This window comes from Micromonospora sp. NPDC047670 (genome assembly GCF_043204915.1).
Lineage (GTDB): Bacteria > Actinomycetota > Actinomycetes > Mycobacteriales > Micromonosporaceae > Micromonospora.
Genome location: NZ_JBIDDA010000001.1, coordinates 429017 through 651504, shown reverse-complemented (window position 1 = coordinate 651504; position 222488 = coordinate 429017). Strand labels below are relative to the sequence as shown.

Below are 222488 nucleotides of genomic sequence, written 5' to 3'. Positions count from 1 at the left end.
AGCCATGGTGGACATGACTTACCAGCCCTTCGCCAGGCTCGTCTGCAACCGGGCGGCGCGGGCGGCCCGGAGCTGGAAGATCGCCTTCACCAGGGCCGGCGCGGCGATGAAGATGACGATCAGCGCCTGGAGCACGGTGACCAGCTCCAGTGAGATCCCCGAGTAGGACTGCATCCGGTTGCCGCCGGCCTGGAGCGCGCCGAAGAGCAGCGCGGCCAGCGCCACGCCCCACGGCTTCACCCGGCCGAGCAGCGCCACCAGGATGCCGTCGAAGCCGATCTGCGCGACCACCAGCGGGGTCAGCGCGCTGGCGGTGGAGCCGAGCACCATGTTGGAGCCGCCGAGGCCGGCCAGGATCCCGGCGAAGACCATGATCAGGACGTACGTCCGGGTGACGCTGATGCCGGCGGTCCGCGCGGCGTCCGGGTTGGCGCCGACGGCGCGCAGCTCGAAGCCGAGCGTGGACCGGTTCAGCAGCCACCAGACCGCCCAGGTCGCCAGCACCGCCAGGATGATGCCGGCGTGCACCCGCAGGTTGTCGCCGAGCAGCCGGGGCAGCTGGGCCGAGCCGTCGACCGGCCGGCTGATCGCGTCCGTGCGGTTCGGGTCCTGGATGCCGTTCTGCACGATGATCCAGGTCAGGAAGTACGTGGCGATGTAGTTGAGCATGATCGTGTTGATCACCTCGTGGGCGCCGGTGCGCGCCTTGAGGATGCCCGGGACGAAGCCCCAGATCGCCCCGCCGAGCGCGCCGGCGAGCACCGCGACGAGCAGGTGCAGCCCAGGCGGCAGCGGGAGCAGGAAGCCGGCCAGCGCGGCCAGGATCACGCCCATGGTGGCCTGGCCCTGGGCGCCGATGTTGAACAGGCCGCCCCGGAACGCCAGCGCCACCGACAGGCCGGTGAAGACCAGCGGCGCGGTGTAGGTGAGCGTCTCGGAGATCGGGCTCATCACGGCCTGGAAGCCGACCGCCTCGGGGTCGAAGATCGCGCCCTTGAAGAGGTTCCCGTACGCCTCGCTGACCAGCGTCCAGCTCGCGTTCAGCGCGTCGGACGGCCGGGCGGTGATGTAGCTGTAGGTGGCCAGCACCTCGGGGTCGGAGACGATCATCAGCACCGCGCCGACGACCATCGCCAGGACCAGCGAGAGCAGGGTCACCGTGAAGGTGTTCGCGGCCCAGAGGTTGTCCAGGAACAGCCGCCCCAGCGAGGGTTTCGCCTCCGGGGCCGGCTGCCTCCCGGAGGTGGCCGCCTCGGCGCGCTCGGTGTTGCCGAGCGCGGTCCGCGCGGCCTGCGCCTCGGTCGCCGGCTGCTTGTCGGGGGAGCCCGTCTGGGGGTTCGGGTTGTCCGGGGAGCCCGACCCGGGGTTCGGGTTGCTCATGCCGGCACTCCGCTCCGCTTGCTCATGCCTCGTCCTCGTTACCAGGGCCCTCGGCGGCCGGGGCCACCGCGCCGCCGTCGGCCGTCGGCGCGGCCGGGGTCGTGCCGGTCGCGGCGGGGGACGCCGCGTCGGGGGTGATGCCGGCCATCAGCAGGCCGATCTCCTCGCGCGGGGTGTCCGGGCCGACGATGCCGATGATCCGGCCGCGGTACATCACCGCGATCCGGTCGGCCAGGCCGATCACCTCGTCGAGCTCGCTGGAGACCACCATGACCGCGGTGCCGACGTCCCGCTCGCGGATGACCCGGCTGTGGATGAACTCGATCGACCCGACGTCGACGCCGCGGGTCGGCTGGGCGGCGATGAAGAGCTTCAGCGGCCGGGACAGCTCCCGGGCCACGATCACCTTCTGCTGGTTGCCGCCGGAGAGGGTGCCGACCGGCGCGTCGGGCGAGGAGGTGCGGACGTCGAACTGCGCGATCCGCTCCTTCGCCGACGCGGCGATGGCGTCCGGCTTGAGCGCCAGGCCCTTGCCGAAGGGCGGCCGGTCGTAGATGTCGAGCACCAGGTTCTCCGCGACGGAGAACTCCTTGACCACGCCGTCGACGCTGCGGTCCTCCGGCACGTAGCCGACCCCGGCGCGGAGCACCTTCTTGGTCGGCCAGCCGTTGACCTGCTGCCCGTCGAGCGTGATCGTGCCGGCGAGCGTCGGACGCAGCCCCATGATCGCCTCGATCAGCTCGGTCTGGCCGTTGCCCTGCACGCCCGCCACGCCGAGCACCTCGCCCGCGTGCACGGTCAGGTCGACCCCGTCGACCGCCCGGATCTGCCGGTCGTCGTCGACGACCAGGCCGGCGACCTCCAGGACCGGCTTGCCGGGGGTGGCCGGCTGCTTCTCGACGGTGAGCCGGACGCTGCGGCCGACCATGAGCGCGGCCAGCTCGTCCCGGCTCGCCTCGGGGGAGGCGGTGCCGACGGTCCTCCCGCGCCGGATGACGGTGATCCGGTCGGCGATCGCCTTGACCTCGCCCAGCTTGTGGGTGATGAAGACGATCGACTTGCCGGCGGCCTTGAGCGACCGCATGACGGCGAGCAGTTCCTCGGTCTCCTGCGGGGTGAGCACGGCCGTCGGCTCGTCGAGGATGAGCAGGTCGACGTCGCGGGTGAGCGCCTTGACGATCTCCACCCGCTGCTGGATGCCGACCGGCAGGTCCTCGATCACCGCGTCCGGGTCGACCCGCAGGTTGTACCGCTCGGAGACCTCGGCGACCTCGCGCCGGGCCCGCCGCCGGTCCAGGAAGCCGACGATGCCGCCCTTGACCTGCTCGGCGCCGAGCATGATGTTCTCGGCGACGGTGAAGACCGGCACCAGCATGAAGTGCTGGTGCACCATGCCGATCCCGGCCGCGATCGCGTCCGACGGCCCCCTCAGCTTCAACGGCTTGCCGTCGACCAGGATCTCGCCCTCGTCGGGCTGGTAGAGCCCGTAGAGCACGTTCATCAGGGTCGACTTGCCCGCGCCGTTCTCGCCGAGCAGGGCGTGGATCTCTCCAGGCTCCACCGTCAGGTCGATGTGGTCGTTGGCGACCAGATCACCGAACCGCTTGGTGATGCCGCGCAGTTCGAGTCTCAGCGCAACCTCCTGGAGTGCGAAGCGATGGTGCAGCGTAGCTGCCGGCGGACCGCTCGCGGCGCGGGGCCGTCGTCGGGGTGGAGCGGATCGGCCGCCCCGGCGCCGTGGGGGTGTCCCCGCGACGCCGGGGCGGCCGGATCGTCGTGCTGTACCGCCCGCCGGCCTACCCCGGTGATCGTCTCACCGCGGGTGGCCGGCGGTGCCTCACTTCGGCTGGGCCTTGGAGGTGACGGTGACGGTGCCGGCGGCGATGTCCGCCTTCAGCTTGTCGATCTCGGCCTTCAGCTCGGCCGGGACCTTGCCGTCGAACTCGTGGTACGGGGCGAGCCCGACGCCGTTGTTGGCGAGGTTGCCCAGGTAGCCCGGGTCGTGCGCGAGCTTCTCGCCGTTGGCGGCCTTGACGACGGCCTCCTTGACGGCGTCCGGGATGTTCTTCTCGACCGTGGTGATGATGGCCGAGCAGTCCGGGGTGCTCTCGCAGCCGTCGACGTCCACCCAGATGGTGTTGTACTTGCCGCCCGACGCCTTGGCCGCGCCGGTGGTGCCGAGGCCCGCGCCGCCGGCGACCGGCATGATGATGTCGGCGCCCTGGGCGACCAGCGCGTCGCTGACCTTCTTGCCCTCGTCCTGCTTGACGAAGTCGTTGGTGAAGGAGCCCTTCTGGGCGGCCTTGTCCCAGCCGACGACCTTGACGGTCTTGCTCTTCGTCTTGTTGTAGTGGGCGACGCCGTCGACGTACCCGTCCATGAAGATGGTGACCGGCGGGATCGGCAGACCGCCGTAGGTGCCCACCGTGCCGCTCGTGGTCATGCCGGCGGCCAGGTAACCGGCGAGGAAGCCGGCCTGGGCGGTGTCGAACTGCATCGGGTAGACGTTGCTCTCCGGCAGCTTCGCGTCGACGATGCCGAACTGCTGGTTCGGGTTCGCCTTGGCGATCTTGGAGGTGGCGTCACCCATCAGGCCACCGACGGCCAGGATGAAGTCGCACTTCTGGTTGACGTACTGGGTCAGGTTGACCTCGTAGTCCGCCTCGGCCTTCGACGCGACGTACTTGATGTCGATGTTGTCGTTGGCCTTCTTGGCCGCCTCGAGGCCCTGCCACGCCGAGGTGTTGAACGACTTGTCGTCGATGCCGCCGACGTCGGTCACCATGCAGGCGCTGTACTTCTTGTCGCCGCTGCCGGCGTTGTTGTTGTCCTCGGGAGCCTCACCGCACGCGGCGGCGCTCAGCACGAGCCCACCCACCGCGAAGACCGAGGCAATCCGCATCCCACGCACCGAGCGCAAGACGTCTCCTTCCCATTGCACACCGCGTCCTGCACGGTGGCAGCCCTTTGAGCCGGCCTGCGCTGCGCCGCCGGCGTCCCACGTTACGGACGGGAGCGTACGCCCGCGCCCACCCACCGGCCGACAATCGTGCACGACTGTTGAGCGCCTGTTACCCCTACGTAACCCTTAGGTGGGGCAGATCACTCTGAGTGCTGGTAGATGAGCGCCGAGGCGCTGCGGAACGTCCGCTCCTGCGGGGCGTCCCCTGCCGGAAACGTTACCGCCAGAAGACCGCCACCGCCGCGTTGACCAGGGTCAACCCGACGATCGCGAGGAAGTGGCCACGGGCGACCACGTCGCGCTTCCGGGAGAAGAAGACCATGACGAAGATCAGCAGCGCGAGCACCAACTTGGTAACAAGTTTCGCCGGGTCCGGCTCGTCCCCGTCGCGCAGCGGCGCGGAGAGACCGATCCCGGTCAGCAGCATGATCACGGACCCCCAGAGCATGGCCGGGTTGATCCGCAGCTTGCCGCTGACGTACTGGACGATCGCGCCGCCCAGCAGCAGGGCGAAACCGATCAGATGGATGTAGCGCAGTATCAGTCTGAGAGCTTCCACGCGCACCATCCTCCCTCATCAACGACGGATCGTAGTAGCCGGTCACGTCAGGTCGTGTCCGTCGCCGCCCGGGAGCCGGCCCGGCGCGGCGCCCCCGCCGTCGCGCCGTCCGGGTGGGAGGGCTGCGCCGCCCCGCCGTCCGGGCGGGACGGCCCGGCCACGGGGACGTCGGCGGGACCCGACGGACGGGCCACGGCGGGGCCGGCCGGCCGGCGCGACACCGCCACCAGCAGCAGCCCGACCAGCGCGTAGCCGGCCAGGACCGCGAGCGGCCGGCCGGCCCCGGCGCCGTCGAAGAAGGTCACCGAACGGAGCAGGGTGCCGCCCGCGCCCACCGGCAGGAACTGGCCGACCGCTCCCCAGGGCTGCGGCAGCAGCTCCGGGGCCGCGCCGACCGCCGAGAGAGGGTTGCCGACCAGGAAGACCAGCAGCGCGCCCAGGCCGATCCCCGCCCGGCCGAGCAGCGCCCCGAGGCCCGCCACGGTGGCCGCGCTCGCCAGGGCGAAGAGCCCGGCCGCCGCCGCCTCGGCCAGCGGGTCGCCGTCGAGCACGCCGAGCCAGCCGTGCAGCACGGCCGCGGCGACACCCCCGGCGAGGACGCCGAAGGCCGCCAGGCCGAACAGCCGGGCGACCCGGCCGGTCACCAGGAGGATCAGCAGCGCGCCGGCCGCCATGCTCGCCATCGCGAACGGCAGGAAGCCGGCCGCGAAGCCGGCGCCCCGGGGATCGTCCGGGGCGCCGGGGACCACCGCGACCACCGGCACCGGGCGACCCGCGGAGAGCTGGGCGGACGCCTCGGTGAGCAGCGCGGCGACCGTCGGGCTGGCGGCCGGCGCGGTGTGCAGGGCGACGCCGTCGGGGCCGACCACGAAGGCCGCGTACACCTGCCTCTCGCGCAGCGCCCGGTCGGCGGCCGCGCCGTCCGGCAGCGTGGTGACGTCGAACGCCCCCGGCCGCGCGGCCGCGAGGCGGGCGGCCAGGTCGCCCGCGGCGGGCGCCGGGCCGGCGACGGCGACGGGCAGGTCGCGCGGCGCCAGGTTGATCGCCGGAGCCGCGAAGAGGGGTACGAGCAGCGCCAACAGGACCGCCGCCAGGGCGGCGACGCCGAGGGCGGCCGGCAGGGGCGGCCGGGTGCGGGTCGACATGATGGCCTCCTAAAAACGAACGCTCGTTCTTTTAGCGATTCCAGGTTGCTCCCGCCGGGCCCGTCTGTCAAGAACGAACGTTCGCTTTACGATGTATCCCGTGCCACGCGTCTCCCCGGAACACCTCGCCGCCCGCCGCCGCCAGATCGTCGACGCGGCCCGCCGGTGCTTCCTCCGGGAGGGCTTCCACCGCACGACGATGCAGGACGTGATCGCCGAGGCCGGCCTCTCGGTGGGCGCCGTCTACCGCTACTTCCCGAGCAAGGCAGATCTGATCAACGCGATCGCCGAGGAGGCGATCGGCGGCGCCGTGGTCGTCCTCGACGAGGTGCTGCGCCAGGAGCCCCCGCTCCCCCTGGTCGAGGCGCTCGACCGCGCGCTGGCGTACGTGGAGACCCAACTCGGCGACGACGGCGTCCTGCGGATCGCGATCCAGGTCTGGAGCGAGGCGCAGCGGGACCCGGTGCTGGCCGGGTTCGTCGCCGGCAAGTACGACGACATGCGCCGCCACTTCGAGGCGCTCGCCCGGCGCGCCCAGGGCACCGGCGAGGTGGCGGCCGACGCCGACCCGGAGGCCGTGGCCTCAGCCCTGTTCGCCCTGGTTCCCGGCTGGTTCCTCCAGCGGCTCCTCACCGGCAGCCCGGACCGTGCCACCTACCTCGCCGGCGTCCGCGCCCTCCTCGCCCCCTGACCCACCCCACCCACCCCTACCCCTACCCCGCCCCTTCCCCCGCCCCGGCTCGGCCGGCGCGGCGATCTTGCACCTTCCGCCCTCGATCTGGGCGGAAAATCCCTTGCGTCGGGACCACGACCGCAGGATCGCGGGGCGGGGCGGGGCGGGGCGGGGCGGGGCGGGGCGGGGCGGGGCGGGGCGGGGCGGGGCGGGGTCAGGCCAGGCGCCAGGCCTGGAACGTGGGGCCGTCGGCGGGCAGGGTGACCGCGCCGTCGGCGTCGGGGCGGAGGGCGGGGGCACCGCCGTACACGTTCTCGCCGGCCGGCAGCCCGACCAGCCGGACCGGAGTGCCGGCGGCCCGGCGGGCCAGCACCAGCACGGTGCCGGTCGGCGCCTCCCGCAGGAAGACCAGGGTGTCCGCGTCGTGGTGCAGCCAGCGCAGCCCGCCGTGGCGCAGCGCGGGCTCGGCGCGGCGCAGCGCGACCAGCGCCCGGTAGCTGGCGAACGTGGCGGCGTCCCAGGTCTCGGGCCGGTGCCACGGCATCGGGGTCCGCGAGCCCTCCCCGTTGGTGCCGGTCAGGCCCAGCTCGTCCCCGGCGAAGATCACCGGGGTGCCCGGCATGGTGACGAGCAGCCCCGCGGCGACCTCCTGCCGCGCGGCGTCGCCGACCACCGTGCGGATCCGGGCGGAGTCGTGCGAGCTGAGCAGCTGCCACGAGTGGGTGTACGACCGCCACGAGACCAGCGACCGGTAGGCGTTCATGGTGGCCAGCACGGCGTCCGCGTCGCGCCGCGCCACCCCGCCGGGGATGCCGAGGAAGTTCGGCACCGGGTCGTCGCCCTGCCGCAGCCAGGACCAGACCGGGTCGGTGAAGCCGACGTAGTTCATCGTCCCGTGCCAGCCGTCGCGGTCCAGGTCGCCGGTGTGGTCGTGGCCGTGCTCGGCCAGCAGCAGGCCGTCGGCGCGCGTCTCGGCGACCACCCGCCGCAGCAGCGCCGCCACCTCGTGGGTGTACGCGTCGGCGCCCCGCCGTCCGGTCATGTTCGCCACGTCCACCCGCCAGCCGTCCAGCCCGTACGGCGGGCGCAGCCAGTGGCGCAGCAGCGAGTCCTCGGCGGTGGCGAAACGCCGGCGCAGCTCGGCGCTGCCCCAGTTCAGCTTCGGCAGCGACTTGACCCCGTTCCAGGACTCGTAGTCGCCGGTCACCTCGTCGAAGTAGTACATCTCTCGCTCCGGCGCGGACACGTCGGAGGCGGCCCTGGTGAACCACTCGTGCGCGTCGCCGGTGTGGTTGCTGGTGATGTCGCCCAGCAGCCGCCAGCCGCGGGCGCGTACGGCGTCGGCGAGGCGGACCAGCGCGGCGTCCCCGCCGAGCAGGGGGTCGACGGTGTCGAAGTTGGCGGCGTCGTAGCGGTGGTTGGAGCGGGCCGGGAAGATCGGGGTGAGGTAGACCGTGTTCACGCCGAGCCGGTCCAGGTGGTCCAGCCGCCCGGTGATGCCGTCCAGGTCGCCACCGTAGAACTGGTAGGGGGTCTCCGGGCCGCGCCCGATCACCGGCGTGTCCCAGTCGCACGGGATCGCCCAGTCCGGCAGTTCCCGCCCGTCGGCGGCGGCGGAGCGGGCGAACCGGTCCGGGAAGATCTCGTAGATCACCGCGTCGCGCGCCCAGGCCGGCGGCGGGGCGTGGGTGACCAGCTTGAAGTCGCCGTTGTCCGGCACGTCGTGGCTCACCACGCCGGCGGCGTTCAGCCAGCGGTAGCCGCGGCTGCCGGTCAGCATGAACCGGTAGTTGCTGATCGGGTTGCGGGCCTCGACCGGGACCCGCCACCAGACGTCGCCGCCGTCGGTGCGGTCGACGACCGCCTCGGTGAACCGGGGCTCGCCGTCGCGGGTGGTGCGCACGTGCACCTGGCGGACGTCGGCGCCGGCCGGCACCCGGACGAAGACGTCGACGGTGTCGCCGAGCGAGGGCTCCTGCTCGGGGACGTACAGGGCGGATCCGTCGTGGTGCGGCAACAGGGACATGGCGGTGCCTTTCGCGTCGGATGGACGGGGAGAGAAAGAGGTCACCCGCCACGGCCGGTTTCCCGACCGCGGCGGTCGACCCGTGACTGCTCCGGTGTACGTCGGACGCCGACGCCCTTGCCGCAGCGGTGAGCCGAGGAGGCTCAGCCTTTGACTGCTCCGGCGGTGAGGCCGGAGACGATGTAGCGCTGGACCAGTTGGAAGACCAGCACCGTGGGGATCGCGGTGAGCAGCGTGCCCGCCGCGAAGATGCCGAAGTTGTTGTTCCGCTCCCCGGCCACGAGACCGAACATGCCGACCGCGAGGGTCTTGGACTCGCTGTTGGTCAGGAAGACGTTCGCCATCAGGAACTCGTTGATGGTGCCGATGAAGGCGAGCAGGCCGGTCACCGCCAGGATCGGCGCCACCAGCGGCAGCATGATCCGGAAGAAGACCTGGGCGTGCGTGGCGCCGTCCATCGTGGCCGACTCGTCCAGCTCCCGGGGAAGCGTGTCGAAGAAGCCCTTCATCAGCCAGGTGTTCACGCCCAGCGCGCCGCCCAGGTAGAGCAGCAGCAGGCCCCACGGGGTGTTGAAGCCGATCGCCGGCCACAGGTCGGTGATCGTCGTGAAGATCAGGAAGATCGCCACGATCGCCAGGAACTGCGGGAACATCTGGATCAGCAGCAGCGAGAGCAGCCCGACCCGGCGACCGGAGAAGCGCATCCGGGAGAAGGCGTACGCGGCCAGCGCCGACAGGAAGACCGACGCGAACGAGGCCACCCCGGCGATCAGCAGGGAGTTGAGGAACCACCACCCGAACGCCGTGCGGTCGAACAGGTTCGTGAAGTTCTCGAAGGACGCCCCGGTCGGCAGCAGCTCCGTCGAGGAGAGCGTGCCGAGCGGGTTGAGCGCGGCCGACAGCACGAACAGGATCGGGAAGAGGCTGAACGCGACCGCCAGCACGCCGACCAGGTGGCGCCAGCCGACCTGGGCGAACCACCGGTTGCGGCCCCGGCCCGCGTTGCGGTTGGCGGCCGGGGCCGTTGCGGTCCCCGCGCCCCGAGCGCCGCTGGGTGAGGTCACGAGTACACCTCCTCCTGCTTGCGGGTGCGCCGGAAGCTCACCGCGGACACCACCGCGACGATGGTGAAGATGAAGATCGACACCGCGGCCGCCAGGCCGAACTGGGCGCCCTGGGCGCCGAAGGCCAGCCGGTAGGTGTACGTGATGAGCAGGTCGGTCGCCCCCGCCGTCGGGTTGTCCGCCGGGAAGGGGCCGCCCTCGGTGGTCAGGTAGATCGCGTTGAAGTTGTTGAAGTTGTACGCGAACGACGCGATCAGCAGCGGGGAGAGCGCGACCAGCAGCAGCGGCAGGGTGACCGCCCGGAACGACTGCCAGGGCGACGCGCCGTCGACCGAGGTCGCCTCGGTCAGCTCCTTGGGGATGGCCTGGAGCGCGCCCGTGGCGACCAGGAACATGTACGGGTAGCCCAGCCAGAGCTGCACCAGGATCACCGCGATCCGGGCCGACCACTCCTGGCCGAACCAGTCCACCCCGAGCCCGAACAGGTTGTTGATCAGGCCGAAGTCGGTGTTGAACATGTCCCGCCAGACCAGCAGCATCGCGAAGGACGGCATGGCGTACGGCAGGATCAGCAGGATCCGGTAGAGGTTGGTGCCGCGCATCCGGGGCGAGTGCAGCGCCAGGGCGATGAACATGCCCAGGAGGAACGTGCCGCCGGTGGAGCTGATGGCGAAGGCGAAGTTCCACAGCAGGGTGCCGAAGAACGGGCCGGAGATGGCCGGGTCGGTGAGCACCCGGGAGAAGTTCTCCAGCCCGACGGTGACCTTCCAGCCCTGGGCCAGCCGCTCGCCGTCGGCGGCCACGAAGGCGCCGGTGTCCTCGTCGGCCGTCCAGGTCTTGCCGGTCTCGCTGTCCCGGACGCAGTCGCAGCCGGCGTCGTACGCCCGGACCGCCTTGCCCTCGTAGGCGCGGGACAGGCCGGCGGAGCGCAGCGCGCCCCCGGAGGTCGGCACCACCAGGTCGGTGATCTCCTGGCTGCGCGCGCTGGCCTGGCCGAAGTTGAGCACGGTGTAGCCCTCGGCGGCGGTGACCTTGCCGCCGGGCGCGACGGTGACCTGGCCGGCGTCGAGCCGGCGCAGCCCGCCGGTGTCGCCGGCCGACACCACGCCGGTGGCCGGGTCGGAGACCAGGAAGACGAGCGGGCCGGTCGCGGGGTCGCCCTTGGTGGCGATCGACAGGGCGTACTCGGTCGAGCCCGGCACCTGCTTGACCGAGGCGGTCTGGATGGCGACGACCGCGTCGTCCTTGGTGCCGCGGTGGCCGTCGCCGAAGTTCGTGAAGGCGGTGCTCGCCGTGTAGAGCACCGGGACCACCTGGAACGCGATCAGGAAGAGCGTGCCGGGGACCAGGTACTTCGCCGGGATGTGCCGGCGGGTCAGGTAGAGGTAGAAGAGCCCGGCGGTGGTGGCGGCCAGCACGGCCAGCCCGATCCACTTCTCCGCCTCGACGAGCGGGAACGCCGCCCAGATCGCGATCCCGGCGGTCAGGCCGAGCAGGACCACCTTGACGAGCAGACCGGTCGCGGTGATCGGCGCGTGGTGCCGCGCGGTACGGGACGTGCCCGGGAGCCCGGGGCCGACGGGCTCCCGGCCCGGGCCCTGCGTGACAGGGCCCGGGCCGGACAGCGACGTGCTCATTACTTGATCTGGCCGGAGATGGTCTTGCCGGCCGCGGTGATCGTCTTGGTCGGGTCGGCGCCGCCGATGATGGCGGCCTCGGCCTTACCGAACGGGTCCCAGATGGTGGCCATGGCCGGGATCGCCGGGAGCACCTGGCCGTTCTTGCCGGCCTCCTGGAACTTGGCCAGGTCCGGGTCGGTGCCCTTGACCTGGTCGAGCGCGGCGGTCAGCGCCGGCGGGCGCGGCTCGGCGTTGTAGAGCGCCACGGCCAGCTCGGGGGTGGTGACGTGGTTGGCCACGAACTCCTGGGCCAGGGCCTTGTTCTTGCCCTTCGACGCCACGTAGAACGCCTGGACGCCCACGAACGGCTGGGCCTCCTTGCCACCGGCGAAGCCGGGGACCGGGGAGATGTCGTACTTGATGTTGGCCTTCTTGGCGTCCGCGACGGCCCACGGGCCGGAGACCAGGAAGGCGCACTTCTTGCCGGTGAAGGTCGCGATCGAGTTCTCGCCGGTGATGGACCGCTTCAGCGCGCCCTCGCCCTTCTCACCGAGCTTGGCGATCTTCTTGAACGCCTCGATCGACTCCGGCTTGCCGACGCCCAGGTCCTTCGGGTCGTAGTCGCCGTTGGCGGCCGTGCCGAAGAGGTACCCGCCGCCGGAGGTGTAGAGCGGGTAGATGTGGTACGCGTCGCCGTTCTGGCCGGACTGGAGGCAGAGGATCTCGCTGGCCTTCTTCTCGGCCTTGAGCTTCTTGCCGGTGGCGACCAGTTCCTCGATCGTCTTCGGCGCCTCGGGGGCCAGCTCGGTGTTGCGGATCAGCGCCACGTTCTCCATGGCGTAGGGCACGCCGTAGAGCTGGCCGTTGAACGTCACGGCCTTGACGGCGGTGGCGTTGAAGCCGCTCTTCTGCTCGGCGGCGAGCTGCACGGGGTCGATGGCGCCGTTCTGGACGAGGTTGCCGATCCAGTCGTGCGCGCCGACCACGACGTCCGGGCCGCTGCCCTGCTGCGAGGCGGTGACGAAGTTGGTCTGCAGGTCCTTGGAGACGGCCTGGACCTCGACCGTGACGCCGTTCTCCTGACCGAACTTCTCGGCGAACGGCTTGAGGGCGGCGGTGCGCTTGTCGTCGGCCCAGATCACCAGCTTGCCGCCGGCGGCGGCCTTGCTGGACTCCTTCGCGGCCGGCTCGTCGCTGCTGTCGCTGCCGCAGCCCGAGGCGGCGAGCGCCAGGCCGAGGACGGCGACCACACCCGCGGTACGGATGCGCATCGGTACTCCTGTCGTCATGGCGGCCCGCCGGGGGAAGGGCGACCCGCCAGTGGAAACCTCTGTAAATTTCTTGCCAACCGGCGCCCGGCGTGCTGCGCCGCTGCTCTCGCGTGTTGCGGGGACGTTAGCAAGGGGTTTCAGAGAATGGAAGGGCTTGCAAGAGTGTACGCAAGAACTTGCTCGTGAGCTAAAGTGCGGGCCATGCGCGCTCGACTGTCCGACATCGCCCAACAGGCCGAAGTCAGCGAGGCCACGGTGTCGCGGGTGCTCAACGACCGCCCGGGAGTGGCCCCCGAAACCCGGCAGGCCGTCCTGACCGCCCTCGATGTGCTCGGCTACGAGCGCCCGGCCCGGCTGCGCAAGCGCAGCGCCGGCCTGGTGGGTCTGGTGGTCCCCGAACTGGACAACCCGATCTTCCCCGCGTTCGCGCAGGTCATCGAGTCGACGCTGGCGCAGAGCGGGTTCACCCCCGTGCTGTGCACCCAGACCCCCGGCGGCGTCACGGAGGACGAGTACGTCGAGATGCTGCTGGACCGGCAGGTCTCCGGGATCGTCTTCGTCTCCGGCCTGCACGCCGACACCGCCGCCAACCACGACCGGTACCGCGCCCTGCTCGCCCGCCCGCTGCCCATCGTGATGATCAACGGGTACGCGCCGGGCATCCCCGCGCCCTTCGTCTCCTGTGACGACGGCGAGGCCACCGAACTGGCCGTGGCCCACCTGGTGGCGCTCGGGCACCGCCGCATCGGCCTGATCACGGGACCGGACCGGTTCGTGCCGGTGCAGCGGCGGGTGGCCGGCTTCCGGGCCGCGATGGTCCGGCTGGCCGGCGTGGCCGAGGCGGACCTCGGCGAGCTGGCCGAGCTCTCCCTGTTCGGCGTGGAGGGTGGCGAGGCGGCCGCCGCGCGGCTGCTGGACCGGGGCGTCACCGGCATCGTCTGCGGCTCGGACCTGATGGCGCTCGGCGCCATCCGAGCCGCCCGGCAGCGTGGCCTCTCCGTGCCGGGGGACCTCTCGGTGGTCGGCTACGACGACTCCCCGCTGATGGCCTTCACCGACCCGCCGCTGACCACCATGCGCCAGCCGGTGGCCGCGATGGCGGTCGCCGCCGTCCGGGCCCTGGTCGACGAGATCAACGGGCACGCCGCCCCCCACTCGGAGTACGTGTTCCGCCCCGAGCTGGTGGTGCGCGGCTCCACCGCGGTGGCCCCGGCGGACGGCGCCCGCTCCACCCAGGGCGGCGGCCCGACCCGCCAGCGACCGGCGCCGCCCGCCCTCGCCGTTCCGGCCTGACCACCCCGCTCCGGGTCGCGACCGACCGGCCGGCGAACCGCTTCCGCCCCCGGGCGACCGGCCGCGGACCCGGGCGCATGGCGTGACCGACGCCATTCCTTGCGCAAGGAATGCTTGACTCTTGCAGTATCTGGGCGGCATTCTGCTCAGACATATCGCGCCTTCCACCCGCACCGCGCCGGGTGCCGCTGTCCCGCGCGTCACAGAACGGGGAACCGCCTCCGATGACCGTCAGCAACCCCACGCCGCTGACCTCCGACGACGACTGGTGGCGCTCCGCGGTCGTCTACCAGGTCTACGTCCGCAGCTTCGCCGACTCCAACGGCGACGGGATCGGCGACCTGCAGGGCATCCGCGAGCGCCTGCCGTACCTGCACGAGCTCGGTGTCGACGCGCTCTGGCTGACCCCCTTCTACACCTCGCCGATGGTCGACGGCGGGTACGACGTCGCCGACTACCGCGACGTCGACCCGATGTTCGGCACCCTGGCCGACTTCGACGCGATGATCACCGACGCGCACGCGCTCGGCCTGCGGATCATCGTCGACCTGGTGCCCAACCACACCTCCGACGCGCACCCGTGGTTCCGGGCCGCGCTGGCCGCCGGGCCGGGCTCCGCCGAGCGCGAGCGCTACCTCTTCGCCGACGGCAGGGGCGCCGACGGCGAGCAGCCGCCCAACGACTGGGAGAGCATCTTTGGCGGCCCCGCCTGGACCCGCGTCGACGACGGCCAGTGGTACCTGCACCTGTTCGACCCGGCCCAGCCGGACCTGAACTGGCGCCACCCCGAGGTCCGCGCCGAGTTCGAGGACATCCTGCGCTTCTGGCTGGACCGGGGCGTGGACGGCTTCCGGATCGACGTGGCCCACGGCATGATCAAGGCCGAAGGGCTGCCGGACGTCGGCTTCAGCACGATGACCACCGGGCAGCGTCAGGTGGAACTGCTCGGCAAGGGCCGGCTCCCCTACTTCGACCAGGACGAGGTGCACGACATCTACCGCGCCTGGCGGCCGATCCTGGACAGCTATCCGGGCGGCCGGATGGCGGTCGCCGAGGCGTGGGCCGAGACCCCGCAGCGCCTCGCCCGCTACATCGGCCCGGACGAGCTGCACCAGGCGTTCAGCTTCGACTTCCTCGACGCGACCTGGTCGGCCGACTCGTTCCGCAAGGTGATCGACACCGCCCTCGCCGAGTCGACCATCGTCGGCGCGCCGACCACCTGGGTGCTCTCCAACCACGACAAGCAGCGGCACGTCACCCGCTACGGCGACGGCGCCGAAGGACTGCGCCGGGCCCGCGCGGCCACCCTGCTGATGCTCGCCCTGCCCGGCTGCGCCTACATCTACCAGGGCGAGGAGCTGGGCCTGCCGGAGGTGCTCGACCTGCCGGACGAGCTGCGGCAGGACCCGGCGTTCCTGCGCACCGGCGAGAGCCGCGACGGCTGCCGGGTGCCGATCCCGTGGAGCGGCGAGCTGGCCCCGTACGGCTTCGGGCCGGCCGGCAGCGAGCTGAGCTGGCTGCCGGCCCCGGCGACCTGGCGCGGCCTCTCGGTCGCCGCCCAGACCGGCGTGCCCGGCTCGACGCTGGAGCTCTACCGCGCCGCCCTGCGGATCCGCCACGAGCACCCGGCGCTCGCCGCCGACGCGGGCGGGGTCACCTGGCTGGAGACCGAGCCGGGCGTGCTCGCCTTCAGCCGCGCCGCCGGCGACACCGTGCTGACCTGCGTGGTCAACATCAGCGGTGCGCCGGCCCTGATCGACGGGTACGGCGAGCCGATCGCCGCCAGCGAGACGCTCACCGGGCAGGGCGCCGGCCACGTGCTCCCGGTCGACGCGGCTGCCTGGTTCGAACGGCGCTGAGCGGGTAACCCGTCATCGACCTGGTCGTCCGTTGTGCCCCGCGCCGACGGGCGGCTGGGCTACCGACCCCTTGTGGTGGGGGGTGAGGTGGCGCCGGCGCCTCGGGGAGTCCGCTCCCCGCGGTGCCGGCGTCCATCGGAACCGGGTGTCGCTCCCGGCGCACCGGGGTACGACGACCCCATGGTGGTTCGCGTCGCGCAGTACACCCTCGACGTCGTCGATCTCGACCTGATGGCCGGTTTCTGGTCGGCGGCCCTCGGCTACGTCGTCCACGCGGGCGGCGACGGCAGCGCCAGGCTCTTTCCCCCGGCCGGCGAGGTCGGAGCCGCGACGGTCTGGTTGCAGGGCTCCGGCACGCCGAAGCGCGGCAAGAACCGACTGCACCTGGACCTCGTCGCCGACGGCGACCCGGCCGACGAGGTGCGCCGGCTGATCGGGCTCGGCGCCCGACGCGCGGACGTGGGACAGCGCGGCGACGAGGGCTTCGACGTACTGGTCGACCCCGAGGGCAACGAGTTCTGCGTGCTGCACCGGCCGCCGGGTCGCCCCTGACCGCCCGTTGTGCCGCCGGGCGTCGCGGCGATGGAGACGCGCCCGACCGCCCGCCACCGCTCGCCGGGAGCGGGGCCGGCTCAGGCCGCCCCGCCGGTGAGCTTCGCGGCGATGCGGCCGAAGCCCGCGCGCAGTTCGGCCTCGCTGGGCGGGGCGAGCGGCTCGGTCCGGTCGTCCTCGGCGGCCGCCGCCTCCAACTCCTCGTCGATGGTGTCCTCGAAGTCGCCGTAGAGGTCGGCCTCCTCGATCTGCGCCGTCTCGTCCTCGGCGGCGATCTGCGCGGCGGCGATCTCGCCCCGGATCTCCTCCGCCGACACCGCCGGCAGCAGGGGCTCGACCACCGCCATCAGCTGCTCCTCGGCAACCACCGCCTCGGCGAGCGCGAGGGCGTGCGGCCGCTCGTAGGGGCCGCAGACCACCGGTTCCCACTCGTCGGCGTCGCCGAGTGGGCCGAAGGTGATGATCCACGGCAGGCCGAGCATCGGCGAGTCTTCCGGCAGGTCCAGTGTCACGAGTGCGCCCACGCGCCCATCATCGTCCGTCGCGGCGGAAACGCGGGTGGCATTCGGCCCAATCGCCGGCGTCGTGGCCGTCGGGAACCCCGGCCGGGCGGTCGGCGGAAACGGCCGCTCGGCGGGCGACGGCCGGAGCGCGTCCGCCGCACCGTCAGCCCGGTCGCGCCGTCACTCGGTCGCGCCGTCAGCCCGGTCGCGCCGCGTCCAACGCCGCGCGGACCAGGGCGAGCGCGGCCGACGGCGGCACCCCCAACCGGGCGGCCTCGGCGGCGTAGTCGGCCGCCACCCGCTGCAACCGGTCCACCGCGTCATCGCGGCCGGCTGCGACGAAGGTGCCGTGCCGGCCCCGCGTCTCCAGCAGGCCGGCCGCCTCCAGCTCCCGGTACGCCCGCGCCACCGTGTTGGCCGCCAGCCCGAGGTCCGCCGCGAACTGCCGCACCGTCGGCAGCCGGGTGCCGACCGCCAGCCGGCCCGTCCCGATCAGCTCCGCGAGCTGCCCACGCACCTGCTCGTACGGCGGCACCGCCGAGCCCTGGTCGACCGAGACGCGCACGCCCGCTCCCCCGTTCATCCGGCCCCGCCCGGCGCGCCGGGTTCCGTCTCCGCGTCGAGGTCGGCCGGCGCCGGGCCCTCCGCCAGGTCCACCACCCGGCCGCGCCGGCTGGTCGCGGCGAGCGCCGCGCCGAAGAGCACCAACTGGTTGAGCAGGTAGAGGTAGAGCAGCAGCCCCACCGCGCCCGCCACCACCGTGTACGCCGGGTTCCGTTCGGTGCGCACCACGTAGTAGCGCCCGACGGTGTTCAGCAGCGTGATGCCGACGGCGACCAGCAGCACCACCGGGCGCAGCCGGACCCGGCTCATCCGCAGCCGCGGCACCGCCACCAGCAGCAGGGTGGCGAGCACCGCGTTGACCAGCACGCTGAGCACCGCGCTGACCGTGGTCAGCCCGACCGAGCCGGTGCTGCGCAGCAGGAAGCGCAGCAGCGACTCCAGCGCGTCCACCGCCGCCACCGAGACGCCGAGCAGCACGAAGATGGCGAGCAGCACGCCGAGGTCGACCAGGCGGCGGACCACCAGGTTGCCGGGCTGCTGGTTGAGCCCGTACATCAGCCGCTGGGAGGAGCGGATGGCCTCCACCCAGCCGATGCCGGTGAAGCCCAGGATGACCAGGCCGACCACCCCGACCGTGCCGCTGCTCTCGGCGATCTGCACGGGGTCGAGGAACGGCAGGTTCTCCCGGAGGAAGTCGGCGGCGGCGGCGCTGACCTCGTCGTTGTCCTCCAGGATGGCCCCGAAGATCGAGTACGCGACCAGCGCGAGCGCGAACACCGCGAAGAAGCCGTAGTAGGCGATCGCGGCGGCCAACCGCCCGCCCAGCACGTCGTTGTAGAGCACGCCGGCCCGCCACAGGTGGTCGACGGCGCCGGACCGGCGACGCGCGGCGCTGATCCGACGGTCGATGCCCGCCTCGATGCGCCCCATCACGTTCACGCCGTCATCCTCGCCGATCTCCCGCCAGCGCGCGGGTAAGCAGCCGCCGGCCCTCGCCGCACCGGCGCGTCGGGACGCGTGGTCGACACCGGGCGCCGCCGCGCATCCAGCGGACGGGTCTCAGCCGCCCAGCCGGAAGTCCCGGCGCGGCTGCCACCGGGTCTGCCCGCTGTGCGAGAAGAGGGTGAACGCCTCCACCTCGAACATCGCGGAGAAGTCGGCCAGGTCCTCGTACGCCCGGTCCAGCGCCTCCGGCGCGACGTCCTGGGCGACGGTGACGTGCGGGTGGTAGGGGAAGCGCGCCTCGCGACGCAACTCCGGTGCGGCGCTGATCGCGGCGGCCAGCAGCTCGCACTCGCTGATCCCGGCGGCCACCGCCACGAAGACCACCTGGGTCACCGGCCGGAAGGTGCCGGTGCCGCGCAGGTGCAGCGTGAACGGCAGGTGGGCGGCGGCGACGGCGGTGAGGTGCCGCTCCACCGCCGGCAGTGACGCCACCGCGATCTCGGTCGGCCCGAGCAGGGTCACGTGCGCGGGCACGACCTGCGGGTCCCCGGCCTCGACCCGGCGTCGGGTGAGCATGCCGCCCCACGGCTCCGGGATGTCCACCGCGATGCCGATCTGGATGGTGTCACCGGCATCCGGCGCCCCGTCCCTGCGATCCACGCTCCGCGCCACCCCTCCGGCCACCGACCTGTCCACCCCCGCCCGTCGCGCCGCGGCGCTACTCGCCGCGCACCGGCGGGAAGAAGCCCACCCGCTCGTACGCGTCGCGCAGCGTCGCCGCGGCGACCGCGCGGGCCTTCTCCGCGCCGGCGGCGAGCAGCTTGTCCAGCTGCGCCGGGTCGTCGAGGTAGGTCCGGGTGCGCTCCTGGATCGGCGTGACGAACTCCCGCACCACCTCGGCGAGGTCCTTCTTCAGGTCGCCGTAGCCCTTGCCGGCGTACGCGGCCACCAGGTCGTCGATGCTCCGCCCGCTCAGCGCGGAGTAGATGGTCAGCAGGTTGGAGACGCCCGGCTTGGTCTCGCTGTCGAAGACGATCTCCCGCCCGGTGTCGGTGACCGCCGAGCGGATCTTCTTGGCCGAGCGCGCCGGGTCGTCCAGCAGGTCGATGATGCCGGCCGGCGAGGACGACGACTTCGACATCTTCGCCGTCGGGTCCTGCAGGTCGGTGATCTTCGCGGTGTCCTTGACGATGTGCGGGGCGGGCACCGTGAAGGTCTGCCCGAACAGCGAGTTGAACCGCTGGGCCAGGTCGCGGGAGAGCTCCAGGTGCTGGCGCTGGTCCTCACCCACCGGCACCGCGTGGGCCTGGTAGAGCAGGATGTCGGCGGCCTGCAGGATCGGGTAGGTGAACAGGCCGACGCTCGCCCGCTCGCCGCCCTGCTTCTGCGACTTGTCCTTGAACTGGGTCATCCGGCTCGCCTCGCCGAACCCGGTGATGCAGCCCAGGACCCAGGCAAGCTGCGAGTGCTCGGGCACCTGCGACTGGACGAAGAGCGTGCTGCGCTCCGGGTCGAGACCCACGGCGAAGAGCTGCGCGGCGGCCAGCCGGGACCGCTGCCGGAGCACCTTCGGGTCGTGCCCGGCGGTGATCGCGTGCAGGTCGACGACGCAGTAGTACGCGTCGTGGGTGTCCTGCAGGGCCACCCAGTGCCGCACCGCGCCGAGGTAGTTGCCGAGGTGGAACGAGTCGGCCGTCGGCTGGATGCCGGAGAAGACGCGGGGGCGGGCGGGAACGTCGGACATGACGGCAATTCTGTCAGCAACGCCCGGCGGACGTCATGACGGGCCGGCGGGTCGGCCCCGACCCACCGGCGCCGGCACGTTGACCTCGTGCCGGGGCTCCGGCACGCGCACGGCGGAGACGGTGAGCCGGGCCACCCGGCGCCCCTCAAGCGTGTGCACCCGCAGCAGCCAGCCGCCGGGCGGGTCGCCGGCGCCCGGGCCGCCGCCGTCGGCCGGGTTGCCCGCCACGGGCACCTCGTCGCCGGGGACGGGGAGCCGGCCCAGCGCCGCCATCACGAAGCCGCCCACCGTCTCGTACGGACCGGGCGGCAGCGTCACCCCGGTGCGCTCGGCGAAGTCGGCGAGGTTGAGCCGACCGTCCACCACGGCGGGCAGGCCGGCGTGCACCGGTTCGGGGGCGGTGTCGTACTCGTCGTGGATCTCCCCGATCAGTTCCTCGATGAGGTCCTCCAGGGTGACGATGCCGGCGGTGCCGCCGTACTCGTCGACGACGACGGCGAGGTGGTGGCGCTCCCGGCGCATCTCGCTCAGCGCCGCGAGCACGCGCTTGCTGCCGGGCAGCCGCTTCACCTCCCGGGTCAGCTCACCGACCGTGGTGCAGGGGTCGAGGTCGGGGCGGAGCAGCACGTCGCGCAGGTGCACGAAGCCGACCACGTCGTCGTGGGTGCCGTCGACGACCGGGTAGCGGGTGTGCGTCTCGGCCCGGACCAGCCGCTCCGCCTCGGCGATGGTCAGCCGGGCGGAGAGGAACACCACCTCGGTGCGGGGCATCATCACCTCGCGGACCAGGCTCGCCCCGGCGACCAGCACCTCGTCGATGATCCGGCGCTCGAACGGGTCGAGCAGGGTGTTGGCGGCGACCAGGTCGCGCAGTTCCGCCTCGCTGATCCGCTCCCGGCCGGCCGCCGGGCTCGCGCCCAGCAGGTCCGTCACCGCGCGGGTGGCGCCGTCGGCGGCGCGGACCAGGATCCGGGCGACGGCCCGGGCCAGCGGCCCCGGCTCGCGACGCGACCGATTCCGGGCGCGTCTACGCGGCCCGGGACCACCCGCTTCCCGCATGACAGTGATGGTAGACAGCGCCGGGCCGCCGGGCGCGCGATGTTCGCCTCTGTTCGGATCTGAAAGATTGTGATGGAATGGCGAGGGCTGCGGCCGGGCAAGGGCGCCCTCCCCCGCGCCTCGTGGCGGGAGGGCCCTCCCGGGATCCGGCGGCGTCGTCAGCGCGTCGGGCCGGGCGCGCGTCGACGGCGGGCGGGAGCACGGCGGGCGGCCTTAGGGTGATCACGACACGGCCGCGACCGGGCGGCCGGGCGGGAGGAGACCGACGTGAAACTGCTCGTCACCGGCGGCGCCGGCTTCATCGGCAGCGTGGTGACCCGGATGCTGCTCGACGCGGGACACGAGGTGGTCGTCCTCGACGACCTGCGCACCGGCCACCGGGAGGCGCTCGCGCCCGACGCCACGCACGTCCACGCCGCCATCCACGACGTCGCCCAGGTGCTCACCCCCGACGCGGGCTTCGACGGGGTGCTGCACTTCGCCGCCCTGATCGCCGCCGGCGAGTCGATGGTCAAGCCGGAGCTCTACTGGCACACCAACACCGTCGGCTCGCTCGCCCTGATCGACGCCGTCCGGGCCGCCCGCGTGCCCCGGCTGGTCTTCTCCTCCACCGCCGCGGTCTACGGCAACCCCACCGAGCTGCCGATCCCCGAGAGCGCGGTGAAGGCCCCCACCAACACGTACGGCGCCACCAAGCTCGCCGTCGACATGGCGCTCACCTCCGAGACGGTCGCCCACGGCCTGGCCGCCGTCTCGCTGCGCTACTTCAACGTCGCCGGGGCGCACCTCGACGGCGACGTCGCGCTCGGCGAGCGGCACGACCCGGAGACCCACCTGATCCCGATCGCGCTGGAGGTGGCCGCCGGCCGCCGCGAGAAGCTCCAGCTCTTCGGCGACGACTACCCCACCGTCGACGGCACCTGCGTGCGCGACTACATCCACGTCGCCGACCTGGCCCGCGCCCACCTGCTCGCGCTCGACGCGGCCACCCCCGGCCAGCACCGGATCTACAACCTGGGCAACGGCAACGGCTTCACCAACCGGCAGGTGGTCGAGGTGGTCCGCGAGGTCACCGGGCACCCGGTGCCGGTCGAGGTGGCCCCGCGCCGCGAGGGCGACCCCGCCGAGCTGGTCGCCTCGTCCGCGCTGGCCCGCGAGGAACTGGGCTGGGTGCCGGAGAAGCCGACGCTGCACGACATGGTCGGCGACGCCTGGGCGTTCTACCGCACGCACGTGGCGGGGCCGCGGTGACCGCCGACGTCGCCGCCCGCGCCACCGCCGGATTCCGTTCGGCGTACGGCGAGGAGCCCGCGGGCCGCTGGGCGGCTCCCGGCCGGGCCAACCTGATCGGCGAGCACACCGACTACAACGACGGCTTCGTGCTGCCCTTCGCGCTGCCGCTGCGCACGGTGGCCGCCGCCGCCGGGCAGCCCGGCGAGCGCTGGACGGTCTGGTCCGAGCTGTCCGGCGAGACGGTCGCCTTCGGCGCCGACGAGGTGGCCGGGCCGGGCCGGGTCGCCGGCTGGGGCGCGTACGTGGCCGGGGTGGTCTGGGCGCTGCGGGAGGCCGGCCACGCCGTACCCGGCGCCCGGCTGGCGATCACCTCCGACGTGCCGCTGGGCTCCGGCCTCTCCTCGTCGGCGGCGCTGGAGGCCGCCGTGCTGGCCGCCCTGGTCGACCTCGGCGGGCTGGAGCTGCCCCGCGAGCGGCAGCCCCGGCTGGCCCAGCGCGCCGAGAACGTCTACGTCGGCGCGCCGACCGGGATCATGGACCAGTCGGCGGTGATCCGCTGCCGCGCCGGGCACGCGCTCTTCCTGGACTGCCGCGACGAGTCCGTCGAGCACATCCCCTTCGACCTGGACGCCGCCGGCCTGGCCGTGCTGGTGCTCGACAGCCGCGCCCCGCACCGGCACGCCGACGGTGAGTACGCCGCCCGCCGCGCCTCCTGCGAGACGGCGGCCGGCCTGCTCGGCGTCCCGGCGCTGCGGGACGTCCCCGCCGACGGGCTGGCCGACGCGCTGGCCCGGCTCGACGACGCCGAGACCCGCCGCCGGGTGCGGCACGTGGTGACCGAGGACCAGCGGGTGCTCGACACCGTCGCCCTGCTGCGCGCCGGCAAGGTACGCGACATCGGCCCGCTGCTGACCGCCTCACACGCCTCGATGCGCGACGACTTCGAGATCACGGTGCCGGAGATCGACACGGCCGTCGAGGCGGCCCTGTCCGCCGGCGCGCTCGGCGCGCGGATGACCGGCGGCGGCTTCGGCGGTTGCGTCCTCGCCCTGGTCGACGCCGACCGCGCCGGGGCGGTCGCCGACGCCGTCACGGCCGCGTACGCCGAACGCGGCTTCGCCGCGCCGGGTCACGTCACGGTCCTGCCCGCCCCCGGAGCGACCCGGCTGGACTGAACGCGCGAGGTGTCGGCCCGCCGGGCGACGAAGGCTCCGGCGGGCCGCCGTCCTGGATGTGCGGGCCGCCGTCGGCGCGACGACCACCGCCCGCGCCGGCGGCCTGCGCCGGACCGTCCGAGCGGGACGGTCGGTAGGGTGTCCCTCCGACCGGATCGCGCCGGCAAGGGGAGGCGACGTGAGCGATGCCGGAGTGGTCGCGCAGGAGCGGGCCCAGGCGCTGAGCCGCGTCGGGCGGCACGCCGAGGCGGCGCAGGTGCTGCGCGGCGCGCTGGCCGAGCAGCCCCACCACGCCGGGTTGCTGGTGCAGCTGGCCCGCTGCCACCGGTCCATGGGCCAGCTGGCGGAGGCCATGCGCCTGGTGGACCAGGCCCTCGGCGTCGCGCGCACCCAGGAGCACCTGCTCGCCGAGAAGGCCCGGATCCTGCTGGTGGCAGGGCAGGCCGGCTACGCGGCGGCCGCCGCCCAGCGTGCCCTGGAGCTGGCGCCGCAGTCGTGGGAGGCCCACGCGCTCTTCGCGGAGGCGCTGCTGACCATGGGCAACCCCACCCGCGTCGTGGTCGCCCGCCGGCACGCCGACACCGCGCTGGAGATCCGCCACGACATCCCCGACGTCCACCTGCTGGACGCCCGGATCCACCTGCGGATGGGCCGGCTCCGCGCGGCCCGGCAGGCGTGCGGCCAGGCCCTCGTCCTGGATCCGGCGTACGAGCCGGCGCTGGCCCTGCTGGCGCGGATGGACGCGGCGAAGGACCGGGTCGGCCGGGCCGCGCGGGGGCTCACCGACGCCCTGGCCGCCAACCCGCAGGCCCGGTGGGCCGCCGGGGCGCACGAGGCGGTCGCGGCGGCCCTGTGCTGGCGCCTGTTCGACGCGGCGGCGCTGGCCGGCGCCGGCCACTGGACGCTGTTCGCCCTGCTCGACGTCGGGCAGCCGGTGCGGCTCGCCGCCGCCGTGGCCCTCCTGGCGGTCGTCGCCGGGGCGGTCCCGGCGGTCTGGCGGCGGCAACCGCCGGCGGTTCGCCGCCAGCTTCGCCGCCAGCTCGGCACGACCTCCGTCGTGCTCTGCCTGGCGCTCACCGCGGCGGCGGTCGGCGGGCTGCTCGTCAGCGGCCTCGCCCCCGGCAGGGACACCCCCGCCGGCGGGCTGGCCGCGCTGCTGCTGATGCCCCCTGGCGCGGTCCTCGCCTTCCGCGCCTGGCGGCAGCTCACGCGCCGGGCCGTCCCGGTGGTCCGCTGGGTCGGCTATCGGATCTGGACCCGCCTCGTGGCCCGCGCGGACGCGAAGGTCCGGGCCGGCGCCGGCGCCTCGCCGATCGCCTCGACGTCGGGCGTGGGGACCGGCGCGCCCGGCCCGGCAGCCGCGGGGGCCGGCGCGGCCAGCCCGGCGGGCGCGGGAACGGGCGCGGTCAGCCCCGCAGGCGCGGGGGCCGACACGGGCGACGGGCGGGCGTCGGCGCCCGCCCGTCGATGAGGCTCACTGCGCCTCGACGATCATCCCCGCGCCGACCGTACGGTTGGTGGTCTCGTCGATGATCACGAAGCCGCCGGTGGTGCGGTTGCGGCGGTACTCGTCGGCCAGCAGCGGCACCGTGGTCCGCAGCCGCACCCGGCCGATCTCGTTGAGCCCCAGCTCGCCGGCGGCCTCGTCCCGGTGCAGCGAGTTGATGTCCAGCCGGTAGTGCAGGCCGCGCACGATGGCCCGCGCCGACCGGGTGGTGTGCTTGATGGCGTACCTGCCGCCGACCTGGAGCGGGCGGGTCTCGTCCATCCAGCAGACCATCGCCTCGATGTCCTGGGCCACCGCCGGGGCGTTGTTGGGCCGGCAGATCATGTCGCCCCGGGAGATGTCGATCTCGTCTTCCAGGCGTACGGTCACCGACATCGGCGGGAACGCCTCCGCCACCGGCCCGTCGGCGGTCTCCACGGCGGAGATCCGGCTGGTGAAGCCGGACGGCAGCACCATCACCTCGTCACCCGGCTTGAGCACCCCCGAGGCGACCTGGCCGGCGTAGCCCCGGTAGTCGGTGACGGTGGTGGACTGCGGCCGGATCACGTACTGCACGGGGAACCGGACGTCGACCAGGTTGCGGTCGCTGGCGATGTGCACCCGCTCCAGGTGGTGCAGCAGCGACGGCCCCTCGTACCAGGGCATGTTCTCCGACCGGCTGACGATGTTGTCGCCGCGCAGCGCGGAGATCGGCACCACGGTCAGATCGGGCGCGTCGAGCTTCGCGGCGAACGCGGTGAACTCGTCCGCGATCCGCTCGAAGACCTCCTGCGAGTAGTCGACCAGGTCCATCTTGTTGACGCAGAGGACGAGGTGCGGCACCCGCAGCAGCGAGCAGAGGAACGCGTGCCGGCGGGACTGCTCGACGAGGCCCTTGCGGGCGTCCACCAGGATGAGCGCCAGGTCGGCCGTCGACGCCCCGGTCACCATGTTCCGGGTGTACTGGATGTGCCCCGGGGTGTCGGCGATGATGAACTTCCGCCGCGGCGTGGCGAAGTAGCGGTACGCCACGTCGATGGTGATGCCCTGCTCCCGCTCGGCCCGCAGGCCGTCGGTGAGCAGCGCTAGGTTCGTGTACTCGTCGCCCCGGGCCGCGCTGACCGCCTCGACGGCGGCGAGCTGGTCGGTGAAGAGCGACTTCGTGTCATAGAGCAGCCGCCCGATCAGGGTCGACTTGCCGTCGTCCACGCTGCCGGCCGTGGCGAAGCGCAGCAGGTCCATGGGCCGGGCCTCCGGCGCGGCGCCGGTGGCGGCCCGGGTGTCCGTCGGGTTGGCGCCGGCCGGCGGGGCGGTCTCGGTGGTCATCAGAAGTAGCCCTCCCGCTTGCGGTCCTCCATGGCGGCCTCGCTGACCCGGTCGTCGCCGCGGGTCGCGCCGCGCTCGGTGATCCGGGTCGCGGCGACCTCCTCGATGACCTTCTCCACCGTGTCGGCGTCGGAGCGGACAGCCGCGGTGCAGGACGCGTCGCCCACCGTCCGGTAGCGCACCCGCGCCTTGAATCGCTCCTCGCCCGCCCGCGGACGGAAGAACTCGTTGACCGCGTAGAGCATCCCGTCACGTTCGATCACCTCGCGCTCGTGCGCGTAGTAGATCGACGGGAGGGCGATCCGCTCGCGGGCGATGTAGTGCCACACGTCCAGCTCGGTCCAGTTGGACAGCGGGAAGACCCGGATCGACTCGCCCGGGTGGTGCCGGCCGTTGTAGAGCGCCCACAGCTCCGGGCGCTGGTTCTTCGGGTCCCACTGGCCGAACTCGTCGCGGAAGCTGAACACCCGCTCCTTGGCGCGGGCCTTCTCCTCGTCGCGGCGGGCGCCGCCGAAGAGCGCGTCGAAGCGGTGCTTCTCCACCGCCTCCAGCAGCACCGGAGTCTGGATCCGGTTGCGCGTCCCGTCGGCCGACTCGCGGACCAGGCCGCTGGCCAGGGCCTCCGGCACGCTCGCCACGACCAGTTGCAGGCCCAGCTCGGCGACCCGCCGGTCCCGGTACTCCAGGACCTCGGGGAAGTTGTGCCCGGTGTCCACGTGCATCACCGGGAACGGGATGTTGGCCGGGGCGAACGCCTTCTGGGCCAGCCGAAGCATGACGATCGAATCCTTGCCGCCGGAGAAGAGCAGCACCGGCCGCTCCATCTCGGCGACCACCTCGCGCATCACGAAGATGCTCTCGGCCTCCAGCGCGTCGAGGTGGGACACCTGGTAGGCGGCAGGGGCGGTCATGACACGGGCTCGCTTCGGTCGAATCCGCTCATCTGATTCCAGACCTTTCCGGTCGGGCATGCCAAGAAGTGCCGCTCAGGCTACCCGGAATGACGCTGCAGCGCTGCAAGCAACCGAGGGGCGAGATCCTTGCGACAGACCAGCAGGTCGGGTAGACGCGGATCCGCCTCGTTGTATTTCAGCGCAGAACCGTCGATCCGGGAAGCGTGCAGTCCGGTGGCCGTCGCCACAGCCACCGGCGCCGCCGAATCCCACTCGTACTGCCCGCCCGCGTGGATGTAGGCGTCCACCTCACCGGTGACCACCGCGGCGATCTTCGCCCCGGCCGAGCCCATCGGCACCAGGTGCGCCCCGACGTCCTCGGCCAGGTCGGTCAGGAACACCGGCGGCCGGCTCCGGCTCGCCGCCAGGCGGATCGTACGGACACCGGGCGCGGCCCCCGCCGCCACGGTCATCGGCGGGTACGCCGGCGGCTTGTCGGTGCCCAGCAACCGCTGCTGCGCCGGCAGCGCGACCGCGCCCGCCACCAGGCCGTGCGGCGTCGGCGCGGCCCGCGACCAGAGCGCCACGTGCACCGCCCAGTCCGAACGCCCCTCCTCGGCGAACTCCCGGGTGCCGTCCAGCGGGTCGATGATCCACACCCGGTCGGCGGTCAGCCGCGACACCGCCCCGGCGTTCACCTCCGCCGCCCAGGCCAGCCGCGAGCCCTCGTCCTCCTCGGAGAGGACCACGTCGCCCGGCCGCCACTTCGCCAGCTCGGTGCGGATCACGTCGTGCGAGACCTTGTCGCCCGCGGCCTTCAACGCCCCCGCGTCGGCGAAACCCATCTCCGATCGCAGACGGACCAGGGCCACACCGGCCCGCGCCGCCAGCCACCGGGCGAACGCGCCGTCGATCATCGGAGGACCGCCCATGAAACCCGCTCCCGTCGCCTCGCCACGCTGCGCGCCGGCACGCCGACCCGCGCCGCCGGTCGCGCCACGCCGAAAGGCGCAGACTACCGGCTCACCGCGGGCGATTCGGCACTCACACCCCGTGGTAGAGGTTCTGCGTCGGCTCGACGCCCCTGGTGACCACCGACTCCACCACATCCGCCGCCCGGTCCACCAGGAACTCCAGCTCCTTACGCTCGACCGCGCCGAAATCCGACAACACGTAGTCCGCCGGGTCCTGCCGCCCCGGCGGCCGGCCGATGCCGAACCGGACCCGGACGTACTCCTTCGTGCCCAGCGACTTCGACATCGACCGCAGGCCGTTGTGCCCGCCCTCGCCGCCGCCGCACTTCACCCGCAGCTGGCCGTAGCCGATGTCCAGCTCGTCGTGCACGGCGATCACCCGGCCCGGCGGCACCTTGTGGAACTGGGCCAGGCCGGCCACCGGCCCGCCGGAGAGGTTCATGTAGGTCAACGGCTTGACCAGCACCAGCTTCGGCCCGCCGAAGCCGAGCCGCCCCTCGGCGACCTCCGCCACCGCCCGCTTGTGCCGGCCGAACTTCGCGCCGAGCCGACCCGCCAGCAGGTCGGCCACCATGAAGCCGACGTTGTGCCGGTTGCCCGCGTACTCCCGACCGGGATTGCCCAGGCCGACCACCAGCCACGGCCCCGTCTCGTCCGTCACGCCCCGCCCCTCCCGCTGCTCGCCGTCACCCATCCGCCCTGCCACCGATACGCCGACAGGCGCCCCCGACCGTGCGGGGACGCCTGTCGCAACGATGCGAACCGATCAGGCCTCGGTCTTCGCCTCGGCGGTCTCCTCGCCCTCGGCGGCCGGAGCCTCGGCGGTCTCCTCGCCGACCTCGGCCTCGGCCTCCTCGGTGGCCTCCTGGACCTCGGGGAGGGTGGCCTCGAGCTGCTCGGCGGTCGGCGCGGCGGTCACGGAGGCGACCGTCTGCTCCGAGTCGGCGGCCAGCTCCACGCCGGCCGGCAGCTCGACGTCGGCGGCGGTGACCTGGCTGCCGGCCTCCAGGCCCTCGATCGACGCCTCCAGGTGGTCCGGCACCTTGGTGGCGTCGGCGGTCACCGAGAGGGTGTCGTGGTCGTGCACGATCAGCGTGTCCTTCGCGGCCTCACCGGTCAGCTGGACCGGGACCTCGACGGTGACCTTCTCGCCCCGGCGGACCAGCAGCAGGTCCACGTGCTCGAAGGTGTCCTTGATCGGGTCACGCTGGATCGCCTTCGGCAGCGCCAGCACCTGGGTGCCGTCGCTGACCTCGATCGCGAAGAGCTGGTTGGCGCCGCCCTTGCGGATCGCGGCCGCGAACTCGCGGGCCGGCAGCGCGATGTGCTTGGGCTTCTCGCCGTGGCCGTACAGCACGGCGGGCACCTTGCCGGCCCGGCGGGTACGACGGGCACCACCCTTGCCGAACTCGGTACGGGGCTCGGCGCTGATCTTTACCTCGGACACGGGGAAACTCCTGATGCTTCGCGCGGCGGCTTGTCGACTGGCGGTGCTGGGCGAGGGGCTCGCTGGGGCTCATGCGTCGAGAACGACTGCCCGGAGCACCGCGTCGATGACGGTGCCTCCGTGCGGCGCTTGTCAGCGGCCCGCCGGGCACCCTCGCCGTGGCAACCGCACCAGTCTACCCGAGATGATTCCGAGCTTTCCGGCAGTCCCCTTATCACCGTTCCCGCCGGCCCGCAGGCCGATCCGGGCCCGCCCCGCACCGGCCCCGTCACCCCCACCGCACCCCACCCACAGCGACCGCGCCGGGCGTGGACACCGGGCCGGACGGGTGTCGCCCGACCGGCCCGGGACGCCTCAGGCGATCAGCTCAGCCCACCGAAGAGGGTGGTCACCGAGCCGTCGTCGAACACCTCGCGGATCGCCCGCGCCAGCAGCGGCGCGATCGACAGCACCGTGATCTTGTCGAGCTGCTTCTCCGGCGGCAGCGGCAGCGTGTTGGTCACCACGACCTCGCTGATCGGGCTGTTCTTCAGCCGCTCGGTCGCCGGGTCGGAGAGCAGCGCGTGGGTGGAGGCGACGATCACGTCGGCCGCGCCGGACTCCCGGAGGATGTCCGCCGCCTTGCAGATCGTGCCGCCCGTGTCGATCATGTCGTCGACGATCAGGCAGACCCGCCCCTCGACCTCGCCGACCACCCGGTTCGCCACCACCTGGTTCGGCTTCAGCGGATCCCGGGTCTTGTGGATGAACGCCAGCGGGCAACCACCCAGCCGGTCGGTCCACCGCTCGGCCACCCGCACCCGGCCCGAGTCCGGCGCGACCACCGTCATCGGCCGGCCCGCGTACTTGTGCTGGACGTACTCGGCGAGGATGTCCATCGCGAACAGGTGGTCGACCGGGCCGTCGAAGAAGCCCTGGATCTGCGCGGTGTGCAGGTCGACGGTGAGGATCCGGTTCGCGCCGGCCGTCTTCAGCAGGTCCGCCACCAGGCGCGCCGAGATCGGCTCCCGGCCGCGGTGCTTCTTGTCCTGTCGGGAGTACGGGTAGAACGGCAGGACCACGGTGATCCGCTTGGCCGAACCGCGCTTCAGCGCGTCGATCATGATCAGGGTCTCCATGACCCAGGTGTTGACCCCGTGCGTGACGGACTGCACCACGAAGGCGTCCGAACCGCGCACCGAGTCCTTGAACCGTACGAAGATCTCACCGTTCGCGAACTCGTACGCGTCGGCCGGCGTCGGCGCGACGCCGAGCACCTCGCCGATCTCCTTGGCCAACTCCGGAAAGCCACGTCCGGAGAAGAGCATCAGGCTCTTGCGGTTTTCGGCGACGATGCTGCCCATGGGCCCGTCTGCTCCCGTTGGTCGGTGGTACCCGGCACGGTGGTGGTGGGCCGGGGACTATTCGGTTGCAGTATCCCCCGCGCCGGACGCCGGGCTGACGGCCTCGGCATCCCCGTGGATTGCCTCACCTTCACTTGCCCCGACGGGCGCCGCCCACGCACCCTCGCCGCCCCTCCGGGCCCGCTCGGCCGCCTCTGCGGAGGCCGTGCCGGCCCGCTTGCGGGCCACCCAGCCGTCGATGTTGCGCTGCGGCGCCCGGGTCACCCCGAGCGCGCCCGGCGGCACGTCCTGGGTGACAGCGCTGCCCGCCGCCACGTACGCCCCCGCGCCCACCTCGACCGGCGCGATGAGGCTGGTGTCGCAGCCGATGAAGGCGGCCTCGCCGACCGTCGTGCGGTGCTTGTTCACCCCGTCGTAGTTCACGAAGATCGTCGCCGCGCCGATGTTGGCCTTAGCGCCGATCGTCGCGTCACCCACGTACGACAGGTGCGGCACCTTCGCGCCCGCGCCCACCTCGGAGTTCTTCACCTCGACGAACGTGCCGACCTTGGCCTTCTCCGCCAGCCGGGCGTCCGGCCGCAGGTACGCGTAGGGCCCCACGGTGGCGCCCGGGCCGACCTCGGCGCCCACGGCGTGGCTGCGCAGCACGGTGGCGCCCGGGCCGACCACGGTGTCGATCAGCGTCACGTCCGGCCCGACGACCGCGCCGGTGCCGACCACCGTGCCGCCGCGCAACTGGGTGTTCTGGTCGACCACGGCGTCCCGGTCCAGGGCCACCGTCACGTCGATCCACGTGGTGTCCGGGTCGAGCAGGCTGACCCCGGTGCGCATCCACGCCTCGTTGACCCGGTCGCGCAGCAGGCGGCGCAGCGCGGCCAACTCGACCCGGTCGTTGCAGCCCAGCGTCTCCACGTGGTCCGCCGCCACGTGCACCGCCACCGGCTCGCCGGCCGAGACCAGCAGGCCGAAGACGTCGGTCAGGTACTCCTCGCCCTGGTCGTTGTCGGTCGACAGCTTGCCGAGCGCGTCGCGCAGCCGGGTCGCGTCGAACGCGTAGATGCCGGCGTTGATCTCCCGGAGGGCACGCTGCGCGGGCGTGGCGTCGCGCTCCTCGACGATCTGCTCCAGCCGCCCGTCGGCGTCCCGCACGATCCGGCCCAGGCCGGTCGGGTCGGGCACCTCGGCGGCGAGCACCGTCGCCGCCGCGCCCACGCCCTCGTGCGCCTCCACCAGCGCGGCCACCGTCTCCGGACGGAGCAGCGGCACGTCGCCGTTGATCACGACCACGGTGCCGGTGGCGTCCGGCGCGGCGTCCAGCGCGATCCGGACGGCGTGCCCGGTGCCGAGCTGCTCGGCCTGGAGCACCGGCGTGGCCTGGGGAGCGATCTCCGCCAGGTGCGCGCGGACCTGGTCGGCGCCGTGCCCCACCACGACCACCGTGCGGTCGGCGCCCAGTGGCGCGGCCGCGGTGAGCACGTGACCGACGAGGGTACGGCCGAGCAGCGGATGCAGCACCTTGGGCAGCGCCGACTTCATCCGCTTGCCCTCCCCGGCGGCGAGCACGACAACGGTGCGGAGGTGGGGCTGGGACACGACGCGGGCTCCCGTCGGGACGGCGGACAGTCTCGGCCATGCTAACCAGACATCGTCCGCGACGAGCGGAAGCTCCCGGGAGAGGACTCGAACCCCTACAATCAGGACCAAAACCTGACGTCCTGCCATTAGACGACCCGGGACGGTCTAAAACGGACAAAGGAACGGCCCGCCGGCCCCTACACCTTAGCGCCCCCAGCCCGTGGCGCCATCGCTCATTCCCTTCATGATCCCCTCGATCTTCCAGTAGAGGCGGCTCGATCGCAGGACGTGAACGGTGAGACAGCCCCGATAGCCGTCTCCGACGTTCCGCCGTCTGGTCTCCGGCCGGTGCCGTTTGAGCGTCGATCGCTGGAAATCGTCCGCCGGCACCCCGACCAGATCAGCCCACCACCGCACCGCCTCCGCCTCATCGGCGCTCTCATGGATGCTGACCCGAAACCGCAACGCAGTCGGGGCGACTCCGAGCGCCTCGACGAACCGGAGGAACAACAACACCAGTGCCGGGTCGCTGTTGATGAACTTGACCCGGCAGTCGTTGGGTCGCCACGGCTTGGCCTTGCCGCCCTCACACCAGTAGATCGCCGCGCCGACCAGAACCAGTTCCCGGTGGCGTAGCTGCTTGACCCAGGCCGCGACCTTTGCCACCGTCTCCGCCCGCGCGGCGTCACGGACCGCACGGTGCTGACTCCACTGCGCGTCCGTCATGGCCTTGGAGTGCGCCCGCCGGCGCGCCCTCGCCTCGTCGGAGTCGCGGTCGATCGGAAGATGACGCACCCACTGGTAGGCGGTGGAACGAGCCACCCCCACCCGCCTCGCGATCTCCGGAACGGTGCATCCCCGCCGGCGCAGGCGAAGCGCCTCCTCGTACAGCTCCGGGATCGGTCCGCGGTAGCGCCGCGCGGGCTGCGTCGGTGACGGCTTGGCGGCGATCGGATCGGTCATGAACAGCAGGTTAGAACGGGCGTACGACAGCTCGGGTCATTCATTCCCGACGCTGTCCCGTGCGCCCTCGGCGAAGCTAAGTTACGGTGACGTAGGCGTAACTTCGTGATCTCCGTCCCTCTGCGAGGTGCCCATGTCCACCACCCTTCTCGAACCCGCCCCCGGTCCCAAGCCCCTTACCCAGGGCAGCCAGTCCCGAGGCATCCTCGTCGCCCTCTGGGCGTTCGTGGTGATTCCCTTCCTGGCCCTCGTCGCCGCCGTCCCGGTCGCCTGGGGCGGCTGGTTGAGCTGGACCGACGTGGTCGTGGCCGGGATCTGGTACGTCATCTCGGGCCTGGGCATCACCGTCGGCTACCACCGGTACTTCACCCACGGCTCGTTCAAGGCGAAGCGCTGGCTGCGGGTGGCGCTGGCGGTCTCGGGCTCGCTGGCGGTCCAGGGCGAGATCATCCAGTGGGTGGCCGACCACCGGCGTCACCACGCCTTCTCCGACCTGGAGGGCGACCCGCACTCGCCGTGGCGGTTCGGGGAGAGCGTCCGTGGCCTGGCCAAGGGCCTGTTCCACGCCCACGTCGGCTGGCTCTTCGGCCGGGAGTTGTCCAACCGGAAGCGGTTCGCCCCGGACCTGCTCGCCGACCGGGACATCAACCGGGTGGACCGGCTCTTCCCGCTGCTGGTGACCGTCTCGGTGCTGGGGCCGGCGCTGATGGGCGGCCTGCTCACCTGGTCGTGGCAGGGCGCGCTGACCGCGCTCTTCTGGGGCGGGCTGGTCCGCATCGCGCTGCTGCACCACGTGACCTGGTCGATCAACTCGGTGTGCCACGTCTACGGCGAGCGGCCGTTCGCGATGCGCCAGGGCGACCGGGCGGCGAACTTCTGGCCGCTGGCGATCCTGTCGCTCGGCGAGAGCTGGCACAACCTGCACCACGCCGACCCGACCTGCGCCCGGCACGGCGTGCTGCGCGGTCAGGTGGACATCTCGGCCCGGGTGATCTGGCTGTTCGAGAAGATCGGGGCGGCCCGGGACGTGCGCTGGCCGAAGCCCGAGCGCATCGCGGCGAAGCTCGTCAGGCCGGTCACCGAGCCGTAAACCGGGCGGTGGCGCCGGAGGTTACCTGGCAGTATGGCCGGGTGACCGAGCACAGCGGGGGCGACGGCCGACGGCCCGGCGCCACGGGAGCCGGGTCCGGCGGCGATACGGTCGGACGGCGCGGCGGCGCCACCCGACCGGCCGCCGGTGAGGCGACCGCATGAGCCGGCACACCGACCGCACCATCCCACGACAGGGCGTCACCGAGCGCCGGCGGAGTGACGACATGGCGGATGTCCCTGGCAGCGACGGCAGCACCGGCCGGCGGCGGGCGGTCGCCGCCGGCAAACCCTCTTCGCGGGTGCGCATGTCGGCGGCCCAGCGGCGCGAGCAACTCATCTCGATCGCCCGGCAGATCTTCTCCGAGCGCGGTTTCGACGCCACCTCCATCGAGGAGGTCGCGGCCCGCGCGAAGGTGTCCAAGCCGGTGGTCTACGAGCACTTCGGCGGCAAGGAGGGGCTCTACGCCGTGGTGGTGGACCGGGAGGTCCGGGCCCTGCTGGACCGGATCACCACGGCTCTGACGGCCGGCCACCCGCGCGAGTTGCTGGAGCAGGCGGCGATGGCCCTGCTGACCTACATCGAGGAGGAGACCGACGGCTTCCGGGTGCTGGTGCGCGAGTCCCCGGTGCTGTCGGCGACGGGCAACTTCAGCAGCGTGATGAACGACGTGGCGCACCAGGTGGAGCACATCCTGGGCGCCGAGTTCTCCAGCCGCGGGTACGACCCGAAGTTGGCCGAGCTCTACTCGCAGGCGCTGGTGGGCATGGTGGCGCTGACGGGCCGCTGGTGGCTGGAGGTGCGCAAGCCGCGCAAGGAGACGGTGGGGGCGCACCTGGTCAACCTGGCCTGGAACGGGCTGTCGCACCTGGAGGCCAAGCCGGGCCTGATCACGGCCCGGGGCCGTTGAGCGCTGCGGGCCGGTCAGCGGCCGTGCGCCTCGGAGACGGGGTGGTGGCGGTGGCGCCGCTCCTCCTCGGCGTGCTCGTCGGTGCCGACCTTGTCGTACAGGCCGGTGCCGAGCAGGAGCAGCCCGAAGAGCATCGACACGATCACCGTGGACATCGAGAAGTTGAGGAAGTTGGCCTCGGTCTGGAGCACGGACATCATGAGGACGCTGGTCACCAGGAAGACGACCCCGGCGGTCAGGTTCATGTAGTGGCCGAGGTTGCCGCGCCGTGAGGCGCCGATGATCAGCACGATCCCGAAGACCACCGAGGCCAACGAGAACGCCAGGTTGGTGCGGAGCCCGAGGACCCAGTTGTCGCCGCGGTCGAAGAGCGGGTCGCCGAACGTCTGGGCGACGCCCCAGACGCCGAAGACCAGGATGTAGAGGCCCACCAGCCCGGCGAGGACCCGGTAGATCGGCCGCGCCGGATGGTTCACGGGAAAGTGCGGCATGTTCCCTCCGCCCGAGTAGGACATTCGCCCCGATTGTCCCCCGGACAAGAGTCAGCCGTCCGTCAAACCGCCAAGCCGGCCACGGACCCGCTCAGACAGAAGATCCCGCCCTTCCGGCCGGCGAGGGCCCGGATGGAGCGGGATCACGACAGGTCCTCGCCGGAGCCCGACCAGCGCAAGGATCGAGCCTGACCGCCCGGGGCGGGTCGGGCTCCGGCGAGGACCGACAAACCACTCAGAGCACGAGCCGGGCCTTCTGCCAGGCTTCCTTCTCCTCGTCGGTGCCGACCTTGCCGTACATGCCGACCATCAGCAGCACCAGGCTGACCACCATCAGCGCGATGACGGTGAAGATGCTGAAGTTGAAGATGTTGGCCTCGGTCTGGATGAAGGCGAGACCCGCGAGGCTGAGCACCATGATGGCGTACGCCAGCCACTGGTTGATCATGACGTCGATGTTGCGGCCGATCGCGGTGCCCGCCAGCACCGCGGCGCCCAGCAGGGCGCTGAGCAGCGAGAAGCCGAGGTTCGTGCCCTGCCCCAGGACCTGGGTGTCATCCTGGGCGAGGACCTCGTTCCCGGCGCTCGCGATGATGCCGAGCACGCCGAAGGCCACCAGGTACAGACCGGTCAGCCCGCCGATCGCCCGGTAGACCGGCCGCGCGGGGTGGTTGACGGGGGTGTGGGCCATGTCTGAGTCTCCAACGCCGTTCGGGTGAGGGGTCGTGGACGATTGTCCCGCACGTCGCGGTGTGACGCCGCACACGGGGGGCCTCCCGCGTGCGGCGTAGCGCCGAGTCGGGGCGGGCTGCGCGGCGCGGGGGCGGACCGGGCTCGCTCAGATCGCCGGGATCTCGTCCGCCAGGGCCAGCCAGGACTCCTCGGTCCGTTCCCGTTCGGCCCGCAGCTCCTTGAGTTGCGCGTCGAGTTCGGCGACCCTGGCGTAGTCCGTGGCGTGCGCGGCGAGCTGGTCGAGCAGGGTGGCCTCCTTCTGTTCCAGCTTGGCGACCTGCCGTTCCAGCCGGGCCAGTTCCTTGCGCGCCTGCCGCGCCTCGGCGGCCGACATGCCGGTCGCGGCGGGCGTGTCGGCGCCGGCGGCGGGGGCGGCCTCGGCCAGGGCCGGTCCCGGCCGGCCGGCGGCCCGGGCGAGGTACTCGTCGACGCCGCCGGGCAGGTGCACCAGCCGCCCGTCGCCGAACATCCCGTACGCGACGTCGGTGACCCGCTCGATGAGGTAGCGGTCGTGGCTGGCCACGATGACGGTGCCGGGCCAGGAGTCGAGCAGGTCCTCCAGCGCGGCGAGGGTGTCGGTGTCAAGGTCGTTGGTGGGCTCGTCGAACAGCAGCACGTTCGGCTCCCCGGCGAGCAGCCGGAGCATCTGCAACCGGCGGCGCTCACCGCCGGAGAGGTCGCTCACGGGCGTCCAGAGCCGCCGGTCGTCGAAGCCGAAGACCTCGGCGAGCTGGGCGGCCGAGACCTCCCGGTCGCCGAGCTGCACGCGACGGGCGACCTCCTCGACCGCTTCCAGCACCCGCAGGTGGCCGGGCAGCTCGGCCAGCTCCTGCGAGAGGAAGGCCGGCCGGACGGTCGAGCCGGTGGCGAAGCGCCCGCCGTCGGGGCGGGTGACGCCGGCCAGCATGCGCAGCAGCGTGGTCTTGCCGGCCCCGTTGCGGCCGAGCACGGCGATCCGGTCGCCGGGGCCGACCTGCCAGGTGACGTCCTGCAGGATCTCCTTCGGGCCGGCGTGCAGGGTGACGTGTTCCAGGTCGTACACCTGCTTGCCGAGCCGGGCCGTGGCGAGCCGTTGCAGCGACATGGTGTCGCGCGGCGGCGGGACGTCGGCGATGAGCGCGTTGGCCGCGTCGATGCGGAACCGCGGCTTGGAGGTGCGGGCGGGCGGGCCGCGGCGCAGCCAGGCGATCTCCTTGCGGAGCAGGTTCTGCCGGCGGGCCTCGGTGGCGGCGGCGACCCGCTCGCGTTCGGCGCGGGCGAGGGTCCAGGCGGCGAATCCGCCCTCGTACGCCCGGACGGTCTGGTCGGCGACCTCCCAGGTGGTGGTGCAGACGGCGTCGAGGAACCACCGGTCGTGGGTGACAACGACCAGTGCGCCCTTGCGGCCGACCAGGTACTTGGCCAGCCAGTCGACGCCGCCGACGTCGAGGTGGTTGGTGGGCTCGTCGAGGATGAGCAGGTCGGACTCGCGGACCAGCAGCGCGGCGAGCGCGACCCGCCGCCGCTCGCCGCCGGACATCGGGCCGACGGGCTGGTCGAGGCCGAGGTGGGGCATGCCGAGGCCGTCGAGGATGGCGCGGACGCCGGCGTCGCCGGCCCACTCGTGCTCGGCGCCCATGCTCTCGCGCAGCCAGGCGGTGCCGAGCACCACGTCGCGGACGGTGGCGTCGGGGGCGAGCTTGAGGCTCTGCGGCAGCCAGGCGACCCGCAGGTCGCGGCGGTGGGTGACCCGCCCGTCGTCCGGCTCCTCCTGCTTGGTGAGCAGCCGCAGCAGGGTGGACTTCCCGGCGCCGTTGAGGCCGACCACGCCGATCCGGTCGGCGTCGTCCAGGCCGAGCGAGACGTCGGTGAGCAGTGGCCCGGCGGCGCCGTAGCCCTTGGACACCCGGTCCAGGTTGACGATGTTGGCCACGACCTCACCTCCCATGATCAAGGCGTCCCGGTGCCGGTCGGCAACTGGGACGCCTGAGCCCTCCAGGGTACGCGGGCGCCGTGGCCCTGCCCGGCCGGAGCCGGGCGCACTGCGGTGCAACCGGCGGGGCGGCCGGCTTGTTCCAGGTCAGCGGGCCGGGAGCCGGCCACGCACGGGGGCGGCGGCGTCCGGTCGGCGGGCCGAGGGCCTCCGGTGGCGCGCAGACGGCTCGTCCGGTCAGATGATCCGCGCGCCGGCGACCGGACCGTGGGCGGTCCGCGCCTCGCGGCACACCCCGGCGGTCTCCAGCTCGGCGGCGATCCGCCCGGCGTGTGCGGCGTCGAGCGCGAGGAAGACGCAGGTCGGCCCCGACCCGGAGACGATGCCGGCGAGCGCGCCGGCCGCCTCGCCGGCCTTCAGCGTCGCCGCCAGCGACGGGCGCATGGCCAGGGCGGCGTCCTGGAGGTCGTTGCCGAGGGTCGCGGCGAGCACCCGCGGATCCCGCTGGCGCAGCGCGGCGAGCAGCGCGTCGGTGCTGCCCAGCGGCTCGCCGGCGGCGCCGGCGTCGCGGAGCCGGTCCAGTTCCCGGTAGGCGGCGGGGGTGGACAGGCCGCCGTCGGCGACGGCCACCACCCAGTGCCAGGAGGTGGGCCGGGCCAGCACCGGGCTGACCGCCTCTCCCCGGCCGGTGCCGAGCGCGGTGCCGCCGTGGATCAGGAACGGCACGTCGGAGCCCAGGTCGGCGGCGATCCCGGCCAGCTCGTCGCGGGACAGCCCGGTGCCCCACAGCGCGTCGCAGGCGACCAGCGCGGCGGCGGCGTCGGCGCTGCCCCCGGCCAGCCCGCCCGCCAGCGGGATCTGCTTGCGCAGGTGCAGCCGGGCGTGCGGCGCCACCCCCGCGTGGCCGGCGAGGGCGCGGGCCGCCCGGATGGCCAGGTTGGAGTCGTCCAGGGCCAGCTCGCCGGCGCCCTCGCCCTCCATGGTGAGGGTGAGCGTGTCGCCCCGGCGGGCCGTCAGCTCGTCGTAGATGGAGATCGCGTGGTAGACGGTGTTCAGCTCGTGGTAGCCGTCGCGGCGCAGCGGCCCCACCCCGAGGTGCAGGTTGACCTTGGCGGGCACCCGGACGCGCACCGGTCCGCCGGCTCCGCGCCGCCGCTGCTCGTCCTCGTCGTCCGGTCCCCAGGCCTCGGTCACCGGGCGATGTCCCGCGGGCGCGGGCGGATGTCGAACGGCTTGGTCACGATCAGCTCCTCGGCGGAGTCGGCGGCCGGCTCGCGGCGGCCGTCGACCAGGTCGTACGCGTACACGTGCGGGTGCCCTCGGCGGGCACGGCGTCAGCCTACTGTGCGGCGGACGCGGCGGCCGGGGCCGACGCGGCGATGGCGGCGAACTGCTCGACGGAGAGTGACTCCCCCCGCGCGCCGGGGTCGACGCCGGCGGCAATGAGGGCGGCGGCGGCCCGGTCCGCGCCGCCGGCCCAGCCGGCCAACGCGGCGCGCAGGGTCTTGCGGCGCTGCGCGAACGCCGCGTCCACCACGGCGAAGACCCGTTCCCGGGGTACGTCGTCGCGGGGCGGCTCGCGGCGGGTGAAGGCGACCAGTCCCGAGTCGACGTTCGGCACCGGCCAGAACACGTTCGGCGGGACCTTGCCGGCGGCGCGGGCGCGGGAGTACCAGGCGAGCTTGACCGAGGGGACGCCGTACACCTTGGAGCCGGGACCGGCGACGAGCCGGTCGGCGACCTCCTTCTGCACCATCACCAGGCCGTGCCGGAGGCTGGGCAGCTCGGCGAGCAGGTGCAGCACCACCGGCACGGCCACGTTGTAGGGCAGGTTCGCCACGAGCGCGGTCGGCGCCGGGTCGGCCAGGTCGGCGGCGCGGACGCGCAGCGCGTCGGCGTGGTGCACGGTGAGCCGGGCGGCGTGCGGGCCGGCGTGCCGGGCGGCGGTCTCCGGCAGCGCGCCGGCCAGCGCCGGGTCGATCTCCACGGCGTGCACGTGAGCGGCGACCGGGAGCAGGGCCAGGGTGAGCGAGCCGAGGCCCGGGCCGACCTCCAGCGCGACGTCGTCCGGGGCCAGCCCGGCAGCGGTGACGATGCGCCGCACCGTGTTCGGGTCGTGCACGAAGTTCTGGCCGAGCCTCTTGGTGGGGGCGACGCCCAGCCGGGCGGCCAGTTCCCGGATCTCCGCCGGGCCGAGGAGACCGGTCACGCCCCGTAGCCTATGCGGGCGGCTGCGGGGGTGCGCGCGTCAGGGGCCCTTCCGCTCACCACGGGCCGAAGACGCGGTCGCCGGTGGCGGAGATGGCGGCGCAGAGCTCGTCCAGGTCCGCGCCGGTGGTCTCGGCCAGCGACCGGACGGTCAGCGGGATCAGGTACGACGCGTTGGGCCGGCCGCGGTGCGGCATCGGGGTCAGGTAGGGCGCGTCGGTCTCCACGAGGATCTGGTCGACCGGGGTCACGGCGGCGGCCTCGCGCAGCGCGCCGGCGCTGCCGAAGGTGACCGTGCCGGCGAAGCTGAGCAGGTAGCCCCGGCGGACGCACTCGGCGGCGAAGTCGGCGTCGCCGGAGAAGCAGTGCAGCACCACGGTGTCGGGCGCGCCCTCGTCGTCGAGGATCCGCAGCACGTCGGCGTGGGCGTCCCGGTCGTGGATGACCAGCGCCTTGCCGTACCGCTTGGCGATGGCGATGTGCGCGCGGAAGCTCTCCTCCTGGACGGCGCGTCCCTCCTCCCCGGTGCGGAAGAAGTCCATCCCCGTCTCGCCGATCCCGCGTACCCGGTCGCGGGCGGCGAGCGCCTCGATCTCGCGCAGCGCCTCGTCGAGGTCGGCCAGGCGGGGCGCCTCGTTCGGGTGCAGCGCCACGGTGGCCACCACCGCCGGGTGGGTGTCGGCGACGTCCGCGCCCCACCGCGACGACGCCACGTCCACCCCGACCTGGACCAGCCGGTCGACGCCCACCGAGGCGGCGACGGCGACGGCCGCGGCGACCGGGTCCTCGGCGGGGCCGCCGGGGACGCCGGCCTCGCTGACGGTGATGTCGAGGTGGGTGTGGCTGTCCAGCACGGGGCGGGGCAGCGGCTCGGGGGCGGGCGGGAACTCGCCGGCCCGGCGGGCGGCGCGCTGCTTGCGGGTTTCGGTGGTCTCGCTCATCGCAGGTCAGCATCACACACCGCCGGCGCTCGGCGTCGCGGGGACGCCACCGGCCGTTCACCGGTGCGGCACATGTCGCGCCTAGCGTCACCGGCGTGACCGTCACCCCTCAGACCAGCGGAAACGGCCCGCGCGTGACGTACGGGGGCGCCGTGTACCCGGCGGAGGAGATCGCCCGGGGCGCCGCGTACGAGTTGTCCAGCGCCGACGAGGCGCCCGGCTTCGAGTGGGCCCGGCCCGGCACGGCCCGGCCGTGGCGCAGGTTCGTGCACGTCACGGAGGTCACCGACGTCCATCCGGTGACGGAGCCGGCCGAGGAGCCGGAGGCGCCGCTGCTGGTGCCGCTGCACCGGGAGCGGGGCTGGTCGTACGTGCAGCAGCTCAGCCAGCAGCCGGCGGCGGCCGGTGACCCGACCCTGGCGGCGGTGCGCGCCTCGGCGGTGATCCGGCGGGGCACGCGGATGGTGAAGGTGCTCTCCGCCCGGCAGCTCGCCGGCCACGTGCGGGGGTGGCTGCCGCACGGCTTCTGCTTCCGCGAGCACGACGTGGCGCACCTGCGTACGCCGTCGGCGACGACGGTGCTGCGCACCGACGGCGCGGACGCCCGCGACGGCGCGGACGTGACGTACGCGCTGCGCTGGCGCGCCGCCGACCCGGCCGACTACGACGTCCCGGTCGGCGAGGCACACCGGGGCCTGACGGCGCTGGCGCCCCGGGACCGGCTGGGCGCGGCGGTGCTCGGCACGGGGTTCGTGCCGAGCGACGGTCAGCTCGTCCCGGAGTTCGTCACGCGGGACTTCGCGGACCTGCCGATGCCGGCGAACGCCACCCTGCTCGCCTACCCGGCCGACGGCGTGGAGGTGGTGCTCTACAGCTACCAGGCCGAGCAGCGCGGCTGGCTGCGGATGGTCGGCCCGCAGTGGCGGCACCTGCTGGCGGCGGTGCCGGGGCTCTCCCCTGACCAGGAGTACGTGCCGACGGGCGAGGCGCCCCGCTCCACCCGGCTGGTGGGCGGCTACGCCGGCGGCGAGTACGAGGCGGTGGCGGACCTGCCCGGCGGTTTCCGGGTGCTGGCGATGACCCGCGCCACCCGGTACCCGGTGGAGTGGGCGGCCCGGCGGCTGCGGCTGGCCGACTGGCGGGGCGTGTCCTGCCTGGTGCTGCGGGAGGAGGCCGGCTGGCTGCGGCTGCGCCTGCGCCGGCCCGCCCCGGACGCGGTGGCGGAGACCGGGGCGCAGTGCCAGGAGCGGGGCGTCTACGAGGCCTGGGCGCCGGCCGCCGAGGTCACCGACGATCGGGTGGTGGACCTGCCGTACCAGCTCTGAGGGGCCCCCGCGCGCCCGCCGGGGCCGGCGCGGTCGCCGGCGGGCATAACGGCAGGCCGGTTGGGAAAGCGCCGCGTCCGACAGTCACGTGACCAGGAGACGCGCATGCCCTTCATGACCGTGGGGACGGAGAACTCCGCCCCCATCGACCTGTACTACGAGGACCACGGCTCCGGTCAGCCGATCGTGCTGATCCACGGCTTCCCGTTCAGCGGGGCGACGTGGGAGAAGCAGACCGGGCCGCTGCTGGCCGCCGGATACCGGACGATCACGTACGACCGGCGGGGTTTCGGCAATTCCGCCCAGCCCGCGTTCGGGTACGACTACGACACGTTCGCGGCCGACCTGGACGTGTTGATGACCGAGCTGGACCTGCGGAACGCGATCCTGGTCGGTCACTCGATGGGCACCGGCGAGGTGACCCGCTACCTGGGCGTGTACGGCTCGCAGCGGGTGGACCGGGCGGTGCTGCTGGCCCCGCTCGCGCCGTTCCTGCTGCAGACGTCGGACAACCCGGAGGGCGTCGAGAAGAGCCTCTTCCAGGGCTTCCAGCAGGCGATCGTCGAGGACCGCTTCGCCTACCTGACCAGCTTCTGCGAGGCGTTCTTCAACTACCAGGAGAACCGGGGCAAGCTGGTCAGCGAGGAGGCGTTCCGGGCGCACTGGGAGATCGGCGCGCGCGCGTCGGCGAAGGGCACCCACGACTGCGTGGACGCCTGGCAGACCGACTTCCGGGGGGACGTGTCGCGGATCGACGTGCCGGTGCTGATCGTGCAGGGCGACAAGGACGCGGTGCTGCCGTACCCGAAGACCGGGCAGCGGCTGCAACCGATGCTGCCCGGCAGCCAGCTCGTCACCCTGAAGGGGGCTCCGCACGGCACGCCCTGGACGAACGCGCCCGAGGTGAACCGCGCGATCATGGACTTCGTCGGCGCACCGGCGATGGCGCGGGCCTGACGGCTGGCGGCCGGGCCCGGTCGACGCCGCCGGCCGGCGGTACCTTCGCCGACGTCGAGCCGATCCCCGCGCCGCCGCAGGACGACGACGGGCGCGACCCCCGAGGGGGTCGCGCCCGTCGGCACGGGTGACTCAGCCGGCCAGGCGGGCCAGCTCCTCGTCGACGATCGACGGGTCGAGCTTGCGGAAGACGGGCTTCGGCGCGGCCAGCTCCCGGCCCACCTCCAGCGGCACGGATTCCCAGCGCGCGCCGACCGAGTAGTCGCCGGTCAGCACCGGGTACGCGGGCCCGCCGTCGAGGTCGGCGACCTCCTCGATGACCGGCATCGGGGCGTGCACGCCGGTGCCGCCGAGCAGCTCGTGGACCTTCTGCGCGGAGTGCGGCAGGAACGGGGTGAGCAGCGTGTTGGCGTCGCTGACCACCTGGAGGGCGACGTGCAGGATGGTGCCCATCCGGGGCTTGTCGGCCTCGCCCTTGAGCTTCCACGGGGCCTGCTCCGAGAGGTACCTGTTGGCCTCGGCGACGACGCGCATCGCCTCGCCGATGGCCTGCTTCTGCCGGTGCCGGGCGATCAGGTCGCCGACCGTGGCGAAGCCGGCCCGGGCGACGGCGAGCAGGGCCGCGTCGGCCTCGGTGAGCCCGGCGGGATCGACCGGCGGGATCGCGCCGAAGTTCTTCGCCGCCATGGAGATGGACCGGTTGACCAGGTTGCCCCAGCCGGCGACCAGCTCGTCGTTGTTGCGGCGGAGGAACTCGGCCCAGGTGAAGTCGGTGTCGTTGCTCTCCGGGCCGGCGGCGGCGATGAAGTAGCGCAGCGCGTCGGCGTCGTAGCGCTCCAGGAAGTCCCGGACGTAGATGACGACCCGCCGGGAGGAGGAGAACTTGCGCCCCTCCATGGTCAGGTACTCGCTGGAGACCACCTCGGTGGGCAGGTTGAGCCGGCCCAGCCCGCCCGGCTCGCCGTCGCGGTCGCCCTCGCCGGAGTAGCCGGAGAGCAGCGCCGGCCAGATCACCGAGTGGAAGACGATGTTGTCCTTGCCCATGAAGTAGTAGGCGCGGGCGTCCTTCCCCTCGGCGTCGGCGGACCACCACTTCCGCCAGGCCTCCGGGTCGCCGGAGCGGCGCGCCCACTCGATCGAGGCGGAGAGGTAGCCGATCACCGCGTCGAACCAGACGTAGATCCGCTTGTCGGGGCGGTCCCGCCAGCCGTCGAGCGGGATCGGCACGCCCCACTCCAGGTCGCGGGTGATGGCCCGCGGCTGGAGGTCGTCGAGGAGGTTCCGCGAGAAGCGCAGCACGTTCGGCCGCCACCCCTCCCGGGTGTCCAGCCACTGCCGCAGCACGTCGGCCAGGGCGGGCAGGTCCAGGAAGAAGTGCTCGGTCTCGACGAACTTCGGGGTCTCCCCGTTGATCCGCGACTTCGGGTCGATCAGGTCGATCGGGTCGAGCTGGTTGCCGCAGTTGTCGCACTGGTCGCCACGGGCGCTGTCGTAGCCGCAGATCGGGCAGGTGCCCTCGATGTAGCGGTCGGGCAGCGTCCGGCCGGTGGACGGGGAGATCGCCCCCATGGTGGTCTTCGGGACGATGTAGCCGTTGCGGTACATCCCCTCGAACAGCTCCTGCACCACGGCGTAGTGGTTGCGGGTGGTGGTGCGGGTGAACAGGTCGTAGGAGAGCCCGAGGCCGTGCAGGTCCTCGACGATCACCCGGTTGTAGCGGTCGGCCAGCTCGCGCGGGGTGACCCCGTCGGCGTCGGCCTGCACCTGGATCGGGGTGCCGTGCTCGTCGGTGCCCGACACCATGAGCACGTCGTGGCCGGCCATCCGCATGTACCGGCTGAAGACGTCGGAGGGAACGCCGAAACCGGAGACGTGGCCGATATGGCGCGGGCCGTTGGCGTACGGCCAGGCAACCGCCGCGAGAACGTGACTCATGACCAGCAAGCCTAGTGACCCGCTTCCGATGACCGCGAACCAATAGGGCCCGCGGGTCGGCGGTCCGGCGGAATCGGGTCGGCCGTTGGTCCGATTTGTCGCCGACACGCGGCCTGACCTGCCTGCCCGCGCACCGGCGGCGGGGTGCAATGAACGTCGTGACTGGCAGACGAGCGGCCCGCGACCACGACGACCGCGCCTCCGGCCCGGCGGGCGGCGGTGCGGCCGGCGCGGCGCGCGGCGCCCTCGCGCCGCATCCGCGGGCGGTCCCGGCCGCCGCGCCGCCGGAACCACCGCCGGACCCGCCCGCCGAACCCGCCGAACCCGCCGTCGAGGTCGAGCCCACGACCGGGGCGCCGGTCGACGCCGTCCCGCGCCGGGTCCCGGTCCGGCAGCCCCAGCACCGGCCCCGCCGGGGACGTCGCCCCGACGGGGACGCGCCGGACGACGGGGGTACGCCGGACGGCGACGACGGGGCGTACTGGCCGCCGATCGAGCAGGTGCACTGGGACGGCACGCCGATCAAAAAGGAGCCGCCGCACGAGCGGCGGCGGACGCCCCGGGACGGCGGCCGGCGCCCCCGGCGCGCCCCGCACCCGCCCGACCCGCTGCCGGGGCTGGCCGCGCTGCTGGTGTTGAGCCTGGTCGCGGCCTTCTTCTCCTGGGTGAGCGCGGGGCCGTTCTGGCTGGCGGTGGGGCACGCCACGCGGGGCACGGTGGTGATCGTCGACTGCGACGGGGGCGGGCTCACCCAGCGCTGCCGGGGCAACTTCCTCGCCGCCGACGAGCCGTGGATCGCGCACGGCGTACGGGTCAGCGGGGTGGCCGCGGAGCGGACCGCGACCGGCGCGTCGCTGCCGGCCCGGATGACCGGCCCGGACGGCGGCACCGCGTACGCGGACACCGGCGGGGCCGGGCACCTGCGCTGGCTGCTCGGCCTGCTGGTGGTGTCGGGCTGCTGCGCCGGGATCGCCCGGTGGACCGGGTCCACCCGGATCGCCGACCCCCGGAAGCGACGTTGGGCGGTGACGGGCGCGGTGGCCGGCCCGCTGGCGATCACCCTCGGCTTCCTCGTCGCCGCCTGGTGAGCCGCCCCGCCGGCAGGGGTTCCGCCGTGCTGGCCGGGCCGGCGCGGCGCCCGGCCGGACGCGACAGCGGGACGACAGCGGGACGACAGGGCCGGTCAATACGGTCGTCGACATGAGCATCTCCAAGACCATCCGTCGCCTCGCCCTCGGCGCGGCCACCACGTCGATGGCCGTCGGCGGCCTCGTCGGCACCGCCAGCCCCGCCTCCGCCGGGGTCCACCAACCGCCGGCCGGCTGCTTCGCCGAGATGGGCTGGTACTACGGCATCGCCCGGTGCAACTACGGCATGCCCGCGTTCCAGGTGCTGGTGCGGTGCAACGACGGCACCTACCGCACGGGGCCGTGGCTGCAGCCGGGCCCGACCTGGTCGCAGGCCAACTGCAACCACCCGCTGTGGGTCACCGACGTGTGGGTCAACCTGGCCGACTGACGGAGCCGCGTGCCGCCGCGGGGGGCCCGGGGGCCCCCCCCGGCCCCCCCCCGGGGCGGGCCCCCCGGCGGGGGCCCCCCCCCCGGGCCCGCCGCGGGGCCCCGCGCCGGGACAGGGGGCCGCCGGGGTTGGGGGGCCCCCCGCCGCGGGGGGGCGGGGGGGGCGGGGGGGGGCCCCGGGCCCCCCCCCGGGCCCCCCGCGGCTCGACGTCCCGCTAGGCGTGCACGACGCCGTAGACCTCGCGGCGACGCAGGCCGTACTCCGTGGCGACCTCGGTGATGGCGTCCCGCCGGGACAGGCCGGCGGCCTCGCGGGCGGCGACGGCGGCCCGCAGCGTGTCGTCGTCGGGCCGTTCCGGTGCCGACTCGGGCGCGCCCGCCACCACCAGCGTGATCTCGCCGCGCGGCTCCCGCTCGGCGGCCCAGTCGGCCAGCTCGCCGAGCGGGCGGCGGACGATCTCCTCGTACGTCTTGGTCAGCTCGCGGCACAGCGCCGCGGGCCGGTCGGCGCCGAACGCGGCGGCCAGGTCGGCGAGCGCCCCGCCGATGCGGTGCGGCGCCTCGAAGAAGACCAGCGTCCGTTCCTCGGCCGCGAGGGCCCGCAGCCGGGACCGGCGGGCACCGGGGGTGCGCGGCAGGAATCCCTCGAAGCAGAACCGGTCGCAGGGCAGCCCGGACAGCGCCAGGGCGGTGGTGACCGCGCTCGGGCCGGGCGCGGCGGTGACCGGCACGCCGGCGTCCAGGGCGGCCCGGACCAGCCGGTAGCCCGGGTCGGAGACGCTGGGCATGCCGCCGTCGGTGACCAGGGCGACCACGTAGCCGGCGGTCAGCACGTCGGCCAGCTCGGGGGTGCGCCGCTCCTCGTTGCCCTCGAAGTAGGAGACGATGCGGCCGCCGACGGTGACGTCCAGGTCGCGGGCCAGGCGGGTGAGCCGGCGGGTGTCCTCGGCGGCCACCACGTCCGCGGCGGCGAGCACCTCGCGGAAGCGGGCCGAGGCGTCCGCCGGGTTGCCGAGCGGCGCGCCGAGGAGGATCAGGCGCCCGGTGTCGGACATTTCACCCACGAGAGCAGCTCCTTCATAGACCCAGGTGCCCGGTATCGGAGACGACGGGCGCCACCGGGCACCTCCGCAGCCTACGATCGCCGGGTGACGAGCGCGTCGACAGCACAGAGCGCGGAACAGGCGGAACCGGACGCCACGGCGGGGGGCCCACCGCAGGGGCCGTCCCCGGCTGCCGGCGGCGGCGTTCCCGGCATCGTCCGGCGCCGGCTGGCGACCGTGGAGGCCCGGCTGGACGGGCGCTCCTGGCTGGCCACCGGCGTCATCGTCGCGATCGCGGCGATCCTGCGGTTCATCGGCCTGAGCCACCCGCCGGGAAAGATCTTCGACGAGATCTACTACGCCCGCGAGGGCTGGGCCCTGGTCGACAAGGGCGTCGAGTGGAACTACAAGGACAACGGCCCCTCGTACGTTGTCCACCCGCCGCTGGGCAAGTGGCTGATCGGGCTCGGCGAGTGGGCCTTCGGCTACTCCGACACCGAGCACGGCATCTCCGTGCCGGGGCACCTGATGACCACCGCGCCGGAGTTCGGCTGGCGGTTCTCGGCGGCGGTCGTCGGCACCCTGTCGGTGCTGCTGCTGGTCCGCATCGGCCGGCGGATGTTCCGCTCGACGGTGCTCGGCTGCGCCGCCGGCCTGCTGCTCGCGCTGGACGGCTTCCACCTGGTGCTGTCCCGCACGGCGCTGCTCGACATCTTCCTGCTGTTCTTCGTGCTGGCCACGTTCGGCGCCCTGGTGCTCGACCGGGACGCCCGGCGGCGCCGGTGGGCCCGGGCGCTGGAGGCGGGCCTCGACCCGGGCCGGCCGGGGCGGGCCGGGCGGCCGGCGGGCGGCTGGCGGGACTGGCCGTGGTGGCGGCTGGCCGCCGGGGTGCTGTTCGGCTGCGCCTGCGCGGTGAAGTGGAGCGCGCTCTACTTCCTGCCCGTCTTCGCGCTGCTGGTGATCTTCTGGGAGGTCGGGGTCCGCCGTGGCGCGGGCGCCCGCCGCCCGTGGCGGGACACGGCCCTCGACGAGCTGCCCTGGCTGGTGCTGGCCGGGGTGCTGATGGTGCTCACCTACGTCGCCACCTGGTCCGGCTGGCTGCTCGGCGACGACGGCTACTACCGCCTCGCGGAGCGGTACCCGAACGCCCCGCTCAGCGACACCCCCGTCCTCGGGGCACTGAACAACCTCATCGAGTACCACAGGGCGGCGTACGGCTTCCACACCGGCCTGGACGACCCGCACAAGTACCAGTCGTGGCCGTGGCAGTGGCTGCTGCTGGGCCGGCCGGTCGCCTTCTACTGGTCCGGTGAAGGGGCGTGCGGGGCGCCGAGCTGCGCCTCGGAGGTCCTGCTGCTCGGCACTCCCCTGCTCTGGTGGTCGTTCCTGCCCGCCCTGGCGGCGCTGGCCTGGCTAGGCGTGGCCCGGCGGGACTGGCGGGCCGGCACGATCCTGCTCGTCGTGGCGGCCGGTCTGCTGCCGTGGTTCTGGTTCGCGCTCGACGGCCGCACGATGTTCTCCTTCTACACCGCGCCGGCGCTGCCGTTCCTGGTGCTGGCGGTGGTCTACGTGCTCGGCGCGATCGTCACGCCGGCGGGACCGACCGGGGACGGCAACCTCGCGCCGGTCGACGCCGGCCAGGACCGGCGGCTCGTGGGCGGGGTGGTCGCCGGGGCCTACGTCCTGCTGGTCGCGCTCTGCTTCGCGTACTTCTATCCGATCTTCGTCGGCAAGCTGCTCCCGTACGCCGAGTGGTCGGCGCGGATGTGGCTGGACGGCCGCTGGATCTGACCGGCCGCGCGCGATCCGCCGGCCGCCTCCCAGGGCCGCCCGGCGGCGGCGGGCAGTGCGGAGACGGGCCCGCACGCGTGGCGTACAAGCCCGTCAACAGAGAAGCGCGCCCCGATCGCCTGCCACGGGGGAAGCGGGCGATTGGGGCGCGCACAGGAAGCTTAACCACCCCGTACCACCGGCACAACGGGGCGACTTCGGTCAGATTTCCGACCGATGGGTCGCCGTACACCGGGGTCACACCCGGTCGTTGACACTCCGTCATCCCGCGCGAACGGTACGAAACGGCGAAAGCCCTCCAGGTAGCTCTCCGCGAGCCGGAACGAGGGCGCCCCGGCGGCTCCCGGGCGGCGCTTCCGACGCGCCGATCGTCGGCCCCGGGCAGTCCCGCTGCCGGGATCCGAGCGGCTCACGAAGTTCCGGCCCGGCCGGGCGCTTCGTCGCCCACGTCAGCTGTCAGGAGGGAACTTCCGGTTGTTCACATGCTGGAAATTCCCACGCCGGGGAGCCCGTACCGGGCCGTGACCGGGCGTCAGGGATGTCTGGGCTGCCGGGGCAGCCAGCCGATGAACCGGTCCTGGAGGGAGACCCCGGCGACGGACGGCAGGTCCCGGGCGGCGGCCGCGAGGCAGGAAGCCAGGTAGACGCTGAGCATCGCGGGGTCGACCTCGAACTCGGTCAGCAACCGGGCCCGCTTGGCGGCGCACGGCCAGTCGGCGCCGCAGGTGCCGCAGGCCCACGTCGGCGTCAACGGCACGTGTCCGTCCACGGGGGACGCCGGGTCTTCCGCAGCACCGGTCATCGCACTCCCTCTCCGGTTCCACGTGGCGGCCCGGCCCGGGCCGTGTCGACAATGGATGCCCGGTCCGCCCCCGGCGACGCCCCATCAGCGCCACGGAACGCTGCGGTGTTACGCCGCTGCGGTACGTTCACCAACCATGGCTGTCGCGACCCTCACCGTAGACCAGGTGCTGGCCTGGCGCTCCGGCCGGCACCTGCTGCACCGGCCGGCGGGAGTGGACCCCGTCGACGTGGTCGGCCGGCTGGTCGGCGTGCAGGCGCAGGTCCCCTCCGCCGCCGAGCAGGCCGTCGCCGCCCGACGGCCCGATCCCCGGCCCGGGGCCGTCGCGTCCGCGCTGGCGGAGCGGCGGCTGCTGCGCACCTGGGCGATGCGCGGCACCCTGCACGTGCTGCGCGCCGAGGACGCCCCGGCCTGCCTGTCCCTGCTGGCCGCCGGCCGGTTCTGGGAGAAGGGCTCGTGGCAGCGCACCTTCGTGACCGTGGACCGGCTCGCGGCGATCGCCGACGCGGCCGCCGCCGCGCTCGACGGCCGGACGCTGACCCGGGAACAGCTCACCGCCGAGATCGTGGAGCGCACCGGCGACCCGACGGTCGCCGGGCACCTCGGCTCGGGCTGGGGGGCCGTGCTCAAGCCGCTGGCCTGGCAGGGCCTGCTGGTGCAGGGGCCCGCCGAGGGCAACCGCGTCACCTTCACCCGGCCGGAGACGCTGCTGCCCGACTGGCCCGGGCTGCCCGCGCCGGAGGAGGCCGCGTCCCGGGTGGTGCCGGCGTGGCTGGGCGCGTACGGGCCGGCGGACGCGGAGACCTTCGACCAGTGGCTGAGCCGCGGCGGCTCGAAGCGGGCGGCGCTGCGCGCCTGGTTCGCCCGGCTCGTCGACGCGGGCGAGCTGGTGCCGGTGACCGTCGACGACCGGCCCGCGTACGCCCGGGCCGCCGACGTGGACGAGATCGCCGCCGCCCGCCCCGACGACGCCGTACGCCTGCTCCCCGCCTTCGACCAGTGGGTGCTCGGGCCCGGCACGAAGGACACCACGATCGTCCCCGCGGACCGGCGCGCCGCGGTCAGTCGGGCCGCCGGGTGGATCTCGCCGGTCGTGGTGCACCGGGGGCGGGTCGTGGGCACCTGGGAGGCCCGCGACGGCGAGCCGGCGGTGGACCTGTGGCCGGAGTCGCCGCCGGTGCCGGCCGACGCGCTCGACGCCGAGCGGGCGCGCGTGCGGTCGTACCTCTCGGGGGGCGGCGATGCGTGACCTGCTGCCGCCGGCGGTGGCGGTGGCGGTGGCCGGGCCGGCGGACTGGACGGGCGAGCTGCTGCCGGCCGAGCGGGCGTGCCTGAGCGACCGGGCGGTCCAGAGCCGCCGCCGCGACTTCACCGCGGGGCGGGTGTGCGCCCGGCGGGCCATGGCGGCGCTCGGCGTGCCGCCGGTCGCGGTTCCGTCGGCCGCCGACCGGTCGCCGGTCTGGCCGGCGGGTGTGGTCGGCGCCATCACCCACACCCGCGACTACTGCGCGGCCGCCGCCGCGAGCAGCGCCGAGATCCGGTCGGTCGGCATCGACGCCGAGCGGCACAAGGAGCTCAACGCGGGCGTACGCCGGCTGGTCTGCCTGCCCGAGGAGGAGGACCGCTGCGCCCGCCTGCCGGCGGGGACCTCCTGGCCGGCGGTGCTGTTCAGCGCGAAGGAGACGGTCTACAAGGTGTGGCACCCGGTCGTCGGCACCTGGCTGGACTTCCACGACGCGCTGGTGGAACTCGACCCCGACGCCGGCATGTTCACCGCCCGCATCACCCCGGCCCGGATCGACGCCGCCCCGACGGCCCGCCCGCCGGCCCTGGTCACCGGCCGGTTCAGCGTGGACGACGCCCTGGTGCGCACCGCCGCCGTGCTGCTGCCGGACTGACCCGCCGCCGGCCCCTCGCCCCTTCGACCCGGCACAGAATCCGTTCAGGGGACAGCGTCACGCCGCCGAACACGCGAAGATGTTCCGTTGTCCGCGCACGGTAGCGTCAGCCGCGTTTGCCGTCGTCGTCAGGTGCCTAGGAGTACGGTGAGTCACCCCCAGCCCCCATACGGGCCGCAGGATCCCAACCAACCGAGCCCGGAGCAGCAGCCGCAGCCATACCCGACGGCACCGATGCCGCAGTTCCCCGCCGACCAGGGCGGCTACCCGCCCCAGCCGCCGGTCTCCGGCGGCCCGCAGCCCGCGGGCGACCCGTGGGCCCCGCTGCCGCCCGTGCCGCAGCAGCCGACCAACGACCCGTGGGCCGCGCCGCAGCCGCCCGTCTCGGGCGCCCCGCAGCCCCCCGTGTCGGGCGCGCCCGGCGAGCCGTGGGCCGCGCCGCACCAGCCCACCTCCGGGATGCCGCAGCCGCCGGTCTCGGGCACACCGTACCCGCAGATGACGTCCGGGGCGCCCGGCTACCCGCTCGGCGCGCCGCAGCCGGTCGCGCCGCCGAACAACACGAAGAAGACCGTCCTGATCATCGCGATCGTGGCGGTCGTGCTGACCCTGCTCTGCTGCGTCGGCGGCATCGCCGCGGTCATCGCCGGCGCCGACAAGGCGAAGGACGACATCGAGAAGGCCCTGCCCACCCCGGCGACCACCAACGCGGCGCCGGGCGGCGCGCCCGCCACCAGCTCCGCCCCGGGCAAGGACGACGAGACCTACAACATGAAACCGGGCGACACGCTGGTGCTCAGCGACGACGAGGGCACAGTCGAGGTCACCGTCACCCGCTTCACCACCGCCACCAAGGGCTGCCGGGAGTACGCTCCGGATCCCGACAAGGGCATGTACCTGATCGCCCACGTCACCGCCACGGTGACCAAGGGCAAGGGTTCGATCAACCCGTTCTACTTCGAGTGGGTGGCCGACGACGGCACCACGACCAACGGCCTGGCGAGCGCGCTCTCCGGCTGCGGCGACACCCTGAGCTCCGGCAACAACCTGCGCGAGGGCAGCAAGCGGGCGGGCACCGTGGTGTTCGACGTCCGCGACAAGAACGGCGCGCTGGAGTACAAGCACAAGTTCGAGAGCGCCGGCTCCTGGAAGCCGTAGTCCGCGCCTGGTGACGGGAGGCCGGTCCCTCGGGGCCGGCCTCCCGTGCTGTCGCCGGCCCGTCCCCTCCCCGGGCCGGCGTCTGGTCACCGGCCCTGCTCCAGCAGGTCGGCGACCGTGATCAGCGGGGCCGCCAGGGACGGCACCAGGGCGGGGTCCTCCAGCCGGCCGCGGCGGTAGGTGATGAGCTCGGCGCCGCGCACGCTCCAGGCCGGCACCGCCCCCGCCAGGTGCGCGCCGATCAGGGTCGGCCCGACCAGGGCCTGCTGGCCCGGGGCCGCCGCGCCCACCCGCCACTGCCGGTCGAACTCCTCGTACCCGGTGGCGTACGTGTCGCTGCCGAACAGGGCGCGCCCCAGCTTCGAGAACAGGTGGCGCGGCGCGACCGCGAGCGGCGGGAACTGCCGCCGCAACCAGACCGAACAGACGACGTACGTGTGGGTCTGCGAGCTGGTGGTCTGGTTGCCGTCCGCGCCGGTCGAGGTGTGCGTCTCGGTGTACGCGTACTCGGCCACCCCGACCGGGCGGCCGTGCAGCGTCCCGGTCAACGCGAACCGCACGCCCCGGCGGCTGCGGCCCGGCACCCGGTCGGTCCAGGCGACCTGGGGACGCTCGACGTACGCCCAGCCGTGGTGGGCCGCCCAGTGCCGCCACCGCTCCCGCCGCTCCCGCTCCCGCCGGTGGGCCGTCACGACCAGCGCGACGAGCCCCACCACGAGGAGGGCGGCGAGCGCCCCGCAGCCGCCCATCGCGAGCACGGTCATCACACGGTCCACGGGCGGCAGCGTAGTGACCGCCCGCACGCCCGCCGGGGTCTCGGGAAGCGCTACGGGTTCCGCCGACGCCACGCCGTCCCTTCGTCACCCGCCGTCGCGGACGACCCCTGCCGACCACTGATCGCACCCCAGACGTCCACAAGGTTCGTTGATCCGCCATCGGGCGTGTTGTTCAGTTCCCACCGGCACCGTCGACGACGACGAGGCTGAATCTCTGCTGAGCCGTAGGGGAGATCCACAGTGAACAGAACGAGGACGGTCCTGCGTCGGGTCGGCGCGACCGTGAGCGCGCTGCTTTTGGTCGCCGGTGCCGCTGTCGTCGGGGCCACGCCGGCCTCCGCCGCGAACTACTACTACGAGCTGCCGTACCCGGCCGGCGAGGCCTACCGGGTCACGCAGGGACCGGAGGGCACGTACTCGCACGTCGGCCCGTACAACGAGTACGCCTGGGACTTCGGCCTGCCGGCGAACTACGAGGTCTCCGCCTCCCAGGCGGGCACCATCATCATGTCGAACTGGTCGCCGTACTGGCAGAACGGCATCGAGGTGATCATCCGGCACTCGAACGGCCAGTGCACCCACTACGCCCACCTGAACCGGGCGATCTACAACGCGGGCACCTGGGTCCCGCAGGGCCGGGTCATCGGCTGGTCGGGCAGCACCGGCGCGTCCTCCGGGCCGCACCTGCACTTCCAGGTCATCAACTGCAGCACCCGCGTGGGCATCCCCGCCACGCTCCAGGGCTGGACCCCGTACACCGGCACCTGGCCGGTCAGCGTCAACTACTACGCCTGATCTGGTCCACCGAGGGTCCCCGCTCGCCGTGCTGACGGCGGGCGGGGCGGGCGGGTCCGGCGACCCGCTCCGGCCCTCCGGTCAGGGTGGGGTGGTCGCGACCGACTCCGCGGCACGCAGGCGGGCCACGGCACCGTCGAACAGGTTCCACCCGTCGCACTCGACGTGCCTGGGGTCGGTGGGTCGCCAGCCCCGGGCGAGCGCCTCGTCGAGCAGCGCCCGCACCGCGCCCGGCCGGTGCAGGTTCAGGTAGCCGTCACCGGTCGCCACCCCGCCGGAGTGCAGGAGACCGTCGGGCACCACGCGCCCCGGGCCCCCCATGAAGACGATCTCCAGCCGGCCCGGCGCGGCGTCGCGGCGCACCACGAGGCGCTCGCCGCAGCGCGGCGTACCGCCGTCGGCGCGAGCGACGTGGTGGCGGTGGCAGACCGTCCAGCGGTACGTCGCCTCGCCGACGACCAGCGCCCGTGCGCCCTTGCGACGTCCCACCCGGGCAGCGTACGTTCCCCGGGCGGGCCGGCCCGTCGGCAAATCTCACTCGATGGGAGACGGGTGACGGACGTACCGCGCGATCCACAGGCGAGGGATGACCTCGCTCTCACCGGCCGGCACGAAGCCGAAGGACTCGTACAGGGCTCTCGCCGGCAGGTTCGCCCTGCCGGTGGCCACGATCGTCCGCCGGTGACCCGCCAGGGCGAGCACCTCCCGCACCAACGCCCTGCCCACCCCCTGCCGGTGCGACGCGGGATCGACTACGAGCCGGTCGATGTCCACCTCCGCGTGGTCCTCGCTCCACGCGATCGCGCCGACCAGTCGTCGGCCGTCGTCGAAGGCGCCGAGCCATCGCAGCGGCGTTGCGCGCAGCCCGTCGAGCGTCTCGTGCAGGGGCGGGATGCGGTCGTCACCGATGATCGACGCCTCCACCGCGTACGCGGCCCGCTGCAACGACAACAGCGTCCGCGCCAGCAGCTCGTCGCCGCCGGGTTCGATCTCCGCGATCTCCACCGGATGAGTGAAGCACGGCCCGTCGACAGCGGGCTTGGCGTACCCGGCCGCGTGAGACCCGGCCGGGGTGAGTACGCGCGGACAAATGCCGGCGACACCGACCCGCTGCGGCGGCACACTGACCCGGTGCGCATCCGAGCGGTCCGTCAGACTGAGCTGTCCGTCCTGCGGGACATCGAACGCGCGGCCGGGGAGTGCTTCCGCGACGTCGGCATGCCGGAGATAGCCGACGACGAACCCCTGCCGCCCGACGTCCTCGCCCGCTACCAGCAGGCGGGCCGGGCCTGGGTCGCCGCCGACGCCACCGACGTGCCGGTCGGCTACCTCATCGCCGACGTCGTCGACGGCAACCTCCACGTCGAGCAGGTGTCGGTACACCCGCACAGCGCACGCCGCGGGGTGGGACGCCGACTGCTCGACCACCTCGCCGACCGGGCGACGGCCACCGGCGTACCGGCACTGACCCTCACGACGTTCGCTGACGTGCCGTGGAACGCCCCCTACTACGCGCGCTGCGGTTTCCTGACTCTCGACGACAGCGACCTCACGCCCGGTCTGCGGGCCGTCCGCGAACGTGAGGCCGCGCACGGGCTGGACCGCTGGCCCCGCGTCTGCATGCGGCGCGACCTGTGATCGATCCGGACGCCCGATCGGTCACGAATCCCCAAGGCGGCGCGACTGCCGCTCACGCACCTCCGGGTGCGGGCGCTCATCGTGGCCATCCCGGCGGCCGCCCGGTCAGCCGACCAGGTTTTCGCCCGCCGGGCGCGGGGACGCGGCTCGGGAGGGGCGCACGGCGCCCGGTCCGCCACAACCATTGGGAGGCGACACGAGCTTGGAGAGGGCAAACGACAAGGCCGAGCAGGTGGCCGGCCCCGCCCGGGCGCGGCTGGGCGACATGAACCGGGACGAGCGGGCGCAGACGGAACGGGTGATGCACCGCGACGAGATACGCGGCAAGCAGCCCGGCGAGCACGTCCAGGAGGACGCCCGGGACGCGAGGGACGACTTCACGACCTGATTCGGGCGCGGTGCCGCCCCCGGCCCGCGGATGGGGGCGGCGCGGTGCTCGGTGGTGCGGCCGAGGGGATCCTCTGGCGCCCCGGCCCTCACCGGCTACCCGCGTCGTCGGGAACCCGCGTCGAGCACCTTGCGGACCGAGTCCAGGACGAGTTGTGGCTGGCCGTAGTGCACGTAGTGATTGGTCGTCTCGGCGGTCAGGTGTGCTCCTCGGCTGGACAGCGCGGCCAGCCCGGCGTGGTGCTCGAGCACTTCGCGTGGTTGCCCGGCCGCGGAGATCACGACCACGGGCCAGGTTCCCCATGCCTCCGGACGTACCGTCGACCGCACCAGACGGGCGCTGTGCACGGACGCCGCGGCCTCCGCGGCGGAGGTCGCCATGCTGGTGCTTCGATAGACGACCGCGGCGTGCTCACGCACTGGCGAGGGTGCGTCGGCGCTGGCGGCGCTGCCCGGGAACAGGCGCACCACGCCGGTCCGGGCGGCGAACCGGAAGCCGGCCATCTGCACGCGGATGATCGGTACGCTCGCCTGCAGGGCGCCGGTCGCCCGCTCGTCGGTGACATCCACCAACACCAACCCGGCGGTTTCGGTTGGCCATCGATCGGCGAACAGGCGCACCACCTGCCCACCGAAGGAGTGACCGACCAGGACGAACGGCCCGCGTTCGCCAGCGGCGTCCAAGAGCGTGTGCAGTTCCTCGGCCAGTCGCCCGGCGTCTCGCCGGCCGGGCCCGGGTTCGCTCCACGCGTAACCGGCCCGGTCGTAGCCGCACGCCCGCACCCGGGCGGTTCCCGACGTGTCGGTCAGGCCCTGTTGAACCGTGGCCCAGGTCGTGGACGACTCGCCGAGCCCCGCTTCGAAGACCACGGTCGGCCCACCGCTGGCCGCTCCGGTGCAGTTCAGGTGCAGCCGGTGCCCCCCGACGTCGATCAACCGGCCCGGCGCCGGATGCCGCTGACCGTCACCGCGCCGCGACAGTGTCTCGTAGGTCCACCCGGCACCGGTCAACGCCACGGACACCGCCACCGACGCAGCGACAATCCGCAGCAGCAGTATCCGCCGGCGACGCGATCGGGCGGGACGCCGGAGCTCCGCCACGTCCGTTTCCTCGACACTCTTCCGCACGCCATCGACGCTAGGGAGCCGCGCCGACTCCGGGATCGTCCTCGCGTCGCGCCCGTCGTGCTACGTGCGTCGCGGCCGACCCCCGCCGCCCTCCGCCTTGCGGCCGAGAGGGCGGCTGCCACGGATGGGGAACTCCCCTACGGCGCACGATCCGACCTGCCTAATCGAGCGGCGTGCCGCCTCGTGGCTGCCTCCGGCGCTGCCAGCCCGATCGGCTGGGTGGCCGTCTCACGGGGACCCGCAGGTCATGCAGCACCCCGCCAAATCCGTGCTCAAGATTTACTCAAAGATCGACGAGGTTGCTCGTCGGCCCCGCACGCGTCGATTAACTTCCCTGCAACACCCGCACCCCGATCGAGGTGGAAGTGACTCACATGTCGAAATCCTGGTTCACCCGTACCGTGGTGGTCGGCAGCGTCGCCGTCGCGACGATCGTCGGCTCCAGCGGCGCCGCAATAGCCTCCGACAAGACGCTGACCCTTTCGGGAGGCCGCGGTTCGATGACTTTCATCGATGACGGTGACGTCTTCAAGGTCTGCGACACCCGAGCGGACGGTCATGGCGTCACGGGCGAGTTGTTCTACCGGTCGTGGCTCGAAACCACGAACAGGCTCGTGCTCACCGTCGACGACGGCGGTGACTCGGGCTGCGACAAGGCCGGGTACAACGTCGGAAACGACGGCTACTACCAGATGCGGGTGTGCTGGGACGGCTGGGACCCCATCGTGTCGTGCCAGTGGAGCGAGGAGTTCAACGAGTAGCACCTCCGCCGCCGCCCCTGGGCGGCGGCCAGCGGTGCGTTGATGAACGGGACAGGCGGACCCGTACGCCGCTCACGCTGTCGCGTCGCCTGTGCGGGTGAGACGCCGCCGCGGATCGGGTCCGCCGACCCGGCTGCTGCACGAGATCGACAAAGGCCGCCTCCGACGAGCGGAAACGGCCTTTGAACTGGGTGGAGCTGAGGGGATTTGAACCCCTGACCCCCTCGATGCGAACGAGGTGCGCTACCGGTCTGCGCCACAGCCCCTCCGCCGGCGAACCGGCTTCGGTCCCACCCGGCTGTCACCGGGCGGGCCGGCGACAAGGCTAACAGGTCCACCGCCTCCGCCGCGAATCCACCCCCGGCACGGCGAGATCTTGGCAGGAACAGGCCCCCAGAGGGGCCGATGCCCACCAAGATCGCCAGCGCGGCAGCCGGGCGGCAAGATCACCGACGCCGGACAGTTGAGGCGCGAAAAGGGCCGGTCAGGCGGAGTGGGTGCCGCGGCCGGACTGGTACGGGCGGCCCCGCAGGCCACCCGTGCGCCGGTAGGAGACGGAGCCGCCGTTGGCCGCCGCGGGCAGGTCGGTCGGCCGGTCCAGGCCCATCGCGGCGCGCCGTACCGCCTCGCGCTGGGCCGCCAGGCGGCGCTGCGCCTCCCGGCGGGCCGCCGCCCGGCGGGCCTGCTCCCGCCGCACCTCGGCCTGCCGGGCGGCCAGCCACGCCGCCTCCCGGGCGTGCGCCCGCCGCCGCCGGCGCTCCGCCACGGCCCGCGCCCGCAGGTGTACGACGTACGCGACCAGCAGGGCGGCGGTGACGCCGAAGCTGATCCAGAAGCCGGGGCTGACCACGATCACGCCGATCAGCTCGACGAAGTTGAGCAGCAGCAGTGCGGCGAGCACCCGACGCCGGCGGTAGACGGCGGGGGTGTGCTGCCGGCGGGGCGGGGGCCGGCGGCGGGTCTTCTTCGCGGCGGGCGGCACGGCGCGCAGCCGGCTCGACCGACGGGCGGCGGGCGGCGCCGAGACCGGGGCGGCGAGACCGCCCGTGCTCTTGTCTTCACTGAGTGTGACGATGAGCGAGCGGGGCGGGTGGACCGGACGCCGCCCCGGGACAGTACGACGCCGCCGGCGGCGCTGGAGCACCCGCGCCGTCGACTGCGCCCGCTCCGCCACCAGCCGCTCGGTGGCGTCGTACCGGCGGACCAGTGCCGGCGCGAGGGCGAGCAGGCCGGCGGCGGCGAGGACGGCGAGGAGCACCGAGGTCGGCACCCTCACCCCTCCCGTCACCGAATTCGGAGCAACCGCCGCCCGACCGCAGGATCTTCCACCGATCGTGGTCGGGTGCGTGGATCGTACGGGCGGAGCAGCGCTTGCCACAGCTTGCAGTCACTTGAGGTTACGGGCCGCCGACGCGGATGGTGACGCGCCGCGCCGATCCCGCCCGTGGGACGGCTCACCCCGTGGTGGCGCGGATGCGGTGCCAGCGGGCCAGCAGCCCGCCCTCGGCCGCGACCTCCTCGCTGGTCATCGCGTATCCGATGTGGTCCCGCCACGCACCGTCGATGTGCATGTACCGCACGTGGTACGACTCCTCGCGGAAACCCAGCTTCTCCACCACCCGCCGGGACGGCCGGTTCTCCGGGCGGATGTTCACCTCGACCCGGTGCAGTCCGCCCGGGCCGAAGGCGTGGTCGACGGCGAGCGCCATCGCGGTCGGGATGATGCCGCGGCCGGCGACCCGGGAGTCCACCCAGTAGCCGACGTACCCGGAGCAGAACGCCCGCCGCACGATGCTGCCGACGTTGAGGTGCCCGACGAGCCGCTCGCGCCCGTCCTCGCGCAGGCAGACCGCGAACGGCATCCCCTCGCCGGTGCGCGCCGAGCGGCGCTGGTCGCGGTGCACCCAGCGGAACGAGGCCGGCGAGTTCGACTCGTGCCAGCTTCCCGGCAGGGACGACTCCCACGGCGCGAGCCACTCCCGGTTGGCGCGGCGCACCTCCGACCAGGCGGCGGCGTCCGAGCGCCGGTAGGGCCGCAGCACGACCGGACCGTCGGCCAGCACCGCCGGCCAGCCCGGCGCCCGCCCACCCCCGAACAGATTCACCGGGTCAGCTTCCGCTCGCGACCGCGCGCTCGCAAGACCGCCCCCCGCGCGCGCCGGACCGACCGTCCGCCCGCGACCGGGACGTCCCGCTCACCGGCGCCGGTCCAGCAGGAGGACGTCCACGGTGGACCCGGCCGCCGCGGTGGTCACCCGCTCACCGAGCACCATCAGGCCGTTCGCCTCGGCCAACCCCGAGAGGGTGTACGGCCCGCCGTTGAGCGGCTGGACCGTGTATCCGCCGCCGCGCCGCTCGGCCACGTGGGCGGGGCGGAACTCGCGCAGCCCCACCGGAGACGAGATCGTCTCCAGCAGGTGCGCGCGGACGCTGGGCCGGAACACCGGCTCCGCCCCGGCCAGCAGGTTTATCGCCGGACGGGCCAGCACCTCAAAGCCGATCAGGGCCGCGCCCGTGTCGCCGGGCAGGCAGACCACCGGCACCTCCTCGGCGCCGACCGTGCCGAAGCCGAGCGCCGTGCCCGGATAGAGCGCCACCTCGGTGAACGTGACCGGGCCGGCCCGGCCGCCCTCGCGGCGGGAGAGGATCCGGCGCACCATGTCGCCCGGCCCGGTGCCGGTGCCCCCGGTGGTGATGATGAGGTCGGCCCGCAGCGTCTGGTCCTCCAGCAGCCCGCGCAGCCCCTCCGGGTCGTCGTCGCAGATGCCCACCCGGTACGCCAGCGCGCCCACCTCGGCCGCCGCCGCGGTAAGCGCGTGCGAGTTGGCGTCGACCGTCTGGCCGGGCTGGCTGCCCCGGCCCACGTCGACCAGCTCGTCGCCGGTGGCCACGATGACCACCCGGGGGCTGGGCCGGACCACCACGTGCCCGATGCCGGTGGCGGCGAACACCGCGACCAGCGCCGGGGAGACGTAGGTGCCGGCCCGGGCGAGCAGCGTGCCGGCGGGCAGCTCCTCGCCGGCCCGGCGCACCCCGTACCCCCGCTTGGGGACGCGGAAGATCTCCACGGCGGCCATGCCCTGGTCGGTCCACTCGACGGGGACCACCACGTCCGCGGCGAGCGGCAGCGGCGCCCCGGCGGCGACGGAGAAGCACGCGCCGGGGGTGAGCCGGACCGGGCGCCAGCTCGCCGCGCCGAGGTCACCGACGACGTTGAGCCGCACGTTGCGCCCGCCCGGCCCGCCCGACTGGGTCGGGACGTAGCCCACGCCCCGACCGCCGCCGGAGATGTCCTCCCAGCGGGCCGCGTACCCGTCCACGGCCGCCTGGTCGAAGGCCGGGAAGGAGTGCGGCGCGACGACGTCCTCGGCGAGGACGTTGCCGTGCGCCTGGGTGAGGTCGAGGTCGAGTGGAGGCAGCGCGCGTAACCTGCGCAGCACGCTGCCCAGGTAGTCGGCGAGCGGCGTCAACTCGTTCGCGGCCGCCTCGGCGTCGGCCGACGCTGTCATGTACCAGTCACGCCCGACGCGTCGGCGTTGACGAACTCGGCCAGCCACTTGCGGAACTCGCCGCCGAGGTCGTCGCGCTCGGCAGCGATCTGCACCACGGTCTGGAGGTAGCCCAGCGGCATGCCGGTGTCGTAGCGGGTGCCCCGGTAGACGATCGCGTGCACCGGCGTGCCCTCGTTGCGCAGCAGTTCCATCGCGTCGGTCAGCTGGATCTCCCCGCCGCTGCCCGGCTTCGTCCGCCGGATGGCGTCGAAGATGCTGGGCGGCAGCACGTAGCGACCCAGCACCGCGAGGTTGCTCGGCGCGTCCTCCGGCTTGGGCTTCTCCACCATGCCGGTGACCCGGACGACCTCGCCGATGTCGGTCAGCGCCGCCTCGGCCGGCTCGACCGAGGCGATGCCGTAGCGCTTGGTCTCGGACGGGTCGACCTCGAAGAAGGCCAGCACCACGCCGCCGGTGCGCGCCTGGAGTTCCAACATGGCCGGCAGCAGCGGCTCGGACTGCTTCACGAACTCGTCGCCCAACAGCACCGCGAAGGGCTGGTCGCCGACGTGCGACTCGGCGTACCCGACGGCGTGGCCGAGGCCGAGCTGCTCGGGCTGCCGGCAGGTGTAGATCTCGGCCAGCTCGCTGGGGCGGCGCACGGCGGCCAACCGCTCGGCGTCGCCCTTCTCCTCCAGCCGGGCCTCCAGGTCGGGGCGGCGGTCGAAGTGGTCCACCATCGACGTCTTGCCCCGCCCGGTGATCAGCAGGACGTCGCCGATGCCGGCCTGGGTGGCCTCCTCGACGATGTACTGCAGCACCGGCCGGTCGACCACCGGGAGCAGCTCCTTGGGCACCGCCTTCGTGGCCGGCAGGAACCGGGTGGCCAGTCCGGCGGCCGGGATGACGGCCTTGACCGCGCGGGGGCGACCGGTTGCGGCGGTCGCCGATGAGGGGTTCGCTGAGTGCTCCGACATGTCGCGAGACTATCGGCCACGGCTCTGCCGTGGAGGGTGAGGACCGGAAGACGCGCCGCCGCTCGTGCCGGGCCGCGCGGGACCGGGTCCGGCCGGCGCGTTCCGGGGGTCGGCACCGGGCCCGGGGGGCGCGGTACGCGGGTCGGCGTCGGCCGGATCGGCCGGATCCGGGCGGGTCCGGGCCGGCTGGCGCGGGGCGCCGGCGCGCGGCATCCCGTCCTCGGGACTGACCGCGCCCGCGGGAACGGGGATCTCCAGGGCCGGCGGGTCGCCCCGCCCGTCGGCGTCCCATCCGTCGCCGGCCCGCCCGCCGTCGCCCCGCCCGTCCTCGCTCCGCCCGTCGCCGGCCCGCCCGTCGCCGGCCCGCCCATCCTCGCCCCGCCCGTCGCCGGCCCGCTCGCCGTCGCCCCGCCCGGGAGTGGTCCGCTCCCCGGCGATCCGCCAGGTGTCCCGGCCGGCCGCCTTGGCGGCGTAGAGCGCGTCGTCGGCGGCGTCCAGCACCTCCTGGCCGGTGCCCGCGTGGTCGGGATAGACGGCGATGCCGATGGAGACGGTGACCGCGATGGCCACGGGCGCGCTCCCGCCGTGCCCGTCGGCCGCCATCGGGGCCTCCCGGACGGCCGCGCCGAGCCGCTCCGCGACGATCGCCGCACCCCGGGCGTCGGTCTCCGGCAGCAGCACCACGAACTCCTCGCCGCCCTGCCGGAAGGCGAGGTCGACCTCGCGGATCTCGCCGCGTACCCGGCGGGCGAACTCGGCCAGCACGGCGTCGCCCGCCGCGTGCCCGTGCGTGTCGTTGACGTCCTTGAACCGGTCCAGGTCGAGGGCGAGGACGCTGAGCATCCGGCCGAACCGGCTCGCCCGCTCGACCTCCCGGCGAATCGACTCCCGCAGGTAGCGGTAGTTCCACAGCCCGGTGAGCGGGTCGGTCAGCGAGAGCCGCTGCGCCTCCTCGTGCACCCGTACGTTGTCGACCGCCACGGCGGCGTGTCCGGCGAAGGTCCGCAGGGTGACCAGGTCGTCGTCGTCGAACTCGTCCGCGCCGAGCCGGTCGTAGAGGGCGAGCACGCCGAGCGCCCCGGTGGGGGCCGCCGGCTCCGACCCGGGACGGGCGGGCGGCCCGTCCCGGGCGGCGTCGGCCGCGCCCGTCGCGCCCGGGGCGGCGAACGGCACCGCGATGTACGTCCGGCAGCGCGGCTCGCCGGGCGGCACGGTGGACGGCTCCACCCGGCCGCGCCGCGGCTCTCCCGTCGCCGCGACGGCCCCGACCACGCCACTGCCCAGCGGCACCCGCAGCGGCCCGGCCCCCCCGTCCGGCGGGCAGCGGTCGTCCAGCCCCTCGGTGCACTGCGCGACGAGCACCCCGCCGTCGTCGACCAGCAGCACCGCGCCGGCCCGGGCACCCGTCGCCGCGATCGCGCTGTGCAGGATCACCCGCAGGATGCGTTGCAGGTCGTGCGTGCTGGCCAGGGTGTCCCCCAGCACCGCCAGGTGCCCGCGCAGCTGGTCCCGGCTGCTGGTCAGCGCCGCCACGTAGGTGCCCGTCTCCCGGGTCATCCGGTTGAACGCGCCGGCCAGCCGGCCGATCTCGTCCCGGCTGCGCACCGGCACCCGGGCGGTCAGGTCGCCGCGGGCCACCCGGTCCACCGCCCCGGCGAGCTCCACCAGCGGGCGGGTGGTCACCCGGGCCAGCCGCCAGGCGGCCACCACGGCCAGCAAAGCCGCCACCAGCACCGCCGCGAGCAGCGCGGCGTACAGGCCGGGCGGCTGGTCGCTGGGGACCGAGAGCACCAGCGGCAGGGGCTGCCCGGCGGACGGGCCGACCCGGCGGACGTACCGGCCGTCGGCGGTCTCGGTGACCCGCTCGCCGTGGAGCGAACCGGCGGCGGCGAGCACGGCGTCGCGTACCCCGGTCGACTCGGTGCTGTGGGCGAGCCGGACGGGCGCCTCCGCGTCGTCGAGCAGGGTGACCGCCACGCCGGTCACGGCCGCGAGCCGCGTCACGAAGGCCGGGTCGACCGGGTGCGCGGCGGCGACCGTGCCCAGCGACCCGCCGGACCGGTCGCGCAGGTCGACCCGGGCGGCGAGCGCCCGCACCGGGCCACCGGTCGGCGCGGCGGCGGAGCAGTCCCGCCAGGGTTCGGCCGGCCCGCCGGGCGTCGCGTAGGTGACCCGGCCGGTCCCGTCGGTGACCCGCACGGCGGCCGCCAGGCCACGGCTGACCACCTGGCTCGCGGCACCGGACCGGTCACCGGTCAGGGCGACCGCGTCGGCGGCGGCCCGCAGCTGCTGGCAGAGGGCGTCGACCGAGGTGCGCACGGTCGCGGCGGCCACCGCGAGCCGCTCGGTGGAGCGGCTCCGGTCGACGGCGACCACGGTCGAGCCGACGAAGAACGCCCCGAGCACCACCGGGCCGAGCACCACCGCCAGGAAGGCTGTGGTCAACCGCCCGCGTAGCGTCACTCGGTCCCCCCGGAAGTTCCGCCGCCGTCGCTTGCGATGCTGACACAGAGCAACCAGGTGACAAACGTTGCGTCAGGAGTGTTGCGTGCCCGATTTTTCTGATGAAGCGGAAGCGGCGAAGCGGGACGCCCGCGCCGCCGTGCTCGCCGCCCGCCGGTCGCTGACCGCTCCCCGGCGGGCCGAGGCCGCCGGGCGCGTCCAGGCCGAGCTGGTGGCACTCGTACGCCGGATGCGCCCGCGCCGGATGACGGCGTACGTGCCGATCGGCTCCGAGCCGGGCGGGCCCGACCTGCCGGCGGTGCTGCACGCGGCGCTGCCGCCGGGAGCCGAGCTGCTGCTGCCGGTGCTCTGCGACGACCTCGACCTGGACTGGGCGGCCTGGACCGGGCCGGACGCGCTGGTGGCCGCCGGCCGGGGCATGCGGGAGCCGGCCGGGCCGCGGCTGGGCCGGGACGCGGTGGCCGGGGCGGAGCTGGTGGTGGTGCCGGCGCTCGCGGTGGACCGCCGGGGCCTGCGGCTGGGCCGGGGCGGCGGCTCGTACGACCGGGCGCTCGCCCGGGTGCCGGCGACCGCGCTGACCGTGGTCCCGCTGCACGACGGCGAACTGGTCGGGACGCTGCCCGCCGAGCCGCACGACCGCCCGGTGCGCGCGGTGGTCACCCCCGCCGACGGCCTGCGTACGCTGGACGCCGCCCCCGGGGGCGCGGCGGGTGTCGCGCCCCACACTTCCGCTGGACGAATCCGGGGGCGATGACGCACCATTGGCACTCGAAGACGTCGAGTGCCAACCGGCCGTGCCAGATCCGGAGGAGACCGTGCCCACGTACCAGTACGCCTGCACCGCGTGCGGCCACCAGCTCGAGGCGGTGCAGTCCTTCTCTGACGAGCCGCTGACCGAGTGCCCGGCGTGCGAGGGGCGGCTGCGCAAGCTCTTCAACTCGGTGGGCATCGTGTTCAAGGGCTCGGGCTTCTACCGCACCGACTCGCGCTCGTCCGGCGCCGACACCGGCAAGAACGGCGGCGCCGCCAAGCCGGCTAAGTCCGACTCGTCCTCCTCCGGCGGCGACTCCGGCTCGTCGGCCGGCTCGACCGCCGCCTCCTCCTCGTCCTCCTCGGCGTCGTCGAGCAGCTCGAACGGCTCCGGCGGCGGGGCGAGCAAGACCCCGGCCGCCAGCACCGCCAGCGCCTCCTGACCCACGCCGCACCGACCCGGGGCCGGTTCCTCCCGCCGCCCCGGGTTCTTCCTGGCCGACCACGCCGCCTCCGTTTTTCCTGGCCGACCACGCCGTCCCGGGTTCTCCGTGGCCGACCAGGGTCGCCGCGGTCTCGGCGTCCCTGAGTCACCGGGGTCTCGGCGCTCCCGAGGCCGCGCCATGGCCTGCGTACCCTCTCCGTGGCCGCGGGTGCGCACCCGGCAGGCGGAGTTGCTGCCGCCGGGTCACGCCACCCGGCCGCGGTTGTCCACAGGGCCGGGCCGTCATCCACAGGCTGGGGGACGTTGTCCACAGGCCGGACGGGATTCTCCACAGACCGGCCCGGTGTCTCCCCGTAACCGGGTGCCCGGAAGGTAGAGGTCTTCCAAGACGGCTCGGTCTTCCACAGGCCGGCGGGTCCGGCAGGCCGGGCGAGCGGGTCCGACCCGGGCGGACGGGTCCGGCACGACCCGGGCTAACGGGTCAGACCCGGCCGGGCGAGCGGCTCCGGCACGACCCGGGCAAGCGGTTCGACCCGGCCAGGCGAGCGGGTCCGACCGGCCAGGCGGTTCAGTCCCAGTGCGGGGGGCGCTCGGCCAGCAGCCAGTCGTCGTTGCCGCCGGAGCGTTCGCCCCAGCCCCGGTCGGTGTCGTCGGCGGTCTGCTCGGGCAGCACCACGAAGTCGTCGCTCAGGTCGACCGTGCGGTCGTCGTCGCCGCGTACCGCGGGCGTCCCCGGAAACTCGGTGCTCACGAGCGGCAAGACTAACGCAGCGGCGGCCGGTCACCGGCGCCGAGCCGGTGGGCCCGCCGCGTCCGGCCCGTCGCCGGGCCGCGGCGTTGGTAGCGTCGGACGGCGTGACGACCCCCACCTCCGGCAGCGCCCCGGACGAGTACTGGCGGCGGCCCGACACCGCGCCGGAGCAGTCCACGGCCCCGGCCGCACCGACGCCGGGCCGACCGGCGCCCGCGGGCCGCTACACGGGCCCGCCGGCGGCCACCCCGCCCCCGGCCGGGTGGCGACCGCCGGTGCACCTGCGACCGCCGCCGCCTCGGCGGCTGCCCCCGCAGGACATGGCCGGACTGGACGCGGCGGAACAGCGGGCGCAGCGACTCACGTACGGCGTCGGCGCGGTGGCCGGCGCGGTGCTCCTGGTCCTCGTCTGCGTGCTCTGCTCCCGACTCCTCTTCTGACCCACCCCCGCCCCTCTCCCTCTCTCTCAGGCGCGATCTTGCACTTGCTGCCCCGACATACTCCGCGAACGGGGCGAAAGGAGGCCGAAAGTGCAAGATCGCGGGGAGGGTGACGGGGGGCGAGTCAGATGGTGTTGCCCCAGACCGCCTCGGCGCCGGAGTGGCCGGTGAGGTAGACGTAGACGAGGCTGGCGACGCCGAGCGCGACCACGACGACCGACAGCACCGGGGTGACCCAGGACGGCAGCTTCGGCACCCGCGGGTGCCCGCTCGTCACCGCGAGCAGCAGCAGCGACACCACGGCCAGCGGCAGGACGTACCGGAACAGGATGTCACCGTAGCGGGAGTGCTCGAAGATCTGGTCCACGATCGGGCCCTGCATGCCCCGCGCGACGAACGCGTCGGTCAACTCCTCGCCGGACTCGACCGCGACGAAGGCCGTCACCGGCGCCGCCACGGCGAGGATCGCCACCGCCCAGTCCAGCCGGGGCCGGAACCGGGGCAGCGCCACGTACGCGGCGGAGAGCAGGGCCAGCAGCGGCACGAGCACGACGACCGCGTGCACCACCAGCACATGGGCCGGCAGGCCCAGGATCTCCTTGAACATCGACACCTCCGGCGGTACGCGGTCGCGGGCTGCCAGCGTACGGTGCGCCGGTCGACCCGCCCCAGGCCCTGTCGACCGGCTACACGCGCCCCGGACCGCTCCGGTTCACCGCCCGCAGCACCGAGCTGGCTGTGGCCGCGGCCACCTCGCGCCGGAGGCAGGTTGTCGGCCTCGTGACCGCGTGCTGTCATTGGCACGTGTCCGGTGGCGAGGAGCTCCTCCGGTCGAGGGGCCTGCGGGTCACCCGGCCGCGCCTCGCCGTGCTCGACGTACTGGCCGGCGGTGGCCACCTCGAGGTGGACGAGATCACCCGGCGGGTCCGCGAGCGCCTCGACTCCGTCTCCACCCAGGCGGTCTACGACGTGCTCGGCGCGCTGTCCCGGGCCGGGCTGTCCCGCCGGATCGAGCCGGCCGGCAGCCCCGCCCGCTACGAGGCGCGGGCCGGCGACAACCACCACCACGTGGTCTGCCGGGGCTGCGGCGAGATCGCCGACATCGACTGCGCGGTCGGTAGCGCGCCCTGCCTGGACCCGGACATCGCCCACGGGTTCGAGGTGGACGAGGCGGAAGTGACCTTCTGGGGCCTCTGCCCGACCTGCCAGGCCCGTCGCTCCGCCGACGACTGAACGCCGCCCGGGGCGGGTCGTCGCGGGGCGTGGCACGCTTGGGCGGTGGACTCCGATGACCTCGGTCTCTTCGGTCCGGGTTCGGTCACGTGGAAGGTGCACGAGGAGCCGATCCTGATCGTCGCCGGCCTGCGCTCGCTCTACCTCCAGGCACTGCACCCGCGCGCGATGGCGGGGGTTGCGCAGAACAGCGACTACCGCTCCGACGCCTGGGGTCGCCTGGTGCGCACCGCCACCTACGTGGGGACCACCATCTACGGCACCACCGCCGAGGCGGAGGCCGCCGGACGGCGGGTACGCCGGCGGCACGCCCGCATGCGGGCCAGCGACCCGTTCACCGGGGAGGAGTTCCGCGTCGACGATCCCGACCTGCTGCGCTGGGTGCACGTCACCGAGATCGAGTCGTTCCTCGACACGGCCCGCCGGGCGGGGCTGCCCCTGACCGCCGACGAGATCGACGGCTACTACACCGAGCAGCGGCGGGCCGCCGCCCTGGTCGGCCTCGATCCGCAGACGGTCCCCGGCACCGCCGCCGAGGTGGCCGCCTACTACCGGCGGATCCGCCCGGAGCTGCGGATCACCCGCGAGGCGGCCGAGACGGCGCTGTTCCTCACCGCTCCACCGATCCCGTGGAAGCTCAGTCTGCCCGCCCGGATCGGGCTCAACCTGGGGCCGCCGCGCTGGGCGTACTTCGGCATCGCCGGGACCGCGTTCGCGCTGCTGCCGGCCTGGGCCCGCCGGATGTACGGCGGGCTCGGCCTGCCGACCACCACGCTCTCGGCCGACCTGACCGTGCGGGCGCTGCGGTTGACCCTCGCCGCGGTGCCGCGCCGCTGGCGGGAGGGGCCGTTGCAGCAGGCCGCGAAGGAACGCGCCGCCCGCCTCGCCGACACGCCCGCCTGAGCGCCGCCGACGCGCCCCGCCCGAGCCGGGTGGGGTCGGTCGGTCCCGACCGGGTGGGGTCGGTCGGTCCCGACCGGGTGGGGTCGGTCAGTCCCGGCCGGGCACCGGGCCGGTGGAGTGCTCGACGGCCGCCCACGGCTCCTTGCCCGGCGCCTGCGCCCCGGCCGGACAGGTGCGCCGGTAGTCGCACCAGCCGCAGCGAGGGCCCGGCGTGGTCGGGAAGGCGTCGTCGGGGTCACCCCCGTCGGCGACCGCCCGCTCGGCGGCCATGATGTCGCGCGCGGTCTCCTCGGCCCGGGACAGCTGCCGGGCCAGCGACTCGGCGGTGTGCTCGTGTGCGGCGACCGTGCCGGTGGGCAGGTGGTGCAGCTCCACCCGGCGGCACGGCCGACGGAACACCCGCTCGGCGGCGTACGCGTAGAGCGCCAGCGCCTGCGAGCCGCGCGCGTCGTCGGCGTCCAGCCCGGTGCGGCCCGTCTTGTAGTCGACGATGACCAGCTCGGGGCCCTCGGGACCGGGGCGGGAGTCGATCCGGTCGGCGCGGCCGTTGAAGGCCAGCACCGCGGTCTTGACCGCCACCACCCGCTCCACGCCGAGCGGGTCGACCCCCGGCTCCAGGGTCTCGACGTAGGACTCCAGCCAGCCCAGCGCCCGCCGGTAGGCCGCCCGCTCCTGCTCGTCGTCGCGGTAGCCCTCGCGGACCCAGGTGCCCTTGAGCAGCGCGGCGAGCGCCTCGGGCCGACGCCGCTCGGGGCTGAGGGCATACCAGTTCTTCAGGGCGGTGTGCACGCTCGCGCCCAGGGAGTTGTGCGCCCACGGCGGGCCCTTGGGCGGGGCCGGACGGTCGACGTAGGAGTAGCGGTAGCGCCGGGGGCAGTCCGCGTAGGCGCCGAGCTTGCTGGGGGTGCAGACGAAGAGCCGCTCCGGCATGCCCTCGAAGCCGAGCTGCTCGGGCTGGTCGCCGCGGGGGCGGGGCGCCCGGCCGCCCGTGGCGGAGGACCGTCCGGCTGAAGAGGCTCGTCGCACACCTAAATCCTGCCATCCGGGCCCGACAATCCCGGCCGCCGGTCAGGCCGCGTTGGCGTACTGGGTCACGAAGGCGGCCACCGCGTCCGCGATGAGCTGCACCGCGATCGCCGCGAGCAGCAGGCCTGCGATCCGGGTCAGCACCTCGATCCCGCCCGGACGCAGGATCTTGACGATCCCGCCGGAGAACCGGAGCACGATCCACACCGCGGCCATCACCGCGACGATCGCGGCGGCGATGGCGGTGTAGTCCGCCCCGCCGTCGGCCTGCTGGACGAAGAGCATGGTGGCCACGATGGCGCCGGGGCCCGCCAGCAGGGGCGTGCCCAGCGGCACCAGCGCGATGTTCGAGGTGACCTGCTGGCTCGGGTCGTCGGCCTTGCCGGTCAGCAGCTCCAACGCCACCAGGATGAGCAGCAGCCCACCGGCGGCCTGGAGGGCCGGCAGGTCGACATGCAGGTAGTCGAGGAGGGTCTGGCCGGCCACCGCGAAGATCACGATCACGCCGAGCGCCAGGGCGACGGCCTGCCACGCCGCCCGGTTGCGGTCCCGCGCCGGCAACGGGCCGGTCAGCGCCAGGAAGATGGGCATCATGCCCGGAGGGTCGACGATCACCAGCAGGGTCACGAAGACCTCACCGAACAGCTTTGCATCCACGTGATCAACGTAGCCGCGCCGGCGGAGGCGGAAACGCGGATCAGCCGGAAGCGACCCCGGTCACCCCGCCCGCCTCGGCGAGGATCCGCTCGTACGCCTCCGGGTCGGTGGTGAACGCGCCGAGCCGGACCGTCTTGTGCGTGCCGTGGAAGTCCGACGAGCCGGTCACCAGCAGGCCCAGCTCGCCGGCGAGGGCGCGGACGTGCGCCCGCTCGGCCGGGGAGTGGTCCTCGTGGTCGGCCTCCAGCCCCGCCAGGCCCACCGCGGCCAGGTCGGCGATCAGCTCGTCCGGCACGATCCGCCCCCGCCGGGTGGCCCGGGGATGGGCGAAGACCGGCACGCCGCCTGCCGCGCGGACGAGCCGGACCGCGTGGAAGACGTCGATGTCCTCCTTCGGCAGCCGGTAGCGCTCGCCCAGCCAGTCCGGCCCGAACGCCTCCGTGGTGGTGGCGACCAGGCCGGCCCGGATCAGTGCCTGGGCGATGTGCGGGCGGCCCACCGTCCCGCCGGCCGCGCCGGCCAGGATCTCGGGCCACCGCACGTCGATCCCGTCGGCCCGCAGCAGCGCCACGATGCGCTCGCCCCGCTCCTCCCGCGCGGCCCGCACCCGGGTCAGCTCGGCGACGAGCTCCGGGGAGTCCGGATCGAAGAGGTACGCCAGCAGGTGCAGCGGTACCGCCGGCTCCTCGCCGTACCAGCGGCAGGAGATCTCCGCGCCCCGGATCAGGCTGAGCCCGGCCGGCAGCGCCCGCAGGGCGGGCTCCCAGCCGGCGGTGGTGTCGTGGTCGGTGATCGCCACGACGTCCAGCCCGGACTCCGCCGCCGCCCGGACCAGCTCGGCCGGGCTCAGGGTGCCGTCGCTGGCGGTGGAGTGGGTGTGCAGGTCGATCCGCGGACGGGCGCTCACCGCCCTGACGCTACCGCCACCCCCGGCCCCCGGCGCACGGGCGTCGTCGGGAACCGCCGCGACCGAGCGGCACCGGCCGTGGTCAGGAACCGCCGCGGCCGACCGGCACCGGGCGTGGTCAGGAACCGCCGCGGCCGACCGGCACCGGGCGTGGTCAGGAACCGCCGCCGACAGGCACCGGCCGCTGGCCGTCGCCCAGGCCGGCGACGGGGACGCCGGACGCCTCCTCGCCCGCGAGCACCCGGCTCACGTCGATCCGGACCAGGCCGGCGAGGGCGTCCGCGTAGTGCGCCGTCCCCTCCGGCGTCCAGGCCACCGGCCCGTGCACGGGCGGGCCTGCCGGCCGGATCGTGGTGGTGGGGCCGAGCCGGTCCAGGTCGACCAGCAGCGCGCGGTCCACGCCGCCCGCCCGTCCGTTGACCAGGAGCCACCGCCCGTCGGCCGACACCCCGCCGCGCCCGTCGGCGCTCGGGGTGGGCCCGCAGCCGGTCCGCACCGGCGCGAGGTCCCGGGTCGGGTCGAGCAGGGCGAGGCAGGGTCGGCGCGGCGTGCCGGCGGACACCTGCGCGACCACCACGCCGTCGGGGCGGGTGCCGTAGACGCGCAGGGTGGCGCGGTCGCCCCCACCCTTCAGCGGGCCCCGCGCCGGGCGCCACAGGGCGTGGCCCGGCTGGTCCGCGTCGAGGCGCACCAGGACGGCGTCGCCGGCGAAGCCGACGGGCACCGCCCCGGCGGGCACCGGCGTGCGGGCGGCGGCGACGACCTGGGTGCCGACGATTCCCGCGGCGACCAGCTCGGCGCCCTCCCGCCAGGCGACCTGACGCCCGTCGCGGCTGAGGGCGATGTCCCGCGCCCCGGCCAACAGCAGGTGGGCCGCGCCGTGGGGCAGGACGACCCACAGCGAGCGGCCGGCCGCCGTCGGGGCGCCGACCACGGCCCAGCCGGCGCCGTCCGGCAACCGCTGGGCACGCTCGGCCGGGCCCACGTCCGGCAGCGTCAGCCGCTGCCCGCTCGCGGTGGCGAGCACCGCGCCGAGGATCAGGTCCACCTCGCCCCGGCCGACGTCGTTCGGCGGGGCGACCGACAGCGCCGGGGTCGGGTCCGGCAGGGGCGAGGCGTACGGGTCGCCGAGCACGACCGTGGGGTGGCTGGGCCGGCCGGGCTGCTGCCCCAGCTGCGCGATCCCGGTGCTGACCCCGACGGTGGCGACCGCGGCCAGCGCCACCCCGGCCAGGGTGCGCCGGCGCCGGGCCCGGTCGGCCCGTCGGATGGCCAGTCCCGCCGGGTCGGCGGCGAGCGGACGGGCGACGGCGACCCGGCGGGTGAACGTCTCCCGCAGCGCCTGCTCCAGCTCGTCCTCGGTCACGCCGTATGGACGCCTCGGGCCGTCGGTCCGGTTGTCAGCACGGCCCGCCGGGCGGCTCACCGACGCTCTCCGGCGGCGGTGCCGGCCGGTACGCCGGGCAGATCCCGCCCCTCGTCACGGTCGGCGCGCAACGCCGGACCGGTCAGGGCCCGGACCCCCGACGCCACCGGAACCGGGTCACCGGCGGGCGCGGGAAGCCCGGCGTCCGGCTCGGGGAGCCGGGTGCCCGAGGCCGGGTCGACGGGTCCGCCGACCGGGACGGCGGACCCGCTGCCCGGATCGTCCGGTGCGGTGGGCCCGCTGCCGGGGTCGCCCGGTGCGCCGGGGCCGGCACCCGGCGCGGAGACGCGCGGCGGGGCGTTGGTCGCCGCGACCACGGCCGCCGCGTCCGCGCCCACCACCATCGTCGGCGCGCCGTACGTCGGCAGCGGCCCGGCCGGGGCGGGTGCGGGCCCCTCGGCGGGGCCACGCCGGGGACGGGCCGGCGTCGACTCGGCGCCGGCCGGCAGGTCGAGGGCGGCCTCGGCGCCCATCCGGCGGCGCAGGGTGCCCAGGGCACGCGAGGTCTGGCTCTTCACCGTGCCCGGAGAGATGTTGAGCAGGGCGGCGGTCTGCGCCTCGGACAGGTCCTCGTAGTAGCGCAGCACGAGCACCGCCCGCTGCCGGGCGGGCAGCGCGCTCAGGTGCCGCCAGAGCAGGTCCCGGTCGAGCTGCTGCTCGATCTCGTCGACCGCGGCCCGCTCCGGCAGCGTCTCGGTGGGGCGTTCACCGTGCCAGCGCCGGCGCCACCAACTGGTCGAGGTGTTGACCATGACCCGGCGGGCGTACGGCTCGATGGCCTCGATCCCACCGAGCCGCTTCCAGGCCAGGTACGTCTTGGTCAACGCGGTCTGCAGCAGGTCCTCGGCGGTGGCCCAGTCGCCGCTGAGCAGGTACGCGGTGCGCAGGAGGGCGCCGGAGCGGGCCGCGACGAAGTCGCGGAACTCCTCCTCCAAGGGATCCCTGCCCGCCATCAGCCACCTCCGCGCCCCGTCTCCCTGGCAGGCTGCCACGTCCGGGACGGTCGGGTCGACGGCGAATGGTGCGCAGTTCCTCCGATGTTCGGACGAAAAGTTTCACGCCCCGTCGTCGGCCTTGGCCTCGTCGGCCTCCTTGCCCAGCCGCGCCTCGACCGCCTGCGGCTCGTACATCTCCTCGACGACGCGCAGGTAGAGCTCGTTCGGGTTGGGCAGGTTCTTGATCTCGCGGAGCGCCTGCTCCTGACCGGCGGACTCCAGCACGAACGTGCCGTAGTTGAGCGCCCGGCCGGTCGGGGTCTGCTCGTATTTCATGTCGGTGACCCGGACCAGCGGCATCATCGCGACCCGCCGGGTGATGATGCCGTTGACCACCATCACCCGCTTGTTGGTCAGGATGAAGCGGTCGTACCACCAGTCGGCGACCTTCCACGCCACCCAACCCATCACCGCGAACCAGAGCAGCACCGCGATCGTGGTGAGCGCGCCGACGTCCTGCCCGGCGAGGAAGCCGGAGAGGTAGCCGAGCACGAAGGTCGCGGCGATGCCGACCAGCAGCGGGGTGGAGAGGTGGATCCAGTGCCGCTTCCACTCACCCCGGTAGCGCTCGGTGGGGAAGAGGTAGCGGGCGACCAGCGAACTGGGCTCGTCCTCCAGCGGCAGCACCCGGCGGGGGGCCATGCCGGCGGCGTCGGCCCGCAGGCCGGCCAGCTCGTCCTCCGAGATCTGGGGCGGCTGGTAGCCGGCCTCGGGGTCGCGGATCCAGGCCCGGCCGGACCGCCCCTCCCCGGCGTACGCCGGGCCGTCGCCGAAACCGGCGTCGTCCGAAAGGGAGGGGCCGTCGCCGAGGCCCGGACCGGTGCCGTAGCCCGGCCCGTCGTCGGGCCCGAGCCGAGGGATCGGCTCCGTGTCTCGCTCCCGGCGCTCCCGGTCGGGGTCGTCGGGGTCGAAGGGTGGACCGGAGGGGCTTCCCATCGGCGGCTAGGCCACGAGACTGGTGAAGAAGTCGCCGAAGCCCTGTGCGATGTCCATGATGCCGCCGCCCAGGGACTTGAACACGTCCGCGGCGGAATTTGGCCGGTAGGCGACGAAGAAGATCAAGAATGCGATTCCGGCCCAGGTGAGGACCTTCTTGACCATGGCGGGCCATCCTCTCGCGCGGCGCCGGGTCCCATTACCGCAGCGGCACCCAGAGTATCAGTGTGGTGTCGTACAGTGAATATCTGCGTCCGTTCTCCGACATTCCGGGAGGGATGTCAAGCCTTCCCGTGCAGATACGGAGACGGTGCGCCGTACACGAGCTCGGGCGGTGTCCACTCGGTCAGGTCGTGCAGCACGACTTCTTCCGCGAGCAGGTGACCCGCACTCGCCGGCCAGGCTATCGCATGGAGCCACAAACCCCGAGCCTCGCCGGCGTACGCGCTTCGATCCGTCGGCGAGTTCACGAGCCACAGTGGAGTCGGGTGACCGGCCACCTTGATCCTGGCCTGCCCGACGTGCTCCGGGTGACCGGGCCCCGGGTCGGTCAACGCCTCGGCCAGTTCCGGGCCCGGATCGGGGCCGGGCATGCCGGCGAACCGGGTGCCCAGGCCGACGCCCGGCTCCTCGGCCACGAAGACCAGGTCGGCCGGGCCCTCGCCGAGCGGCGCCGGCCCGGCGCAGGCGACCGCGGTGGCCCGGACGCCGGTCCGGTCGTCCCCGGCGTACGCCACGCCGGTCATGGTCCAGCCCGGCGGGAGCGGCCACGGGCACCACAGCGGCGTCGCCGGCCGGTCGGGCGGGTCGGCGGCGGCGGTGATGCGGTCCACCACGCTGGCCACGATCTCCGGGCCGATGTGCTCGGGCACGTGCAGTGGGGGAACCGGCCCGCAGTCCAGGCAGCGCGACTCGGTGTGCATCAGGTCCGGCGCCCGCACCGGCCCCCCACATCTCGGACAACTCACCGCGACACTCACCATCCCACCGTCGCCCCGCCGCGCCGCCCCGTCAAGCGGAGCGCCGCTTTCGGTGTCCCCGACCGCCCGCTCAGCCCGCCGGCGGGACGACGCCGAGCCCGAGGGCGGAACGCTCAGGTCGGGGGCGGGCCGGCGTGCGCGCGGATCCACGCGTGCATGGCGATGCCGCTGGCCACGCCGGCGTTGATCGACCGGGTCGAGCCGTACTGGGCGATGGAGAAGAGCTGGTCGCAGGCGGCGCGTGCCGGATCGGAGAGGCCCGGGCCCTCCTGCCCGAAGAGCAGGACGCAGCGCCGCGGCAGGGTGGTGGTCTCCAGCGGACGCGACCCGGGCAGGTTGTCGATGCCGACGACCGGCAGCTCCCGTCCGGCCGCCCAGGCGACGAAGTCCTCGATGGTTTCGTGATGGCGGACGTGCTGGTAGCGGTCGGTCACCATCGCCCCGCGCCGGTTCCACCGGCGACGGCCGACGATGTGCACCTCGGCGGCGAGGAAGGCGTTCGCGTTGCGGACCACCGTGCCGATGTTGAAGTCGTGCTGCCAGTTCTCGATCGCCACGTGGAAGTCGTGCCGGCGCCGGTCCAGGTCGGCCACGACGGCCTCGCGCCGCCAGTAGCGGTAGCGGTCGACCACGTTGCGCCGGTCGCCCTCGGCGAGCAGCTCGGGGTCGTAGCGCGGGTCGTCCGGCGGGTCCCCCTGCCACGGTCCCACACCGACGTCGAGCTGGTCTCCGGTCACGGTCAGGCAGGGTACGTCCCGCGCACGCCGCCCCGGGCCGCGACCCCGCCGGGGCTCAGCCCAGCCCCAGGGCGCCGCCGAGCCGGTCGAGGAAGCGGCGGTCGGCGGGGGCCGGCGGCAGCCCCTCGGCCCCGCTCGTCGCCGCCCGGCAGACCCGGGCCGCGACCGACTGCACCCACTGCCGGTACGCCGCCGAGTCGGCGGGATCGGCCCGCCGCAGCACCCGGGTCGCGGCCCGGCAGGCGGCGAGCAGGTCCACCTCGTCGGTGAGCCGGTCGACCGGCTGGGACGCGCCGTCGTGCCGGGCGTAGATGGCGGCGACCACCGCGCGTACGAGATCGCTGTCGAAGGCCCGCCCCGCGGCGACCGCGTCCAGGCCGGCGAGCCCGGCGGCGACCCCCCGGTGGGGGTGGCCGGGGCCGGGCGCGGCGGCGGCCACGATCACCCGGCCGGGGAGGCTGGTCAGCAGATCCCACTCGGCGGCGGAGTAGACGGCGGTGGTCAGCGGTGCGGCGCGGCGGCCGGCAGAGGGCGGCTCTCCGGCGACGGAGTGGCTCATGGGGACCTCCGGCGCCAGCATATGCCCCGGAAGGGAAAAAGGGCCCCTTCCACCCGGAACCCGGGTAAGAAGGGGCCGTCGCGTCAGCGGGGCTCGGGGAAGCTCGGCCGCTCCGGGTCCACGCCCTCGGGCACGGTGGTGGTCGCGTACTCCTTCTTGGGGACCATCACCCGGCGACGGAAGACGCAGACCATCGTGCCGTCCTGGTTGTAGCCCCGGGTCTCCACCGAGACCACGCCCCGGTCCGGCTTGGAGGACGACTCCCGCTTGTCCAGCACGGTGGTCTCGCCGTAGATCGTGTCGCCGTGGAAGGTCGGGGCCACGTGCCGCAGCGACTCGACCTCGAGGTTCGCGATCGCCTTGCCGCTGACGTCGGGCACCGACATGCCCAGCAGCAGGGAGTAGATGTAGTTGCCGACCACGACGTTGCGCTTGAACTGACTCGCCGACTCGGCGTAGTGCGCGTCCATGTGCAGCGGGTGGTGGTTCATGGTGAGCAGGCAGAAGAGGTGGTCGTCGTACTCGGTGACCGTCTTGCCGGGCCAGTGCCGGTAGACCGCGCCGACCTCGAACTCCTCGTAGTAACGGCCGAACTGCATCCTTGTCCCCTTCGACGGGCGGCGATGGAGTTCGGCACAGCATGCCTTATCGAGTGTTAAGGCGACGGGTGGGGCGCGAGCCGTGCGGAAATGTCACACCGGCGCCACCGAGGGGAGACGCAATGAGCGGCGGGGCCCTCCCCGGCACCCGCCGCCCACGCTCTGATGCGGAAGATTCTGCCGCACGACAACGGGGACGGAACAGAGACAGAGGTCACATTTATCTTTTTGTAACACTACTGTGTGTAACCGCAGCGAGAGCCTTCGGCGATCTCCGCACACCGGATAGCCGCTTGTCAAGCGCCAGATTGCTCAATCATGTCGACCCGTCGTGCCGATCTTATTGGAAACGCTCCCATCACCGCTGGTCACGCAAATGCGTCCTGCACTTGCGAGTCGCACGAGGAGGCGGAAAGCTACGCCCGTCGATGGGAGCGTGACCGTCGACACGGCTGGCGAGGGGCGCGTTTCGCCACGCCGGTGCCGGGAATTCCACGCGGTACGCCCTGGTTCCACCAGACGTAGCTATTCCGCGCCGATCGGAGACTTTCATGGCAACCGTAGAGCTGACCACGGCAAACTTCGATGAGGTGGCCGGCAGCGACGGCATCGTGCTCGTCGACTTCTGGGCCGAGTGGTGTGGCCCGTGCAAGCGGTTCGCCCCGGTCTACGAGCGCTCCTCGGAGAAGCACCCCGACATCGTCTTCGGCAAGGTCGACACCGAGGCGCAGCAGGAGCTGGGTGCCAAGTTCGACATCCGCTCCATCCCGACCATCATGGCGATCCGCGACGGCGTCATCGTCTTCGCCCAGCCCGGCGCCCTCCCCGAGTCCGCCCTGGAGAACCTGATCGAGCAGGTCCAGGCCCTCGACATGGACGACGTGCGCCAGAAGCTGGCCGGGCACAAGCACTGACCGACCCGTTCCACGACGGCCGGGCCCTCGATGGGCCCGGCCGTCGTCGCGTCCGCGTCCCGGCCCACTCGGCAGCGAAAGGTGGCCGTCGGACGGACCCCGCGGCGGGCGGTACATCCCGTATCGTCACGACCCGATGGAGACCTTGACCAGCCGCGGTCGCACTGTCCGGCTCGCCGCCACGGCCCTCGGCCTGGCCGTCCTGCTCGCCGGCACCGTCTGGGGCACCGACGACCACTTCCCGTTCGGCCCGTTCCGGATGTACTCGACCTCCAACCCGCCGAGTTCCCCCGCACCGGACACCCGCGTCGAGGGCGTCGACAGCACCGGCGCGCTCGTCGAGCTGGGCGAGAGCGCGACGGGCATCCGTCGGGCCGAGATCGAGGGCCAGCAGGACCGCTACGCCGCCGACCCCGAGCTGCTCACCGAGGTCGCCGACGCGTACGCCGAACGCCACCCCGGCGCGGCGAAGCTGGTCGAGGTCCGCATCGTGGTCCGCTGGCACGGTATCCGGGACGGCCGGCCCACCGGCCGGTGGACCGACGAGACCGTGGTCTCCTGGCAGGCGGACAGATGAGCCGCTGTCTGACCGAGCCGGTGCCCCGCGGCCGGGTGGCCGCCTTCCGGACGCTGATCTACCTCTTCGTCGCCGCCGACCTGGTCGTCTTCACCCCGTGGGTACGCACCCGGGTATCCGTGCCCGGGGAGCTCTACCAGCCACTGCTCGTCGGGCGGATGCTGCCGCTGCCCACTCCCACCCCGGCGCTGGTCGCGGTGCTCTTCTGGGCCCTGCTGCTGCTCGCCCTGCTCGCCGCGACCGGCCGGGCGCCCCGGCTGCTCGGCTGGGCGGTCTTCGCGCTCTACTTCGAGTGGATGATCGTCGCGATGAGCTACGGCAAGGTCGACCACGACCGGTTCGGCCTGCTCGTCGCGCTGGCCGTGCTGCCCACCGCCGGCCGGGCCCGGCACGGCGACACCACCCGCACCGAGGCGGGCGGCTGGGCCCTGCGGGTCACCCAGATCGCCGTCATCTGCACGTACTTCCTGGCCGCCTGGGCCAAGCTGCGCTTCGGCGGGCTCGACTGGCTGACCGGCTCGGTGCTGGCCCGGGCGATCATCCGGCGCGGCACCGAGCTGGCCGACCTGATCGCCTCGGTGCCGTACCTGCTGATCGTCGCCCAGTTCGGCATCGTCGCGTTCGAGCTGCTCAGCCCGGTGGTCTTCCTGCTGCGCGAGCGCTGGCGGCTGGCGACCGTAGGCTTCTTCTACTCGTTCCACCTGGTCACCATCGCGACCATCACCATCTCGTTCGCGCCGCACCTCGCCGCGATGACCAGCTTCCTGCCGCTGGAGAGGGTCCGACCCGTGGTCTGGACGCGCCGGCTGCTCACCCGCGGCGGGCGGGACACCGGGCGGCCCGCCGATGCCGACGACCCGTCGCCGTCACTCGCCGGTCAGGCGTCCGCGGCCGGGCGACCGGACGGGCCGTAGAGGCGCTCCCGCGCCTCCTGGGGCAGCCCGCAGGCGGTCGTTCCGCCTGGGAGCCGGTGTCGGTTGCGGGCGACCCAGCGGTACGCGGGCCAGGCGGCGGCGCGTACCGGCGGGAACCGGAGGCCGGCGCCGGCCACCCGCCACAGCGGACCGCTGTCGCCGAGCAGTCGCGCGATCGCGTCGGGACCGGCCGCCCGGGAGCCGTCAGCGCCGACCCACTGCACCGCCTCCTCGCACTCGGCCTCGGTCAGGCCGAGCGCGTCGAGGTCGGCGAACTGCCACGGCACCACCCGGACGCCCGTGGGAATCCGCCGGTCGATGAACTCGGCGCAGCGGGTGCAGAACGCGCAGTCCCCGTCGTAGACGAACGTCGACGTCTCCATGACTCCCATCCTCCACCCGCCGTCCGCCGGTCGGACAGTGAGGTGGGCGGGAACACGGCGGGCCGCTTGCACTCGGCTCGTACGCGTGTTCGAATGAGGGCCATGCGCTGGGACAACCTCTCCGCTCCCCCGGACGAGGGGGTCCCCGATCGGGCAGCGCCAGCGACGCCACCCCTGCCGCTGGCGCTGCCCGGCGCGATCGCCCGCACGTTCGACACCCCGGGCTTCGCCGGCATGACGTTCTACGAGATCCGGGCCAAGTCGATCATCAACAGGGTGCCCGGCGCGTCCCGCGTCCCCTTCGAGTGGACGGTCAACCCCTACCGGGGCTGCTCCCACGCGTGCCGCTACTGCTTCGCGAGGAACACCCACACATATCTCGACCTCGACGCCGGCGCGGACTTCGACCGCAAGGTGATCGTCAAGGTCAACGCGGGCGAGCTGGTCCGGCGGGAGCTGGCCGCGCCGCGCTGGCGGGGCGCACACGTCGCGATGGGCACCAACGTCGACTGCTACCAGCGGGCCGAGGGGCGTTACCAGCTCATGCCGCAGATCATCGCGGCGCTGCGCGACTTCGCCAACCCGTTCTCGATCCTCACCAAGGGCACGCTGATCCTGCGGGACCTGCCGCTGCTGCGCCAGGCCGCCGAGGTGACGCGGGTCGGGGTCTCCTTCTCGGTGGGTTTCGTCGACGAGCGGCTCTGGCGCTCGGTCGAGCCGGGCACGCCCAGCCCGCGGCGGCGGCTGGACGCCGTGCGGGCGCTGAGCGACGCGGGCTTCGACGTCGGGGTGCTGATGGCGCCGATCCTGCCCGGGCTCAGCGACGACGACGCCTCGATCGACGCCACGGTGGCCGCGATCGCCGCCGCCGGGGCGACCAGCGTGACGCCGTTGGCGCTGCACCTGCGGCCCGGGGCCCGGGAGTGGTACGCGCGCTGGCTCGGCCGCGAGTTTCCCCACCTGGTCCCCCGCTACCGCGAGCTCTACCGTTCCGGCGCGTACGCCCCGCAGCCCTACCAGCGGGAGCTGACGGCGCGGGTGCGGATCGCGGCTCGCCGGCACGGGCTGCACCGGGGCGAGCGCGGTGACAACCGCAGCCTGCCCGACCCGACGCCCGCGCCGCCGGCCGCCGAGCAGCTCAGTCTGTTGTAGACGGTGGCCGATACGCTACCCGCCATGCGGGAGACCATCACACGGGCGCTGCGCCGGCAGCGCGTCACGGCGGCGGTCGCGGTGGCCCTCGGGCTGCTCTGGGGCGTGGTGGCCGGGTGGACGGCGCGGATCGGCGGCCCGGCGGCCCTGCTCATGTTGCTGCCGCTGCTCGCGCTCGGCTCGAGCCTGCTGCCGGTCTTCGGGCGGTCCGGCACCACCGAGCTGCGGGTGGACGAGCGGGAGCGGGCCTTTTTCGTGCCGCCCCGGCGCCGGCCGAGCTTCCGCTGTGTCATCCTCGGCTTCCTCGCGTACCAGGTCGTCTATCACCCCGTCGCGAGCCGCGACGAGCTCTGGTGGGTCTATCCGAGCATCGCCGGCCCGCTGGCCGTGCTGCTGGCGGTGGCGCTCTGGCGTCGGGTGCCCGAGGTGGCGTTGACCCCGACGGGGATCGCCGCCGGCGACCCGCTGCGGCACGTCCGCGTGCCGTGGGAGGCGCTGGACCCGGCGGCCATGGCGCGTCCGCCGCGGGCCGGCGCACTCCAACTGCCGGTGCTGCGCCCGGAACTGGTCCGGCGCGGTGGCATCGTCCGGCGTCGGCAGGTGGCCTTGGAGAACTGGGATCTGGACGTCGCGCCGGACCTGCTGGCCGGCGCAATCGCGCACTACGCCGCCCACCGGGAGCACCGCGCGGCGATCGGCACCCTGGAGGAGTACGCCCGGCTGCGCCGCGCGCTCGCTGGCGGCGGCTGAACGGCGGCGGCGGTTGAGCGGTGGGGCCAGCTTCGGCGGCGGGGTTAGAGTCGGCGGATGCGCTCCGCTCAGCAGATCCTCGCCGACTCCGCCGTGATCGCCGTCGTGGGCGCGTCCCGCGACCCGCGCAAGGCCGCGCACAGCGTGCCGTTGCAGATGCAGCGGTACGGCTGGCGGATCATCCCGGTCAACCCGACGGCCGACGAACTCTTCGGCGAGCGCGTCTACCGGTCGCTGGCCGACATCCCGCACCCCGTCGACCTGGTGGACGTGTTCCGGCCGGCGCAGGACGCGGTCGAGGTGGTCCGCGAGGCGGTCGCCATCGGCGCCCCGGCGGTCTGGTTGCAGCTCGGCATCGTCTCGCCGGAGGCGCGGCGGATCGCCTCGGAGGCGGGCATCGACTACGTCGAGGACCGCTGCCTGATCGTGGAGCGGGCCGCCGGCGGCCTGACCCGACTGCGCTGAGCGGGCGTCCGGCAGGCGGCGTCGGTACCACCCGATCGGCCCTGTCGAGCTGATGTCGTAGACGACTCACGCCCGGACGATGTCGCAGACATCCTCACGGCCGGATGTCGAAGACATCGCACGGCCGGATGTCGTAGACATCCTCACGGCCGGACGATGTCGCAGACATCCCACGCCCGGACGGTCCGCGACGACCTGCGCCGCGCCGAGACCCTGACCGCCGACCAGCCATGTCGTGGACGACGACTCGCGCCAGGACGCCCGGATGATGTCGTAAACGACTCAGCTCGACAGGGGCCGACCGGTGGCACCGGCGGTGGGCCGGTGCCACCAGTGCCGGCGACGCCATCGAGCCCTCAGCCTCAGAGCTTGTACTCCTTGAGCAGGCCCCGGGAGATGATGGTCTTCTGGATCTCCGAGGTGCCCTCGCCGATGAGCAGGAACGGGGCCTCCCGCATCAGCCGCTCGATCTCGTACTCCTTGGAGTAGCCGTAGCCGCCGTGGATGCGGAACGCCTCCTGGACGACCTCGGCGCAGTATTCGGAGGCGAGCAGCTTCGCCATGCCGGCCTCGACGTCGTTGCGCTGGCCGGCGTCCTTGAGCCGGGCGGCGTTGACCATGAGGGCGTGCGCGGCCTCGATCTTGGTGCCCATCTCGGCGAGCTTGAAGGCGACGGCCTGGTGCTTGGCGAGCGGCTGACCGAAGGTGCGGCGCTGCTGGGCGTACGCGACGGCGAGCTCGAAGGCGCGGATGGAGATGCCGCAGGCGCGGGCGGCCACGTTGACCCGGCCGACCTCGATGCCGTCCATCATCTGGTAGAAGCCGCGGCCGACCTTCTCCGCGCCACCGAGGACGGCGGACTCGGGAACGGTCACCCCGTCGAGGACCATCTCGGTGGTCTCGACGCCCTTGTAGCCCATCTTGTCGATCTTGCCGGGGATGGTGAGGCCGGGTGCGGTCTCGCCGAAGCCGGGCTCCTTCTCCAACAGGAAGGTGCTCATGTTGCCGTAGACCGAGTCGGCACCGGTGTCGGTCTTGACCAGGGTCGCCACCACGGAGGAGTACGCGCCGTTGGTCAGCCACATCTTCTGGCCGTTGAGGACGAACCGGTCGCCGTCCCGGACGGCCTTCGACTTGATCGCGGAGACGTCGGAGCCGCACTCCGGCTCGGACATCGAGAAGGCGCCGCGCACCTCGCCGGTGGCCATCTTCGGCAGCAGCCGGGCCTTCTGCTCGGCGGAGCCGTGCTGGGAGATCAGGTACGCCACGATGAAGTGGGTGTTGACGATGCCGGAGATCGACATCCAGCCCCGCGACAGTTCCTCGACCACCAGGGCGTAGGTCAGCAGGGACTCGCCGAGCCCGCCGTACTCCTCGTCGATGGTGAGGCCGAAGAGGCCCATCTCGCGCATCCCGTCGAGGATGTCGCTCGGGTACTCGTCGGCGTGCTCCAGCCGCTGCGCGTGCGGGATGATCTCCTTGTCGGCGAACTCCCGGACGGTTTCCAGGATCGACCGCTGCACATCGGTCAGGCCGGGCGTCTGGGCGAGTCGGGCCATCTCAGCCTCCGGGGGTCGGCGCCTTACTCATGGGTAACTGAACGCTCGGTCAGTATCAGCCGCCCGGCGGGCGAGGCCAAGGTGACCAGTCCACACAACCGCTGTGAAAAGGTTCACCGCTGCGGGTAGCGTCCGGCAAGAGGGACGCGATCCGCCACCGGCAGGAGGAGACCGTGAGCCAGCCACCATCGCCGGGCCCGCCCGATCCAGACCGGCCGCCGTCGCCCTGGGAGCCCCCGCCGGGGCACGACCCGTCGCGGTCCGAGCCGCCCCCGTCGTGGTCCGAGCCGCCGTCGTACAACCCGCCCTCCCAGGAGCAGCCGGCGTACCGGCAGCCCGCCCACGAGCAGCCCGCCTACGGGCAGCCGTCCTACGAGCAGCCCGGCGAGGCGCCGCACGGCCAGCAGTGGGGGCACCAGCCCCCGTACACCCCGCAGGTGCCCTACGGGCAGTACGGCCCGCCGTCCGGTCCCCGCCCCGGCGGGGGCACGAACGTCCTGGCCATCCTCTCGCTGGTGCTCGCGTTCGTCTTCGCCCCGGCCGGCATCGTGCTCGGGCACCTGGCCAAGCGGCAGATCCGCACCACGGGCGAGGAGGGCGACCAGCTCGCCACCTGGGGCCTCGTCCTCGGCTACGTCTTCACGGGGCTGGGCCTGCTCGCCTGCTGCGGATGGATCGCCCTGATCGTCGTCGCCGGCGACGGCGGCACTACCTACTGACGGCCGCCGTCGGCGCCGCTCACCGGAACTGCGCCTCCCGGACGCTGTTGCCGCCGTCCACCACCAGCATCTGCCCGGTGATGTACGACGCGGCCGGCGAGCAGAGGAAGGCGATCGCGGCGGCCACCTCGTCCGGCGTGCCGGGGCGACCGACCGGGGTGCCGAGGCCCTGCCTGATCTCCGCGACCGTGGAGGCCGCGGTGTGGATGGTGCCCGGCGCGACCGCGTTGACGGTCACCCCGTCGGCGATCATCTCCATCGCCAGCGCCCGGGTCAGCCCGACCACGCCCGCCTTGGCCGCCGCGTACGCCGCCTCCGTCGGCAGCGCGTTGACCGGCCCGGCGGTCGCCGCGAGGTTGACGATCCGGCCCCAGCCCCGCTCGGCCATCCCGCCGATGAAGGCGCGGCTGCACAGGAACGCGGTGGTCAGGTTCCGGTCGATCTCGCCGCGCCACTCGTCGTAGCTGAGCTGCGCGACCGGGCGCAGCACCTCGGGGCTCGCCCGGCTGGCCAGCCCGGCGTTGTTGACCAGCACCTCCACGTCGCCGAGCTGCTCGGTGACCGCGTCGGCGAGCGCCCCGACCTCCGACTCGTCGGTGAGGTCCGCGACGAAGCCGGTCACGCCCAGCTCGCCGGCCCGCTCGTGGATGCGCCGGGTGGTGGAGACGATGGCCACCCGGGCACCGAGGTCGGTCAGCCGGCGGGCCGTCGCGTACCCGATGCCGTCCGCGCTGCCTGCCCCCGTGACCAGGGCGACCTTCCCGTCGAGCCGCATGGTCACCGGGTCGGGCACCGGCGCCGGCTCGTCGATGCCGGCGGGGCCGGCCGGTGCGGCGGCGCGGGTACGCCGGGCCAGGCCGGGGCGGCTCGCGTCCCGTCTCGGTCGGCTTCCGGAGCGGTCCGCGGCTCGCGCGTCAATCACCATGCCAGGATCCTGCCCGCTTCCCCAGGCTCGGGCAACGCGGCACACCCGGTGGCGACCCCCCAGCGTGTGGGTCGACCTGACTACCCTGGCGGGCGCACCCGCACCCAACGGAGTAGACGAATGACAAATCCCCCGCCGTCCGGCGGCTGGAACGACCCGGCGTGGTCGGGCCAGCAGTCGAGCCCGCCCGCCGATCCGGTGAGCGGTCAGCCCATCCCCACCCAGCCCACCGCCGCCGACCCGTACGCCCCGGCCGACCCGTACGCGGGCGGTGACCCGTACGCCGGCATGAGGCAGACCTCGGACCAGCCCGCCGCCGGATACCCGGCCCCGGCCTACCCGGTGTACGGCTACGCCGCACCGCAGAAGACCAACGGCATGGCGATCGCCGCCCTGGTGCTCTCCCTGGTCGGCTTCGCGTCCTGCATCACCGCGCCGGTCGGCGCGATCCTCGGTCACGTCGCGCAGAAGCAGATCCGGCAGACCGGCGAGGGCGGCGAGGGCATGGCGAAGGCCGCCATCATCGTCGGCTGGATCCTCACCGGCCTGTTCGTGCTGCTGATCCTGTTCTACGTGGCGGCCATCGTCTTCGCCATCACGCAGTCCGACTCCAGCAGCAGCTACTGAACGCACCGTGCCGCCCCGGTGTGGCCGGGGCGGCACGGAAGGACCCGGCCGTCTACTCCGCCGGCGGGGTGAAGCTGGACGTCCGCGTCATCCCGGCCGCCCGGCCCTTCGCCGCGACGACCAGCGCCATCTTGCGGGACGCCTCGTCGATCATCTCGTCGCCGAGCATCACGGCGCCGAGCCTGCCGCCCGCCTCCGACGTGTAGTGCTCGTACGCGTCCAGGATCAGCTCGGCGTGGTCGTAGTCGGCCTGGGCCGGCGAGTAGACCTCGTTCGCGGCGTCGATCTGGCCCGGGTGCAGCACCCACTTGCCGTCGAAGCCGAGCGCCGCCGAACGCTTGGCCACCTCCCGGAACGCGTCCACGTCGCGGATCTGCAGGAATGGGCCGTCGATGGCCTGCTTGTCGTGCATCCGGGCCGCCATCAGGATGCGCATGAGGATGTAGTGGTAGGGGTCGCCCGGATAGTCCGGGATGAGGGCGCCGACCACCAGGGACTTCATGTTGATCGAAGCCATGAAGTCGGCCGGGCCGAAGATGATCGTCTCGACCCGGGGCGAGGCGGCGGCGATGGCGTCCACGTTGACCAGGCCGGCGGCGTTCTCGATCTGCGCCTCGATGCCGATCCGGCCGACCTCGAGGCCGAGCGTCTTCTCCAGCTGGGTCAGCGTCATGTCGAGCCACTGCACCTGGGCCGCGTTCTGCACCTTCGGCAGCATGATGCAGTCGAGGTTCGCGCCCGCCCCCTCGACCACGTCGATGACGTCCCGGTAGGTCCACGGGGTCGTCAGGTCGTTCACGCGCACGACGCGGGTCTTGCCCGACCAGTCGCCCTCGTTGAGCGCCGCGACGATGTTCTTCCGGGCGTCGGGCTTGGCCAGCGGGGCGACCGCGTCCTCCAGGTCGAGGAAGACCTGGTCGGCGGGGAGGCCCTGGGCCTTGCCGAGCATCTTGACGCTGGAGCCGGGTACCGCGAGGCAGGACCGGCGGGGGCGACCGACTGCGGCCATGGATGCGCTCCTTCCAGCGTGCGGCGGGCACGCCGACGCCACCTGACGAGATGCAAGGACTTAACGATCCCAAAGGGCTTTGTGACGCCACGGTAACCTCGTGCCGTGACCGGGGTGAATGGACCTGTGGAAGATCTCACTGGGCGTCGGCTGGTGGTGGTGACCGGAGCCAGTTCGGGCATCGGGCTGGCGGCCGCCGTCGACCTGGCGCGCCGAAACGACCAGGTGGTACTGGTCGGCCGGGACCCGGCCCGGCTCCAGGCCGCGGCGGAGCAGGTCCGGGAGGCGTCCGGCGAGCGGCCCGAACTGTTCCGGGCCGACTTCGCCGTGCTGGACGACGTCCGTCGGCTGGCCGAGAAGCTGCGGGCCGCGTACGACCGGATCGACGTGCTGGTCAACAACGCCGGCGCGATCGTCCTCCAGCCGCTCACCACCGTCGACGGCTTCGAGCTGTCGATCCAGGCCAACCACCTGGCCCCGTTCCTGCTCAGCAACCTGCTGCGGGACCGGATCGGCCGGATGGTGGTGACCGCCTCCGGCGCGCACCGCAGCGGCGCGCTCGACCCCGACGACCTGAACGCCCCGCTGCGCCGCTACCGCCCGATGCAGGCGTACGGCACCAGCAAGCAGGCGAACATCCTGTTCACCGCCGAGGCGGCCCGACGCTGGCCGGACGTTCCGGCGTACAGCTTCCACCCCGGCGTGGTGCGCACCCGGTTCGGCAACGACAGCCGGCTGGTCGCCCTGGGCATGCGGCTGCTGCCGTTCCGCAGCCCCGAGAAGGGGGCGGAGACGCTGGTCTGGCTCGCCAACCAGGACCCGTCGCGCCTGCGCACCGGCGGCTACTACGCCGACCGGCGACCGCGCCGGCCGCTGCGCAAGGCGGCCGACCCGCAGCTCGCGGCCCGGCTCTGGGCGACCAGCGCCGAGGCGGTCGGCGTCCCGGGATAGCGCTGTCGCCCGCGATCGCACCGCTGCCATACTCCGCCGCATGACGACGGGGAACGACACCACCGCGCACGACCGGCGGGACGCCACGGCCGGCGACGGCGACACGCTGCGCGTGCTCGGCGCGGACAAGGAGCTGGCGGCCCGGATCGACGCCGAGCTGACCGCCTTCAACAACTCGGCGACCGGCGCGGACGACGAGGCCGACCTCTCCGTCCGGGTCACCGACGCCGACGGGGAGATCGTCGCCGGCCTGACCGGCTGGACGTGGGGCGACTGCGCCGGGATCAACACTGTGTGGGTGCGGGAGGACCGCCGGGCCGAGGGCTGGGGCGGCCGGCTGCTGCGCGCCGCCGAGGAGGAGGCCCGCCGACGCGGCTGCACCCAGATCTCGGTCGCCTCGTTCTCGTTCCAGGCGCCGGACTTCTACCGCCGCAACGGCTACCTGGACACCGGGCGGCGGGAGGGCATCCCCGGCGGCCACGTCGACCACCACTTCTGGAAGTCGCTGGTCACCGACCCGGCCGACGCGGTGCGCGTGGTCGCCCTGGTGGAGCTGCCCGAGGTCGAGGCGGGCCGGCGGTACGAGGACACGGTGCTGGGCCTGCTCGGGCGGCACGGCGGGCGGCTGGAGCGTCGGCTGCGCACCGGCGACGGGCACACCGAGGTGCACGTGATCCGCTTCGACACCCGCGACGGCTACGACGCCTTCCTGGCCGACCCGGAACGGGTGGCGCCGCGGGCCGCGCTGGGCGACGCCGCGCCGACCGCCCGGGTGCTGGAGGTCCACGAGGCCTGACGGCGCGGTGGTCGTCCGAGCCGAGGCGGCGCGCGGGGCCGGACCCCACCTCATCGACCGGCCGCGTACGCCGCCTAACCCCGCCCGAGGCAGACGCCGCCTCACCCGCCCGACGCGGACGCCACCTCACCCGCCGGCCGCGCACGCCGCCTCCTGCGTCGGGTGCGCACCAGGCCGGCCCCGGCCCCGACCAGCAGGGTCACGCCGGCGAGCCCGAGGGCGACCAGCCAGGACGGTGGCGGGCCGAAGTCGGGCTCGCCGGCCTTTCGGACCGCACCCTCGACCGCGAGGTCGGCGGCGACCGAGAGCTCGGTCACGCCGTCCGGGGTGCGCCACAGCACCTCGGGTGCGGCGGCGCCCCGGCGCAGCAGCACCACCTGGACGGCCGTCGTGCCCGGCTCGTGGTAGGGGCTGCTCGCGATGTCGTGCTCGTCCGGCCGGTTGACCGCGTCCGGCCCGGGCACGCCCACCAGCGCGACCGCCTCGTCCGCCGACCGCCAGCCGAGCACCTGCATGAAGGTGGCGGAATTCACCGTCGGAAAGGAGGCAGCGGTCAGCCGGGTCGGAACGACGAGACGCCAGCTACGCCGGTAGGTCGGCTCCGGGCCCGGGCAGCGCCCGCAGGTCGTCCGCGAGACGACGGCCACCGACTGTCCGTCGGGCAGCCACGCACCCGGCCCGGCCAGCCGCCCGCCGCCCACCGGCAGCTTCAGGTAGGGCGCGGCGGTGCCGTCGGCGCCCGCGTCGGCGACCCGGGTCAGCCACACCTCGTCGCGGACCTGAATGGCGAGGGTGCCCCCGTCCGGGGTGACGGCGGCCCGCCCCGGCGGCACCCAGGCCGTCCCGACCGGGACCCGCAGCACGTCGGCCCCGCGTTCCCGGTCGTACAGGCCGACGTACGGGGTGGCGTAGGTGTTCGGCGCGGTGAAGGTGTCCTCCGCCGCGTAGGCGAGCCGCCTGCCGTCGGGCGCGAAGGCCAGCGGGTGCCCCTGCACGCCGACGCCGGTGTGCTCACCGGTGGTCAGGTCGAGCAGCCGCCCACCGGCCCAGACGTGCCGGCCGTCCGGGGAGAGCAGCGCGTCGAACCCGGGCGAGGCCGGGCCGGCGTCCAACCGACGGTAGCGGTCGGCCCCGGCGGCCACCACGGCCATCCGGGTCTCGTGCCAGTCGCTGCGCACCGCCGGGCCGCCGAACAGCGCCGCCGCCGGGCCGGGCGGCGACCCGTCGACGGATGCCGTGAGCGGTCGCGGCGCGACCAGGCGGGACGGCAGACCGGGCGCGTCGACGCGGGAAGCCGCGGGCGCCGGCAGGGCGACCGGACGCAGCGCGTACCCGACGCTGAGGACCAGCACCAGGACGGCGAGCGCGCCGGCCGCAGCGGCCCGCCGCCCCCGGTGCCGGCGCCGGGCGGTGTCGAAGAGGTCCGCCGGCACGGCGGCGGCCGGCACGCCGTCGGCCAGGCCGCGCAACGCCGCGGTGAGTCGATCGGTCATCGGTGCATCTCCTGCGGTTTCCGGCCGGCCAGATCGGCCAACTCAGGGGCGAGGGCGCGCAGCCTGCCGAGGGCGTGCCGCGTCTGGCTCTTGACCGTGCCGATCCGGCAGCCGAGCAGTTCCGCGGTCTCGGCCTCGCTGCGGTCCTCGTAGTAGCGCAGCACCAGCACGGCCCGCTGCCGGACCGTCAGCCGGTCCAGCGCCGCCCGCAGCGCGAGCCGCAGGTCGACGTCGTCGGGCGCGGCGGCCCGCTCGGGCAGCGCCGCGCCCAGTCGCTCGGGCGGGCGGGCGCGCCGCCATCGCCACCAGTTCGCCGCCTGCGTGTAGAGCACCCGGCGCAGGTACGCCCCGGGATCGTCGAGCCGCTCCCAGCGCACGGCCACCCGGGCGAACGCGACCTGCACCAGATCCTCGGCGTGGTGCCGATCGCCGGTCAGCAGGTACGCGAACCGGGTCAGCCCGGCCGTCTCGGCGCGGACGAGTTCGGCGAAGCCGGCTCGGGCGCGGTCATCAGAAGTCAACGAACATCCCTCCTCACCCGAGCAGACGCCGGCAGGGGTCGTCGCGGAGGGAACCTACTGGGTCGGCCTGCACCGGAAAGGCCGGCGGCCACCACCCGGGTCCCGCACCCGTCCCGGCACGGCGGCGGCCGCGACGATGCCGGCCGGGACGGCGGCGCAGAAGGGGCGCGGTTCAGTCGCGCAGCGGGCCCGCGTCGGCCGGGACGGCGGTGGAGGCCGGTGGGACGCGGCGGGCGGCGCGGGCGCCGCCGAGCACCACCACCGCGACGCCGGCCAGCAGCAGCGCCAGGCCGGGCAGGGCGGTGGCCCGGGGCAGCTGGCCCAGCCAGACCCAGCCGATCAGGGCCGCGCCCGGGGCCTCCAGCAGGATCAGCACGCTGACCGTGGTCGCCGAGACCCGGCGCAGCGCGTAGTTGAACATCGAGTGCCCGAGCAGTTGGGCGCCGGCCACCAGGGCGAGCACGGCGGCCCAGGTGCCGGTGTCGAAGCCGGTCAGCGGCACCCCACCCACCAGGCAGACCAGCAGCAGGAGCAGCGCGCAGACGCCGTAGCAGATGGTGGTGTACGTGGTGGTGCTGATCGTCGTGCGGGCCCGCTCGCCGAACGCGGTGTAGACCGCCGCGAACATGCCGCCGACCACCGCGAGCAGGTCGCCGGCGAAGGCCCGGCCCGAGCCGGCGAAGTCCGCGCCGGTGGCGAGGCCCGCCCCGGCGACCGCCACCCCGATGCCGGCCCACACGACGAGCGGCAGCCGGCGACCCTGACCGCGGGCGATCAGCCCCTGCCAGACCGGCTGGGTGGCCCCCAGCGCCGTCGCCGCGGCGACCGAGGTGAGCTGGGCGCTCGGCATCCAGGTCGCGAAGTGGGCGGCGAGCGCGACCCCCGACAGGACGCAGTAGAGGCCGTCGCGCCGCCCGCCGCCGACCGTCAGTGACCGGAACTCGGCCCGCCGCCGGCCCAGCGAGTACGGGCCGAGCACGGCGACCGAGAGCGTGTTGCGCCAGAACGCGACGGCCAGGGCGGGCGCCGCCGCGAACGCCACCAGGGGGGCGGACGACGAGACGGCCACGACGGCCAGGGCGAGCGCCCCGGTGGTCACCGGGTCCGGGGGCGGGCGGTGTGGTGCGGTGGACACGGGGAGCAATCCTCACACGACGGGGGCCAGCACGGACCGTCAACGCTCGGTTACGATCATGCCTGTCCGCGCCGGCGACCCCTCGACCGCCCGGAGGCGCTCCCCCATGCCCACCTTCCAGGCGGTGCTGTTCGACTTCTTCGGCACGTTGACCCGTTCCGTCCAGCGGGGCGCGGCGCACCGGTCGACCGCCGAGCTGCTCGGCTGCTCGCCCGGCACGCTCGTCGACGTGCTCGACCGCACCTTCTACGAGCGGGCCTGCGGGCGGTTCGGCAACGCCGAGGCGACCCTGCGCTGGGTGTGCGAGCAGGCCGGCGTCCATCCCTCGGACGACGCGGTCCGGTCGGCGGTGGCCTCCCGCCACCGGGCCGTACGCGCCGACACCCGGCTGCGCGACGAGGCGGTGCCGACGCTGGCCGCCCTGCGCCGACGCGGCCTGCGGACCGGCGTGATCAGCGACTGCACCCACGAGCTGCCGGCGTTCCTGCCCCAGCTGCCGATCGCCCCGCTGCTCGACGTCCAGGTCTTCTCGGTGCAGGTCGGGCGCTGCAAACCGGATCCGGCGCTCTACCAGGCGGCCTGCCGGCGGCTCGGCCTGGCGGCGCCGGACTGCCTCTACGTCGGCGACGGCGGCAGCCAGGAGCTGACCGGGGCGGAGCGGGCCGGGATGACCGCGGTGCGGCTGGCCGCGCCGGACCTGGCCGAACACATGGTGTTCAACGCCGACGCGACCTGGCGCGGGCACGTGCTGCGCTCGCTCGACGAGGTGATCGACCTGGTCGAGGGGACGGTGGCGCCCGCAGCCGAGCAGGCGGGCGCGCCGGTGCCCGCCGGCTGTGGCCTCTGACCGGCGCCCCGGCCCTGGACGGCGCGCCCGACCCGACCAGCGGCACCTCCGATGCGGCGGCGTGACCGGCGGCCGGCCGGGCTCGGCGCCGTGACCGGCCACCAGCCTCGGCGCCGTGACCGGCCACCAGCCTCGGCGCCGTGACCGGTCGCCCGGCTCGGCGGCGTGACCGGTCGCGGGGCTCAGCGGCGGCGGACGCGGTGCAGGCGGAACGGCTTGCGGGTGGCCCGGACCGCCGGCGTCTCGCGGGGCACCTCGGCCAGCGAGCCGGCGGGCAGGTCGGCGCCGGCGAGCGGCTCCCCGGCCGGGGCCAGCCGGTTCACGGCGCAGCCCTCGGCCGCCCAGCGGGCCACCAGGTCGGCGGTCGGCCCGGGCGCGTTCAGGCGCTTCGCGGCGACCAGCGGGGCGGTGGTCTCCCAGTGCTCGGTGCCGGGCGCCAGGCGGCTCACCCGGGCCGGCCACGTGACGATCCGCCCGCCGTGGTCACCGCGGAGGGTGACCTGCGCCTCGGTGGCGGCGGCCAACCCCGGCGCGGACTGCTCGCCCGGGCCGCTGACCACGAAGAGCGCCCCCTCCAGGGGCACGCACCAGAGCGCGAGCGCCGGCCCGCCGGGCACGCTCACCCAGGCCACCGCGGCCTTCTTCATCGCCTCGTCGACCAGCGGCGTGCTGGTCCGGTCCGCGTCGGTCACCCCGGCATCCTCCCGCACCCGCCCCGGTCCCGTCAGCCTCACCCGGTCCACCGGGTCGGCGCCGGCCACGGCGCCACCGGCCGGCCACCGGGGTCAGCCGACGAAAGGGGGGACCATGATCTCGCCCCGGGCCACCGGCATCACGTGGCCCGCCACGGTGGCGCCCACCGCCTGGCCACCGGCGGCGGTCACCGTGCAGGCCAGCACGGACGGGCGGTTGATCTCGATGCCCTGGTGGACGGTGTACTCCGCGCGTCCGTCGGCGGGCAGCAGGCCGCTGGCGACCAGCCACACCCCGAGCCCCAGGGCGGCCGAGCCGGTGGCCGGGTCCTCCGGCACACCGAGGCCGGGAACGAAGACCCGGGCGTGCGCGGTTTGTGCGGCGGCGTCCCAGGAGAAGACGCTGACGTGCTCCACGCCGTACCGCTGTGCCGCCGCCGCGTTGACCCGGGCGCGGGCCACCGCGTCCGGACGGACCGGGAGGTACGGGAACTCCAGCCCGCAGCCGGCCACCCGGGGCGCCGGACCGACGTGGTCGTCCGCGTTCAGCCCGGCCATCTCCAGCAGCGGCTCCGGGTCCAGCTCGGGGCCGAGAGTGGGGACGCCGCCGGTCAGCGTCGCCCCGGTCGCGGTCACCTCGATCGGGAGCACGCCGGCGCCGCACTCCTGGGTGACCTGCCCCGCACCGAACATGCCCCGGCGGCTGGCGGTCACCGCCGCGCCGACGCTGGGGTGCCCCGCGAAGGGCAGCTCCTCGGCCGGGGTGAAGATGCGGGCCCGGTAGGTGGCGCCGACCTGGGTGGGCGGGAGCACGAACACCGTCTCGGAGAGGTTGAACTCACACGCGAGCGCCTGCATCTGCTCGGTGGCCAGCGCTTCGGCGCCGAACACCACGGCCAGCGGGTTGCCGGCGAACGGGCGGTCGGTGAAGACGTCCACGATCTCGTAGGCCAAGGTCGACATGTTGATAAACACTAGGCGCTTAGGCTGGTGCCCGTGACCACGCCGACCCGGATCTACATCGCCCGCCTCGCCGGGGTCGCCGTCTTCGACCCCAACGGCGACCAGGTGGGCCGGATCCGCGACGCCGTGGCCCGGCTGCGACCGACGCAACGCCCACCCGAGGTGGTCGGTCTGGTCGCCGAGATGCCGATGCGGCGGCGCATCTTCCTCTCCATCAACCGGATCACCTCCATCGACTCGGACGCGGTCGTGCTCGGCACCGGCACGCTCAACCTGCGGCGCTTCGAGAAGCGACCGAACGAGTTGCTCGTGCTCCAGGAGCTGCTCGACCGGCGGGTGCAGGTCGAGCCGGGCGGGCAGCCCGGTTCGGTCGTCGACGTGGCGATGGAGTGCAGCCGGGGCGGCGAGTGGTCGCTGACCCGGGTGGCCGTACGCGAGCAGACCGGCCGGCTGACCCGCCGGGGTCACCTGCACCAGGTCGAGTGGGAACGGGTACGCGGGCTCAGCGGCATCGCCGACACCCGGGGCACCGCCAACCTCCTCGCGGTGCTGGAGGACATGCGCCCGGCCGACCTCGCCAACGCCCTCCAGGACCTCCCCGACGCCCGGCGCAACGAGGTCGCCGCCGCGCTGGACGACGAGCGCCTGGCGGACGTGCTGAGCGAGCTGCCGGAGCACGACCAGGTGGAGATCCTGGCCGCGCTGGACCGGGAGCGGGCCGCCGACGTGCTGGAGGAGATGGATCCGGACGACGCGGCCGACCTGCTCAGCGAGCTGCCGCCGCCGGAGCAGGACGTGCTGCTCGACCTGATGCAGCCGGACGAGGCCGACCCGGTGCGTCAGCTGCTCAAGTACACGCCCGGCACGGCGGGCAGCGTGATGACCTCCGAGCCGGTCATCCTGCCGCCGGACGCCACCGTCGCCGAGGCGCTGGCCCGGATCCGGGAACCGCAGCTCTCGCCCGCGATCGCCGCGCAGGTCTTCGTGTCGCGGGCGCCGATGACCACGCCGACGGGCCGCTACCTCGGCATGGTGCACTTCCAGCGGCTGCTCCGCGAGCCGCCGGCGGACCTGCTCGGCGGGGTGGTGGTCAACGACATCGACCCGCTGCGGGCGACCACCCCGCTGCCGGAGATCACCCGCCGGATGGCCACGTACGACCTGGTCGCCATGCCGGTGATCGACCGCAACAACCGGCTGGTCGGCGCGGTCACGGTCGATGACGTGCTGGATCACCTGCTGCCCCGCGACTGGCGGGACCGGGACGCCGGCGCGAGCCCGACCCCCTCCGAGCCGGTGGGCGGCGCGGATGGCTGACCAGCGGCGGGCGCAGCGGCTCGACCAGCCGCGCGAGCCCAGGGGCGTCAAGCTGCCCCGGTTCGACCCGGAGGCCTTCGGCCGGTGGTCCGAGGGCATCGCCCGGGGGATGGGGACCGCGAACTTCATCGTCTACATGACGATCGTGATCGCGTTGTGGTTCGGCTGGAACACCCTGGCCCCGGCGCACCTGCGCTTCGACCCGTACACCTTCACGTTCCTGACCCTGATGCTGTCCCTGCAGGCCAGCTACGCGGCCCCGCTGATCCTGCTGGCGCAGAACCGCCAGGCCGACCGGGACCGGGTGTCGCTGGAGGAGGACCGCCGGCGGGCGACCATGCAGAAGGCCGACACGGAGTACCTGGCCCGCGAGATCGCCGCGCTGCGCAACGCGATGGGTGAGGTGGCGACCCGGGACTTCCTCCGCTCCGAGCTGGCCCGGCTGGCCGAGGAGCTGGACGAGGCGAGCCACCGCCGGCAGCGGCTGGAGCGCCGCCAACAGGAGCGGGCCGCGCAGCGCGAGTTCGGCGGGGAGGGGCTGGACGAGCCCCGCGACGACCTGGACGGGGACTGGGCCCGGGACGGCCGGCCGGAGGGCCGGGACGCGTGAAACGCCGCTTGCCCCAAGGGGCCGGGCGAGCGGCGTTCGCCTCGATCGTCCCACTTCGCGCCGTACGCCGTCCACCCCCAACCGCGGTCATCGATTCGCTCACACCGGGCCGCGCTGGCGGCGGTGCGGCGTCGCCGCCGACGTAGCATTGCGGGCATGTCAGCACCCGTCAGCACCGTCTCCGACGCGATCCAGGCCGCGCTGGCCACCGTCAACGACCCGGAGATCCGCCGGCCCATCACCGAACTCGGCATGGTCCGCTCCGCCGAGGTCGGCGACGACGGCGTCGTACGGGTCGAGCTGCTGCTCACCGTCGCCGGCTGTCCGCTGAAGGACAAGTTGCGCTCGGACATCACCGCGGCGGTCGGCGCGGTGCCCGGGGTGACCGGCGTGGAGATCGAGTTCGGCGTGATGAGCCCCGAGCAGCGCCAGGGGCTCCAGGCGAAGCTGCGCGGCGGCGGCGCCTCCCAGGAGCCGGTCATCCCGTTCGCCCAGCCGGGCTCCCGCACCCGCGTGTACGCGGTCGCCAGCGGCAAGGGCGGCGTCGGCAAGTCCAGCGTGACGGTGAACCTGGCCGCGGCGTTGGCCGCCCGTGGGCTCTCCGTCGGGGTGGTCGACGCGGACATCTACGGCCACTCGGTGCCCCGGATGCTCGGCGCGGACGGCCGCCCGACCCGCGTCGAAGACATGATCATGCCGCCTCAGTCGCACGGCGTGAAGGTCATCTCGATCGGCATGTTCACCGCCGGCAACGCCGCCGTGGTGTGGCGCGGCCCCATGCTGCACCGTGCGTTGCAGCAGTTCCTCGCCGACGTCTACTGGGGCGACCTCGACGTGCTCCTGCTCGACCTGCCCCCGGGCACCGGCGACGTGGCCATCTCGCTGGCCCAGCTGCTGCCCAACTCCGAGATCCTGGTCGTCACGACGCCGCAGGCCGCCGCCGCCGAGGTGGCGGAGCGGGCCGGCGCGATCGCCCTGCAGACCCACCAGCGCGTCGTCGGCGTCATCGAGAACATGTCCTGGCTGGAGTTGCCGGACGGCTCGCGCATGGAGGTCTTCGGCTCCGGCGGCGGCCAGACGGTCGCCGAGTCGCTGACCAAGACCATCGGCGCCCAGGTGCCGCTGCTCGGGCAGATTCCGCTCGACACCCGGGTCCGCGAGGCCGGCGACGAGGGCACCCCGATCGTGCTGGCCGAGGCGGAGTCGCCGGCCGCGAAGGCGCTGGGCCAGGTCGCCGACCGGCTCGCCCTGCGGCGCGAGTCGCTGCTCGGCAAGCCGCTGGGCCTCAAGCCCGCCGGCCGCTGACCGCCCGCCGGCCGCTGACCGCCCGCCGGCCGCAGCCGGCGCTGTCGCCACCCGCACGGGGGCGGCGTTCCCCCGGGAGCGCCGCCCCCGTCGCCGTTTCCTGACGGGCGTACGCCGGGCGCCGCCGTCGTGGCTGACGCGGTGGCGGGATCAGGTGGCGTCGTCGTAGCTGACGCGCGGCGCGGGGGCCGGGGCGCCGCCGGTGGCGGTGCCGGGCCGGGCGCCGTTCGACCGCAGGTCCGCGGCGGAGGCGACGTCCTTCAGCTCGTTGTGCACGCCGGTGACGTCCGCGCGGAGGTTGTCGTAGACACCCTGCAGCGGCTTCCGGATCGCCTGCTCGTCCTCCTCGCTGAGCAAGTGCTTGCGGATGAACGCCTTCGGGTGCAGATCCTCCAGCTGGATGTCGGTGCCCAGCTCCCGGCTGAGGTCGGTGGTGGCGTTGCGGGCCATGTTGCGCAGGTTGCGCACCATCCGCAGGCCGTCGCTGATCACCGCGGGCAACCGGTCACCGAAGATCAGCAGCGCCAGGAGCAGCAGCCCACCGATCTCCCACCAGTTCAGGTTGTCGAACACTGCGCGGGCCTCCTCTCGGCGTCAGCAGCAAGACTACGCACGTCGGACGCCGCGCGGGGAGGGGGTGACCGGGCGTTACTTCGCGTCTGCGGCCAGCGTCACGGAGGCGTTCTGCCGGCTGGAGCCCCGACGGTACTCGACGGTCACCACCGAACCGGGCGCGAACTTGCGCACCAGGGCGATCAGGTCGGTCGGCTCGGTCATCGGCCGCCCGTTGAGCTTCAGGATCACGTCGCCGGCCTTCAGCCCCGCGCCGGCCGCCGGCCCGGACGGCTCGACGGCCGCCAGGCGTACGCCGGCCCCGCCGGTGCCCGCGCCCGGCCCACCGACCTGGGCGCCGATGACGGTGCGCCGGGCCTTGCCGGTGCCGATGATGTCCTGGGTGACCCGCTTGGCCTGGTTGATCGGGATCGCGAAGGCCAGGCCGATGTTGCCCGCCTCCTGCCCGTCCGAGACCAGCGACTTGATCGTCGAGTTGACGCCGATCACCCGGCCCGCGCCGTCGACCAGCGGGCCGCCGGAGTTGCCGTGGTTGACCGCCGCGTCGGTCTGGATCGCCGCGTAGTAGCGCGTGGGGCCGCCCGGCTCGCCGGCCTGCATCGTCCGGTCCAGCGCGCTGACGATGCCGGCGGTGACCGTGTTGGCCAGCGAGAGCGGCGAACCGATAGCCAGCACGGGGTCGCCCACGGCCAGGGCGTCGGAGTCGCCGAACTCGACCGGGCGCAGGCCGGTGCGGGAGACCTTGATCACCGCGATGTCGGACTCCGGGTCCTGCCCGACCACCGTGGCCGGGGCCGAGCTGCCGTCGTTGAAGACCACCGACGCCTTGCCGGTCGCCCCCGCCACCACGTGGTCGTTGGTGATCACGTGCCCGTCGGCGCTGGCGATGAAGCCGGACCCCTCGCTCGTGCCGCCGAGGCTGGCCACCCGGACGGTCACCACGCTGGGCAGCACCCGTTCGGCCACCCCGGCGAGCGACTCGGGCCGGCGCTGGGCCAGGCCGGGGGCCTGGGGGTCGGCGCCGAGCACCGTCCCACCTGCGGCGCCGCCGCGGACCGCGAAGGCGTACCCGAGCGCGCCGCCGAGGCTGCCCGCGAGCAGCGCGGTGATCAGTGGGATGAGCAGCAACTGCCGCAGCGTCGGCCGGCGCGGGGCGTCCGGGTCGCTGACCGGCTCCGGCTCCGTGCCGGGAACCGGTGCGGCCGGCACCACCACGGCGGCCGGCGCGGCCGGATCGCGCCACGGGTCGGCGAGCGCGTCGGACCACCAGGGCGAAGTCGGGCCGCCCGTGGCGCCCTGCGGCGCCGTCGGCGGCCCCACCGGCGGGTATCCGGGCCCCGGCGGTCGCGCCGGTGCCGGAGTTCCCCCCGGCTGGCGCCAGTCCCAGCCGTCGGTCACGTCGGTGCCTCCCAGTCCTTCCCCGGATCCCGCGCTCCACGGACCCGGCGAGGGGGTCGCCCGGTCGCGATCGACGGAATGCCGCTTCCAGGATTACACGGATGCCGCGGACTCAGTCACCGGTTGCCGGCCGTGATCGTCAGGTGGCGGACGCGCGGCTGCGCCCGTTCGGCGTCGCCTCTAGGCTCACAGTGCCCACCCGCCCCCGCACCACTCGCGCCGCCCGGAGGTGTGTCATCGCCACGGTCGCCGGTTCCGGCACCTCGACGGCCCAGACCCTGCAGTTCGCCGAGTCGTACGTGACCGAGGATCTCGTGCTGCGCACCGCCCGCAGCCTGGCCCGGGAGGTCGGCCTCGACGCGGTGACGCCCGGCGCCGGCGCGGCGCTGCGGCTGCTCGCCGCCGCCGGCAGCGCCCGCGCGGTGGTGGAGATCGGCACCGGCACCGGGGTCAGCGGGGTCTGGCTGCTGCGCGGCATGCGCGCCGACGGCGTGCTCACCACCATCGACGTGGAGGTGGAGCACCAGCGGATCGCCCGCCGGATCTTCGCCGAGGCGGGCTTCGCCGCCGGCCGCACCCGGATCATCACCGGCCGGGCGCTGGACGTGCTCCCCCGGCTCGCCGACGGCGCGTACGACCTGGTCTTCGTCGACGCCGAGTCGACCGGGTTCGCCGCCTGCGTCGACGCGGCGCTGCGGCTGCTGCGTCCGGGTGGCGTGCTGGCGCTCAACGGCATGCTGGCCGACGGCCGGATCGGCGATCCCGCCGCCCGGGACGTCGAGACGGTCACCATCCGGGAGACCGTCAAGGCGATCCGGGAGTCGGAACACTGGATCCCGGCGCTGCTGCCGGTCGGCCACGGGCTGCTCGCCGCCGTCAAGTGCTGACCCGCCGCCGGCCCGCCGGGGGCCGGCGGCGCCCGCCGGTCAGCCCAGCGTGCCCAGCCAGCGCAGCAGCGAGCGTACGCCCCAGCCGGTCGCGCCCTTGGTCAGCTCGGCGTCGTCGCCCTCGGCCCACGACGGCGCGGACATGTCCACGTGCAGCCACCGGTCGCGCAGCTCGCCGGTGAACTCGCGCAGGAACAGGGCGGCCATCACCGAGCCCGCGCCCCGGTCCGGGGAGCTGTGCAGGTCGGCCAGCTCGCTGCCGAGGTACTCGGTGTAGTCGGCGGGCAGCGGCATCCGCCAGGCGGCCTCGCCGGCGGCGTCGATCGCGGCCAGCACGTCGGCGGCGAGCCCGTCGTTCTCGCTGTAGAGCGCGCCCGTCCGCTTGCCCAGCGCGACCGCGTTCGCGCCGGTCAGCGTGGCGAGGTCGATCAGCAGGTCGGGCTTGAGCTCGGCGACGGCGTAGGCGAGCGCGTCGGCGAGGACCAGCCGCCCCTCGGCGTCGGAGTTGGTGGTCTCGCTGGTCGTGCCGCCGTAGTGGCGGATGACGTCGCCGGGGCGGAACGCCGAGCCGCTGAGCATGTTCTCCGCCAGCGGCGTGAGCGTCGTGACCCGGACGGGCAGCCGCAGCGCCGCCGCGCCGAGGGTGGCCGCGACCACCGCTGCCGCGCCGGCCATGTCCTTGCGCATCAGCTTCATCGCCGGCACCGGCTTGATCGAGATGCCGCCGGTGTCGAAGGTGATCCCCTTGCCGACCAGCACCACGTGGGTACGCGCGTCGGCCGGCCGCCAGTCCAGCTCGACCAGGCGCGGGCCGCTGGCCGAGCCGGCGCCGACCGCGAGGATCCCGCCGAAGCCCTCCGCCGCCAGCTCCTCCGGGCCGCGTACCCGCAGGTGCAGGTCCGGCACGTCGACGTCGGCCGCCGCGACGGCCACCTGACCGGCGAACCACTCGGGGTTCTTGGTCGAGGAGGGGGTGTTGGTGAGGTCGCGGGCGAGCCGGGTCATCCGGGCGGTCGTGCGGGCGGCCTCGACGGCCGTCGCGTACGCGTCGGGGTCGGCCACCACGACGTCGACCCCGGCCAGCGCGGGAGCACCGCCGGAGTCGGTCAGCCGGAACCGGTACGACGCCAGCAGCAGCCCCTCGACCAGTCCGCGTACCGCCGCCGGGGTGGCCCCGGCCGGCATGGCCAGAGTGACGCGCGTCTCATCGCGGGCGGCCCGGGCCAGCGCCGCACCCGCCGTCCGCCAGCCCGCCTCGTCGCCCGCACCGATCCCGAGCAGCAGCAGCCGGCCGGGGTCACGCCCGGGCCGGAGCTGCGCGTGGAACTCGCCCGGTCGGCCGGTCGAGCGCGCGGCCGGGACCAGGGCGGCGGCCTCCTCGGCCACGCCGTCGGGCAGCGCGACGTCGGTCGTGGCCGGCCGGGCCGGGGCGTCGTCGGTCGGCCCCGGCCGGACGGGCAGCACGAGGGTGTCGGGCCGTTCCGGCTCGACGAGCAGACGGATGGCGAGCACGCGGAGCCGTACCTCCAGAAGAGCTCGCGGAGCGCGCTCCGCGGGAAATGAAGACCCTGAGCCACCGGCGGGGCCGGTGGCTCAGGGGTTGACGAAACGTCCGCGCGGGCGCGCGGACCGCTCCTCGGTCAGCCGGCGGCCGCCTTGAGCGCGTCACCGAGCGCGTTGGCCTCGTCGGGAGTCATCTCGACGACGAGCCGGCCACCGCCCTCCAGCGGGACCCGCATGACGATGCCCCGGCCCTCCTTGGTGACTTCCAGCGGACCGTCGCCCGTCCGCGGCTTCATCGCCGCCATGTTGTCTCCCCTCAGACCTACACCAGGGTCGGTGGGTTGCCCCACAGCCACTTCGTCTTGACCACCCGCAACCTACGCGGGGGTGTCGACCAACGATTTTCCCTGATGAACACCGCCGGACCCAAACCGAAGCAGCATTGATGTAACAGCATCTAGCTTATCCTGAGAAGGCCTGTCACAATGTGCGGTCATGCAGGCACGGTCGGCACTCTTCGACCTGTACGGCGACCACCTCCGGGCGAGGGGCGGCCGGGCACCCGTCGCCGCCCTGGTCAGGCTGCTGGCGCCGCTCGGGATCGCCCCGCCCGCCGTGCGTACCGCGGTTTCCCGGATGGTCCGCCAGGGGTGGCTGGACCCGTGCCGGCTCACCTCCGGCCCGGGATATGCGATCACACCGAAAGCCGCCCGCCGGCTCGACGAGGCGGCGGCCCGGATCTACCGGACCGGCCGGATCACCTGGGACGGTCGGTTCGACCTGCTGGTACTGGAGGCGCCCAACTCGCGGCGGGAACGGCAGCGTCTGGCCGCCAACCTGACCTTCCTCGGCTACGGCGCCCTGGACGAGTGCACCTGGGTGGCCACCCGCCCCGGCGAGGACGTGGACGTGCTGCTCGACGAGGCGGGCGTGCGCTACGAGCGGTTCACCGCCGCGCACACCTCCGGCACCCCCGGCGCGATGGGCGTCGTCCGGCGCGCCTGGGACCTGACCGAGATCGGCCGGGCGTACGAGCAGTTCGTCGCCGAACAACGGCCGCTGCTGGCCGGCGTCACCGTACGCAGCCCGGACGAGGAGGCGTACGCCGCCCGGTTCCGGCTCGTGCACGCGTGGCGTACCTTCCTGTTCCGGGACCCGCAGTTGCCACCGGCGCTGCTCCCCGAGCGCTGGCCCGGCACGGCCGCGGCCAGTTTCTTCGACCGGCACGCGGCCCGGCTGCGTCCGGCCGCCGACCGGTACGTCGAGCAGTGCCTCGACGCCGGCAACCGCATCGCGCGACAGAAGGGTCGTTAGAACGTGACCGAGCCGCTGCTCGTCGACCGCACCGACGCCGTCGTCACCCTGACGCTGAACCGCCCGACGGCGATGAACGCGCTCGACGTGGCGCTCAAGGAGGCGCTGCGGGACACCCTGGCCGAGCTGGAGACGGACCGCTCCTGCCGCGCGGTGGTGCTCGCCGGCGCGGGCGGGTCGTTCAGCGCCGGCCAGGACCTGCGCGAGCACGTGCAGACGCTGGAGTCCAGCGACGGCAACCCGCTGGACACCGTCCGGGCGCACTACAACCCGATCGCCGCCCGGCTGGCCAACCTGCCCAAGCCGGTGGTCGCGGCGGTGCGGGGAATGGCCGCCGGGGCGGGCGCCTCGCTGGCCTTCCTCGCCGACATCCGCATCGGAGGGCCGTCGACGAGCTTCCTGATGGCGTTCGCCAAGGTCGGGCTCGCCGCCGACACCGGCGCCTCCTGGACGCTGCCCCGGCTGGTCGGCCACGCCAAGGCGGTCGAGCTGCTGATGCTGGCCGAGTCGGTGCGCGCGGAGGAGGCCTGCCAGCTCGGGCTGCTCAACCGCGTGGTCGAGGACGACGAGCAGGTGCTGCCGACGGCGCAGGAACTGGCCGCCCGGCTGGCCGCGGGCCCGACCGTGGCGTACGGGGCGATCAAGCGACAGCTCTCCATCGCCGACGCGGGCACCCTGGCCGACGCCCTGGCGGCCGAGGCGCAGGCGCAGTCGATCTGCGGGGGCACCGCCGACCACCGTGCCGCCACCATCGCCTTCGTCAACAAGCAGAAGCCGGTCTTCGAGGGCCGCTGAGGGGGCCGCGTCGCCAGCCTGCCGCTGCCTGCGGCACCCCCGGGCGTTGTCGGCGCCTCGGCCGGCCCCAGCCGGCGTCGACGCCTTCGTGCGGACCACGGCGGCGTCACCGCGTTCGTGCGGACCCACGGCGGCGCCACCGCGGCCGTGCGGGCCTCGGGTGTCGTCGACGCCGCACGGTCCGCCTGAACACACCGCCGACGCTTCACGGGCCGGGCGTCGCACCTCGGGCCCGGCGGGCTTCGTCGCGGCGACGTCACCCGCGTCGGGTCAGTCGTCCTCCTCCGGATCCTGGTTGGCCTCCGCGCCGAGCACGAACGCCTGCATGGCCAACTCGTCGCCGGAGGGCGAGACGAAGGCGGGCAGCTCACGCGGCCCCAGCTCCTGCACGTACGCCCAGAACAGCCGGACCGCCTCGGCGGGTGACGCGGCCTCGATCGGCAGGTCGAGGCTGACCAGCCAGGACCGCCGCTGCGGTGGCGGACCGAGCCGGTCGGCCAACTCCCGGAACACGGTCGGGTCGAGCGCGGTCACCGGCCCGTCGAGCGCCACCGCCTCGGCCGGCACCGGCTCGTCGAAGGCCCGCCGGGTGTACGCCACCACGAGCGGCGCCTCGACCCGCTCGGACAGCGGATCGTCCGGGTCCTCCCGGTCCTGGCCACTGGCCGCGGTGACCCGCCCCAGCGCCACCAGCCGGGGCGGCTCGTCGACCAGCACCGCCACCCGGTCGCCGGGGCGGGGCCGGTCGGCGTCGGCCAGGCCGCTCAGTTCGAGCGTGTCGTGGTGGACGAGCCGCTCGGCCTCGTAACGTGCGCTGGTCAGCAGCACGGCCCAGGCGGCGCCCGTGCCGTCGGCGGGGGCCGCCCCGTCCACCCGGTGCGCGGTGTCGGTCGTCATGGTCTCCATCCCATCACGCCGCCTCGGCCGCCACGACGTGGCAGCCCGCAAGGTGGTCGTCGACCATCCCGGTGGCCTGCATCAGCGCGTAGGCCGTGGTCGGGCCGACGAACCGGAAACCCCGCTTCTTGAGGGCCTTGGCCATCGCGGTCGACTCGGCGGTCAGCGCGGGCACCTGCGCGAACGACGTGGGCCGGGCGGGCCGGGGCGGCGGGGCGAAGGACCAGAGCAGCGCGGAGAGCCCCTCGGGCAGTTCCAGCGCCGCCCGGGCGTTGGCGATCGCCGCCTCGATCTTGGCCCGGTTGCGGACGATGCCGGCGTCGGCGAGCAGGCGGGTCACGTCGGCCTCGCCGTAGCCGGCCACGGCCTCGATCCGGAACTCGTCGAAGGCCAGCCGGAACGCCGGGCGTTTGCGGAGGATGGTCAGCCAGGACAGGCCCGACTGGAACGCCTCCAGTGTGATCCGTTCGTAGAGCGCGTCGTCACCGTGCAGGGGCCGGCCCCACTCGGTGTCGTGGTAGGCGGCGTAGTCCGGAGTGCTGGTCCCCCAGCCGCAGCGCGGCAGCCCGTCGGCGCCGATCACCAGGTCAGTCACGCGTACACGCTAGGACACGGGCCCGACGGGTGCCTCGCCCCCGGCGTCGTACGCGCCCCGGAGACAGGATCTCTGTCAGACCGAGGTCAACGACATCGGGGCGTCCCGGTCGACCCGACACCCCGACTGTCGGGGATGTCGAGTCGATCACGCAAATCGTCCGCGATCACGGCAGCCGCCCCTGCTCGACCAGCCGGCCGAACTTCCTCAACGCCTGGGTCAGGCCGAACTTGGACCCCGGCCAGAGCACCGGCCAGGCCACCCGCCCGGCCGGGCCGCCGGGCACGTGGAACCACTCGTGCCAGACCACCTGGGTGCGGTCCCGCGCCAGCGGCGTGCAGCGCAGCACGCCGGGGCCGCGCAGCAGCTTCCCGCAGTGCACGACGCGGACCTCGTAGGGCGCGTCCACCTGGACCACCCGCATCTCGTCGCGCAACACGGCGGGACCGAGCGCGGTGACCGCCTCGACCAGGCTGCCCTCGCCGCCGTCCCCCTCGACCACCCGGACGGTGGTGAACGGGATCCAGTCCGACTGCCGCTCCCACGCGGTCAGCGCCGCGAAGACCCGCTCCGCCGGCGCGTCGACGATCACCGTGGCGGTGACCTCGCCGGCGCCGGGCTGGGCCGCCTCGCGCAGGTTGTCGCCGCCCTCGCGACCGGTCACGCCGACTCCGACCGGAGCACGGGCCCCTGCCGCCCCGCGCCGCCCGCCGGCGCCGTCGCGCCGTCGTCGCCCGCCGGTGCCGTCTCGCCGTCGTCGCCCGGGCCGGTCAGGTCCTCGCGCCGGGGCTCGCCTGGCTCTCCCCGGGTGGGCGGCTCGGCACCCGCCCGGTCGACGCGGTCCGCGGCGCCGTCGCCGCCCGCCGGGTCGGCTGGCGCGTCGCCGGGACGGGCGGCGGCACCCGTCGGCGTCGCGTCACCCGGCGCCGATCCGACGCCCGGGGCGGCGAACGCGGGGACCGGCTCGACGACCACGTCCCTGTCTCCGGTCGCGGCCGGCCGGTCGACCCCGACCGGCACCGTCCCCCGGGCCTCCGGCGACGGCTCGGCGGCGGTCGTCCCGGCCGCCTGCTCCCGGGCGCGGCGCAGGGCGTCCGCGTCCGCCGTCCGCCCCTCGCGCAACGCGGCGACCTCGGCCTCCAGCACGCCGATGAGCTCGGACTTGTAGCCGATGTCGTAGGCCGCCCGGCGCATCGCCTGGTCGACCTGGTCCATCCGGTAGCCCCGCAGCGCGGTGTCGAACCGGACCTCGCCCACGTCGGCCTCGCGCAGCGGGCGGGCACCCGGCAGCGGCACGGCGCGCCCGTCCGGCTCGGCCGGCACCAGGCCGGGATCCCGGCCGGTGACCAGCACCGTCACCCCGAACACCACGGCCGCGACGGTCAGCGCCACGACGAGCAGGAGCAGAACCCGATCCATGCACAGATCGTGGCATGTCGAACGGATCGGAGCGAGCCCACCACTCCACCGACCTGTCCGACGGCCACGCCCCGACCTTGGCACCGGACGGGCCGGCGCGACGGCGGACCGGTTAGCGTCATGATCGGCCCACGGCGGGGACGGGTCGACGGCGCGGACCTTCAGGAGGCGACATGGCCGGGACGCTTCGGCTCGGTGGGCGCACGTTCGGCCCGGGCGAGTTGGTGGTGATGGCGATCGTCAACCGGACGCCGGACTCGTTCTTCGACCAGGGCGCGACGTTCGCCCAGGACAGCGCGCTGCGCGCGGTGGAGCGGGCGGTCGCGGAGGGCGCGGAGATCATCGACATCGGCGGGGTCAAGGCCGGCCCGGGCGCGGAGGTCGACGTGGCCGAGGAGATCCGGCGCACGGTGGCGACCATCGCCGCCGTCCGGGCCGCCTTCCCCGACGTGGTGATCTCGATCGACACCTGGCGGGCCGAGGTCGCGACGGAGGCGGTGGCCGCCGGCGCCGACCTGCTCAACGACACCTGGTCCGGTGCCGACCCGGCCCTGGCCCGGGTGGCGGCGGAGACCGGCGCCGGGCTGGTCTGCTCGCACGCCGGGGGCCTGGCGCCACGGACCCGGCCGCACCGGGCCGCCTTCCCGGACGTGGTCGCCGACGTGGTCGCGACGGTGACCGGGCTCGCCGAACGCGCGGTCGGGTTGGGCGTACGAACCGACGGGATCCTGATCGACCCGGCGCACGACTTCGGCAAGAACACCCGCCACTCCCTGGAGATCACCCGCCGGCTCGACGAACTCACCGACACCGGCTGGCCACTGCTGGTCGCCCTGTCGAACAAGGACTTCATCGGCGAGACGCTGGACCTGCCGGTGGCCGAGCGGCTGGAGGGAACGCTGGCGGCCACCGCCGTCTCCGCCTGGCTGGGCGCCCGGGTGTTCCGGGCGCACCAGGTCCGTCCCACCCGCCGGGTGCTCGACATGGTCGCCTCGATCCGCGGCGACCGTCCGCCCGCGGCGACGCGGCGCGGCCTCGCCTGACGGGCGAGTCGGACCGGCGAGGTCGGGTCAGGTCCAGCGCAGGATGTTCTTGCGCCACGCGTAGAGGATGCCCAGCGCCAGCACCGCGACGAAGACCGCCATCTCCACGACCGTGACCAACCCGAACCCCGGCCGGTCGAAGACCACGGCCCACGGGAAGAGGAAGACCGACTCCACGGCGAACAGCACGTAGAGATACGCGTACACGTAGTAACGGATCTGCATCTGCGCCCAGTCCGCGCCGACGGGGTCGAGGCCGCACTCGTAGCTGGTGCGCTTGCCGAAGGGATCCGCCGGACGGGCAGGACGTAACACCCGGTTGGCCGAGAACGCAGTAACAAAAAAGAGGACGCTGGCGAGCAGCAGAAGCCCGAGCGTCGCGTACGAGCCCAGGTAACCGGTCACGGTCGATCAGCCTACCGCCCCGCGCGGTCGGCCGAGCGTTACGGATTTGTTTCCGGGCGGGACTAGTGACACTGAACAACAGTTGTCGAATATTGAACCCTCACTCATCGTCACCGGAGGACAGATGGCCCGCGTGGACGTACGGCCCGGCCGACGGGTGCGTGACCGGCGCACGGTGCCCCTGCTGGCGATCTCGCTCGCGGTCGGACTGACGGCCGCCGCGGTGCCGGGCTGGGCGACCGCGGCCACCATCCCCGCCCGGCTCGCCACCCCCGCGACGGAGCCGGCCGGCGAGCCCGGCGAGGAGCCGCCGACGGCGGACCCGACCGACACCGGCGTCCCCACCGAGGCGCCGTCGACCGCGTCGCCGCCGCCGGAGACGACGCCGCCGGTCGCGACGACCGAACCGGCCCCGACGACCACGGCCCCGCAGGAGCCGGCGCCGACCACCACGCTCCCGACCGCCAGCACGCCGCCCCCGCCGCCGTCGGCGCCGCCGGTCCGACCGTCCGTGCCCGCTCCGGGCAGCTCGTCGCTGCCCCCGGTCGGGGTCCGCGTCACCACCGAGGACGTCACCCTGACCTCCGCGTACTGGAACGCGCCGAGCACGGTGACCACGCTGCGGGTGACCGTCACCAACACCGGGGCCGCCCACGCCCGGATCCGGCTCGCCTACACGCTCCCGGCCGGGCTGACCGACGCCGGCACGAAGGGCTGCGCGGACGCCGGCGGCGGGGACCACCGCTGCGGGGAGTGGACGAGCGCGCCGGGCGCCCGGTTCAGCACCCTGCTCCGGGTACGCGTCAGCGGCGACGCCTGGCGGCAGATGCCGCTCAGCGGCTCCGTCCGGGTCACCGCGACCGCCCCCGGCGCGGCCCCGGCGAGCGACAACGAGGGCTTCGCCGTGCTCTTCCCGCCCGGTCCGCCGGTGCCCGGGATCAAACTGGAGGCCGGCGAGGTCGCCTTCGACATCAGCGGCGGGGCGAGCGCGCTGGACGTACGCCTGGGCAACACCGGCCGGGTCGACGCCGCCGGGCGGATCGAGGTGGTCCTGCCGGCCGGGGTGACCGTGCCCGCGCCCCCGGCTGACTGCACCGCCGTCAGCCCGGCGCGCACCCGGTGCGACCTGGGCACCGTTCCCGCCGGCCGCACGGCCCACCTGCGGCTGCCGGTCTCCGCGACGCCCGAGGCCCAGCGGCAGGCCCCGCTGGCCGGCGCGGCGCTCGGGCGGCTCGACCCGCGCACCGGCCGGGCCCGGCAGGTGCAGATGAGCTTCCGGATCACCGCGGCCGCCGCCCTGGCCACCCCGGTGGCGTCGCCGCCCGCGCCGACCGGGTCGCAGGGCGTGCTGGCCGCCAACGCCCCTGCCCTCGGCGACGGCGGCCAGACCAGCTCGGTGCGGCGGACCGCGATCATCCTGATCACGGTCTCCGCGCTGCTGGTGGTGCTGGCCCTCGCGCTGGCGACCACTTCCCTGCGGCGGCGGATGGGCGCGCCGGTGATCGAGCGGTCGCCGGCACCCGCGCCGACGGACTGACCCCCGGGAGGCGTCGGTCGGCCCGGTCCGGCCGGCCCCCGGTGATCTGGATTACGGCGCGCGGGTGGAAACGCCGCAAACCGGTGTGGAACCCCGCGCGATCTGATCCCACAGGGCGGCCTACGAGAAAGTAGGGACGACGATCCGACGTAGGCTCTCAGGTGAGGAACTACAGCGGACCGGGCCTGCCCCGCGCAGGTCTGGTACAGCGGTGCGTCAAGGAGGTCACGTGGCCGGGCTAGGCGAGGTCACCATCATGTTCAGCCGCCCGCGCGACCGCGCACAGCGAAGCGAGGTGCAGGCGTGACCAAGCAGATCCGTCAACTGGACCGGGTGGTGATCCGGTTCGCCGGTGACTCCGGCGACGGCATGCAGCTCACCGGCGACCGGTTCACCTCGGAGACCGCGCAGCTGGGCAACGACATCTCCACCCTGCCGAACTTCCCGGCGGAGATCCGGGCCCCCGCCGGCACCCTGCCGGGCGTGTCGAGCTTCCAGGTGCACTTCGCCGACTACGACATCCTGACCCCCGGCGACGCGCCGAACGTGCTGGTCGCGATGAACCCGGCGGCGCTCAAGGCCAACCTGGCCGACCTGCCGCGCGGGGCGGACATCATCGTCAACACCGACGAGTTCACCAAGCGCAACCTGGCCAAGGTCGGCTACCAGGCGAACCCGCTCGAGGACGACACGCTCGCCGGCTACGTGGTGCACCCGGTGGCGCTGACGTCGATGACGGTCGGGGCCCTCGCCGAGCACGACGTGTCCAAGAAGGACGCGGAGCGGGCCAAGAACATGTTCGCCCTCGGCCTGCTCTCCTGGATGTACAACCGGCCGTACGAGTCGACGCTGCGCTTCCTGGAGCGCAAGTTCGCCGCCCGCCCGGAGCTGGTCGCGGCGAACGTCGCGGCGTTCCGCGCCGGCTGGAACTTCGGCGAGACCACCGAGGACTTCGCCGTCCGCTACGAGGTCAAGCCGGCGAAGATGCGGCCGGGCACCTACCGCAACATCACCGGCAACGCGGCCCTCTCGCTCGGCCTGGTGGCGGCCGGCGTGCGCTCCGGGCTGCCGGTCTTCCTGGGCGCCTACCCGATCACCCCGGCCTCGGACATCCTGCACGAGCTGAGCAAGCACAAGCGCTTCGGCGTGCTCACCATGCAGGCCGAGGACGAGATCGCCGCGGTCGGCGCGGCACTGGGCGCGTCGTACGGCGGCTCGCTCGGCGTCACCACCACCAGCGGCCCGGGCGTGGCGCTCAAGAGCGAGACCATCTCCCTCGCCGTGGCGCTGGAGCTGCCGCTGGTCATCGTCGACGTGCAGCGGGCCGGCCCCTCCACGGGCATGCCCACCAAGACCGAGCAGGCCGACCTCAACATGGCGCTCTACGGCCGCCACGGCGAGGCCCCGGTCGCGGTGATCGCGCCGAAGTCGCCGGCGGACTGCTTCCACGCGGCCATCGAGGCGGCCCGGATCGCGCTGACCTACCGCACCCCGGTCATCCTGCTCTCCGACAACTACGTCGCCAACGGCTCCGAGCCGTGGCTGCTGCCCGACGTCGAGTCGCTGCCGGACCTGCGGGTCGAGTTCGCCACCAGGCCCAACGGCGAGGACGGCACGACGTTCCTGCCCTACCTGCGCGACCCGGAGACCCTGGCCCGGCCGTGGGCCATTCCGGGCACCCCCGGGCTGGAGCACCGCATCGGCGGTCTGGAGAAGGCCGACAAGACCGGCGACATCTCGTACGACCCGGCGAACCACGACTTCATGGTGCGCACCCGGGCGGCCCGGATCGAGACGATCCCGGTGCCGGACGTCGAGGTGGAGGACCCGGACGGCGACGCCCGGGTGCTGGTGCTCGGCTGGGGCTCGACGTACGGGCCGATCGGCGCGGCGTGCCGGGGCCTGCGCCAGCGCGGCCACGCCATCGCCCAGGCGCACCTGCGGCACCTCGCCCCGATGCCGGCCAACCTCGGTGAGGTGCTGCGCTCCTACGAGCGGGTGGTCATCCCCGAGATGAACCTCGGCCAGCTCGCCCACGTGATCCGGGCCAAGTACCTGGTCGACGCGATCGGCTACAACCAGGTCCGCGGCCTGCCGTTCACCGCCGCCGAGCTGGAGACGATGCTGGAAGAGGTCCTGAAGAATGTCTGAGCCCGTCGCCCTCAAGCTCACCGCCAAGGACTTCAAGTCCGACCAGGAGGTGCGCTGGTGCCCCGGCTGCGGCGACTACGCGATCCTCGCCGCGATCCAGCAGTTCATGCCGGAGCTGAACATCCCGCGTGAGCGGATCGTCTTCGTCTCCGGCATCGGCTGCTCGTCCCGCTTCCCGTACTACATGAACACCTACGGGATGCACTCCATCCACGGCCGCGCCCCGGCGATCGCCACCGGCCTGTCGGCCTCCCGTCCCGACCTGTCGGTCTGGGTGGTGACCGGCGACGGTGACGCCCTCTCCATCGGCGGCAACCACCTGATCCACGCGCTGCGCCGCAACGTCAACCTGAAGATCCTGCTGTTCAACAACCGGATCTACGGCCTGACCAAGGGGCAGTACTCGCCGACCTCCGAGGTCGGCAAGATCACGAAGTCGACCCCGGCCGGCTCGGCCGACGCCCCGTTCAACCCGCTCTCGCTCGCCCTCGGCGCCGAGGCCACCTTCGTGGGTCGCACTATCGACTCCGACCGCAAGCACCTCCAGTCGGTGCTGCGGGCCGCGGCGGAGCACCAGGGCTCGGCGTTCGTGGAGATCTACCAGAACTGCAACATCTTCAACGACGGCGCGTTCGACCAGCTCAAGGAGCCGGCCACCCGGGACGACTACCTGATCAGGCTGGAGCACGGGCAGCCCATCACGTTCGGCAAGGACGGGCAGTTCTGCGTCGTGCACCCGCCGGGCGGGTTCGGCCTGGAGGTCCGGGAGACCGCCTCGGTCAGCCCCGGGGAGATCGTCGTGCACGACGCGACGGTCGCCGACCCGGCGTACGCCTTCGCGCTGTCCCGGCTGCCCGGCCTCGACCTGCGCAACACCCCGATCGGCGTGTTCCGCTCGGTGGACCGGCCGTCCTACGACAGCGTGGTGCAGGGGCAGCTCGACGCGGCGAAGGCGACGGTGACCGAGACCCCGGAGCAGCAGCTCGCCGGCCTCCTGGCCAGTGGGGACACCTGGACGATCCTCTAGACGGCACCGGCAGGCCACGCTCCTCGGCGAGGAGCGTGGCCGGCCGTCGCGCTTCCGGGTCCGCGCCGGATCGGCCACGGCCCGAGCCGACGGGCCCGACGGCTCGCGATCCGGACAACGACGCACGGGCAGGCGGGGCCCACGTCGGGCGTACGGAGAAGGGCCCGCAACCGGCGACGGTTGCGGGCCCTTCTGTTACGGCTGGTGCCGACCCGATCAGAAGATCAGGTTGAACGAACCCCAGCCGCTGGAGATCACCTTGCCGCTCGCGTCGATCCACTGGCCCTTGCCATTGGTCGTGTAGAGCCGCATCTGGTTGTTGCTGTTGACGCCCAGCATGTCCATCATGTTGTCACCGCTCCAGTCGCCCGGCGTCATGATGTGCTTGAAGCCGCCCCAGCCGCTGCCGATCTGGGTGCCGGCCGGGTTGGTCCAGCCGCCCTTGCCATCGGACTGGTACATCTTGAGGACGCCGGTCGAGGTACGACCGATGATGACCTCGAGCCCGTCGCCCTTCCAGGCGCCCGGCGTGAGGAACAGGTTGAACCCGTTCCAGCCGGTGCCGATCCGGGTGCCTGACGGGTTCTCCCAGCCGCCCGCACCATTGCTGGTGTAGCGGACGAGGTCGCCGTTGGACTTGCGGACCAGCAGGCTCGGGCGGTTGTTGCCCATCCAGTTGTTCGTCACCATGAGCGCGGTGAAGCCCGCCCAGCCGGTGCCGATCAGCTTGGCGCCGCCAGAGAAGTTGCCCTGGCCGTCGGTGTTGTAGAGGTACAGCTCGCCCGTGGTCTTCATCGCCATGATGGACGGCCGCTTGTCGCCGTTCCAGTTGTAGACGCGGAAGACCCGCTTGAAGCCGCCCCAGCCCGAGTTGAGCTGGCGCGACATGTAGAAGCCGCCGTACCCGTCGTTGCTGAACCCGCTGCCGTAGTAGAGCCGCAGGTTGCCTCCGCTGTCCCGGGCGATCAGGTCGGTGTGACCGTCGCCGGTCCAGTCGGCGTTGACCAGCGGCGGTCGGGTGAAGTCGGCCTTCACCGTGCTGACGTAGTTGTTCAGCCGCACGTAAAAGCCGGGGGCCTCGCCGCACTTGTAGCCCCAGCTGGTGACACCGACCTGCTTGCCGCCGACCAGGATGGGCCCACCCGAGTCTCCGTTGCAGGTGTCGCTCTGCGGCGCCCCAGGCAGGCCCGCCCCGGCGCAGAACATCTCGCCGGGGTAGTAGTGCCCGGGAACGTTGCAGTACGAGTCGGACTGCATCGGCACCGTCGCCTTGCGCAGCCGGCTGTCCGCAACCTCGCCCTCAACCTCCAGCCCGGTGGCGCCGTAGCCGGCAATCACCGCGGAAGTGCCCGCCACATACGGCGTCTGGTCACCCTGGGTGCCCATGGCGACCGGAGTGTACTCGGCGGGAAGGTCCTGCTTGAGGGTGATAACCGAGAGATCGTTGCGGATCGGCGCCTCCGGGTCGGCGTACTGCTGCGCCAGGTTCCAGTTCGGGTGGGTCCATGTGGACGCCACCTCGGCGACGTACCCGCTGGTGTTCAGGATGTTGCCGTAACGGTCGAGAAGCTGGTCGTTGCCGGCGATGACCCGGGTGGTTCCCGGCCCGTCGGTGACGCAGTGCGCGGCCGTCAACACCTTGTTGGGGGCGACGATCGTGCCGGTGCACCAGTACCAGTAAAACTCGCCGTCGACCCGCAGCGTGGTGACGACGCCGACGATGTAGGGGAACTCCGACGCGCTGGCGAACTCCCCCTTGACGATGCGTGGGGACGCACCGGTGCCGGACTGGAACCGCGGTCCCTTGGCGCCCGGCGAGGGCAGTTCGAGCTTGCCCTTCTGCAGGTTCGGCAGCTTGTCCAGGCTCTGAGTCCCGGACCCGCTCGCCGCGTCGTACACGCCGTCCCCGGCCGGGGCGGCCTGAGCGACGGTAGCGGGCGCGACGAACGCCGCACCGGCGAGGGCGAGGCCCACGATGCCGGCCGACAAACGCCGTCTGGCTCCTGCGGATGTTGCCACTTCAGCCACTGATTGGTTTCCCGTCGTTCGATTAACGAGGCGCTCGGAACGGCTCAGCGGAATGCGCCCGACCGGACGGGATGACGACGTTCGACGCCAGGGCATCAGCCCATGTGCGAAAGATGCAGCCCCCGTCGTGCCTGAGCCAATGACGGCGCGTCGACTGTGATCGATGACGCCCACCGGCAATTCCAAGCCGCCAAACCGTAGCAGGCGACCCGCCTCGGAAAAAGATCCGCAAAGACGATTCTTCGTCAGCTTAAGAGCCCGAACCCGGGGGCCGTCACGTCGGCGTCGGCCCCGTGCGGGAGCTTCAGGAGGCGGTGGTCGCCTGGGGACGGTCGTCGCGGACGTGCACCAGCATGTCGCCGGTCTCGATGACGGCGCCCGCCTTGTCGGCCAGGGTGACCACCTTGCCGCGGCGGACCAGGGCGATGACCAGCGAGTCCAGCTCACGCGGAGAGCGGCCCACCTCGGTCCGCTCGGCGGAGCGCATCGCCAGCGCCATGCCCTGACCCGGGGTGAGCAGGTCCTCCACCACGTCGATCAGCGGCGGGGCCGAGGTGGACAGGCCCAGCAGGCGGCCGGCGGTGGCCGAGGAGACGATGACGTGGTGGGCGCCGCTCTGCTTGAGCAGCGGGGCGTTCTCCGCCTCCCGGGCGGCGGCGATGATCCGCACCTGTCCGGCGGTGAGCTGCCGTACGGTCAGCGCCACCAGGACCGAGGCGTCGTCGCTGTCGGTCGCGATGATGACCGCCTTGGCGTTGCGTACGTGCGCCTCGTTGAGCACCGACGACCGCGTCGCCGACCCCTCGATCGCCACCAGGCCGGCCGAGGTGGCCTGCCGCAGCGCCGGGCCGCTGCGCTCCACCACCACGATCCGGGACTTGTCGAGCCCGTTCTCCAGCAGGGCGGAGACCGCGCTGCGGCCCTTCGTGCCGTAGCCGCAGATGATGACGTGGTCCTTCACGGCTCTCCTCCACCGCGACAGGCGGCGCCCGGTGCGGTACTGCTCGGTCAGCACTTCCAGGGTGGTGCCGACCAGGATGATCAGGAAGATCACCCGGGCCGGCGTGATGTAGACGACGTTGATCAGCCGGGCGGTCTGGCTGAACGGGGTGATGTCGCCGTAGCCGGTGGTCGACAGGGTGACCACCGCGTAGTAGAAGCAGTCGAGGAGGGTTAGCCCGTCCTCGTTGACGTCGCGGTAGCCGTCCCGGTCGAGATAGACCACGGCGACGGTGGCGAAGACCAGGCCGACGGCGGCGGCCAGCCGGAGGCTCAGCGCGCTCAGTGGCCCCCGTCGCTGCGCGGGAAAATGGATCACCTGATGACCTGCCCCGACTCCGTCGTCGCCTGCACGACCACAACATAGCGGCCCGGGCGGATTCCGCACGGCGGGGTCGCCGACGAGGGCAACCGGTCGGGTCTCGGAACCCGGCAACCGGAGGACTGCCACGGACCCTCCCCCGGCCGGGGACGGCCGGAGGAGCCATCCGTCGTGACCTCACCCGGCGGACGACCCGCCGAGGCGGTCCACAGCGCCGCAACAGGGCATGATGAGGGGTGTCCCCGACGGCGACCACGAGAGTGAGGCCCGCATGTCGTTGCTGCGACGAGTGATCGGCGGAGTGCTGCGCCGGCTCCGGCTGCGGCAGGGCCGCACGCTGCGCGAGGTGGCCGAGGCCGCCGGGGTGTCCGTGCCCTACCTGTCCGAGGTCGAACGCGGTCGCAAGGAGGCCTCCTCGGAGGTGCTCGCGGCGATCTGCCGGGCGCTCGGCATCCACCTCTCCGACCTGCTCGAGGAGGCGCGCGACGACCTGCGCCGGGTCGAGCCGCGCATCCCGGCCGCGCCCCGGGCGGACCTGGCCCTCGCCGGGGCGGGCCCGGCGGGCGTCGACCCGGTCGGGTTGGAGCGGGCGGACGCCACCGGCGCCGCGCCGGTCGTCCGGGTCGGTCTCCGGACCGGCGGACCGCTGCTCCACCTGGCTCCGCCGGCCGGCGGGCCGACCGTCCGGGTGGGGCGCTCCGCCTCCGCCCGGGGCGGTCACCCCGGCCCGCGTACCCGTGCCGTGCTCGGCTGCGGACGGTGCCGGTCGGGCCGACGGCGGCTGGCGGCCGTCTAGGCTCGGCCGCTTTCGCCCTGGGCGGATCTGCCGCGGGCAGAATCGCTACGGCGACGCGCGGTTCACCGGGCAGTCTGGAGAGGCCGGTCCACCGGGCGTCTCCGGTCGCCCGCCGGCGCTGTGGGAGGGCGCACAAAATGATCGCTACGGGCGTACGCATGTTGGACGGTGGGCATCCGTCCTTCGGCGACCAGGTGTTCAACCGGCTGCTGAAGGAGCGGATCATCTTCCTCGGCACCGAGGTGACCGACGAATCGGCGAACCAGATCTGCGCCCAGATCCTGCTGCTCGCCGCCGAGGACGCGGATCGCGACATCTTCCTCTACATCAACTCGCCGGGCGGCTCGGTGAGCGCGGGGATGGCCGTCTACGACACGATGCGCTACGTCAAGAACGACGTGGCCACCCTGGCGCTCGGCCTGGCCGGCTCGATGGGCCAGTTCCTGCTCTGCGCGGGGGCGGCCGGGAAGCGTTACGCGCTGCCCCACTCGCGGATCATGATGCACCAGCCGTCCGGCGGGATGGGCGGCACGGCCGCGGACATCACCATCCAGGCCGAGAACATGCTGCACGTGAAGCGCACCATGCAGGAGCTGATCGCCCAGCACAGTGGGCGCACCCTGGACGAGATCCAGCGGGACTGGGACCGGGACCGGTGGTTCACCGCCGAGCAGGCCCGCGAGTACGGCCTGATCGACAAGGTGCTCACGAAGGTCGCCCAGCTCCCCACGAGTTGACCGACCCCGCCGGGTCGGCCGCGACGGCACGGCGGCCGGGTCGCGACGGCACGGCGGCCGGGTCGCGACGGCACGGCGGCCGGAGCAGGGCCGCCGTGCTCGCGGCGGCCGGCAGGGCGACGGCGGCGACCGGGCGGTGACGCGCGACGGCGGCCGGCGATGGTCCCGCCGGCCGCCGTCGCGTTCCGTCGTTCAGGGCAGGTCGACGAAGTCGTCCAGGAAGTCCCGGGCGCTGTCGCTGTCCAGCCGGTAGGTGACGTTGGTGGCGTAGCAGGGGGCGTCACCGGTGATCGTCGTCGAGGCGAGGAGCCGCTGTCCGCCGACGGTGACGAAGTTCGGGCCGCCGGAGTCGCCGTAGCAGGCCCCGCCGTAGTCGCGGGACTCGTTCATGGCGAGCCGCACCCAGGTGTCGTTGAGCGCGTTGAAGCCGACCTCGGCCTTCATCCGCACGCCGCCGCCCGGGTGGACGTGCCCGCCCGCCTCGCGCTGGGCCTCGGCGGTGCCGTACCCCATGACCTCCCACCGGGCCGCGTCGAGCGCCCGCGAGCCGAGGGCGTCGAGCTGGCCGGCGGTCGGCAGGGTGGCCGGGGTGAAGTCCCAGCGCCGGTCCAGTTCGCCGGCCCGCGCGGCGTCGAGGGTGACCACCGAGATGTCGTGCGAGTCGGCCGAGTTGCCCGGGTAGTCGGGGTGGACGTGCGGCGTGCCCTCGACGCCCACGGCGGCGGCCACCTGGGCCGGGCCGAGCCCGGCGGCCCTGGCGGCGGCCAGCGCGCCCTCGACGTCCTGCGCCAGCGAGACGTAGAACCGGGCGCCCGGAGCCCAGTCGGTGGTGCAGTGCGACGCGGTCAGGAAGACGTCCCGGTCGATCATCGTGCCGGAGCAGTACCAGTCCACCACGTCCGGCGTGCCGGGATCGCCGTCGCGGTCCCACTGCACGATCAGGGCGCCGACCTCGGTGCGCTCCGGGGCGGGCAGCGCGTTGTAGGTGTTGATGGCGGATGCCGGGGTGGCGGCGACGACGGCCGCGGCGAGCGCCGCGGTGGTCAGTGTGGCGAAGAGTGCGGTACGGCGCACGGGTCCTCCGGTGTGGGATCGAGAAGCGGCACCGGCACCGGACGCGCCCCCTCGATCCGCGTCCGATCCCCGGTACGCATGGCCGCGCTGGCGGCCGCCAATACGCGGAGCCTATTCCCGGCGATGGGAATCCGCGCGGGCTGTGCACGCAGCGTCTTGCCGGCGAATCTCGTTACATCCGGCGGGCGATTGCCTGTTCCCGCCTAACGGGTCTCGGCGTCGTAGCGGGCGCGGGCGGCCTCCACCTCGTCGAGGTGGGTGGTGGCCCAGGACTCCAGGCCGGCAAGCAGGTCGAGCAGGCTACGGCCGAGGTCGGTCAGCGCGTAGTCGACCCGCGGCGGCACGCTCGCGTGCACCGTCCGGGTCAGCAGGCCGTCGCGTTCCAGGGCGCGCAGGTTCTGGGTGAGCATCTTCTGGCTCACCCCCTCGATCCGCTGGGCCAGCTCGCTGTAGCGCTTGGTGCCGTCGGCGAGGGCGAGCATCACCAGGACGCTCCACCGGTCGCCGATCCGGTCCAGGACCTGCCGGCTGCCGCAGGCGCGGGCGAAGACGTTCGGATGCACTTCACTCTCCAACGGTAAGTCACGCACTTCAAGGTGCCTACTCTCCAACGGGAAGTATGGGGGAGGCATTCCCGTTGCCGTTGACGTCCGACACCTTCCCGCACTTCACAAGGAGTACCCATGTCCATCGTCGTCACCGGCGCCACCGGCCACCTCGGTCGCCTGATCGTCGAATCGCTGCTGCGCCGGGGCGTACCGGCCGGGCAGGTCGTGGCGCTCGGCCGGGACACCGACCGGCTGGCCGACCTCGCCGGGCGCGGCGTGACGGTGCGGCGGGCCGACTACACCGACCCCGACTCGCTGCGTGCCGCCTTCGCCGGGGCGGAGAAGCTGATGTTCGTCTCCGGCAGCGAGGTCGGGCAGCGGGTGCGCCAGCACCGCAACGTCGTCGCCGCCGCCAGGGAGGCCGGCGTCGGGCTGGTCGTCTACACCAGCATCACCAGGGCCGACACCTCCAGCCTCATCCTGGCCGCCGAGCACCGCGCCACCGAGCAGGAGCTCCGCTCCTCCGGCCTGCCGTACGTGTTCCTGCGCAACAACTGGTACTTCGAGAACTACCTCCCCCAGCTCCCGACGTACCTGGAGCACGGCGTCGTCGGCGCCGCCGGCGACGGTCGGATCGGGGCGGCCGCCCGCGCCGACTACGCCGAGGCCGCCGCGGCGGTGCTCACCACCGAGGGTCACGCCAACCAGGTGTACGAGCTGGCCGGTGCGCCGTTCACGATGACCGGACTGGCCGAGGAGCTGTCGCGGCAGGCCGGCCGCCGGGTCGGCTACACCGATCTGCCGGTGGCGAGGTACGTCGAGGTGCTCGCCGGCGCCAGCGTGCCGCGGTCGTACGCGGAGGTGCTCGCCGACGGCGACCGGGGCGTCGCCGAGGGCGCGCTGGACGTCGACAGCGACGACCTCGAGAAGCTGATCGGCCGACAGCCGACCACGCTGGCCGAGGCGATCCGCACCGCGCTCTGACGACCGCCCGACCCGGCCGCCCCGCCGCCGACGATGGGCGGGGCGGCCGGGCGCGGCAGCGGTGCGCGCCGCCGCGGCCCCGGTCACCGCGGCACGGTCAGCACCACCTTGCCCAGCGCCCGGCGCCCCTCCAGGTCGGCGTGCGCGGTGGCGGCGTCGGCCAGCGGATAGGTCGTGACCAACGGCCGCCACCAGCCCTTGCCCGCCAGCTCCAACGACCGGGCGGCCAGCGCCGGAATGCCGCCCGGCAGGGCACGCATCCGCTGCATCAGCCAACCGACGGTCACGCCGCGCCCGACGATGTCGCCGGTCTCGATCCGGGTCGCCTCGCCGGCCGACCAGCCGAACATCATGAACCGGCCGCCCGGCTTCATCAGCTCCAGGGCCGACCGGCCCACCGCGCCGCCCACCCCGTCGTACACGAGGCTCAGGTTGCCGACCCGCTCCCGCACCCGGTCGGTCCAGTCCGGGAGCCCGTAGTCCACCACCACGTCCGCGCCGAGGTCGCGCAGCTTCGCCGTCCGCTCGGCGCCCCGCGCCGCCGCCACCACGGTGGCGCCGGTCGTCCGCGCGGCCTGGACCAGCAGCCAGCCCACCCCGCCGGCCGCCGACGGCACGAAGACGACGTCGTCCGCCGTCGGCGGTTCCAGATCGAAGATCCCGAGCGCGGTCCGGCCCGTGCCGACCGCCGCCACCGCCTCGGCGAAGCTCAGACTCTGCGGTACGACGAAGAGCGACTCGACCGCCGTCACCGCCTGTTCGGCGTACCCGCCCGGCACCATGCCCAGGTGCGCGACGACCCGCCTGCCGCGCCACGACTCGTCGACGCCCTCGCCCAGGTCGTCGACGACGCCCGCGACCTCCCGTCCCGGGATGGTGGGCAGCTCGGGCGGCGGCATCGGGCCGCCGGCCTCGCCCCGACGCAGGCTCGTGTCGAGCAGGTGTACGCCGCTCGCCGACACCGCGATCCTGACCTGGCCGGGGCCGGGCGACAGGTCGGGCACCTCGCCGAGGACGAGCTTCTCGGGGGGACCGAACTCGTGAAGCTGAATCGCACGCATGCCCCCATCCGACTACCTCAACCTCGCTTGAGGTCAAGCAGCGGATGGCTCAGGTCACCGCGAGAACGACGGCCGTCCCGGGCGCTCATCTCGGTGAAGCTTGACCGGGCGGGCCGCGCCGGGGCGGCCCGCCCGGGTGGTACGCGAGGTCAGCCGGTCTGACCGACCTTGTCGACGACGGTGAGGGTCAACATCGCCGAGGTCCCCTCGGTGCCGAGGAAGGCATAGGTCCCGGCGTCGAAGACGAGCACGGTCTGTCCCCGTCCGCCCGGCGAGTCCCAGGTGATTCCGATGCCTGGCCGGCCCGCGCCGTCGCTGACGTTCTCCACGGCCCGCAGACCCGGCGTCGCGGCCGCGGCTTCGTACAGCGCGGCCCGCGACTGCGGTCGGAGATAGCTGTGGGCGAGGACGTGCACGTCCTTGCCGACGGCGTTCACCGAACCGGCATTTCCGCTGTCTCGCTCGGCCAGGTAGGTCCGCATGGCGGCCGCGTCGGTGGGCACGTCGGTGCGGTACGCCGACTCCGGGGTGCACGGCTCGGTCCGGCCCGGGAGCGCCTTGTTGCCCTTGATGACGGCGACCCGCCCGTTCCGGCAGCCCGGAAGGATGATCGTCTCCGTGCCGCCCGCCGGTGTGGTCTGCCGCACCATGCCGTCCCGGGTCCCGTCCACCGAGTGCCAGACCTCGTGGAGCGACTGGCCAGACTGGGTGCGCCGATAGATGAACTGGTCTGACCGGGGCACGATGTCGGGCGTCCGGAGCGAGGCGGCCGCAGCGTTCCGCAGCACCTGGCTGGCATCGGCCCTGGCGGCGGGCACGTCGCCACCGATCCCCTCGGGAGCGAGCACGACCACCGAGGTGGCCGCCGCCGCGACTCCCGCCGCCACCAGCCCGCCGAACACGAGTCGCCAGCTACGTCGGGTCGTACGACGGACCGGTGCGGGAGCCGGGGCCGTGGGGGCCATCGCGGCCAGGAGCCGGGCGCGGGCCGAGGCCAGATGCTCGGGGGTGGCCGGCGGGACCTCCTCGCCGATCCGCTGGAGCAGCCGCAGGTCATCCATTGCTCATTGCCTCCTCGATCGTGATGGTGGAATCGCCGCCCAGCGCGTCGCGGAGCAGCCTGCGGGCGCGGTGGAGTCGTGATCGCACGGTGCCCACCGGAATCCCGAGCGCGGCGGCCGCCTCGTCGTAGGTCAACTGCTCCCAGGCGATCAGGAGCAGCGCGTCCCGGTCGCCGGTGGAAAGCTCGGCCAGGGCGCCCAACAGCATTTGGCGCAGCGACTGCGCGGTGACCACGGTGGCGACACGGTCGGCGTGCGACACCTCGCTCGTCGCGGGGACGTACGCCTGCCGCAGCCGGTACTCGCGCTCCTCCTCGCGCCGGTGCTGGCTGACGATGTTGGTCGCGATCCCGTACAGCCATGGCCGGGCGTCCGGTCGGGCGACGTCGTACCGCTCCCGGCGGCGGAACGCCGCCAGGAACGTCTCGGCGACCATGTCGTCCGCGGTCCCGGCACCAAGCCGCCTCGCCAGGTAGCGATGGATGTGCGACGCGTGCCGGTCGAAGATCAGCGCGAAACTCTCCGGATCCCGGAGGGATCGCTCGATGACTGCCGCGTCCGTCAACGTGCCGACGGCGACAGCCTTCCTTCGTCTGAAACGGTTCATGCACGACCTTCCGCGGAGCCGGGACTCATCACCTGTTGTCCGCAGGTCGCGGGAAAACGGTTCACGGGCAGGCGCTGGCGCCGGGTGAACCTATCCGGCGGGCGGCGGAGGACCGGCGCCCAGCGAGGAGCCCGCTGGCGATCAGCCGGGTAGGTGCTTCGAGTCGCATGTCGATGCGCGCGGCTGCGCGAAGCCCTCGCACTGTGGCGCGGTGCGGCCAGGCAGGACGTCGGTCAGCCGGACAGCGCAGCGTTCGGCGCTGCGGTCACCCGGCTCGAGGGGCTACGCCTGACGATCGTCGAGGACGGACCGCCTCATCGCCGCGATCCGCGAGCGGGCCATATTGCTGGTCCTGGACAGCTGCGAGCACGTCATCGAGTCGGCGGCGGCGTTCGCCCATCGCATGCTCGGGGAGTGCCGGCGGCTGCGGATCTTTGCGACGAGCACGGAGCCGCTCGGCATCACCGGTGAGACGCTGTGGCCGGTCAAGCCCCTGGCCTTGCCGGAGAGGGACGCCGGCCCTGGGCGAGATCGCGTCCGCGCCGGCCCTCCGATTGCTGTGGGACCGGGCGAGCGCGGTACGCGGGGCCCTCGCGGTCGACGCCCACACGTTGTCGACGATGATGCGCGTCTGTCGGGCGCTGGAGGGGATGCCGCTGGCGATCGAACTGGTGGCTGCCAGGTTGCGCACCACGTCCATCGCACAGCTCGCCAACCGGCTCGACGACCGGTTCCGCCTGCTGACCGGCGGTAGCCGTACCGCGTTGCCGCAGGCGGCGGTGGCCATTGGTCTTGCTGTGTGACGGCCTCAGATAGGTTTCACGCTGTGACAGCACCTGAGATCACCGTCGCCACGCCGGAAGACCGTGACCACGTCATCACCTCGCTGGTCACCGCATTCACCAAGGACCCCGTCCTGCGGTACTTGTTCCCCGACGACGCGACCTATCCGCAGTACGCCGCCGCCTTCTTCGGGCACCTCTTCGACAAGCGGGTGCATAAGGGAACGATCTGGACGATCGAACACGGCGCCTCGGTCGCAATCTGGGAACCCCCCGCAGGCGAGGACAACTGGCCAGACGACAATCTTGCCGCCCAACTTCCCGGCGACGCATTGGCCCGCGTCCGCGCCTACGACGAGGCGCTGCACGCCGCACTGCCGGCTGCCCCCTTCTGGTACCTCGGGGTATTGGGTACACATCCTGACAAGGCCGGCCGCAGGTGGGGCCACGCTGTCATGAAGGTGGGACTGGACCGGGCCGCCGCAGACGGCCTGCCGGCGATCCTGGAGACGAGTAACCCCGACAACGTCGAGGTGTACCGTCGCGCTGGCTGGGATGTGGTGCACGCCTTTGCGGAGCCCCTGCCAACCTGGGTCATGCGGCAGTCGATTCGCTGACCTGACAAGTCTTTACGCTAGCTGTCGCAGGTCGCAGCCCAGCTTCAGGAGCAAGTTCCGGGACTGCTCGACTGAGCGACGGCCTCGGCGTCGCCGCCTCTGCCTGAAGCCATCTCCGCCGTCAGTCCACACATCGTCGGTACGTAACCAGGTACGTCACCAAGGACCTCACCGATCAGGCCCGGCCGCGCTCGACGCGCAGAAGGCACACTTCGACTGCCTCCACGCCGAACTGTCCGTCCTGCCGTGCTCGCCGACCTGCGCGAACTGGCTGCTCTACGAAGTCCAGCCGGACGGGGTCAAGGCAGCCTTGACCCCCGGCCGCTGCACCGGGAGGCCCACCAACGTTCCACCCTCGGCTGTTGACAAGCTGCGGGTCCGCTCGACCCGGCGGAAGGTGGCCGGGGATGTGGACCGCCCGGTCGTGGTCAACATCCGCCAGGCGCGCGGACTGCTGACGGCAGGGACGTACGTCGGCCAGCGCGGGAAGAACGGCCGCCGCGGGAGCGGCTGGGCCTGCTGACAGTGGAGAAGTCACGGCCAGCGCCGGGAAGCGCTACACCGACAGCGGCAAGGTGCACGACGACCGGGGGTTGAAGCACCGGGGCGAGACGGAGGCGCGGGAGGTGCCGATCCGCCGGAACGGGTGACGATCCTGCGGCCGCTTCTTCGGGGCGCCTGGTCAAGATCAGTCCGTATATGGTCCGTGGAACCGACACGGGCGCTCCGGGCCGCCCGAGGACGGCCGCAGGCCGCCCGCAGGGCGAGGCTTGCAAGCGCGGGAGGGCAAGCCGTGGAGCCGACCCCTGCCTTGCAAAAATCAAGACGGCTGCCGGCCGGCATCGGCCGGTCCCGCTGACCTGCGCGAGTCGTCGGCCGGTGTAGCTCTCCCCCGGCCCGTGTCGGCCGGCTTGGCGGCTGTACTGATGGCTGTACAGACAGACGGCGTCCTACTCGTGGAGCGGTTCGTCACTCCACCGGACGACGCCTCACCGCCACGAATGTGAAGGATGAAGTCGGCGACCTCCTGGCCGTCCGGCTTGACCGAAGCGACCGTCTGGCAGATCTGAGCCTGGACCGCCTCCCAGGCGTCAACGTCTAGGTCGCTGGCCGAGTCCACCAACTCGACCTCCCGCTGAAAGAGCGGCGCTAGCTCGGCAAAGCCCGGTTCTGGTTCGAACTGCCCTGCAAACCACGGCTGATCGACACTGTGCACGCGAATCTGGGCGACGACCTCCCCACCTTGGCGGAGCTGCCAGGGCTGGGCGTCCTTGTGGTCATCAGGCATGGCCGAACCCTAGAGCACCGTCAGTTTGGAAGATCGTTCTCGGCTGTCGTGATCTGTCCGGTACGCCTGGTCAGCGGCGGTGCCACGCTGCCCGATCACGACCGCTGGTGACCCTCCAGGACACCGACTACTGGCACGTGGCCGGCACGGCGGCGCGGTGGGCGCGCGGCTGTCCGGCGGGGTGCGGCTTACCGGCGGGGTGCGGCTTACCGCCCCCGGCCTTCGGACGGGGGCGGCTTGCCGTGCCGCTGGCTCTCCGCGTGCCTGGACGTTTGCGTACCCGGTGGCAAGCCGCGGAGCGGCGCGGCAGCCGAGCGCCCTGACATCGACGACGGCCGGCCGCGCTGGCGCTCGTCACGGCCTAATTCGCTGCTCACGACCATTCCGACGCCTGGCGCGATACTCAAGGATCCCGTGGGTGACCATTAGGGCCAACGCGGCCAGTAACAGCACAGCACTGATCCACCGGCTCGGAGTGCGCCAAGTGCTGGGCGTGACCTCCGTGAGGTTTCCTAGCCCCAGCAGAGCGTAGAAGCCCATGCACGCTGCCCCTGCGGCCCACAGTTGGGGGTGATGCAGGGTCCGCCCGAACAGCCGAACCGTTGACGCGCGTTGGCTGCGGATGACCACCCAGGCAGCACACCCGACCAGGGCGACAGCGGCGCTGGCGAGCAGGATGTCCATGGCCGTTGCGCCCGCCTCGTAGGTTGTCACGGGCATGACGGTAGCGGCATCACACAACTGCCGGCCTCGTGCATATGGACAGCCGCCATCTTATGCAGCGCGCGTCGCTGCCGGTGTCCGAGATCGGTGAGGCGGCGATGGTGCGGGCGGCACTGGATGGCTTGGCGCTGCGACTCGACGGGCGACCTGCGGCGCCGACGACGGTGCGGCGGAAGCGGTCGGTGTTCTACAACGTGCTCCAGTACGCCGTCGAGCTGGAGGCGTTGCCGTTCAATCCGGTCGACCAGATCCGGGTACGGGCGCAGCGGGCGACCATCGCCGAGTCGGTCGACCGGCGGGTGGTGGTGAACGGACGTCAGGCGCGGGAGCTGCTGACGGCGGTGTCGTACGTCGGCGAGCGGGGCCGCGTCGGCCGCGGTGAGCGCTTGGTCGCGTTCTTCGCGTGCCTGTACTTTGCGGCGCTGCGACCGAGTGAGGCGCTGGCGCTGCGCGAGCAGGACTGTCACCTTCCGACAACGGGGTGGGGCCGGCTGACGCTGGTCGACAACCGGCCCCAGGCGGGTAAGCGGTGGACCGACAGCGGCGAGGTGCATGACCGGCGCGGGTTGAAGCACCGGGCGGCGGCGGAGTCCCGGGTCGTGCCGATCCCGCCGGAGCTGGTGGGCATCCTGCGGCGGCACGTCGACCGGTTCGGCGTCGCCGATGACGGTCGGCTGTTCCGCAGCGACAAGGGCAACGTGGTGGCCGCGTCGACGTACTCACGGGTGTGAAAGGCAGCGCGAGGGCTGGCGCTGACTCCGGCGCAGGTGGCGTCCCCGCTGGCCGCGCGGCCGTACGACCTGCGGCACGCAGCGGTGTCGTTGTGGCTGAACTCCGATGTTCCGGCAACCGACGTCGCCGCCCGCGCTGGGCACTCCGTCGACGTGCTGCTGAAGGTGTACGCCAAGTGCATCGACGGCCAGGAGGCGACCGTGAACCAGCGGATCGAGGCCGCATTGGAAGGTTCGGGTGAGTAGCACCTGCTCCTGTGCGCCTGTCTGCTCTCGCTACTCTCGGCCGGTGGCCGAGGACTTCGCAATCAAGCTGACCCGCGATCAAGCCCTGGTGCTCTCCGATTGGCTTGACAAGGTGATCGGTACCGAGAGGTTCGACGTCATCGCTGACGAGGACGCTGCCGTCTGGTCGGCGTTGTACAGAATCAGCGGTGTGCTGGAGACGACGCTCGTGGAGGTCTTCATGCCGGACTACGCGGCGCGGCTGGACGCCGCCCGCGCGCGTCTCCTCGGTGCCCTCGGGGACGATTACGTGCAGAAGCAACAGGCGCAGCGGGACGCGGGGCACCACTGCAGCGGCTACGCGGATGACCGTGACGAATCCGGATCTTGACCGGAACAGCGGGCACGACCTGGGCAAACACAGCCAAGATCAATCCGTGAATAGTCCGTGGACAGCGACAAACTGCGGCTCCGGGCGGCATACCACTGCACAGGCAGAGCGATCGACGCGGGATCGTATCCGCAGGTGAGGAAGCGTTTGCTGATCTTCGAGGTGCCCCCGGCAGGATTCGAACCTGCGACACACGGTTTAGGAAGGCGACTCAGACAGGCTGCTTACTTCCTCCGTGACCTGCGCACATGAGCCGGCCACCTGCAGTGTCGAGCGAGATCGTTGCGCATCCTCTGCACGAGACCCGAGGGTGCCCGGGCAGCGCAGCGTCAGTGACTGGAACCGGTGGCCGCGACCAACGCCGACGGAGTGGAAGTCCACGACGTCGAACCATCCAGCGGCAAAGCCGAGCAGTTGCTCGTCGGTCCGCCAAGAGAAGAAGCGCGGCGGCCCGTGCTCGTCGTCGCTCTTGGGGCCTTCGGCGCTCTCGTTGCCGCCGTACACGCCCACGAAGAACAGCCCGCCGGGACGCAGGACCGTCCGGATCGCCGCCAACACCGCAGGCAGGTCGTGGTTGGGTACGTGCAGTAGGCAGTTCATCGCGAAAACCGCGTCGAACGAGCCGGCCGGGAAATCCAGGTGCAAGAAGTCCATGACGTGGGCCTCGATGCCCTTGGCCCGGCAGTGCTCGACCATCACTGGTGAGAGGTCAGTCGCGACGACGGTGAAGCCCTCCTGCTGGAAGCAGACGCTGTCCTGCCCGGTGCCGGCGCCGATCTCCAGCAGCCGCGCGCCCGGTGCCAGCCGGTCACGGAACGCGTGCCGTTCCGCCAGCTTCCACGGCTCCTTGGTGAGCGCGTCACGACAGGCCGCGCGCGCGTCATACGCCTCGCGTAGCGGACCGAGCACATCGTCGTATCGGAGGGGCATGTCGCTCATTATCGACGGGCCGAGACGGTCGCGGTGGCCGGCCGTGACCGTCTCGGCGGTGTGGCTGAGTCCAACAGCCGGGCGTCTTCCAGACGCCCGGCTGCCGTGATTGCTCAGATCTTTGGGATGCCGAGGCTGGCGAGCATGGAACGTGTTTCGGAGTCGACGGAGTAGAGGACGGCCGCGCGCATGCCACGGGTGGCGAGGACCTTGTAGGTGTTGCGGACCAGTTGGTCGAAGTTGGCGGCGCCCTTGACCTTGCTGTCGTGGCTCGCCTTGGGGTTGGCCACCCAGGCTCCGGAGCGCCAGACGAGGTCGGGGCCGAGGATGACACCGGCGTAGTCGTACTCCAGCCCTTGGGCGGTGTAGACGCAGCCGATCTGCCCCTCGCCCCCGGGGTGGGTGGCCCACAGGTCTGCTGGTGGGATGCCGTTCAGCGTGCGGTTGGCTCGGGAGTTCCAGGGCCGCTTCCACTCGCCGATCACAACATCGTCGACGAGGCTGCCGTCCGGGCGGGCATCGCTCCAGGGCCAGCAGTACCCGGCGGCGATGCGTGCCTGCAGACCCCGGTCGAGACGGTGCTTCAGGTAACGTTCCATCGCCTCGGGCGTGTCCGCGAGCCGAAGTTCGAAGCTGTCCAGCGGCTCCCAAAGTCGAGGACCATGACCGGCGAGACCCAGCAGTTCCTCTACCCAGTCGACATACTCCTGGCAGCCGCCACAGCGAAACTGGTCGCGCAGGTGCACCTCTGTGACGTTGACGCCCAGGTCGTTGGCCGCCTGCTTAATCAGGTCGACCGAGCCGACCTCGCCCTTACGGACGATCTGGTGTTCGTCGAGGAGGAAGACCGGCACCCGCGCAGCGCGGATCAGCTCCTCGATCTGCGGCAAGGTGGACTTGCGGTCGCGGGGGGTGAAGCGGGTGTTCGAGGTCTGCCGGATCCGGTGCGCCTCGTCCGCGATGAGGACGTCGATCCGGTTCTGCTCTACGTGGGCGTAGTTGTTGAAGTAGGTGAAGACCTGCTTCGCGCGGCGGTTGGTGGTGCCGAGCTGGTCGCGCAGCGTCTCGGTGAACGACTTGCTGCCGGTGGTGTGAACCACCGGGGTGTTCATTCGACTGAGGGCTCCGAGCACCTCGACTGCGATCACGCTCTTGCCCGTACCAGGACCACCGACCACTAGAATGATCTCCTTGTGGTCGTTGGCATGGGCTTCATGCACTGCGCGAAGCACGTGGTCGTACGCCAGACGCTGGTCATCGAGCAGGGTGAAGACCGTGCGGCGCAGCACGGCGTCGCTGACCGCGGTCATCAGCGCGCGGGTCGGCCGCACCGGCGACTTGAGCAGGTAGTCGGCGTTACTGGCCGCGTCGGTGGCGGACAGCACGGAGCGGAAGAACCTGGCGAGGTCGTCGCGCTGGTCGTCGCCGAAGATCCGGACGTTGCGGCACACCTCCGGGTCGAGCCCCATCGTCATCGGCTGCACCGGCCGCAGGTCAGCGCTGGAGGCGTTGTGCATGTTGACAATCCCGTAGACGCGGGCGTTCTCCAGCGCCGTCAGGTAGTTGGTGAGTGTGTTGCAGTACGCCCAGACCTGGTTCGCGGGATGGACCTGGTCCCCCGACATGCCCGGCACACTGACCAGCTCGGAGGCGGGCACCGGCTCCACCTTCGACCACTGCTTGTTCTCGACCACGACGACGCTCGGCCGGCCATCCGCCGGATGAGAGCCGACCAGGACCAAGTCCATCCGGCTATTGGTCAACGGACCTCGCACCTCGACGAGGACCACGACCTGGTGGAGCCCTTCGGCGGCCAGTGCCTGGGTGATGGTGGGGATGCTCCGCCGCCAGGAGTTGATCTCACTGTCGGTCGGACGCTTGCCAAGCTGGAGGCGGAAGGCTTGCTCCAACTCGGCGATGAATGTGTTGCTGTCGGTCGCGAGGATCTCAGCGACGGTACGGCGCAGCAGACAGCGTGAGCCCAAGGCTCTGCTCCTTCTCATGGTGGCGTAAAGCCAGTCGGATACCGGAGGTACGCCGAGACCGTACACGCATCCACCGACATCCCATCGACGGCAGCCGTTTCGGGCGTGTCGCACGGGCGGGCCAGGGGCCCCGCGGGTACCGAAGGCCAGATGGTATCCATGGCGGATGACCCTGCGAGAGCTGCAAGAACAGGTACGGCACTTCGCCCAGGAACGCGACTGGGAGCAATTTCACGACCCCAAAAACCTGTCCATGGCTCTAGCCGGCGAAGCTGGGGAACTCCTCGAGATCTTTCAGTGGCTCACCCCGGCGCAGTCCACAGCGGTCATGGACAACGCGACGCAGGCCGAGGCCGTACGTCACGAGCTCGCCGACGTCCTCGCCTACCTGCTCCGCCTGGCGGACGTACTCCAGGTCGACCTGGCCGCAGCCCTGCGCACTAAGATGGACCTCAACGCCCGGCGCTACCCTGTCGACCGGGCTCGCGGTCGCAGCAACAAGTACGACGCATACGAGAACTAGCCCCATCAGCGGCAGCACGACGCCGTAGCCGACTGGGAATTGACGCGCTGCGGGCGCCCGAGGACGGCCGGAGGCCGCCCGCAGGGCAGTCCGCGAGCGCGGATCCACTGCTCCAGTGGACCGACTGCGTACCGTCTCGTTGGTCAGTCACGGATCGTCCCGACGACAATTGCCACGAAGATCAGCACTAAACCGACACGTCCTGCGGCGATCATGACGGCCATCAAGGGCCTCAATCGGACTGAGCGAGTCGGCCTTGGGGTTAGAAGAAGGTCACGGATGGCTGGACCAGCGCCTGTGCCTCTGGTGAGGGCGTCGGCCGGCGTCTGAGCGTGTCGGGGGAGGCCAGACGCCTTGGCTGTACGAATGGCTGTACGAATGGCTGTACAGCCAAGCCGACCTCTTCGGTGTGAACTTCGATTTCGTCAGCCGCCGCACGTCGACTGATGCCGTCTGACGCCGTCGCATGCACACCAGCCACCGTCGGACGCCGCCTAACGACGGATGGCGCCGTGCCTCTTGCTGACTTCTTGCTGACGTTGCGATCCAGTACATCTTCGTCTCGTCTGGCTTCGCGATGCTGGCGCGAGCAGCGCCGCGGTCCATCCCCCCGGCCACTGTCGACGCACCCGCTTGGCCACACGTCCCGCACGGAGGCTGACGTGACCAACGCGCAGGACCCGGGCCCAGAGTGGGCACAGGGTCATGTGAGGCGTGCACCGAGACCTGTACCTTCCCAAGGGTGACACAGCCGCGGAGCAGAATGCCTTACGGAGCAGGGCAAGGTATAGCAGGAAGCTTTGAAGCGTGGTGGGCGCGCGACAACGATCCCGCCCAGTTCATCCAAAACGGCATTGTCGCCTTGGACGCAAGCACGCTCCTGCATATGTATCGTGTGACGCCAGCTACGCGCGACCAAGTCTTAAACCTGTTCCGGGAGCTCCGGGAACGAATCTGGATCCCTCACCAGGCGGCCCTCGAATTCCATCGCAACAGGACGAGCGTAGTAACCGTGAGGACCACCCAGTTCCGGGAGACTAGGCGCATCCTTGAGCAAGCTGGCTCGAATGCCGCAGCCGAGCTACAGAAGGCAGTTGACAGACTAGTCACGTTGCGACAAGCGAACATGACGAGAAGAGACTGGGAGCCCAGGACTCACGGCCTGACTGTCGAGGACTTCAAGCGGACGCTGCGAGGGGTCATGGACCCGGCACTGCTAGAGCTGAGGGAACTCGAAGCCGAGCATGACCTCGGCCCGGCCGACATGCAAGATCAGGATCTGGTACTGACCGCTCTCGACCAGATCACACGAGGCCGGATCGGCCCGACCTATAACCAGAACCAAGTTGCAGAACTCGTCCGGGAGACCGTGGAATTCCGATACCCAAACCGCATTCCGCCAGGATATGAGGACGCCGCCAAAAAATCCACTCCTTATCTGGCTGCCGGCGACTACATCCTTTGGCGCCAGCTTATCGACTTTGCGTCCCAGAATCTGCACCGTCGCCCGGTCACGCTCATCACGGTTGACGCCAAGGAGGACTGGTGGGTGCTCGACAGGAGAAGTCGGCCAGAGAGAGCTCGTCCAGAGTTGCGACAGGAGTTCTACGACAACACCAGTTGCAAACTCATGCTCATGACCTTATCTGACTTTCTGGCTGCCGTAGAGTCCCACCTGCCGGGCCGCGTCTCGCCTGAGACCGTCGAGGAAGTACGCTCTTCAGAGGTCAAGGTAGACACGGCGGACAAGCTGGAAGAAATTTTTGGGAGTGACCCGCGAGCACTGCCGGAGAAGCCCGACTTGCTTGCGCTGCCAATCTCCAAGTTCGAGAGCCTTATCATCCTGCTCTTGCAAGCAATGCAAATCGGCGATGTCGTTCGCATCGCGAACTCTGGCCTGGATATGGTCCTCGTCTACCACCGCAATTCGGACGACGTAACCCTGGTCGAGACCAAAAAATATTCCGGCATTGTTGGAACTCAGCCGATTTTCGCCATGATGGGGGCGATGGAAGCCGCAGGCGCAAATCGCGGTAAGTTCATTACCACTAGCCGGTTCGGAAACCACGCTCGGATAAATGCGGCAAGTATTGGTATCGAACTCATTGAGGGTCAGGATTTGCTACGTCTACTGCAAATCTATTTAGGGGTAGACGCCGCTATATCAGCGGATCGACTGGCCGAGGATCCCGATATCCCCTATTAGCGCAGCTCGGCGTATTAAATCGGGTGAACAGATCGAGTCGTCCGTCGCTCACCAGCCCCAGTGTCGCGACCAAGGCGGCCAACCGGATACATCCGTCAGTGCCTATGGGCGTTGCGGAGGGCGGACGGGTGCGGCGCTGGGCAGGCTGGATGCCGCAGAGGAGCACCTGGAGGTGACGCTGGACCGCCATCTGCTTCCGAGGCGGCTCTGAACGCCCGCCAGGGCTTTCCATCCGAAGCTCCGGGAAGCCAGGGCCCGCCGACCACTTCGTCCCGAACCTGGGGGCGCAGCATCATCAGGTGGGGTCTGGCGCGGTTCCGTCCAGCCAACCACTGCGGTCGTGTGTCAGGCGTTGATCACTTCTGTTGATCGGCGCCGTCAGGCGGTGAGTCGCTCCATGGGATTGGATTGACCCTCCCGAAGCTCCGGGAGCCTGCGCATGATCTCAAGGAAGCAGAGAACGAACGCCTGCCGGGCGTCGTATAAGTCGAGGCGCGAGACTTTTCCCTCATGGACCGTCTCGCTACGCGCAACGTAGAGGGCTTCGACCGATGCTTGATAACGCCTGGTGCCACGCACACCCCGTAGTAGGGTCTGTGTTCGCATCACTAAGCGGGCTTTTACGCCGCCTTCGAATCTGTCAGTTAGCAGCATTTCAAAGGCGGTCGCGAGACTAATGACGGCTGTCCAGTCGTCGCGGCCGGGCTGAAACGATCTTCTAAAAAAGGTCACTGCCTCCATGATCTTGCGGTGCACGTTGCCGATCGTGCTATTTCGCATGCCCACGCTGTGCCTAAGGTAGCCAGCAAACAACTGCTCCAGAGATGAGAAAATCTGCGCGCTGCGGGCACTTTCGCGTCGAAAATATCGCGGGTCAATATCCACTGCCAGGCCAGCCAACTCTCGGGCCTCACTACTGCCGTGGATCGGTACCGATTCTCCCCGAAGAACCTGCTCATGGCCGCCAGCCAAGACAAAGTAGTGGTTGACGTCGGTGGTCTGCCAGTTGTTGATCGCTCCCGAGCTAAAAAACCACCCCATGTCGTCCTTGCGGCGGCTTTGCATAGCTGCCATCATGACAACGCTCGCTGTAATGACCTGCAACCGTCCCAGCGTTAGAAATTCGTTCTCGTTGTAGTAGCCGGCGATGGTAGCCATGCGAGCGATCAGAAGCGGATTCCTCTCCAGCCAGTCGGCACTGCGGCTTTCTCGCCAGTGCTGGATCAGAGATGGATCCAAGTGCTTGGTCACTCCGAGCTGGGTTCGCGCGCCGTCAATAAGGGAAATGGTTCGTTGAAGGTTGTTGGTCTGGAGCGTTATGACATACCCGGCACCGGGGCGTACGAGCGTATAGGTGGTCCCGCGGAAGGGCTGTAGTAGCCCGGCGGCGAGCACGCCGAAGGAATGCAGAGGGAAGATCACCAAACCAGGAGCGTTTCGCTGGCTTCGACGAAGTCGCTTCAACACCGACGTGACTGGGTCCGAGTCGCCATTCTTGACTGCATCGAAAAGTAGCTCGTCCAACGTGTATAGGCCGACGCCAAGGCCACGCTGCCACAGTTCTCGCGCCAGTCCGTTTCGGACGTTTTCCAAGTGGAAGCTGATAGCACGAACGTCCTCCTGGATCTCGTCGCGAACGAGTTCTACTGCGAAATCGTCGAGGTATTGGAACCGTGCAAGATCCTCGGCGTGGCTGGTAATGTACGCCACCGAGCCGGCGACAGTGAGCTTCTTGATGACCTTTTCCGCCTGGATCTTAGCGGAGATACTTCCGATCGGCTCCAGTTGGCTCACGTGCTTGCTCCTCAGGGCGACCAAATTTTAGGGGTGTCCAGGCTGCTTTACACGTTCGAGCCGACCCGGGTTCTGGTGCCAGGGCGAAGGTGTGTGGGCTCCTTGCTATGCGCGCTGAGGCCGCCCATCGAGGTCGGTGAACGCGTTCACTTTTCCCGATGGCATCAGGTCTACCGAGCTCCACCGCCGGAGACAAGATGCGTTCGGTCGAAATCTCCGGCGACGAGGTGCCGCAGCTGGCCCACCCGCCGGCAACCTCTGATCCGTAGCTCCGGGCGGTGCGGTCTCCTACGGCCGCCTCCGACGTCGGACAGCTCCTGGTCGTCGGGTGGCAGCCATGCCGGCTCGATCGGTTGCTGCACTTCGCTGCTGTACTGCTCGGTCCCGGTCAAGGGGTCAGGCAGGGCCGGCCGGAGCTCCCGACCACTTCGTCCCGCACACGGGTGGGCGGCCACCGCTGGATGTCGTCCGGGCCGTCTTACGCTCCCAGCCAACGCGCCTTCACTGTCTCGTGTCGCCCCTTAGCGTTCGCTGCTGGATCGCTCGCTGCCTCCTGGCTGCGGGGAGGCTTCATGGGCGGTGTAACCGTCCCTTGCGGACAATCACGTACCCTGCTAGCATCTGCCGCAGCAGCCAAGAGCATGCGGTCTAATTGCACAACGACACTTCCATTCCCATAGACTTGGGATAAGTGTGTCTAAATATTGTTAGTCTCGCTTTCGCGAAAGACACAGTGAATCCCCATGGGATAACTGTGTCTTATTTGTTTTTGGGACTCTTACCTGTAGGTAGGGGTCCTTTTTGTTGCCAAACATCGGTCCCGCGTCCTCGACTGTGTGGCCTTCTTCGTTGCCAAGGAAAGGAATCGTGATCTAGTGTCCGATCTTGTACTCTTCGGTCTCTTCGTGCTGGTTGCATGGGTTGCAACGCTGCTAGCGCTGGTCGCCCTCGTCCTTGGCGTAGCCAAGCATGCGTTTACCAAGGCCAGATCGCAGGATGTCCCGGCAGTGCTCGCTGCCATGGTTCGCTTCACTGCAGCTATGCCCTGGCTCGGACAACTGGGCAACCTGGTCCGAGTAGCGGCCCGCGTGCAGGCTACGCAGGCCATCCCGGCACCACCAGTCCAACTACCAACGACCGCCAACGAGCCGCAACTCATACAAGGCGCTCCACAATGAACGTCAGTCGTCGCGGCACCCATCAATCTTGTCAGTCTGCTGGCTTGCGGTCTCTGCATGAGTGGGCGGACTTACGGAGAGATCGCGGGTATCCCCGTCGAATCGGCGTTCCTCAACCGGGCACAGTTGGCTGCCTCGGTGGAGGTACACCAGCCCTGCCTACTTCGCGACAGTTGATCGTTTGGGTAGGCGCGGGGTCGCGGTGTGTGGTGACGCTGTGGGATGGTGCTGCCGTGAGTGAGACGGGGCAGACCGAGGCGGTGACGGTGTCGCCGGAGAAGCCGGACCAGTGGCATGACTTCCGTCGGGGCATCGCGCTGTTGTCGATGGTGCTGTTCTTCTTCTGCGTCGTCGGCCTGGGGTTCCTCGTCTACCAGCTGGTCGCCGCAAATGGCGGGGACGTGTTCGACGGCTGGTCGTTCATCCGTTTCCTGTCAGTTGCGGTGCCGCTCGGCGTGGCTGCGGTGATGGGCTTGGGCGTCTACCGAGCGACCGGTAACGCAGAGGCGAAGCGGCGCGGTCGCGTCATGGGTGTCGCGCTGCTGGTCGCCGCTGTCCTGCTGGTCGTGACGGGTGTGATCGGGGATCGGTTGTCGTGAGCTTCTCCGTCGAGCCCGGCGCCCTGGAGCGGGCCGCCGGCCGCATGACCGACGCCAGCGTCGACGCCCAAGCCGCGAAGGCGTACATCACCAAGCACACTGACATGCCCTGGTACGGGCAAGGACTACTCAACGAGGCGTGGCCGGCGCATCAGAAGCTCGTCGACGAGATGACCAAGCGGCTGAACCACCTGGTGGAGCTGCTGGACAAGTCGCGTGACGCCCTGCAACACACAGCGGACTACTACCGGCGGACCGACTCGCGCAGCGCTGGCCGCCTGGACGCCACCTACCCGGCTGTCGACCGCGGGGAAGACACGATGTCCGGGGAGCGCACCGGCGCCAGGAGCTACCCGTGATCGAGCCGACCGACTTCCTCCGCGAGCCCGCCCAGCCTGACCCCTCGATCTCCCGGGGCTTCGCCAACCCGATCGGCATCCTCGACGCCATCTCCATCTCCCACTGGGTCAACCAGGTCATCAAGGACGTCGCCGGCTACGACGTCATCGGCACCATTACCGCCGCGTTCGTCGGGGACTGGGAGAGCTTCTACAAAGCCGGAGACGCCTACGGCAACCTCGGCCAAAGCCTGCAAGCCCTCGGCGGCAACCTCATCGAGGTCTCCACCCAGATCGACCAGCAGTGGGACGGCCGGGCCGCCGACGCCGCGTTCGTCTACTTCCGCAAGCTCGCCGCCGCCACCGCCCAACAGAACGTCGTCTTGGCCCAAGTGCAGGACAAGTACCACGAGGCAGCCCGCGCCATCTGGCTCCTGGCCGACATGGTCGGCGGCCTCATCAAGATGATCATCGACAAAGCCATCATCATCGGCGTCAGCGCCGCAGCAGGCACCGCCCTCATCGAAACCGGCGTCGGCGCCGTCGCCGGATACGGCATCGCCACCTGGCAAGCCATCGAACTGGTCAAGAAGGTCAACGACGCCGCCCTGAAGATCCAAACCGGCGGAACCCTCATCCTCGGCTTCTTCAGTTTCCTCAAGACACTCGCCGAACAGGGCGGCGACCTGTCCAAGATGCCGCTCCCGGATCAGCCCTACACCAGCCCGGTGCCCGCATGACTACCGTCGACCACGAGCCCGAGCGGCAGTTCCTCGACATCACCGAAGGCAGTCGCGGCCTGGCCAAGCTTCTCCACACGAGCCTACGCCGACTCAGCGACGGCGTTGCCGGCGACGACCTCCAGGAGATGGCCCGCGACATCCTCGCCGGCCACACCGACCTACGCCAAATCGCCGCCAGCGACGCCTACGGCAGCCATCTCCTCGACCGCTTCCACCACTTCCGAGAGTGGGAACAGAGCCTCGACCCAGAGGAACGTGAACGCATGGGCGTCCAGACCGCCGAGACGTCCGGCCGCCTGGACGAGGACCAGTAGGGCAGCGCGGCCCCCGCCTTGCAAAGATCAAGACGCTTGTCTGCCTGCGTCGGTAACTGCCGTTGACCTGCTCGCGGTGTCGCCCACCGTCGATCCTGGACCATGACCGTCGGCGGGCTTGGCTGTACGAATGGCTGTACAGCCAATCCGACATCCGGGTTAGGCCATCGCGTTGTGCAGTAGGCCCGCCAGTGCGATGCCCACAGTCATACCTGGGACCAATCCAGCAGCGTGCCCGACGGCAAGGCCAACTGCAGCTGAGATCGCAATGATCACTGTCCAACGGAGCGGCAACCTGGTCCCGCCGGGAGACGCCTCATTGGCGCCTCGATTCTCGCGACGTACGCTCGACACGGTTCGGTTCCTCCTGCATCTGCTGTCACAGAGCACGAACGCCGATCCTGGCCTCCGGGAGTGCTTTGGCCGGCGATCCCGGAGGCCCTTCTCAACGCGGGTGCTTGCCGCCATCTGGCTGCGAGGGCAGCGTAAGGCGGACTAGTGACAGCGGTCGACCACGTCGGTGGACGAACCTCGGGACACCCTGTGGACACCGGGGGACGACGCCTGTGGACACCGGTTCGGGCTCTGGACCAGCTAGCCGACAGGCGCGTCCGACCTGCGCCAACAGCCCTGCGGAGTTCTCCGGGGCGCCTCTTCGCCAGGCTGGTAACGAAGTTGTGCAGGCTGTCGTTGGCCTTGCATAGAACCCATTCCAAGGCTAAGACCTCGTCGCATGTTCCACCGTCTATGGGCGCTACTGGTCATCGCTGGCTGTCGTCTGACCTCCAGGAAACGCCCTGCCGTCCTGGAGGTGCCCTGATCCTGGGTCCCCACTGATCTTGGCGACCGGGCTATGCCCGAGAAAAGGCAGTCGTGCGACTGGCAGCGACGACCTAGCCTCATCGACGGGAAACGTTGACACGAGGGTGGGCGGCAGATGCAGGCGGTAGATCAACTACACATCGAGCCTGAGGTCATCGAGCGCTTGCGTTTGGCGCTCAAAGGCTTCGCCCCAGCAACCCCCGAGAACGTGCGGGTAAGGAGCGGTCGGGGCCATCGCATTCGAGTACCGCCCGAGACCCTCCCGCTCGCCCCACTTCCGTACCTGGTGCTGCTGGCTATCGGCTGCAAGAACTTGGGCCGTGGCGAGAAGTTGGCATGGGCAGTTCCTTTTGCTTTCGAGGGTGCGTATTGCGAACTCTCCAGCGAGAAGTTTGGGCTTCGACTGTTCATCGACAAAGAGGCGGCCGGTGACGCGTCGGAGGTGTCGGCTATTGCCGGTCGAATTCTTTCGCGTTTAAACAAGGGACAGCGGCTACTTGATGCACGGGTGCTGCGTCCACTCGCGATGGAGGAGCTGCGTGCTGGCCGTGTCATTCTCAGGAATCAGTACTACCAACTGCGCGAAACCTACGAGTACTTTCGTGAGGGGGCGCAGCTTGCCTACGCGGGCAAGGGTAGGGCGAACCGGCCTAACCGAATATTCGCCGTAGAGGCTGAGGCTTTCCACAACACCATTGCGATGGTCGGCGCCTATTTTAGCTTGCTGGAGCACTTGCTAGTGATGGTTACGCCGTTTCTTAATAACACGCTGCTCGGACAAGATCTACTGGACCTTATTGGCGACAAGTGGTCGACGAAGTTCAGAAAGACTCTTGGCGTTGACGATCCCATCGCTAAGCGCTTCCATGACGAGTTCCGTCGCATTTCTGAGGAATACCGCAATACTTTCGCTCATGGCGGCTTCGACAAGTCGCGAGCCACGATGGGATTCCGCATCCCAGGCGTTGGCTGGCTGCCCGCAATGTTGAGCGATATTCGAGATAGCCCGCACTTCAACTTTGTGCCTGCCAACCAAACTGACTATGGCAAGATATGCGCGTTGTTTGATGAATTCGATGGATGGGTGGAGAGTGTCGCCGCCGTGCACGGAATGATTTGGGTGAAGGCGGGTCTCGACGTCCGGTTCGACGAAGAGTTCCGCGCAGACCTCTTGCGCTCCCTTGATGACGACACATATATGGAGTTCGTGGAAAGCACCTCGGACCTGGTCGACCTGCACACGAATATGGATTACTGATGAGTTGGTGGTGGCCGGTACGGCCCAGTCTGCCGCGCGTCGAGTTCATGCAAGCGCAACTCGAAGAGGCCAAGGATTTACTGGAGCGGGACAGCGTCGCCCATGATCGGCTTGCTTTTATCCTGCTCGACAACGCTGCCGAGGTCATGATGTTCCGCAACGTCGAGGCCCTCTTGTTCAGCAACCCATTGTACGAGCGACTGCTTAAGCAGTGGGAGGCGGCGATTGAGGCGGCCGACACCCCCGAGGCGCGGTCGCATCGTGATGAAATTAAGGCAAAGGTTGTATCGAAGACGAAGCGGGCAAAGATCGAGAGATCGTTCGACGCAAAAGCCGATTTCCTTGTGGATAATGGCCGCCTCGAACAGACCGCTGCCACCGTACTAAAGAAGCTCCATCGATATCGAAACGAACTGTATCACCGGGACCGCATCCGAAGCCTGACCGTTCGTTCTGCCGCTCAGCTCTATTTCTCGTTGGCGGTCTCACTTTTCGAGCGTGGAGACAAGTACCCGATTGGCGAACCGATCATCATAAGAACCATGGAGCAGTTAGACGCTGTCCGCCGGGGAGAGGATATCCGGCCGGAGCCGAAAGAGCGGGTAGTCACGCGAAATTTGCGCTTCGGGATGAGTATTGATGAAGCCGGCCTTAAGGGACAGTTGGTCGCCCATCTGGCTAGCCGACTCGATGAAATCGACGCCGGCATTGAGTGGGTCTCGGAAACCCTTGGCTTTCCGCCCCATGTAGTCGTCAACCTCGCCCAGGTTCACGAGAGTCAGCTGCCAGAATCGCCTCGGCAGCTAGTGACGATGAAGGTTGATTACAATATCCAGCACCTGGCGCGATGGCGAGAAGCTTTAGGTGGGCTTCCCAAGTTAAACGGGGAAATCGAACTGTTCGCAGCCTTTGCTGATTTAGAGGATGAGTTCGAACCCTTTGAGCGGCAAATCAAAGGGCTGGTTGACCGACTCGACTACGAGATCGAGTGGGAGGCGGAAATGATGCGGGACCGATAAAGCCCCGCCAACTCCTGCTGCCATCCCGTCTGCCGCCGACCCACACACCGTGGAGCGGGCCAGGGCCAGGGCGACAAGGTGGAGCGCCCTACCGGACGTACGACCTTGTCGCCCTGGCCCTGGTCTGCTCGGCTTGCCTGGGTCGGTGGCTGGCGGGATGGCATCCCACCCCCACCACCCACGACCGCAACCGTTCGGCAACTCCATCCTGGAGTCGTTGCGCCCCCGCCGGAGGCAGCTCTAACCCCAACCCCGCCCCACCCTCCGCCCTCCTCCTACCTCTACTCCTTTCCCACCTCGGACCCATGAGCGGCCTGACGGATTCCGTTCGGCAACTCGATTGGCTGACCGTCGACCGGTCCGCGGTGAGACGTCACCAGGCTGGAAGAGACGGAAGGTAGAGGCTGTCGCATGGTCCCGGTCAGTCCCGGGACTCGTCACCGGGTCCCTTCACGGACCCAGGGGTGACGCGCGGGGCGGGGCGTGGTTTGCGGGCCGGCTGACTTCCCGCCCCGGCGCCGTAGGCGGCCGGGGCGGCGGCTCCGTCAGGAGCCGGTTGCCGCGCCCCGGCCCGCGCCGCGCGGAGCGCCTTGATCTTTACAGAGAGTGTTTCGGCAATCCAGCGCCAAAGACGTCAGGGGCTTCTATGTGCTGACGCTGATCGACCGGCGGAGGCGTTCCACTGCTGTATAGATCGGTTGCTCGGGGCCGGGCCGGCTGGGACGCCATTCCACGACGACTGGGCGGACGGCGTTGGCCAGGCTGGCTACGGCTTCCTCGTTGCCCGGGTCGGGTAGTCGGTCAAGCGCATCAATCGCACTGACGGTGGTCTCGTAGCGATGGCTGTTGACTGGGGTATTCCGCCAGCCTCGGTGGTCTCGCCATTCCTGCACGCGCTCCCGTACCTCGGCGGCGGCTGATCGGATCAGGTCCGCCCGTTGTCGAGGGGTGAGCGCTGCGGGGTGCGGTCGGTCGTCGGTGGGTTCTTGCGGCGGCGTGTCGGCGTCGCGCATGGCGGCGATCGTACCGGCGCTCTGTCCAGAGTCGATCACGTCCGGGAGGCTGGCGAGCGGCGGTCAGCCGGCGGCAGGGTTCCACTCCTGGGCGAGGATGGAGTAGAGCAGGGAGTCACGCCATGCGCCGTTGGTATGGACGTGGTCGCGTAGCCGGCCCTCGTACTGCATGCCGAGCCTTTCGGCAACGGTGTGAGATGCGGCGTTGTCGGGGCCGATGGCCGCGGTGATGCGGTGGAGCTTCAGCGTCTGGAACCCGAAGTCGACGATGGCGCGGGCCGCATCGGTGGCGTAGCCGCGGCCCCAGTGGTCGGCGCCGATTGCGTACCCGAGCTTGGCGGCCCGGTGGCCGGTGAGGCCGAGCCGCGCGAATCCGATCATCCGGTCCGTGGCGTCGGCGACGGCTAGGTAGTACTCGGTGCGGGGGGTGTCCTGGGCGCGCTGGATGGTGCCTTCGACCATGGCGACGGCGGCGGCCTGGTCCCGGCTGTCGAAGGAGAGCCACTGAGTGACGCGGTCGTCTCCGACGATTGCCCAAGCGTCGGCCGCGTCATCGGAGCGCATGTCGCGCAGGGTGATGACGCGGCCGGGAATGGTGATCGGGTCCATGTCCCCGATGGTGCCCTATCGAGGAAGGGCGTTGGCCGGGGCGTGGGTGAAGTGTTCGATGCCGTCGATGAGGTCCTGGGCGTCGTTAGCGTGGCCGGCGCGGGTGATTGCCTGGTGGACTCGGCGCACCGAGTGAATGATCCCGTTGATGCGCTGGTCGGCGGGCAGGTCGAGCACAGGCGCCAAGGCGTCGGCGGCGGCGTCCAAGTCGCCGTTGGCGACGCGGGCGATGGCGAGGTTGGCGTGTGAGCCGGCCTGGTCGCCGAACGCCCACGCGGGATCGTTGGGGTCGGCGTACGCCTGGGCGGCGCGGAGGGCGTAGCGCTCGGTGCTGGTGGCCTCGCCGGGGAGCCAGGCGAGGGCATCGCTGGCGTAGTAGAGGGTGCGTGGCTGGTTGAAGGTGCAGATGCCGCCCATCTCGTCCATCTCGTCGGGGCGTACACGCGACCAGGCGTCTTCGGCCTCGGTGATGGCGGCCTTGGCCTGCTCGGCGTTGCCGAGGGCGGCGTACGCGCGGGCGGCGCTGGCGGGCAGCCAGACGGCGGAGGTGCCGCCGGCCTGGGTGGCGTGCTCGCGGCCGGCTTCGGCGTAGCGGACCGCCTCGGCGTAGCGACCGGCCCAGTAAGCGACGAGGGATTGGAGGCCGCGCAGCCACGCCTGTAGCCCGGGATGGCCGGCCTGCTCGGCGCAGAGAACGGCGGTGCGGGCCTGGAGCATGGCCGAGTGGGGGTCGGCCATGTCGTGGGAGACCCTGGCGAGCAGGCCGCTGGTGATGCCGGCGAGGAAGTGCAGGTCCCTGGACTGGTTCGGTGCCTGGCGGCGCTCCAGCAGAGTAAACAGGGTGTCCTGTGTCTCGACCAGGTCGGGCAGGACGTGGCTGACGGGTCGCTGAGGGTAGGCCAGCGCGAGGCGTTGCACGTCCTCGGCGAGCTGTTCGATGGCCGCCGGGCTGGTGGACTCGGCGGCGAGCATGGCGTACTGACGGGCGCGTTGTGCGGCCATGGCGAGGAGGTTCCTTTCCGGGCCGACGCCGGCGGTGTCGGCAACGAGGTGCCGGTCCGGCGCAGGGGTCAACTGGCGGGAAGCCCAGGGGCGCTGCAACTCATCAATGGATTTGCTGAACATGGCCTGTAGTGCCCGCCGGGTGGCGGGGGTCGATGAGGCCAAGTCGCGTTCGCCGCGTGCCAGCCGCCCGAGATGCCGGGCGCTGATCGCCGCCCGCGGGTCCATCCGGGAGAACTCGTCGGCCAGTTCCTCGTACGTGCGGTCACTCTGCTGGATCAGGTACTCCAGCATCGTGCGAGGTTCGCGGCGTTCTCGTGCCATCCGTCGCTGCCTTCCTGAGGGGCTGTCTCCACGCTCGCCCGGTTGAGGTCCTTCCGGCAATGAAGGTCCTCGTGGTGTCCGCTCGATGTCCGCCAGAGGTGTACTTGCGGGTCCTCGATCGGTCCCGCAGGTCCCGTGCAGTCTCTCCTACATGGACGGCTCACCCACCGCATTTGTGCATGTGCATTCCGCTAATGCCCATGGGCAACCGTGTCGGCGCGGACACCGGGAGGTGAGTTCAGCGAGGAGGGGCGCGGAACTCACCGGGGTCCCGGTCTTGCGATGCGTCGAGGGGTCGCGCCCGCAGCGGAGACCGCACAGGTCCTCGCCGTCCGCGCCGGCTGCGTGTCCCGCATGCGAGGGGCGGGGCTGGAAGATGGCCAGCCCTCGGCGCTCGCTCCGGGCTCCTGGCGACCCGAACCGGCTGCAACGGCGCGACTGTGCCGACTGCGCAGGCACCGGCGCACAGGGGCAGTGGGCGGGGCTGGCGGTCGTCGCCTGACGGTGACGGCCGCCGGCCTTCCAAATAATCACGCGCGTTCCGTCGCGTCCTGAGTTGGCCCGGGGCGGGTGCTGGTGGAGACGCGGTGTCGGCCGCGCTCAGAAGCCCGCCCGCCTCGGCGCCCCCGCCCCAATGCGTGGAAGGCAGGCGTTCATGGTTCCGAAGCCGGGAGACGTGCTGTACGTCAACCGGCAGGCGTCGGTGCAGTTCGGCGGTGATCGGGCGTTGATCTTCCGGGTCATCAAGGTCAGTGACCAGCCCACCTACTACGGCTGGATCTGGCTGACCGGCTACGTCATCGATCGGGCGGGCAGGGCTCTGGATCGCCGAGAGATCTACGTCCAGGAGGCGGGCCTCCAGTTGGCGGATCCGCCGCCGGCTGCGGTCGGCCAGCCCAGGAAACCAGCGGCACGTACGGCATGCCGGAACGCCCTGCGGCGGTGAGTACAGGTGTCTGCTCGATTGGAGGGTTCGATGGCAGTGGGAGTCTTTCGAGTGGCCTCGCGGCTGGTCCCGATGGGCCCGGAGCAGGTTCGCCGGCTGCGGTTCCGGCGTACGGGGTTTGGTCGGCGCGGCCTGGCCGAGGAGCACGTCTACGCGTTCTTGCGCCGCGTCGTCGACGAGCTGGTTGCGCGGAAAGCCGTTGAGGCCAGCCTTCGCGAGGAGAACGCCCGACTGAAGAACGCCCTCCGGGACTGGCAGGCCCAGTTCACACCGAAGCCTGGTCACTCAGTTGACAGCTCATGGACAGGAGTTCAAAGGCGCAGTTAGCCTGTTGACAAGCCAAGTTGCCGTCTGGGGTGAAACGGTGCCGATCGAGGTTGCGCCGCCGAAGTACGTGGTGATCGTCAATGCGGTGCAGCAACGCATCGAGGACGGCACCTACCCGCCGGGCTCGATGCTGCCCAGCGAAACCGAACTCATCCGCGAGTTTGGCGCATCCCGGCCGGTCGTGGTCAGGGCGTTGGATCTGCTGCGGCAGGGCGCCTGGATTGAGAGTCGCCAGGGCAAGGGCCGATTCGTCCTTGGTCGTCCCGGCGGTGCCGAGCAACGTTCGCGGGAACGCCGGTACGCCCTGCTGGACGACGACGAGCGGGCCGGATCGACGTTGTTGGCGGCCGGCACCGTTCCCGCTCCCCCACGAGCCGCTGTCGCCCTGGGGCTGGAGCCGGGAACACCGGTCGTGGCGCGTCGGCGCCTCATCACCGTTGACGGTCTCGGCCCGGTGGAGTTGGGCACGGCGTTCCTGCCCGTAGATCTGGCCGAGGGGACCCGCGTGGGCACCGATGACGCCATGCCGGAAGGACTGCTGCGGCATGTGGCGTCCCGCAAGCGGCTCAGGTTCGACCATGTGGCCGAACGCATCTCGGCGCGGCTGCCCAGCAAGGAAGAGGCTGCGCTGTTGCGGGTCGGCGAGAGCGATGCCGTGCTCACGGTGCTTCTGACCATCTGCGATCGGACCGCCAAGCCGCTAATGGCGCTGGACGTGCTGCTTCCCGCTGCGCGGCACGAACTGGAAGACGTATACCCGCTCGACTGACCTAAGTGGATTAGCCACTTGACAAGTCAAGTTGGCAGTCCCTACCTTCGATGCAACTTAACAAGTCAACTGGTCGAGTTGTCTTGTGGATCTGGAGGTCTCGCGTGGTTCCCATGACGTTGAAGGTGCCGGTCCCGTCCGAGTACGTGTTCCCTGCCGGGGCGCTCTGCCTCGGCGTCTCACCGCAGATCGACTTCGAGCGGCGCGGTGAGGCGGACAACCAGGCGCGGGACAAGGACACCGGCGAGCGGGTCTGGGTTGTCAGGGTGATGGACCTGGACCCGGAGGCCGGCAAGTTCGGTCGGTCGACCGAGGTGAAGGTCAAGGTCGTTGCGCCGCAGCAGCCGGTACCGCCGCCGTCGACCGTGCCGGGCTACCCGCCGGCGGTGGAGTTCGAGAGCCTGACCCTCACGCCGTACGTGGATTCGCAGCGGTGCAAGCCAGGTCGGACCTCGGGTGACTGCCGCTCCCGGATGGCGTACTCCCTGCGGGCGACCGCGCTTCGTCCGGCGTCGGCTGTGCCCGGTTCGGTGGCGGCCTGACCGGTCGCTGTTTGACGCGCGGGGCGGGTCGTTTCCCCGCCAAGAGTCCCGACCCGTCCCGCGCTCTCCCATCCCTCACCTTTCGAAGGAGGGCGTGATGCCCACCGTAGTTTCCCCTACCCTGATCGTCCTTATACCCCTGCTCGTCGGCGCGGTCCTGCTGCTCACCCGCACCCGCCTGGCCGGGCTGCGGCACGCCTACCGGGAGATGGAAGCCGCCCTCCGGTCGGCGCTGCGAATGCCGCCGGCTTCCGCTCGGGTGTGCGCCATTCGCTGCCCGCACTGCTGCCGGTGGGTCAAGCCGCGCCGATTCGACCTGCGGCGTATGTCGTGCCACTCGTGCATCGCCACCCTGGCCCGCCCGCACCGGGACGGTGACCTGTGCCTCTGATTAATGTCATTCCCGGCGACAAGATCCCCATGGCGCCGATGAACGTGCGCCTTCCGGCGTGGCGGGTTCCGGGTTGGCTACTGATGTTCTGGTGGCTGGCCCGGGGCCTGTTCCGCCTCACGGTGCTCGCGGTCCGGTACTGGTGGCTCAGTGGTCCGACCGTGCTCGCCCTGTGGATCCGAGCGGAGTTCGGCGACCTGGTCCTTGCCAGCGTCGCCCTGGTCCTCGTCGCCGGTTGTGCGGGCTGGTGGCGGTGGCATCCGTCGTCGTGGCTGCGCTTCGGCTGGTACCCGCTCGTCAGCCGGCTCAGAGCGCTCTTCGTCTACCGGCGGCGGTGGGCGTCGGTCATGGCTACGTGTGGGCTGGCGACCGCATTCGCCGGAGACCGGTACGTGCCACAACTGCTGCGGGTGCGCAGTGACCGGTTCGGCGATGAGCTGACGGTGCGGTTGTTGCCGGGGCAAATCCCGGATGATTGGGGGCAGGCCGCGGAACGCCTCGCCTACGCCTTCCGCCTCCGCACCGGGCAGGCACGCTCGATGGCTCGTCCGGATCGGGTGGTGCTGCGTCTCGTGCGCCGCGACCCGCTGGCCGGCATCGTGGCGCCGCTGCCGGTGGCCGAGGTGCCTGACGTGGACGGACTCGCCCTCGGGGTCCACGAGAACGGGCAACCGTACCGACTGCGGCTGGCCGGGTCGCATGTGCTGATCGCTGGTGCGACGGGTTCGGGCAAGGGGTCGGTGCTGTGGTCGCTGATCCGGTCCCTGGCCGGCGGTATCCGGTCGGGGCTGGTGGAGCTGTGGGCGTTCGACCCGAAGGGCGGGATGGAGTTGGCGGCCGGAGTGCCGCTGTTCGCCCGGTTCGCCTACGACGACGCCGACAGCATGGCCGGCGTCCTGGAAGAAGCCGTGAAGCGGATGCGGCTGCGGGCGGCCCGACTTCGCGGTGTCACCCGTCAGCATGTGCCGACGGCGGAAGAGCCGTTGATCGTCCTGGTGATCGACGAGCTGGCGGCGCTGACGGCGTACATCACTGACCGGAAGGTTCGCGACCGCATCAAGGAAGCCCTCGGTCTGTTGCTGTCCCAGGGTCGTGCGGTTGGCGTGCACGTAGTGGCCGCGCTTCAGGACCCGCGCAAGGACATGTTGCCCTTCCGGGATCTGTTCCCGACCCGGATCGGACTGCGGCTGACCGAGCCCGAGCAGGTGGACATGGTCCTCGGCGACGCCGCCCGCGACCGGGGCGCGCTCTGCGACCGCATCCCCGAATCGTCGCCCGGGGTGGGATTCGTCGTCCTCGACGGCGTCCGCGAACCCGTCCGGGTTCGCTTCGCCTACCTCACCGATGACGACATCCGTCAGCTCGGCCGCGAATACCGCCGGCTCTGCGACGACACCGACGACGGGCAGGAGGTGGCCCAGTGAAGGCTGACACCGAGCGCGTGGAGGGCGTGGCCCTGGTGCTCATCGTCCTGACCGTGGGCGGGCTGGCCGGCGCGGCGTCGTTCACCCATGTCCACGACTGGACCATGGCCAACTCGCCGGCCGGTACCGGTGACTGGTTCGGCTGGGCCAACGCTGCTATCTCCGAACTGCTGCCGCTGGCGGCGCTGCTGACGATCCGGCGGCGGCGCCGCACCGGCGGACCGATCGGGTACCCGCTGTTCCTGCTGGTCTGCGCCGTCGTCCTGTCGCTGTCGGCGCAACTGGCGGTGGCCACGTCGAGCCTGTCCGGCTGGTTGCTGTCCGCCGTCCCTGCTCTGGCGTTCCTCGGCCTGTCAAAACTCGTCTTCTCCACCGCGCCCGCCCCGGCGGGGGTGCCCATCGACGAACCGGACGATGCCTGGGATGAAGTGCCAGCCGGCTACGACCGGACCGAAGATCACCGGCCCGTCGTCGACAGCCAGGCGGTGACCGCCGAGCAGGTTCCGCCGGCAACGGCGATGCAGCGTCCGGGTTTGGTGCCTGTCCCTGCGGCGGCCTTCGCGCCCCGTAACGGTGCCGCTTACGGCTCGGAGCGTGACCGGTGAACCAACAGGAACTCTTCCCCACCGCAGCCCCGAGCGAGGTCGAGCAGCCTCGGCCAGGGTCGCGGGCGGACCGCATGCGCAAGCCCCTGGCCAAGGACGCGCTCAAGCAGCTCGCCGAGAAACACGGCGTCTGCGTCCGCCCGTTGGCCCTACGCCGTACCGACACCGCCACTGGCCTGACCGAGGTCGTCGAAGTCCCCTGCGGGGCGACCCTCGCCGCGAAGTGCAAGCCGTGTGCCGAGCGGAGCCGGCGGCTCCGAATCCAGCAGATCCGGGAGGGCTGGCACCTGTCCGACGAACCGGCCGTCCGCCCGGACAGGCCGGGTGAGGACGTGCTCGCGCTCGTCCGGGTGCGGGCGCATCTGGAGTTCGAGCGCGAAGCCGTGCAGTACCAGCCCATGACTCCAGACGAGCGGGCCGCCCAAGTGGCTGAGATCGACGCCGCGATAGCCGAGCTGGACGAAGCTCTCGGCGAAACCAGCCTGCGCGGTCACCTCACCCCGAAGGAGCGCGACGAACGGCCCCGGCGCAAGCGTTCCACCCGGCGGAGGCAGGACTCCCCGCACCTCCCCCGGCTGCCTGTCGACCCGCGCACGGTCGGCCGCGCCTACTCGGGACGGGCGGGCAGGACCTACCGGCCGTCGATGCTCATCACGCTGACGCTCGGCTCGCACGGCCCCGTGCACACCCACCTACGTCGGGGCGCCTATGTCGCCCCCTGCGAGTGCGGCCAGCGGCACGGCCCGCATGACGACGTGCTCGGCACTCCCGTTGACCCGGCCGGCTACGACTACCGCCGGGCCGCGCTCGATGCGATCCACTTCGCCCGGGTCCTCGACCGGTGGTGGCAGAACGTCCGCCGGGCCGCCGGCTGGAACGTCCAATACGCGGGTGCCGTGGAACTCCAACGGCGCCTCGCCCCACACGCGCACTTCGCCATCCGGGGCACCCTGCCCCGCCGGCTGCTCAAGCAGATCGCGGCGGCGACCTACCACCAGGTGTGGTGGCCGCGCTTCGACGAGCTGGTCTACCCGGTCGACAAGCCCCCGGTCTGGGACGTCGACCAGCAGGCTTACGTCGACCCAAAGACGCGGGAGCCGCTGCCCACCTGGGGTGAAGCCCTCGACGCCCTGGAAGAACCCGACAGTCGGCCGGCGTACGTGGCCCGGCTTGGACGGATCGACGCCCGCGGCATCGAGCAGGGCACCCGCGACGCCGAACGCTCGATCCGCTACGTGACGAAGTACGTCACCAAGGATCTGACCGACCAGGCCAAGCCGCGTTCCGACGCGCAGAAGGCGCACTTCGACCGGCAACATGCGGAACTGGCCATGCTTCCGTGCTCGCCGACGTGCGCCAACTGGCTGCTGTACGGAGTCCAGCCGGACGGCGTCAAGGCAGGCTTGACCCCTGGCCGGTGCACCGGGAAGGTCCACCAGCGCTCCACGCTCGGCTTCACCGGCCGCCGGGTGCTGGTCTCCCGGCAGTGGTCCGGCAAGACGCTCGCCGACCACCGTGCGGACAACCGCTCGTGGGTGCGCGCCATCCTCGCTGGTGGCATGGCCGACACCGAGGAGCACGACCAGGCGGCCGACGACGCGGACGGGTCGAAGCGGTACCGGTTCGAACTCGCCCGACCGGAAGACCCCGACGTGCCGCCGCTGGAACACCGCCTCTTGCGCGCCATATCCGCCCGCATCCGCTGGCGCAGCGACCTCGACACCGCACGGATACGAACAGCCGTCACCGCACAGGCGACCGCCGCTCCGCTCTCCCCTGCCGCCTGAACATCTGGAGGACAGAACCCCTCATGGAAAGTGAGCTGTTGACCGTTCCGGAAGTCCTCACCGTGCTCAACGGTGTGTCGCGGCGGACCTTCTATCGCTGGCGTGAGCTGGGCATCGCCCCCGAGTGCATCAAGCTGCCCAACGGTGAGCTGCGCATCGAGCGGCGAGACCTGCGGGCCTGGCTGGAGCAGCACCGGGAGGCGGCGTGAAGTCGCGCGAGGTGCGGATCCGCGGAATTCAGGTCAACGCCCTAGCGGGCCGCAAGAAGTCGTACACCGTTCGGTGGGTGGTGGGGACGGGGCCGAAGTCGCGGACGTTCAGCACCCGGGCACTGGCGGACAACTTCCGGTCCGACCTGATGCAGGCGGCCAACCGGGGCGAGGCGTTCGACGGTGACTCCGGGATGCCGGAGTCGATGATGGCGCCGAAGGAATCGGTGACCTGGCTCAGCTTCGTCCGCCGGTACCTCGACATGAAGTGGCCGGGGGCGGCGGCCAAGTCGCGGGAGAGCACCACCGACGCCCTGGCGACCGCGACTGCGGTCCTGATCGGGGATCAGGCCGGACGGCCTGATGCGGCGCTGCTGCGTCAGGCGTTGCGCGAGTGGGAGTTCCCGCCCGCGTCCCGACAACTCGATCGGCCAGCCGATGTGGCTGCGGCGCTGCGCTGGTTGGAGCGAGCTTCGCTGCCGTTGTCCGCGTTGACGGACGCTGCGGTCGTACGGCCGGCGTTGGACGCGCTCGGGCTGACTTTGGACGGGCGGCCGGCGGCGGCGTCGACGACCAGGCGGCGGCGGTCGGTCTTCTACAACGTCCTTCAGTACGCGGTCGAGCTGGAGCTGTTGGAGTTCAACCCGGTCGACAAGCTGCGGGTGCGGTCGAGCCGGCGGAAGGTGGCCGGCGAGGTGGACCGGCGTGTCGTGGTCAACATCCGCCAGGCGCGAGAGCTGCTGGTCGGGGTCACGTACGTCGGCGAGCGCGGAAAGAACGGCCGGCGGGGTGAGCGCCTTGTCGCCTTCTACGCCTGCCTGTACTTCGCGGCGCTGCGGCCGAGCGAGGCGCTGGGTCTGCGGGAGCGGGACTGCCACCTTCCCGAGAAGGGCTGGGGGCTGTTGACGGTGGAGAAGTCCCGGCCGGCGGCGGGCAAGCGGTACACCGATAGCGGCGAGGTGCACGACGACCGCGGGCTCAAGCACCGGGGCGAGACCGAAGCGCGGGAGGTGCCGATCCCGCCGGAGTTGGTGTTGATCCTGCGTGCGCACGTCGACCGGTTCGGGGTGGCCGCCGACGGGCGGCTGTTCCGCAGCGACCGGGGCAACGTGGTGGCGTCGTCGACGTACTCGCGGGTCTGGGAGGAGGCGCGTCGGTTGAGCCTGCCGCCGGATCGGGTGGCCTCTCCCCTGGTCGGTCGCCCGTACGACCTGCGGCACGCCGGGGTGTCGTTGTGGTTGAACGCCGGGCTACCGGCGCCGGAGGTCGCGCAGCGCGCCGGGCATTCCGTCGACGTGCTGCTCAAGGTGTACGCGAAGTGCCTCGACGGAGACCGCAGCCGGATGAACGAGCGCATCGAAACGGCCCTACGCGGATGACGAGCACTCCGCGGCGGTCGACTTGAAGATGCCGCTGCCAACTCCTTGAAGATTGGTGAACCAAGCGGTGACTACCAGCGTTGGCTCCTTCCCAGTCGAAAAGAGAAGGAGCCAACGCTGGTCGTTATGGCTGCCTGACGAGGCCGCGGATCTTCATGCCATTGTCCGAGTTCGGCTTGTTGATCGCCTCGTAGACCTTGTGGCCTGAGTCGCGTGCACCACCAGCCCAGCTGACACCTTTGCCGGTCTCCTTTGCTGCGATACCACCCCAAAACACCGACTCGCGCTCCCATCGGATATAGGACAGCAGGGTGTCCAGGTCCTTGTCATCCGTGAACTTGTCCGTCGTGCACCAAGACATGGATCGGTGCACCGTGGCCCCCAGACCTGCCAATACCGCGGGCGAGGTGATCGCGGACTTAGCGTGGAACTGGTCCGCATACTCCTTGAGCAGGGCACCGAGCCGTTCGACGGTCTCCTGCTTCACCGCCTTCATATCAGAACCCTCGGGGAGGTCATCAGGCTCGACGTCACCCGACGCAGCATGGATTCCGGCCTTGCCAAGGATGGTGGTTACAACCAGGGTCCGGAGGCCAGAGAGGGTCATCCATTCACGAGACTTTGGCCCTACCTGCCGCTTGCCGGTCAAGATCAGGTCGCTGAGAGCGATGTCTTCCCCGTCCACCGTGACCGTGGTCGAGTCGACCAAGGCCTGGGCCACGCTAGTGGCGAAGTCGCGCATGTCCATGGACAGCGCAAGTGACTTGTCGACCGGGACGCCCTTCAGGTTGCGGTCATGGAAGATCTGCCGTGCAGAGAGCGTAGAGATGCCGTGGTAGATCTCGAAGGCAATCATCGCACCGTCGAAATCAAAGTCCCTAAGCCCGAACAAGGCCGGATTCTTCTTGATCCGATGAAGCGCAGTGATCTGGGTCTCGCCGTCGATAGCAATCAGTCCATCCCTAATCGGGAGGAATGCCTTGCCATCGGGCTGGATATCCAGGGGGCGTTGGCACCACAGCGTGACAGGAGGGATTGACCATGCATCGCCATACCCTCCGCTAAGACCTTCCGCGATGTAGTCAGCGTAGTTGTTGATGTTCTTGGATTTAGGGCTTGCTGCCGTGCCAATCACACGCTGAACCTCGGCGCGCATACGGGCATATCCGTCCGGCTCCTGCCGCGCCTTCACGTCGCGAGCAGCCTCCTGCTCAACCCTCACTGGATCATTGACCATGTGCAGGAGGTTCTCCATGTCGACTATGCCGATGGCGACGTGGTCGCGGACCGGCATGAGCGTGATGGGGAAGCCTGTCGTAACGGGCTTGAGGATCTGGTTGGACATGCAGGACCTCCGAGGCAGGCGGCACGGGCAAGCAAGAAGCCACAGTAGACACTGACCGCGGTTACGTCAAACATCTAAAAACACTGACCTCAGCCCTGCCGGATGGGGTCTGCGGTGCACATCGTTGGCAGGTGGATCGGCCAGGGAAGCCCTCTGCCCATACTTGTCAGGACCGCGGCACGAGAGATCACGCGCTCAATTTGCCCTGGATGCGGCCGCATGCCCGGCAATGGGCGACGTCGGATTTTTGCCCTTCGTCTAAAAAGTAATGCTTTAGATGAAGGAGAAGACTGGGCTCGGCCGTCATCCCAGGTCGACGACCTCGATTCAGGCACTTCCTGTTGTGATGCAAGCCAGATCGCGCCGCCACAAACAGAGGTCGATCCCGGGCTGAGGGCGACATGCCGTGCTTGGCGCCGCGGGCCGGGGTTGCCGCACGGGCAGGCGTCGACCTTCTTCGCTTCTATGCCCTACGACCTGCGCAAACGACCGCTCGAAGGGGCTCAAGATCATTGCACGTACTCTGCACGGTTGGCTGCAAACGGCGGCTCAGGGTGGCATCCGGCTGCACAGGTCAAGCGATCGACGCGGAGACGTATCCGCAGCTCAGTGGCCGTTTTGGCTGATCTTTGAGGTGCCCCCGGCAGGATTCGAACCTGCGACACACGGTTTAGGAAACCGTTGCTCTATCCCCTGAGCTACGAGGGCGCGAGGGCCTAGTCTAGCGACCTGCGGGTTCACCTGGGGTGGCAGGGAGTGGCCCACGTTCACCCACGTCACCCGGCCCCCTGTTCGCCCAGCCCAGGAGCACACCCGGAGCACACGAACCCCGGTTTGCGACCGGCGGTCGCTGCGGTGCCCCGCGTCGGGAGCGCTTACGCCGGGGCGCTCGGACTCCGCCGTGATACTGACTGGGGCTGTTTCGCTAACGGTGTTCCGGCGGTCTTGGTTAGTAGGTTTCAGCAACCGGGAAGCGGTCGCTGAAGGTGATGGCGAAGGCGTTCAGAGCGGGTTTCCAGCGCATCGTCCATCGGGCTCTGCCTGCTCCGGTGGGGTCCAGGGACCGGGTCACCAGGTACAGACACTTCAACGCGGCCTGCTCGTTCGGGAAGTGGCCGCGGGCCTTGATCGGCTCGTCGGTAGCGGGCGTTGAGGGACTCGATGGCGTTGGTCGAGCAGATGACCTTGCGGATCTCGACGTCGTAGTCGAGGAACGGGATGAACTCCGTCCAGGCGTTGTCCCACAACCGGATCACCGCCGGATACCGGCCGCCCCACCTCTCCGCGAGGTCGTCGAACGCCGCCCTGGCGGCGGTGGCGTTGACCGCCGTGTAGATCGACTTGATGTCACGCTTCAGTTCGTCCCAGTACCTGCGGGAGGTCAACCGGAACGTGTTGCGGATCAGGTGGATGACACAGGTCTGCACCACGCTCTGGGGCCACACGTTCGTGACCACCTCCGGTAGCCCTTTGAGGCCGTCGCAGACGAGGAAGAACACGTCCTTGACGCCCCGGTTGCGCAGGTCGGTCAGCACGCCCATCCAGAACTTCGCGCCCTCACCACCCGTGCCGGCCCACAGGCCGAGGATGTCCTTCTCGCCGTCGAGGGTGACCCCGATCGCGGCGTAGAACGGCCGGTTCCCGACCTGCCCGTCTCGCACCTTGACCACGATCGCGTCGATGAACACCGCCGCGTAGATCTCGTCCAGGGGCCGGTGGGACCAGTCGACCATCTCCTCGATGACCTTGTCGGTGATCCTGGAGATCGTCTCCTTCGACACCGACGCCCCATAGATTTCGGCGAAGTGCGCCGAGATCTCCCCGGTCGTCAAACCCTTGGCATACAACGACAACACCACCTCGTCGATCCCCGACAGCCGGCGCTGCCGCTTCTTGACGATCTGGGGCTCGAAGGTGCCCGACCGGTCCCGCGGCACGTCGATCAACAGCGGCCCTGTCGTGTCGGTCAGCACCGTCTTCGAACGGGTGCCGTTGCGAATGTTGCTCGATCCGGCGCCGGCCGGCGTACCCGCGGCGATCACCATTGACGCGACGCAGAGCAACGCACGCGAACCAGCTTCTCCGACCACGGCACCTGCCCGGACATCTCCGCCCCTGGCGGGGGCGTAACCGATGCCGCCTGCGGCGGGTTGATCCCGGTGACGTGGGCAGACGCCCGGGGCACGCGTCACTGCCTGGGGGTGAGCGGTGCAGCGCAGACTCGTCGCCATCGCCCCAGTGCTCATTGGCGCGCTCCTGCTGCATCTCAGCGTCGCCTGCCGCCCGCCGCTCGCCGCCACGGACGTGCCCCAGACTCGCCCGCTGGCGACCGCGCCGACCCACCCCGGCCTGCCGCCCGCGACGCCGTCGGACGCCGAGTCCCGCGCCACCGGCGGTTCCCCCGCCGCGCAGGTCGATCCGGTACGCATCGAGGCGCACCTCGCCGTGGCCGCGCTCACCGCGTGGACCGGGCAGCCGCCCGGGCGGACCATGGTGGCCTACTTCGCTGGCAAGGCGTGCGGATCGGTCGCCCGCCCCGGGCGCAACAGCCCGACCAGCGACCGCCGCGACCCGGTGACCCCGGTGGCCTCCGCGCCGCCCGGCGCGCCGTTGCGCCGGGACAACACCGTCGACAAGCGTCCGATCGTGGCGGTCGCCCCGTCCGAGGCGGTGCGGCCGAGCGTCCTGCGCTGCTGAGCGGCGCGCGCCGCAGGCCCCGGCCGCCCGTCGACTCCGAGTGAGCGCCGGCCGGGCGGCGGCACGTCGGCCCGGAGCGGTCGGAAGCAAATCCCCAGACCCACGCCCCGCCACGCGGTCGCCCACCGACCACGCGCGCCTTCCCGCTGGCGTACCCGCCGATCGCAAGCCGGCGGTACGCGCAGCGCGCCACCCGTTGCTCGCCCCGCCGCCTCCCGGAGTGGACCATGACCTCTGTCGCCCTGCCCTGGCGCACCCTGCGCACCGACCTGCCCGCCTCCCTCGTCGTCTTTCTCGTCGCGCTGCCGCTCTGCGTCGGCATCGCCGTCGCCTCCGGCGTACCCGCCGAACTCGGCCTGGTCACCGGCATCGTCGGCGGTCTCGTCGTCGGGTTCATGCCCGGCAGCAGCCTCCAGGTCAGCGGCCCGGCGGCCGGCCTGACGGTGCTGGTCGCCCAAGCCGTGGACCGCTACGGCCTGGCCGGGCTCGGCACGATCGTGCTGGTCGCCGGTCTCCTCCAGGTGGCGCTGGGGCTGCTGCGGCTGGGCCGCTGGTTCCGGGCCATCTCCGTGGCGGTGGTGCAGGGCATGCTCGCCGGCATCGGTATGCTGCTCATCGTCGGGCAGCTCTACGTCCTGGCCGGCGGCACGACGCCGCACTCCGGGCCCGGCAAGTTCACCGGCCTGTCCGGCCTGGTGGGCGAGGTCGTCAGGTCCCACCCGGCCCGCGTCTCGCTCGCCGTCGGCGTGGCCACCCTCGCGGTCATGCTGTTGTGGGACGCCCTGCCCGGCCCGCTGCGCCCGGTCCCCGGCGCGCTGGTCGCCGTGGTCGCGGCGGCCGGGGCGACCGCCGCGTTCGAGCTCCCCGTGGACACCCTCGACGTCGAGGGCCTGCTCGCGGCGGTACGGCCCTCGCTCGGGCACTGGGACACCCTCGCGGACGTCGGTTTGCTCGCCACCGTCGCCACGTTCACGCTCGTCGCCTCGGCGGAGAGCCTGTTCAGCGCGGCGGCGGTGGACCGGCTGCACCAGGGCCCGCGCACCGACTTCGACCGGGAACTCGTCGCCCAGGGCACCGGGAACACCCTCTGCGGCCTGCTCGGCGCGCTGCCCATGACCGCCGTCATCGTGCGCAGTTCCGCCAACGTGCGGGCCGGCGCGCGGACCAAGGCGTCCCGGGTGCTGCACGGGGTCTGGCTGCTGCTGTTCACCGCCGCCGTGCCCGGCCTGCTCGGGCTGATCCCGCTGGCCGCGCTCGCCGCCGTGCTCGTCCACGCCGGGGTGAAGCTGATGCCGCTACGGACGGTGCCGGAGCTGTGGCGGGGGCAGCACCAGGGCGAGGTGGTGGTGCTGGCGGTGACCGCCGGGGCGATCGTCACTACCGACATGTTCACCGGCGTGCTCGTCGGCCTCGGCCTCGCCGTCGTCAAGACCGCCTGGGAGACGTCCCACGTGCGGGTCACCGTCCTCGACGGCGGCACGGGGCCGATCGAGGTGTCGATCGCCGGCAACGCCACCTTCCTGCGGCTGCCCACCATCCTCACCACGCTGAACGGGCTGCCGGCCGACCGGACCGTGCGACTGGACCTGCGCGGCCTGCGGCACGTGGACTTCGCCTGCCGATCGGCGCTGGACTCCTGGATCGACACGCACAATGGCAACGCGGGCGTCTCCGTGCACGTCGTGGCGCCGCGCCCAACGGAGGACAACCGGGCCCGGATGGCGGACGCCGCCGAGTGAGCGCGCGGAGGCGACCGGTTGAACCGGCGCGGGCGCCGCCGAGCCAACCCGCGCGGGGGCCCGCCAGGCCGGGCTGATGTGGGCGGCGAGGATCTGCCAGCCGCGCTCGCCGTACACCCGGGTCCGGGTGTAGCGCAGGCGCGTCGTGACGGGCGAGCCGTCGAAGATCCCCGACACCCGGCCGACGAGGAACGTCATCCCGGTTCCGCCCTCGACGACCAGGTGTAGCTCCTCTTCCACAAGTGCGTCGGCACACCCCCGTCATCGACACCGTCGGCGCCCTGGCCGCGATGCTCGACCTGAGCATCGCCCACCTCGACCGGTACGCCGACCGACACGCCATGGACCGACGCGCCATTGCCGACCGCCTGCACCATTACCACTACCGGTAGACCGAGGGCGGTCGCCTGATCGAGGCACCCAAGTCCCGGCTCCGCGCCCTACAACGCCGGCTCCTCGCCGAAATACTCGGCCCATTGCGGTCTATTCCGCCGCCCACGGCTCCGTATCCCGGCCGCTCCGGGCGCCTACCGACTCGACCGACGCCTCGCCGGACTCGTCGTCAACCACCACCCCGCCACACCCCGCGACGAGTACGATCAGCTCCGCGCCATCCTCCACAGCGCCGCCCGCACCGGCCTGGCCGCGCAGAACAGGACCGGTCACCCCGACTTCGCTCAATGCCTCATCGGACGAGTTGCCTGGGTTGGTCATCACCACCCGGCACGCGCGGCCAAGCTCGCCACGCTGCTGGCCCGAGCACTTGCGGCACCGTAGACTGACGCGGCGCGGCAGCTTCGCCGGATCTCGGCAAGGACACGTCGGACCAACCGAAGCATGGCTTGAGCAGGACTTACTTCTGTTCTGCTGATCTTCGGCAAGCGAGCACAGCAATGCGCGTGTGCGACCCGTTAACGTGAAGACAGAATAGAAACCCGCAGGTAGTGAGCCTCTGGGTACAGATAGATCGTCGCCTTAGGAAATCGTTGCTCTATCCCCTGAGCTACGAGGGCGCGAGCGCCTAGTCTAGCGACCTGCGGGTTCACCTGAGGTGGCAGGGAGTGGCCCATGTTCACCCGCGTTCCCCGGACCCATGTTCGCCCAACCCATGGACCACACCCGGAGCACACGAAACCCGGTTTGCGACCGGCGGTCGACCGCAGTGACTCGCGTTGGCACCGTTCACCCCGGTTGGCATCCGCTGGAGAGCACACACCGCGCACATCATCGAAGATCAACCACGTTCCGTCCATGTACCGCCTTCGGCGTCGCCACTGGAGGACCACGGAGCGCTTACGCCGGGGCGCTCGGACTCCGCCGCGATACTGGCTACCACGGTTCCCACCGAGCGTCCGCTCATGCCGAGTTGAGTGCGCCACGCGGCATCAAACCCGCAGCATTCCTCGCTCAAGGTGTTCAGCGGGCTAACGACCCAGAACCCCGTAGCTGGCGGAACTGCCGATGTGAGCGAGTCGGCCATGCGACCTGGCAGCGGGCCGCGCGCGCAGTGGCAGGCAATAAACCGGTGACGTCGGTGGTGATCTCCGCGACACTGGCCGACGTGGAAGAGGTCAAGGTCGTCGTCGCCCATCACGAGCGCGCGACCCTGCGCGTCGGCGACGTGTTCCTGAAAATCGACGCCGACCAGACCCGCACCGACGTCGAGGTCGAGGCGATGACCATGGCGCCGATCCCCACGCCGGAAGTCCTGTGGCGCAAGCCGCCCGTACTCGCGCTCGCCGCGCTCCCTGGGAGGGCACTCGGCCGCCTCGGCGAGCCGTCGACCGCGTCGCCGGCGTCGTGGGCCGCGGCCGGCGCCGCCGCACGGATGCTGCACGACGCGCCGGTGCCGCCGTGGCCAGGTCGCCGCCTCGACGACCTGGCGTCACGCCTCGACGGTGAATGCGAGTGGCTCGTCACGAACGGCGTCCTTCCCGCCGACCTGGTCACCCACAACCGCCGGGTTGCCGAAGCCGCGCTTCGGCCGTGGACTCCGGTGTTCATACACGGCGACCTGCAGATCGCCCACGTGTTCGTCGACCACGACGAGATCACCGGCGTGCTCGACTGGTCCGAGGCGGGCCAGGGCGACGCCCTGTACGACCTCGCCATCCTGACGCTCGGACACGAGGAACGCCTCGGCGACGTCGTCGCCGGCTACGGCACCGACGTCGATCTCGACGTCATCCGTGCGTGGTGGTCTGTGCGAAGCCTGCTGGCGATCCGCTGGCTGGCGGAACACGGCTTCGATCCGGCCGCACCAGGCTGCGAGGTCGACGTGCTGAGATCCCGGATGTGAGGCCGCACGGGCCCGCCTGCCACGAGTGCCGTGCGCGATCTGCGTGTGTTGCGGTGCCGACCGATCATGCCGATGAGCGTGCATCCGATCCAGCTTCGGCTCCGGGACGCGTTGCTGCCGGTCAAGTACGGGTGCGCCAGCTGAGTCACAGGGCGATCGGGCGGTAGGCCAGCGCGGCGTCGACGATCTCCTCCGCTGTCGCGTCCCGCGGCTCGGGCGGCGGGTAGAAGATGAGGTCGCTCGCGCCCGGCTCTACGGTATTGCGCTCGAACGCCGCGATGTATCAGTCGTCGGTCGGGCGGGCGAGGATGCGACGCGCGATCTCGACCAGCTCATCTCGGGTGACGTCGGGCAGTCGGACCGGCGGTGGCGCGCACGCCCACCCGACCAGTTGTTCATGGTCGGGCGCTCCGCAGTGGTTGTGGAAGTCGTTGAGCCCGAAGCTGTGGCCGGCCGTCTCGTTGAGCGTCTCGATCGCGGCAGCGGCGTCCTCACCGCGATCGACGAGTTCCTCGATCTGCAGTATCGCCTTCCTGATCGCGAATCGCCGCTCGGGTGAAGCCGGCCGGGTCGCGGCGCGTCGCGCAACTCCACCGCGTTTGCCCTACTGGTACCGCACGGGCTGGGTCATGTGAGCCAGGACCAGTTCCGAACCGGCCGGCCGTTCCGAGATCGGATGTATGGATTTGCCACGAGACACGTGGTCCACTCGTTGACGGTGTTCCGGCCGAGACGTCAGTTCCTACTCGCCCGCCGAGTCCGAGACACGATCGAACGCGTCTCGCGTAATGATGTAGGGGTTCCAATCCTCGTCCGGGCCATCGAGGCTCGCCTGCCCCGGGCCTCCGTACTGATCTTCCTCATGCCCGGGCCGTAGCGGAGGACCGGCCCGTTGTCGTACGCCTCAATCTGCCGAACGGGCCAGCCATCCTCACCAACCTCGAAGTACCAGACGGAGTATCCCCAACCGTCGAACTCGCCTCGTGGCTCATCCCAGCGACGGCGGAGGAAACGACTCGGCACAGCGAAAGCCTAACTTGATCTTCAAGCAATTGGCGTCACGGAACCCCCGCCGGAACTCTGCCCGGCGGGGTTCCGTCTCGCCCTTGGCCTCGGTGGCCCAGTGGGGCCGGTCGACATCCAGCTTTCGCTTGAGGGTGGCGAGGAACGCCTCGGCCAGGGCGTTGTCGTACGACGACCCGATTTGCTTGTCGAGCGACGGATACCGTGGCGGCGACAGGCGTCGGCGGAGCCGCTACTGCCGGTTCGACCCCCACGGTCGCTGTTCGATGACCGGCCATCGCCCGGGTGGCGGTGGCGCTGAGGCGGGCGTTTCCGATCAGCGAGGGCTCCGCGGTCGTCCTCGCCGCCTGTCGGAGGCTCGGCGACCGGCTGTTGGTGTGCGGCCTTCCTCCACCGGCTGCTTCGGTTCTGCTTCCTCGTGCCTGCCGGACCGGCCTGGCATGGCGGCGAACAGGGTGTCGAGTGCCTGTTGTGCTGTCCCCAGTTGCGCGATCGCCTCGGCGATGCGGGCTCGTTCCCGTTCCAGGTGGTCGACCATGCCCGGACACGCTGACGGTCTCAGGCGCCCGCCATCGTCGTGTACGCAGTGCAGCACCTGCCCGATGACGGCGGTGGGAAGCCCGGCGGCGAGCAGGGAGCGGATGTGGGACACGGCGACGATGTCGGACTCGGCGTACTCGCGGTAGCCGTTGGCAAGGCGCGCCGGCCGGAGGAGCCCTTGCTCCTCGTAGTACCGCAGGAGCCGCTCGCTGACCCCGGTTCGGCGAGCCAGGACACCGATCCGCATGTGGTTTACCAATCCTGTTGACCTTCACACCGATGTCAGAGCCTAGCTTTTCACCGTCACCAGACAGCGAGAAGGGACGGGCGATGTCGGGAGCGGTAATCATCGGGGCGGGGCCGGGAATCGGGCGATCGGTGGCCCTGCGATTCGCTCGGGAGGGCCTACCCGTCGCTCTCGTGGCGCGTACCGGCGCGACGGTGCGAGCGGTGGCCGAGGCTGTCGCTCCGCTCGGCGTGCGGACCGTACCTCTGACCGCCGACAGCACGGACGAGACGGCGCTGCGGGCCGCCCTCGACTCGGCGGCCGAGGAACTCGGCCCACCGGACGTGGTGGTGTACAACGCCGCGATAATCCAGGCCGACGCGCCGGGTGAACTGTCCGTACGCGCTCATCAGGATGCCTGGGCGGTCAACGTGGTCGGGGCGCTCACCGCCGCCGCACACGTCCTGCCCAGGATGGCCCGACGCGGCAGCGGCTCGTTCATCGTCACCGGCGGGATGCCCGAGCCGAAGCCCCGGTACGTGTCTCTCTCGCTCGGCAAGGCCGGGGTACGGACCCTCGTGGCCCTGCTCGACCAGGAGTACGGGCCGTCGGGCGTCCACGTGGCCACAGTCACCGTGGCTGGCGCCGTCGCCCCGGGCACGGCCTTCGACCCGGACGACATCGCCGAGCACTATTGGCGGCTGCACACCCAGCCACGACAGCAATGGGAGCGGGAAGCCGTCCACGACGGGTCGACCGCCGCCGGTGGTGGTGCGGTGACCAGCCTGGCTCGTGACGTCGTCGCCGAGCTGCTCAGCGGCTGGCGGACGGCGTTCGACGAGCACAGAACGGAGCGCCTCAGCGCGCTGTTCACGCAGGACGCGCTCTTCCAGGGCATCACCCCGCAGCCGCTGGTCGGTCCGGCGGCGATCCGCGCCTACTACGAGAGGGTCGCGGCGGGGACCACAGCCTCCGTGAGCGTGCTGGAAGCCAACATGCTGCGCGAGGACATCGTCGCCGGGTTCGCGGACGTCACCTTCACCGCGCCGACCGGCGAGACCACGCTGCTGCGCCTCTCCATCGTCGCGGAACGCCTCGCGGACGCATGGTCGATCCGTCACTACCACGCCGCACGTCTGCCCGGTCCGGGTGAACTTGGCGGCCCGTCGGGGGCGGGAGTGTCCAGCTAGCGGCTGGCTGTGGCAGTGGTGATCGGGCGGGAGAGCGAGCTGTGTCGACTGACGCAGCTCGCTTCGGCGCGTGAGCCGGCCGTCGCGATCCGGTCGAGCGCCTGCACACCGGCCTCGCCGTCCTGGCCGACCTGATCGGCGACGACCCTGCTGTCATCGTCTTCGAAGACCTGCACTGGGCCGACTCGGAGAGCGCGGCGCTGTTCGAGCGCATCGCCGACCAGCGCGGGCCGCGGCTGCTCATCGGAACGTACCGGCCGGACGAGGTGACCCGCCGTCAACCGGCGGCCGGCCTGCTGGCCCGTCGGCTGGCGGGTGGCGGGTGGCCCAGCTCGCCCAGGTCCGCGCCCAACTGGGCATGGCGCCGGTCGACGCGGCGCCCGCGGTCACCGGCCCGACCGCCCTGGCTTCCCGCGAGCGGGAAGTGGCAGTACTGATCAGCGACGGGTTGACCAACACCGAGCTGGCCCGGCGCCTCTCCATCTCACCGAAGACCGCAGCCGTGCACGTCTCGAACATCCTGCGGAAGCTGGGCGTCTCGTCCCGGACCCAAGGTGGGTGACTCCGTCGGGCGGCACTGACCGCCACCGCCGGCACGGCCCGCAAGCTGCAACCACCGCCACCGCCGGCACGGTCCGCGAGCTTCAACCACCGCCGCCAGCCGGTCGCCGGTGAGGATCAGCGGGATCGCCGGCACGGTCCGCGAGCTGCAACCACCGCCGCCGGTGACGTTGGACGCCCCACGGCAACCGGGGCGGTCCTCGTCTCCGAGCCTCGCCCGCCGTTCGCACCAGTCCCGGTCCGCGCCTGGCGCCCTCGGCGCCGCCGGCCCACCCTGACGGGCCGGCGGCGTCGAAGGGTGGGTCAGCGGACGAAGGTGATGTCGGGATGCCTCGGCGACGGGCGGTTGAGCAGCGCCCGGGGTCGGTGGCGGAGGTGCTGATCGAAGAAGGCAGCGAGGTAGGCCCGCTGGGAGGCGACGATCCGGCCCGGGTCGACGGTGCCGATCAGCCCGGTGACGAGTCCCTCCGGCAGCGGGAACGCCGCGTCGAGCTGCGGCAGCAGCACCTGGTGGTCGGTGAAGGTGTAGTGCTGACCCTCGGGGACGTACAGGTCGCGTTTCCAACCGGTGGAGTTCGCCCAGAACGACCGCCAGTCGGGGGCGTCCAGGTGGGTGTACGGCCTGCCGCCGATGAGACCGGCGCCCATCAGCAGGAACGGGCGGTCCAGCCCGCGCTTGGCCACCTCGCCGAGGTCGTCCCGGCCGTACGCCATGCTGCCGTCCAGGTCCGCTCCGGCGTCCAACCGGCGGTCGGCGAGCATCGCCTCGGCGGTGGTGAAGCCGCCGGCGGAGTGGCCGAACATGCCCACGCGGGACAGGTCCAGCGCGGCGCCGAGGCCGCGCGGAAGCCGGCGCCTGCCGGCGTCGGGGTTGCCGCCACGGTCGAGGACGGCGAGTTGGTCGAGGACGAATCGGGTGTCCTGGATCCGGGTGCGGATCTGTGCGCGCATGAGCTCGGCGGGTTCCAGGTCCGGCTGGTGCTGCGTCTCCAGCCGCCCGCCGGGAAACTCGACGACCGGCGTCTCGTACGTGTGGTCGACCGTCACCACGACGTAGCCCCGGCTGGCCAGTTCCTCGACGAGCACCGTGCCCTCCGCGCGGGGCCTCTCCCCGCCGGGCGAGTACACGACCACCGGATATCCACCGTGCCTGGCCCGCGCGGGCGCACCGGCACGGGCATGGGTGGTGAGGCCGGCCCAGTCGACCTGTCCGGCCGGGAGGCCGAGCATGCCGGCGAGGTTCTCGCCGTGGCGCTGCGCCGCCAGTGGCGGCAGGTACGGCGCGAGTGGTTCGGTGCCCGCCGGGCGAGCCGGGTACCAGACGGTGACCATGAGTTCCCGCGGCTTGGCGGCCACCCACGGGTCGGGCCGGTCGTGGTCGACCAGGTGCAGTTCGGTGGCGGCGACGGGGTACGGGCCGGTCGGTGCGGGCAGGCTCAACCGCAGCGGCGCGCTCGCGGCCGGCGGTCGGGCCGGTCCCGGATCTGGTGCGGTCTGGGCGAGAGCCGCTGACGTGGTCGACACCATCGCCGCGGACACCGCGACCGCGACCCCGCCCAACAGCCCTCGTCGAGAAATTGTTCGCATGCGACAAGGCTCGCCCGCGGCGTCCGCCGACGGCATCTGCCGGAAGTAGCCAGGTGGGCCCTGAGAAATCTCGGGGACGATCGGCCTCGGGGCGGATGACACCACACTCGACCAGGGCGTCCGGCCGCGTAGGCGCGGGCCTGCGGGTCACCGCCGGCAGCCCGGCGCCCGGGGGTGCCGACTTTCGTCAGGGCAGGTCGATGCCGATCGGTGGCTGTGCCGTACCCGGCCGGATCCCTACCGTCGACGCCTCAACGGCACATCCACCGGGAGAACAATGATCACACTGCGCGGGCTGACGAAACGCTTCGGCGCGACGACAGCCGTCGACAACCTGACCCTGGACCTCGCGCCGGGCCGGGTCACCGGCTTCCTCGGCCCGAACGGCGCGGGGAAGTCCACCACGATGCGCATGATCCTCGGGCTGGACCGGCCCACCGCCGGTGAGGCGCTCGTCGGCGGCCGGCGGTACGAGACCCTGCGGCATCCGCTGCGCGAGGTCGGCGCGCTGCTCGACGCGAAGGCGGTGCACCCGGGGCGGAGCGCACGCAACCACCTGCTGGCGATGGCCCGCAGCAACGGCATCCCCGTCCGCCGGGTGGACGAGGTGCTCGCCACGGTCGGCCTGAGCAACGTCGCCGGCAAGCGGGCCGGCACCTACTCCCTCGGCATGGGCCAGCGCCTCGGCATCGCCGGCGCCCTGCTCGGCGACCCGGGGGTGCTGATGTTCGACGAGCCGGTCAACGGGCTCGACCCGGACGGGGTGCGCTGGGTCCGCGAGCTCATGCGGTCCCTGGCCGCCGAGGGTCGGACCGTCTTCGTCTCCAGCCACCTGATGAGCGAGATGCAGCTCACCGCCGACCAACTCGTGGTGGTCGGCAGGGGCCGGCTGATCGCCGACGCCCCGATCGCCGAGGTCATCGGGCGCAGTTCGTCGACCGCGGTGCTGGTGCGCGGCCCTCGGCCCGCCGACCTGGCCGAGCTGCGGCGCCGGCTGGTCGCGGCGGGCGTCGCGGTCGAGCAGGAGGACGGCGGCACGCTCGTCGTCATCGGCGCCGGCATCGAGCAGGTCGGCGACCTGGCGCACGAGATCGGCGTACGCCTGCACGAGCTGAGCGTGCGCGAGGCGTCGCTGGAGCAGGCGTACATGGAACTGACCGCCGGCGACGTCGAGTACGGCGCGCCGACCACCACCGGATCGGGAGCGCGGGTATGACGACGGCCACGACGGCCCTGCCCAGCGCCGACCGTACGGCCCGGCACGGCGGTGCCGGTGGCGGCGGCCTGGGCGGCGCGATCGCCAGCGAGTGGACCAAGCTCTGGTCGGTGCGCTCGGTCTGGTGGAACCTGCTCGCCAGCGTCCTGCTGATGGCGGCGGCGGCCGGGCAGGAGGCCATCTACGTGGTCAACGAGAACACCAACATCGACCCCGCCGACGACCCGGGAGTGGTCGGCGTCGGCAGCGTCGCGATCAGCTCGGTCCTCCTGGCGCAGTTCACGGTGCTCGCCCTGGCGATGCTGGTGATCACCGCCGAGTACGCGACCGGCACGATCCGGCCCACCCTGCAGTGGACCCCGTCCCGGGGACGGCTGCTGCTGGCCAAGACCGCCGTGGTCGCCGTGGTCACGTTCGTGGTGGGCGGGCTGCTCGGGGCGCTGGGTTCCGCCGTCGCCCACCCGGTGCTCGGTGAGTGGGGCCGGTTCCGGGCGGGAGAGACCGTCGGCGACGTGCTGGCGGTGGCCGCGTACCTGTCACTGATCAGCGTCTTCACCCTCGGGCTGGGGACGGTGCTGCGCAGCGCGGTCGGCACGCTGACCACCGTGTTCATGATCCTCATGGTGGTGCCGATCTCGCTCGGCGCCCTCGACATCGAGTTCGTCAACCGGCTCGTCGACGGGCTGCCGGGGGTGGCCGGATCCCACTTCATGAGCGGCGACACCGACCCGTACCCGCCGGCGGCCGGCCTCGCCCTGCTCGCCGCGTGGGCCCTCGCGGCGATGCTCGCCGGTTACGCGGTGCTGCGGTCGCGGGACGCCTGACCCGGTGCCGGGTGGCGGTGGTCCCCGCGGACCGCCGTCACCCGGCCTCGTCCACCAGTCCGGCGTCGTACGCGACGATCGCGGCCTGCACCCGGTTGCGTACGCCGAGCCGGGCGAAGATCGTGCTCAGGTAGCTCTTCACCGTGCCCTCCACCAGGAACAGCCGCCGGCCGATCTCCGCGTTGGACAGCCCGGCCCCGACCAGCGCGAGCACCTCGCGTTCCCGGGCGGTGAGCGTCGCGGTGCGGTCGCGGGCGGCCGGGCCACGGGCCATCCGCGCGCCGCCCATTTCGATCACCCGCCGGGCGATCCGCGGTGACAGGTACGCGCCGCCCTCGGCCGCCGCGCGCACCCCGGCCAGCAGCTCCCGCGGATCACCGGCCTTGAGCAGGAAACCGCTGGCCCCGTCGCCTAGCGCCCGCGCGACGTAGTCGTCCTCGCCGAAGGTGGTGAGCATGAGCACCGCGGTCTCGGGCACGAGCCGGCGGATCTCCACGGCCGCCGCCAGCCCGTCCAGCTTCGGCATCCGGATGTCCAGCAACGCCACCCGAGGCCGGTGCGCCCGGGCCAACTCCACGGCGGCCCGGCCGTCCGCGGCCTCCGCCACCACCTCGATCTCGGGGTCCGCCGCCAGGATCACGCGCACCCCGGCCCGGATCATCGCCTCGTCGTCGGCCAGCAGGACGGGGATCACACCATCTCCTCAGCAGATCGGGCGCGGGCGACAGTCGCCCGCGCGGAACACACGGCCGTGGCCGAGACCCTGGCTGTCGCGCCTGTCGTCGACGCGGCGCCGGGCGTCGGCCGGCCGTCAGTCGGACATCCGGTCCTTGGTCAGCAGCCGGTCCTCGACGAAGCAGAGCCGGTAGGCGGCCTGGCCGAGGGGGAAGTTGCCGTCGGTGTAGAACTCGCAGGAGGCGCCCGGCGGCAGCGGCCAGTCCGCCGGGTCCGGCCGTTCGACGACCTGCCGCTCCGGCAGCAGGCTCCGCAGCTCGGTGCGGTGCTGCCCGACCCGCATCCGGTCGAAGTCCGCCGGTTCGAGGACCGAGCCGAACGTGGCGAACGGGTAGTAGGCCAGCGACAGCACGCCGGCGACCACCACCGGGGCGGCCACGGCGACCAGGAGGCTGCGCCGCACCCGCCGCCGCGCCTCGCGCAGCCGGGTCGCCGACGCCGGCCTGACCAACCGTACGGCCTCGTCGGCGTCGACCGCCGCGGCGCCGGCGGCGTGCGGCAGGCGCGCGGTGACCTCGAACCCGCCGCCCCGTGGTCCGGCGCTCAGCGCACCGCCGGCCAGCCGTACCCGCTCGCGGAGGCCGACCAGGCCGGACCCCGTCGACGCCACGCCGGGTGCCAGCCCGGCCGGCGGCGGCTCGTTGACCACGCTCACCACCGTCTGCTCCGCCGAGCGGGTCAGCCCGACGCTCACCGCGGCGCCCGGCGCGTGCCGGGTCGCGTTGGTCAGCGCCTCCTGGACCACCCGGTACACCGCCCGCTCGACCATCGGCGGTGCCGGCGCGGCGGACCCGTCCCACCGCAGCCGGACCGACATCCCCGCCTCGCGGGCCCGTTCCACCAGATCGGCGACGCCCTCGGCGGCCGGCCGGGTGGGAGCCGGCGCGCCGTCCTCCCGGAGCACGCCGATGATCTGGGCGAGCTGCTCGGTGGCGGCGGTGACGCTGGCCCGCAACTCCCCCGCCGCCCGCCGGTGCCGCTCGTCGAGATCGGCTGACACCTCCAGCCCGCCGGCCTTCAGCGCGATGAGCGCCAGGTCGTGGCCCAGGGAGTCGTGCATGTCCTGCGCGATGCGGGCACGCTCGCGCATCCGGACCCGCTCGGCGGCGGCGCGCTGCTGCCGTTCGAGCAGGTCGGCGTGCTCCCAGCCGGCGTGGACGAGCGCCCGCTGCTGCCGGCGGTAGCGCCCGACCAGCCAGGGAAACACCCCGACGAAGAGCAGGGTGGTGGTGAGGAAGAACCAGGTTGTCACGCCCGAGCCGAGTACGCCGACCGACAGCGCGGTCCCGGCCGTCGCGATCACGGCGAACGTGTACGCCGCCGGCCGGGCCCGGGGCATCCGCAGACCCATCAGGTAGCTCATGATCGGAATGGCGAACACGAAGTTCCCGTCGAACGTGGTCGGCACCACGACGAGCAGCAGGGAGATCGGCGGCTGGTGCCGGCTGGCCACCACCGCGAGGGCCAGCAGCAGGAGCGAACCGGCCAGCCGCCAGCCGGCGTACGGGTGGGTCGGGGCGGCGAGAAGGTCCCAGGCGATCGGCGTCGACAGGATCGCCCATAGCGACACGTCGGACAGCACCTCCACCCAGCTGCCGGCCCGGTCGCCGGAGGGTGGCCCTCCGGACCGGACGAGAGGCATCCACCGCTGTCGCGCGTCGCGCCACCAACCTGCCACGCGGCCCAGGTTACAAAGCCCACCACCTGCGCCGTTACGCACGAAAGTCAGTCCCGGGCGCGACGGCTCGGGCGGCGGTGACCGGTCGGACCGCCGCACGAGACGCCGCGAGAGGGGTTCAGCGCGTGAGCCACGCCGTGGCGAGGACGGCGCCGGCCGCCGCCCAGAGCAGGACGGAGGCGGTGCTGGTGACCCAGCGCATCCTCGGGCGGGGGCCCCGGGCGGTGGGCAGCCGCGACCAGCGGAGGACGCCGAGGGCGACGCCACCGACCGACAGGGCCGCGGCGAGCGCCCACAGCGGCGGCCAGAGCAGCTTCCAGGAGCCGATCGTCCAGGCGAGGCTCAGCAGCACGGTCGCGCGCCAGGTCATCGAGGCGACCTTCAGCCGGTCCGGCTCGGGAAGCAGCCGCCGCGGCCGGCGGCGGCCGGTGACCTCGAGCGTGCGGGCGGCCGCGGCGAGGCACAGCAGGGTGACCGCGGCCATCGGCAGTTCGGCGGTGAGCCGCTCGGACGGGGTCGGCGCGTCCCTGCCGAGCAGCCGCATCCCGAGGTACACGACCGAGGCGGAGGTGTTGCCGAGCACCACGACACCGCGCTTGAGCGTGGGGTCGAAGCCGACGAAGCTGGAGAACCCGGCAGTGCTGCCGTCGTGCCAGGTGATGCCGTCCGTGGTCCGCCAGGCGTAACCGATCCTGCTGCCGTCGGGGGCGTCCCAGCGGGGCCGGGTGGCGTCCGCGCCGGGTGCCGTCCCGTTGATCGTGGCGGCCAGGAAGCGGCCGAGGTCGGCGCTGGTGGACCAGCCGCCGGCGCCCGAGGGGAGATACCCGTCGCTGACGAAGAACTCGGTCTCGTGTCCCGAGGTGATGTAGCCGCGGGCGCCGTCGGCGGGCAGGTCGGCGGGCTCGCCCACCATGACGGTGTCCCGCATCCCCAGCGGTTCGAGGAGCCGGCGTCGCAGCAGGTCCTGGTAGCTGGTCCCGGCCCGGGCGGCGAGGGCCTGGCCGAGGAGGGCGAACCCGAGGTTGGAGTAGACGACCCGGCCCTTGTCGACGGCTCGGGAGCCGGCCGCGTCGTCGATGACGTCCCGCGGGCTGTGGCCGCCGTAGGGGTTGCCGCCGATCATGCTCCCCACGAGGGTCGCGGGACCGTCGAGCGAGGAAGGGACGCTCGGGATGCCGGAGCGTTGGCTGGCGAGTTCCTCCAGCGAGATGCCCGCGACCGCCGGGTCGCGGAACGCGGTGTCGGGGAAGATCTCCCCGATCGTCGTCTGCGGGCTGACCTCCCTCCTGGTCACCATGTCGGTGAGGAGCATGGCCGTCATCGCCTTCGTGACCGAGCCGAACTCGAACCGGGTGCGGTCGTCGACCGGTCGGCCCCCCGACAACCGGGTCGTGCCGAGCCCGGCCGTGCGGACGGCCCCGTTCTCGATCAACGCGACGGAGAGGCCGAGATGCCCGGCCGACGGCCAGGCGGCCTGCCGGACGGTCCGGGCCAGCTCGGCGTCACCGGTGCCTTCGTCGCCGAGTCGGATGCCGCGGGGCATCACCAGGGTGGCGAGCAGCAGCCCTGTCGCGACAGCCGCGATTATCACCGTCGTACGCCTGCGCCGACGCGGTGGATGCGTGTTCGTGGTCGTCATTGAGTGCACCTCCGGCCACCGAAGCTAGGCATCCGGCCGCCGGCCGCGAAGGGTGCTGACCACCGAGGAACAGCAGGTGGGCAGCCGCAGCGGAACTGCGGACAACCACAGGGCGTGGGCCCGTCCACGCTGGCAGGCTCGACCCTCGTGAAACCACCACCACCGCCGGCTGACCCCGCCGGGCGGACGGAGACCCGGCTGGCGAGGACGATGTTCCTGCTGGTCGCCGGGTACCTGTTGGACGACGCCATGCTGCACCCGGAGCCGGGCACGACGGCCGCGGACCACGTTCTCAGCGGTGCCCTGCCGGTGTCGGCGCTGCTGTGGGCCGCCGCCCGCCATCCGGTGTGGCGGGCATCCACGCGGGCGGCCGTCAGCACCGCCGTCGGGCTGCTCGCCCTCGGCGTCGGCCTCGCCGTGCCGGTGGCCCACGCCAGGTCGGCGGGCCCCTCCGGCGACGACTACACCGGTATCGCGGCCACGGTCGCCGGTGCCGCGCTGGTCGCCGTCGGGGTGCGGGGGGCGTGGCGGGTACGCCGCACCGGCGGCTCGACCCGGTCCCGTGTCGTACGCCGGTTCCTGGTGGGCGCGGTGGCGGCGTTCGTCGCGGTGCAGGTGGTCCTGCCGCTCGGTGTCGCCTTCGTCGCCACCCACGCGCCGCGCGGCGCGTCGCCGTCGTTCGCCCCCGGCCTGCCGTGGCAGGCGGTGCGGCTGCCGACGGCGGACGGGCTGTCGCTCGCCGCCTGGTACGCGCCCGGCCACAACGGCGCCGCGGTGGTGGTCGTGCCCGGTGACGGAGGGCTGCGGCACGCCCGGATGCTCCGCCGGCACGGGTACGGGGTGTTGCTGGTGAGCCCGCGAGGCCAAGGCGCCAGCGAGGGGGACGTCAACCTGTTCGGTTGGCGGGGGGAGACCGACGTGCGCGCGGCGCTGGCCTTCCTGGCCCGGCGCCCCGACGTCGATCCGCGACGCGTGGGCGGGCTGGGCCTGTCGGTCGGCGGCGAGATCCTCCTCCAGACGGCCGCTCGGGGAACCGGCCTGCGCGCCGTGGTCGCCGAGGGCGCCGGGACGCGATGGGCGGCGGAGGATCTCGCCAGCCCGGACCTGGAGAACCTGGTCCTGGCGCCGATGTCGGTGACGATCACGCTCGGCGTCGCGGTTTTCTCCGGTGGCCTACCGCCCGCGAGGCTACCGAGCCTGCTGCCCCGGCTCGGCGACGCGCGGGCCCTGCTGATCTGGAGCCGCCGCGGTCAGGGTGGGGAGCACCTCAACCCCCGCTACCACCGGGCCGCCGGGGGCGCCAGCGACATCTGGGAGATCCCGGAGGCCGGCCACATCGGCGGGTTGGCCGCCCGCCCGCAGGAGTACGAGCGCCGCGTCGTCGGATTCTTCGACGCCAGCCTCGCGGCGAACCCGGTCGGGCGGTAGTCAGACCGGCACCCGGCCCCACCCCAACCAGGACACGAGACGACGAGAAGAGACGACGCGATGAGCAAGCTGTCCTCGCCGGCGGGCGCGCCGGCACGGCCCCGCATCCCACGCCGCACGGCGCGGTTCGCCCTGCTGCTCGGTCCGCCGGCCTTCCTCGCGCTGGCCGGCCTGCTGCACCCCCACCACCTGATGCCCGACACGGCGCACCGATGGACGGCCGTGCACCTCGTCCTGCTCCCGGTGTTCCCGCTGCTGGCGGCCGGTCTCCTCACCCTGCTACGGTCTGCGACCGGACGGGCGGTGACGGTGGCCCGGGTCGGCTGCTACGTCTACGCCATCTTCTACACGGGGCTCGACGCCATCGCGGGGATCGCCGCCGGCCGGCTGATGATCGGCGCGGAGGACGTGATCGACGTTCAGGGACAGATCGACGAGCTGAGTGAGATCGGTGGTGCGGTGGGGCTGATCGGCGGGCTGGGCTTCCTGGTCGCCGCCGTGGGCGCCGCCGTCGCGCTGATCTCCCGGTACGGGCGCCCGGCGGTGCCGGGCGTCGTGCTGCTGCTCGTCGCGTCGGTGTCCTGGCTCGGCAGTCACATCTACTGGCCCGAGGGGGTGCTGACGGTGGTGGCGATCGGCACGGGCTTCGCCCTGCTCGAATTCCGCGCGGTGCGGCCGGCGGAGGCACGCGGTGTCGTCGATGCGCCGCTCGCCTGACCTGCCGACACGAGACGGCCCGGCCGCCGGTGGCGCGCACGGGCGGGGTGTCCCGGCGGCGGCCGACCGGTCGTCGGCGCCGGTCCCGCCGGACGTGGCCCGGCGGCCACCTGCGCGGCCACCGGTTCCGGCCGTGACCGGCGACCCCACGCCGCCCGAGGCGCCGGCGAAGCGGCCACCGACCGGCGACCTGACGCCGCCCGAGGCGTCGACGGCGCCGGCGAGGAGGTGGGCTCGCCCGCTCGCCGCGACGCTCGCGCTGGTGGCGGGCGCGGGCACGCTGACCGGCAGCGTGCTCGAAACGGGCGTACCCGTCCCGCCGGCGCAGTGGCTCTTCGTGCTGACCGGGATGCCGCTGCCCGCCCTCGGCTGGCTCATCGCCAGTCGCCGGCCGGGCAACCCGTACGGCTGGCTGATGCTCGCCTCGGCGACGTGCCTCGGCATCGGTGGCCTCGCGGTGGGCTACCTGTTGTACGTGGCCCGGCACGGGTCGGGCACCGGAGGGCTCGGTTTCGCGGTCGTGGGAGCCTCGCTGTTCGGCGTGCACTACGGCCTGATCTGGATCTTCATTCCGCTGCTCTTCCCGGACGGCCGGCTACCGTCCCGCCGATGGCGCCCGCTCGCCTGGGCCGGTGGCGCCTGCATCGCCGTACACGCCGTCGCCGTCGTTCTCGTCCCGGGCAACCTCGACGAGGACGTGCCGTTGCCTAATCCGCTCGGGCTGCCCGGCGCCGCCGGTCACGCGGCGTTGCTCGCGGCCTCGGCGACCACGCTCCTGACGCCGGTGATCGCGGCGGGCGCGCTGGGCGGACTGCTCGTCCGCTGGCGCCGGGCGACACCGGCGGAGCGGCGTCAGCTGCGCTGGATGGCGGCCGGCGTGCTGGTGAACCTGTCCGGCTTCGTACTCATCCTCGGCATCGACGGCGCGTACCTGCCGGCGTATCTCGGCTGGCTCGCCGTGCTGTCCGTCCTCGGCGCCGTGCCAGCCGCCGTCGGGGTGGCGCTGGTGCGGTACCGCCTCTTCGACATCCGCGTCGTCGTCCAGAAGTCCCTGGCGTACGGCCTGCTGTGGTCCGCGATAGCACTCGTCTACGCCGGGGTGGCGATGGCTCTCGGGGTCGCCGCCGGCGAACGGCTGCCGGTGACGGTGGCGGTGGCTCTCGCCGTCGGCGTCACGCTCGTCTTTCAGCCGGTGCGCAACCGGCTGGAGACGCTGGCCGAGCGGCTCGTCTTCGGGGTCCGCCCCACGGCCGCCGAACTGCTCGCGGAGACCAGCACGACGCTCAACTCGATGACCGAGTCGAGCAGCCAACTGCAGCACCTGGTGCACGTCGCCCAGTCCGCGCTCGCGACGACCTGGGTCGCCGTCGAACTGGACGACGGCACGCGGGCGGCAGCCGGTGCGGTGACCGGTCCCCCGGCCCTGACGGTCCCGATCACCAGCGACGGGAGGGTCACCGGCCACCTCTCGTGCGGCCCGAAGGTCGAGGGCAGGATCGCCGAACGGGACCGCGGCCTGCTGCTGGCCCTGGGCGCCCAGGCGGGCCTCGCCCTGCGCAGCGCGCGCCTGGCGGCCCGGCTGGTGCACGCCCAGGAGACCGAACGCCGACGCATCGAGCGCAACATCCACGACGGCGTCCAGCAACAGCTCGTCGCGCTGATCGCCGGGCTCGAACTGGCGCGCGCCGCCGGGCCCCGCCCCGAGGCCATGGTGCGCCTCCGGGAGCAGGCGCGCGCCACGCTCGAAGACCTGCGCGAGTTGGCCGCGGGGATCCACCCGACCGCGCTGGCCCAGGGTGGGCTGGTCGAGGCGGTGGAGGAGCTGTGCGGTCGCCTGCCGCTCGACGTCGCGGTCACCGTCACGGTCGACGGGGCGCTGCGCGGGCGGCGGTTCTCCGACGACGTCGAGGGCGCGGCGTACTTCACGATCGGTGAGGCCCTCGCCAACGCGTTGAAGCACGCCGCCGCCTCCCGGGTCGAGGTACGCCTGACGCAGCGCCCCGACCGGCTGCTGCTGGAGGTGTCCGACGACGGCAGGGGCTTCGACCCTCTCGCCGTACCGCAGCGCGGGCTCGGACCGCTCGCGGACCGGCTCACGGCGCTCGGAGGACACCTGTCGGTGACAAGTACGCCCGGGGAGGGAACGCACGTGAATGCCTGGATACCGGGCGATGCGTGAGACGGTGCGCGCCGTCCTCGCCGACGACCACTACCTCGTCCGCGAAGGCGTGCGACAGCTGCTCGAAACCACCGGCGACGTCAGCGTCGTCGCCGCCGTCGGCACCGCCGACGAACTCCTGGACGCGGTACGCCGGTTCGAACCCGACGTGATCGTCACCGACATCCGCATGCCCGGCGCCGGCCTCCGCGCCGGGCTGGAGGGCATCGACGCGGCGCACCGCGTACGAGCCGAGCACTCCCGGACCGGGGTCGTCGTGCTGTCCCAGTACCGGGACGCGCTGTTCGCCTTCGAACTGTTCCGGCACGGTACCGAAGGGCTCGCCTACCTCTTGAAGGACCGGATCGGGAACCTGGAGGACCTGGTGGCCGCGATCAGGGCGGTCATCGCCGGCGGCTCCGTGGTCGACCCCAAGGTGGTCGACGGTCTGATCGCTCGCCGGGTCAGTCGCCGCCGCGCGGAACCGGCCGGGCTCACCCCCCGCGAACGGGAGGTGCTCGGGGAGATGGCGCTGGGCAAGTCCAACGTGGGCATCGCCCGCTCGCTGCACCTGTCGGTGTCGGCCGTGGAGAAGAACGTCAACGCGATCTTCCACAAGCTGGGTCTGGACAACACCCCGGACACGCACCGACGGGTGGCGGCGGTGGTCAAGTACCTCGGCGCGGATCTCCAGGGCTAGTGCCGCGACCACGAACGCCCGCCGCGAACGGCAACGGCACCGGGGCCACCCCGCCACTCGCGCAGGCTGACCCCGGCACCGCCGACGATCATGGTCGGAGCACTAGCTGATCTTCTTGCGGTAGATCGCCGTCGCGGCGGCGTAGGCGGCTACGAGCAGGCCGACGCACCAGGCGAGGGCGATCCAGATGTCGTTACCGACGGGTTGCTGTGCGAACAGCGCGCGGAGGGAGTTCACGATGGACGTCACCGGCTGGTTGTCGGCGAACCACGCGACCGGGCCGGGCATCGAGTCGGTGGGGACGAACGCCGAGCTGATGAAGGGCAGGAAGATCAGCGGGTAGCTGAAGGCGCTCGCGCCGTCGACGGTCTTGGCGGAGAGGCCCGCTATCACGGCGATCCAGGTGAGGGCGAGGGTGAACAGGATCAGGATGCCAGCGACGGCGAGCCAGTCGGCTACGGATGCGCCGGTGCGGAACCCCATGACCAGCGCGACGCCTGTGACGATCACGAGCGAGGCCAGGTTGGCGACGAGTGAGGTCAGGACATGCGCCCAGAGCACGGAGGGTCGTGGGATCGGCATCGACTGGAAGCGCTCGAAGATGCCGCCCTGCATGTCGAGGAACAGGCGGTACGCCGTGTAGGCGATGCCGGAGGCGATGGTGATGAGCAGGATGCCCGGCAGCATGTAGTTGATGTACGACTCGTCGGATCCGGTGTTGATGGCTCCGCCGAGCACGTACACGAAGAGCAGCATCAGCGCGACCGGGGTGACCGCTGTGGTGATGATGGTGTCCGGGCTGCGGAGGATGTGACGCAGGGAGCGGCCGGTGAGGGTTCCGGTGTCGCTGAGGACGTGGGCGGTCATCGGGGTTCCTCTCCTGCGGACACGGCTGCCTTGCCGGCGGTGCCACTGGTGTCGCCGACGAGGGCGAGGAAGACGTCCTCGAGGGTCGGCTGCTTCTCGACGTACTCGACCTTGGCGGACGGGAGGAGCTGCTTCAGCTCGGCAAGAGTGCCGTTCTGGATGATCGTGCCCTTGTGCAGGATCGCGATCCGGTCGGCGAGTTGCTCGGCCTCGTCGAGGTACTGCGTGGTCAGCAGGATGGTCGTGCCATCCTTGGCGAGCTGCTTCACCGTCTGCCAGACCTCGATGCGGGCCTGCGGGTCGAGGCCGGTGGTCGGCTCGTCGAGGAATACGACCGGCGGGTTGCCGACAAGGCTCATCGCGATGTCCAGCCGCCGACGCATGCCGCCCGAGTACGTCGCCGCCCGGCGATTGCCGGCATCGGTGAGCGAGAAACGGGCGAGCATCTCGTCGGCGATCGCACCCGGATTCTTCAGGTGGCGGAGCTTCGCGACCAGGACCAGATTCTCCCGGCCGGTCAGCACTTCGTCGACTGCGGCGAACTGCCCGGTCAGGCTGATCGACTTGCGTACCTCGCCCGGGGCCGAGGAGACGTCGAAGCCGTGGACGGTCGCGGTGCCGGCGTTCGCCTTCAGCAACGTCGACAGGATCCGCACCAGCGTGGTCTTTCCGGCGCCGTTCGAGCCGAGCAGAGCGAAGATGCTCCCGGCCGCCACGTCGAAGTCGACGCCCCGCAACACGTGCAGGTCCTTGTAGGACTTGGTGATGGCCCGCACCCTGATCGCGGGTTCGCGCGTCTCGGTGGTCATGCGCTCGTCTCCTCGCCGGCGGCGGCGTCGATCGCCTTCCGGAGGCGCTCGCGTTCCTTGTCTATCCACTGCTTGCCGGAGTACGCCAGCAGGAACGTCTCGGCGAACTCGACCGGGTCGCCGCCGACGATCGCGCGGACCGGCGTTCCATCGGCGACCGCACGCTCCCAGAGGTCGACGAAGTCGCCGAGCATCGTGATGAGCGTGTCGCCGTCGAGGATCCCTCCCTGGTACATGAAGTACCGCTGAAGAGCCTTGGCCGCGCTGCGATGGGGCTCCGGCAGGGCCTCCATGCGGGCCATGTGGTGCTTGTACTGCTTCTTCTGCTCAAACGACCCGACGAGCATCTCGATCCACTTCGCGGCCACCCTCATACTCCTTCGTCTTGGTTGTCGTTGTGGTGGAGCTGCTCGATGCGTTCCGCGAGAACGCTCCACGTCCTCCAGAACTCGGCGAGCTGGTCTCGCCCCTTGGCGTTGAGCGAATACACCTTCCGCGGGGGCCCCTTCTCCGAGGGAACCTTCTCCACGTCCACGAACCCGCGCTGCTCGACGCGGACGAGCAGCGCGTAGATCGTGCCTTCCGCGATGTCCGAGAATCCGCGGTCGCGCAGCCACGCGGTGATCTCGTAGCCGTACGCGGATCTGCGGGCCAGGATCGCCAGGACGATGCCTTCGAGAGTGCCCTTCAGCATCTCCGTCATCTGGTTTCCCATGCCACCCCCTCACTACTAAGCAACGTTGACTACCAGTAGACGGTAACACTAGGTACCGGTAGATAGCAACGCTGAATACCGAGGGATCTCAGAACGGGTCACTCGGCGCCGCAGCCCACACCCTGCTGGTCCGGTCACGCTCCGACCGCGGGGCGGACGAGGTGATCAACAGCGCCGGAACGATCCGTCGGACGGTCCGGGCGCGTGAACCCCCATCGCCACGAGCTGTCCCTCGAGCCCGGCGGGCCAGGCTGGCACACCATGCCGCCTGGCCACACGGCGTCGGGGCCAGGCCGGGAAACCGCCCACCCCGCTGCGGGCCAGCTCCGCCTCGAACGGCGCTCGGCCCGGCCGCCTCACCCGCCCGCCTAAAGCGTCGGGGCGACCACCGACAACTCCAGGGCGGCGGGCATCGGCGCGACGCCCGGCCCGCCGGCGCGCACCCAGGCGGCGATGTCGTCGAGCACCGAGTCGTGCAGGACCAGGCCGAACCAGACCGGCCGCGCACCGGCGCGCCGCGCCGCCGACGCGGGGTGGACGACGACCAGGTTGGACTGCGCGCAGAGGTCGAGGCACGCGCTGACCCGTACCCGGTGGGGCGCCGGCAGCGCGGCGCGCAGTCGTCGCAGTTGTGCGTCGTGGTCGACGGCGGGGTGCTTGCGAGCACTGCCGCAGCAGCAGTCCCGGCACACGGTGACCAGGCAGCCCGGCGCGGCGGTCATGGCGGACTCCTTCGTTCCCGGTCGCGACGACGGCACGTGCTGGTCACGACGCGGGCGGGTGGTAGGTGATGGTGGGCCGTCCGGTCGTCGGGTGCGTCGCGACGTCGGCGTGGACGTCGTACACGTCGGCGAGCAGCCGCAGGGTGAGGACCTCGGCGGGCGGGCCGGCGGCGACGACCCGCCCGGCGGCCAGGACGACCACCGTGTCGCAGAACATGGCGGCGAGGTTGAGGTCGTGCAGCGCGGCCAGCGTGGTGACCCCGGACCGGCGGACCAGGTGCAGCAGGTGCAACTGGTGACCGATGTCGAGGTGGTTGGTGGGCTCGTCGAGCAGCAGCAGGCGCGGTTGCTGGGCGAGCGCGCGAGCCAGTTGGACCCGCTGCCGTTCGCCGCCGGAGAGGGTCTGCCAGCGGCGGTCGGCGTACCCGTCGAGGTCCACCCGGGCCAGCGCGTCGGCGGCGGCGGCGCGGTCGGCGGCGCTGTCCGACCACCGCGAGCGGCGGTGCGGGGTGCGGCCGAGCAGCACCACCTCCCCGACGGTGAGGTCCACGTCGGTGTCGGCGTGCTGGGCGAGCAGCGCGGCGCGACGGGCCAGCGCGGAGCGGGGCAGGGTGGCGACGTCGTCGCCGCCGACGGTGACGCGGCCGCTGTCCGGCGCGGCGAGCCGGGCGACGATCCGCAGCAGCGTGCTCTTGCCGCAGCCGTTGGGGCCGAGCAGCCCGACGAGGCTGCCCGTCGGCACCGCGCAGGTGACGCCGTCGAGGATCGGCCGGGCCGCGACGGCCCAGGACACTCCGGTGACGGTGAGCATCAGTCGCGCCCCTTCCGGCGGTGCAGCAGCACCACGAAGGCGGGCACCCCGAGCAGCGCGGTCAGCACGCCGACCGGCAGTTCCCGGGGCGCGAACAGGGTCCGCGCGGCGGTGTCCACCCAGATCAGGAAAATCGCGCCGGCGAGGACGACGGCGGGCAGCAGGCGCCGGTGGTCCGGGCCGGTGAGGAACCGGGCGGCGTGCGGCAGGATCAGCCCGACGAAACCCACCGCGCCACTGACGGCGACCAGCACCGCGGTGAGCAGCGCGGCGCCGACCAGCAGCAGCCAGCGGACCCGGGTGACGGACACGCCGAGGGTCGACGCCGCGTCCTCGCCGAAGGCGAAGGCGTTGAGCGCGCGGGCGTGTGCCGCCACGAGGGTGAGCACTGCGACCAGGACCGGCCCGGCCCAGGCCAGGGCGGTCCAGTCGACGCGGGCCAGCGATCCGGAGAGCCAGAAGGTGATGCTCTGGGTGGCGTGCGGGTCCGCGACCCAGATGATGACGAACGACGTCGCCGCCCCGCACAGCTGCGCGACGGCGACCCCGGCCAGCACCACCCTGGCGGGTGCCAGCGCGGCCCGCCGGCCGGCCACCCCCGCCACGACGGCGAACGCGGCCAGCGCCCCGGCGAAGGCACCACCGGTGAGCGTGGCGACCCCACCACCGACGCCGAGCACCAGCACCGCGACCGCCCCGAGCGACGCCCCGGAGGAAACCCCGAGCAGGTACGGGTCGGCCAACGGGTTACGGGTGACGGTCTGCATCACCGCCCCGGCGGCCGCCAGCCCGGCCCCCACCACGGCGGCGCCGAGCACCCGGGGCAGGCGCAGCCGCCAGACGACGTGTTCGCGCAGCAGCGGCACGTCGACGTCGGCCAGGCCCAGGCGGTCGGCCACGACCGCCCAGACCGTCGACACAGGAATGTCGGCCGGCCCGACGGTGACGGCCGTGCCGATCGACACGACCAGACCCGCCAACAGCGCGACCAGCAGCGCGACCGTCCCGGCCGGGCGGGCACGCCGGGAGGCGACGGCGCCGACGGCTGCCGCGGCGGTGCGGCGGGCCACGGCGGTCAGCGGCCCGCGCGGGCGGGCAGCCGCGCCACTCCCGCGACGAGCGCCTCGATGCCCAGCACCGCCCGCACCCCGGCGGTGGTGGACGAGAACGGGATGACGACGAACCGTTGCCCCGCCACCGCGGGCAGCTCCCGGAGAGTGGCGTGCCGGGCCAGGAACGCCCTCTTCGCGGCGGCCGGGTCCCAGGCCGCGTCGACCAGCACGATCGCGTCGGGGTTGCGGGCGATGACGCTCTCCCAGCTGGTGTCGGCCCAGGCGCCGGCGAGGTCGTCGAACGCGTTGCCGACCCCGACCGCCGACATGATCATGTTGGGACCGCCGCAGCAGGCGCCCACGCTCGGCGCGTCGGTGCGGGCGTCCCACCAGAGGAGGGAGACGTCCCATGCGCCGCCGAGGCTCGCGGCAGCGGCGGCGATCCGGGCCCGATGGTCGGCGACGAGCTTCTCGGCCCGCTCGGGGACCCCGAAGACGGCGGCGATGTCGCGGATCTCGGCGAACACGTCCTCGACCGTCAGTCTCGCCGGCCGGTGCTGCCCCGGGCACCCGGCGGGTGAGAGGTAGGTGCCGATGCCGAGCGCCGCCAGCGCCGCGCGGTCACCGACACCCTCGTCGCCGAAGGCGCTGTGGAACGACGCGTAGACGAAGTCCGGTGCCGCCTCCAGCAGGGTCTCCTTCCCCGGATACTCCTCGGACAGCACCGGCACCGAGGCGTACGCGGCGGTGTGCTCGGGCAGGATCGCGTCGTCGAGGTACGCCGTGCCGGCCAGGCGGTCGGCCAGCCCGAGCGCCAGCATGATCTCGGTGGCGGCCTGGTTCAGGGTCACCGCCCGCCGGGGTGGTCCGACGACGCCGACCGGCGTACCGCAGTTGGTCAGGGTGACCGACGCGGCCGAGGCCGGGGAGTTCGTGGCGGGGTCGTCCGCTGCGCAGCCGCCGGTCAGGACGAGCAGGACGGACAGGGGCGCGGCAACGCGCCGGGACAGGGTGGACCGCAGAGCGCGCACGCGCATCGGGACCGCCTTCCAGCACCTCGTGGACGGGTCATCGCAGTGCCGTGGCCGGTCTCCTGGCTGACGGGAGGTGCGTCCGTGGCCGGCCTTCCCAGGCGTGCAACGCCCAGTGACCTCTGACGACGAGGGCCGCGGACTTCCCGATCACAGTGGCGAGGGCCGCACCGGTCTTCCACCGGCTTCCCGAAACACCACGGCAGCGTCACCCTAGCCCGCGCCCGGCGCGGCCGTCACGGGTGACAGATGCCATAGGTGCGGGGCCGTATTACCACTGTGGACGGTCGCGGCCACGCGGCGCCTGGTAGGTGCCGCCCGGCGCGATGTTCGGTGGCGGGCAGCGGCGCGTCCGGGCGCCGAACTGGCCGGGCGGACGGGCGGCGGAACGGCCGGGGCGGCGGGCGGCATCCGGCACGCCGCATCCGGCCTGCGACGTGCGACGGACTGGCTGGCTGGCCGGGCGGCGGGCGGCGTTCAGGCTCCCGGCGGGGGCGGGAGGTCGACCACCCGGGTCGCCCAGCGGGCCATCAGGGCCGGGTCGTGCGTGATGAGCAGGACGCCGGCGCCGTGCTCTCGCTGGTAGTCGGTGATGACGGCGGCCAGGTGGGCCTGGGTGGAGGCATCGAGCATGGCGGTGGCCTCGTCGCAGAGCAGGTAGGCCGGCCGGTGCACGAGCGCCCGGGCCAGGCAGGCCCGTTGCAACTGCCCGTCGCTGACCGCGTGCGGGCGGCGGGCGAGCAGGTCCGGGGTGAGGCCGACGAGGTCCGCCAGCTCCACCGCCCGGGCCCGGGCCCGCTCCGCCGGTACGCCGGTGGCACGCAGCGGTTCCGCGACGACGTCGGCGAGGCTGAGGCGCGGGTCGGTGGCGGCGCGGGGGCTCTGGAACAGGATCGCGACCCGGGTGCGGACGGCGGCCGGCAGCCGGTGGCGGACGCCGGCGACCCGGTGGCCGTCGAGGGTGACGTGCCCGGCGTCGGGGGCGTGCAGCAGGGCGAGGACCCGGGCCAGGGTCGACTTACCGCTGCCCGAGGGCCCGTGCAGCCCGACCGTCTCGCCGGGGGCGACGTGCAGGTCGACGCGGTCGAGGACGCGCTGCCGGCCGTACGCGACGGTGACCTGATGGGCGGCGAGCCCCGTGCCGGTCGTGGCCGGTGCGGCGCTCCGGCCGCCGGCCGTGGCCGCGGTCATGCCGACACTCCGACGGGCAGCGGGTGGTGGCAGGCGACGTGGCCCGCGTCGTCCGGCCTCGGGGCGGGCGGTGTGCCGCAGGCGTCGGTGGCCCGGTCGCAGCGCGGGGCGAAGGCGCAGCCGGCGGGCAGGTCGGTGAGCATGGGCGGGTGGCCGGGCACGGGGCGGAACGCCCGCTCGGGCAGGGCGTCGAGCAGGCCCGCGGTGTAGGGGTGCGCGGGCGTCTCGAACAGCGCCCCGGTGGGTCGCCGCTCGACGATCCGGCTGGCGTACATCACGGCGACGGTGTCGGCGACCCGGCGGGCGGCGGCCAGGTCGTGGGTGATGAGCAGGACGGCGGCGCCGGCGTCGCAGCGGCGGCGCAGCAGGTCGAGGGTGTGGTCGACCAGGGGCCGGTCGAGGCCGGTGGTGGGTTCGTCGGCGAGCAGCAGCGGCGGGTCGGGGGCGAGGGCGAGGGCGGTGGCCAGGCGCTGCGCCATGCCGCCGGACAGCTCGTGGGGGTAGCGGTCGAGGTCGGCGGGGTCGAGGCCGACGTCGGCGGCGAGCCGGTCGGCGACCACGGGCGCGTCGCGCCGGGCGTGCCCGTGGGCGCGCAGGGTCTCTTCCAGCAGCCGCCGGCCGGTGCGTACGGGGGTCAGCGCGGTGGCGGGGCTCTGCGGCACCAGCCCGACGGCGCGGCCGCGTACGGCGCGGGCGAGGTGGCGCTCGGTGCAGCCGATCAGGTCGACCTGCTCCCCGCCGGGCGGGCGCAGCCGGGCGTGGCCCGTGACGGTGGCATTGCCGGGGAGCAGGCCGAGCAGGGCGTGGGCGAGCACCGACTTGCCGCAGCCGGACTCCCCCACCACGGCCAGGAGTTCGCCCGGGTGGACGGTCAGGCGCAGGTCGGTGACGGCCTGCACCACGGCGTCGCGGAGTTGGAAGCGGACGGTCAGCCCGTCGACGTCCAGCAGGGCCGGGCGTGGGCCGGACGTGGGGCCGGCGGTCGCGGCGGCGAGGTGCTCGCGGGTGGTGGTCACAGGTTCAGCTCCGCTCGTACGCGCGGGTCGAGGCGGTCGCGCCACCGGCCGGTGAGGGTGGCCAGGGCCAGCGTGACGACGACGAGCAGCAGGCCGGGCACGAGGCTGGCCCACCAGGCGCCGGTGAGCAGGGACCGCTGCCCATCGCTGATCATGTTGCCGGTCGAGGCCAGGTGCGGGGGCAGGCCGAGGCCGAGGAAGGACAGGGCGGTCTCGTGCCAGACGGCGTGCGGCACCATCAGCGTGGTCGCCAGGGCCAGCCGGGGCAGCACGTGCGGGAGCAGGTGCCGGGTGATCACCCGGGCGCGGCCGGCGCCGCCGGAGATCGCGGCGTCGACGAACGGCCGGGTGCGGAGGCTGAGCAGCTCCGACCTGACGATGCGGGCGGTGGAGAGCCAGTGCGTCAGCCCGATCGACAGGATCACCGCGCCCAGGCTCGGGCGCAGCATCGCGACGATGAAGATGCCCAGCAGCAGGTGCGGCAGCGCCGCGATCGTGTCGACCACCCGCATCAGCGCCCGGTCGACCCGGCCGCCGAGGGTGCCGGCCACCGCCCCGACGAGGCCGCCGATCACGGTGGCCACCAGCGCGGCGACCGCGCCGACGAGCAGGGAGACCCGCAGGCCGTAGAGGCTGCGGTGGGCCACGTCGCGGCCCAGGTCGTCGGTGCCGGCGGGGTGCGCGGGTGACGGTGCGAGCCGGGTACGGGCCAGGTCCACCGCGCTCTCGTCAAGCGGCCAGAGGGCGGGAGCGAGCAGGCAGGCGGCGACCGCGCCGACGAGCACGGCGGACGCGACGGCGGCACCGGCCCGGCCGGTACGCCGCCTCGGCCGCCGGACGCGGGCGGGCAGGGCGAGGTCAGTCATCGAGGCGTACCCGGGGATCGGCGGCGGCGTAGGCGAGGTCGGTGGCCAGGTTCGCGGCCAGCACCACGACGGTGGTGGCCAGGGTGGTCGCGGCCAGCAGCGGGAAGTCGCTGCCCAACGCGGCCTGCACCGTCACCGCGCCGAGGCCGGGCAGGGAGAACACGGTCTCCACCAGGACGGCGCCCCCGATCAGCTCCGGCAGGTGGGTGCCGACGAGGGTGAGGAACGGCAGCAGCGCGGTACGCAGGGCGTGGCCGAACAGGACGGTGCGGCCGGGCAGGCCCCGGGCCCGGGCGGCGAGGACGTGGTCGTCGCGGAGGCTCTCGGCGACGGCGTCGCGGATGAACAGGACGAACCACGGCGCCTGGGCGACCGCCAGCACCGCCACCGGTAGGACGAGGTGCCGGGCCACGTCGGCCGGGTCGGTGGTGGTGGCGGTGACGTCGGTCAGCCCGCCGGCCGGCAGCCAGCCCAGGGTGAGGGCGAACAGGGCGATCGCGGCCAGCCCCAGCCAGAACACCGGCATCGACTGCACCGCGTACGCGCCGGCGCGCAGCGCCCGGTCGAACCAGCCGCCACGCCGGTACGCGGCCAGGGTGCCCAGCAACAGGCTGGCCACGAGGACGAGGGCGAGGGCCGCGCCGACGAGCAGCAGGGTCCAGCCGGCGCGGGCGGCCAGCACGGAGGTGACCGGCTCGTGCCGGCTGGTCGACCAGCCCAGGTCGCCGCGGAGCAGGTTGCCCACCCAGCGCAGGTACTGCACCGGCAGCGGGTCGTCGACCCCCCAGTTGGCGCGGATCTGCGCCAGGTTCTCCTCGCTGGTGGTGAACGCCGCCGCGCCCGCGTACTGGTGGGCGGGGTCGATCGGCGAGGCCGCGCCGAGGGCGAACATGCCGACGCTGGTGGCGGCGAGGATGGGCACGGCCACCAGCAGCCGGCGGCCGACCACCGTCCCGGCTCCCGCCAGCCGTCGGCGGCGGCCGGCGGGGGTGGCCGGGGCGGGCGCGGTCACTGCCTGGTCCAGGTGTGGATGTTCCACCAGAGGCTGTTGGCCACGTCGTGCTCGTGCGGCTCCACCCGCGGCGTCACGCCGGCGACGCCGTCGCGCACGACGTACGTGTGCTGGAGGTAGGTGAGGAACACCCACGGCAGGTCGGCGGCCAACTGCTTCTGGAAGGTGGCGTACGCGGCCCTGCGGGCGGCCGGGTCGGCGTTGTCACGACCGTCCTGCAACGCCTTGTCCACGACGGCGGAGCGGTAGCTGCCGGGGTTGAAGAAGCCCTGGCCGGCGAAGGCGGAGCCGAAGAGCTTGTAGGAGACGAAGTCCGGGTCGTACGGCGTGCCGTAGCCCATGACCACGGCGTCGCTCTTCATCCGGGGGGTGATCGCGTCCCAGGTCAGCCCCTCCGGGGTGACCTTGATGCCGACCTTCTTCGCGTCGGCGGTCACCGCGAGGGCGAGTTCCTTGCGCAGGCTGTCGGTGGCCGGGTACATCAGCGCGAACGCGGCCGGCCGGCCGTCCTTCGCGCGGATGCCGTCGGGGCCGGGCTTCCAGCCGGCGGCGTCGAGGGCGGCGGTCGCCGCGGCCTGGTCGGCGGTGGGCTTGCCGGCGATCGACGGCTCGGCGAACTCCGACGACGGCGGGACCGGCCCGAACGCCGGCTCGCCGGCGCCGCCGAGCAGGCCGGCGACCATCGCGGCCCGGTCCACCGCGGCGTTGAGCGCCCGCCGCACCGCCGGGTCGCCGGTGACCGGGTTGCCCATCGGCAGCATCACGCCCCGGTAGTCGGCGGTGGGCACCCGCTGCACGCGGTAGCCGGCCAGCCCGTCGAAGCCGGCGGCGAGCTTGGGCGCCAGCTCCGCCGCGTCGAACTCCCCCGCCCGCATCCGCTGCGCGCGCACGTTGTCGTCGGCGACGAACGCCACCACCACGCCGGAGTTGGCGGGCCGGCCACCCCAGTACTTCTCGTTGGCCGCGAGCACGAGCCGGTCGCCCGGGGTCCACGACGTCACCCGGTACGGGCCGGTGCCCACCGGCCTGCGGTTGAACTCGGCCTTGTTGACGTCCTGACCGGCCAGCGCCTTCGCCGGCACGATGCCCAGCGTCAGCCGCTGGAGGAACGGCGCGTAGGCGTACCTCAGGGTGAACACCACCGTCGACGGGTCCGGCGCGGTGACCGAGGCGAGCATGTCCAGGTCGGAGCGGAGCGTCGAGTCGACCTTCGGGTCCAGTACCGCCTGGTAGGTGAAGACCACGTCCTGGGCGGTCAGCGGACTGCCGTCGTGGAAGAGCACCCCGTCGCGCAGCTTCACGGTGACGGTCCTCCCGTCCGCCGACACGGCCGGCAGCTCCCGCGCCAGCGCCGGCACCAACTGGTTGCGCGCGTCGCGTCCGACCAGCCCGTCGAAGATCAGCGAGCCGCCGTCGACCCCGTAGTTGAGCACCGGGTTCAGCGTGTCCGGCTCCCCCGCCGTCGCCACCACGAGGGTGCCGGCGGCCCCCGTGCCCGCCGACGTGCTGGTCGGGGACGTGCAGCCGGCCGCGGCCAGGACGGCGCCGACGGCCATCGCCGTCACACGCACGGACAGAGGCGTACCCATCACATGCTCCCGGGTCTGTTCGTCGCACGACCACCCGGCGCCGCCGGGACGGGGGTCGTGAGGTGGGTCGGCCGGGACCGCAGCCGGTGGCGTGCGGAGTGGCCGGCGGCGGACGGAATCGGCTCCGCGCGGCGGGAACGGCTCCCGCCACGCGGTCATGATCTTCCGCCGCTGATGCCAGCATTACGCAATTGCCAGACTTATGCAAGAAGCGACCCGGGGCGGCCGGCGGCGGCCCTCCCGCTTCTCGTGGAGGCCGCCGCCGGTCGTCCGCCGGGTCGCCGGGCGGGCGTCGAGGGCGGGTCAGCCGATGGGCAGCGCCGTCACCCAGTCCTGCCAGGCCCGCTCGGCCCGGGCCGGATCCTGGTCGGCGAAGACGTGGTGGCCGAGGACCAGCGCGTCGCCACGCTCGGCCCCCGAGTAGAGGAACCGGTAGAGCGCGTCGGAGGTGCGGACACCGACGTACGTCGGGAGGCCGGCGAGGTCGACGACGCCCTCGATCGGCGGCAGGCCGTCGACGGCGAGCCGGACCTGCTGGCCCTCGGCGACCGGGCCGGTGATGCCGAGGGCCCGGGTCACCGCCGTCCACACCTTGTCGGGGCCCCCGGCGCCGGGACGGAACGCCGAGACCGGAGTGGCGGTCCGGCCGGGGAAGTGCGCGAGGTAGGCGGCCAACGTCCCCAGGTACATGTCCCAGCCGACCTTCATCGCCTCGTACTCGGTCTCCCAGTTGTCCCCGAGGACGCCGCTCTGGACGAGCCGCAGCACAGTGCTGCCCTGGTCACGACCCTCGATGAGGTATTCCATGGCCATGAAGGTGCCGTCCGGCCCCGGGTCGGTGCGGTCCGCGAACCGCTTCCCAGGCTCCCAGGCGGTGATCGTCGCCTCCTCGACGTGGCCCGCCATGGTCAGGCGGGTCCGCCCACCCTCACCGGGCTCGACCTCGCTGCGGCCCATGAACCAGGAGTCGATGCCCGGGCCGGTGGCGATGGCCTCCCAGACCTGCTCGGGGGTGGCGGCCAGCTCGACGTCCTTGCGCAGCTCGAAGCGGTGTCCCATGTCAGTGCCCTTCGGTCGGGGTGTCGGTGTCGGTGTCGGGTGCGGTCCGGACCGGCTCGGCGCTGGGGTGCAGGGCGAGCACGACGCGGTGGTCGCGGCCACCGGGGGTGGTCTCGTCGTGGTACTTGGCGGCGAGGGCGGTGATGGTGGTGGCGAGTTCGTCGGCGAAGGCGGCGCGGTCGCGGGCGGTGGCGAAGCGGACGGTGGCGTCGACGGCGAAGGTGGCGAGGCGTTTGTTGGTGCGCTCGGCGCCGGTGATGAGGGCGCCGACGTCCTGGACGAGGCGGGCGGCGAGGGCGAGCAGCCATCGTGCGGAGAGCCGGTCGGGGGTGTGGGAGGGGTCGGGTCGTACGGCGGCGAGGGCGAGCGGTGAGATGACGTAGGAGGCGGCGGTGGCGCGCATGACGCGTTCGGTGACGTTGCCCTTGCGGCGCTCCTCGACGAGCTCGATGAGGCCGTGTTGTTCGAGTGCCCGCAGGTGGTAGTTGACCTTTTGTCGGGGCAGGCCGACGCGGGCGGCGAGCATGGTCGCCGAGGCGGGCTCGGCGAGGGCGGCGAGCAGCCGGGCCCGGGTGGGGTCCAGCGACGCCTCGGCGGCCGCCGGGTCCTCGATCACTGCGATGTCGAACATGTCCCGACCCTGCCACCGACAACTCTTCCTGTCAAGACAGAATTACTCGTCGGCTAGGGGTCGTGCGGCCACGTCCCGGGAGCTTGTCGGCGCGAGGAAAGCCGGGCGCGGACGCCGGAAGGTCGGGCGCGGACGCCGGAAGGTCGGGCGCGGACGCCGGAAGGTCGGGCGCGGACGCCGGGAGCCCTGGCCGGCCGGGGGCAGGCAGCCGCGCGTCAGGGGCCGGTCGGCGGGCAGAGGAGCCGCTCGACCAGGGGCAACCGCAGGATGTCCAGGCAGAGGCCGACCGTGGAGGGCTCCGGCGAGGGCGGCGCACTGGTCGGGGCCGGGGCGACCGGCGCGGGAGGAGCAGTGGTCGGGGCCGGGCCGGCGGGCGGCGCCATGGTCGGCGCCGGGGCGGGCGGCGACGGACGGGACGCCGGATGCGTCGCCGGGGCGGCCGGTGGGACGGGGCCGCCGGAGCCGACCGCCTCCTCGCGTACGACCGGTACCCGCACGCCCGCGGCGACGCGGGTACGGGGAACGGCCGTCGCGCCCGGCCCGACCGCACCCTCGTCCGGCACCGCCGGCTCCCCGGCAGTGGTCGCGGCGGTGCCGCCGACGGCGGCCGGCGCGGGCGTGGCGGCGGCGACGCGCCCGGCGCCCCCGTCCGCCCGGTACGGCGGGCCGCCCCGCTCCGCCCCGAAGGTGCCGGTCAGCATCGCGTACGCCAGCGTGGCGACGGCGGCCGCGAGCGCCGTCCGGCGATCAGGCCGCAGCGCGGTCAGCGGGGCCTGGGCCGGCACCGCCGCCGGCGGCGGGACCGGCCGGGCGCGCTGGTGCGCGGCCAGCAGGGCGTCGAGCTGCGCGGCGACGGCGGCGCGTTCCCCGCTGGCGGCGGCGAGGGCCAGCGTGAGATAGAAGCGGAAGTTCACCGTGGCGGTGGCCGGCACCCGCAGCCCGGCGAGCCGACCGCCGTCGCCGGTGTGCAGCAGGGTGACCGGGACGTCGGGGTGGTGCGCGGCCCCGAGCATGTCCGCGTACGCCCACTCGCGCCGTGCCGCGTGCCCGGCGAACGCCACCCGGCGGTTGGTCACGACGGCCAGGCCGGCGTCGACGAGCCGCAGCCCTTTCGGCAGGGCGCGCCGGGACGCCACGACCTCGGCCGTGGCGACGGCGAGCCCGGGCGGCGGCAGCCCGGGCACGTGCCGGGCCTCGGCCTCGACCAACTCCGCGGCCGGCAGCACCCGGAAGACGACCTCGTCGTCGCCGAGGTCGACCGGCAGGCCGGCACGCGGCTGGACGCACCCGAGGAACCCGGCGGCCTCGATCCGCAGCCGGATCAGGTGGTCGTTACGCCGGTGCCAGGCGTCGACGTCGGCGTCGTACGCGCGCGACCGCCGCCCGCCCTCACGCTCCGCCCATCTGGTCCGCCAGCCCGGACACGCCGTCGCCGAGCTCATGATGCTGGTGCGTGGTTCCACCGTCACGTCCGGTACAACCGCCCGCCAGCGGCCCAGGACACGCACGACGATCGATACTTCCCAATTGTTCCGATAGTGGGATTGATCCTGCCGCGACCTCAGGCTGTTCGCCACACCGCCGGTGTTCGGGTCGGCGACGGCCGCCGAGCGCGTGCGCCGGCGTGCCGCGCGGCACACACGACCCGCTGCGCCGAGCAACCGCCCGGCTTGAGCCGGGGGGAGATCGGGTACCACGTCCCCATGGGCCGACTCAGCAGCTCCCCACCTCCGCCGCAGGCCGTTGAGCTGCGGCGTTGGACGTTGTCCGAGGCGGTGCACCTGCGCGGCCTGCGCGCCTCCCTGCACGAGGAGCTGACCGGCGACGTGCTCGGCGAGGGCGAGGCCCTGGCGGAGGTCCCCGAGCTCATCGCCCTGATCGCCACGGAACTCGCCACGAACGCCCTGCGGTACGGGATCCCGCCGACCATCGTCCGGCTGCTCGCCACCGAGGACTGCCTCATCCTCGACGTCGCCGACCACGACCTCGGCTCGCTGCCGGAGGTCGCCGACACCCGCCCCGCCGGCGCGGGCGGGCGTGGCCTGCAACTCGCCCGCGCCCTCTCCCTCGACGTCGGCTGGTACGCGACCGACAGCACCAAGAACATCTGGGCGTCCTTCCCACGTACGGCGCGACTGACCGGCACCCGGCCCGCCTGACCCGCGTACCGACGGCCGACCGCCCCGCCCCGCCCCGATCAGGATCGCCGGGCAGGAGCGACGTCGACGCGCCGGTCGCCGGCCCCGGGCGCCAGGAACGCGAGCAGGTCCGTCGCCTCGGCGACGAGCGCGTCGACGTCGGCCGAGGGCAGCGGACGGTACGGCCGCACGGTCAGCGTCGCCCCGTCCCGGCGGCGGTCCAACCGCCAGTCGCCGGCGGCGAACCCGTCGACGAGCACCAGTTGCGGCACCGGCCCGTGCGGGTCGTACCGCTGGTCGCGGTGCTCCGAGGTGAGCACCCGGCTGCGGTCGACGTACGACACCAGCAGGTTGTCGAAGTCGTAGAGGAAGCGGGGTGGCACCGGGGTGTCCGGATCGGGGCGCTCGGCGTCGGGCAGGTCGAACAGCTCCCGCCCCCGCTCGTCGGTGAAGGTCGTCAGCTCCGGGCGGAGCCCGTCGACCACCTCGCCCAGCCGGGTGAGCCCGCACCAGCGCTGCAGGTCGGCGACGGTGGCCGGGCCGAACCCGGCGAGGTACCGGAGCACGAGGTCGCGCAGGGTCGCCGCGGCCGGCGCGCCGGGGCCGAGCCACGCCTGGGCGGTGGTGTGCGCGATGGGGCCGCTGCGCCCCCACAGCCCCCGCGGCGGCACCTGCACCAGCGGCACCTGGGTGCGCACGGCGTACGCCAGGGTCGCCGGCGGCAGGTCGGGCCACCGCGCCGCGAGCCGCGCGCCCAACTCCCGGTTGGTCAGCGGGCGCTCGGCGAGGATCTCCCGGCCGGCCGCGGCCAGGGCCGGCACGTCGACGCCCGCGACGGGACGGCCGTGGATGCTGTTGTGGAACAGGTCCCGGTCCAACGCCGGCTGCACGAGCGGGCGCAGGGCCCATGCGTCCCCGGCGGCGACGAGGTGCAGGGTGGAGCGCATCAGCGCCATCCGGACGAGCCGCCGCTTCACGAGCAACTCCGCCACGGTCTCGGGACGGAAGCCGGCGAGCCGGCTCCAGAGCCCGACGTACCAGGTGTGCGGCGTCTGGGCCTGGAGGCCGACGAGACGGGCCACCGCGTCGGCCACCGGCAGGTCGTGGCGGCGCAGCAGGAGTTGCCGGGCGAGGGTGGCGCGGTTGAGCCGGCGGCGGTCCAGCACGGGGATCATGGCGTCCTCTCTTCGGAGGGGCCGGCCGAACCGGACCGGCCCGGGATCGCGCCGGCGCACGGCGCGGGAGCCGCGTCAGCGCACGGCGCGGAAGAACTGGCGCATGTCCGCGACCAGCAGATCCGGGGCGTCGTGGGCGGCGAAGTGGCTGCCTCGGTCGTACGAATTCCAGGAGACGATGTTCTGGTGGTCGCGCTCGGCCAACGGGCGGATGGACTGGTAGTCCCAGGCGAAGTTGGCCAACCCCAGCGGCACGGTGGTCGGTTCCAGCGGCTCGGTGCCCCGGCCGTTGGACACGTGCCGGGGGTGCACGGCCGCGGCGTCCTCGTAGTAGAAGCGGGCCGAGGAGGCACCGGTGTTGGTCAGCCAGTAGATCATCGCGTTGGTCAGCACGAACTCCGGGTCGAGGAACTCGCCCAGGAGCTGGGCGCTCCAGCCGAGCTGCCCGGCCGGGGAGTCCGCCAGCGCGTGCGCGAGATTCTGCGGCTCGGTGGACTGGAGCTTGTCGTACGCGCCCCGGTTGTCGACGAACCACTCGGCGAACGCCAGCTTGCCCCGGTCCGCCTCGGAGAGACCGGCGTGTTCCTCCGGGTCGCCGGAGGGAAAGGCGAAGACCTGGGTGACGTGTACGCCGATCACGCGCTCCGGGTCAACCCGCCCCACCTCCGGCGAGATGAGCGACCCGCCGTCGTTGCCCGCGGCGCCGTAGCGGTCGTAGCCGAGCCGGCGCATCAGCTCGGCCCAGGCGCGGGCCACCCGGAACCGGTTCCAGCCCCGCTCGCGGGTCGGGCCGGAGAAGCCGAAGCCGGGTATCGACGGGATCACCAGGTGGAACGCGTCGGCCGGGTGGCCGCCGTGGGCGCGCGGGTCGGTCAGCGGGCCGATCACGTCCAGCCACTCGACGGGGGTGGTGGGCCACCCGTGGGTGAGGACCAGCGGGGTGGCGTCCGGCTCGGGCGAGCGGACGTGCAGGAAGTGAACGTTCTGCCCGTCGATCTCGGTCGTGAACTGCGGGTACGCGTTCAGCTTCGACTCCCAGGCCCGCCAGTCGTACGCCGTCCGCCAGTGCTCGACCAGGCGCTGGACGTAGCCGACCGGCACCCCGTACTCCCAGCCGGGCGGGATCGGGCCGGCCGGGGCGGCGTCCGGCTCGGCGGGCAGTTCGTCCGCCCACCGGGTGCGGGCCAGGCGGTCGTACAGGTCGTCGAGGTCGGCCTGCGGAACGTCGATGCGGAACGGGGCGATCGTGGTGTTGTCTGCCATGCCCACGAACCTAGGGGGCAATTAGGAAGACTCCGTTCCTAATGCCCTGGCAGACTTCAGGAATGTTGGAAACCTCGGCGCGGCTGCTGCGCCTGCTGTCGCTGTTGCAGACCCCGCGCGAGTGGACCGGCACCGAGCTGGCCGACCGGCTGGCGGTCAGCACCCGGACCGTCCGCAACGACGTGGAGCGGCTGCGCACCCTCGGCTATCCCGTGCACGCGACCCGGGGCGCGGTCGGGGGCTATCGGCTGGGCGCCGGCGCGGCCCTGCCGCCCCTGCTGCTCGACGACGAGGAGGCGGTGGCCGTCGCCGTCGGCCTGCGTACGGCCGCCGGCGGAACCGTCGCCGGGGTGGAGGAGACCTCGCTTCGGGCGTTGGCCAAGCTCGAACAGGTGCTGCCCGCCCGACTGCGGCGGCGGGTCAACGCCCTGCACAGCTACACGGTGCGGGTGCCGCACGACGAGCCGGGGCCGCGCGTGGACGCCGACACCCTCACCGTCATCTCCGCCGCCTGCCGCGACCGGGAGCGGCTGCGCTTCGACTACGCCCGGCACGACGGGACCACCGGCCGGCGCGACGTCGAGCCGTACCGGCTGGTCAACTGGGGACGCCGCTGGTATCTGGTCGCCTACGACCCGGAGCGGGCCGACTGGCGCACCTTCCGGGTGGATCGGATCGGCACACCCGCCCCCGCCGGTCTGCGCTTCCCGCCGCGCGAGCCGCCCGAGGACGTCGTCGACCGGGTCCGGCGCGGGGTGTCGTCGGCGGCCTGGCGGCACCGCGCCCGGATCACCGTGCACGCCCCGGCGGAGGTGGTCGCCGAGCGGATCAACCCCGCCGTCGGCACCGTCGAGGCGGTGGACCCCCGCACCTGCGTGCTGCACACCGGCGCGGACCGGCTGGAGAGCGTCGCCGTCTGGGTCGGCCTGCTCGGCGTGGACTTCACCGTCGAGGACCAGCCCGAGCTCGCCGAACTGCTGCGCACCCTCGGCGAGCGCTACCTGCGGGCCGCCCCGGCACCCGGACCGGCGGCACCGGCAACGCAGGGGGCGCGCCGCGAGACGCCACCCCGGTGAAGGGCCCGGGGGGATAGACCCTCCGGGCCCGCAGCAGCTCGCGGGCCCGGCACCCGTCCTGGGGACACCTACACTGGTTGCCGTGAGGCAATGGACGTGATCATCAGCGAGCGGCAGGCCGCGCGGCAGAGCCATCTCTGCTGGTCGTACGACGACCTGGCGGCGCTCGCCGGCCAGGCGGAGCGCTACCTGCTCGCGGGCCTCGCCGCCGGCGAACGCGTCTGGTACATCACGCCGCACCCGGCGGACCCGGTGGCCGAGCGGCTGCACCGCCTGCCCGACTTCGCCGCCGCCGTGCGCCGGGGAGCCGCCGCCGTCGTCCCCCTGTTCTCGACCTACTCACACGGCCACGTCGTCGACCCGCCGACACAGGTCGCCGCGTACGCGGCCGCCACCGACGAGGCGCTCGCCGCCGGGCACACCGGGCTACGCGTGGTGGCGGAGGCCACCGAGCTGGTCCGCACCCCGGCCCAACTGGAGAGCTTCACCCGCTACGAGCACCTCGTCGACCGCTACATGCGGACCCGGCCGTTCTCGGCCATGTGCGCGTACGACCGGCCGGGGCTGGGCGACCGGGCGGTCGCCGAGCTGGCCTGCATGCATCCGGACGGCAACGTCGAGGACGTGCTGTTCCGGTTGCACGCCGCCGCGCCCGGCGACGGGCACGCGGCGCTGACCGGCGAGCTGGACCTCTCCAACCACGAGCTGTTCCGCGCCGCCCTGGACCGCGCCGACCTGCGTCCCGTCGACGGCGAGCTGGTGCTGTCGGCGACCGGGCTGCGCTTTTTGGACCACCGCGCCCTGGCCCACCTGGCCGAGTACGCGAACCGCCGCGGCGCGACCGCCGTGCTGCGCACCTCCCGCTCCGCCGCGGCGCGCCTGGTCGACCTGCTCGACCTGCCCGGGATCCGCGTCGAGGTCACGCGATGAGAACGGGCGCGGCCGCTCGGCACCACGGCTACTACCACGAGGCCGTCCGGTACGACTCCGACGACGAGCTGCTCGCCGTGGCGGTGCCGTTCCTGCTCGACGGCGTCGCGGCCGGCGAGCCCACCTACGTGACCGTGGGCGAGCGCACCGGCGCGCTGGTCCGCTCGGCGCTGCCGGCCGGTTGCGGGGTCGAGTTCCTGTCCGCCGGCGACGTGTACGCCCGGCCCGCCTCCGCCATCCGCTCCTACCGGGAACTCCTCACGGGGCAGGTGGCCGCCGGCGCCACGCAGATCCGGATCATCGGTGAGGTGCCCCCGACCGAGTTCGGCGCGACGTGGGACTGGTGGGCCCGGTACGAGTCGGCCATCAACCACGCGTACGACGACTTCCCGCTGTGGAGCATGTGCGCGTACGACACCCGGATCACGCCGCCGGCGGTGCTGGCGGACGTGGCCCGGACGCACCCCCGCTTCGCGACCGCCGACGGCCGGCACGTGCCCAGTGCGACCTGGACCCCGCCGACGGAGTACCTGCGGGAGTGCCGGCCGGTCGTGCCCGATCCGCTCCAGGCGGAGCCGCCGGTCGTCGAGTTGACCGACCCGACGGCTGCCGAGGCGCGCGCCGCCGTCCACAAGGCCGACCGGGGCCAGGTGCGGGCCGACGACGTGGACGACCTCGTCGTCGCGGTCAGCGAGACGGTCACCAACGCGCTGCGGCACGGCCGCCCACCGGTCCGGCTGCGGGTCTGGTCGGGCGACGACCGCATCGTGGCGACGGTCCGCGACGGCGGAGACGGTCCGGCCGACCCGTACTGCGGGCTGCTCCCCGTCGGCGACGGCGCCCCCGGCGGGCTGGGCCTGTGGATCACCTACCAGTCGTGCAGCCACGTGACCTGGCACCGCGACGACCACGGCTTCACGCTGCGGCTGACGGCCGGGAACCCGCGCGTCGCCGGCTGAACCACCGGGGCGGCGACGCCCCACCCGGAGTGGGGTTCCGGGCGGTCGGCGGTCACCGCCGGGCCGGCTGCCGGGCGGCGCCGGGGCGGGACGGCCCGGCGTCCACGGGCTGCGGTCGGCGTGGCCGTCGCCGGTGGTACCAGGCGGCGAAGAGGGCGGTGGCGAACAGCAGCTCGGCGACGTCGCCGCCGTAGTACATCAACCGGGCCGCCGAGCGCAGCGCCGCGACGTCCCGGTCGGGCAGCCCCGGCGGCAGGGTGGCGGCGTGCGCGTACAGGTACTTGGCCAGCACGGCGTGCCCGGCCGCCGCGCCGAGCAGGGCACCGCCCCGCACGACCACGCCGGGCCGGCGCGGGGCCGGGTCCGGACCGGCCACCGCCCACGCGAAGAGGTACCCGGCGGCGAGGTAGTGCGCGTGCAGGGCGTGGTGCAGCACCGGGTTCCGCTCGGCCGCCGCGTAGAGCGGGGTGAGCAGCACCAGCGCCAGCCCGCCGGTGGTGAGCAGCGCCGCGGTCACCGGGTGGGCGAGCAGGTGCACCGGCCGGGCCCGCAGGAGCCGGCCCACCCGGCGGCCGACCGGCGGCGGGGCGACCCGCAGCAGCAGGGTGACCGGCGCGCCGAGGGCCAGCGCCAGCGGGGCGGCCATGCCGAGCAGCAGGTGCTGGGCCATGTGGACGCGCGGGTCGCCGGGCCCGCCCGCCAGCGGGCCGAGGGCGACCGCCAGCACCGCGCAGCCGGCCAGCCAGGCGACGGTACGCCGGCGGCGCCAGCCGCGCCGGTCCCGGGACACCGCCAGCAGGTAACCGGCGACCAGCAGCGCGACCCCGGCGAGCGGGAGCGTCGCCGAGCCCGCGCCGGCGTGCGCGAGGACCGTCACCGCGCGTCGCGGTCGGCGCGGGACCGCGCCCGCCAGGTCACCCACGCGCCGATCAGCAGCAGCGCCACCGCGCCCACGTTCCACACCACGTCGTACGGAAGCAGGTGCACCCCGTAGCGGATCTGGTGCAGCCGCAGCACCTTGTGGTCGACGATCCCGTCGAAGAGCTGGAACGCCCCGGCGCCGAGCAGGAACCCGCCCCAGGCGGCCCGGGGCACCAGGGCACCCCGGCGGCGCAGGTCGAAGTACCAGAAGAAGCCGCCCACCAGGGCGAGCAGCTCCGCGGAGTGCAGCAGCCCGTCGGAGAGCAGCCCGACGGAGCGGGTGGAGCGGTCGTAGAAGTGGTGCCAGCCGAGGAGCTGGTGGAAGACGATCTCGTCGACGGCCGCCATCACCGCCGCCCCGATCACCGCGGCGGCGAGGACCGACCGGCGCGGACCCGGCGGGGCCGTGCGGGTCACCGGCGGGCCAGGTGGTCGGCCAGCGCGACGCGCAGCTCGTCCATGCCGGCGCCGGTCAACGCCGACACGGCGACCGCCCCGGGATGGACCCGCCGCAGCGCGTCGACCCACTCCACCGGGGCCACGTCGGTCTTGTTGAGCACCAGCAGCTCCGGCACGTCGCCGGCCCCGATCTCGTGCAGCACGCCGTGCACGGTGGTGATCTGGTCGAGCGCGTCCGGCGCGGAGGCGTCCACGACGTGCAGCGCGAGGTCGCTGCGGCTGACCTCGTCCAGCGTCGACCGGAACGCGTCGACCAGCTGGTGCGGCAGGTGCCGGACGAACCCCACCGTGTCGGTCACGGTGAAGAGCACCTCGCCGACGCGTACCCGGCGCACGGTGGGGTCGAGGGTCGCGAAGAGCACGTCCTGCACCTGGGCGTCCGCTCCGGTCAGCCGGTTGAGCAGGGCGGACTTGCCGGCGTTCGTGTAGCCGGTGATCGCCACCGAGGGGACCTGGTTGCGGGCCCGCCGCTCCCGGTTGCGGTCCCGCCGCCGGGTCAGCTCGGAGGCGTTGCGACGCAGCCGGGTGGCCCGCTGGCGCAGCCGGCGCCGCTGGGTCTCCAGCCGCATCTCACCCGGCCCGCGCACGCCCATGCCGGCGCCGCCGGCCATCCGGCCGCCGCCGATGCGCGACATCGAGCGCCCGTCGCCGCGCAGCCGGGGCAGCTGGTACGCGATCTGCGCCAGCTCCACCTGCACGCGGCCCTCGCTGGTGCGGGCGTGCTCGGCGAAGATGTCCAGGATCAGGGCCGTCCGGTCGACCACGCGTACGCCGACCCGCTCCTCCAGGTTGCGCACCTGGCCCGGGGTCAGCTCGCCGTCGGCGATGACCAGGTCGGCGCCGGTCCGCTCGGCCAGCGCGGCCAGCTCGTCGACCTTGCCGGAGCCGACGAAGGTGGCCGGGTCGGGGCGGGGCCGGTTCTGCACCACCTCGTCGACGACGGCCAGCCCGTCGGTGTCGGCGAGCCGGCGCAGCTCGGCCAGCGACACCTCCGTGCCCGGCCCGGTCTCACCCGTCTCGTCCTGGTGCACCGCCACCAGCACGGCCGTCGGCCGCTCCGCCGGCGTGCCCGAGCCGTTGCCCAGCAACCACGATCCCGCCATCACAGAACCTCGCATCACCTCGCGCCGACCCCCGATCTACCCCGGCCAGGGCGAAGCATGCCCAAACCCGCCGCCGACGGCAGGCACGGTGCGCGGCGGGCTCCGGTGGCACCCGTCACGACCGGCGGACGGCGGGCGGGCCCGGAGGTACCTTCGGCGGGCAGGCGACGGTCGTTTCGGGCGCGCCGGAGCAGACCCCCAGGAGGACGCGGCCGTGCCGGACGCCGAGGAACTGATCAGCGACGCCCTGGCGGCGGTACGCGGCACCGACGTACGCCTGGCGGAGCGGCAGCTGGACCGCCTGATGATCGGCACGGGCGCGGCGGACGGGGCGGCGGCGGTCGACGCCGGGCTCCTGCGTCGCCTGGCCCGTGGCGTCGGCCGGCTGACGCCGCGCGGCTGGCAGCCGGTGGACCTGGCCCGCCTCGCCACCCGCCGGCTGGGCGCCCGGCCGGCCGGACTGGTCACCGACGCGCTCGCCGCGCACCGCCGCGACCTGACCGGGCCGGTGCCCCCGTGGTGGGACGACCAGCTCCGCGACCTCGGCGCGCGGGTCTGGTGGGACGCCGACGAGGGCCACCTGGCCGCCTGGTCGGCCCGCGTCGGGTGGGACCGGTTCACCGCGCTGCGCGCGGCGGTCGACGCGCTGGCCCTGGTCGAGGGACTCCCGCCGATCGCCGTGCTGCGGCCACCGCCCGGCGCGACCGGGGCGGTCCCGGCCCGCAGCGGGTCGGGCGGCGGCTCCCGGATGCTCGACCGGGTGCGGGCGCTGCTGGCCAAGGCGGAGTCGACCACCTACCCGGCCGAGGCGGAGGCGCTGACCGGCAAGGCCCAGGAGTTGATCGCCCGGCACAGCATCGACCAGGCGCTGCTGGCGGGCGTCGCCGAGCGCGCCGACCAGCCCGGCGGCGTGCGGCTCGGCACCGAGCCCCCGTACGCGGGCGCGAAGGCCCTGCTGGTGCAGGAGGTGGCGGCGGCGAACCGCTGCGAGGCGGTCTGGTCCGACGACCTCGACTTCACCACCGTGCTGGGCTGGCCGGCCGACCTGGAGGCGGTCGAACTGCTCTACACCTCGCTGCTGGTGCAGGCCACCGCCGCGATGCTGCGCGGCCGGGGCGAGCGGCGGGCCAAGGGCGCCGGGCGGCGTACCCGGGACTACGACGAGTCCTTCCTCAACGCCTTCGCGCTGCGGATCGGCGAGCGGCTGCGGGCCGCCACCGAGGACGCGGACCGGCAGGCGGCGGCGGAGACCGGGCCGGAGCGGCTGCTGCCGGTGCTCGCCACCCGCGCCGAGGCGGTGCGGGAACGCCTCGACACGCTCTTCCCCGGCGTCACGCGGGCCCGGCTCACCGTCCGCGACGCCGACGGCTGGTCGTCGGGCACCTCCGCCGCCGACCGCGCCTCGCTCGGCCCCGGCCCCGCCCCGAAGCGCCAGGTACGCGGCCGGCGCTGACAATTTTTCCCGCGGCTGTCGGAACCGGCGGGTCGGCTCCGACCCCTCACCGAAGCCGCGCCACCATGGGCGCGGCCGAGCACACGAGGAGCACCCGATGAAGTACATGCTGCTGATCTGGAACCGTCCCGGGTTCGTCGAGGAACTGTCGGAGCAGGAGCGCACCGCGCTCTTCGGCGAGGTCGACGAGATCATGCGCGAGCTGACCGAGTCCGGCGAACTGGTCGGCGGCCAGGCGTTGGCCGACCCGTCGCAGGCCCGCACGGTCCGGCTGGCCGGTGACCGGCCGGAGGTGACCGACGGGCCGTTCATGGAGAGCAAGGAGCAGTTCGCCGGCTACCTGTTGGTGGACTGCGACAGCCCCGAGCGGGCCGCCGAGATCGCCGCCCGCTGGCCGGACGTGCGGCGGGGCTTCGGCGCGCTGGAGGTGCGGGCGGTCATGGACGAGGCCGGGACGGACGAGTGAGCGGACGACTCGTCGAGGACCTGCTGCGCGAACTGGCGCCGCAGGTCCTCGGCGTGCTCGTCCGGCGGCACGGCCAGTTCGACGCGGCCGAGGACGCCGTGCAGGAGGCGCTGCTCGCCGCCGCGTTGCAGTGGCCGGAGCAGGGCGTGCCGGACAACCCGCGGGCCTGGCTGCTGACCGTCGCCAGCCGCCGGCTGACCGACGAGTGGCGCAGCGAGCGGGCCCGCCGGGACCGGGAGACCGCGGTGGCGGTCCGCGAGCCGGCGTACGCGACGGTCGCCCCCGCGGCCGACGAGGAGCCGCCGGCCGGGGACGACACCCTGACCCTGCTGTTCCTCTGCTGTCACCCGGCGCTGGCCCGTTCCGCGCAGGTCGCGCTGACGCTGCGCGCGGTCGGCGGCCTGACCACCGCGCAGATCGCCCGGGCGCACCTGGTGCCCGAGGCGACGATGAGCCAGCGCATCCGCCGGGCCAAGCAGCGGATCGAGGCCGCCGGCGCGCGGTTCACCATGCCCGCGCCCGGGGAGCGGGACGAGCGGCTGCGGGCCGTGCTCCAGGTGCTCTACCTGATCTTCAACGAGGGCTACACCACCTCCGGCGGGCCGGACCTGCACCGGGCCGACCTGACCACCGAGGCGATCCGGCTGGCCCGCATGCTGCACCGGCTGCTCCCGGACGACGGCGAGGTGACGGGACTGCTGGCGTTGATGCTGCTCACCGACGCGCACCGGGCCGCCCGGACGGGGCCGGCCGGGGAGCTGATCCCGCTCGCCGAGCAGGACCGTGACCGCTGGGACTCCGCCGCCATCGCCGAGGGGATCGCCCTGGTCACCGAGGCGCTGACCTGGTCGCCGCCCGGCCCGTACCAGCTCCAGGCGGCGATCGCCGCGGTGCACGCCGAGGCGCCGTCAGCGGAGCGGACGGACTGGCCGCAGATCCTGGCGCTCTACCGGTTGCTCGCCCGGATCGCCCCGAACCCCATGATCACCCTCAACCAGGCGGTCGCGGTGGCCATGGTGGACGGTCCCCGCGCCGGCCTGGCCCTGCTCGCCCCCCTCGACGCCGACGACCGCACCGCGGGGCACCACCGGCTCGCCGCCGTCCGCGCCCACCTGCTGGAGCTGGCCGGCGAGCCCCGGGCGGCGCGGGCGGCGTACCTGGCGGCGGCCCGAGGCACGACGAGCCTGCCGGAGCAGCGCTATCTGGAGCTGCGCGCCGCCCGGCTGGGCGGGCACCGGTGAGGACCGGGGACGGCCTGCCGCGTGCCGTGCTGGGCGACGCGCCGGCCGGCGTGCGCCACGGGGACGCACGCCGGCCGGTTCCTCACGTCACTGACCGGTAACCGGGACGGCCGGGCAACTGGCGCCGTCGTCGGGCACGTCGACCGAGATCAGGTAGCGGTCGACCGCGTCCCGCACGCAGTCGCTGCGGGTGTAGCTGCCGTGCCCCGCGCCCTCGTAGGTCAGCAGCACGCCGGAGCGGCCGAGCTGCCGCGACACGTTCGTCGCCCAGTTGTGGCCGCTGGCCGGGTCGTGCCGGCTGTTGGCGAGCAACAGCGGCACGTCGGTGCGGACCCGGAGACGGTGCTGCGGGTTGGCGACCGGGGCCGGCGCGCCGAGGCAGGTCGCGATCGCCGGCAGCGCCTGCGGGTAGCGCACGTCGGGCGCGATCCGGGCGATCCGGCGCAGGTGGGCGGCGTACTCACGGTGGTCGCGTACCGGCAGGTGCCAGTCGGCGCAGAAGACCGCGAAGGGGTGCGGCCGCACGGCGTCCGCGTCGGCGGCGGCACGGACCCCGGTGGCGGCGGGCGGGGCCGTACGCAGGGCGTCGACCAGCCGGGCCAGTCCGGCCCAGTCGGGGCCGTACAGCTTGCGCTGGGCGAGCCGGCTGAGGTCGTACGGGGTCAGCGTCGTCCCGGGCCGGTCCGGGTCCGCCAGCTCACCCCGTTCCGCCCTGCCGAAGAGGCCGGCCCAGACGGCGCGGACGTCCTCGCCGTGCAGCACGCAGCTCGGCGTACGGGCGCACCACGCGACGAACTCGTCGAAGGAGTCCTGCGCGGCGGCGGCCTGGGTGTCGAGGAACGCCCTGGTGCCGAGGCTGTGGTCGACCACGCTCTCCAGCACCACGGCTCGGACCCGGTGCGGGAACTCCTCGGCGTACTGCGCGCCGAGCAGCGTGCCGTACGAGCTGCCGTGGAAGGTGAGCCGGTTCTCGCCGAGCGCCGCCCGGACGGCGTCCAGGTCCCGGGCGGCGCTGCGGGTGTCGACGTGGTCGAAGAGCGGTCCGGTCCGCTCCCGGCAGTCGGCCCGCAGCAGCGCGTTGTCGGCCACGGTGGCGTCGAACCGGGCCTGGTCGGTGATGACCTGGGGCTGCCGGCCGAGCAGCTCCGCCGAGCAGAGCACCGGGTTGCTCAGGCCGATGCCGCGCGGGTCGAAGCTGACGACGTCGAACCGGCGGCGCAGCTCGTCGCTGAACCGGTCGTTCAGGATGATCCGCCGCACGCCGGAGTCACCCGGCCCACCGGGGCCGAACACCAGCGAGCCGATCCGGGCGGCCGGGTCGGTGGCGGCGCGGCGGGCCAGGTGGAGCGTGAACCGGTCACCGTCCGGGCGGTCCCAGTCGACCGGGAGCGACAGGGTGCCGCACTCGGCGGTGCGGTCCTGCTCGCACGGCTGCCAGGCGATGCCCGGCGTGGGGACGGGCGCGGGCCGGGCCGCCGAGGCCGGCGCGGGCGACGGCACGCCGGTCGCCAGCAGCGCGGCGGTCGCGCCGACCGCCAGTGCCCGGAACCGGACGGCGCGCCGGGATCGGCCCGGTCCGTCCGGCCGGGTTGAGTCGCCGCCGGGAGGGGCGGACTTGCGTACGCGCAGCACGAGATGCTGTCCTCTCCATCGAAGGAGCGTTGCGGTGAGACTCGCCCGCGGGCGAGGTGATGCTGCTTCCACCCGGGCCGTCGAGTTGGCGCTCGACGGCCCGGGGCCTTGCCGTTGCGCTAGTCGACGTCCTTGAGGACGCGTTCCAGCGAGACCAGCCGGGACTCCATCCCGCCGAGCCGGTCGTCGAGGGCCGCCAGCATCCGGGCGGCGGACTCCTGGGCCTGGACGGCGGTCTGGGCGAGCCGTCGGTACTCCTCCTCGCGGGCCCCGACCACCCGGGCCCGCCGGGTCTTGGCGACCTGCACGATCGTCACCGTGATCACGCTGACGAGCAGGGCGAAGATCCCGATCGCCCCGACCACCTCGGTCCAGTCGTGCTCGCTCATGCCCGTCATCCCTCGTCCTCGTCCGGCCCCGCGCCCGATCCGGCGGTGAGCGTGTCGGCCGCCGTCGCGATGGCGGCGGGCGTGAGCGTGTACGCGAACGGATTCACCTCGTAGAACTTCATCGCCTTCCCGTCCTCCGACAACTCCAGGTGCGCGGACACGAGGCCGGCCGCCGCGAGCTTGCGCAGGTGCACCTGCACCAGCGCCCGGCTGATGCCGAGCTCGCGGGCGAGTTGGCTGACGTACGCGCGGCGTCGCGCCAGGACGGCGACCACCCGCATGCGGTGCGGGTTGGCCAGCGTGGCCAGTACGCGCACCAGTTCGTCGCCGGTGGCCGTCGGACCAGCGCTCATGACCAGCCCTTGCACATGCAAACGGACGTTAGCGGGTCAGTGCCCGGGAAGTCACCAGTGGACGGCCGATCTCAGGGACGGGTGGGGGATGTCCCTGCCCCTCCCCTGAGGGGCAGGGGACGCGTCGCTCGCCGGCCCGCCGGGGCCCCTGGCCGTCGACGGTCAGCCGTCGGCCCGCCGGCACTCGCGAGTCAGTAGAGGCGGCACTCGCGGGTCAGGGGCGGACACTCGCGGGTCAGGCGCGGACACTCGCGGGTCAGTGGAGGCGACACTCGCGGGTCAGGCGCGGCACTCGCGGGTCAGCAGGGGCGGGATGCCGGTGAAGGTGGAGCTCATCCAGGCGGCCGGGCGGGACGCCCGGGAACCCGCGTCGATCCGGCCGGCGGTCTCCTCCAGCAGGGCGCGGATCTCCGGGTCGGCGGCCCGGCGGGCCTGGGCACGTACGTCGTCGGCCAGCTCGGCCAGGTTGCGCCGGAGCTGGTCGGCGACCTGTTCGCCGGTGAGGTCCCGGCTGACCGAGGCCGCCGAGTCCGTGGCGATCTTCTGGCTGCCGGCGACGATGACCCGGTCCACCTCCCGGCAGACCTCGGCGGTGTTGGCGGCCGTGGTGGCGACCGGGGACGGGCTCGGGGCGGCACTCGACGCGGCCGACGGGCTCGGTGACGACGCGCCGGCGGGGGCGGCGGCCTCCTCCCGCGGGGTGTCCTGGCAGCCCATGGCCAGCACCCCGAGCGCCACCGCGGCGGCGGCGCGCCGCGCGTAGACGACGGATCGGGACATGGAACCTCCCGTTCGGAGATCTCGGCCGTCGGGCGGACGGCACGGGTTCGACCGACGCCGGGCGGCGAGACGTCGCCCTGCCAACGAGCGGGGCCACCCCCGGGACACGTCGGCCGCCGCGGCCCGACACGCGGTCCGCCGGGCCGGCGACGGCCGGCCCGGCGGTTCCCGCGTACGCGGGTCAGCTCTTGAAGGCGTCCTTGATCTTCTCGCCGGCCTGCTTCAGCTTGGCGCCGGCCTGGTCGTTGCGCCCCTCGGCCTCGAGCCGCTCGTTGTCGGTGGCCCGGCCGGCGCCTTCCTTCAGCTTGCCGGCGGCGTCCTCGGTCGCGTTGTTGATCTTGTCGTCGAAACCCATGTCAACCTCCGATTGGCAGTGCCGGTACGTCCTCGGAGTACCCCGCCCGCCCGCCGCTCAACCGCCCTGGTCACCCAGCGTCAACAGATGGCCGCGTGTCGATCACCGTCGGTCGGCGAGCCGCCTGCCGGACGAGCCCGCCCACGCACCGCGCCGCCGGTCCCCTCGGCGAGGGCCGGCGGCGCGGTGCGGCGGGTCAGGCGACCGGGCGGAAGCCGCGCAGCCGCAGGCTGTTGGCGACGACGAAGACCGAGGAGAAGGCCATCGCCGCACCGGCGATCATCGGGTTGAGCAGGCCCGCGGCGGCCAGCGGCAGGGCCGCCACGTTGTAGGCGAAGGCCCAGAACAGGTTGCCCTTGATGATGCCGAGGGTGCGCCGGGAGAGCCGGATCGCGTCCACGGCGGCCATCAGGTCGCCCCGGACCAGGGTCAGGTCGGACGCCTCGATCGCCACGTCGGTGCCGGTGCCCATGGCCAGACCGAGGTCGGCCTGCGCCAGCGCGGCGGCGTCGTTGACCCCGTCGCCGACCATCGCGACGGTCCGCCCCTCACCCTGGAGCCGCCGCACCACGTCGACCTTGTCGGCGGGCAGCACCTCGGCGATCACCTCGTCGATCCCCACCTCGGCGGCCACCGCCCTCGCGACGGTGGTGTTGTCGCCGGTCAGCAGCACCGGGGTCAGACCCAGCGCGCGGAGCCCCGCGACCGCCGCCCGGCTCGTCGGCTTGACCACGTCGGCCACCGCGAGGACGCCCCGGGCCCGTCCGTCCCAGCCGGCCAGCACCGCCGTCCGTCCCTCGGCCTCCGCCGTGGTCGCCGCCCGCTCGACCTCCTCCGGTACGTCGAGACCGCGCTCGCGCAGCAGCCGGAGCCGGCCGACCAGCACCTCCCGGCCCTCGACGGCGCCGGTCACGCCGAGCCCCTCGACGTTGGCGAAGCCGGTCACCGGCGGCAGCGCGCCCGCCTCCGCCGCCCCGGCGGCGACCGCCTGGGCGATCGGGTGCTCGGACGCGGACTCCAGCGCCCCGGCCAGCCGGAGCAGTTCCGCGCGGTCCTCGCCGGCCGCCGGGAGCACGTCCACCAGGGTCATCCGCCCGGTGGTGACGGTGCCGGTCTTGTCCAGCACCACGGTGTCCACCTGCTTCGTGGACTCCAGCACCTCCGGCCCCTTGATCAGGATGCCGAGCTGGGCGCCCCGGCCGGTACCGACCAGCAGGGCGGTCGGCGTGGCCAGCCCGAGGGCGCACGGGCAGGCGATGATCAGCACCGCCACGGCGGCGGTGAACGCGGCCGTCGCGCCCGCCCCGGTGCCCAGCCACCAGCCCAGGGTGCCCGCCGCGAGAGCGATCACGATCGGCACGAAGACGCCGGAGATCCGGTCGGCCAGCCGCTGCACCGCCGCCTTGCCGGTCTGCGCCTGCTCGACCAGCCGGGCCATCTGGGCCAGCTGGGTGTCGCCGCCGATCCGGGTGGCGGTGACCACCAGCCGGCCGCCGGCGTTGACGGTGGCGCCGACGACGGTGTCGCCCGGACCGACCTCGACGGGGACGGACTCGCCGGTGAGCATGCTCGCGTCGACCGCCGAGGTGCCCTCGTCGACCACCCCGTCCGTGGCGATCTTCTCGCCGGGCCGGACCACGAACCGGTCCCCCACCGCGAGCTGGTCCACCGGGATCCGGGTCTCCGTGCCGCCGCGCAGCACCGCGACGTCCTTGGCGCCCAGTTCCAGCAGGGCGCGCAGGGCGGCCCCGGCGGTCCGCTTCGCGCGGGCCTCGAAGTAGCGGCCGGCGAGGATGAAGACCGTCACCCCGGCCGCCGCCTCCAGGTAGATGTTGCCGGCGCCGTCGGTACGGCTGATGTCGAAGCTGAACGGGTGGGTCATCCCCGGCTCCCCGGCCGTGCCGAGGAAGAGCGCCCAGACCGACCAGCCGAACGCGGCCAGGGTGCCGAGCGAGACCAGGGTGTCCATGGTCGCCGCGCCGTGCCGCAGGTTGATCCAGGCCGCCCGGTGGAAGGGCAGGCCGCCGTAGACGACGACCGGGGCGGCCAGGGTCAGGGACAGCCACTGCCAGTACTCGAACTGCCAGGCGGGCACCATCGCCAGCACGATCACCGGCACGGTGAGCACGAGCGAGACCCACAGGCGGGTACGCAGGCCGCGCAGCTCGTCCACCGGCTCGGCCGCCGGCTCCGCCCCGCCGGTGGCCGGCGGGGGTGGCAGGGCGGCGGTGTAACCGGTCTTCTCCACCGTGGCGATGAGGTCGTCCGGGGAGACCTCGTCGGCGTACCGGACGGTGGCCTTCTCGGTGGCGTAGTTGACCGTGGCGGTCACCCCGTCCATCCGGTTCAGCTTCTTCTCGATCCGGGCGGCGCAGGAGGCGCAGGTCATCCCACCGATCGCCAGTTCGATCTGGTTCGGGGCCATCAGCAAGGGCTTGGTGGTCATCACGCTTCCCGTCAGTTGTGCCCGTGACCGGGGACGCCGTGGCCGGCGTCGGCGGTCGGGGAGCTCGGGGCGGCGGGTGTGCCCGTCGCCGCCGGGGTGCCGGTCGCCGCCGGCGCGCCCGTAGCGGCCGGGGTGGCCGGGGTGGCCGGGGTGCCCGCGACCACGGTGAACTCGGCGGTGCGCACCACGCCCCCGTGCTTGAAGTCCAGGTAGAGCCGGTAGGCGCCGGCCGACGGCACCTCGGCGAGGAAGCTCACCTCGGGGCCGGGCTTCGTCCGCCCGTCGCCCGGCGCGCCGTCGGGGTGCACGTGCAGGTACGCCAGGTCGCCCTGGCGCAGCGCCACCAGGTGGCCGTACGCGCCGAGGTAGGGCTCCAGGTCGGTCACCGGCGCGCCGTCGCGGCTGACGGTCAGGGTCAGCTCGGCGGTGCGGCCGGGCTCCGGGGTGCCGGCGAGGGTGACGGTGTAACCGTCGACCGTGGTGCTGGTCGCCGCCGGGGGCAGCGGCCGCTCGGTCAGGGCGCCGGGGACGGTCACGTCGACGCCCAGGGTCAGCGCCTCGCCCCCGGTGGGGGTGAAGTCGGCGAACGCCCGCCAGACGCCGGGCCCGCCCAGCGGGGAGTCGACCCGCCAGGTGCCGTCCGGCGCCATCTCCGGGTGCACGTGCCGGAAGCCGGACAGGTCGCGGCGGGCGACGATCAGGTGCATGCGCTTGTCGTGCGCCACGTCGTACGCGGTGACCGGCCGGCCGTCCGGGCCGGTGACCTGGAAGGCGAACTGCCCGGCCGGGGCGCCCACCGGGCGGAGCGTGTAGCCGCGGTCGGAGACGAGCAGTCCGCCGGGCAGGTGGGCCGCCCCGCCCTCGTCGCCCCCGTGCCCGGCATCCCCGGTGGCCCCGTGGCCGTCGGTGGCGTCGTGGCGGGTGTCGGCGGCCGGGGCCACGGGGCCGGCCACGTGGCCGACCCCGTACGCCGTGCCGAACACCGCCGCGAGGCCGAGGGCGAAACCGCTCAGCTTCGTCGCCGTGTTCATGGTGTACCTCGGTTTCTCCGTGTCCGCCGTCACGCGCCGACGAGGTCGTAGCCGGCCTCGTCGACGGCGGCGCGCACGGTGTCGATGTCCAACGGGCTGTCACTGGTGACGGTGACCCGGCCCGCGGCGAGGTCGACCTGGACGTCGTTGACGCCCGGGATGGCGCCGACCTCGGCGCTGACCGAGTTGACGCAGTGCCCGCAGGTCATGCCCTGCACCTGGTACGTCGTGGTGACCATCGAACTCTCCTCTCGACGCCTCCAGCATATACCCCCCAGGGGTAATGCGGAGGCAGACGGGTGCCTGCTGGGTTTACCGGTACCCGGTGGGGGTATCCCGACACGAAGGACCGTACCATACCCCCGAGGGGTACGCTATCCTCGATCGCATGACCACACCGACGCCCGCCCCGACCAGGGGCTACACCGCCACCAAGGACCAGCTGCTCGCGCGGCTGCGCCGCGTCGAGGGACAGGTCCGCGGCATCGAGAAGATGGTCGACGACGACCGCTACTGCATCGACGTGCTCACCCAGATCTCCGCGATCCAGGCGGCCCTGGACAAGGTCGCCCTCGGCCTGCTCGACGGGCACGCCCGGCACTGCATGCACGAGGGGGCGGCCGAGGGCCGGGCCGACGAGATGGCCACCGAGATGATGGCCGCCGTCGGCCGCCTCATGAAGCGCGGCTGACCCGCCCGCCGGCCGCCCGACCTCGCCGGCCGCCCGACCCCGCCGGCCGTCCGGCGGCGGCAGGCCCGGCCGACGGGTGCCCCGGCGCCGACGAGGTGCGGCACCGGGGCCACCGGGATCAGAGCCGGCCGAGGATCTTCCGCATCGTGTCGATCTCGGCCTGCTGGGTGGCGACGATCTGCCCGGCCAGGGCCTTGGCCTCCGCGTTCACGCCCCGGGAGAGCTCCTCCCGGGCCATGGTGACGGCGCCCTCGTGGTGGGCGATCATCATGGTCAGGAACTGCCGGTCGAACTCCCGGCCGGAAGCCGCCGCCAGCCTCGCCATCTCGGCGTCGGACATCATGCCGGGCATCCCGTGGTCCATGTGCGGCAGCTCGGCGCCGGGCGACGGCACCGGCCGCCCCCAGGCCGACAGCCAGCCGCTCATCGTCGCGATCTCGGGCGCCTGAGCGGCCCTGATCTCCCCGGCAAGCCGCTTGACCTCCGGGTCCGCCGCCCGCGTCGCGGCCAGGTCCGCCATCTCGACCGCCTGCCGGTGGTGCGGAATCATCATCTGGGCGAACATCGCGTCGGCTTCGCCGGCGTCGCCGGCCGCGCCGGACGCGGTGGCCGCCGGCGCGCTGCTGCCGGGCGCGCCGTGCCCGGCGCCCGGGGCGGGATGCCCGTCGCCGCCGCAGGCGGTCAGGGCGAGGGCCACGGTGACGGTGGCGCCGGCCAGGGCGGCACGGCGCGCGAGGGTACGAGTGATCACGTCTGAGCCTTTCGGTGTCGGAACGTACGCAGCACGACGGGGACGCGGACCGGCGGACCGGACCGCGCCGGGGCGTCCTATCTGCGCAGCACCGAGACCGTGGCGAGCCGCAGACCGACCGGCCGGGGTGGCGGGGCGCGGGGCGACCGCTCCGACCCGCCCGACGCCCGGCCCGCCGGTGTGACGGCGCGTACGCCGGCCAACAGCAGCACGGCCGCGAGCAGCGAGGCGGCGAGCGCGCCCAGCACCGCCAGGCACACGCCCCACCACGGCGGCCCGCCGCTCGCCCCGCCGGACGGGAGGAGCCGCTCGTGCGGACAGTCGCCCGGGCAGGCCACGACGCCGGACAGCGCCGCCGCGACGGCGTACGGGACGGCGGCGGTGTGTTCGGCGGGCGACGCGCCGCCACGCGGACCGGCGACGGCGTGCGCCGCGGTGTCGGCGGCGTGGCCCGTGGCGTCGCCGGAATGGCCCGTGGCGTGTGAGCCGTGACCGAGGGTGTGCATCGCGGTCAGACCGAGCAGCGTGCCGACGAGCAGCAGGAGCCGGGCCCACCGCCCCGCCGTCACCGTCGCCGTCCGCACACCCCCACGCTAGTCCCCGGGGTCGGCGCGTCCGGCGCGACGGGCGCATCCCACCGCGGTCCGCGCCCGACACCGGCCCGCACGACCTGCGTCCGGATGCCGGGATGGCTACCATTCGGCCGGTGGCCCCATGGACCCCGCACCGCCCGCCCCGCCTCCCCGACCGGGCGGCGGCACCGACCGTCCGCGACCGCTCGGGCCGGACGATCGCGGTACGTGGCCGGCTCGCCACCCCGGGGCGATCCGCCGCCGAAGTCACCCGGGAACGCTGAACCGACCGGCCCGCTGGCACGTACCCCGCCCTGGATTCGTTGGGAGACACTCAATGGGCGCCGACCACACCCGTCCCGCACCGTCCGCCCCGCCGGGGGTGCGACGGATCCTCGTCGCGACGGTGGTGCCCCTCTTCGTCGCGACCCTGATTGCGGCCCTGGCGCTCTGGCCGTGGGACGCTCCGGAGGCCGCGCCCGGCACCGACCCGCCCCGCCACCACGGCACGGTGACGCGGGTGGTGACGGAGCCGTGCCCGCCCGCCCCGGAGACCCCGGAGGGGAGCCCGGGCGCCACGGAGGGCCCGTGCGGCACCGTCACGGTACGGGTGGACGACGGTCCCGACGCCGGCCAGCAGGTGGAGACGCCCGTGCCGGCCGGGCCCGGCGCGCCGACGGTCGCGGTCGGCGACGAGATCATCCTGGTCGAGCTCACGGACCCCGCCGACCCCTCGGCGACCGCCTACAACATCGCCGAGCACCAGCGCGGCCAGCCGTTGCTCTGGCTGGTGGTGCTGTTCGCCGCGGCGATCGTCGCGTTCGGGCGGTGGCGCGGCCTCGCCGCACTGGCCGGCCTGGCGGCGAGCTTCGCGATCCTGCTCACCTTCGTGCTGCCCGGCATCAGCGCCGGGCGCCCGCCGCTGCTGGTCGCCGTCGTCGGCGCCGCCCTGATCATGTTCGTGGTGCTCTACCTGACCCACGGGGTGACCGCACAGACCTCGGTCGCCGTGCTCGGCACCCTGGGCAGCCTGGTGCTGACCGGGGTCCTCGGCACGATCGCCACCGCGGCGACCCACCTGACCGGCTTCGGCACCGAGGACGCCACCACGCTGTCGATGTTCCAGGCCGACGTCGACCTGCACGGCCTGCTGCTCGCCGGGATCATCATCGGCTCGCTCGGCGTGCTCGACGACGTCACGGTGACCCAGGCCGCGACGGTCACCGAACTGGCGCACGCCAACCCCGGGCTGTCCCGAATGCAGCTCTACCGCGCGGCGACGCGGGTCGGCCGCGCGCACATCGCCTCGACGGTGAACACCATCGTGCTGGCGTACGCCGGCGCCTCGCTGCCGGTGCTGCTCCTGCTGACCGCCGACTCCCGGGCGGTGACCCAGATCCTGACCAGTGAGTTCCTGGCCCAGGAGATCGTCCGCAGCGCCGTCGCCACCCTGGGCCTGATCGCCGCCGTGCCGCTGACCACCGGCCTCGCGGCCCTGGTGACGACGGCCGGCCGGCGCGGCGGCGGCTCCGCCGACCCCGGCGCGCCCCCGACCCCGCCGGTCCCACGACCGGCGGCGGACCGGTCCGAGGCGTTGGAGGCCCTGAGCGGGCCGCGCGCCGGGAGCACGCCCACCGCCGCCCCCGCCGGGTGGCCCGATCGAGACGGGAGCACGGACACCGCATGGTGACACTCCTCAGCGTGACCGATCAGGACGTCCCGCCTGATAAACGCGTCACTGGTCACCGTCCGCCATTACGAAATAACGCATTTAGTCGGCTTAGGGACGTAGATCCCCGGGAGGACTCTCGGGTAACCTCGCTGCCGGTCACCGCCGAAGGCGCGCAGCGGCGCCTGCGGTGCCGCCGCCCAATCGCCGTCAGGCGAGCCGGGGACCCAGGTACGTGGGGTGAATCCGCGACAGCGGTAGGGGCCACTTCCGCCCCGAACCCGTCAGCTAACCCGGTCGGCGGTCGACGGAAGGGAAAACTGTGACGGCACCCCTACGCCGCTGGTTGACACCTGTGGTGGCCGTGATCGCCGCCCTGGCCGTCTTCGCCGGGCCCCTCCCGGCGGCGGCCGCACCCACGACACCGCCCCAGCCCTCGGGCCACGGGGACGACGAGCCCAAGCTGCTCAACGACCTGATCGAGGCGCGGAACCGGAGCTACGTCCAGGCCAAGTCCAAGCTGGCGAAGTCGAAGAAGCGCCAGCTCGAACTGGCCCTTGAGGTCGACCGGGCGCAGGCCGAGCTGGCGGCGCTGGCTCCGCAGGTGAGCGAGATCGCGGCCCAGTCCTACCGGACGGGGCGGATCGGCGCGGTGTCGATGCTGCTGGACACCGCCAGCCCCGACTCGTTCGTCCAACGCGCCGCCGCGCTCGACGAGCTGAACCTGGTCAACTCCAAGAAGCTCGCCGCGGTGAACGCGGTCAAGACCCGCGCGGAGCAGGCCAAGCTGGCGCTCGACGCCGAGGTTCGCGAGCAGACGAAGCTGACCAACGAGATGGCCCGCGGCAAGCGCGAGGCGGAGAAGGCCCTCGCGCTGGTCGGCGGCAGAGGGCTGACCGGCGGCAAGGTGGTCGCCACCTCGCCGGTGGCCCGGATGGCACCGGGTCGTACCGCCGACGGCGACTGGAAGCCCCTGTCCTGCACCGAGGACGACCCCACCACCTCCGGCTGCATCACCGCGCGCACGCTGCACATGTACAAGGAGGTGAAGCGGGCCGGGTTCAACCGGTTCGTCGGCTGTTACCGCTCCGGCGGGCCGTACGAGCATCCGAAGGGCCGGGCCTGCGACTGGTCGCTGCAGCGAAGCGGCTTCTCCCCCTGGCACAACGACGACACCTACATGTACGGCAACAACCTGACCGCGTTCCTGGTCCGTAACGCCGACCGGCTCGGCATCTACTACGTGATCTGGAACCGGCAGATCTGGTTCCCGGCGACCGGCTGGAAGTCCTACAGCGGCCCGTCGAACCATACGGACCACGTGCACGTGTCACTGCTCTGACGGCGGTAGCCGACAGGGCCGCACCCGCGTCCGCGGGTGCGGCCCTGTCGCCGTCTGTGGGCTCTTCTCGAAGCGACGCCGGGCACCCGGGCGGACCGGGTGACGTCGAACGGCCGGTCGGGTCAGGCGACGGCGGCGGCGACGGCCGGCTGCGTCCCGTCGACCGCGCCCATCCGGGGCGGCACGGCGGCCACGACCCGCGCCTCGCCGGCGGCCAGCCGGTACGACATGCCGACGACGGCGCAGCGCCCGGCGGCCACCTCGGCGGCCAGCACGGCCGAGCGGTCCAACATCGCCTCGACGGTGCACCCGATGTGGATGTCGACGATGCGGTCGATGTCGTCCACGCCCTCGGCGGCCGCCCGGCGCAGGCTGGGCACCACGGCGTCGACCACGGCGTTGAGGTGCCCCTCGGGGGCCGTGCCGGTGGCGTCCGCCGTACGGGCGGCCTGGACGGCCCCGCAGGAGTCGTGCCCGAGCACCACCACCAGCGGCGTGTGCAGGACCGTCACGGCGTACTCGACGCTGCCCAGCACCTCGGGGCCGACCGTGTGCCCCGCGGTGCGGACCACGAAGAGGTCGCCGAGGCCGCGGTCGAAGATGATCTCGGCCGCGAGCCGGGAGTCGGAGCAGCCGACGATCACCGCGAACGGGTGCTGCCCGTCCGCGACCGCAGCACGGTGCCCGGCGTCCTGGTTGGGGTGGTGGGGGGCGCCGGCGACGAACCGACGGTTGCCGGCCTGCAACTCGGCGAGCGCCAGCTCCGGACTGCCCGACGGGGGGATCGCGTCGCGCACCGCAACCGGGTCCCCCGGTGCCGGCTCCGACGACTTCCGCTCCGGGCCCGGCTGAACGCCGGGGGATCCGGGACGACTCATCTCCCTCACCTCGTCCCTCACGAACGACCTGGTCACCCCGGCCGACGCTGGGCGCGGGCTGCCCCCACGGTCACACGCACCCAAAGATACGTCAAGGGATGCGTGATATGCGTTTCATATGTTTGCGCCCGCCCGCGGACTCGGGCGGGACCTTCCCGGCTGCCCCGCCCGCCGGCCGTCCGGCGACGGCGCGAGGGCGCGGCGGAAAACCCGAAAGGCGCGCCATACGATGACGACATGGCGACGACAGGGGAGAACGGGAGCACCCGCAACTGGACGTTCCTGACGAACCACGGGCACGTGCTGCTCGCCATCGCCCGCAACCCCACCGCCCGGCTACGCGACGTCGCGGACGAGGTGGGCGTCACCGAGCGGGCCGCCCAGGCGATCGTCGCCGACCTGGAGGCCGGCGGCTACCTGAGCCGCACCCGGGTGGGCCGGCGCAACGAGTACACGCTCAACCCGGCCGGGCGGTTCCGGCACCCCGCCGAGGCCGACCGGCAGGTCGGCGCCCTGCTCGCCCTTTTCGCCGACGACGCCGAGAGCGCCGACCGCACCTGAGGCGCAACCCGCCGAGGCGCGCGGCATCCCCGCCACCCCTTCGACGGTCCGCCGGCCGGCTTCGCCGGCGCCGGCGGACCTGCTCGTCCGAGGCCGCCTGGTCGTGGTCCGGATCCGGCCGGGCAGCCGACGGGCCCGCCGATCAGCCGGCGCGGGCGACGGGGCCGATCAGCTGACGTTCGGTGGGGGTCATGCTGAGCATCACCCACTGCACCTTGCCCTTGGTGATCAGGCCGACCATCTCGGGGTGCAGCTGGGTGAACCAGCTCTGCACGCTCATCAGGCCCAACGCGCTCGCCGCCGTCGCGGCCTCCGTCTCCACCAACCGCTGGAGCAGCACGATGTCGCTGCGTACCAGCGCGTCGACGTCCCAGCCTGCCAGGTCGTCGCGGACCACCAGGGTGGCCCGCCAGGGCGCGCTGAGGCCCGAGTCAGGGCCGGTGACCGGGCCGGTGTCGATCACGACGAGCTGCGGCTCGGTCGGGGTGGCCACGGTCGGTGGCGCAGCGCCCGGCGGCAGGAACGAGGCGACGTCCCGGCCGATGACGCAGCGCCGCAGGAAGGAGTCCCACTCCTGCTCGCGGGCGGTCTGGATGAACAGCCGGGCACCGAGCGCGAGGGCGCGGAAGGCGAGCAGCTCGGCGCAGCGCACGCCGCCGGTCAACAGCAGCCGCGTCGGTTCGGCCCGGAACAGGCGCAGCCCTACCGGCTCCTGCTGCCGGCTGCGCCCGACGACCAGGCCCCCGCCCCCGGCAACCAGGTGCAGGCCGCCGACCGCGGCGGCGTCGGCGACGTGCAGCCCCATCCGGCTACCGGGGAACGCGACGCTCTTCACCGCAGGAAACCTCCGAGCGGAAGCGTGGCGGCCACGCCGTGCGCGTGCTCGCCGTCGAGTCGTTGCAGCCGACCGCCGTGGCCACGGATCGCCTCGTGCAGGGCCTGGTCGGCGGCGGCGAGTGCGGTCGGGTCGGTGCCCATCAGGCGGAACGCCACCTCCACGGCGACGTCGTCGCCGGCGGTGCGGCTGGCCGCGATCGACACCACGCTGGCGGCGGGCAGCCCCCGCAGCAACGGGTCGACCTCCCACGGCCGGCGGGGCCAGACCAGCATCCGGTGACAGCTCTGCGGGGCGCCCTGGGTCGACCAGCCCCGCCAGGTCTCCCGGGCCAGCGGCCGCTCCCCCGCAGCACCGGGCGCCCCGCCGGTCAGATGGGTGAGGGCGGTGACGGCAGCGAGCACCTCGTCCCGGTTGAGCATCCGGGCGGTCACCCGCTCCTGCCGCAGCTGCCGCCGCATCCGCCGGATCGCCGCCGTGAGCGTCGGACGCAGGTCACGGTCGGCGTGGAAGTCGGGGGTCCGCGCGGCCTGGAGCACCACCCAGGCTCGCCGGCTGGCCGGCACGTCCCCGTTGGTCAACTCCCGGTACGCCCGGTCCACCGCCGCCGCGCCGGAACGGGCGCGCGGCGCCGGCGTCACCTGGATCAGCAACTGCACCACCACCGGGGGGGCCTTCTCGTCGACCGCCGGCAACAGCGAGGCCGCGGACGGCAGGGCCTGGGCCGCGCTCATCAGCAGGGCGCCCTCGGTGGGATCGACCTCGAAGACGGCGCTCAGCCCGCCTCGATGGGTCAGCAGGACGGCCGGCTGGTCGTCGACCTCGACGGTCTCCAGCTCGACGCCGTGCTCCAGATGGGCCAGCAGGTGCGCGGCCGCGTCCCCACCGGCGGCGGTGAGCTGCCGGCGGCGGCCCCGGAAACCCCACCAGACCGAGATCCACTGGTACAGCCACCGGCTGCGGAACCGGATCATCGTCGGGGTGAGCAGCAGCAGCGCCCCGGTGGCCACCGCGGCGGTGAGCGGCACGCCGCGCGGGGAAGCGGCGAGCACCGCCGCCGCGCCG

General features: G+C 72.8%; 223 protein-coding genes, 3 tRNA genes, 5 pseudogenes and 2 riboswitches (2 of these 233 running past the window's edge). Of the genes and pseudogenes, 98 read left to right on the top strand and 133 right to left on the bottom strand.

Annotated features, from left to right (window positions below; translation table 11 throughout):
* The 6 genes from ACGF7U_RS03155 to ACGF7U_RS03130 all read right to left on the bottom strand — a co-directional run.
* Window positions 1-15 carry the 5' portion of an ABC transporter permease gene (locus ACGF7U_RS03155; protein ID WP_393102416.1) on the bottom strand. It extends 1266 nt beyond the left edge of the window, so the window shows 15 of its 1281 coding nt (coding positions 1-15); it begins with the start codon at window positions 13-15; its stop codon lies off the left edge, out of view.
* A gap of 3 nt (window positions 16-18) precedes the next feature.
* A complete protein-coding gene (locus ACGF7U_RS03150) occupies window positions 19-1380 on the bottom strand; it encodes an ABC transporter permease (protein ID WP_393102415.1) in 1362 nt (453 codons plus the stop codon).
* A gap of 22 nt (window positions 1381-1402) precedes the next feature.
* Window positions 1403-2953 (bottom strand): ABC transporter ATP-binding protein, encoded by a 1551-nt coding sequence (locus tag ACGF7U_RS03145; protein WP_393102919.1) that lies wholly within the window; start codon window positions 2951-2953, stop codon window positions 1403-1405.
* Window positions 2954-3217: 264 nt separating this feature from the next.
* The gene (locus ACGF7U_RS03140; protein ID WP_393102414.1) at window positions 3218-4282 is read right to left on the bottom strand and encodes a BMP family protein; all 1065 of its coding nucleotides are present in this window, start codon (window positions 4280-4282) and stop codon (window positions 3218-3220) included.
* Between the two features lie 277 nt (window positions 4283-4559).
* Complete coding sequence (locus ACGF7U_RS03135; RefSeq protein WP_393102413.1) at window positions 4560-4901, bottom strand: hypothetical protein; 342 nt, start codon at window positions 4899-4901, stop codon at window positions 4560-4562.
* A 47-nt stretch (window positions 4902-4948) separates the two neighbouring features.
* Window positions 4949-6046, bottom strand: a complete 1098-nt coding sequence (locus ACGF7U_RS03130) for a hypothetical protein (protein WP_393102412.1) — start codon at window positions 6044-6046, stop codon at window positions 4949-4951.
* Between the two features lie 91 nt (window positions 6047-6137).
* On the opposite strand from ACGF7U_RS03130, the gene ACGF7U_RS03125 reads away from it, so the two are divergent.
* Window positions 6138-6737 carry a TetR/AcrR family transcriptional regulator gene (locus tag ACGF7U_RS03125; protein WP_393102411.1) on the top strand — a complete coding sequence of 200 codons (600 nt, stop codon included), beginning with the start codon at window positions 6138-6140 and terminating at the stop codon, window positions 6735-6737.
* A gap of 196 nt (window positions 6738-6933) precedes the next feature.
* On the opposite strand, the gene ACGF7U_RS03120 is transcribed toward ACGF7U_RS03125, so the two are convergent.
* From ACGF7U_RS03120 to ACGF7U_RS03105, 4 genes are all read right to left on the bottom strand, one after another.
* A complete protein-coding gene (locus ACGF7U_RS03120; RefSeq protein WP_393102410.1) occupies window positions 6934-8745 on the bottom strand; it encodes a glycoside hydrolase family 13 protein in 1812 nt (603 codons plus the stop codon).
* A gap of 143 nt (window positions 8746-8888) precedes the next feature.
* Window positions 8889-9809: a sugar ABC transporter permease gene (locus ACGF7U_RS03115; protein ID WP_393102409.1), complete on the bottom strand. Its 921-nt coding sequence runs from the start codon at window positions 9807-9809 to the stop codon at window positions 8889-8891.
* A complete protein-coding gene (locus ACGF7U_RS03110; protein ID WP_393102408.1) occupies window positions 9806-11446 on the bottom strand; it encodes an ABC transporter permease subunit in 1641 nt (546 codons plus the stop codon). The genes ACGF7U_RS03115 and ACGF7U_RS03110 overlap by 4 nt, the downstream gene beginning before the upstream one ends.
* Complete coding sequence (locus tag ACGF7U_RS03105; RefSeq protein WP_393102407.1) at window positions 11446-12699, bottom strand: extracellular solute-binding protein; 1254 nt, start codon at window positions 12697-12699, stop codon at window positions 11446-11448. Before ACGF7U_RS03105 ends, ACGF7U_RS03110 begins: the two co-directional genes overlap by 1 nt.
* Before the next feature lie 201 nt (window positions 12700-12900).
* Between ACGF7U_RS03105 and ACGF7U_RS03100 the strand changes: the two genes are divergently transcribed.
* The 3 genes from ACGF7U_RS03100 (at window position 12901) to ACGF7U_RS03090 (ending at window position 16403) form a co-directional block, all read left to right on the top strand.
* Window positions 12901-13992, top strand: coding sequence for a LacI family DNA-binding transcriptional regulator (locus ACGF7U_RS03100; protein ID WP_393102406.1), 1092 nt, complete (start codon window positions 12901-12903; stop codon window positions 13990-13992).
* Window positions 13993-14216: 224 nt separating this feature from the next.
* Window positions 14217-15851 carry a glycoside hydrolase family 13 protein gene (locus tag ACGF7U_RS03095; RefSeq protein WP_393102405.1) on the top strand — a complete coding sequence of 545 codons (1635 nt, stop codon included), beginning with the start codon at window positions 14217-14219 and terminating at the stop codon, window positions 15849-15851.
* Window positions 15852-16031: 180 nt separating this feature from the next.
* Window positions 16032-16403, top strand: coding sequence for a VOC family protein (locus ACGF7U_RS03090; protein ID WP_393102404.1), 372 nt, complete (start codon window positions 16032-16034; stop codon window positions 16401-16403).
* Between the two features lie 80 nt (window positions 16404-16483).
* On the opposite strand, the gene ACGF7U_RS03085 is transcribed toward ACGF7U_RS03090, so the two are convergent.
* The 6 genes from ACGF7U_RS03085 to ACGF7U_RS03060 all read right to left on the bottom strand — a co-directional run bounded on the left by ACGF7U_RS03085 (window position 16484) and on the right by ACGF7U_RS03060 (window position 21218).
* On the bottom strand, window positions 16484-16927 hold the full coding sequence (locus ACGF7U_RS03085; RefSeq protein ID WP_393102403.1) for a hypothetical protein: 444 nt from the start codon (window positions 16925-16927) through the stop codon (window positions 16484-16486).
* A 175-nt stretch (window positions 16928-17102) separates the two neighbouring features.
* Window positions 17103-17471: a GntR family transcriptional regulator gene (locus tag ACGF7U_RS03080; protein ID WP_393102402.1), complete on the bottom strand. Its 369-nt coding sequence runs from the start codon at window positions 17469-17471 to the stop codon at window positions 17103-17105.
* A gap of 14 nt (window positions 17472-17485) precedes the next feature.
* Window positions 17486-18409, bottom strand: a complete 924-nt coding sequence (locus ACGF7U_RS03075; protein WP_393102401.1) for a YihY/virulence factor BrkB family protein — start codon at window positions 18407-18409, stop codon at window positions 17486-17488.
* Window positions 18410-18529: 120 nt separating this feature from the next.
* Window positions 18530-19111, bottom strand: a complete 582-nt coding sequence (locus tag ACGF7U_RS03070; protein ID WP_393102400.1) for a 2'-5' RNA ligase family protein — start codon at window positions 19109-19111, stop codon at window positions 18530-18532.
* 22 nt (window positions 19112-19133) lie between these two features.
* Window positions 19134-20159 (bottom strand): tryptophan--tRNA ligase, encoded by a 1026-nt coding sequence (gene trpS / locus ACGF7U_RS03065; RefSeq protein ID WP_393102399.1) that lies wholly within the window; start codon window positions 20157-20159, stop codon window positions 19134-19136.
* Window positions 20160-20192: 33 nt separating this feature from the next.
* Complete coding sequence (locus ACGF7U_RS03060; RefSeq protein ID WP_393102398.1) at window positions 20193-21218, bottom strand: hemolysin family protein; 1026 nt, start codon at window positions 21216-21218, stop codon at window positions 20193-20195.
* A gap of 267 nt (window positions 21219-21485) precedes the next feature.
* Between ACGF7U_RS03060 and galE the strand changes: the two genes are divergently transcribed.
* The 3 genes from galE (at window position 21486) to ACGF7U_RS03045 (ending at window position 25097) form a co-directional block, all read left to right on the top strand.
* Window positions 21486-22469, top strand: coding sequence for a UDP-glucose 4-epimerase GalE (gene galE / locus ACGF7U_RS03055; RefSeq protein WP_393102397.1), 984 nt, complete (start codon window positions 21486-21488; stop codon window positions 22467-22469).
* Window positions 22466-23626, top strand: a complete 1161-nt coding sequence (galK, locus tag ACGF7U_RS03050; RefSeq protein ID WP_393102396.1) for a galactokinase — start codon at window positions 22466-22468, stop codon at window positions 23624-23626. Before galE ends, galK begins: the two co-directional genes overlap by 4 nt.
* 178 nt (window positions 23627-23804) lie before the next feature.
* Window positions 23805-25097 (top strand): tetratricopeptide repeat protein, encoded by a 1293-nt coding sequence (locus tag ACGF7U_RS03045; protein WP_393102395.1) that lies wholly within the window; start codon window positions 23805-23807, stop codon window positions 25095-25097.
* Between the two features lie 3 nt (window positions 25098-25100).
* Here the strand turns inward: ACGF7U_RS03045 and cysN are convergent, their stop codons facing one another.
* From cysN to ACGF7U_RS03000, 9 genes are all read right to left on the bottom strand, one after another.
* Complete coding sequence (cysN, locus tag ACGF7U_RS03040) at window positions 25101-26438, bottom strand: sulfate adenylyltransferase subunit CysN (RefSeq protein WP_393102394.1); 1338 nt, start codon at window positions 26436-26438, stop codon at window positions 25101-25103.
* Window positions 26438-27349 carry a sulfate adenylyltransferase subunit CysD gene (gene cysD, locus ACGF7U_RS03035; RefSeq protein WP_393102393.1) on the bottom strand — a complete coding sequence of 304 codons (912 nt, stop codon included), beginning with the start codon at window positions 27347-27349 and terminating at the stop codon, window positions 26438-26440. The genes cysN and cysD overlap by 1 nt, the downstream gene beginning before the upstream one ends.
* Window positions 27350-27429: 80 nt before the next feature.
* Complete coding sequence (locus tag ACGF7U_RS03030) at window positions 27430-28263, bottom strand: inositol monophosphatase family protein (RefSeq protein ID WP_393102392.1); 834 nt, start codon at window positions 28261-28263, stop codon at window positions 27430-27432.
* 112 nt (window positions 28264-28375) lie between these two features.
* On the bottom strand, window positions 28376-28966 hold the full coding sequence (gene pth / locus ACGF7U_RS03025) for an aminoacyl-tRNA hydrolase (RefSeq protein ID WP_393102391.1): 591 nt from the start codon (window positions 28964-28966) through the stop codon (window positions 28376-28378).
* A 105-nt stretch (window positions 28967-29071) separates the two neighbouring features.
* Window positions 29072-29752: a 50S ribosomal protein L25/general stress protein Ctc gene (locus tag ACGF7U_RS03020; RefSeq protein WP_393102390.1), complete on the bottom strand. Its 681-nt coding sequence runs from the start codon at window positions 29750-29752 to the stop codon at window positions 29072-29074.
* Window positions 29753-30114: 362 nt separating this feature from the next.
* On the bottom strand, window positions 30115-31095 hold the full coding sequence (locus tag ACGF7U_RS03015; protein ID WP_393102389.1) for a ribose-phosphate diphosphokinase: 981 nt from the start codon (window positions 31093-31095) through the stop codon (window positions 30115-30117).
* 57 nt (window positions 31096-31152) lie between these two features.
* Complete coding sequence (gene glmU, locus ACGF7U_RS03010) at window positions 31153-32688, bottom strand: bifunctional UDP-N-acetylglucosamine diphosphorylase/glucosamine-1-phosphate N-acetyltransferase GlmU (protein ID WP_393102388.1); 1536 nt, start codon at window positions 32686-32688, stop codon at window positions 31153-31155.
* Window positions 32689-32760: 72 nt separating this feature from the next.
* Window positions 32761-32831, bottom strand: a tRNA-Gln gene (locus tag ACGF7U_RS03005).
* Between the two features lie 43 nt (window positions 32832-32874).
* Complete coding sequence (locus ACGF7U_RS03000) at window positions 32875-33633, bottom strand: helix-turn-helix domain-containing protein (protein WP_393102387.1); 759 nt, start codon at window positions 33631-33633, stop codon at window positions 32875-32877.
* A gap of 133 nt (window positions 33634-33766) precedes the next feature.
* Here ACGF7U_RS03000 and ACGF7U_RS02995 point away from each other — a divergent pair, with 133 nt between their 5' ends.
* Complete coding sequence (locus ACGF7U_RS02995; protein ID WP_393102386.1) at window positions 33767-34723, top strand: acyl-CoA desaturase; 957 nt, start codon at window positions 33767-33769, stop codon at window positions 34721-34723.
* A 226-nt stretch (window positions 34724-34949) separates the two neighbouring features.
* Complete coding sequence (locus ACGF7U_RS02990; protein ID WP_393102385.1) at window positions 34950-35633, top strand: TetR family transcriptional regulator; 684 nt, start codon at window positions 34950-34952, stop codon at window positions 35631-35633.
* A gap of 14 nt (window positions 35634-35647) precedes the next feature.
* Here ACGF7U_RS02990 and ACGF7U_RS02985 read toward each other — a convergent pair whose 3' ends face one another.
* The 6 genes from ACGF7U_RS02985 to ACGF7U_RS02960 form a co-directional block, all read right to left on the bottom strand.
* Window positions 35648-36124 carry a DUF4383 domain-containing protein gene (locus ACGF7U_RS02985; RefSeq protein WP_393102384.1) on the bottom strand — a complete coding sequence of 159 codons (477 nt, stop codon included), beginning with the start codon at window positions 36122-36124 and terminating at the stop codon, window positions 35648-35650.
* A gap of 235 nt (window positions 36125-36359) precedes the next feature.
* A complete protein-coding gene (locus ACGF7U_RS02980; RefSeq protein WP_393102382.1) occupies window positions 36360-36815 on the bottom strand; it encodes a DUF4383 domain-containing protein in 456 nt (151 codons plus the stop codon).
* 147 nt (window positions 36816-36962) lie between these two features.
* The gene (locus tag ACGF7U_RS02975; RefSeq protein ID WP_393102381.1) at window positions 36963-38768 is read right to left on the bottom strand and encodes an ABC-F family ATP-binding cassette domain-containing protein; all 1806 of its coding nucleotides are present in this window, start codon (window positions 38766-38768) and stop codon (window positions 36963-36965) included.
* Between the two features lie 237 nt (window positions 38769-39005).
* Window positions 39006-39962, bottom strand: coding sequence for a 4-(cytidine 5'-diphospho)-2-C-methyl-D-erythritol kinase (locus tag ACGF7U_RS02970; protein WP_393102380.1), 957 nt, complete (start codon window positions 39960-39962; stop codon window positions 39006-39008).
* 145 nt (window positions 39963-40107) lie between these two features.
* On the bottom strand, window positions 40108-40977 hold the full coding sequence (gene rsmA / locus ACGF7U_RS02965; RefSeq protein WP_393102379.1) for a 16S rRNA (adenine(1518)-N(6)/adenine(1519)-N(6))-dimethyltransferase RsmA: 870 nt from the start codon (window positions 40975-40977) through the stop codon (window positions 40108-40110).
* Window positions 40978-41032: 55 nt separating this feature from the next.
* Window positions 41033-41917 (bottom strand): TatD family hydrolase, encoded by an 885-nt coding sequence (locus ACGF7U_RS02960; protein ID WP_393102378.1) that lies wholly within the window; start codon window positions 41915-41917, stop codon window positions 41033-41035.
* Between the two features lie 95 nt (window positions 41918-42012).
* On the opposite strand from ACGF7U_RS02960, the gene ACGF7U_RS02955 reads away from it, so the two are divergent.
* Both ACGF7U_RS02955 and ACGF7U_RS02950 read left to right on the top strand, forming a co-directional pair.
* Window positions 42013-43242 (top strand): hypothetical protein, encoded by a 1230-nt coding sequence (locus ACGF7U_RS02955; protein WP_393102377.1) that lies wholly within the window; start codon window positions 42013-42015, stop codon window positions 43240-43242.
* 105 nt (window positions 43243-43347) lie between these two features.
* A complete protein-coding gene (locus ACGF7U_RS02950; RefSeq protein WP_393102376.1) occupies window positions 43348-44199 on the top strand; it encodes an alpha/beta fold hydrolase in 852 nt (283 codons plus the stop codon).
* A gap of 132 nt (window positions 44200-44331) precedes the next feature.
* Here the strand turns inward: ACGF7U_RS02950 and metG are convergent, their stop codons facing one another.
* Entirely contained in the window at window positions 44332-46134 is a 1803-nt protein-coding gene (metG, locus tag ACGF7U_RS02945; RefSeq protein WP_393102375.1) for a methionine--tRNA ligase, read from the bottom strand.
* Window positions 46135-46283: 149 nt separating this feature from the next.
* On the opposite strand from metG, the gene ACGF7U_RS02940 reads away from it, so the two are divergent.
* Entirely contained in the window at window positions 46284-47222 is a 939-nt protein-coding gene (locus ACGF7U_RS02940) for a hypothetical protein (RefSeq protein WP_393102374.1), read from the top strand.
* 112 nt (window positions 47223-47334) lie between these two features.
* Window positions 47335-47652, top strand: a complete 318-nt coding sequence (locus ACGF7U_RS02935) for a hypothetical protein (RefSeq protein WP_393102373.1) — start codon at window positions 47335-47337, stop codon at window positions 47650-47652.
* 214 nt (window positions 47653-47866) lie between these two features.
* Here ACGF7U_RS02935 and rsmI read toward each other — a convergent pair whose 3' ends face one another.
* The gene (gene rsmI / locus ACGF7U_RS02930) at window positions 47867-48706 is read right to left on the bottom strand and encodes a 16S rRNA (cytidine(1402)-2'-O)-methyltransferase (protein WP_393102917.1); all 840 of its coding nucleotides are present in this window, start codon (window positions 48704-48706) and stop codon (window positions 47867-47869) included.
* 93 nt (window positions 48707-48799) lie between these two features.
* On the opposite strand from rsmI, the gene ACGF7U_RS02925 reads away from it, so the two are divergent.
* The gene (locus tag ACGF7U_RS02925) at window positions 48800-50485 is read left to right on the top strand and encodes a dolichyl-phosphate-mannose--protein mannosyltransferase (RefSeq protein ID WP_393102372.1); all 1686 of its coding nucleotides are present in this window, start codon (window positions 48800-48802) and stop codon (window positions 50483-50485) included.
* Window positions 50486-51017: 532 nt separating this feature from the next.
* On the opposite strand, the gene ACGF7U_RS02920 is transcribed toward ACGF7U_RS02925, so the two are convergent.
* Entirely contained in the window at window positions 51018-51287 is a 270-nt protein-coding gene (locus tag ACGF7U_RS02920) for a hypothetical protein (protein WP_393102371.1), read from the bottom strand.
* A gap of 136 nt (window positions 51288-51423) precedes the next feature.
* Here ACGF7U_RS02920 and ACGF7U_RS02915 point away from each other — a divergent pair, with 136 nt between their 5' ends.
* The 3 genes from ACGF7U_RS02915 (at window position 51424) to ACGF7U_RS02905 (ending at window position 54343) form a co-directional block, all read left to right on the top strand.
* Window positions 51424-52536 (top strand): winged helix DNA-binding domain-containing protein, encoded by a 1113-nt coding sequence (locus ACGF7U_RS02915; protein WP_393102370.1) that lies wholly within the window; start codon window positions 51424-51426, stop codon window positions 52534-52536.
* The gene (locus tag ACGF7U_RS02910; RefSeq protein ID WP_393102369.1) at window positions 52529-53185 is read left to right on the top strand and encodes a 4'-phosphopantetheinyl transferase; all 657 of its coding nucleotides are present in this window, start codon (window positions 52529-52531) and stop codon (window positions 53183-53185) included. Before ACGF7U_RS02915 ends, ACGF7U_RS02910 begins: the two co-directional genes overlap by 8 nt.
* A 234-nt stretch (window positions 53186-53419) precedes the next feature.
* Window positions 53420-54343, top strand: coding sequence for a DUF4352 domain-containing protein (locus ACGF7U_RS02905; protein ID WP_393102367.1), 924 nt, complete (start codon window positions 53420-53422; stop codon window positions 54341-54343).
* Between the two features lie 86 nt (window positions 54344-54429).
* On the opposite strand, the gene ACGF7U_RS02900 is transcribed toward ACGF7U_RS02905, so the two are convergent.
* Window positions 54430-55119, bottom strand: coding sequence for a hypothetical protein (locus ACGF7U_RS02900; protein WP_393102366.1), 690 nt, complete (start codon window positions 55117-55119; stop codon window positions 54430-54432).
* Window positions 55120-55359: 240 nt separating this feature from the next.
* Here ACGF7U_RS02900 and ACGF7U_RS02895 point away from each other — a divergent pair, with 240 nt between their 5' ends.
* Window positions 55360-55914, top strand: coding sequence for a M23 family metallopeptidase (locus ACGF7U_RS02895; RefSeq protein WP_393102365.1), 555 nt, complete (start codon window positions 55360-55362; stop codon window positions 55912-55914).
* Between the two features lie 81 nt (window positions 55915-55995).
* Here the strand turns inward: ACGF7U_RS02895 and ACGF7U_RS02890 are convergent, their stop codons facing one another.
* Together ACGF7U_RS02890 and ACGF7U_RS02885 are read right to left on the bottom strand one after the other, a co-directional pair.
* Window positions 55996-56403, bottom strand: a complete 408-nt coding sequence (locus tag ACGF7U_RS02890; protein ID WP_393102364.1) for a hypothetical protein — start codon at window positions 56401-56403, stop codon at window positions 55996-55998.
* A 45-nt stretch (window positions 56404-56448) separates the two neighbouring features.
* Window positions 56449-56919 (bottom strand): GNAT family N-acetyltransferase, encoded by a 471-nt coding sequence (locus ACGF7U_RS02885; protein WP_393102363.1) that lies wholly within the window; start codon window positions 56917-56919, stop codon window positions 56449-56451.
* A 126-nt stretch (window positions 56920-57045) separates the two neighbouring features.
* Here ACGF7U_RS02885 and ACGF7U_RS02880 point away from each other — a divergent pair, with 126 nt between their 5' ends.
* Together ACGF7U_RS02880 and ACGF7U_RS02875 are read left to right on the top strand one after the other, a co-directional pair.
* Window positions 57046-57552, top strand: coding sequence for a GNAT family N-acetyltransferase (locus ACGF7U_RS02880; protein WP_393102362.1), 507 nt, complete (start codon window positions 57046-57048; stop codon window positions 57550-57552).
* 202 nt (window positions 57553-57754) lie between these two features.
* Complete coding sequence (locus ACGF7U_RS02875; protein ID WP_393102361.1) at window positions 57755-57940, top strand: general stress protein CsbD; 186 nt, start codon at window positions 57755-57757, stop codon at window positions 57938-57940.
* Window positions 57941-58035: 95 nt separating this feature from the next.
* On the opposite strand, the gene ACGF7U_RS02870 is transcribed toward ACGF7U_RS02875, so the two are convergent.
* Window positions 58036-59067, bottom strand: a complete 1032-nt coding sequence (locus tag ACGF7U_RS02870) for an alpha/beta fold hydrolase (protein ID WP_393102360.1) — start codon at window positions 59065-59067, stop codon at window positions 58036-58038.
* Between the two features lie 374 nt (window positions 59068-59441).
* On the opposite strand from ACGF7U_RS02870, the gene ACGF7U_RS02865 reads away from it, so the two are divergent.
* The gene (locus tag ACGF7U_RS02865; RefSeq protein ID WP_393102359.1) at window positions 59442-59828 is read left to right on the top strand and encodes a hypothetical protein; all 387 of its coding nucleotides are present in this window, start codon (window positions 59442-59444) and stop codon (window positions 59826-59828) included.
* Between the two features lie 192 nt (window positions 59829-60020).
* On the opposite strand, the gene ACGF7U_RS02860 is transcribed toward ACGF7U_RS02865, so the two are convergent.
* From ACGF7U_RS02860 to ACGF7U_RS02835, 6 genes and pseudogenes are all read right to left on the bottom strand, one after another.
* Window positions 60021-60094: transfer RNA gene (locus ACGF7U_RS02860), tRNA-Ala, on the bottom strand.
* 218 nt (window positions 60095-60312) lie between these two features.
* Window positions 60313-61104: a hypothetical protein gene (locus ACGF7U_RS02855; protein ID WP_393102358.1), complete on the bottom strand. Its 792-nt coding sequence runs from the start codon at window positions 61102-61104 to the stop codon at window positions 60313-60315.
* 178 nt (window positions 61105-61282) lie between these two features.
* Window positions 61283-61891, bottom strand: coding sequence for a GNAT family N-acetyltransferase (locus tag ACGF7U_RS02850; RefSeq protein ID WP_393102915.1), 609 nt, complete (start codon window positions 61889-61891; stop codon window positions 61283-61285).
* A gap of 132 nt (window positions 61892-62023) precedes the next feature.
* Entirely contained in the window at window positions 62024-63337 is a 1314-nt protein-coding gene (glp, locus tag ACGF7U_RS02845; protein WP_393102357.1) for a gephyrin-like molybdotransferase Glp, read from the bottom strand.
* Window positions 63334-64296, bottom strand: a complete 963-nt coding sequence (locus ACGF7U_RS02840) for a UTP--glucose-1-phosphate uridylyltransferase (protein WP_393102356.1) — start codon at window positions 64294-64296, stop codon at window positions 63334-63336. The genes glp and ACGF7U_RS02840 overlap by 4 nt, the downstream gene beginning before the upstream one ends.
* 9 nt (window positions 64297-64305) lie before the next feature.
* A pseudogene (locus ACGF7U_RS02835) lies at window positions 64306-66759 on the bottom strand (diguanylate cyclase).
* 85 nt (window positions 66760-66844) lie between these two features.
* Between ACGF7U_RS02835 and ACGF7U_RS02830 the strand changes: the two are divergent.
* Both ACGF7U_RS02830 and ACGF7U_RS02825 read left to right on the top strand, forming a co-directional pair.
* Window positions 66845-67513 (top strand): 5-formyltetrahydrofolate cyclo-ligase, encoded by a 669-nt coding sequence (locus ACGF7U_RS02830; protein WP_393102355.1) that lies wholly within the window; start codon window positions 66845-66847, stop codon window positions 67511-67513.
* Window positions 67514-67574: 61 nt separating this feature from the next.
* On the top strand, window positions 67575-67952 hold the full coding sequence (locus ACGF7U_RS02825; protein ID WP_393102354.1) for an FmdB family zinc ribbon protein: 378 nt from the start codon (window positions 67575-67577) through the stop codon (window positions 67950-67952).
* Window positions 67953-68522: 570 nt separating this feature from the next.
* On the opposite strand, the gene ACGF7U_RS02820 is transcribed toward ACGF7U_RS02825, so the two are convergent.
* Complete coding sequence (locus tag ACGF7U_RS02820; protein ID WP_091107652.1) at window positions 68523-68705, bottom strand: hypothetical protein; 183 nt, start codon at window positions 68703-68705, stop codon at window positions 68523-68525.
* A 104-nt stretch (window positions 68706-68809) separates the two neighbouring features.
* Between ACGF7U_RS02820 and ACGF7U_RS02815 the strand changes: the two genes are divergently transcribed.
* Complete coding sequence (locus tag ACGF7U_RS02815) at window positions 68810-69145, top strand: hypothetical protein (protein ID WP_393102353.1); 336 nt, start codon at window positions 68810-68812, stop codon at window positions 69143-69145.
* 124 nt (window positions 69146-69269) lie between these two features.
* Here ACGF7U_RS02815 and ACGF7U_RS02810 read toward each other — a convergent pair whose 3' ends face one another.
* Window positions 69270-69752: a DUF2231 domain-containing protein gene (locus ACGF7U_RS02810; protein WP_393102352.1), complete on the bottom strand. Its 483-nt coding sequence runs from the start codon at window positions 69750-69752 to the stop codon at window positions 69270-69272.
* 197 nt (window positions 69753-69949) lie between these two features.
* Between ACGF7U_RS02810 and ACGF7U_RS02805 the strand changes: the two genes are divergently transcribed.
* On the top strand, window positions 69950-70378 hold the full coding sequence (locus tag ACGF7U_RS02805) for a Fur family transcriptional regulator (RefSeq protein WP_393102351.1): 429 nt from the start codon (window positions 69950-69952) through the stop codon (window positions 70376-70378).
* Window positions 70379-70423: 45 nt separating this feature from the next.
* Complete coding sequence (locus ACGF7U_RS02800; protein ID WP_393102350.1) at window positions 70424-71281, top strand: oxygenase MpaB family protein; 858 nt, start codon at window positions 70424-70426, stop codon at window positions 71279-71281.
* Between the two features lie 87 nt (window positions 71282-71368).
* Here the strand turns inward: ACGF7U_RS02800 and ACGF7U_RS02795 are convergent, their stop codons facing one another.
* From ACGF7U_RS02795 to ACGF7U_RS02745, 11 genes are all read right to left on the bottom strand, one after another.
* On the bottom strand, window positions 71369-72211 hold the full coding sequence (locus ACGF7U_RS02795; RefSeq protein ID WP_393102913.1) for a RecB family exonuclease: 843 nt from the start codon (window positions 72209-72211) through the stop codon (window positions 71369-71371).
* Window positions 72212-72349: 138 nt separating this feature from the next.
* Window positions 72350-72964, bottom strand: coding sequence for a MarC family protein (locus ACGF7U_RS02790; protein WP_393102349.1), 615 nt, complete (start codon window positions 72962-72964; stop codon window positions 72350-72352).
* Between the two features lie 40 nt (window positions 72965-73004).
* Window positions 73005-73871 (bottom strand): PHP domain-containing protein, encoded by an 867-nt coding sequence (locus ACGF7U_RS02785; RefSeq protein WP_393102348.1) that lies wholly within the window; start codon window positions 73869-73871, stop codon window positions 73005-73007.
* A 154-nt stretch (window positions 73872-74025) separates the two neighbouring features.
* Window positions 74026-75237 carry a hypothetical protein gene (locus tag ACGF7U_RS02780; RefSeq protein WP_393102347.1) on the bottom strand — a complete coding sequence of 404 codons (1212 nt, stop codon included), beginning with the start codon at window positions 75235-75237 and terminating at the stop codon, window positions 74026-74028.
* A gap of 56 nt (window positions 75238-75293) precedes the next feature.
* Window positions 75294-76250 carry a SigE family RNA polymerase sigma factor gene (locus ACGF7U_RS02775; protein WP_393102346.1) on the bottom strand — a complete coding sequence of 319 codons (957 nt, stop codon included), beginning with the start codon at window positions 76248-76250 and terminating at the stop codon, window positions 75294-75296.
* Between the two features lie 102 nt (window positions 76251-76352).
* Complete coding sequence (locus ACGF7U_RS02770) at window positions 76353-77228, bottom strand: PH domain-containing protein (RefSeq protein ID WP_393102345.1); 876 nt, start codon at window positions 77226-77228, stop codon at window positions 76353-76355.
* Window positions 77229-77234: 6 nt separating this feature from the next.
* The gene (locus tag ACGF7U_RS02765) at window positions 77235-77393 is read right to left on the bottom strand and encodes a hypothetical protein (protein ID WP_007455302.1); all 159 of its coding nucleotides are present in this window, start codon (window positions 77391-77393) and stop codon (window positions 77235-77237) included.
* Window positions 77394-77509: 116 nt separating this feature from the next.
* A complete protein-coding gene (locus ACGF7U_RS02760; RefSeq protein ID WP_393102344.1) occupies window positions 77510-78211 on the bottom strand; it encodes a DUF6758 family protein in 702 nt (233 codons plus the stop codon).
* Between the two features lie 110 nt (window positions 78212-78321).
* Complete coding sequence (locus tag ACGF7U_RS02755; RefSeq protein ID WP_393102343.1) at window positions 78322-78945, bottom strand: TrmH family RNA methyltransferase; 624 nt, start codon at window positions 78943-78945, stop codon at window positions 78322-78324.
* A 55-nt stretch (window positions 78946-79000) separates the two neighbouring features.
* Window positions 79001-79525: a hypothetical protein gene (locus ACGF7U_RS02750; RefSeq protein ID WP_393102342.1), complete on the bottom strand. Its 525-nt coding sequence runs from the start codon at window positions 79523-79525 to the stop codon at window positions 79001-79003.
* Between the two features lie 62 nt (window positions 79526-79587).
* Window positions 79588-80103, bottom strand: a complete 516-nt coding sequence (locus ACGF7U_RS02745) for a MaoC family dehydratase (RefSeq protein ID WP_393102341.1) — start codon at window positions 80101-80103, stop codon at window positions 79588-79590.
* Between the two features lie 551 nt (window positions 80104-80654).
* On the opposite strand from ACGF7U_RS02745, the gene trxA reads away from it, so the two are divergent.
* From trxA to ACGF7U_RS02730, 3 genes are all read left to right on the top strand, one after another.
* Window positions 80655-81017, top strand: coding sequence for a thioredoxin (gene trxA / locus ACGF7U_RS02740; RefSeq protein ID WP_393102340.1), 363 nt, complete (start codon window positions 80655-80657; stop codon window positions 81015-81017).
* Window positions 81018-81153: 136 nt separating this feature from the next.
* Window positions 81154-81594 carry a hypothetical protein gene (locus tag ACGF7U_RS02735; RefSeq protein WP_393102339.1) on the top strand — a complete coding sequence of 147 codons (441 nt, stop codon included), beginning with the start codon at window positions 81154-81156 and terminating at the stop codon, window positions 81592-81594.
* The gene (locus tag ACGF7U_RS02730) at window positions 81591-82508 is read left to right on the top strand and encodes an HTTM domain-containing protein (RefSeq protein ID WP_393102338.1); all 918 of its coding nucleotides are present in this window, start codon (window positions 81591-81593) and stop codon (window positions 82506-82508) included. The genes ACGF7U_RS02735 and ACGF7U_RS02730 overlap by 4 nt, the downstream gene beginning before the upstream one ends.
* On the opposite strand, the gene ACGF7U_RS02725 is transcribed toward ACGF7U_RS02730, so the two are convergent.
* Complete coding sequence (locus tag ACGF7U_RS02725; protein WP_393102337.1) at window positions 82472-82891, bottom strand: thiol-disulfide oxidoreductase DCC family protein; 420 nt, start codon at window positions 82889-82891, stop codon at window positions 82472-82474. The two genes, ACGF7U_RS02730 and ACGF7U_RS02725, sit on opposite strands and share 37 nt — an antisense overlap.
* Before the next feature lie 102 nt (window positions 82892-82993).
* Between ACGF7U_RS02725 and ACGF7U_RS02720 the strand changes: the two genes are divergently transcribed.
* From ACGF7U_RS02720 to ACGF7U_RS02710, 3 genes are read left to right on the top strand one after another with little or no spacing between them, the layout of a single operon-like run.
* Window positions 82994-84043 (top strand): Rv2578c family radical SAM protein, encoded by a 1050-nt coding sequence (locus ACGF7U_RS02720; RefSeq protein ID WP_393102336.1) that lies wholly within the window; start codon window positions 82994-82996, stop codon window positions 84041-84043.
* Between the two features lie 24 nt (window positions 84044-84067).
* A complete protein-coding gene (locus ACGF7U_RS02715; protein ID WP_393102335.1) occupies window positions 84068-84793 on the top strand; it encodes a hypothetical protein in 726 nt (241 codons plus the stop codon).
* A gap of 57 nt (window positions 84794-84850) precedes the next feature.
* Window positions 84851-85258 carry a CoA-binding protein gene (locus ACGF7U_RS02710; protein WP_393102334.1) on the top strand — a complete coding sequence of 136 codons (408 nt, stop codon included), beginning with the start codon at window positions 84851-84853 and terminating at the stop codon, window positions 85256-85258.
* A 362-nt stretch (window positions 85259-85620) separates the two neighbouring features.
* On the opposite strand, the gene ACGF7U_RS02705 is transcribed toward ACGF7U_RS02710, so the two are convergent.
* The gene (locus ACGF7U_RS02705; RefSeq protein ID WP_393102333.1) at window positions 85621-86817 is read right to left on the bottom strand and encodes an acyl-CoA dehydrogenase family protein; all 1197 of its coding nucleotides are present in this window, start codon (window positions 86815-86817) and stop codon (window positions 85621-85623) included.
* A gap of 173 nt (window positions 86818-86990) precedes the next feature.
* Between ACGF7U_RS02705 and ACGF7U_RS02700 the strand changes: the two genes are divergently transcribed.
* Window positions 86991-87536 (top strand): DUF4190 domain-containing protein, encoded by a 546-nt coding sequence (locus ACGF7U_RS02700; RefSeq protein WP_393102332.1) that lies wholly within the window; start codon window positions 86991-86993, stop codon window positions 87534-87536.
* A 19-nt stretch (window positions 87537-87555) separates the two neighbouring features.
* Here ACGF7U_RS02700 and ACGF7U_RS02695 read toward each other — a convergent pair whose 3' ends face one another.
* A complete protein-coding gene (locus ACGF7U_RS02695; protein WP_393102331.1) occupies window positions 87556-88461 on the bottom strand; it encodes an SDR family NAD(P)-dependent oxidoreductase in 906 nt (301 codons plus the stop codon).
* A gap of 120 nt (window positions 88462-88581) precedes the next feature.
* Between ACGF7U_RS02695 and ACGF7U_RS02690 the strand changes: the two genes are divergently transcribed.
* A complete protein-coding gene (locus ACGF7U_RS02690; protein ID WP_393102330.1) occupies window positions 88582-89088 on the top strand; it encodes a DUF4190 domain-containing protein in 507 nt (168 codons plus the stop codon).
* 52 nt (window positions 89089-89140) lie between these two features.
* Here the strand turns inward: ACGF7U_RS02690 and ACGF7U_RS02685 are convergent, their stop codons facing one another.
* Window positions 89141-90097: an HpcH/HpaI aldolase/citrate lyase family protein gene (locus ACGF7U_RS02685; protein WP_393102329.1), complete on the bottom strand. Its 957-nt coding sequence runs from the start codon at window positions 90095-90097 to the stop codon at window positions 89141-89143.
* Window positions 90098-90223: 126 nt separating this feature from the next.
* On the opposite strand from ACGF7U_RS02685, the gene ACGF7U_RS02680 reads away from it, so the two are divergent.
* Together ACGF7U_RS02680 and ACGF7U_RS02675 are read left to right on the top strand one after the other, a co-directional pair.
* Window positions 90224-91048, top strand: a complete 825-nt coding sequence (locus ACGF7U_RS02680; protein ID WP_393102328.1) for an SDR family NAD(P)-dependent oxidoreductase — start codon at window positions 90224-90226, stop codon at window positions 91046-91048.
* 40 nt (window positions 91049-91088) lie between these two features.
* Window positions 91089-91844, top strand: coding sequence for a GNAT family N-acetyltransferase (locus tag ACGF7U_RS02675; protein ID WP_393102327.1), 756 nt, complete (start codon window positions 91089-91091; stop codon window positions 91842-91844).
* Between the two features lie 101 nt (window positions 91845-91945).
* Here the strand turns inward: ACGF7U_RS02675 and ACGF7U_RS02670 are convergent, their stop codons facing one another.
* From ACGF7U_RS02670 to ACGF7U_RS02660, 3 genes are all read right to left on the bottom strand, one after another.
* A complete protein-coding gene (locus ACGF7U_RS02670) occupies window positions 91946-93337 on the bottom strand; it encodes a WD40 repeat domain-containing protein (protein ID WP_393102326.1) in 1392 nt (463 codons plus the stop codon).
* Window positions 93334-93858, bottom strand: a complete 525-nt coding sequence (locus tag ACGF7U_RS02665; protein ID WP_393102325.1) for a SigE family RNA polymerase sigma factor — start codon at window positions 93856-93858, stop codon at window positions 93334-93336. The genes ACGF7U_RS02670 and ACGF7U_RS02665 overlap by 4 nt, the downstream gene beginning before the upstream one ends.
* 172 nt (window positions 93859-94030) lie before the next feature.
* Window positions 94031-94993, bottom strand: coding sequence for a DMT family transporter (locus ACGF7U_RS02660; protein WP_393102324.1), 963 nt, complete (start codon window positions 94991-94993; stop codon window positions 94031-94033).
* A gap of 106 nt (window positions 94994-95099) precedes the next feature.
* Between ACGF7U_RS02660 and ACGF7U_RS02655 the strand changes: the two genes are divergently transcribed.
* Window positions 95100-95840 (top strand): HAD family hydrolase, encoded by a 741-nt coding sequence (locus ACGF7U_RS02655; protein ID WP_393102323.1) that lies wholly within the window; start codon window positions 95100-95102, stop codon window positions 95838-95840.
* Between the two features lie 182 nt (window positions 95841-96022).
* On the opposite strand, the gene ACGF7U_RS02650 is transcribed toward ACGF7U_RS02655, so the two are convergent.
* Window positions 96023-96532, bottom strand: a complete 510-nt coding sequence (locus ACGF7U_RS02650) for a hypothetical protein (RefSeq protein WP_393102322.1) — start codon at window positions 96530-96532, stop codon at window positions 96023-96025.
* 93 nt (window positions 96533-96625) lie between these two features.
* On the bottom strand, window positions 96626-97495 hold the full coding sequence (locus ACGF7U_RS02645; RefSeq protein WP_393102321.1) for a PhzF family phenazine biosynthesis protein: 870 nt from the start codon (window positions 97493-97495) through the stop codon (window positions 96626-96628).
* A 33-nt stretch (window positions 97496-97528) separates the two neighbouring features.
* Here ACGF7U_RS02645 and ACGF7U_RS02640 point away from each other — a divergent pair, with 33 nt between their 5' ends.
* The 3 genes from ACGF7U_RS02640 (at window position 97529) to ACGF7U_RS02630 (ending at window position 100727) form a co-directional block, all read left to right on the top strand.
* Window positions 97529-98812, top strand: coding sequence for a magnesium transporter MgtE N-terminal domain-containing protein (locus ACGF7U_RS02640; protein WP_393102320.1), 1284 nt, complete (start codon window positions 97529-97531; stop codon window positions 98810-98812).
* Window positions 98805-99422: a DUF1003 domain-containing protein gene (locus tag ACGF7U_RS02635; protein WP_393102319.1), complete on the top strand. Its 618-nt coding sequence runs from the start codon at window positions 98805-98807 to the stop codon at window positions 99420-99422. Before ACGF7U_RS02640 ends, ACGF7U_RS02635 begins: the two co-directional genes overlap by 8 nt.
* A gap of 156 nt (window positions 99423-99578) precedes the next feature.
* The gene (locus ACGF7U_RS02630; RefSeq protein WP_393102318.1) at window positions 99579-100727 is read left to right on the top strand and encodes an Mrp/NBP35 family ATP-binding protein; all 1149 of its coding nucleotides are present in this window, start codon (window positions 99579-99581) and stop codon (window positions 100725-100727) included.
* Window positions 100728-100877: 150 nt separating this feature from the next.
* Here the strand turns inward: ACGF7U_RS02630 and ACGF7U_RS02625 are convergent, their stop codons facing one another.
* Entirely contained in the window at window positions 100878-101300 is a 423-nt protein-coding gene (locus ACGF7U_RS02625) for a preprotein translocase subunit TatB (RefSeq protein ID WP_393102317.1), read from the bottom strand.
* A 75-nt stretch (window positions 101301-101375) separates the two neighbouring features.
* The gene (locus tag ACGF7U_RS02620; RefSeq protein WP_393102316.1) at window positions 101376-102698 is read right to left on the bottom strand and encodes a S1C family serine protease; all 1323 of its coding nucleotides are present in this window, start codon (window positions 102696-102698) and stop codon (window positions 101376-101378) included.
* 299 nt (window positions 102699-102997) lie between these two features.
* Here ACGF7U_RS02620 and ACGF7U_RS02615 point away from each other — a divergent pair, with 299 nt between their 5' ends.
* A complete protein-coding gene (locus ACGF7U_RS02615) occupies window positions 102998-103585 on the top strand; it encodes an O-methyltransferase (RefSeq protein ID WP_393102911.1) in 588 nt (195 codons plus the stop codon).
* 39 nt (window positions 103586-103624) lie between these two features.
* Here ACGF7U_RS02615 and ACGF7U_RS02610 read toward each other — a convergent pair whose 3' ends face one another.
* Together ACGF7U_RS02610 and ACGF7U_RS02605 are read right to left on the bottom strand one after the other, a co-directional pair.
* Window positions 103625-105097, bottom strand: coding sequence for a leucyl aminopeptidase family protein (locus ACGF7U_RS02610; RefSeq protein ID WP_393102315.1), 1473 nt, complete (start codon window positions 105095-105097; stop codon window positions 103625-103627).
* Window positions 105098-105225: 128 nt separating this feature from the next.
* Window positions 105226-105393, bottom strand: a complete 168-nt coding sequence (locus ACGF7U_RS02605) for a DUF3117 domain-containing protein (RefSeq protein WP_007455245.1) — start codon at window positions 105391-105393, stop codon at window positions 105226-105228.
* 190 nt (window positions 105394-105583) lie between these two features.
* Here ACGF7U_RS02605 and ACGF7U_RS02600 point away from each other — a divergent pair, with 190 nt between their 5' ends.
* Complete coding sequence (locus tag ACGF7U_RS02600) at window positions 105584-106402, top strand: PaaX family transcriptional regulator C-terminal domain-containing protein (RefSeq protein ID WP_393102314.1); 819 nt, start codon at window positions 105584-105586, stop codon at window positions 106400-106402.
* A 3-nt stretch (window positions 106403-106405) separates the two neighbouring features.
* A complete protein-coding gene (locus ACGF7U_RS02595; protein WP_393102313.1) occupies window positions 106406-107197 on the top strand; it encodes an enoyl-CoA hydratase/isomerase family protein in 792 nt (263 codons plus the stop codon).
* 270 nt (window positions 107198-107467) lie between these two features.
* Here ACGF7U_RS02595 and ACGF7U_RS02590 read toward each other — a convergent pair whose 3' ends face one another.
* From ACGF7U_RS02590 to ACGF7U_RS02575, 4 genes are all read right to left on the bottom strand, one after another.
* Window positions 107468-108094 (bottom strand): hypothetical protein, encoded by a 627-nt coding sequence (locus ACGF7U_RS02590; RefSeq protein WP_393102312.1) that lies wholly within the window; start codon window positions 108092-108094, stop codon window positions 107468-107470.
* A 13-nt stretch (window positions 108095-108107) separates the two neighbouring features.
* Window positions 108108-108689: a DNA-3-methyladenine glycosylase I gene (locus ACGF7U_RS02585; RefSeq protein WP_393102311.1), complete on the bottom strand. Its 582-nt coding sequence runs from the start codon at window positions 108687-108689 to the stop codon at window positions 108108-108110.
* 166 nt (window positions 108690-108855) lie between these two features.
* Window positions 108856-109353 (bottom strand): SRPBCC family protein, encoded by a 498-nt coding sequence (locus tag ACGF7U_RS02580; protein ID WP_393102310.1) that lies wholly within the window; start codon window positions 109351-109353, stop codon window positions 108856-108858.
* The gene (locus ACGF7U_RS02575) at window positions 109350-110108 is read right to left on the bottom strand and encodes a DivIVA domain-containing protein (RefSeq protein ID WP_393102309.1); all 759 of its coding nucleotides are present in this window, start codon (window positions 110106-110108) and stop codon (window positions 109350-109352) included. The genes ACGF7U_RS02580 and ACGF7U_RS02575 overlap by 4 nt, the downstream gene beginning before the upstream one ends.
* Before the next feature lie 173 nt (window positions 110109-110281).
* Between ACGF7U_RS02575 and folP the strand changes: the two genes are divergently transcribed.
* Window positions 110282-111151, top strand: a complete 870-nt coding sequence (folP, locus tag ACGF7U_RS02570; RefSeq protein WP_393102308.1) for a dihydropteroate synthase — start codon at window positions 110282-110284, stop codon at window positions 111149-111151.
* A 27-nt stretch (window positions 111152-111178) separates the two neighbouring features.
* Here folP and ndhC read toward each other — a convergent pair whose 3' ends face one another.
* Window positions 111179-111556, bottom strand: a complete 378-nt coding sequence (ndhC, locus tag ACGF7U_RS02565) for an NADH-quinone oxidoreductase subunit A (protein WP_393102307.1) — start codon at window positions 111554-111556, stop codon at window positions 111179-111181.
* A 124-nt stretch (window positions 111557-111680) separates the two neighbouring features.
* On the opposite strand from ndhC, the gene ACGF7U_RS02560 reads away from it, so the two are divergent.
* From ACGF7U_RS02560 to ACGF7U_RS02550, 3 genes are all read left to right on the top strand, one after another.
* Complete coding sequence (locus ACGF7U_RS02560) at window positions 111681-113093, top strand: hypothetical protein (RefSeq protein WP_393102306.1); 1413 nt, start codon at window positions 111681-111683, stop codon at window positions 113091-113093.
* 303 nt (window positions 113094-113396) lie between these two features.
* Entirely contained in the window at window positions 113397-115244 is a 1848-nt protein-coding gene (locus ACGF7U_RS02555; protein ID WP_393102305.1) for a 2-oxoacid:acceptor oxidoreductase subunit alpha, read from the top strand.
* Window positions 115237-116271: a 2-oxoacid:ferredoxin oxidoreductase subunit beta gene (locus ACGF7U_RS02550; protein ID WP_393102304.1), complete on the top strand. Its 1035-nt coding sequence runs from the start codon at window positions 115237-115239 to the stop codon at window positions 116269-116271. Before ACGF7U_RS02555 ends, ACGF7U_RS02550 begins: the two co-directional genes overlap by 8 nt.
* Window positions 116272-116487: 216 nt before the next feature.
* On the opposite strand, the gene ACGF7U_RS02545 is transcribed toward ACGF7U_RS02550, so the two are convergent.
* Together ACGF7U_RS02545 and ACGF7U_RS02540 are read right to left on the bottom strand one after the other, a co-directional pair.
* Window positions 116488-118260, bottom strand: coding sequence for a trypsin-like serine protease (locus tag ACGF7U_RS02545; protein WP_393102303.1), 1773 nt, complete (start codon window positions 118258-118260; stop codon window positions 116488-116490).
* Window positions 118261-118603: 343 nt separating this feature from the next.
* On the bottom strand, window positions 118604-119617 hold the full coding sequence (locus ACGF7U_RS02540) for a potassium channel family protein (protein ID WP_393102302.1): 1014 nt from the start codon (window positions 119615-119617) through the stop codon (window positions 118604-118606).
* A 274-nt stretch (window positions 119618-119891) separates the two neighbouring features.
* Between ACGF7U_RS02540 and ACGF7U_RS02535 the strand changes: the two genes are divergently transcribed.
* Window positions 119892-120416, top strand: a complete 525-nt coding sequence (locus ACGF7U_RS02535; RefSeq protein WP_393102301.1) for a helix-turn-helix domain-containing protein — start codon at window positions 119892-119894, stop codon at window positions 120414-120416.
* A 137-nt stretch (window positions 120417-120553) separates the two neighbouring features.
* Window positions 120554-121153, top strand: coding sequence for an ATP-dependent Clp protease proteolytic subunit (locus ACGF7U_RS02530; protein ID WP_393102300.1), 600 nt, complete (start codon window positions 120554-120556; stop codon window positions 121151-121153).
* Window positions 121154-121345: 192 nt separating this feature from the next.
* Here the strand turns inward: ACGF7U_RS02530 and ACGF7U_RS02525 are convergent, their stop codons facing one another.
* Window positions 121346-122227: a trypsin-like serine protease gene (locus tag ACGF7U_RS02525; RefSeq protein WP_393102299.1), complete on the bottom strand. Its 882-nt coding sequence runs from the start codon at window positions 122225-122227 to the stop codon at window positions 121346-121348.
* 203 nt (window positions 122228-122430) lie between these two features.
* The gene (locus ACGF7U_RS02520) at window positions 122431-122817 is read right to left on the bottom strand and encodes a winged helix-turn-helix transcriptional regulator (RefSeq protein ID WP_393102298.1); all 387 of its coding nucleotides are present in this window, start codon (window positions 122815-122817) and stop codon (window positions 122431-122433) included.
* 93 nt (window positions 122818-122910) lie between these two features.
* Between ACGF7U_RS02520 and ACGF7U_RS02515 the strand changes: the two genes are divergently transcribed.
* On the top strand, window positions 122911-123759 hold the full coding sequence (locus ACGF7U_RS02515) for an SDR family oxidoreductase (protein ID WP_393102297.1): 849 nt from the start codon (window positions 122911-122913) through the stop codon (window positions 123757-123759).
* 83 nt (window positions 123760-123842) lie between these two features.
* Here the strand turns inward: ACGF7U_RS02515 and ACGF7U_RS02510 are convergent, their stop codons facing one another.
* The 3 genes from ACGF7U_RS02510 to ACGF7U_RS02500 form a co-directional block, all read right to left on the bottom strand.
* Entirely contained in the window at window positions 123843-124820 is a 978-nt protein-coding gene (locus ACGF7U_RS02510) for a zinc-binding dehydrogenase (protein WP_393102296.1), read from the bottom strand.
* A gap of 149 nt (window positions 124821-124969) precedes the next feature.
* A complete protein-coding gene (locus ACGF7U_RS02505; protein WP_393102295.1) occupies window positions 124970-125881 on the bottom strand; it encodes a CU044_5270 family protein in 912 nt (303 codons plus the stop codon).
* Window positions 125874-126488 carry an RNA polymerase sigma factor gene (locus tag ACGF7U_RS02500; RefSeq protein WP_393102294.1) on the bottom strand — a complete coding sequence of 205 codons (615 nt, stop codon included), beginning with the start codon at window positions 126486-126488 and terminating at the stop codon, window positions 125874-125876. Before ACGF7U_RS02500 ends, ACGF7U_RS02505 begins: the two co-directional genes overlap by 8 nt.
* Window positions 126489-126641: 153 nt before the next feature.
* Here ACGF7U_RS02500 and ACGF7U_RS02495 point away from each other — a divergent pair.
* The 3 genes and pseudogenes from ACGF7U_RS02495 to ACGF7U_RS02485 form a co-directional block, all read left to right on the top strand.
* Window positions 126642-126734: pseudogene (locus tag ACGF7U_RS02495) on the top strand (hypothetical protein); the annotation flags it as partial.
* A 61-nt stretch (window positions 126735-126795) separates the two neighbouring features.
* Window positions 126796-127261 (top strand): annotated as a pseudogene (locus ACGF7U_RS02490) (AfsR/SARP family transcriptional regulator); the annotation flags it as partial.
* Window positions 127262-127314: 53 nt separating this feature from the next.
* Window positions 127315-127887 (top strand): GNAT family N-acetyltransferase, encoded by a 573-nt coding sequence (locus ACGF7U_RS02485; RefSeq protein WP_393102293.1) that lies wholly within the window; start codon window positions 127315-127317, stop codon window positions 127885-127887.
* 820 nt (window positions 127888-128707) lie between these two features.
* On the opposite strand, the gene ACGF7U_RS02480 is transcribed toward ACGF7U_RS02485, so the two are convergent.
* On the bottom strand, window positions 128708-129175 hold the full coding sequence (locus ACGF7U_RS02480; protein WP_393102292.1) for a hypothetical protein: 468 nt from the start codon (window positions 129173-129175) through the stop codon (window positions 128708-128710).
* Window positions 129176-129529: 354 nt separating this feature from the next.
* Window positions 129530-129895: a hypothetical protein gene (locus ACGF7U_RS02475; protein ID WP_393102291.1), complete on the bottom strand. Its 366-nt coding sequence runs from the start codon at window positions 129893-129895 to the stop codon at window positions 129530-129532.
* Window positions 129896-129927: 32 nt separating this feature from the next.
* On the opposite strand from ACGF7U_RS02475, the gene ACGF7U_RS02470 reads away from it, so the two are divergent.
* From ACGF7U_RS02470 to ACGF7U_RS02460, 3 genes are read left to right on the top strand one after another with little or no spacing between them, the layout of a single operon-like run.
* Complete coding sequence (locus ACGF7U_RS02470; RefSeq protein WP_393102290.1) at window positions 129928-130629, top strand: hypothetical protein; 702 nt, start codon at window positions 129928-129930, stop codon at window positions 130627-130629.
* Window positions 130630-130665: 36 nt separating this feature from the next.
* Window positions 130666-130875, top strand: coding sequence for a hypothetical protein (locus tag ACGF7U_RS02465; protein WP_393102289.1), 210 nt, complete (start codon window positions 130666-130668; stop codon window positions 130873-130875).
* 43 nt (window positions 130876-130918) lie between these two features.
* Window positions 130919-131245, top strand: coding sequence for a hypothetical protein (locus tag ACGF7U_RS02460; protein WP_393102288.1), 327 nt, complete (start codon window positions 130919-130921; stop codon window positions 131243-131245).
* 315 nt (window positions 131246-131560) lie between these two features.
* Here ACGF7U_RS02460 and ACGF7U_RS02455 read toward each other — a convergent pair.
* Both ACGF7U_RS02455 and ACGF7U_RS02450 read right to left on the bottom strand, forming a co-directional pair.
* Window positions 131561-132184: pseudogene (locus ACGF7U_RS02455) on the bottom strand (methyltransferase domain-containing protein); the annotation flags it as partial.
* A 104-nt stretch (window positions 132185-132288) separates the two neighbouring features.
* Window positions 132289-134160, bottom strand: a complete 1872-nt coding sequence (locus ACGF7U_RS02450; RefSeq protein WP_393102287.1) for a DNA/RNA helicase domain-containing protein — start codon at window positions 134158-134160, stop codon at window positions 132289-132291.
* A 166-nt stretch (window positions 134161-134326) separates the two neighbouring features.
* Here ACGF7U_RS02450 and ACGF7U_RS02445 point away from each other — a divergent pair, with 166 nt between their 5' ends.
* Window positions 134327-134683: a nucleotide pyrophosphohydrolase gene (locus ACGF7U_RS02445; RefSeq protein ID WP_393102286.1), complete on the top strand. Its 357-nt coding sequence runs from the start codon at window positions 134327-134329 to the stop codon at window positions 134681-134683.
* Window positions 134684-135446: 763 nt separating this feature from the next.
* Window positions 135447-136889 carry a PIN-like domain-containing protein gene (locus tag ACGF7U_RS02440; RefSeq protein ID WP_393102909.1) on the top strand — a complete coding sequence of 481 codons (1443 nt, stop codon included), beginning with the start codon at window positions 135447-135449 and terminating at the stop codon, window positions 136887-136889.
* 378 nt (window positions 136890-137267) lie between these two features.
* On the opposite strand, the gene ACGF7U_RS02435 is transcribed toward ACGF7U_RS02440, so the two are convergent.
* Entirely contained in the window at window positions 137268-138683 is a 1416-nt protein-coding gene (locus ACGF7U_RS02435; protein WP_393102285.1) for a hypothetical protein, read from the bottom strand.
* A 1411-nt stretch (window positions 138684-140094) separates the two neighbouring features.
* Between ACGF7U_RS02435 and ACGF7U_RS02430 the strand changes: the two genes are divergently transcribed.
* The 6 genes from ACGF7U_RS02430 (at window position 140095) to ACGF7U_RS02405 (ending at window position 144954) form a co-directional block, all read left to right on the top strand.
* Window positions 140095-140460 carry a hypothetical protein gene (locus ACGF7U_RS02430; protein WP_393102284.1) on the top strand — a complete coding sequence of 122 codons (366 nt, stop codon included), beginning with the start codon at window positions 140095-140097 and terminating at the stop codon, window positions 140458-140460.
* Window positions 140457-140819 (top strand): WXG100 family type VII secretion target, encoded by a 363-nt coding sequence (locus tag ACGF7U_RS02425; protein ID WP_393102283.1) that lies wholly within the window; start codon window positions 140457-140459, stop codon window positions 140817-140819. The genes ACGF7U_RS02430 and ACGF7U_RS02425 overlap by 4 nt, the downstream gene beginning before the upstream one ends.
* Window positions 140816-141538: a WXG100 family type VII secretion target gene (locus ACGF7U_RS02420; protein ID WP_393102282.1), complete on the top strand. Its 723-nt coding sequence runs from the start codon at window positions 140816-140818 to the stop codon at window positions 141536-141538. Before ACGF7U_RS02425 ends, ACGF7U_RS02420 begins: the two co-directional genes overlap by 4 nt.
* Window positions 141535-141855 carry a hypothetical protein gene (locus ACGF7U_RS02415; RefSeq protein ID WP_393102281.1) on the top strand — a complete coding sequence of 107 codons (321 nt, stop codon included), beginning with the start codon at window positions 141535-141537 and terminating at the stop codon, window positions 141853-141855. The genes ACGF7U_RS02420 and ACGF7U_RS02415 overlap by 4 nt, the downstream gene beginning before the upstream one ends.
* 937 nt (window positions 141856-142792) lie before the next feature.
* The gene (locus ACGF7U_RS02410; protein ID WP_393102280.1) at window positions 142793-143935 is read left to right on the top strand and encodes a TM1812 family CRISPR-associated protein; all 1143 of its coding nucleotides are present in this window, start codon (window positions 142793-142795) and stop codon (window positions 143933-143935) included.
* A complete protein-coding gene (locus ACGF7U_RS02405) occupies window positions 143935-144954 on the top strand; it encodes a hypothetical protein (protein WP_393102279.1) in 1020 nt (339 codons plus the stop codon). The genes ACGF7U_RS02410 and ACGF7U_RS02405 overlap by 1 nt, the downstream gene beginning before the upstream one ends.
* Window positions 144955-145598: 644 nt before the next feature.
* Here ACGF7U_RS02405 and ACGF7U_RS02400 read toward each other — a convergent pair.
* From ACGF7U_RS02400 to ACGF7U_RS02390, 3 genes are all read right to left on the bottom strand, one after another.
* The gene (locus ACGF7U_RS02400; protein ID WP_393102278.1) at window positions 145599-145967 is read right to left on the bottom strand and encodes a hypothetical protein; all 369 of its coding nucleotides are present in this window, start codon (window positions 145965-145967) and stop codon (window positions 145599-145601) included.
* Between the two features lie 63 nt (window positions 145968-146030).
* Window positions 146031-146576 carry a GNAT family N-acetyltransferase gene (locus ACGF7U_RS02395; protein WP_393102277.1) on the bottom strand — a complete coding sequence of 182 codons (546 nt, stop codon included), beginning with the start codon at window positions 146574-146576 and terminating at the stop codon, window positions 146031-146033.
* Window positions 146577-146591: 15 nt separating this feature from the next.
* A complete protein-coding gene (locus ACGF7U_RS02390) occupies window positions 146592-147872 on the bottom strand; it encodes a hypothetical protein (protein ID WP_393102276.1) in 1281 nt (426 codons plus the stop codon).
* A 685-nt stretch (window positions 147873-148557) separates the two neighbouring features.
* Here ACGF7U_RS02390 and ACGF7U_RS02385 point away from each other — a divergent pair.
* The 10 genes from ACGF7U_RS02385 (at window position 148558) to ACGF7U_RS02340 (ending at window position 156281) form a co-directional block, all read left to right on the top strand.
* Window positions 148558-148848: a hypothetical protein gene (locus ACGF7U_RS02385; protein ID WP_393102275.1), complete on the top strand. Its 291-nt coding sequence runs from the start codon at window positions 148558-148560 to the stop codon at window positions 148846-148848.
* Between the two features lie 30 nt (window positions 148849-148878).
* Window positions 148879-149175: a DivIVA domain-containing protein gene (locus ACGF7U_RS02380; RefSeq protein ID WP_393102274.1), complete on the top strand. Its 297-nt coding sequence runs from the start codon at window positions 148879-148881 to the stop codon at window positions 149173-149175.
* A 37-nt stretch (window positions 149176-149212) separates the two neighbouring features.
* Window positions 149213-149944, top strand: coding sequence for a GntR family transcriptional regulator (locus ACGF7U_RS02375; protein WP_393102273.1), 732 nt, complete (start codon window positions 149213-149215; stop codon window positions 149942-149944).
* Window positions 149945-150057: 113 nt separating this feature from the next.
* Window positions 150058-150486, top strand: a complete 429-nt coding sequence (locus tag ACGF7U_RS02370) for a hypothetical protein (protein ID WP_393102272.1) — start codon at window positions 150058-150060, stop codon at window positions 150484-150486.
* 97 nt (window positions 150487-150583) lie between these two features.
* Window positions 150584-150877 carry a hypothetical protein gene (locus ACGF7U_RS02365; protein ID WP_393102271.1) on the top strand — a complete coding sequence of 98 codons (294 nt, stop codon included), beginning with the start codon at window positions 150584-150586 and terminating at the stop codon, window positions 150875-150877.
* Between the two features lie 392 nt (window positions 150878-151269).
* On the top strand, window positions 151270-152301 hold the full coding sequence (locus ACGF7U_RS02360; RefSeq protein WP_393102270.1) for an FtsK/SpoIIIE domain-containing protein: 1032 nt from the start codon (window positions 151270-151272) through the stop codon (window positions 152299-152301).
* Window positions 152298-152906: a DUF2637 domain-containing protein gene (locus ACGF7U_RS02355; RefSeq protein ID WP_393102269.1), complete on the top strand. Its 609-nt coding sequence runs from the start codon at window positions 152298-152300 to the stop codon at window positions 152904-152906. Before ACGF7U_RS02360 ends, ACGF7U_RS02355 begins: the two co-directional genes overlap by 4 nt.
* Before the next feature lie 74 nt (window positions 152907-152980).
* Window positions 152981-154693, top strand: a complete 1713-nt coding sequence (locus ACGF7U_RS02350; RefSeq protein ID WP_393102268.1) for a replication initiator — start codon at window positions 152981-152983, stop codon at window positions 154691-154693.
* Window positions 154694-154731: 38 nt separating this feature from the next.
* Window positions 154732-154902 (top strand): helix-turn-helix transcriptional regulator, encoded by a 171-nt coding sequence (locus tag ACGF7U_RS02345; RefSeq protein WP_377522382.1) that lies wholly within the window; start codon window positions 154732-154734, stop codon window positions 154900-154902.
* Window positions 154899-156281 carry a tyrosine-type recombinase/integrase gene (locus ACGF7U_RS02340; RefSeq protein WP_393102267.1) on the top strand — a complete coding sequence of 461 codons (1383 nt, stop codon included), beginning with the start codon at window positions 154899-154901 and terminating at the stop codon, window positions 156279-156281. The genes ACGF7U_RS02345 and ACGF7U_RS02340 overlap by 4 nt, the downstream gene beginning before the upstream one ends.
* A gap of 124 nt (window positions 156282-156405) precedes the next feature.
* Here ACGF7U_RS02340 and ACGF7U_RS02335 read toward each other — a convergent pair whose 3' ends face one another.
* From ACGF7U_RS02335 to ACGF7U_RS02325, 3 genes and pseudogenes are all read right to left on the bottom strand, one after another.
* A complete protein-coding gene (locus ACGF7U_RS02335) occupies window positions 156406-157626 on the bottom strand; it encodes a DNA sulfur modification protein DndB (RefSeq protein ID WP_393102266.1) in 1221 nt (406 codons plus the stop codon).
* 635 nt (window positions 157627-158261) lie between these two features.
* Window positions 158262-158334, bottom strand: a tRNA-Arg gene (locus ACGF7U_RS02330).
* A 241-nt stretch (window positions 158335-158575) separates the two neighbouring features.
* Window positions 158576-159629 (bottom strand): annotated as a pseudogene (locus ACGF7U_RS02325) (IS256 family transposase); the annotation flags it as partial.
* Window positions 159630-159834: 205 nt separating this feature from the next.
* On the opposite strand from ACGF7U_RS02325, the gene ACGF7U_RS02320 reads away from it, so the two are divergent.
* The 5 genes from ACGF7U_RS02320 to ACGF7U_RS02300 all read left to right on the top strand — a co-directional run bounded on the left by ACGF7U_RS02320 (window position 159835) and on the right by ACGF7U_RS02300 (window position 164920).
* A complete protein-coding gene (locus ACGF7U_RS02320; protein WP_393102265.1) occupies window positions 159835-160323 on the top strand; it encodes a hypothetical protein in 489 nt (162 codons plus the stop codon).
* A 227-nt stretch (window positions 160324-160550) separates the two neighbouring features.
* On the top strand, window positions 160551-162062 hold the full coding sequence (locus ACGF7U_RS02315) for a SulP family inorganic anion transporter (protein WP_393102264.1): 1512 nt from the start codon (window positions 160551-160553) through the stop codon (window positions 162060-162062).
* 242 nt (window positions 162063-162304) lie between these two features.
* Window positions 162305-162454, top strand: a complete 150-nt coding sequence (locus tag ACGF7U_RS02310; protein ID WP_393102263.1) for a hypothetical protein — start codon at window positions 162305-162307, stop codon at window positions 162452-162454.
* A 1133-nt stretch (window positions 162455-163587) separates the two neighbouring features.
* The gene (locus ACGF7U_RS02305) at window positions 163588-164361 is read left to right on the top strand and encodes a phosphotransferase family protein (RefSeq protein ID WP_393102262.1); all 774 of its coding nucleotides are present in this window, start codon (window positions 163588-163590) and stop codon (window positions 164359-164361) included.
* A 397-nt stretch (window positions 164362-164758) separates the two neighbouring features.
* Window positions 164759-164920, top strand: a complete 162-nt coding sequence (locus tag ACGF7U_RS02300; protein ID WP_393102261.1) for a hypothetical protein — start codon at window positions 164759-164761, stop codon at window positions 164918-164920.
* 780 nt (window positions 164921-165700) lie between these two features.
* Here the strand turns inward: ACGF7U_RS02300 and ACGF7U_RS02295 are convergent.
* Complete coding sequence (locus ACGF7U_RS02295; RefSeq protein WP_393102260.1) at window positions 165701-166171, bottom strand: MerR family transcriptional regulator; 471 nt, start codon at window positions 166169-166171, stop codon at window positions 165701-165703.
* Window positions 166172-166203: 32 nt separating this feature from the next.
* On the opposite strand from ACGF7U_RS02295, the gene ACGF7U_RS02290 reads away from it, so the two are divergent.
* The gene (locus ACGF7U_RS02290; protein ID WP_393102259.1) at window positions 166204-167340 is read left to right on the top strand and encodes an SDR family NAD(P)-dependent oxidoreductase; all 1137 of its coding nucleotides are present in this window, start codon (window positions 166204-166206) and stop codon (window positions 167338-167340) included.
* On the opposite strand, the gene ACGF7U_RS02285 is transcribed toward ACGF7U_RS02290, so the two are convergent.
* A complete protein-coding gene (locus ACGF7U_RS02285) occupies window positions 167337-167516 on the bottom strand; it encodes a hypothetical protein (protein ID WP_393102258.1) in 180 nt (59 codons plus the stop codon). The genes ACGF7U_RS02290 and ACGF7U_RS02285 overlap by 4 nt on opposite strands.
* 146 nt (window positions 167517-167662) lie before the next feature.
* Between ACGF7U_RS02285 and ACGF7U_RS02280 the strand changes: the two genes are divergently transcribed.
* Window positions 167663-167902 (top strand): LuxR C-terminal-related transcriptional regulator, encoded by a 240-nt coding sequence (locus ACGF7U_RS02280; protein ID WP_393102257.1) that lies wholly within the window; start codon window positions 167663-167665, stop codon window positions 167900-167902.
* Between the two features lie 302 nt (window positions 167903-168204).
* Here the strand turns inward: ACGF7U_RS02280 and ACGF7U_RS02275 are convergent, their stop codons facing one another.
* Window positions 168205-169488, bottom strand: a complete 1284-nt coding sequence (locus tag ACGF7U_RS02275; RefSeq protein ID WP_393102256.1) for an alpha/beta hydrolase family protein — start codon at window positions 169486-169488, stop codon at window positions 168205-168207.
* A 277-nt stretch (window positions 169489-169765) separates the two neighbouring features.
* Between ACGF7U_RS02275 and ACGF7U_RS02270 the strand changes: the two genes are divergently transcribed.
* Both ACGF7U_RS02270 and ACGF7U_RS02265 read left to right on the top strand, forming a co-directional pair.
* Window positions 169766-170704, top strand: coding sequence for an ABC transporter ATP-binding protein (locus ACGF7U_RS02270; protein WP_393102255.1), 939 nt, complete (start codon window positions 169766-169768; stop codon window positions 170702-170704).
* A complete protein-coding gene (locus ACGF7U_RS02265; RefSeq protein ID WP_393102254.1) occupies window positions 170701-171528 on the top strand; it encodes an ABC transporter permease in 828 nt (275 codons plus the stop codon). Before ACGF7U_RS02270 ends, ACGF7U_RS02265 begins: the two co-directional genes overlap by 4 nt.
* A 37-nt stretch (window positions 171529-171565) precedes the next feature.
* Here the strand turns inward: ACGF7U_RS02265 and ACGF7U_RS02260 are convergent, their stop codons facing one another.
* The 3 genes from ACGF7U_RS02260 to ACGF7U_RS02250 all read right to left on the bottom strand — a co-directional run bounded on the left by ACGF7U_RS02260 (window position 171566) and on the right by ACGF7U_RS02250 (window position 175580).
* A complete protein-coding gene (locus ACGF7U_RS02260; protein WP_393102253.1) occupies window positions 171566-172222 on the bottom strand; it encodes a response regulator in 657 nt (218 codons plus the stop codon).
* A gap of 117 nt (window positions 172223-172339) precedes the next feature.
* Entirely contained in the window at window positions 172340-173941 is a 1602-nt protein-coding gene (locus ACGF7U_RS02255; protein ID WP_393102252.1) for a sensor histidine kinase, read from the bottom strand.
* Window positions 173942-174059: 118 nt separating this feature from the next.
* The gene (locus tag ACGF7U_RS02250; protein WP_393102251.1) at window positions 174060-175580 is read right to left on the bottom strand and encodes a serine hydrolase domain-containing protein; all 1521 of its coding nucleotides are present in this window, start codon (window positions 175578-175580) and stop codon (window positions 174060-174062) included.
* 147 nt (window positions 175581-175727) lie between these two features.
* On the opposite strand from ACGF7U_RS02250, the gene ACGF7U_RS02245 reads away from it, so the two are divergent.
* The 4 genes from ACGF7U_RS02245 to ACGF7U_RS02230 all read left to right on the top strand — a co-directional run bounded on the left by ACGF7U_RS02245 (window position 175728) and on the right by ACGF7U_RS02230 (window position 180583).
* On the top strand, window positions 175728-177008 hold the full coding sequence (locus tag ACGF7U_RS02245; RefSeq protein ID WP_393102250.1) for an alpha/beta hydrolase: 1281 nt from the start codon (window positions 175728-175730) through the stop codon (window positions 177006-177008).
* Between the two features lie 60 nt (window positions 177009-177068).
* Window positions 177069-177725 carry a hypothetical protein gene (locus ACGF7U_RS02240; RefSeq protein WP_393102249.1) on the top strand — a complete coding sequence of 219 codons (657 nt, stop codon included), beginning with the start codon at window positions 177069-177071 and terminating at the stop codon, window positions 177723-177725.
* A 133-nt stretch (window positions 177726-177858) separates the two neighbouring features.
* A complete protein-coding gene (locus ACGF7U_RS02235; protein ID WP_393102248.1) occupies window positions 177859-179904 on the top strand; it encodes a GAF domain-containing sensor histidine kinase in 2046 nt (681 codons plus the stop codon).
* A complete protein-coding gene (locus ACGF7U_RS02230; RefSeq protein WP_393102247.1) occupies window positions 179897-180583 on the top strand; it encodes a response regulator in 687 nt (228 codons plus the stop codon). Before ACGF7U_RS02235 ends, ACGF7U_RS02230 begins: the two co-directional genes overlap by 8 nt.
* Before the next feature lie 102 nt (window positions 180584-180685).
* Here the strand turns inward: ACGF7U_RS02230 and ACGF7U_RS02225 are convergent, their stop codons facing one another.
* From ACGF7U_RS02225 to ACGF7U_RS02150, 16 genes are all read right to left on the bottom strand, one after another.
* Window positions 180686-181450 carry an ABC transporter permease gene (locus tag ACGF7U_RS02225; protein WP_393102246.1) on the bottom strand — a complete coding sequence of 255 codons (765 nt, stop codon included), beginning with the start codon at window positions 181448-181450 and terminating at the stop codon, window positions 180686-180688.
* Window positions 181447-182259, bottom strand: coding sequence for an ABC transporter ATP-binding protein (locus tag ACGF7U_RS02220; RefSeq protein WP_393102245.1), 813 nt, complete (start codon window positions 182257-182259; stop codon window positions 181447-181449). The genes ACGF7U_RS02225 and ACGF7U_RS02220 overlap by 4 nt, the downstream gene beginning before the upstream one ends.
* Window positions 182256-182633, bottom strand: coding sequence for a DUF1048 domain-containing protein (locus ACGF7U_RS02215; protein WP_393102244.1), 378 nt, complete (start codon window positions 182631-182633; stop codon window positions 182256-182258). The genes ACGF7U_RS02220 and ACGF7U_RS02215 overlap by 4 nt, the downstream gene beginning before the upstream one ends.
* Window positions 182630-182974: a PadR family transcriptional regulator gene (locus ACGF7U_RS02210; protein ID WP_393102243.1), complete on the bottom strand. Its 345-nt coding sequence runs from the start codon at window positions 182972-182974 to the stop codon at window positions 182630-182632. The genes ACGF7U_RS02215 and ACGF7U_RS02210 overlap by 4 nt, the downstream gene beginning before the upstream one ends.
* A gap of 368 nt (window positions 182975-183342) precedes the next feature.
* The gene (locus tag ACGF7U_RS02205) at window positions 183343-183696 is read right to left on the bottom strand and encodes a hypothetical protein (RefSeq protein ID WP_393102242.1); all 354 of its coding nucleotides are present in this window, start codon (window positions 183694-183696) and stop codon (window positions 183343-183345) included.
* 43 nt (window positions 183697-183739) lie between these two features.
* A complete protein-coding gene (locus ACGF7U_RS02200; RefSeq protein WP_393102241.1) occupies window positions 183740-184507 on the bottom strand; it encodes an ABC transporter ATP-binding protein in 768 nt (255 codons plus the stop codon).
* Window positions 184507-185577 (bottom strand): FecCD family ABC transporter permease, encoded by a 1071-nt coding sequence (locus ACGF7U_RS02195; protein ID WP_393102240.1) that lies wholly within the window; start codon window positions 185575-185577, stop codon window positions 184507-184509. The genes ACGF7U_RS02200 and ACGF7U_RS02195 overlap by 1 nt, the downstream gene beginning before the upstream one ends.
* A gap of 5 nt (window positions 185578-185582) precedes the next feature.
* Window positions 185583-186596: an ABC transporter substrate-binding protein gene (locus tag ACGF7U_RS02190; RefSeq protein ID WP_393102239.1), complete on the bottom strand. Its 1014-nt coding sequence runs from the start codon at window positions 186594-186596 to the stop codon at window positions 185583-185585.
* 28 nt (window positions 186597-186624) lie between these two features.
* Window positions 186625-186807: riboswitch (cobalamin riboswitch) on the bottom strand.
* A 260-nt stretch (window positions 186808-187067) separates the two neighbouring features.
* A complete protein-coding gene (locus tag ACGF7U_RS02185) occupies window positions 187068-187781 on the bottom strand; it encodes an ABC transporter ATP-binding protein (RefSeq protein WP_393102238.1) in 714 nt (237 codons plus the stop codon).
* The gene (locus tag ACGF7U_RS02180; RefSeq protein ID WP_393102237.1) at window positions 187778-188797 is read right to left on the bottom strand and encodes an ABC transporter ATP-binding protein; all 1020 of its coding nucleotides are present in this window, start codon (window positions 188795-188797) and stop codon (window positions 187778-187780) included. Before ACGF7U_RS02180 ends, ACGF7U_RS02185 begins: the two co-directional genes overlap by 4 nt.
* Window positions 188794-189663, bottom strand: a complete 870-nt coding sequence (locus ACGF7U_RS02175) for an ABC transporter permease (protein WP_393102236.1) — start codon at window positions 189661-189663, stop codon at window positions 188794-188796. The genes ACGF7U_RS02180 and ACGF7U_RS02175 overlap by 4 nt, the downstream gene beginning before the upstream one ends.
* Window positions 189656-190702 carry an ABC transporter permease gene (locus ACGF7U_RS02170; RefSeq protein WP_393102234.1) on the bottom strand — a complete coding sequence of 349 codons (1047 nt, stop codon included), beginning with the start codon at window positions 190700-190702 and terminating at the stop codon, window positions 189656-189658. The genes ACGF7U_RS02175 and ACGF7U_RS02170 overlap by 8 nt, the downstream gene beginning before the upstream one ends.
* Entirely contained in the window at window positions 190672-192246 is a 1575-nt protein-coding gene (locus ACGF7U_RS02165; protein ID WP_393102233.1) for an ABC transporter substrate-binding protein, read from the bottom strand. Before ACGF7U_RS02165 ends, ACGF7U_RS02170 begins: the two co-directional genes overlap by 31 nt.
* A 321-nt stretch (window positions 192247-192567) precedes the next feature.
* Entirely contained in the window at window positions 192568-193323 is a 756-nt protein-coding gene (locus tag ACGF7U_RS02160; RefSeq protein WP_393102232.1) for an SRPBCC domain-containing protein, read from the bottom strand.
* 1 nt (window position 193324) lies between these two features.
* Entirely contained in the window at window positions 193325-193954 is a 630-nt protein-coding gene (locus ACGF7U_RS02155; protein WP_393102231.1) for an ArsR/SmtB family transcription factor, read from the bottom strand.
* Window positions 193955-194169: 215 nt separating this feature from the next.
* Window positions 194170-195417: a hypothetical protein gene (locus tag ACGF7U_RS02150; RefSeq protein WP_393102230.1), complete on the bottom strand. Its 1248-nt coding sequence runs from the start codon at window positions 195415-195417 to the stop codon at window positions 194170-194172.
* Between the two features lie 240 nt (window positions 195418-195657).
* Between ACGF7U_RS02150 and ACGF7U_RS02145 the strand changes: the two genes are divergently transcribed.
* Window positions 195658-196113: an ATP-binding protein gene (locus tag ACGF7U_RS02145; protein ID WP_393102229.1), complete on the top strand. Its 456-nt coding sequence runs from the start codon at window positions 195658-195660 to the stop codon at window positions 196111-196113.
* A 38-nt stretch (window positions 196114-196151) separates the two neighbouring features.
* On the opposite strand, the gene ACGF7U_RS02140 is transcribed toward ACGF7U_RS02145, so the two are convergent.
* Together ACGF7U_RS02140 and ACGF7U_RS02135 are read right to left on the bottom strand one after the other, a co-directional pair.
* Entirely contained in the window at window positions 196152-197267 is a 1116-nt protein-coding gene (locus tag ACGF7U_RS02140; protein WP_393102228.1) for a winged helix DNA-binding domain-containing protein, read from the bottom strand.
* A gap of 75 nt (window positions 197268-197342) precedes the next feature.
* Complete coding sequence (locus ACGF7U_RS02135; protein ID WP_393102227.1) at window positions 197343-198530, bottom strand: epoxide hydrolase family protein; 1188 nt, start codon at window positions 198528-198530, stop codon at window positions 197343-197345.
* A gap of 62 nt (window positions 198531-198592) precedes the next feature.
* Here ACGF7U_RS02135 and ACGF7U_RS02130 point away from each other — a divergent pair, with 62 nt between their 5' ends.
* From ACGF7U_RS02130 to ACGF7U_RS02120, 3 genes are all read left to right on the top strand, one after another.
* The gene (locus tag ACGF7U_RS02130; protein WP_393102226.1) at window positions 198593-199606 is read left to right on the top strand and encodes a helix-turn-helix transcriptional regulator; all 1014 of its coding nucleotides are present in this window, start codon (window positions 198593-198595) and stop codon (window positions 199604-199606) included.
* Window positions 199607-199696: 90 nt separating this feature from the next.
* Window positions 199697-200536 carry an MEDS domain-containing protein gene (locus tag ACGF7U_RS02125; RefSeq protein WP_393102225.1) on the top strand — a complete coding sequence of 280 codons (840 nt, stop codon included), beginning with the start codon at window positions 199697-199699 and terminating at the stop codon, window positions 200534-200536.
* Window positions 200533-201495 carry an anti-sigma factor RsbA family regulatory protein gene (locus ACGF7U_RS02120; RefSeq protein WP_393102224.1) on the top strand — a complete coding sequence of 321 codons (963 nt, stop codon included), beginning with the start codon at window positions 200533-200535 and terminating at the stop codon, window positions 201493-201495. The genes ACGF7U_RS02125 and ACGF7U_RS02120 overlap by 4 nt, the downstream gene beginning before the upstream one ends.
* Window positions 201496-201547: 52 nt before the next feature.
* Here the strand turns inward: ACGF7U_RS02120 and ACGF7U_RS02115 are convergent, their stop codons facing one another.
* The 3 genes from ACGF7U_RS02115 to hflX are packed head-to-tail and all read right to left on the bottom strand — an operon-like array spanning window position 201548 to window position 203978.
* Window positions 201548-202372, bottom strand: coding sequence for a cytochrome c oxidase assembly protein (locus ACGF7U_RS02115; RefSeq protein WP_393102223.1), 825 nt, complete (start codon window positions 202370-202372; stop codon window positions 201548-201550).
* Window positions 202369-202833 carry a DUF2243 domain-containing protein gene (locus ACGF7U_RS02110; protein WP_393102222.1) on the bottom strand — a complete coding sequence of 155 codons (465 nt, stop codon included), beginning with the start codon at window positions 202831-202833 and terminating at the stop codon, window positions 202369-202371. The genes ACGF7U_RS02115 and ACGF7U_RS02110 overlap by 4 nt, the downstream gene beginning before the upstream one ends.
* The gene (gene hflX, locus ACGF7U_RS02105; protein WP_393102221.1) at window positions 202830-203978 is read right to left on the bottom strand and encodes a GTPase HflX; all 1149 of its coding nucleotides are present in this window, start codon (window positions 203976-203978) and stop codon (window positions 202830-202832) included. Before hflX ends, ACGF7U_RS02110 begins: the two co-directional genes overlap by 4 nt.
* A gap of 214 nt (window positions 203979-204192) precedes the next feature.
* On the opposite strand from hflX, the gene ACGF7U_RS02100 reads away from it, so the two are divergent.
* From ACGF7U_RS02100 to ACGF7U_RS02090, 3 genes are all read left to right on the top strand, one after another.
* Window positions 204193-205431 carry a DUF2786 domain-containing protein gene (locus ACGF7U_RS02100; protein WP_393102220.1) on the top strand — a complete coding sequence of 413 codons (1239 nt, stop codon included), beginning with the start codon at window positions 204193-204195 and terminating at the stop codon, window positions 205429-205431.
* A 97-nt stretch (window positions 205432-205528) separates the two neighbouring features.
* Window positions 205529-205897: a YciI family protein gene (locus ACGF7U_RS02095; protein WP_393102219.1), complete on the top strand. Its 369-nt coding sequence runs from the start codon at window positions 205529-205531 to the stop codon at window positions 205895-205897.
* Window positions 205894-207138 carry an RNA polymerase sigma factor gene (locus ACGF7U_RS02090; RefSeq protein ID WP_393102218.1) on the top strand — a complete coding sequence of 415 codons (1245 nt, stop codon included), beginning with the start codon at window positions 205894-205896 and terminating at the stop codon, window positions 207136-207138. Before ACGF7U_RS02095 ends, ACGF7U_RS02090 begins: the two co-directional genes overlap by 4 nt.
* Window positions 207139-207225: 87 nt before the next feature.
* On the opposite strand, the gene ACGF7U_RS02085 is transcribed toward ACGF7U_RS02090, so the two are convergent.
* The 8 genes from ACGF7U_RS02085 to ACGF7U_RS02050 form a co-directional block, all read right to left on the bottom strand.
* Complete coding sequence (locus ACGF7U_RS02085; RefSeq protein WP_393102907.1) at window positions 207226-208638, bottom strand: alpha/beta hydrolase; 1413 nt, start codon at window positions 208636-208638, stop codon at window positions 207226-207228.
* 251 nt (window positions 208639-208889) lie between these two features.
* Window positions 208890-209159, bottom strand: a complete 270-nt coding sequence (locus tag ACGF7U_RS02080) for a hypothetical protein (RefSeq protein ID WP_393102217.1) — start codon at window positions 209157-209159, stop codon at window positions 208890-208892.
* Between the two features lie 5 nt (window positions 209160-209164).
* Window positions 209165-209512, bottom strand: a complete 348-nt coding sequence (locus tag ACGF7U_RS02075; RefSeq protein WP_393102216.1) for an ArsR/SmtB family transcription factor — start codon at window positions 209510-209512, stop codon at window positions 209165-209167.
* A gap of 279 nt (window positions 209513-209791) precedes the next feature.
* Window positions 209792-210292: a hypothetical protein gene (locus ACGF7U_RS02070; protein ID WP_393102215.1), complete on the bottom strand. Its 501-nt coding sequence runs from the start codon at window positions 210290-210292 to the stop codon at window positions 209792-209794.
* 181 nt (window positions 210293-210473) lie between these two features.
* Window positions 210474-210647, bottom strand: a complete 174-nt coding sequence (locus tag ACGF7U_RS02065) for a CsbD family protein (RefSeq protein WP_393102214.1) — start codon at window positions 210645-210647, stop codon at window positions 210474-210476.
* Between the two features lie 196 nt (window positions 210648-210843).
* Window positions 210844-213093 (bottom strand): heavy metal translocating P-type ATPase, encoded by a 2250-nt coding sequence (locus tag ACGF7U_RS02060; protein WP_393102213.1) that lies wholly within the window; start codon window positions 213091-213093, stop codon window positions 210844-210846.
* An 11-nt stretch (window positions 213094-213104) separates the two neighbouring features.
* Complete coding sequence (locus tag ACGF7U_RS02055; RefSeq protein WP_393102212.1) at window positions 213105-214124, bottom strand: hypothetical protein; 1020 nt, start codon at window positions 214122-214124, stop codon at window positions 213105-213107.
* A gap of 29 nt (window positions 214125-214153) precedes the next feature.
* A complete protein-coding gene (locus tag ACGF7U_RS02050) occupies window positions 214154-214363 on the bottom strand; it encodes a heavy-metal-associated domain-containing protein (protein WP_393102211.1) in 210 nt (69 codons plus the stop codon).
* Window positions 214364-214512: 149 nt separating this feature from the next.
* Here ACGF7U_RS02050 and ACGF7U_RS02045 point away from each other — a divergent pair, with 149 nt between their 5' ends.
* Window positions 214513-214815, top strand: a complete 303-nt coding sequence (locus tag ACGF7U_RS02045) for a metal-sensitive transcriptional regulator (protein WP_091098681.1) — start codon at window positions 214513-214515, stop codon at window positions 214813-214815.
* Window positions 214816-214933: 118 nt separating this feature from the next.
* Here the strand turns inward: ACGF7U_RS02045 and ACGF7U_RS02040 are convergent, their stop codons facing one another.
* Together ACGF7U_RS02040 and ACGF7U_RS02035 are read right to left on the bottom strand one after the other, a co-directional pair.
* Entirely contained in the window at window positions 214934-215566 is a 633-nt protein-coding gene (locus tag ACGF7U_RS02040) for a DUF305 domain-containing protein (protein ID WP_393102210.1), read from the bottom strand.
* Window positions 215567-215643: 77 nt separating this feature from the next.
* Window positions 215644-216150 carry a hypothetical protein gene (locus ACGF7U_RS02035; RefSeq protein WP_393102209.1) on the bottom strand — a complete coding sequence of 169 codons (507 nt, stop codon included), beginning with the start codon at window positions 216148-216150 and terminating at the stop codon, window positions 215644-215646.
* Window positions 216151-216475: 325 nt separating this feature from the next.
* On the opposite strand from ACGF7U_RS02035, the gene ACGF7U_RS02030 reads away from it, so the two are divergent.
* Both ACGF7U_RS02030 and ACGF7U_RS02025 read left to right on the top strand, forming a co-directional pair.
* Window positions 216476-217828 carry a YibE/F family protein gene (locus tag ACGF7U_RS02030; RefSeq protein WP_393102208.1) on the top strand — a complete coding sequence of 451 codons (1353 nt, stop codon included), beginning with the start codon at window positions 216476-216478 and terminating at the stop codon, window positions 217826-217828.
* Between the two features lie 166 nt (window positions 217829-217994).
* Window positions 217995-218126, top strand: a riboswitch (cyclic di-AMP (ydaO/yuaA leader).
* 3 nt (window positions 218127-218129) lie between these two features.
* Window positions 218130-219149: a coiled-coil domain-containing protein gene (locus tag ACGF7U_RS02025; protein WP_393102207.1), complete on the top strand. Its 1020-nt coding sequence runs from the start codon at window positions 218130-218132 to the stop codon at window positions 219147-219149.
* Window positions 219150-219271: 122 nt separating this feature from the next.
* On the opposite strand, the gene ACGF7U_RS02020 is transcribed toward ACGF7U_RS02025, so the two are convergent.
* Complete coding sequence (locus ACGF7U_RS02020) at window positions 219272-220027, bottom strand: carbonic anhydrase (RefSeq protein WP_393102206.1); 756 nt, start codon at window positions 220025-220027, stop codon at window positions 219272-219274.
* A gap of 237 nt (window positions 220028-220264) precedes the next feature.
* Here ACGF7U_RS02020 and ACGF7U_RS02015 point away from each other — a divergent pair, with 237 nt between their 5' ends.
* Window positions 220265-220588 carry a helix-turn-helix transcriptional regulator gene (locus ACGF7U_RS02015; protein ID WP_393102205.1) on the top strand — a complete coding sequence of 108 codons (324 nt, stop codon included), beginning with the start codon at window positions 220265-220267 and terminating at the stop codon, window positions 220586-220588.
* 142 nt (window positions 220589-220730) lie between these two features.
* On the opposite strand, the gene ACGF7U_RS02010 is transcribed toward ACGF7U_RS02015, so the two are convergent.
* Window positions 220731-221423 carry a hypothetical protein gene (locus ACGF7U_RS02010; protein WP_393102204.1) on the bottom strand — a complete coding sequence of 231 codons (693 nt, stop codon included), beginning with the start codon at window positions 221421-221423 and terminating at the stop codon, window positions 220731-220733.
* Window positions 221420-222488: the 3' portion of a type VII secretion protein EccE gene (gene eccE, locus ACGF7U_RS02005; protein WP_393102203.1), read on the bottom strand. It continues 401 nt past the right edge of the window; 1069 of the gene's 1470 nt are visible here — the last part of the coding sequence; the start codon falls outside the window, past its right edge; it ends in the stop codon at window positions 221420-221422. Before eccE ends, ACGF7U_RS02010 begins: the two co-directional genes overlap by 4 nt.

Excerpts from the sequence above, each read along its gene's own strand:
- ACGF7U_RS03150 (WP_393102415.1), bottom strand. The coding sequence starts at position 1,380 with ATGAGCAACCCGAACCCCGGGTCGGGCTCCCCGGACAACCCGAACCCC.
- ACGF7U_RS03140 (WP_393102414.1), bottom strand. The coding sequence starts at position 4,282 with ATGCGGATTGCCTCGGTCTTCGCGGTGGGTGGGCTCGTGCTGAGCGCC.
- ACGF7U_RS03130 (WP_393102412.1), bottom strand. The coding sequence starts at position 6,046 with ATGTCGACCCGCACCCGGCCGCCCCTGCCGGCCGCCCTCGGCGTCGCC.
- ACGF7U_RS03125 (WP_393102411.1), top strand. The coding sequence starts at position 6,138 with ATGTATCCCGTGCCACGCGTCTCCCCGGAACACCTCGCCGCCCGCCGC.
- ACGF7U_RS03120 (WP_393102410.1), bottom strand. The coding sequence starts at position 8,745 with ATGTCCCTGTTGCCGCACCACGACGGATCCGCCCTGTACGTCCCCGAG.
- ACGF7U_RS03110 (WP_393102408.1), bottom strand. The coding sequence starts at position 11,446 with ATGAGCACGTCGCTGTCCGGCCCGGGCCCTGTCACGCAGGGCCCGGGC.
- ACGF7U_RS03105 (WP_393102407.1), bottom strand. The coding sequence starts at position 12,699 with ATGCGCATCCGTACCGCGGGTGTGGTCGCCGTCCTCGGCCTGGCGCTC.
- ACGF7U_RS03100 (WP_393102406.1), top strand. The coding sequence starts at position 12,901 with ATGCGCGCTCGACTGTCCGACATCGCCCAACAGGCCGAAGTCAGCGAG.
- ACGF7U_RS03095 (WP_393102405.1), top strand. The coding sequence starts at position 14,217 with ATGACCGTCAGCAACCCCACGCCGCTGACCTCCGACGACGACTGGTGG.
- ACGF7U_RS03090 (WP_393102404.1), top strand. The coding sequence starts at position 16,032 with ATGGTGGTTCGCGTCGCGCAGTACACCCTCGACGTCGTCGATCTCGAC.
- trpS (WP_393102399.1), bottom strand. The coding sequence starts at position 20,159 with ATGTCCGACGTTCCCGCCCGCCCCCGCGTCTTCTCCGGCATCCAGCCG.
- ACGF7U_RS03060 (WP_393102398.1), bottom strand. The coding sequence starts at position 21,218 with ATGCGGGAAGCGGGTGGTCCCGGGCCGCGTAGACGCGCCCGGAATCGG.
- cysN (WP_393102394.1), bottom strand. The coding sequence starts at position 26,438 with ATGACCACCGAGACCGCCCCGCCGGCCGGCGCCAACCCGACGGACACC.
- cysD (WP_393102393.1), bottom strand. The coding sequence starts at position 27,349 with ATGACCGCCCCTGCCGCCTACCAGGTGTCCCACCTCGACGCGCTGGAG.
- ACGF7U_RS03030 (WP_393102392.1), bottom strand. The coding sequence starts at position 28,263 with ATGGGCGGTCCTCCGATGATCGACGGCGCGTTCGCCCGGTGGCTGGCG.
- ACGF7U_RS03015 (WP_393102389.1), bottom strand. The coding sequence starts at position 31,095 with ATGGGCAGCATCGTCGCCGAAAACCGCAAGAGCCTGATGCTCTTCTCC.
- ACGF7U_RS03000 (WP_393102387.1), bottom strand. The coding sequence starts at position 33,633 with ATGACCGATCCGATCGCCGCCAAGCCGTCACCGACGCAGCCCGCGCGG.
- ACGF7U_RS02995 (WP_393102386.1), top strand. The coding sequence starts at position 33,767 with ATGTCCACCACCCTTCTCGAACCCGCCCCCGGTCCCAAGCCCCTTACC.
- ACGF7U_RS02990 (WP_393102385.1), top strand. The coding sequence starts at position 34,950 with ATGGCGGATGTCCCTGGCAGCGACGGCAGCACCGGCCGGCGGCGGGCG.
- ACGF7U_RS02985 (WP_393102384.1), bottom strand. The coding sequence starts at position 36,124 with ATGCCGCACTTTCCCGTGAACCATCCGGCGCGGCCGATCTACCGGGTC.
- ACGF7U_RS02980 (WP_393102382.1), bottom strand. The coding sequence starts at position 36,815 with ATGGCCCACACCCCCGTCAACCACCCCGCGCGGCCGGTCTACCGGGCG.
- ACGF7U_RS02960 (WP_393102378.1), bottom strand. The coding sequence starts at position 41,917 with ATGAGCGAGACCACCGAAACCCGCAAGCAGCGCGCCGCCCGCCGGGCC.
- ACGF7U_RS02950 (WP_393102376.1), top strand. The coding sequence starts at position 43,348 with ATGCCCTTCATGACCGTGGGGACGGAGAACTCCGCCCCCATCGACCTG.
- metG (WP_393102375.1), bottom strand. The coding sequence starts at position 46,134 with ATGAGTCACGTTCTCGCGGCGGTTGCCTGGCCGTACGCCAACGGCCCG.
- ACGF7U_RS02940 (WP_393102374.1), top strand. The coding sequence starts at position 46,284 with ATGAACGTCGTGACTGGCAGACGAGCGGCCCGCGACCACGACGACCGC.
- ACGF7U_RS02935 (WP_393102373.1), top strand. The coding sequence starts at position 47,335 with ATGAGCATCTCCAAGACCATCCGTCGCCTCGCCCTCGGCGCGGCCACC.
- rsmI (WP_393102917.1), bottom strand. The coding sequence starts at position 48,706 with ATGTCCGACACCGGGCGCCTGATCCTCCTCGGCGCGCCGCTCGGCAAC.
- ACGF7U_RS02920 (WP_393102371.1), bottom strand. The coding sequence starts at position 51,287 with ATGACCGGTGCTGCGGAAGACCCGGCGTCCCCCGTGGACGGACACGTG.
- ACGF7U_RS02915 (WP_393102370.1), top strand. The coding sequence starts at position 51,424 with ATGGCTGTCGCGACCCTCACCGTAGACCAGGTGCTGGCCTGGCGCTCC.
- ACGF7U_RS02910 (WP_393102369.1), top strand. The coding sequence starts at position 52,529 with ATGCGTGACCTGCTGCCGCCGGCGGTGGCGGTGGCGGTGGCCGGGCCG.
- ACGF7U_RS02905 (WP_393102367.1), top strand. The coding sequence starts at position 53,420 with ATGCCGCAGTTCCCCGCCGACCAGGGCGGCTACCCGCCCCAGCCGCCG.
- ACGF7U_RS02865 (WP_393102359.1), top strand. The coding sequence starts at position 59,442 with ATGTCGAAATCCTGGTTCACCCGTACCGTGGTGGTCGGCAGCGTCGCC.
- glp (WP_393102357.1), bottom strand. The coding sequence starts at position 63,337 with ATGACAGCGTCGGCCGACGCCGAGGCGGCCGCGAACGAGTTGACGCCG.
- ACGF7U_RS02840 (WP_393102356.1), bottom strand. The coding sequence starts at position 64,296 with ATGTCGGAGCACTCAGCGAACCCCTCATCGGCGACCGCCGCAACCGGT.
- ACGF7U_RS02810 (WP_393102352.1), bottom strand. The coding sequence starts at position 69,752 with ATGTTCAAGGAGATCCTGGGCCTGCCGGCCCATGTGCTGGTGGTGCAC.
- ACGF7U_RS02795 (WP_393102913.1), bottom strand. The coding sequence starts at position 72,211 with ATGCCGGAGCGGCTCTTCGTCTGCACCCCCAGCAAGCTCGGCGCCTAC.
- ACGF7U_RS02775 (WP_393102346.1), bottom strand. The coding sequence starts at position 76,250 with ATGGCGGGCAGGGATCCCTTGGAGGAGGAGTTCCGCGACTTCGTCGCG.
- ACGF7U_RS02770 (WP_393102345.1), bottom strand. The coding sequence starts at position 77,228 with ATGGGAAGCCCCTCCGGTCCACCCTTCGACCCCGACGACCCCGACCGG.
- ACGF7U_RS02765 (WP_007455302.1), bottom strand. The coding sequence starts at position 77,393 with ATGGTCAAGAAGGTCCTCACCTGGGCCGGAATCGCATTCTTGATCTTC.
- ACGF7U_RS02760 (WP_393102344.1), bottom strand. The coding sequence starts at position 78,211 with ATGGTGAGTGTCGCGGTGAGTTGTCCGAGATGTGGGGGGCCGGTGCGG.
- ACGF7U_RS02750 (WP_393102342.1), bottom strand. The coding sequence starts at position 79,525 with ATGCTGGCGCCGGAGGTCCCCATGAGCCACTCCGTCGCCGGAGAGCCG.
- ACGF7U_RS02745 (WP_393102341.1), bottom strand. The coding sequence starts at position 80,103 with ATGCAGTTCGGCCGTTACTACGAGGAGTTCGAGGTCGGCGCGGTCTAC.
- trxA (WP_393102340.1), top strand. The coding sequence starts at position 80,655 with ATGGCAACCGTAGAGCTGACCACGGCAAACTTCGATGAGGTGGCCGGC.
- ACGF7U_RS02735 (WP_393102339.1), top strand. The coding sequence starts at position 81,154 with ATGGAGACCTTGACCAGCCGCGGTCGCACTGTCCGGCTCGCCGCCACG.
- ACGF7U_RS02730 (WP_393102338.1), top strand. The coding sequence starts at position 81,591 with ATGAGCCGCTGTCTGACCGAGCCGGTGCCCCGCGGCCGGGTGGCCGCC.
- ACGF7U_RS02725 (WP_393102337.1), bottom strand. The coding sequence starts at position 82,891 with ATGGAGACGTCGACGTTCGTCTACGACGGGGACTGCGCGTTCTGCACC.
- ACGF7U_RS02720 (WP_393102336.1), top strand. The coding sequence starts at position 82,994 with ATGCGCTGGGACAACCTCTCCGCTCCCCCGGACGAGGGGGTCCCCGAT.
- ACGF7U_RS02715 (WP_393102335.1), top strand. The coding sequence starts at position 84,068 with ATGCGGGAGACCATCACACGGGCGCTGCGCCGGCAGCGCGTCACGGCG.
- ACGF7U_RS02710 (WP_393102334.1), top strand. The coding sequence starts at position 84,851 with ATGCGCTCCGCTCAGCAGATCCTCGCCGACTCCGCCGTGATCGCCGTC.
- ACGF7U_RS02705 (WP_393102333.1), bottom strand. The coding sequence starts at position 86,817 with ATGGCCCGACTCGCCCAGACGCCCGGCCTGACCGATGTGCAGCGGTCG.
- ACGF7U_RS02695 (WP_393102331.1), bottom strand. The coding sequence starts at position 88,461 with ATGGTGATTGACGCGCGAGCCGCGGACCGCTCCGGAAGCCGACCGAGA.
- ACGF7U_RS02690 (WP_393102330.1), top strand. The coding sequence starts at position 88,582 with ATGACAAATCCCCCGCCGTCCGGCGGCTGGAACGACCCGGCGTGGTCG.
- ACGF7U_RS02685 (WP_393102329.1), bottom strand. The coding sequence starts at position 90,097 with ATGGCCGCAGTCGGTCGCCCCCGCCGGTCCTGCCTCGCGGTACCCGGC.
- ACGF7U_RS02675 (WP_393102327.1), top strand. The coding sequence starts at position 91,089 with ATGACGACGGGGAACGACACCACCGCGCACGACCGGCGGGACGCCACG.
- ACGF7U_RS02670 (WP_393102326.1), bottom strand. The coding sequence starts at position 93,337 with ATGACCGATCGACTCACCGCGGCGTTGCGCGGCCTGGCCGACGGCGTG.
- ACGF7U_RS02655 (WP_393102323.1), top strand. The coding sequence starts at position 95,100 with ATGCCCACCTTCCAGGCGGTGCTGTTCGACTTCTTCGGCACGTTGACC.
- ACGF7U_RS02645 (WP_393102321.1), bottom strand. The coding sequence starts at position 97,495 with ATGTCGACCTTGGCCTACGAGATCGTGGACGTCTTCACCGACCGCCCG.
- ACGF7U_RS02635 (WP_393102319.1), top strand. The coding sequence starts at position 98,805 with ATGGCTGACCAGCGGCGGGCGCAGCGGCTCGACCAGCCGCGCGAGCCC.
- ACGF7U_RS02630 (WP_393102318.1), top strand. The coding sequence starts at position 99,579 with ATGTCAGCACCCGTCAGCACCGTCTCCGACGCGATCCAGGCCGCGCTG.
- ACGF7U_RS02605 (WP_007455245.1), bottom strand. The coding sequence starts at position 105,393 with ATGGCGGCGATGAAGCCGCGGACGGGCGACGGTCCGCTGGAAGTCACC.
- ACGF7U_RS02600 (WP_393102314.1), top strand. The coding sequence starts at position 105,584 with ATGCAGGCACGGTCGGCACTCTTCGACCTGTACGGCGACCACCTCCGG.
- ACGF7U_RS02590 (WP_393102312.1), bottom strand. The coding sequence starts at position 108,094 with ATGACGACCGACACCGCGCACCGGGTGGACGGGGCGGCCCCCGCCGAC.
- ACGF7U_RS02575 (WP_393102309.1), bottom strand. The coding sequence starts at position 110,108 with ATGGATCGGGTTCTGCTCCTGCTCGTCGTGGCGCTGACCGTCGCGGCC.
- folP (WP_393102308.1), top strand. The coding sequence starts at position 110,282 with ATGGCCGGGACGCTTCGGCTCGGTGGGCGCACGTTCGGCCCGGGCGAG.
- ACGF7U_RS02560 (WP_393102306.1), top strand. The coding sequence starts at position 111,681 with ATGGCCCGCGTGGACGTACGGCCCGGCCGACGGGTGCGTGACCGGCGC.
- ACGF7U_RS02550 (WP_393102304.1), top strand. The coding sequence starts at position 115,237 with ATGTCTGAGCCCGTCGCCCTCAAGCTCACCGCCAAGGACTTCAAGTCC.
- ACGF7U_RS02535 (WP_393102301.1), top strand. The coding sequence starts at position 119,892 with ATGTCGTTGCTGCGACGAGTGATCGGCGGAGTGCTGCGCCGGCTCCGG.
- ACGF7U_RS02530 (WP_393102300.1), top strand. The coding sequence starts at position 120,554 with ATGATCGCTACGGGCGTACGCATGTTGGACGGTGGGCATCCGTCCTTC.
- ACGF7U_RS02515 (WP_393102297.1), top strand. The coding sequence starts at position 122,911 with ATGTCCATCGTCGTCACCGGCGCCACCGGCCACCTCGGTCGCCTGATC.
- ACGF7U_RS02510 (WP_393102296.1), bottom strand. The coding sequence starts at position 124,820 with ATGCGTGCGATTCAGCTTCACGAGTTCGGTCCCCCCGAGAAGCTCGTC.
- ACGF7U_RS02505 (WP_393102295.1), bottom strand. The coding sequence starts at position 125,881 with ATGGATGACCTGCGGCTGCTCCAGCGGATCGGCGAGGAGGTCCCGCCG.
- ACGF7U_RS02500 (WP_393102294.1), bottom strand. The coding sequence starts at position 126,488 with ATGAACCGTTTCAGACGAAGGAAGGCTGTCGCCGTCGGCACGTTGACG.
- ACGF7U_RS02480 (WP_393102292.1), bottom strand. The coding sequence starts at position 129,175 with ATGCCTGATGACCACAAGGACGCCCAGCCCTGGCAGCTCCGCCAAGGT.
- ACGF7U_RS02475 (WP_393102291.1), bottom strand. The coding sequence starts at position 129,895 with ATGCCCGTGACAACCTACGAGGCGGGCGCAACGGCCATGGACATCCTG.
- ACGF7U_RS02445 (WP_393102286.1), top strand. The coding sequence starts at position 134,327 with ATGACCCTGCGAGAGCTGCAAGAACAGGTACGGCACTTCGCCCAGGAA.
- ACGF7U_RS02440 (WP_393102909.1), top strand. The coding sequence starts at position 135,447 with ATGCCTTACGGAGCAGGGCAAGGTATAGCAGGAAGCTTTGAAGCGTGG.
- ACGF7U_RS02415 (WP_393102281.1), top strand. The coding sequence starts at position 141,535 with ATGACTACCGTCGACCACGAGCCCGAGCGGCAGTTCCTCGACATCACC.
- ACGF7U_RS02410 (WP_393102280.1), top strand. The coding sequence starts at position 142,793 with ATGCAGGCGGTAGATCAACTACACATCGAGCCTGAGGTCATCGAGCGC.
- ACGF7U_RS02405 (WP_393102279.1), top strand. The coding sequence starts at position 143,935 with ATGAGTTGGTGGTGGCCGGTACGGCCCAGTCTGCCGCGCGTCGAGTTC.
- ACGF7U_RS02400 (WP_393102278.1), bottom strand. The coding sequence starts at position 145,967 with ATGCGCGACGCCGACACGCCGCCGCAAGAACCCACCGACGACCGACCG.
- ACGF7U_RS02395 (WP_393102277.1), bottom strand. The coding sequence starts at position 146,576 with ATGGACCCGATCACCATTCCCGGCCGCGTCATCACCCTGCGCGACATG.
- ACGF7U_RS02390 (WP_393102276.1), bottom strand. The coding sequence starts at position 147,872 with ATGCTGGAGTACCTGATCCAGCAGAGTGACCGCACGTACGAGGAACTG.
- ACGF7U_RS02385 (WP_393102275.1), top strand. The coding sequence starts at position 148,558 with ATGGTTCCGAAGCCGGGAGACGTGCTGTACGTCAACCGGCAGGCGTCG.
- ACGF7U_RS02380 (WP_393102274.1), top strand. The coding sequence starts at position 148,879 with ATGGCAGTGGGAGTCTTTCGAGTGGCCTCGCGGCTGGTCCCGATGGGC.
- ACGF7U_RS02370 (WP_393102272.1), top strand. The coding sequence starts at position 150,058 with ATGACGTTGAAGGTGCCGGTCCCGTCCGAGTACGTGTTCCCTGCCGGG.
- ACGF7U_RS02365 (WP_393102271.1), top strand. The coding sequence starts at position 150,584 with ATGCCCACCGTAGTTTCCCCTACCCTGATCGTCCTTATACCCCTGCTC.
- ACGF7U_RS02350 (WP_393102268.1), top strand. The coding sequence starts at position 152,981 with ATGCGCAAGCCCCTGGCCAAGGACGCGCTCAAGCAGCTCGCCGAGAAA.
- ACGF7U_RS02335 (WP_393102266.1), bottom strand. The coding sequence starts at position 157,626 with ATGTCCAACCAGATCCTCAAGCCCGTTACGACAGGCTTCCCCATCACG.
- ACGF7U_RS02315 (WP_393102264.1), top strand. The coding sequence starts at position 160,551 with ATGACCTCTGTCGCCCTGCCCTGGCGCACCCTGCGCACCGACCTGCCC.
- ACGF7U_RS02300 (WP_393102261.1), top strand. The coding sequence starts at position 164,759 with ATGGTCGGGCGCTCCGCAGTGGTTGTGGAAGTCGTTGAGCCCGAAGCT.
- ACGF7U_RS02295 (WP_393102260.1), bottom strand. The coding sequence starts at position 166,171 with ATGCGGATCGGTGTCCTGGCTCGCCGAACCGGGGTCAGCGAGCGGCTC.
- ACGF7U_RS02290 (WP_393102259.1), top strand. The coding sequence starts at position 166,204 with ATGTCAGAGCCTAGCTTTTCACCGTCACCAGACAGCGAGAAGGGACGG.
- ACGF7U_RS02275 (WP_393102256.1), bottom strand. The coding sequence starts at position 169,488 with ATGCGAACAATTTCTCGACGAGGGCTGTTGGGCGGGGTCGCGGTCGCG.
- ACGF7U_RS02270 (WP_393102255.1), top strand. The coding sequence starts at position 169,766 with ATGATCACACTGCGCGGGCTGACGAAACGCTTCGGCGCGACGACAGCC.
- ACGF7U_RS02265 (WP_393102254.1), top strand. The coding sequence starts at position 170,701 with ATGACGACGGCCACGACGGCCCTGCCCAGCGCCGACCGTACGGCCCGG.
- ACGF7U_RS02250 (WP_393102251.1), bottom strand. The coding sequence starts at position 175,580 with ATGACGACCACGAACACGCATCCACCGCGTCGGCGCAGGCGTACGACG.
- ACGF7U_RS02240 (WP_393102249.1), top strand. The coding sequence starts at position 177,069 with ATGAGCAAGCTGTCCTCGCCGGCGGGCGCGCCGGCACGGCCCCGCATC.
- ACGF7U_RS02230 (WP_393102247.1), top strand. The coding sequence starts at position 179,897 with ATGCGTGAGACGGTGCGCGCCGTCCTCGCCGACGACCACTACCTCGTC.
- ACGF7U_RS02225 (WP_393102246.1), bottom strand. The coding sequence starts at position 181,450 with ATGACCGCCCACGTCCTCAGCGACACCGGAACCCTCACCGGCCGCTCC.
- ACGF7U_RS02220 (WP_393102245.1), bottom strand. The coding sequence starts at position 182,259 with ATGACCACCGAGACGCGCGAACCCGCGATCAGGGTGCGGGCCATCACC.
- ACGF7U_RS02215 (WP_393102244.1), bottom strand. The coding sequence starts at position 182,633 with ATGAGGGTGGCCGCGAAGTGGATCGAGATGCTCGTCGGGTCGTTTGAG.
- ACGF7U_RS02210 (WP_393102243.1), bottom strand. The coding sequence starts at position 182,974 with ATGGGAAACCAGATGACGGAGATGCTGAAGGGCACTCTCGAAGGCATC.
- ACGF7U_RS02205 (WP_393102242.1), bottom strand. The coding sequence starts at position 183,696 with ATGACCGCCGCGCCGGGCTGCCTGGTCACCGTGTGCCGGGACTGCTGC.
- ACGF7U_RS02200 (WP_393102241.1), bottom strand. The coding sequence starts at position 184,507 with ATGCTCACCGTCACCGGAGTGTCCTGGGCCGTCGCGGCCCGGCCGATC.
- ACGF7U_RS02190 (WP_393102239.1), bottom strand. The coding sequence starts at position 186,596 with ATGCGCGTGCGCGCTCTGCGGTCCACCCTGTCCCGGCGCGTTGCCGCG.
- ACGF7U_RS02185 (WP_393102238.1), bottom strand. The coding sequence starts at position 187,781 with ATGACCGCGGCCACGGCCGGCGGCCGGAGCGCCGCACCGGCCACGACC.
- ACGF7U_RS02175 (WP_393102236.1), bottom strand. The coding sequence starts at position 189,663 with ATGACTGACCTCGCCCTGCCCGCCCGCGTCCGGCGGCCGAGGCGGCGT.
- ACGF7U_RS02160 (WP_393102232.1), bottom strand. The coding sequence starts at position 193,323 with ATGGGACACCGCTTCGAGCTGCGCAAGGACGTCGAGCTGGCCGCCACC.
- ACGF7U_RS02155 (WP_393102231.1), bottom strand. The coding sequence starts at position 193,954 with ATGTTCGACATCGCAGTGATCGAGGACCCGGCGGCCGCCGAGGCGTCG.
- ACGF7U_RS02145 (WP_393102229.1), top strand. The coding sequence starts at position 195,658 with ATGGGCCGACTCAGCAGCTCCCCACCTCCGCCGCAGGCCGTTGAGCTG.
- ACGF7U_RS02140 (WP_393102228.1), bottom strand. The coding sequence starts at position 197,267 with ATGATCCCCGTGCTGGACCGCCGCCGGCTCAACCGCGCCACCCTCGCC.
- ACGF7U_RS02135 (WP_393102227.1), bottom strand. The coding sequence starts at position 198,530 with ATGGCAGACAACACCACGATCGCCCCGTTCCGCATCGACGTTCCGCAG.
- ACGF7U_RS02130 (WP_393102226.1), top strand. The coding sequence starts at position 198,593 with ATGTTGGAAACCTCGGCGCGGCTGCTGCGCCTGCTGTCGCTGTTGCAG.
- ACGF7U_RS02125 (WP_393102225.1), top strand. The coding sequence starts at position 199,697 with ATGGACGTGATCATCAGCGAGCGGCAGGCCGCGCGGCAGAGCCATCTC.
- ACGF7U_RS02120 (WP_393102224.1), top strand. The coding sequence starts at position 200,533 with ATGAGAACGGGCGCGGCCGCTCGGCACCACGGCTACTACCACGAGGCC.
- hflX (WP_393102221.1), bottom strand. The coding sequence starts at position 203,978 with ATGGCGGGATCGTGGTTGCTGGGCAACGGCTCGGGCACGCCGGCGGAG.
- ACGF7U_RS02095 (WP_393102219.1), top strand. The coding sequence starts at position 205,529 with ATGAAGTACATGCTGCTGATCTGGAACCGTCCCGGGTTCGTCGAGGAA.
- ACGF7U_RS02080 (WP_393102217.1), bottom strand. The coding sequence starts at position 209,159 with ATGAGCGAGCACGACTGGACCGAGGTGGTCGGGGCGATCGGGATCTTC.
- ACGF7U_RS02075 (WP_393102216.1), bottom strand. The coding sequence starts at position 209,512 with ATGAGCGCTGGTCCGACGGCCACCGGCGACGAACTGGTGCGCGTACTG.
- ACGF7U_RS02070 (WP_393102215.1), bottom strand. The coding sequence starts at position 210,292 with ATGTCCCGATCCGTCGTCTACGCGCGGCGCGCCGCCGCCGCGGTGGCG.
- ACGF7U_RS02065 (WP_393102214.1), bottom strand. The coding sequence starts at position 210,647 with ATGGGTTTCGACGACAAGATCAACAACGCGACCGAGGACGCCGCCGGC.
- ACGF7U_RS02060 (WP_393102213.1), bottom strand. The coding sequence starts at position 213,093 with ATGACCACCAAGCCCTTGCTGATGGCCCCGAACCAGATCGAACTGGCG.
- ACGF7U_RS02055 (WP_393102212.1), bottom strand. The coding sequence starts at position 214,124 with ATGAACACGGCGACGAAGCTGAGCGGTTTCGCCCTCGGCCTCGCGGCG.
- ACGF7U_RS02050 (WP_393102211.1), bottom strand. The coding sequence starts at position 214,363 with ATGGTCACCACGACGTACCAGGTGCAGGGCATGACCTGCGGGCACTGC.
- ACGF7U_RS02045 (WP_091098681.1), top strand. The coding sequence starts at position 214,513 with ATGACCACACCGACGCCCGCCCCGACCAGGGGCTACACCGCCACCAAG.
- ACGF7U_RS02030 (WP_393102208.1), top strand. The coding sequence starts at position 216,476 with ATGGGCGCCGACCACACCCGTCCCGCACCGTCCGCCCCGCCGGGGGTG.
- ACGF7U_RS02020 (WP_393102206.1), bottom strand. The coding sequence starts at position 220,027 with ATGAGTCGTCCCGGATCCCCCGGCGTTCAGCCGGGCCCGGAGCGGAAG.
- ACGF7U_RS02015 (WP_393102205.1), top strand. The coding sequence starts at position 220,265 with ATGGCGACGACAGGGGAGAACGGGAGCACCCGCAACTGGACGTTCCTG.